Here is a 227,838-nt window from a genome sequence, read left to right as displayed (position 1 = left end):
CGGCTCGTCGGGCGTCTGCTTGGCGTTCCGCAGCGCCCGGGAGCGGCGGATGACCGTGTACTCCAGCTCGCTGGTCATCTCCAGCGCGGTGTGGCAGCGGCGCTTGTCGACGGGCAGTTCGATGTAGCGGGCGAACTCGGTGGTCACGTGACGGAGGTCACGCGGCAGCGAGTGGATCGGGCGGGGGTCGCCGAGCAGGTCGGACTCGACCGCGATGACGTGCGAGACGACGTCCCGGACGGACCAGCCGGGGCACTCGGTGGCCCGGTTCCAGGAGCCCTCGGGAAGGGGGGTCACCAGCTCCGATATGGACTCGATGCTCTGGGTCCACGCCTCGGTGTAAGCCTGCACGGTCTGGTTGTCCGTCACGGGAATCTCCGGCCCTCCGTCAGCTTCCTTGCCGCCTGTGCCCGCCGTACCGCCGGCCGGGTTGGTCCGGCTTCCGGGCGCACACGCTAACCGCACGTTACGCTGCCGGGAGACAGCTGGGCAGCGCTTTCGGGTGACGATCGTAGGTCTCTTGCCTTGGACGGTGGTACTGTGCGCGCTTCATTGATCCAACTCGCGGTCTCCGACGCGGAGCCGCCCGCCGAGCGGAGGGCTCGGGCGGCGGCCCTGGTACGGGCCCAGCAGGACGCCGATCTGGTGGTGCTCCCCGAGCTGTGGCCGCTCGGCGGCTTCGCCTACGACCTCTGGTCGGACGGCGCGGAGACGCTGGACGGGCCCACCTCGGACGCGATGTCGGCCGCCGCCAGGGCCGCCGGGGTCTGGCTGCACGCCGGTTCGATCGTCGAGCGCGACCCGGACGGGCCGATCTACAACACCTCGCTGCTGTTCTCCCCGGACGGCGAGCTGGTGCACACCTACCGCAAGATCCACCGCTTCGGCTTCGACACCGGCGAGGCGGTGGTGATGGGCGCCGGGCAGGAGATCGTCACCGCGCCCACCGACTTCGCCACGCTGGGCCTGGCCACCTGCTACGACCTGCGCTTCCCCGAGCTGTTCCGGGCGCTGCTGGACGCCGGCTCGCAGCTGCTGGTGGTCCCGTCGGCCTGGCCGGCCAGGCGGCGCGAGCACTGGACGCTGCTGGCCAGGGCCCGGGCGGTGGAGGAGCAGTGCTTCGTGCTGGGCTGCAACACGGCCGGGACGCACGCCGGGGTCGAGCAGGCCGGGTACAGCCTCGTGGTGGACCCGTGGGGCCGGGTACTGGCCGAGGCGGGGGCCGGCGAGGAGGTCCTGACGGTCGAGTTCGACCCCGCCGAGGTGGCCAAGGCGCGCGAGGAGTTCCCGGTGCTGCGGGACCGCCTGCTGGGGATTCCGGCGCCGGTCCAGCGCTGAGCCGGAGCGGGGCGGGAGCGGGCCGGGACGCGGCGGAGGGCGTTCCGGGAGGGTTGGTTCGTACCTGGGCCGGTCGGGTTTGAGAAGATGAGCACTCGTCGTGTTCCCCGCCGGCCCGTAGGAGGGCCGGCACGGTAGGCCGCCCGAGGAGGTCGCGCCCATGCCTGGCAACGGCGCAGGCGACACCCCCCGCCCCGTCATCCAACGCAACAGCCTGCGCGAGCAGATCGCCGGCGCGCTGCGAGAGGAGATGATGGCCGGCCGCCTGGCGGCCGGCCGCAACTTCACCGTCAAGGAGATCGCCGAGCTGTACGGCGTCTCGGCGACCCCGGCCCGCGAGGCCCTGGTCGACCTCGGCGCACAGGGCCTGCTGCGGGCCGAGCACCACCGCGGCTTCACCGTGCCCGAGCTGGGCTGGGACGACTTCCTGGAGATCTTCGAGTCCCGGGTGCTGATCACCGACAGCTTCCACCGCCAGTACGCCACCCGCCGTGCGCTGCCCGACCTCAGCCGGCTGTCCTCGCTGCACCGCAGGGCGGACGCGGCGGTGCGGGCCGCCAGGGCCGGGAACCTGGACGTGATGGTGGGCTGCGACCGCCGGTTCTGGCAGGAGGTCGGCGGGCTGCTCGGCAACCGTCGGATCGCCGACTACCTGGACTGGCTGCGGGTGCAGTCCTGGATGTTCGCCGCGCGCTACCTGCGGGAGCTGCCCGCGCTGGGCGGGCTGTGCTGGGATCGGCACCCGGACCTGGTCGAGGCGATCGAGGCCCGCGACCCGCTCGGTGCGCACCGGATCATCTGCGAGTACAACCTGTACACCGTCCGGCTGCTGGCCGGGCTGGCCGGGCAGCCGCTGGAGTCGGTGACCGTCCTGGGGCTGCTCACCGAGTTCGTCGGGGAGGAGCCGCCGCCGGGGCCGGCCGAGCCGCCGCCCGCGTCACCGGCCCCGCCGGCGTCGGCCGCCGAGCCCGCCGCCGAGCCCGGTGCGGCCCGCGGCGAGCGGAGCCGCCGCAGCGACGAGGTGGGCCGGGAACTGGGCCGGGAACTCGGACTGGGCCTCGGCCTGGTGCCGCAGCCCCGCGTGGTGTCGTACGGCCGGTTCGGCCGGCGGCTGGCCGAACCGCCGCCGGAGGGTCCGCGGGGACGGCCGGGTCCGCCCGCGGCACCGGGCCGGTAGGGTGGGCGGGCGTCGGACCTGACGCCCTGTGCAAGGGCCGTCCTGGTACCGGCCCAGCCCCCGTCGTCGCCCCGCCTCCGCGGGCGATTCCCGCCGTCCGGAGAGGAACTGCCGGCCATGGCCTGCGACCTCTGGCTCGTCCCGCTGGTGGACGTGCTGAGCCACAGCCCCGACAACCCCTTCCGGGACGACCTCGCGCTCTACAACTCGGTGCTGGCCTCGAACGGGCTGCCCGAGGTGCCGGTCTACCGGTTCGTCCCCGGCATCAGCGGTGCGGTCGAGCCGATGGCGGCCTTCGACTACGACTCGCTGCACTTCCTGCGCCGCGCCTACCTGCTGGGCCTCACCGGTCTGGACATCACCCCGGTCGACGCGCTCGGCAGCGACTACGAGCAGCTGCTGGAGATGTTCGAGAGCAGCGCCGAACAGTCGCACCTGGTCTGGCACTTCGACCACGCCGGCGCGTACGTGCCGGTCGAGTTCGCGGTGCCGCTGGTGGACGACGCGCTGCTCGCCTCCGGTGGCCCGCTCGGCTCCAGCCACGGGCTGCTGCGTGAACTCCAGGCCGTCGCACCGGCGCTGGGCATCGACCCGCTCAACCCCCCGGACCCGACCCGGCCGCTCGGGCCGACCGGCCTGGAGCAGCCGTTCGGACCGCCGATCGACGACGTCCACCCCTTCGCCAGGGAGCGGCACGCCTGGTCGGGCCTGTACGCGGCGGCGACCAGGAGCGTCACCCAGGGCTCGATGATCGTCTTCGCCTGAGCCCTGAGCCCTGAGCCCCGAGCCCCGAGGGCCGGTCCTCGGCCCTGCCCCCGGCCGCTGAGCGCTACCGCAGCGGCCCCTCCGGCGGCCGCTGGCGCGGCATCGTCGGCCGGGTGCCCGGCGGCGGCAGCACCCGCACCTGGGCGCCCACCCCGGGCTCGGTGCGCCCGCCCCAGGCGCCGGCGGACTGGGTGGGCAGCTGGGTCATCGAGGCGCGGAACTCCAGCATCCACTCCGAGGTCTCGGAGCGGACCATGTCCGAGACGTCCTCGCAGAACCGGCGCAGCACGCCCAGGCAGCGCTCGGCGGCCTCGCCCGCGGTGCCCTCGGTCGGGCCGAGCACCTCGCGCACGCACTCCGACGCCCAGTCGAACTGGAAGGCCTCCAGACGGCGTTGCAGCGCCTGCCCGGTGGAGATGTCCCGCATCCAGCCCGAGGTGAGGCCGAAGACCCGGTCGGTGGCGAGGCAGGCGGCGGAGAGCGCGAAGCCGACGTAGCCCCAGTCGGTGCCGTGCGCGAACCTGCCGGTCAGGCCGACCAGCGGGACGATCACCCCGCCCGCCGCGAAGCCGGCCGCGCCGAACCGCAGCAGGCGCGCCCAGCGGCGCTTCCAGATCCGGTCCCTGCGGTACCACTCGATCGCCTCGACCGCCCGCTCCTCCGACCAGCGGTAGAGCTCCTCCAGCCGCTCGGCGGGCTCGCCCCAGTCCCCGAGCGGGAACTGGCGGGTGCTCAGATCGGCTCGGCGGCGGGTGGAGGCCCGTCGGACGACGGCTGCGGCGGGCTGGTCCTCCTCACCGATCTCCTTGCCCCAGGCACTCTCCTCGGGCTGCATTTCCGGCTGGCTCACCTGTGGGGCTCCCTGTGGCGGGCGGGCTGCTGGTCTGTCGGCGCATCGGCTGACGTGGTGTCCGCCGTGGTTGTCCAACAGCACTTCTTACCGCCAAATGGCTGACCATGGGGGCGCTTCTCCGTTGATCGTTACCGGTTTCGGCCACCGGAACCCGTGGTGAGCGGGTTGCGGGAGGCGGCGAGATTTCACCCGTCCGAGCGAGGGTCCGGTGACCAGGCGTCGTGACCCGGCCACCCACCGCCGAACCGGCCCCGTCCGGGCTGGAGGATCCTCCGGCCCGCTCGGTGTACGGAGGGGTTCCGTCGGAGGATCGGACGGGACCGGAGAGCGGCCGGAACAGGCCACCGACTACGCTGCCAGGCGTGAAGGTCCTCGTCATCGGCGGCGGCGCCCGCGAACACGCCCTGTGCCGCTCTCTGTCCCAAGATCCCGTAGTGACCGAACTCCACTGTGCCCCGGGCAACGCCGGGATCGCACAGGTGGCGACGGTCCACCCGGTCGACCAGCTGGACGGTGCGCAGGTCGCCGCGCTGGCCGGCCGGCTCGGCGCCGGCCTGGTGGTGGTCGGCCCGGAGGCCCCGCTGGTCGCCGGCGTCGCCGACGCCGTGCGCGCGGCCGGCGTCCCGGTGTTCGGCCCGTCCGCCGCGGCCGCGCAGCTGGAGGGTTCGAAGGCGTTCGCCAAGGACGTGATGGCCGCGGCGGGCGTCCCCACCGCGCGCTCCTACGTCTGCACCACCGTCGCCGAGGCCGCCGAGGCGCTGGACGCCTTCGGCGCCCCGTACGTGGTCAAGGACGACGGGCTGGCCGCCGGCAAGGGCGTCGTGGTCACCTCCGACCGCGAGGCCGCGCTGGCGCACGCCGCCGCCTGCGAGCGCGTGGTCATCGAGGAGTACCTGGACGGCCCCGAGGTGTCGCTGTTCGCGATCACCGACGGCACCACCGTCGTCCCGCTCCAGCCCGCCCAGGACTTCAAGCGCGCGCTGGACGGCGACGAGGGTCCCAACACCGGCGGCATGGGCGCCTACTCGCCGCTGCCGTGGGCGCCGGACGGGCTGGTCGAGGAGGTCCTGGAGACCGTCCTCCAGCCGACCGTGGACGAGCTGCGCCACCGCGGCACCGAGTTCTCCGGCCTGCTGTACGCGGGCCTGGCGCTCACCTCGCGCGGCACCAGGGTGATCGAGTTCAACGCCCGCTTCGGCGACCCGGAGACCCAGGTCGTGCTGGCCCGGCTGCGCACCCCGCTGGCGGGCGTGCTGCTGGCCTCCGCCGAGGGCACCCTGGACCAGCTGGAGCCGCTGCGCTGGGACGAGGGCGCGGCCGTCACCGTGGTCGTCGCCTCCGAGGGCTACCCGGAAGCCCCGCGCACCGGCGACCCGATCGAGGGCCTGGCCGAGGCCGAGGCGGACGGCACCGCGTTCGTGCTGCACGCCGGGACGAAGGCGGACGGGGACGGCCGGGTGCTGAGCGCCGGCGGCCGCGTCCTGTCGGTCACCGCGACCGGCACCGACCTGGCCGAGGCCAGGGACCGCGCGTACGCCGCCGTGGACCGGATCTCCCTCAAGGGTGGTCAGCACCGCACCGACATCGCGCTGAAGGCGGCCACCGGCTGAGGCCCCTCCTCGCGCTCCCCGCGGCCCCCGTGCGAACCGTTCGCACGGGGGCCGCGGTGCGTGACGGCCCGGGGCGGCGCAGGGCGGGCGGGCCCGGCCCCGGGAGAGTCCGAAGGGCCTGCCGCGCCCCGGCAGGGGCGGGCGGGACCCGAACAAACCGCCGACCAACCCCATGGGCCCAGCGCCCCCGGCATATCGGGACCGGAGTGGCTGCGAGGACGCACGCACCGTTCGGCCGACGGATTCCAGCCCATCGGGTGATAGCACCCGCATCCGGCTGACGTAACCGGGCGCCCGGCCGTATGGTGCGCTGGATCGCGATGTGCGGGCCCGTGCGCCGGGGGCGCCGCCGGGTAGCGCTGCTCCCACGGGGGGATGCTGGACGGCGTCCGGCCGGGCGGTCGTCCGGGTGCTTCGCACCGGACCGGTGGTCGGCGTCCGGAATTCGGGCGATGTCACCGGGACGAGTGGAAACCGAGGCGATCCGGAACGCCCACCCGGACCGGGGCGTCGAAAATGTCAGTAGCGCCACGCACCATGCACTACCGGGGATCGGACGCCTCCGCTTCCCGGTCGGAACTGATCGTTTCGAGTCGGCTCAGGGCCCGAAGCCGGGCGCCCGAGGGCTCCGAAGGGGGTGCCGCACCGTATGGCCGTAGTCGACACCGCGCGCGCTCACGCCCAGGCGGTCCTGCGGGTCCGAGGCCTCGCCCTGGCCGCAGCCGCCCTGCCCACCGCCGTCGCGGTGGTCCTGCTCGCGGGCCGGTCCACCGGCCGGATCGGCGCGCCGGGGGCCGCCGACGCCGCCGGGTGGGACATCGCCCGCTGGGCGGTCTGCGCCGTCGCGGCGCTGACCCTGCTGGTGGCGGGGCTGACCGCCCGCGCCCTGCGCCGGGCCGTCCCGCCACGGACCCCGGCCGTTCCGCTGGACCGCGCAGAGGCTCCCGAGCTGTACCGGCTGACCGACGAACTGGCCGCTCGGCTGGACGTCCCCGCGCCCTCCGCGGTCGCCCTCACCCCGGACTGCGACAGCTGGCTGGAGGACGTCCCGCCGGCCCGGCGGACGTCCCCGCCGCGGTCGCGCCGGCCGCGGCCGGCCCCCGGGGCGCCCGCCCCCGTCCTGGTGATCGGCTCGCCCTTCCTGTGGTGGATGCGGGCCGGAGAGCTGCGCGCCCTGCTCGCCCCCGTGGTGGCCGGCACCGCCGCCTCCGCGGACCCGGAGATCGCCGCTGCCCGCCGCTTCCTGCGCAGCCTGGACGCCTGTCTGGACTCCGGCGGCGGCGTGGCCCCCGGCCTCGGCGGCGGCACCCTGGCCGGACCGCCCCGGCCGGCCGGGCGGGGTCCGGCCGCGCTCGCCGACCGGGTCGCCCGCAGGGTCGCCCGCCGTCTGCTCGGCGCCTGCCGGGGCCACTCCGCCGAGCTGGAGCGCTCGGTCGCGAGCTGGGCCTCCGAGCAGGCCAGGACGGTCGACTACGGCCTGCGGATCGCCGCCCAGGAACAGGTCGGCCTCGCCTACGCCGGCTGGGACCGGCTGCTCACCCGGGTCGCGCTGCCCGCCTGGCGGCTCGGCCGCCATCCGGCCCACCTCAACGCCGGGGTGGTCGCCGCCCTCACCGAGCTGTCCCGCCGCGACCGGCTGGCCGACGGCTACGGCAGCCGGCTCGGCGACCGCCCCGCCTGCGACCTGCTGGAGGATCCGGGCACCGTCGACCGGGCGGTCTCCAGGCTCGCCGCCGAACTGTTCTTCGGCCGCCCGCCGGCCGGCAGCTGGCACGAGCTGGAGTGGGCCGACTACCCGGCCGAGGTGGTGGACGCCGGCTGGCGGGCGGGCGCCGCCACCCTCCAGACCGCCCTGGACCGGCTCGCCCCGCAGCCCCGTCCGGGGGCCCCGACCCTCACCCGGCTGCTGGGCCGGCTCGCCGAGGGCGACGGCGAACTGCTGGCCGCCGCGCTCGCCGCCCGGTCGGCCCGCACCACCGCCCCGGTCCCGCTGCTCGAACCCGAGCGCAGCGGCCGCGACCGGTTGGTCGACCACGTCACCGCGATGGTCTGCTGCGCCGCCGTGGACACCGCGGGCGGCGCCCCCGGCCTGGACTGGCTGGACGGTCCGGTGCTGCTGCTCGGCGGGGTCCGCCGCACCGACCTGGCCGGCCCGGTCGCCCAGGCCGTCGAGCAGGGCCAGGACGGGCCGCTGCGCGCCTGGCTGGACGCCGCCGACGTCCGGCTGGAGAAACCCGTCCGCCTCTGACGTCCCAGGTGCCCCAGGAGGGCGCTCGGCGCCCTCGCGCGCGCCCCCGATTCGATCGGCCGCCGGAAGTCTTCGCAGGCCGGAGGCCCTCTCCGGGAGGCGCGCGAGATTCCCCGCCCCAATCGCTGCCGGAGGGTGACGTGACGGCAGCACTCTGTGGTGTATTAGAGCGCACGCACATCCGGGGGGCACGTGCCAACCGGGCGGAAGTGCATCTGGGAGGGGCGCGTGGGGACCGAACTCAACCGCCGCTGGGAGTCGGGGACGCACGCCTACAGCGTCTCCGACCCCTTCGGCCAGGGCCCGCTGCCCTGGCTGCGCAGCCCGGACCAGTACCTCGCGGGGGTGGAGGGCGCCGTCCCCTGGTACGTCTCGGTGGACGCGCCGGGCCAGCAGTCGCTGACCGCGGGCACCAGGCCCAAGCCGCCGGTCGGCACCCCGCAGGGCGCCAACGACGTGGACCAGCAGATCAAGGGCTTCGCCTCGGCCGGGGTGGTCCGTCCCGGCGGCTCGGTGGACTTCCGGGTCACCGTCAACCCGCCCCGCGAGTTCACCGTGAACGTCTTCCGGATCGGCCACTACGGCGGCGACGGCGCCCGCCACATGACCTCCAGCCCGAACATCGCCGGACTCGTCCAGCCCGCCCCGCTGGTGGTGGACCGGACGGTCTCCTGCCACCACTGGTGGCACTCCTGGCGGCAGCAGATCCCGGCTCACTGGAAGCCCGGCGCGTACGTCGCCGTGCTGACCACCGCCGACATGCTGCACCGCAGCCACATCCCGTTCACCGTCCGGGACTTCGAGGATCAGGGGCGCGCCGCCGAGCTGCTCCTGGTGCTCCCGGACGTGACCTGGCAGGCGTACAACCTGTTCCCCGAGGACGGCCGGACCGGTGCCAGCCTCTACCACGCCTGGGACGGCCGGGGCGGGCTGGTCGGCGAGCCGGAGGCGGCCGTCACGGTCTCCTTCGACCGCCCGCACGCCACCGCCGGGCTGCCGCTGCACGTCGGCCACGCCTACGACTTCATCCGCTGGGCCGAGCGCTTCGGCTACGACCTCTCGTACGCCACCGCCGGCGACCTGCACGCCGGCCTGGTGGACGCGTCCGGGTACCGGGCGCTGGTCTTCCCCGGGCACGACGAGTACTGGTCGGAGCCGATGCGCCGGGCCGCCGAGCGGGCCAGGGACGACGGCACCTCGCTGGTGTTCCTCTCCGCCAACACCATGTACTGGCGGGTCGAGCTGACCGCCGCCGCCTCCGGCGAGCCCCACCGGCTGCTCAACTGCCGCAAGCGGCAGAAGGTCCGGCCGGGCAGCACGGCCGCGGGGGTGCCCGGTGCGGCCAGCGCGCTGTGGCGGGACGCGGGGGAGCCCGAGCAGCACCTGCTCGGGGTGCAGTACTCGGGGCGGGTCGCCGCGCCCGTCCCGCTGGTGGCCAGGCACACCGCGCACTGGCTGTGGGACGGCACCGGCCTCCAGGAGGGCGAGGAGCTGCCAGGGCTGGTCGCCGGGGAGGCGGACCGCTACTACCCCAAGGTGGCGCTGCCCGAGCACGTCGAGCGGGTGCTGCTGGCCCACTCGCCGTACCAGGACCCGGCCGGCCGCACCCGCTACCAGGAGACCTCGCTGTACCGGGCGCCCAGCGGCGCGTACGTCTTCGCGGCCGGCACCTTCGCCTGGTCGCCCGCGCTGGGCCGCCCCGGGCTGACCGACGAGCGGATCCAGCGGGCCACCGCCAACCTGCTGGACCGGCTCTGCAAGAACTAGCGTGCGGTGGTCGTGAAAGACTGCGGGGGCAGTGACCTCCCCTTTCGCGGTGCCCCTGCCCGTGAACGACCCCTGAGGACTGAACACCTTGAGCGGATTTGTCACCAAGCCCGAGCCGGTCCAGGTACCCGGCCTGGTCCACCTGCACACCGGCAAGGTGCGCGACCTCTACCGCACCGGGTCGGGTGAGCTGGTCATGGTGGCCAGCGACCGGACGTCCGCCCACGACTGGGTGCTGCCGAACGAGATCCCCGACAAGGGCCGCGTCCTCACCCAGCTGTCGCTGTGGTGGTTCGAGCGGATCGCCGACATCGTCCCCAACCACGTGATCTCCACCGAGGTCCCGGCCGGTGCCCCGGCCGACTGGAAGGGCCGCACGCTGGTCTGCCGCAGCCTGGAGATGATCCCGGTCGAGGCGGTCGCCCGCGGCTACCTGGCCGGCTCCGGCCTGGCCGAGTACCAGGAGAGCCGCACGGTCTGCGGCATCGCGCTGCCGGAGGGCCTGGAGAACAGCTCCGAGCTGCCCGCCCCGATCTACACCCCGGCGCTCAAGGCCGAGGTCGGCGAGCACGACGAGAACGTCTCCTACGAGGAGACCGCCCGCCGGATCGGCGCCGAGCTCGCCGCCCGGCTGCGCCGCACCACCCTGGACGTCTACGCCCGGGCCCGGGACATCGCCCGCGAGCGCGGCATCATCCTGGCCGACACCAAGTTCGAGTTCGGCCTGCTGGACGGCGAGCTGGTGATCGGCGACGAGGTGCTCACCCCGGACTCCTCCCGCTACTGGCCCGCCGACCGGTGGCAGCCCGGCCACTCGCAGCCGTCCTTCGACAAGCAGCTGATCCGCGACTGGCTGGTCTCCCCGGCCTCCGGCTGGGACCGCTACAGCGAGCAGCCGCCGCCGGCGCTGCCGGCCGAGATCGTCGAGCAGACCCGTGCCAAGTACATCGAGGTGTACGAGCGGCTGACCGGCACCACCTGGGCCTGACGCCGCGGCGACGCCCGCGGGCGACGGCGGTGGCTCAGATCCAGCCGTGCTCGCGGGCGATCCGCACCGCCGCGTGCCGGTTCTCCGCGCCGAGCTTGGTGGCCGCGGAGGACAGGTAGTTGCGCACGGTGCCCTGGGAGAGCGAGGCCCGCTCGGCGATCTCGGCGATCGGGGTGCCGTCGGCGGCCAGCTCCAGGACGTCCGTCTCGCGCGGGGTCAGCGGGGTCTCGCCGGCGCTGATCGCGTCGGCGGCCAGCTCCGGGTCCACGTACCGGCCGCCGGAGCGCACGGTGCGGATGATGCCGGCCAGGTCCGCCGCCGAGACGGTCTTCGGCAGGAAGCCGCGCACCCCCACCTCCAGCGCCCGCTTCAGGTAGCCGGGGCGGCCGTGCCCGGTGACGATCATGCAGCGGCAGTCCGGCAGCAGCAGCCGCAGCTGGGCGGCCACCTCGATGCCGTCCTTGCCCGGCATCTGGAGGTCCAGCACCGCGACGTCCGGGCAGTGCGACTGGGCCATCGCCAGCGCCTCGGTCCCCGAGCCGGCCTGGGCGACCACCTCGATGTCGTCCTCCAGCGAGAGCAGCGCGGCCAGCGCGCCCCGGATCAGGTGCTCGTCGTCGGCGAGCAGGACGCGGACGGGCACGGCGTTCTCGGTCATCGGGCGGGCCTTCCTCGGCGTTCTTCGAACGGGCTCAGCACGGCAGCGGGACGGTGGCGAGCATCCGGAAGACGCCCGCCCCGGCGGGCGCCACGGTCAGCTCGCCGTCGTGGGCGGCGAGCCGCTCGCGCAGTCCGCGCAGCCCGGTGCCGCTGCCCTGGGAGGGGAACGGGATCTCGGGCACCCCGTCATTCTCCAGTTCCAGCACGGCCCGTCCGTCCTCGGTCCGCAGCCGGATCAGACAGTGGCCGGCCTCGCTGTGCCGCAGCACGTTGGTGGTGGCCTCGCGGATCACCCAGCCGAACACCGACTGGACCCGGGCAGGCAGCTCGTCGGCGTGCTCGCCGAGGTCGATCTCGCAGGCGACGTCGGCCGAGCGCAGCACCGCGCGGGCGCCGATCGCCTCGGCGTGCAGGTCGGCGGTGCGGTAGCCGCGGATGACGTCCCTGACCTCGCGCTGCGACTCCTGGGCGATCTTCTGCACCTCGGCCATCTGGTCGGCGGCCTCCGCACGGCCCCGGCGGGCGAGCTGCACGGCGAGTTCGCTCTTCAGCGCGATGGTGGTGAGGTTGCGGCCCATCACGTCGTGCAGGTCGCGGGAGAAGCGCAGCCGCTCCTCGGCGACGGCCAGCCGGGACTGCGCCTCGCGGGCGGCGTCCAACTCCCAGACGATCGAGGTCAGCCAGGCGAAGCTGCGGCAGCTGGCGCCGAGGAAGGCCATGCCGATGGTCAGCCCGGTCAGGTAGCCGGCGGTGCTCGCGGTGTCGAGTCCGGCCAGAGCCGCGGCCGGGAGGACGGACGCCAGCATGCCCAGCCCGACGGCGGCGGCCCAGCGCGGGGTCAGCGCGACGCAGACCTGGCCGTGGGAGAAGAGCAGCAGGCTGCTGGTGACGAACAGGGTGAAGGGCAGGCCTCCCGGGTTCTCCGCACTGCCGTGGGAGGGCCCGAACAGCAGGACGGTCCAGGAGCCGGCCACCGCGAGGCCGACCGAGAGGGCGGTCCAGAGCAGGTGGTCGGCGGGGCGGCCCAGGTAGTGGTCGAGGGCGACCCGGTAGGCCCGCAGCAGCACCAGGGTGACGGCGAGTCCGATCAGCAGGGAGATCCGGACGGCGGGGATGTTCTCGGGCCGGTCGGCGACGCTCCCGGCGGAGATCAGGACGCTCGGAAGGACGAAGAGCGCCATCAGGTAGAGCGACCAGCGCAGGTACAGCTCGGTGCGCTGGGGTTTGCTCAGGCCCGTCCAGCCGTGAAGCGGTGACCGCATTCTCATTTTCTTCCGCCCCAGTTCGATCACGATCTTGCCGGTGTCTTCATATCAGAGGCGCAGAAGGCGCTCACCCAATGGATGAGCGCCTTCTGCGGGCAGTGACCTTCGGGTCAGCGACGCGGCTCCCAGCGGAAGTAGCGCACCGCTCCCCAGACCGCCAGGCCCAGCCAGATGGTCCCGGTGACCAGGTGCGAGCCGGCGGCGCCCCAGGAGCCGGCGAAGTCGGTCGCCGGGGCCGAGCCGTCGGTGCCGAACCAGCCGATCCGGATCAGCTGGAAGGCCGGGGTGGTCGGCAGCAGGCGGCAGACGTCGGCCACCTGGGAGGGCATGACCTCCAGCGGGACGAACAGGCCGGAGCCGAGCTGCATGACCAGCATGACCGGCAGGGTGGTGATGCCCGCGCTCTCCACGGTCTTGGTGAAGGCGCTGGACAGCGCGGCCAGGGCGATCATGGTGCCCAGCGCCAGCAGCAGGCCGGCCAGCATCAGCAGCGGGTTGACCGGGACGGCCAGGTGCAGGCCGAGGCTGCCGCCGATCCCGATCAGGGCGGCCATCAGCAGGCCGAGCGTGAGTGAGGGGACGGCCGTGCCGAGCAGGATCTCGATGTCCCTGGCCTCGCCGGTGCGCAGCCGCTTGAGGACCAGCTCACCGCGCCGCCCGACGTACGCGGCGGTCAGGTTGTAGTACACGACGAAGGCCAGGATCATCCCGACCGAGCCGTAGACCAGCAGCGAGTCGACGTCCAGCCCGGGGTTGGACTCGGCCTGCGCCGACAGCGCGCCCCGGAGGGTGAAGATCAGGAACAGCGGCAGCGCCAGGGCGGTGAACAGGGCCGTGCGGTTGCGCAGCAGCAGGGTGGCCTCGGCCCGGCCCAGGGCGAGCAGCCGGCGGACGGCGGTGCTCCGCGGACCAGCGATGGCGGCGGGGGCGGCGGCGGTGGTGGTCATCGGGCGGATCCGATCAGGCGGCGGCGGGCGGGACGGGAGGCGACGGCGGGCGCCTGCGGCGGGCTCTGGTGGGCGGCCTCGGAGGCGATCGCGAGGAAGGCCTCCTCCAGCGAGGCGCTGCGGGCGTCCAGGGCGCCGAGCGCGATCCCGTGGTGCCGGGCCCAGCCGAGCAGATCGGTGAGGGTGTCCTGGAGTCCGAGGGTCCGCACGGTGACCTTGCGGCCGTCGACGCCGAGTTCGGCCCCGGGCAGGACGGGCAGCGCGGTCCCGGTGAACTCGGGCAGTTCGAAGGTGATCCGGGAGGGGCGGTCGGCGATCACCTCGGCGACGGTGCCCGAGGTGACCACCCGGCCGCCGTGCATGATGGCCAGCCGGTCGGCCAGCTCCTCGGCCTCCTCCAGGTAGTGCGTGGTCAGCAGCACCGTGGTGCCCTGGGCGCGCAGCTCGCGGACCAGCCGCCAGACGGAGGCCCGCGCCTCCGGGTCGAGGCCGGTGCTGGGCTCGTCCAGGAAGAGCACCTCGGGCCGGCCGAGCAGGGCCATCGCGAGGTCCAGCCGGCGCTTCTCGCCGCCGGACAGCTGCTTGACCCGGACGTCCGCGCGGTGGCCGAGGCCGACCAGTTCCAGCGCCTCCGCCACCGGGCGGGCCCCGCTGGTCATCCCGGCCCAGACCCGGCCGGTCTCGGCGGCGGTGAGCTCGCCGGGGAAGCCGCCCTCCTGGAGCATGATGCCGATCCGCGGGCGGACGGCGTCGCGCTCCTTGAAGGGGTCCCGGCCGAGCACCCGGACGGTGCCGTCGGTGGGAGCGGCCAGGCCCTCGATGACCTCCATGGTGGAGGTCTTGCCGGCCCCGTTGGTGCCGAGCAGGGCGAAGAGCTCGCCGCGGCGGACGGTCAGGTCGACGCCGCGCACGGCGTGGTACCCGGTGGCGCCGCCGGCGTAGCGGCGGTGCAGGTCGGTGACCTCGATCACGTCTTCGCTGGGGCGGGAGGGCCGGCTCGTTTCCATGCCCCAAGCCTTCCGCCGACCGGGCCGGGCGGGCAGTGCGCGCCGTCATGACATCGCGGTGGGGACGCACGGATCGGCGATGACAAATGTCATGGGCCGATATGCGGGAGGGAATGCCGAAGGGCCCCCTCTTCCGAGGGGGCCCTTCGTATCTGAGCGGACGACGAGATTCGAACTCGCGACCCTCACCTTGGCAAGGTGATGCTCTACCAACTGAGCCACGTCCGCAGGTCAAACTATTGAGTTGTGCTGTGCTCGCGCACTGCGAGCGGACGACGAGATTCGAACTCGCGACCCTCACCTTGGCAAGGTGATGCTCTACCAACTGAGCCACGTCCGCACGGTGCCTGGTGGGGCACCCGCCGCCTCTCCGGATCTCTCCGTTGCGGCGACGAGGAATACTCTACAGCATCGTTCGGGGTGGTCGCCCCACCCTTTCGGTCCAGGCGGGCGGGGCGACCGGGGACCGGAGTCCCGCGCGGCTCAGTTCGCCTCGGCGAAGGCCTCGTACACGTGCTTGGGGATGCGGCCGCGGGCCGGCAGTTCCATCCCGCGGGACAGGGCCCAGGCGCGGACCGCGGCCGGGTCGGGGGTGAGGGCGGTGCGGCGGAACGACTTTCCGGTGCGGCTCTGCCGGCGGCCGGCGGCGACGAACGGAGCGAGGGCCTCCCGCAGCTTTTCCGCGTTGTCCACGGACAGGTCGATCTCGTACGACTTCCCGTCGACGCCGAAGTGGACGGTTTCCGCGGCGGCGCCGCCGTCCAGGTCGTCGGAGAGCGTGACAACTACACGCTGAGCCATGGGTGTCAATCCTCTCGGCAATTCGGCCACCGGTCCGCAGGGTCACGTCGGGGCCTGATGTGCACCAACTCGCGCAAGCACGTACGGGCAGGCCGGACGGCCCGCCTGATACGCAGCACTTGTCGCGACAGGTGGCCCTATTCTGCACCCGAAGGGGGTCGAAATCGAAGAGTCCGGCATTCTTTTCCGGATATTCACGTCTCTTCGCGGGACTCCTGGATACCGATGAGCGGGACGGGAGGATCTGTCCCCAAGTGCCGTATTCGGGTGTTCTCCGGGGGGCGCCGTTCCGGATGCCGAATCCGTGGAAACCGGCCGGACCGGACGGGGGGTCGGGGGTGTGGATCCCTTGCGGCGTAAGGGTCCCGAGTCTACGCGCGTCGCTATCCCCGGCCAGCAATCCTGCCCGGAACCACCGGTAGTCTGGAGTTCCCCCGCCTCACCGAAGACACCACCGGGAGTGCCAGTGGCACGCGTCGTAGTCGACGTCATGCTCAAGCCGGAGATCCTCGACCCCCAGGGCCAGGCGGTGCAGCGCGCACTGCCCCGTCTCGGATTCACCGGGATCGCCGACGTCCGCCAGGGCAAGCGTTTCGAGCTGGATGTGGAGGGCCCGGTCGACGACGCGGCGCTCGCCCGTATCCGCGAAGCCGCCGAGACCTTTCTCGCCAACACCGTGATCGAGGACTTCACGGTCCGCGTCGAGGAGGAGGGCAAGTGACCACCCGCGTCGGCGTCGTCACTTTCCCCGGCTCGCTCGACGACCGCGACGCCCAGCGTGCGGTCCGCCTGGCCGGCGCCGAGCCGGTCGCCCTCTGGCACCGTGACAAGGATCTCCACCAGGTCGACGCCGTCGTCCTGCCGGGCGGATTCAGTTACGGCGACTATCTGCGCTGCGGCGCGATCTCCCGCTTCTCGCCGGTGATGGAGACCGTCATCGAGCAGGCGAAGCTCGGAATGCCGTTGCTCGGTATCTGCAACGGCTTCCAGGTGCTCTGCGAATCGCACCTGCTGCCCGGTGCGCTCACCCGGAACGACTCGCTGCACTTCATCTGCCGCGACCAGAAGCTGCGCGTCGAGAACGCCGGCACCGCCTGGACCCGGGATTACTCGGCCGGCCAGGAAATCGTCGTCCCGCTGAAGAACGGCGAGGGCCGGTTCGTCGCCCAGGAGCGGGTGCTGGACGAGCTGGAGGCCGAGGGCCGGGTCGTGGCCCGTTACGTGGACGTCAACCCGAACGGTTCGTACCGCGACATCGCCGGCATCACCAACGCCGCCGGCAATGTCGTCGGCCTGATGCCGCACCCGGAGCACGCCGTGGAGCCGCTCACCGGTCCGACCACCGACGGCCTGGGGTTCTTCACTTCCGTCCTGAAGCAGCTGGTGAACGCCTGATGAGCCTCGACACCGTCAAGAACGCCGAGCAGACCCCGGACGCCGCCCAGCCGTGGGCCGAACTCGGCCTCAAGCAGGACGAGTACGCGCGCATCCGGGAGATCCTCGGCCGCCGCCCGACCGGCGCCGAACTCGCCATGTACTCGGTCATGTGGTCGGAGCACTGTTCGTACAAGAGCAGCAAGGTCCACCTGAAGCAGTTCGGCGACAAGAAGCCGGATTCGGACGCGATGCTCGTCGGCATCGGCGAGAACGCCGGCGTCGTCGACGTCGGCCAGGGCTACGCGGTCACCTTCAAGGTCGAGTCGCACAACCACCCGTCGTACATCGAGCCCTACCAGGGCGCGGCCACCGGCATCGGCGGCATCGTGCGCGACATCCTGGCGATGGGCGCCCGCCCGGTCGCCGTGATGGACCCGCTGCGCTTCGGTGCCGCCGACCACCCGGACACCCGGCGCGTGCTGCCCGGGATCGTCGCCGGCATCGGCGGCTACGGCAACTGCCTGGGCCTGCCGAACATCGGCGGCGAGGTCGTCTTCGACTCCTGCTACCAGGGCAACCCGCTGGTCAACGCGCTGTGCGTGGGCGTCATGAAGCACGAGGACATCCACCTCGCGCAGGCTTCCGGCGCCGGCAACAAGGTCATCCTGTACGGAGCCCGCACCGGCGGCGACGGCATCGGCGGCGTCTCGGTGCTGGCCTCCGAGACCTTCGACGACACCAAGCCGGCCAAGCGCCCGGCCGTCCAGGTCGGCGACCCGTTCCAGGAGAAGCTCCTGATCGAGTGCACCCTGGAGATCTTCCGGGAGAAGCTCGTCAAGGGCATCCAGGACCTCGGCGGCGCCGGCCTGTCCTGCGCCACCAGCGAGCTGGCCTCGGCCGGCTCCGGCGGCATGCGGATCGAGCTCGACACCGTGCACCTGCGCGACCACACGCTCTCGCCGGAGGAGATCCTCATGAGCGAGTCGCAGGAGCGCATGTGCGCGATCGTGGAGCCCGACAAGGTCGACCGCTTCCTGGAGATCTGCGAGAAGTGGGACGTCATCGCCAACGTCATCGGTGAGGTGACCGACGGCGAGCGCCTGGAGATCTTCTGGCACGGCGAGCTCGTGGTGGACGTCCCGCCGCGCACCGTCGCCCACGAGGGCCCGACCTACCAGCGCCCGTACGCCCGCCCGAGCTGGCAGGACGCGCTCCAGGCCGACGCCCCGACCGCCGGGCGGCTGGCCCGCCCGACCACCGGCGAGGGCCTCAAGGCCGACCTGCTGAAGGTCGCGAGCCACCCGAACCAGGCTTCCAAGTCCTGGATCACCGACCAGTACGACCGCTACGTGCTCGGCAACACCGTGCTCTCGGCGGGCGAGGACTCGGGCATGATCCGGATCGACGACGAGACCAACCTCGGCGTCTCGGTCGCCACCGACGGCAACGGCCGCTTCGCGAAGCTGGACCCGTACACCGGTGCCCAGCTGGCCCTGGCCGAGGCGTACCGCAACGTCGCGGCCGGCGGTGCCAAGCCGCTCGCCGTCTCCGACTGCCTCAACTTCGGCTCCCCCGAGGACCCGGACGTGATGTGGCAGTTCGCCGAGGCCACCCGCGGCCTGGCGGACGCCTGCCTGGTGCTCGGCACCCCGGTCACCGGCGGCAACGTCTCGCTGTACAACCAGACCGGCGAGGTCGCCATCCACCCGACGCCGGTGGTCGCGGTGCTCGGCGTCATCGACGACGTCACCCGGCGCACCCCGGTCGCCTTCGCCGAGGAGGGGCAGCTGCTCTACCTGCTCGGCGACACCGCGGACGAGCTCGGCGGCTCGGCCTGGTCGCAGGCCGTCCACGACCACCTCGGCGGCCTGCCGCCCAAGGTGGACCTGGAGCGCGAGCGGCTGCTCGGCGACATCCTGATCGCCGCCTCGCGCGACGGCATGATCGACGCCGCGCACGACCTGTCCGACGGCGGTCTCGGCCAGGCGCTGGTGGAGAGCTGCCTCAAGGGCGGTCACGGTGCGCGGATCATCCTGCCCGAGGGCCTGGACCCGTTCGTCCTGCTGTTCTCGGAGTCGGCCGGCCGCGCCGTCGTGGCGGTGCCGCGCAGCGAGGAGCTCCGGTTCAACGACATGTGCACCGCGCGTGGCCTGCCGGCCACCCGGATCGGTGTCGTGGACGGCGACAGCCTGGACGTCCAGGGCCAGTTCAGCGTCTCGCTGGCGGAGCTGAAGGACGCCCACACCGGCGTCATCGAGGCCCTGCTGGCCTGACCCGCGTGACCCGAGGGGCGGGCGGTCCGAAAGGACCGTCCGCCCCTCCGCGTATGTTGGGCCCATGCCTGCCAAGCCCCGTACCTACCAACCGCAGAAGGTCCGCGCCGCGCTGGCCGGCCAGACCCGGGCGCTGCGTGCCGCCGTGGACGCGCTCGGCACCGGGCAGCTGGACCTGCCGACCCGGCTGGGGCGGTGGCGGGTCCGTGAGCTGCTCGCCCACCTCGCCGTCCAACTCGACCACGTCCCGGCACATCTGGACGACCTGCCGGAGGGCAGGCCGCCGCTCGACCTGCTGGGCTGGGTGGCCCGGGTCGGCAGCGTCGCGCCGCTGCTGGACGAGCAGGCCGGGCAGCGGCGCGCCGCGGAGTTCGACGGGGACGCGGCCTCGGTGGCGGCCGCCTTCGGGCGGGCCGCCGACGCGCTGACCGACCTGCTGGAGCGGCCCGAAGCCGCCGACCCGGCGCGGCGGTTCGAGATCCGGCTGGGCTCGATGGCGCTCTCCGACATGCTGGTGACCAGGCTGGTGGAGACGGTCGTGCACGCCGACGACCTGGCCGCCGCGCTCGGCCTCGACGCCTTCCCGCACGACCGCCAGGCGGTCGCCGCCGTCACCCGGCTGCTGGCCGACGCGCTCGCCGACCAGGCGCCCGGTGGCGCGGTCGAGCTGCGCGTCCCGCCGTACGCGGTGGTGCAGGCGGTCGAGGGCCCCCGGCATACCCGGGGCACCCCGCCCAACGTGGTGGAGACCGACCCGCTGACCTGGATCCGGCTGGCCACCGGCCGGGCCGGCTGGGCGGCGGAGGTGGAGGCGGCCGCGGTGTCCGCCTCGGGGGAGCGCAGCGACCTGGGGGCGTACCTGCCGGTGCTGCGGTAGGCGTCAGCGCAGCCGGCCGGCCAGCGCCTCGGTGGCCTTGCGCAGCGGCTCTCCGGCGAGGGCCCCGTCGTGTTCCGGCCCCGGAGCGCCCCGGCCCCGGAGCGCCCCGGCCCCGGAGCGCCCCGGCCCCGGAGCGCCCCGGCTCCGTCGCCCTACGGGACGGAGGGGCCGCTCTGGTAGGTGCCCTCCGCCGTGTACGGCCAGGCGTTGGGCGTACAGCCCTTGAGACCGTAGATCTGCTGCATCATCGCGGGCGCGGGCTTGCCGGGGCCGGGGCAGCCCTCGTGCCCGTGGCCGATCCGGTGGCCCACCTCGTGGTTGACGATCAGGGCCCGGTACTCCTCCAGCGGCCCGCTGAACTGGGGTGAACCGGTGTTCCAGCGCTTGGAGTTGACGAGCACCTGGTTGCCGACGTTGCAGTTGACCTCGCCGTGGGTGTCCAGGCCCGAGGCGCCGCAGATCCGGTCCACGGTGGCCGGCGAGGCGATCTTCACGGTGAAGTCGTACGAGCCGTTCGCGACCAGCCGGAAGCCGTTCTTGCGGTCGTTGGTCCAGCCGCGCTTGTCGCCGAGGATGCCGTGGATCTGTGTGGCGGCGGCCGTCGCGTCGATCCCGATGCCGTCCTCGACCTCGACCCGGTAGCGGCGCACGTTGCCGTGCCCGACCGGTTCGGCGGTGGCGGGGGCGACGGTGAAGGTGCCCGCGCCCTGGGCGGGGCCAGGGTCGGGCGCGGTGGGGGTGGGCGGTGCGGGGGCCGGCGGGGGCGGCTGGGTGACGGCCGGGGCGGGTGCCGGCGGCGGGGTCAGGGCGTCTGCCGGTGCCGCCGAGGGGGCCTGCTCGGCGGGCGGGGCGACCCTCGCCTGGATGGCCGGGGCGGCGGCCGGGGTTCCGGTGGAACGGGTCAGCACGACCGCCGTGGCGCCCAGCACCAGCAGGGCGGCCACCAGTGCCATGAGCATGCCAGGGCCGGATCTCCGAGGCGTCCTGCGGCGTCGGCGACCGCCCTTCCGGGGCGGCGCGACCCGCCTGCCGTCGGATCTGGCTGCGGACATGATCTTCACAGTGGCACGGCGAACGGGTGAATGTCCACACACCCCGGCCGCGGTGTGGCCGCCCGGAGCGGCGGCCGTCACGGGACGGCGGTTGACCCCTGCGTCTCGGGTGGCAGACTTCAGGGCATGGCGATTCACAGGAACCTTCTCGACGGTCCCGAACCGACCCTCCTCCCGGAGGAGGAGCGGCCCTACCGCATGCTGGCGGAGGAGTCGGCCTCCCCGACCCAGGTGGCGGCCGAGTTCCCGGTCTTCTGCCTGGCCTGGGCGATGCTCGCCGACGACGCCTACGCGGCCGGCCGCTACGTCGAGTCGTACGCCTACGCCCGCACCGGCTACCACCGCGGTCTGGACGCGTTGCGGCGCAACGGCTGGAAGGGCCACGGCCCGGTGCCGTGGGAGCACCGCGGCAACCGCGGCTTCCTGCGCTGCCTGGCCGCGCTCGCGCGGGCGGCCGGCGCGATCAAGGAGACCGAGGAGGAGGCCCGCTGCTGGCAGTTCCTGAAGGACAGCAGCGCGGAGGCGTACGCGGAGCTCAAGCAGTAGCCCGAGCGGACGGCGACCCGACGAACGGGTGCCCCCGGCGGTCCTCCGCCGGGGGCACCCCTTGTTCTGCCTGGCCTTCGCGCGCCGTCAGGTGGTGACGGCGACCGGGCTCACTTCAGGCGCTTGCCCGCCGAACGCAGCTGCTCGGCGGCCTCGCGCACGCGGGCGGCCATGCCGGCCTCGGCCAGCTTGCCCCAGGTGCGCGGGTCGTAGGTGTTCTTCTTGCCGACCTCGCCGTCGACCTTCAGCACGCCGTCGTAGTTGGCGAACATGTGGCCGGCCACCGGGCGGGTGAAGGCGTACTGGGTGTCGGTGTCCAGGTTCATCTTCACGACGCCGTTCTCCAGCGCGGTGGCGATCTCCTCGGTGCTGGAGCCCGATCCACCGTGGAAGACGAAGTCGAACGGGTCGGTCTTGCCGTACTGCTTGCCGATCGCGTCCTGGAGCTCGCGCAGCAGCTCCGGCTTCAGCACGACGTTGCCCGGCTTGTACACGCCGTGGACGTTGCCGAAGGACGCGGCCAGCAGGTAGCGGCCCTTCTCGCCCAGGCCCAGCGCCTCGGCGGTGCGCACGACGTCGTTGACGGTGGTGTACAGCTCGTCGTTGATCTCGTGGGTGACGCCGTCCTCCTCGCCACCGGTCGGGGTGATCTCGACCTCAAGGATGATCCTGGCGGCGGCGGCCTGGGCCAGCAGCTCCTGGGCGATGGCCAGGTTGTCGGCGAGGGTCTCGGCCGAGCCGTCCCACATGTGCGACTGGAACAGCGGGTTCTCGCCCCTGGCCACGCGCTCGGCGGAGACCGCCAGCAGCGGACGGACGTAGCCGTCCAGCTTGTCCTTCGGGCAGTGGTCGGTGTGCAGCGCGACGGTGATGTCGTACTTGGCGGCGACGATGTGGGCGAACTCGGCGAGCGCGACGGCGCCGGTCACCATGTCCTTGCTGTGCTGGCCGCCCAGGAACTCCGCGCCACCCGTCGAGATCTGGATGATGCCGTCGCTCTCGGCCTCGGCGAAACCACGCAGCGCGGCGTGCAGGGTCTGCGACGACGTGACGTTGATGGCCGGGTAGGCGAACTTGCCCGCCTTGGCCCGGTCGAGCATCTCGTTGTAGACCTCGGGAGTTGCGATGGGCATGCGATCCGCTCCTGTCGGGTTGCGGCGTACGGACGGTGCTGTCCGACGCTGTGTACGCCTTCGTGACGACTCCGTGCCGGACCGCCGACGCGCGGCGTTGCGGTGTGGCTCTCCGGCACCAAGCTTCGCGGCGACCTGCGCGGTACGGCCATGAGGGTGGTGTGCCACCGCGGACCGGACGCCTTCGCCATCTTCCCAGACTCGTGCTCGCCGGTCAGCAGGAGCCCGCCATGCGGAACGCCGCGCGCTGCGGGCCCGCGGCGGTCCGCCGGGCGGGCCCCGGGCGGTCTCGGCCGGGGCCGACGGGACGGGGACGCCCGCTCGTTCGCAAGGTGCGCCCGCTATCCTGCGCCCGTGGACTACAACCAGCTGGCCGTCAACCTGCTCGACGCCAAATCCCTGATCTCGTCCCTCGGCGCCATCGGGCTGATCGCGATCATCTTCGCGGAGACCGGCCTGCTGGTCGGCTTCTTCTTCCCGGGTGACTCGCTGCTGATCCTCGCGGGTGTCGCCGCCTCGAACGCCGCCTCCTCAGTGCTCGGCGACGGCGCCAAGCTGCCGATCGCCGTCCTGCTGATCGGCTGCCCGATCGCGGCGATCGCCGGAGCCCAGCTCGGGCACCTGATCGGCGTCAAGGTCGGGCCGAAGATGTTCGACAAGCCCGACTCGAAGATCTTCCGCCGCGAGTACGTGGTGAAGGCGGAGGAGTACTTCAACAAGTTCGGCTCCGGCAAGGCCGTGGTGCTGGCCCGCTTCATGCCGATCGTCCGCACGTTCCTGAACCCGGTCGCCGGCACCCTGGAGATGCCCGCGCGGACCTTCTTCGTCTGGAACGTGGTCGGCGGTGTGCTGTGGACCGAGTCCATGCTGCTGACCGGCTACTTCTTCGGTGACGCGCTCGCCCCGGTGATCGACAAGTACCTGATCCCCGCGGTGCTGCTGATCGTGCTGCTGTCGGTCTCGCCGATCCTGATCGAGGTCGTGCGCGAGCGGAAGAAGAAGCGGGCGGGCGGCGGCGCCGAGGACGACGGCGGCGAGAGCGCGGTCCAGGCCGGCAACGGCCGGCACCGGCGGGGCTGAGCGCCCGGCGCCCTGCGCCCGGCGTCCTGCCATACGGCGTCCCGCACACGGCTGAGGGCCGGTGCTGTTTCACGTGAAACAGCACCGGCCCTCAGCCGTTCGTCGTGCCCGTGGAGGTCAGAGACCCAGGTCGTCCAGGGTGTACGCGGTCACGTACTCCAGGCCCTGCGCCTCGATGGCGGCCGCGCCGCCGCGCTCCACGATCACCGCGACGCCGACCACCTCGGCACCCGCCTCGCGCAGCGCCTCCACGGCGGTCAGCACCGAGCCGCCGGTGGTGGAGGTGTCCTCGACCGCCAGCACCCGGCGGCCCTTGACCTCCGGGCCCTCGATCCGGCGCTGGAGGCCGTGGGCCTTGCCGGCCTTGCGGACCACGAAGGCGTCCAGCTGCTGCCCGCGCGCGGCGGCGGCGTGCAGCATCGAGGCGGCCACCGGGTCGGCACCCAGGGTCAGACCGCCGACGGCGTCGTACTCCAGGTGCGAGGTCGCGTCCAGCATCACCCGGCCGACCAGCGGGGCGGCCACGCCGTCCAGCGTGATCCGGCGCAGGTCGACGTAGTAGTCGGCCTCCTTGCCGGAGGAGAGGGTGACCTTGCCGTGCACGACGGCCTTGTCCTTGATCTGCGCCAGCAGGGCGTCGCGGTCGTTGCTCATGAGCGTTCAGTCTAGGCCCTGGGCACGGGCCCGGCGCTCCGGGCTCAGCGCCGGCGCAGCGCCCTGACCAGCACCACGGCCCCGCCCAGCAGCGCCACCGAGCCGCCGATCACCCACGGCACCGCGCTGCGGCCGCCGGTGCCGGGCACCACGATCCCGCCGACCTCGCCGCCCCAGCGGGACGCCGCCCGGGCCCGCGCACTGCGGGCGGGCAGCGCCGGGGCGTACGGGCCGCGCGGCGGGGCGTGGTCCACCTCCTCGGCGGACCGGCCGACGATGCTGCGGCGCACCGGGCCGGTGAGCACCGGCTCCTCCTCGTACGCGAAGAGCGGCTCGGCGGGGATCTCCTCGGCGACGGAGTCCTGCTCGGCGGGGCCGTCCGGGTCCTCGCCGTCGACGTCGTCCTCGTCGACGTCGTCCTCGTCGGACGAGCCGGTGGGCAGGCCGAAGCGCTCGGCGTCGGCGTCGGAGAAGGCGATCAGGTCGGAGAGGTCGTCGTCCAGGTCGTCGCCGGGCCGGTCCTGGCGATCCTCGATGAAGACCACCCCGGCCGCGGCCGCGGCCGAGCCCTGGTCCTGGTCCGTGTCCTCGTCCTGATCCTGGTCCTGCGGCTGCTCGCCCTCCGGGGCGGCCAGCGCGGCGGCGAACCGGTCCAGCAGGCGGCGGCCGGTGGCGTCGAGGGTCTCCTCGTCGAACTCGGTCAGCCGGCCGGTGGCGCTCAGGTCGCCGGTGAAGCGGATCGTCGCGGTGCCGTCCTCGGCACCGTCCGCGACGCTGACCCGTACGGTGGCGGTCACCTCACCGCTGCCCCGGACCTCCTCGCCCTCGGCGAGCACGGTCAGCACACCCTCCCGGCCCTCGATCAGCGACAGCACGCCCTTGTACGTGATCGTGGAGCCGCCGACCCGCAGCTTCAGCCGGCCGCTGATCTCCTCGGCCGCACCGGCGCCGACCGCGGCCGGCTCGGTGCTCAGCCCCGGCACGCTCCGGGCCAGCAGCGCCGGATCCTGCAGGGCCTGGCGCACCGGCTCGGCGGACATCGGGACGACAACCTCATGCTCCATGCCACGGAGCCTACCGACTGGTCCCCGCCCGGTCCCTACCCACCACCATCCGACTTTTCCCACCCCACCCGTTCCCTTGGTCGTCGCACCATCGCCGCCGGCCCCGGGAGCGGGCCCGCCCGGGCCGCGGTGTCAGCGGGGCCCGAGGAGGGTGAGGGCGGCCGGGGGGCGGGCGGGGCGGAGCGCGGAGAGGCGGGTGGTGGAGCCGCGGAGGGTGTCGGGGGTGAGGGCGCGGGGCGGCGGGGCGTCGGGAGCGAGGGTGAGCGGCGGCCGGGCGGCGGCGGCGAGCAGGAAGTTCTGGGCGCCGTCCTGCGGGCCGGGCCGGCAGCTGGCGGTGGCACTGCCGGGGACGGCGTACGGGGCGGTCTGCAGGCCCGCGGTCCGCAGGCCCGAGTCGATCTGCCAGAGGCCGTCCAGGTCGCTCCCGGCGCGGACGGCGATCCGGCCGCCGGGGGAGAGCAGCCGGGTGGCGAGGCCGTAGAACTCCTGGGAGTGGAACTTGACCGGCCCGCCGTCGGCCGGTGCCGGGAGGTCGGCGAGCACCACGTCGTACGGTCCGTCCCCGCCGGAGGCGCCGGCGCCGCGCAGCCAGGCCATCGGGTCGGCCGCGGTGGTGCCGACCCTGGGGTCGTCCAGCGAGCGGCCGCCGAGCGCGGAGAGCGCGGGGTCGGTGCGGGCGAGCCGGGGGAGGGCGGGGTCGGCGTCGACCAGCCGCACGGAGCGGACGCCCCGGTGCCGCAGCACCTCCCGCAGGGCGAGCCCGTCGCCGCCGCCGAGCAGCAGGACCCGGGCGTCGGGGCCGGCCGCCATGGCGGGGTGCACCAGGCCCTCGCTGCCCCGGTACTCGTCGGGCCCGCAGACCGCGAGCCGGCCGTCCAGATAGAGCCGGAGCGGGCCCTCGGCGGGGCCGGTGAGCACGATCTCCTGGTGCCGGCTGCGGGTCGCGTAGCGGACCTGGTCGCCGTACAGGGCGTGCCGGGCGGCGCGCTCGATCGCGTCGGAGCCGGCCGCGGCCGCGGCGAGCAGGGCGAGGACGAGCAGGCAGCCGCCCCAGAGCAGCCGTCGTGTCCGGGGGGCCGGTTCCTCGCGGAACAGCCAGAGCACCACGGCCGCCCCGGCGACGGCGTTGACGGCACCGGTGAGCAGCGCGCCGTCGCCGGGGCCGAGGGCGGGCAGGATCAGGAACGGGAAGGCGAGGCCGCCGATCAGCGCGCCGACGTAGTCGGCGGCGAACAGGTCGGCGACGGCCCGTCCGGCGTCCTCGCGGCGGATGCGCTGGATGAGGGTCATCAGCAGCGGGATCTCGGCGCCGATCAGGATGCCGATCAGGCAGGTGAGGCCGACCATGGCGGCCTGGTAGCGGCCGATCCAGGCCCAGCAGGAGTAGAGCGCGAGGGCGGAGAGCCCGCCGGTGAGGGCGAGTGCGCACTCGACCAGGGCGAAGGCGGTGGCGGGCCTGCTGGTGAACCGCTTGGCGAGCAGCGAGCCGAGGCCCATCGCGAACACCATGACGGAGAGCACGACGGAGGTCTGGGTGACGGTGTCCCCGAGCAGGTAGTCGCCGAGCGCCACGAGTTCGAGTTCGTAGACCAGTCCGCAGGCCGCGCAGACGAACGCGGCCAGCAGGACGGTCAGGCGGGCGAGCCGGGGACTGGAGCGCAGCCGGGAGCGACGGCGGGTGGGCAGGAGCGGGGCGAGGCCTCGCCCGGGCCGGGGCGGGGTGCCGTCGTCGAGGTCCACTCGCGGACGTGCGGGCGGACCGGCCGGATGGTTGATCACGAACAAACGCTAGGGGACGTGCGGGACGGATGGCTGCGCCCATTCGACGGACAGTGAGCAACGTCGGATTGACGAACCGTTCCTGCGTACGATTCGTAGGCCTGCACCCGGGCGGCCTACGGCCGGATCGGGGTTCCGGTCCGGGCTTCGGAGGACCGTGCCCCGGACACCACCAGCGAGGAGCGGGTGCACACCAGCTGCCCCTCCTGCGGGTAGGCGTGCCAGGTCCGCCAGAGTAGCCGGTCCTCGCCGCCCTGGGTCACCAGCGCGGTGAAGGCGCTCGGGTCGCCGGGGAAGACCCCGGCCAGGCCCCGCGGGTGCCCCTCGACCAGGGCCAGCAGTTCCTGGGCGCGGGCCGCGAAGTCGTGCGGCGGCAGCACCTCGATCCGGGCGGCGAACTCGTACTCCCAGCCGCCGACCTGCTTGGCCACCCTGGCCGGCAGCGGGGTGCGGCGGCCGGGCAGGCAGGCGACGGTCTCCAGACACCGGCCGGGGCCCGCGTCGATCACCACCTGGTGGGAGGCGCCCAGCAGGCGCAGCTGGAGGGTACCGGACGGGCCCGGGCGGCCGCCTCCGCCGAGTCTCAGGTCGCGGACGGCGAGAGCGGGCAGCGGGTCGCCGCCGAGGCACCAGGCGAGGTCACCGGCCCGGGTGTCCGTGTAGGAGGTTTGCAGTGTGGTGAGCATGCTCGGCTCCGCGTTTCAGCTCCGTGCGCGCCCGCCGAGCAGCACCGAGTAGGCCTAGGCGATGGCGAGGCTGTTCGTGGCTGTGCGGCCCTGGGCGCGGCCGACCGTGGAAGGAAGGATTCCGGCTGGAGATTCAGCAGCAGAGAAGCACGAATACGCCGGGTCCGCCGGTGATTTACCCAACTTTGTCAAGCATTCACCGTTTCGGGCACACCTGCTTCCCGGGTCTGATCGAGCCCGTGTACGAGACTGCACAGCGCGCGCCCCTATCACCGGATTGTGCGCCGTGCGCGCCGGGTGTGCGCTGTTCGGGTGCATCACACTCCGCCGCCCTCCACGCACGGGGCGTGGAGGGCGGCGAGGGAGTGCCTCACGGACCGTTCCGAACTCCTCCAGGGTAGTGAATATGCTTACAGATCAAGGAAGTTGATGATCAATCAGAACTGGTGTCGGGTCACGGTCCTGCCTGTTCGAAGAGCGTGAAAGGGGGCGCGCAGCCCCTCACAGGCGCCGCAGGCGGGCGACGGCCTCCTGGAGGACCTCGTCCTTTTTGCAGAAAGTGAAGCGGACCAGGCTACGGCCCGCGTCCACGTCGTCGTAGAACACCGCGTTCGGGATGGCGACGACGCCGCAACGGCCGGGCAGGGAACGGCAGAACTCGATGCCGTCCTTCTCGCCGAGCGGGGTGATGTCGGTGGTGACGAAGTAGGTGCCCTCGGGGGTGAAGGCCCGGAAGCCGGCCGCGGTGAGGCCGTCGACCAGCAGGTCGCGCTTGCGCAGCAGGTCGGCGCGCAGGGTGTCGAAGTACGTGTCGGGCAGCCGCAGGGCCTCGGCGACGGCGTACTGGAAGGGGCCGGCGCTGACGTAGGTGAGGTACTGCTTCGCCGTGCGCACGGCCGTGACCAGCGCCGGGCTCGCGGTGACCCAGCCGACCTTCCAGCCGGTGAAGGAGAAGGTCTTGCCGGCCGAGGAGATCGAGACCGTACGTTCGCGCATGCCGGGCAGGGCGGCGACCGGGTGGTGGGCGGCACCGAAGACCAGGTGCTCGTAGACCTCGTCGGTGACCACCAACAGGTCGTGCTCGACGGCGAGTTCCGCGATGCCGCGCAGCTCCTCGGCGGTCAGCACGGTGCCGGTCGGGTTGTGCGGGGTGTTGATCAGCAACAGCCGGGTGCGCGGGGTGATCAGGGCGCGCAGTTCGTCGAGGTCGGGGCGGAAGGACGGGGCCCGCAGGGTCAGCGGGACACGGGTCGCGCCGGCCATCGCGATGCAGGCGGCGTACGAGTCGTAGAACGGCTCGAACGCGATCACCTCGTCGCCGGGCTCCAGCAGGGCCAGCAGGGTGGCCGCGATGGCCTCGGTGGCGCCGGCGGTGACCAGCACCTCGGTGTCCGGGTCGTAGGACAGGCCGTGGAAGCGCTGCTGGTGCCCGGCGATCGCGGCCCGCAGCTCGGGGACGCCGGGCCCCGGCGGGTACTGGTTGCCGCGGCCCTCGCGCAGCGCCCGTACGGCCGCCTCGCGGACCTCCTCGGGCCCGTCGGTGTCGGGGAATCCCTGGCCGAGGTTGATCGATCCGGTGGCCGTGGCCAGGGCGGACATCTCGGCGAAGATCGTCGTGCCCATCCCGGCCAGTCGGCGGTTCAGCAGCGGCCTGGTACCCATCGGTGACTCCTCACGGCTTGTCGTCAGGCCCATCCTGGGACAGCCGGGAGCCCGGGACAAGGACGGCCCGCCACCGGGGCGGTGGCGGGCCGTACCGGAGTGCCGGGGCGGGATCAGGCCTCGTCGGTGCCCTCGGGGGCCTCGCCGTCCTCGCCCTCGATCTCGTTCTGGAGGCCGAGGCGCTCGACGATCCACTGCTCGAAGCCGACCGCGGCCTGGGTCCAGTTGGCGGTGGTGGTGACGAAGTAGTCCAGGTTGACGCCGGTGCCGACGATCATCTGGGCCTCGCCGATCAGGCGGACCACGCCGTCCTCGTGGGTGTGGGTGTAGACCTTCGGCCAGAGGGTCTCGCGGTTCCACTCGTCGATCAGGTCGAGGATCTCGCCCTTCTTCTCCAGCGGGTACGCGCGGTCGTAGAAGGCGCGCACCGCGAAGAGTTCCTTCTGCTCGCCGCGGAACATGTAGTAGACGCGGAAGCCCTCCCAGGGGGCGGTGAGGTCGCCCTCCTCGTCCACGACGTGCTTGAGCTGCATCTGGTCCAGCAGCTGGGTGACCAGGCCCTGGTCCGGGACGATGATCGGCGGCGGGCCGGCCGGCCCCCCGCCCTGGCCGCCGGGCCGGCCGCCCTGGGGCGCGCCGAAGGACGGGATGGACGACGGGTCGATGCTCATGGGGGTCCTCTTCCTCAGTGCACGTGGTGGCCGGCAATGAGAGGCCGCCCTTTCCACCTCCCATCCTGCCTCATTCGGGGCTCCGCTCACAGGGGCGTCCGAGGGCGGTGCCGATCTTCGTCCGGCGTTCTCCCCGGTGTCGTCGCGGGCCCCGGCGGCGGTGCGGCGGACGGTGGTCACCGAGGGTGCGCGGGGTGTGAGCGCCGACTGTGCGCAGGGGCGTGCGGGAGTCGCGTCACGCGCCCGGCGCACGGCTCGGCCGGCCGAGCCGGGCGGCGGCGGTGGGCGCGCCCGCGGGGCCTGGGCGCGTGCAACACCGGCTCACTCCGGGCGAGTTGAGGATCGATGGGGCTGAGTGGTGAACAGGGACGCGGAACGGGCCGCCCCCGCCGCCGGAGCGGAGGGAGCGGCCCGGGTGCCGGACGCCCGGCGGCGTCACTTCTCCAGCGGCCCCCGGCTGCGGACGGTGAGGCGGTCCTCCTCCTCGTCCCGTTCGACCAGCACGGTGTCCCCGTCGTGCACCGTGCCGGACAGGATCGCCCTGGCCAGCTGGTCGCCGATCGCGGACTGCACCAGCCGGCGCAGCGGGCGGGCGCCGTACGCCGGGTCGTAGCCGGTGAGCGCCAGCCAGTCGCGGGCGGCCGCGGAGACGTCCAGGGTGAGCCGCCGCTCGCGCAGCCGCTCGCCCAGACGGGCCACCTGGAGGTCGACGATCCGGCTCAGCTCGGCGGTGCCCAGCGGCTCGAAGACCACGATGTCGTCCAGCCGGTTGAGGAACTCCGGCTTGAACGCCGACCGGACGGCGCCCAGCACCAGCTCCCGCTTCTCCGCCTCCGGGGTGGCCGGGTCCACCAGGTACTGCGAGCCCAGGTTGGAGGTGAGGATCAGGATCGCGTTGCGGAAGTCCACCGTGCGGCCCTGGCCGTCGGTGAGCCGCCCGTCGTCCAGGACCTGGAGCAGGACGTCGAAGACCTCCGGGTGCGCCTTCTCCACCTCGTCCAGCAGCACCACGCTGTACGGGCGGCGGCGGACCGCCTCGGTGAGCTGGCCGCCCTCCTCGTAGCCGATGTACCCGGGCGGGGCGCCGACCAGGCGGGAGACCGAGTGCTTCTCGCCGTACTCGCTCATGTCGATCCTGACCATCGCCCGCTGGTCGTCGAACAGGAAGTCGGCCAGGGCCTTGGCGAGTTCGGTCTTGCCGACCCCGGTCGGGCCGAGGAAGAGGAAGGAGCCGGTCGGGCGGTCCGGGTCGGCGATGCCGGAGCGGGTGCGCCGCACCGCGTCCGAGACGGCCTGCACGGCCTCCTGCTGGCCGATCAGGCGCCGGCCCAGCTCGTCCTCCATGCGCAGGAGCTTGGCGCTCTCGCCCTCCAGCAGCCGGCCCGCCGGGATGCCCGTCCAGGAGGCGACCACGTCGGCCACGTCGTCCGGGCCGACCTCCTCCTTGACCATCGAGGCGGAGGCGTCCTGGCCGGCGGCCCGCTCCTGGGCGTCGGTGAGCTCCTTCTCGGCGGCCGGGACCTCGGCGTACATCAGCTTGGACGCCCGCTCGAAGTCCCCGTCGCGCTGGGCGCGTTCGAGTGCGCCGTGCAGGTCGTCCAGCCGCTCCTTGAGCTCGCCGACCCGGTTGAGGCTCTTCTTCTCCTGGTCCCAGCGCGCCGTCAGCACGCTCAACTGCTCGCTCTTGTCGGCGAGGTCGCGCCGCAGCCGGGCCAGCCGGTCCACCGAGGCCGGGTCCGACTCCTTCTCCAGGGCCAGCTCCTCCATCCGCAACCGGTCCACGGAGCGCTGGAGTTCGTCGATCTCGACCGGGGAGGAGTCGATCTCCATCCGCAGCCGGGAGGCCGCCTCGTCGACCAGGTCGATCGCCTTGTCGGGCAGGAAGCGGGAGGTGATGTAGCGGTTGGACAGGGTGGCCGCGGCGACCAGGGCGGCGTCCGAGATCTGCACCTTGTGGTGCGCCTCGTACCGGCCCTTGAGGCCGCGCAGGATGGCGATCGAGTCCTCCACGCTGGGCTCGCCGACCAGCACCTGCTGGAAGCGGCGCTCCAGGGCCGGGTCCTTCTCGATCCGCTCGCGGTACTCGTCCAGCGTGGTGGCGCCGACCATCCGCAGCTCGCCGCGGGCCAGCATCGGCTTGAGCATGTTGCCCGCGTCCATCGCGGAGTCGCCGCCGGCGCCCGCGCCGACCATGGTGTGCAGCTCGTCGATGAAGGTGACGACCTGGCCGTCGGAGGACTTGATGTCGTTCAGGACGGCCTTCAGCCGCTCCTCGAACTCGCCGCGGAACTTGGCGCCCGCGACCATCGCGGCGAGGTCCAGCGAGACCAGCCGCTTGCCGCGCAGCGACTCCGGCACGTCGCCGGCCACGATGCGCTGGGCCAGGCCCTCGACCACGGCGGTCTTGCCGACGCCGGGCTCGCCGATCAGCACCGGGTTGTTCTTGGTCCGGCGGGAGAGCACCTGGACCACCCGGCGGATCTCGTGGTCGCGGCCGATCACCGGGTCGAGCTTGCCGTCCCTGGCGGCCTGGGTGAGGTCGGTGCCGTACTTCTCCAGCGCCTTGTAGGTGCCCTCCGGGTCCGGCGAGGTGACCCGGCCGCTGCCCCGGACGTCCTTGAACGCGGCGAGCAGCGCCTTCGCCGTCGCGCCCTGCTGCGCCAGCAGCTCGGCCACCGCCCCGCCCTCGGCGGCCAGGCCGACCATCAGGTGCTCGGTGGAGACGTACTGGTCGTCCAGGTCGTCCGCGCGCCGGCCGGCCTCGGTGAGCACCGCGATGGTGTCCCGGGCGAGCTGCGGCGCGGCGACCGTCGAACCCATCGCGCTGGGCAGCGCGGACGCCTGGCGGCGCGCCTCGGCGTCGACGCGGGAGAGGTCCGCCCCGACCGCCTCCAGCAGGGGCCTGGCGATGCCCTCGGGCTGCTCCAGCAGGGCGATCAGGATGTGCACCGGCCTGACGTCCGGGTTGCCGGCCGTGCCCGCCTGCCGGATGGCGGCGGCCAGGGCGTCCTGCGTCTTGGTGGTGAACTTGCTGGCGTCCACTGCTGGGGGGTCCTCCCTCGTCGTCCTGCACTACTGCTGCTACTGCTACTGCTCGTACTACCGCTACTGCCGCGCGCCGCACTGCCGGGCGGGTGGCACCACCCGGAGCGCACTGCCACCAATAGCATGCACTAAGTTGAGTCTACTCCGCTCAATTCTTTTCCGGCTCACCTTCTCGGTGAACGTTCGGCGGACCCCCGGGTCAGCCCCAGCAGCGCCCTGGCGGGACCGCCGGGCCGCTGCCCGGCCGGCCACACCGCGCGCAGCGGCCGCCGCAGGTCCAGCTCCCGGGCCAGCGGCACCTCGACCAGCCGCCGGGTGGCCAGCTCCTCCACCACCGCCAGCTCGCTCAGGCAGACCGGCCCCGCCCCGGTCATCGCGGCCCCCTTCAGCGCGGTGGACGAGGCCAGCTCCATCCAGGGCCGCGCCGCGCCCCCGTACGGCCGCAGGGCCGTCTCCAGCACCTCCCGGGTGCCCGAGCCGGGCTCGCGCAGCACCAGCGGGGTGGCGGCCAGCTCGGCCCCGGTCAGCGGGGTCCGGCGCCGGGCCCAGGGGTGGCCGGGCGCCACCACGACCACCAGCCGGTCCGCCGCCACCACCGCGCCGGACAGCCCGGGCGGGGTGGAGGGGCCCTCGACGAAGCCGAGGTCGGCGTCCCCGGCCAGGACGTGTCCGGCGACGTCCGCCGAGTTCGCCGTCCGCAGCGTCACCGCCGTCCCCGGGCTGGCCTCGGACAGGCCCAGCAGCCAGCCGGGCATCAGGTACTCGGCGACGGTCAGGCTGGCCACCACCCGCAGCTTGGCGTCCCGCCGCTCGCGCAGCGCGTCGATCCCGGCGTCCATCGCCTGCGCCGCCTCCACCACCTGCCGGGCCCACTCGACCACCAGCCGGCCCGCCTCGGTCGGCGTGCTGCCCCGGGGCGAGCGGTCCAGCAGCGGGACGCCGATCTGCCGCTCCATGCCCTTGATCCGGGCGCTGGCGGTCGGCTGGCTGACGCCCAGCTCGGCCGCCGCCCGTCCGACGCTGCCCAGCCGGGCCACCGCGAGCAGCAGTTCCAGGGCGCCGAGTTCGGGGACGTGCGGGGAGAGGGCCATAGATTCAGGCTATGCCCCCATAGAGGTCGGGGCGCTACCGGCGGCCGGGCCCCCGGGCGACGGTGGGAGCATGTCCACTCTGGCCGGTATCGGCCCCCTCGCCCGCCCCGCCGTCCGCTCCCGGTTCGACCTCGCCCAGCTCGGCCCCAACTGGTACGCCGCCGTGATGGGTACCGCGATCCTGGCGAACGGCGCCGCCGTGCTGCCGGTGCGGCTGCCCGGGCTGACCGGCTTCGGCGAGGTGATGTGGGCGCTCGGCCTGGCCGCCCTGCTGGTGCTGGCCGCCGCCCGGCTGGTCCACCTCACCCGGCACCGCGAGGCGGCCCGCGCCCAGCTGCTGGACAACCCGGCCACCGCGGTCTTCTACGGCTGCCCGCCGATGGCGCTGCTGGCGGTCGGTCTGGGCACCCTGCTGCTCGGCTCCCGGGTCATCGGCACCGGCCTCGCGGTCGCCCTGGACACCGTGCTGTGGAGCCTCGGCACCCTGTACGCGCTGGCCGTGGCGGGCGGCATCCCGTACCTGATGATCACCCGGCACCGGGTCTCCGCCCTGGAGGCCAACCCGACCTGGCTGCTGCCGGTGGTCGCCCCGCTGGTCGCCTCCGCCTGCGGCCCGGCGCTGGTCCCGCACCTGCCGGCCGGGACGGCGCAGCAGGCCATGCTGTACGGCTGCTGGGCGCTGTTCGGGATCGGCCTGCTCGCCACCCTGGCGCTGCTGCCGGTGGTCTTCACCGGGCTGTTCCACAGCAGGCTGCCCGCCCTGGCGCTCACCCCCACGCTGTTCCTGGTGCTCGGCCCGCTCGGCCAGTCCGTCACCGCGGTCCACCAGCTCGCCGACGCCGCCCGCCCGGTGCTGCCCGCGCTGGCGCCCGCCATGACCGACCTGGCCGAGCTGTACGGCGTGGCGGTGATCGGCGTCGCGATGCTCTGGCTGGCCGTCGCGCTGACCGCCAACCTGCGCGCCCGCCGGGCCGGGATGCCGTTCGCGATGACGTGGTGGGCGTACACCTTCCCGGTCGGCACCTGCGTCACCGGCGCCTCCGCGCTCGCCCGGCACACCGGCTTCGGGGGCTTCAGCGGGCTGGCCGTCGGGCTGTACCTGCTGCTGGCGCTCGCCTGGGTGCTCGCGGCGGGCGGTACGGCGGCCGGGCTGGCGCGGGGGTGGTTGCCGGCCCGCTGAGCGCGCGGCCGGTCGCGGGCCCGGCGCGGGCCTTCGGGGGCCGTCGCGGGCCGGAACGCGTCGGGGCTGGCCGCCGGGGGCGGACGGGCAGCTCAGGAGCACGCCGGCGGTGCAGGAACGCGCACGTCCGCTATGACCGTGCACGGCCGACAGGCGGTGGCGCCGGACACCGCCGACACCCCTTCCCCGCCTCGGACTTCACCGGAATCCGACCCGCCGCCCGGCCCTCCCCACCAGCACCGGGATGCAGATTGCTGCAATTGCGCGAACATGCACTCGGGCGGCACTTGTTCACCGGACGTCACGCTGTGAGGGTGGAGACACGCCAAGTCGTCCGGGCAACCGCAGCCCGAGTGGCGACTTGCTCTTCGGGAAGACCGCGGGCGCCACAGTCGGCGCCGGCGGGAACGGGGGAACGAAGAGCACCGGCTGGGGGCCATGTGTGGTGATGGCCCCCGCTGCCGGACCCGTCGAGGCGTTGCTGCTCCGCCTCGACGGGAGCGCCCTGGCATTGGCGTACCGATGGCGGCCCCCGGGGACCCGGCGTGCGACGGCACCCGGGCCGGGGGTCCGCCGTCCCACCCGGTACCGTGACCGCCACGCCCGGGACCACGCCGTACCGGCATCCGGATCCGCGGGCCCGGCCGGCCCACCGGGACCACGGCCCGCGCGGCGGGGAACACGGGGCAACACCAGGGGAGAGGCGTCCGGCAGGGAGGGCACGACGTGACGGCGGAACCGGCGGTCACACCGGACCAGGCGGGGCACGTGGGCGAGGAGCCCGACGAGGCCGCCCGGCAGCTCTACCTGGCCGTCATCGCCGAGGGTGGCCGCGTCCCGGCCGGCGAGGTCACCGACATCGACCAGGGCGCGCTGCAACAGCTCATCGACATCGGCCTGTTGATGGTCAACCCGATGGACCGCTGCTACACCGCGGTCAGCCCGCGCTCGGTCAGCGACCGCCTCGGCGCCGAACTGCGCAGCGAGGCCACCCGCCTGCTGGTCCGCGCGGAGAACCTCCCCGGCGCCCTGGACGGTCTGACCCGCGCCTACGACGCGATGCCCCGCCCGTCCGGCCCGGCCGGCGGCGCCGTCCACGTCGAGGGGCACGTCCACATCCGCCAGCGGATCTCCCAGCTCGTCTCCGACTGCCGCTCCGAGGTCCTCACCGCGCAGCCGGGACACCGTCCCGCCGACACCCTCCAGGTCGCGCTCCGCCAGGACGTCCAACTGCTCAGGCGCGGCTGCTCGCTGCGCACCGTCTACCAGCCGGTCGCCCTCGCCGACCCGCCGGCCCGCGCCTACGCCGAGGAGGTCACCCGGCACGGCTCGCTCATCCGCGTGCTCGACGAGCCCTTCCAGCGGCTGATCGTCTTCGACCGGTCCGTCGCCGTGATCTCCGCCAACGACGACAACAGCACCGCCGCCTTCATCAGCGACCCGGCCACCATCACCTACCTGGTCGGCACCTTCGAACGCGACTGGGCGCGCGCCGAGACCACCGAGACCGCCACCCCCGGCCAGGGAGCCGCCAGGACCATCCCCGACCGGGTCGGCCGGCTGCTCGCCCGCGGTCTCACCCAGCGCGCCGTCGCCACCAGGCTCGGCCTGAGCGAACGCACCGTCGCCGGCCACATCTCCCGGCTGCGCGACCGCTACGGCGCCCAGACCCTCTTCCAGCTCGGCTGGCTGATGCGGGGCGCCCGCGATGACCGATGAGCCGGGCCAGGCCGAACGGGCCCTCTACCTCGCCGCGGTCCGCGGCGGCGGGCGGCTGCGCCCCGAGGACCTCGCCCCCGCCGACCGTCCCACCCTGGCCGCCCTCGTCGCCCGCGGCCTGCTCGCCCCCACCGCCACCGGCTGGACGGCCGCCGACCCGCGGGCCCAGGTCGACCGCATCGGCTTCGAACTGCGCTCCCGCGCCGTCCGCCTGCTGCTGCACGCCGAGCGGCTCCCCGGCACCCTCGGGCCGCTCGCCCGCGCCTACGACACGGCCCGCCACCCGGACCGGTGTGCGCCGGCCGTCGACCCCGGCACCTCCGGTCCGGCCGACACCGTCGACGACGCCGCCGACGTCCGCCGACGGGTCACCGAACTCGTCTCGGAGTGCCGGGAGGAGGTCCTGGCCGCCCAGCCCGGCCCGCGTCCGCTCGAAGCCCTCAGGATGGCCCTCGCCCAGGACCTCTCGCTGCTCCGCCGGGGCTGCTCACTGCGCACCGTCTACCAGCCGGCCACCGTCGCCGATCCCGCCGTGCAGAGCCAGATCGCGCTGCGCGCCGGGCAGGGCGCCCAGGTCCGGGTCCTCACCGAACCGTACGAGCGGGTGCTGGTCTTCGACCGTGCGGTGGCGGTCATCCCCGCCGCGGAGGACCGCAGCCGTGCCGCCTTCCTCACCGACCCCACCACCGTGGCCTACCTGGTCGCCCAGTTCGAACGCGACTGGGCCCGCGCCGCACCCGTCGGCCGTCACCTCGACCCGCCGCCCGCCACCACCGTCCGGATCGGCCGGCTGCTCGCCCGCGGTCTCACCCAGCGCGCCGTCGCGACCCGGCTGGGTGTGAGCGAACGTACCGTCGCGGCCCACATCTCCCGGCTGCGCGACCGCTACGGCGCCCGGACCCTCTTCCACCTCGGCTGGCAGCTGCGGGGCGAGCGCCATGACTGACACTCCGCCACCCCGTTGTTCGTCCAGCGACTCACCCGGCGTGCCGGCGCGAGCGGCCGGTGCCTCGGGGAACGTGCGGTGGCGGGCCGGTTCGCCCGGCCGCGGGACTCGTACGACGCGGAGACGCTGTTCCGGCCGGGCCGGCAGCCGCGGGGAGCCCGGGCGGGAGAGCCCGGTGGGCAGCCGCCGTTCAGCCGGTGGCGGCGCCGGTCGGCCAGTAGCCGGGGACCGGGGGCTGCTGCCGGGGGACGCTGAACTGCTCGCCGGGGGCGGTCCAGAAGCCCTCGCGCAGGGAGAGCGCCATGCCGGCCCAGTCGAGCGCGGTCTCGACCGTGTGGTTGAGGGCCTCCTGCGACCAGGTGTCGTCGAAGACCAGCGGCAGGACAGGGGCGACCTGCTCGATGGTGGCGATCAGCGGGTTGTGGGTGATGGCCTCGTCGACCAGGAGGACGATCGGCTTGCGCAGCGCCGACGCCCAGCCGAGCTCCAGGCTCACGCCGGCCGAGAGGGGGGCCCCGACGTAGGCGAACACCAGGTCGGCGGACTGGAGGGCGCGGAAGTCGGACGGAACGCGCGGCTCCGGCGCGCGGCCGGAGATGGTCCAGGCGTCGCTGTGGTGCGCGCTGTACACGGCGGCACCGCTGCGGAGGAGGGTGGTGCGGAGCGTCGTCAGCCGCGTCCGGCTGGCGAGCGTCACCACGCTGTCGGCCGGCCCGGTCAGCCGCATCAGCGGCGCGGCCAGGAACACACGTGCACGCCGACCCTCAGGGGCCTGGCTGTCGTGGTGACGCAGGTAGGGCTCGGTCATGTCGACTCCGGGGAAAGGCCGACCGGGTTGAAAAGTGCGTCGGCAGGCGTGGAGAGTGGTTGCTGCTTCAAGTAGTCCGATGCCCCGATTGTTGGGAGAATTGACAGTACAGCAACAGAATTGTCAACTGGTGCTGGACTATCGGGGGCGAACTGATCGTCCATCTGTGGCACCTGCCCCGTCCAGGGCTTCCCGGTGTCATATGGATGCCTGGCAGGGAGATGACGCGTTCTCAGGCGTGCAGCTATTGGCAGGCTCGTGCACCCTGCGGCAACATGTGGTCGGTAAGTTTTGTCTAGGCGCTGCGTTCGACGCAGATGACAGAAGGGGTGGGCATGTCTCACTTGTGCCGTTTCGTCCGTAACGCGGTCCTGCCTCTGGTTGTCGGTGCGGCTGCATTGCTCGGCGGGTATCTCGCGGTCGACCACGGGCAGGCGGCGCCCGACTCGTCGGCCGTTGCCGCTGTCTCCGTCCTCGACGACATCAGCTGGGGCTGACCGCGTGTGCCGACCGGCACTGATGCGAGACTTCCCCGGACTTCCTCGTCCGCGGGAAACGTATTCGCAGGTGGGCGGCCGGCGCGTTTTTACCCGCCACTGATCCGACGCGCCGCTGGCGCGGGCATGTCTCTACGGATGGTTCCCGTTTGTGGATTCAGCCCGCGCGAGCGCGTATCCGAGTTGGAACAAGGAGTCCACATTGTGCTCCTCGCGCATCTCGGCGATATGGCGGGCCAGGGTGCGTTCGCTGATTCCCAGGCGTCTCGCGATGACTCTGTGATTGGTTCCCGCCAGCAGTAGATCGATGATCGTCTGGCGAAGCCGCGAGACGACCTGCTGGGGGACGGCGCGGTCCCCGTCGAAGTCGAGGGCGCGGCTCCAGCTCGGCTCGAAGACCTGCTCGGCGAGGTAGGTGGCCACCGCGGGTTCGTGGATGAAGGCCGCCATGTTCAAGTCGTGCGCGACCGGGATGACGGCCATCTTCCGGTCTATGACGATGAGCCGGGTATAGGGCTCGTCAAGGGTTCTGTACTGGCCGCCGGCCTTGGCCAGGCGTGTGACGTAGTCCCGGGTGGGCTGGTGGTAACGCGTGCTGGCGTGGTAGATCGTCCGGATCTTCGTGCCGTTGCCCAGCATGGCGAGGTCCCGGTCGATCACCGAGGCCAGGAGCTCGGGAGGCCGTGGACCCCCTGGCTGGAGTGCCAGCGCCTCCTCGGCGCCCGCGTCGGCGTACTGCTGCATCTTCTGATTTATCAGCACTTTGCCATGGACATACTCGATCGAGCCGCCGACCTGTCCGGGCGTGTGAAACTCCTGGGCGAGTTCGCTCAGTTCGGTCGGCAGGGCGACGGCCCGGGTGAGAAGCTCGAGCGCCTGTCGCTGCCAGGTGCTGCTGAGGCTCTCCGAAAGCTGGGTCGGGTCGATGGCGATCAGGCTGTCCGGCGCGTCGAGGTCAGGGACCAGAAGGCCTATTCTGATCAATTCGTCCAGCGGACCCGATTCACCCGGGGCCGGGACCTCTTTCGACGTACTCCCGCCGGTCCTGATGATGTGCAGGAAAAGCGCACGAGCTTCCGCGGAAAGTATCGGCCCCCCACTCGTGATGGGGCCGAATTGAGCTCGTCCACTCATGCCGGCTCCTTGCCGTTGACCCAACCCGCCGTGACCCGTCCCAGCAGATCCTAGGGCGCGTGACCATTGCTGATGATGAGATCGCCGGTCTCTCCCGAGCTTGGCCGATCGCCAGAGCGACACTCTCTCACCAACACCGAGCCGCCGGCACCCCCCGAGAGGAGGGGCCGGCGGCTCGGTGGGTGGCCCGGTCAGCGCCTGGGGCGCCAGACGACGAGGGCGCTGGACTGCGGGGTGGGGGGCTGGTACGGGACGAGGTCACGGCGGTAGGAGGCGTGGACGGCGGCCTCGCGCTGCCGCAGGGCGCTGGCGGCGCCCTCCAGGGAGTCGACCAGTTCCGCGACGCGGGACTGGAGGGCGGAGACCTGGTTCTCCAGCTCGATGATCCGCTTGATGCCCGCCAGGTTGATGCCCTCGTCCTGGGAGAGCCGCTGGACCTCGCGCAGCTGCTGGATGTCGCGCGCGGAGTAGCGGCGGCCGCGGCCCGCGGTGCGGTCGGGGCAGACCAGGCCGAGGCGGTCGTACTGGCGCAGGGTCTGCGGATGCAGCCCGGACAGTTCGGCGGCCACGGAGATGACGTACACCGGGGTGTCCTCGGTGAGGACGTACTGCGGCGGGGCCGCGGCCCGGCGGGTGCGGCGCGGGCCGGCACCGGGCAGGCCCTCGCCGACGCCGGGGCCGATCGGGGTGTCGGGATCGATCGGGTTCATCGGGGACATCTGGTCGTCACGCTCCCTTCGCCGCCCGGAACAGGGCGGCTCGCGGATCGTCGGAGGCGGTGGCCTCGCGGTACTGCTCCAGGGCGTTCAGCGCGTCGCCGGCGACCTGCTGGGGCACCACGACCTCGACGGTGACGAGGAGGTCGCCGCGGGTGCCGTCCTTGCGGGTGGCACCCTTGCCGCGGGCGCGCATGGTGAGGCCGTTGGCGCTGCCCGGGGGGAGCTTGAGCTTCACGGCGGGGCCGTTCAGGGTGGGCACCTCGATGGTGGCGCCGAGCGCCGCCTCGGGGAAGGTGACCGGGACGGTGACCGTGAGGTTGTCGCCCTTGCGCCCGAAGACCGGGTGCGGGTCGACGTGCACGGTGACGTAGAGGTCGCCGGGCTGTCCGCCGCGCTCGCCCTGGGCGCCCTTGCCCTTGAGCCGGATGCGCTGGTCGGCCTGGACGCCGGCCGGGATGCGGACCTGCATGGTGCGGGCCGAGCTGGCCCGGCCGCTGCCGTGGCAGTCGGGGCACGGGTCGTCGACGATCATGCCCCGGCCGCGGCAGTCCTTGCACGGCTCGGAGAGCGCGAAGGCGCCCTGGCCGCGGCTGACGGTGCCCGCGCCGACACAGGTCGGGCAGACCCGCGGGGTGGTGCCGGACTTGGCGCCGCTGCCGTTGCAGTGACGGCACGGGGCCTGGCTGGTCATCCGCAGCGGGACGGTCGCGCCGTCGACCGCCTCCTCGAAGGAGAGCGTCACCTCGGTCTCGACGTCGGCGCCGCGCCTGGGCGGGGCCTGCCGGGTGCCGCCGCGGTTGAAGAGGCCGCCGAAGACGTCGCCGAGCCCGCCTCCGCCGCCCCCGCCGCCGCCCTGCTGGCCGCTGAAGAGGTCGCCGAAGTCGAAGCTGTAGCTGCCGGTGCCGCCGGGGCCGCCGCCGGCCCGGAAGCCGCCGTTGGCGAAGAGGCTGCGGGCCTCGTCGTACTCCTTGCGGCGCTTCTCGTCGGAGAGGACGTCGTACGCCTCGGAGATGTCCTTGAACCGCTCCTCGGCCTTGGGGTCACCCGTGTTGGCGTCGGGGTGGAACTCGCGCGCGAGCTTGCGGTAGGTCTTCTTGATCTCGGTGGCGGTGGCGTCCTTGGGCACGCCGAGGACCTTGTAGTAGTCCTTCTCGACAAAGTCCTTGCCACTCATGGCTTCCGCCACCTCCCGATGTCCATAGTCACAGAGCTGTCAACAGGCGCTGAGCGAACGACCGTCGACAGCGCGCTGCGGAGCCGGCCGCCGTACTTGCCGGCGTACGACTCCGCAGCGCACTGGGTGTCAGCTGTCACTGGGTTCCAGCTGTCACAGGTTGTCAGCTGTCCGAGCCACCGTCGGACTTGTCCGGGTCGGCGGACTTCGCCTCGGCGTCCGAGGACGCCTGGCTGCCGGGCTGCGGTTCCGCGACGGCCACCATCGCCGGGCGGATGATCCGCTCGCCGATGCGGTAGCCGGGCTGGAGGACCTGCACGCAGGTGTCCTCGGTGACGTCCGAGGAGTAGCTGTGCATCAGCGCCTCGTGCATGGTCGGGTCGAAGGGCTCGCCCTCCTTGCCGAACTGCTGGAGGCCCAGCTTGGCGACGACCGTCTCCAGCGACTCGGCGACGGACTTGAAGCCGCCCGTCACCTCGCCGTGCTCACGGGCGCGGCCGATGTCGTCCAGGACCGGGATCAGCGACTCCAGGATGTTGGAGACGGCGATCTCGCGGACGGTCAGCCGGTCGCGCTCGACCCGCTTGCGGTAGTTCTGGTACTCGGCCTGGAGGCGCTGGAGGTCACCGGTGCGCTCGGAGAGCTCGCGCTTGGCGGCGGCGAGGTCCTCCGAACCGGACTCCCCGGAGCCACCGGCGGCGGCCTCCTCGGCAGCCTTGATCACGGCCTCTTCGGCGGCGGAGTCGTCGCCGGGCTTGCCGCCCTGCGGCTTGTCCGTCATGCCGCACCGCCCTTGGGCTTCTCGTCGTCCACGATCTCGGCGTCGACGACGTCGTCGTCCTTGGCCTGGGCGGAGTCACCGGTGGGGGCGGCACCGGCGGCGTCGGCGTTGGCGTACAGCGCCTGGCCGAGCTTCTGCGCGGTGGTGGAGACCTTCTCCGAGGCTTCGCGGATCTTCGCGATGTCCTCGCCCTTCAGGGCCTCCTTGAGCTCGCCGATGGCGGTCTCGACCTCGGCCTTGACGTCGGCCGGCAGCTTGTCGGCGTTGTCGGCGATGAACTTCTCGGTCGAGTAGACGAGCTGCTCGGCGGAGTTGCGGGTCTCCACGGACTCGCGGCGCTTGTGGTCGTCCTCGGCGTACTGCTCGGCCTCGCGGCGCATCCGGTCGACCTCGTCCTTCGGCAGCGAGGAGCCGCCGGTGACGGTCATCTTCTGCTCCTTGCCGGTGCCGAGGTCCTTGGCACCGACGTGCATGATGCCGTTGGCGTCGATGTCGAAGGTGACCTCGATCTGCGGCAGGCCGCGCGGCGCCGGCGGCAGGCCGGTCAGCTCGAACATCCCGAGCTTCTTGTTGTACGCCGCGATCTCGCGCTCGCCCTGGTAGACCTGGATCTGCACGGACGGCTGGTTGTCCTCGGCCGTGGTGAAGATCTCGGAGCGCTTGGTCGGGATCGTGGTGTTGCGCTCGATCAGCTTGGTCATGATGCCGCCCTTGGTCTCGATGCCGAGGGACAGCGGGGTGACGTCCAGCAGGAGGACGTCCTTGACCTCGCCCTTGAGGACACCGGCCTGGAGCGCGGCGCCGATGGCGACGACCTCGTCCGGGTTGACGCCCTTGTTGGCGTCCTGACCGCCGGTCAGCTCCTTGACGAGCTCGGCGACGGCCGGCATGCGGGTCGAGCCACCGACCAGGACGACGTGGTCGATCTCGGAGAGCGAGATGCCGGCGTCCTTGATCACGTTGTGGAACGGGACCTTGCAGCGCTCCAGCAGGTCCGAGGTCAGCTGCTGGAACTGGGCCCGGGTGAGCTTCTCGTCCAGGTGCAGCGGGCCCTCGGCGGAGGCCGTGATGTACGGCAGGTTGATCGAGGTCTCGGAGGACGAGGACAGCTCGATCTTGGCCTTCTCGGACGCCTCGCGCAGGCGCTGGAGGGCCATCTTGTCCTTGGACAGGTCGACGCCGTGGCCGGCCTGGAAGACCTTGACCAGGTGGTCGACGACGCGCTGGTCCCAGTCGTCGCCACCGAGGTGGTTGTCACCGTTGGTGGCCTTCACCTCGACGACCCCGTCGCCGATCTCCAGCAGGGAGACGTCGAAGGTGCCGCCGCCGAGGTCGAAGACCAGGATGGTCTGGTCGTCCTTGTCGAGGCCGTACGCGAGGGCGGCCGCGGTCGGCTCGTTGACGATGCGCAGGACGTTGAGGCCCGCGATCTCGCCGGCCTCCTTGGTCGCCTGGCGCTCCGAGTCGTTGAAGTACGCCGGGACGGTGATGACGGCGTCGGTGACGGTCTCGCCCAGGTACGCCTCGGCGTCGCGCTTCAGCTTCTGGAGCACGAAGGCCGAGATCTGCTGGGGGTTGAAGTCCTTGCCATCGATGTTGATCTTCCACCCGGTGCCCATGTGGCGCTTGACCGAGCGGATGGTGCGGTCGACGTTGGTGACCGCCTGGCGCTTGGCCACCTCGCCGACGAGCACCTCGCCGTTCTTGGCGAAGGCGACGACGGACGGCGTGGTCCGCGCACCCTCTGCGTTCGTGATGACGGTGGGCTCGCCACCCTCCAGAACGCTGACGACCGAGTTCGTCGTACCGAGGTCGATGCCGACCGCGCGTGCCATCGTAAATACCTCCACGGAAGAGTTGAGCTTTACAGGCTCAAGGATGCACGACCCGACGGGCGGCGTCAACAGGCCTGAGTGTCCAGCGCTCAACTTTGCTGAGCCGAATCGCTCCGGAGACCTGCGCCACGCCGTGGCGGGGTGCGCCCACGTGACTGTCGCCATAGCTTGGGAATCTTCTGGGAACCGTTGTCCACCGGTAATGTCCGGGCCGTCGGCCCGGCAAGTTACCGACCAGTACAATCAGCCCGAAGACCGTGGGGCCGCAGGGCCTGTTCAACAGCAAAGCCGCAGGAGACGGAGAGCCGATGCAGCTAGCAGCGATCGTCATCTCGCTGGTCACGTTCGTGATCGGCACCGCGCTCGCCGCCCGTGCGGCGCTGTACATCTACAAGGTGGTCCGCACGGGTGCGGACGACGCCACCCGCTTCGGGCAGCCCGCCCAGCGGGCGAAGACCCTCGCGACCGAGTTCTTCGGCCACACCAGGATGAACCGCTGGGGGATCGTCGGCATCGCCCACTGGTTCGTCGCGGTCGGCTTCTTCAGCCTGGTGCTGACCATCGTCAACGCCTTCGGCCAGCTCTTCGACGCCGACTTCGCGCTGCCGGTCATCGGCCACTGGATGATCTGGCAGCTCTTCGTCGAGCTGATCGGCACCCTGACCACGCTCGGGATCCTGGTCCTGATCGTGATCCGGCTGATGAGCCTGCCGTCCAGGTCCGGCCGCAAGTCCCGGTTCGCCGGCTCGATCGCCTGGCAGGCCTTCTACGTCGAGTACACGATCCTCGGCATCGGCCTGTGCATCCTGATGCTGCGCGCCCTGGAGGGCGCCCTCAACGGCGTCGACTCGTACGGCCCCGAGCACCTGGTCTCGTACCCGCTGGTCTCCGCGCTGAGCGGCCTGTCGCACGGCACGCTGGAGAACCTGATCTACCTGTTCGCGATGCTGAAGATCTGCATCTCGTTCGCGTGGGCGACCACCATCGGCCTCAACCCCTCGATGGGCGTGGCCTGGCACCGCTTCCTCGGCTTCTTCAACATCTACTTCAAGCGCGAGGAGGACGGCGGCACCGCGCTCGGCGCCCTGCGTCCGATGACCAGCAACGGTCAGCCGATCGACTTCGAGGACCCGGCCGAGGACGCCGTGTTCGGCGTCTCCCAGGTCGAGCACTTCTCCTGGAAGGGCATCCTCGACTTCTCCACCTGCACCGAGTGCGGCCGCTGCCAGTCGCAGTGCCCGGCCTGGAACACCGGCAAGCCGCTCTCGCCGAAGCTGCTGATCATGAGCCTGCGCGAGCACGCCTACGGCAAGGCGCCGTACCTGCTGGCCGGCGGCGGCAAGTCCGCCGAAGGGGAGGAGCAGGCGAGCCCCGAGCAGCTCAAGGACGTTCCGGCGGCCGCCCTGGCCGAGGCCGAGCGCCCGCTGATCGGCACCGCCGAGGAGGGCGGCGTCATCGACCCGGACGTGCTGTGGTCCTGCACCACCTGCGGCGCCTGCGTCGAGCAGTGCCCGGTGGACATCGAGCACATCGACCACATCGTCGACATGCGCCGCTACCAGGTGATGATCGAGTCCTCGTTCCCGACCGAGGCCGGGACGATGCTCAAGAACCTGGAGAACAAGGGCAACCCGTGGGGCATGGCCACCAAGGCCCGCCTGGCCTGGGTCAAGGAGCTCCAGAAGGAGACCGGCATCGAGGTGCCGGTGATCGGCGAGGACATCGACCCCGCCGAGGTCGAGTACCTCTACTGGGTCGGCTGCGCCGGCGCCCTGGAGGACCGCGCCAAGAAGACCACCAAGGCCTTCGCCGAACTGCTGCACACCGCGGGCGTGAAGTTCGCGATCCTCGGCAAGGAGGAGTCCTGCACCGGTGACTCCGCCCGCCGCCTGGGCAACGAGTTCCTCTTCCAGATGCTCGGCGCCCAGAACGTGGAGACGCTGAACGCGGCCCTGGAGGACGCGCCGGTCAAGCGGATCGTGGCCACCTGCCCGCACTGCTTCAACACCATCGCCAACGAGTACCCGCAGCTGGGCGGCCACTTCGAGGTCATCCACCACACCCAGCTGCTCCAGCACCTCATCGACGAGGGCAAGCTCGTCCCGGTCAACCCGGTCGAGGGCCTGATCACCTACCACGACCCCTGCTACCTGGGCCGCCACAACAAGGTCTACAGCCCGCCGCGCGAGATCATGGACAAGGTCCCCGGTCTGCGCCAGCAGGAGATGCACCGGCACAAGGAGCGCGGCTTCTGCTGCGGCGCCGGCGGTGCCCGGATGTGGATGGAGGAGCGCATCGGCAAGCGGATCAACACCGAGCGCGTGGACGAGGCGCTGTCGCTCGACCCGGACATCGTCTCCACCGCCTGCCCGTTCTGCCTGGTGATGCTCTCCGACTCGGTCAACGGCAAGAAGAACGAGGGCGCGGCCAAGGAACACCTGAAGGTGGTCGACGTGGCCCAGCTGCTGCTCGACTCGGTGAAGGCCCCGCCGCCGGCCGGGAACGAGGAGCAGCCCGCGACGGTGGACGCGTAACGACCGCCGCGGAGCCCGCTGTTCGACAGTTCTGCTACAACTGCCCGGCCCGGTGGACGCCGCGAACGCGCCCGCCGGGCCGGGCTTTCGGACGACCCGGACGGCCTGCGCCGGTACGGCGGGCGTACGGCGAGTGACGGCAATCGCACAGGCGCCGGACGGGCATTCGGTCGGAAGCAAATACAGTAGGCCCGGACCGGCTCGGTGCCGGTCGACCCGTCCGGACGCGAGCCCGGGCGGGTGGCGACCCGCGCCGGCCGGACGGCCGGGTCCAGACCGACGACGGAGGTATCGGCCCGCAGGGCCGGGCCGCAGAGACCACAAGGGGAACAGCGCAGACCATGACCGAGGCGATCATGCTGGTCGGTGGTAAGGGCACGCGACTGCGTCCGCTGACCACCCACACCCCCAAGCCGATGCTGCCGGTGGCAGGCGTCCCGTTCATCGCGCACCAGTTGGCCCGCGCGGCCGCCGCCGGCGTCACCCGCGTCGTGCTGGCGACCTCGTACCTGGCCGAGGTGTTCGAGGACCACTTCCAGGACGGCACCCCGTACGGCATCGAGCTGGTCTACCTGACCGAGCGCGAGCCGCTGGGCACCGGCGGGGCGATCCGCAACGCCGCCTCGGGCCTGACCTGCGGCCCGGACGAACCGGTCCTGGTCTTCAACGGCGACATCCTCTCCGGTCTCGACATCGCCGCCCTGCGCGACGGCCACGTGGCCACCGGGGCCGACGTCACCCTGCACCTGACCCGGGTCGAGGACCCGCGGGCCTTCGGCCTCGTCCCGACCGACGGGAACGGGCGGGTGCTGGAGTTCCTGGAGAAGCCGGAGACCCCGGAGCAGATCGTCACCGACCAGATCAACGCCGGCTGCTACGTCTTCACCCGGTCCGTGATCGACCGCATCCCGGCCGGCCGGGAGGTGTCCGTCGAGCGCGAGACCTTCCCCGAGCTGCTGGCCACCGGCGCGCTGCTGCGCGGCGTCGTCGACACCTCGTACTGGCTGGACCTGGGCACCCCGGGGGCCTTCGTCCGCGGCTCGGCCGACCTGGTGCTCGGCAAGGTCGACTCCCCGGCCGTCCCCGGCCCGACCGGCGACGCCCTGCTGCTGCCCGGCGCCACCGTCCACCCGGGCGCGGTGCTCAGCGGCGGCACCGTGGTCGCCGAGGACGCGGTGGTCGAGGCCGGTGCGATCGTCGAGGGCAGCGTGATCCTGCCCGGCGCGGTGATCGGCCGCGACAGCCTGGTCAAGGACTCGATCGTGGGCGCCTTCGCCACCATCGGCGACCGCTCGGCGCTGGACGGCGCGGTGATCGGCGACGGCGCGATCGTGGAGTCGGACAACGAGCTGCCGAACGGCGTCCGGATCGCCTGCGGCACCCTGCTGCCGGTCGGCGCGGTGCGCACCTCGGCCGGCCCGGGCGGCTGCCCGGCCGGCACCAGCGCGGCCGCGGCGGTGCACGGGCCCTCGGTCGGCGCGCAGCGGTAGCGCCGCCGGGGTTCCGGAGGAGCCCCGGGGTTTCCGGGAGCCGCCGGGTTTCCGGGAGCCGCCAGCGGGCCCGTTCCCACGGGTTTTCGGCCCCGTTCGTCTCAGCCTCGCTGCAAACCGGCCCCGGCTCCGTCCGGGGCGGACGCGGGCCGGGCCGGACGGGTACCTTCGGACCGTGGCTGGTAATCGATACGACAGCGGTCAGGGCGCGGACCGTCCGCACGGCGGATGGTCGGCTCCGCCGCCGCCGGGGGCGCCCGGGGGGCACGGGGCGACGGACGGGCCGGAGTACTTCACGGGCCCGCACCAGGGGGTGCCCGGCGGGCCCGGGCACCGGACGGGGGACGGGCACGACCCGTACGCGGCGGACCGGCCCGGCAACACCAGGGCCTTCCCGGCCGGTGACCCGTACGCGGCGGGCGGCCCGTACGGGCAGCAGCCGTACGGCCAGGGGCAGGGGTACGGCCAGGACGCGGGGTACGCGTACGGCCCCGGGCCGGAGCAGGGCGGGCAGCCGTACGGCCAGGAACAGGGGTACGGCGAGGAGCAGGGGTACGGCCAGGAGCAGGGATACGGCGAGGACAACGTCGCCGTCTACCGGGCCGGCGGCCAGTCAGCCCCGCACGTCGCCGGGCCGAGGCCGCACTGGCGCGAGCTGTTCACCGGCCTGTTCCGCACGCCGACCGCGATCTTCGACCGCACCCGCGACCACCAGGTCTGGCTGCCCGCCGTCACCGTCTCGCTGCTGTACGGCGCGCTCGCGGTGCTCGGCATCGGGCTGACCCACGACGACATCGTCAACTCGACCTTCACCGTGGCGCTGACCGGCATCCTCGCCGCCGCCATCGGGTTCACCGTGGCCGGCGCGGTCTTCGGCGGGGTCACCTACGCGCTGGCCCGTCAGCTGGGCGGCGACGGTCCGTGGAAGGCGACCGTCGGCCTGGCCGCCCTGATCGGCTGGCTCACCGACGCGCCCCGGCTGCTGCTCGACCTGGTGCTCCCCTCCGGCAGCGTCGTCGTCCAGGTCGTCGGCTGGGCCACCTGGATGCTCTGCGCGTACCTGCTGACCAGCATGGTCCGGCGGCTGCACGACCTGCCCTGGGGCAAGGCCGCGGGCGCCTCGGCCGTTCAGCTGGTCGCGCTGCTGGTGCTGATCAAGCTGCCGACGCTGGGCTGAGGCGCCCGCGGGCCGGCGCCGGGCGAAGGGCAGAATGGGGGCGGGCCGCGGTCGAGCGCCGGGCCCGCCCCACCCTCGTCGTCCCACCTTCACCGGAGCCAGGCATGACCCTCCCCACCACCCACGTCAGCTTCCCGGCCGGGGCGGTGACCGGCGAGTCCCCGGTGCTCGCGGTGCACCGGCTGGCCGACGGCCGGTACGCCGTCGTCACCGAGGCGACCCCGTTCCACCCGCTCGACCACACCTGGCCCGACCAGCCGGCCGACCACGGCACCCTGACCGTGGACGGCTCCGAGCTGGCCGTGGTCGACTGCCTGACCGGCGCCGTCGGCCCGGAGGGCGGGGAACTGCTGGTCGGCGCCGACATCCCGGTCCGGCGCGGTGACGAGGAGTGGTCCTGGCTGGTCCTGCACGTCCTGGGCGACTCGTGTGAGCCGGGCGAGCCGGGCGAGCCGGGCGACTCGGGCGTCCTGGGCGAGCCGGGCGAGCTGGTCGGGCGCACCGCCGTACTGGCCGTCGACGCGGAGCGCCGGGGCGCCCTCAGCGCCTCGCACAGCGGCTGCCACCTGCTGGCCCTCGCCCTGAACGCCGCGCTCGCCCCGCGCTGGCGCAAGGACCCGGGCCGCTCGGACGCCTTCGGCAACCCGGACTTCGACAGCCTCGCGATGGCGAGTTCGGTGATGGACACCGCGGCCAGCACCGACACCTACCGGCTCGGCAAGTCACTGAAGAAGAAGGGCTTCACGGTGGACGCCACCGAGGAGTTCCCGGCCCTGGCCGACGCGCTGCCCGCCCTCACCGAGGCCGTCAACGCCCGCCTCGCCGCCTGGGTCGCCGCCGACGCCCCGGTCCGCATCGAGGTGCCGGGCCCCGAGCTGACCGCCCGCCGCCAGTGGCACTGCGAACTGCCCGAGGGCGGCGCGCAGATCTTCTGCGGCGGCACCCACCTGCACCACCTCGGCGAGCTGACCGGGCTGCGCACCGAGCTGCGGCTGTCCGAGGACGGCACCGAGCTGGTCGCCGTCACCAGCCCCGAGCGGGCCTGAGAACGCCGCGGGCGGCCGATCCCTCACCTGAGGGATCGGCCGCCCGTCGTGCGTGCGCTCCGTCGTGTCCGCCGGTCCGCGTGGCTGCTGGTCCGCGTGCCCGCTGGTTGTCGTGCCCGCCGGCTCTCGTGGCTGCGGTCAGATCTCGCTGCGGTGGAAGTTCAGGTACGAGCGGGACGGCGTCGGGCCGCGCTGGCCCTGGTAGCGCGAGCCGTAGCGCGCCGAGCCGTACGGGTGCTCCGAGGGCGAGGAGAGCCGGAACAGGCACAACTGCCCGATCTTCATGCCCGGGTACAGCTTGATCGGCAGCGTCGCGACGTTCGACAGCTCCAGCGTCACGTGGCCGCTGAAGCCGGGGTCGATGAAGCCGGCCGTGGAGTGGGTCAGCAGGCCCAGTCGGCCCAGGCTCGACTTGCCCTCCAGCCGGGACGCGACGTCGTCGGGCAGCGTGATGACCTCGTACGTCGAGGCCAGCACGAACTCGCCGGGGTGCAGGATGAACGCCTCGTCGCCCTCCGGCTCGACCAGCCGGGTCAGGTCCGGCTGCTCCTCGGAGGGGTCGATGTGCGGGTACTTGTGGTTCTCGAACACGCGGAAGAAGCGGTCGAGGCGCACGTCGATACTCGACGGCTGGATCATCGCCGGGTCGAACGGGGCGATGCCGACCCGGCCCAGCTCGATTTCGGTCCGGATGTCCTTGTCAGAGAGCAGCACGCTTCGAGGTTACGTGCACGACGCGGCCCCGGACGAATCCGCCCGGGGCCGCTCAGTCCTCCCGCCGGCCGTCAGGCCAGGAACTCGGCGGCCTCCAACCGCATCGCCCGCGCCAGTTGCGGCCCGGACAGTTCCCGCACGTCGGCCAGCACCGAACTCCGCAGCCGCCCGCACTGCGGACAGCGGATCAACCTCCCGGGCCCGAGCCGGCCGGGACCGAGGTTCTGCATCGGGAACGTGGTGGTGCTGAACAGGTGCCCCTCGGCACAACGAACGACGGCGCGCTGCTCCATCGATCCCCTTCCCATCCCTAACCCAGTACTCACCCGTACTCACGCACCCGGCGGCCGAGCCCCGGGGCAGCGTCACATGAGGGGACGTTCCGGACAATCCTCACCATGGCTCGCCGCTCCGGCCCCACCCGCCGGAGCACTCGCACGCGGCCCAAACAGTACGCCCCCACACCCGCCCCACCCCGCTCCGCCACGTCCACCGACCCCCTGTGCATCCACCGTCCCGCATGGGGTACAGTGACACTGGATCGAGCGGTCTCTGACGGCTCATCAGGCGGGCGTAGTTTAATGGTAGAACATGAGCTTCCCAAGCTTATAGCGCGAGTTCGATTCTCGTCGCCCGCTCCAGCAGTAAAGGCCCAGGTCAACGACCTGGGCCTTTCGCATTGTCTAGACCAATCCGACCCCGCCGTGCCAGATCCGTGCCAGAGCGTTCCCGGAGCGGCAGTCGCACCCAGGCAGGGTGTGTTCGGCAAGGCGCCAGAAGTCGTCCTCAGCCAGCGGTACCGAGGGCTCCGGCGAGGCGGGCGTCCTGGTCGGGCGAGAGGCCGAAGCGGACGCCGCGGGGGCTGTAGGAGCCGCCACAGAGCAGCACGCGGCTGAGGTGGGCGGCGGTGTTGGCGCCGCTAAGAGGAGAGCTTCCTTCGGAGAACCACGTCTCGCCGTCCCAGAAGGGGTGGTCGAGCAGGGCCTCGGAGAGGGCGGCTGTGGCCTCGGGCGGAGTGCCGATGGCTGCAAGGGCGTCGGCGATGGTCACGGTGGCGTCGGCCGGCAGGTCGGCGTCGCCGAGGATGGGCAGCAGGAGGAGCAGGCGGGCGTCCGGATCGGTGACCCCCGGCCCGTCGCCGGGGCGCCGGGCGACGTGGACCAGTTCGCACCAGGCGAGCCCGGGGCCGGCGAAGTGGCCCTCGATCCTGGCCAGTGAGCGTGGCCGATCCCAGTCGGGGTGCGCCACGTAGTAGTCGACCCCTTCGTCCTCGACGAAGTTGCGGTGGACGATCAGGATGCTGTGGCCATGCTGCATGGGCAGCCGGAGGACGGGCCAGACCGCCGGGTCGGAGAGCCGTTCGTAGGCGGCGTCCGCGTCCGCGCCATCGGCGCCGAACGTGGCGGGCTCGGGTTCGAAGTCCTCGCCCTCGGCGAGCCACAGTAGGTATGCGGCCCAGAAGCCGGGTTGGGTAACCAACTCCTCGCCCGGGATCAGAGGGTCGTTCTCGTGTCCGGTGATCAGCACAAGTGCATCGTGTCAGCAGGCGGTGACAAACACTGAGGTGAAGTTCCACCCTGCGGTTGGACACTCTCCGTCTACGCTGCGAGGGTGTGACCTTGCCGGTGCCGCTGGCGGGTCTCGAGTGGCGTGAGGTAGCCCTACTCGGGGTGTTTGCGTAGGCGCCTGCGGTTGTAGAAGGTCTCGATGAAAGAGAATACCTCCGCCCGGGCGGTGGCGCGGTCGGGCCAGACCCGGGTGCCGATCTCCTCCTTCAGTACGGCGAAGAAGCTCTCGGCAGCGGCGTTATCGTAACAGGAGCCGACCCTTCCCATCGACTGCCTCATGTCCAACTTGCCTATCTCGGTGCGGAATTCACTCGACGTATATTCGCTGCCGCGGTCCGTGTGGAAGACGCAGCCGCGCTCCAGACCGCCTCGGCCGGCGGCCATCCGCAGCGCGGCCACCGGCAGTTCGGCGCGGTGGTGGTCGGCCATCGCGTAGCCGACCACCTCGCGGGTGGCCAGGTCGATGCAGGTGGCCAGGTAGAGCCAGCCCTCCTCGGTCGGCAGGAAGGTCATGTCGCCGACCAGCCGCATCCCCGGGCGGGGCGCGGTGAAGTCGCGCCCGACAAGGTCCGGGGCGAACACCGGCTTGCTGGCCTGGCGCGTCAGACCACGGCGCCGGCGGCGGGTGACGCCCGTGATCCCGCGCTCGCGCATGATCCGTTCCACTTTCTTCCGGTTCACCGTCCGGCCCTGGCGGCGAAGTTCCGCGTGGACGCGCGGGACGCCGTAGGCGCCCCGGGAGGCGAGGTGGATCACCGTGATCTCGGCGGCCAAGAGGTCCTCGGCCCGTTCACGGGCGCGACGGTCCTGTTCACCGGCCCGCCAGGCGTAGAAGGAGGAGCGGGCGATCCCCAGCGCCCGGCAGATCCGCTTGACGCCGAAGGCGCCGTGGTGGTCCTCAACGAAACGGAAGCGGATCACCGATTCGTCTCGGCCGCGAAATAGGCGGCCGCCTTGCGCAGGATCTCGATCGTCTTCTGCTGCTCGAGGTTCTGCCGACGAAGTCGGGCAAGCTCCTCGCGCTCGGGGCTGGTCAGGTCACCGGGCCGGCCCTCGCCCCGATCGGTGCGGTCCTGCTTGACCCAGCCCCGCAGCCCCTCCGGGCTGACCCCCAGCTCCCGGGCGATCTCAGTGACGTTCCGGTGCGGAGAAGACCGGACGAGCGCGACCGCGTCCCTCTTGAACTCCGCCGTGTACCGCTTACTCATGTTGCCGTTGCTTCCCACCTGAAACTGCTTCCTCCGGGCTCACATGTCCCAGTCTCCAGGTGTCCAGCCCCAGGGCGGAACTTCACTGAGGAGGATCGAGCGCCAGACGCGTTCCTGGAGCTCCTGGATACACGGCCCGCAGGCGTACATCGGTGCCTGGGCGCCTGCCACGGTGGCGGGGCCGATCCACAGGACCCGGGTCCACTGCTGACCGCAGTAGAGCCAGCAGAAGCCGTCGACCCACGGGTTGCGGTCATCCGTGGCGGCCGGAGCGGGCGGGCCGCCACGGGCGAACTCGGCGATGCCGGGGATCACCACGTGCGGCATGACCAGCTCGGTCAACACGAGCTCACTTCCTCGAACGGCTTCGGGAGCTCCTGCGTGCACCGCAAGGCGGCGTCGACCGCACCGGAGACACGCTCTCGCAGCTGCTCCGAGGTGATCAAGGAGGCGGCCTCGCCGAAGTTCGGTACGGCCGCTCGTAGGAGGCGGCCCTGTCCGGCCAGGTAGTCGCGCAGGAAGGCTTGGACGGGCGGAGGGGCGCTGTCGAGGACGGCGGCGCTGTAGATCACGGTGAGGGAGAACGCCCAGCATGCGTGGAGGAAGCCGAAGGTGGGCCGTTCGGTTTCGCGCCACGGCGAGTGGAACGTGACATCCTCCGGCAGGGAGACGGATGCCATGGCCAGGGCCTCGTTGAACCAGTGGTGGCCGGCCTCGTGGACGAGGTCGCGCGCGAGGACCTCCGGGGCGGAGGTGTAGTCGGTGAACACGGTGCCGGGTAGGCGCGTGATGCTCCAGCTGAAGAGGGTGTCGCGCAGTTCCCGTCGTTCGAGCAGGCAGACGATCGGCGCGTACTGATCCACCAGGCCGCCGAAGCCGTGCTTGCGGGCGGAGTCCAGTGACGTTGCCAGCAGTTCGTGCAGCTCGGCCGGTGCGGCCGAGGTCTCCGGCGCGACGAGGTAGTACGCCGTCTCCGAGAGTGGCGACTGCAGGAGCTTCCCGTCCTCCGGGTTGAGCAGCAGGTGCGCGCTGCCGGCGGAGTCCGTGGACGCCAGGTAGGCGAGGTCGCGCAGTTCGGTCCGGCGGTACCAGGAGAGCAGGCCGCCGTTGCGGTTGGTGGCGGCCTGCTCGGCACCTTCGAGCAGGTGGTGCGCGACCGCATGGGCGACGGCTGCACCGGTCGGGCCGTGCCCGCCGAGGCTGCTGCCGAGGAGTTCTGCGATGCGTCGCGTGCATTCAGCCTTCCGTTCCTGGAGGCCGGGCAGGTAGAAGAGTTGGTCGGTCGAGCGCTCGGGCATGGTCACGTCTCCTCACAAGGGACGGTGCGGCCGGTGCAGGTCGCGTGCCCTGCACCGGACGCACCGGGGTTCTGTGTGGGGCTACTGCTGGGTGTCGTCGGTGGACGCCTCAGCGGTCACGTTCGACCGGGAGGCGTTCCAACCGCGCGGCGACGCGTTGGACGTGTGGGCGGTGATCCGCACCGGTCCTTCGTCGTGCAGGGCCGCCACGGCTTCGACGAACTCGTTGAACTGGTCGGGGTTCTCCATTTGGTCCTCCTCGCAGGTGGATTGGTCGGAAGGGAGACGGCGCTCGCTCGCGGAGGGCTGCGGCTCCGGCACACGGGTGGCTCACCGGGGCCTGTGCGGGGCAGGCGCCTCGGCGGTCAGGAGCGTGAGGAACTTGCGCACCCGGCCGACGCGCACCGGTTCGGTGCCGTGGACGAGTTGGCTGCCGAAGACGAGCAGGGTGCCCGTGGCGGGCTGGGCAGTCCAGCGGGTGCGCTTCATCGCGGCGAACCAGTCGGATGAGCCGTCCGTGCCTTCGGAGATGAACCGCATGCGGGCGTCGTAGCCGGTGACGGGCTTGGGGGATGCCGGGGTCCAGGGAGCCTCGCTCCCGCTGGTCTCGACGTAGAAGCCACCACTGCCATCGGGTGCCAGCTCGACGGCGACGCTGGCCGCGGCGATCTGGCGGGGCCAGGCGCCGGGGTCAGGTGCGATGCCGTCCGCGTGGGCGCTGATGTACTGGCCGGCCTGGTACTCCAGGAAGATCCACGGGCGGTGGCTCTCGACGGACGGTGTGTTCCGCGCGATGGCGGTGCGGCTGCGTTCCAGCGCGGCGTTCAGGATCGCCTGGGCGGCGGCCGGGACGTCGGTCATCTCCACGCGCCCGGCGGGCTCGTACAGGGCGCGGGCCAGTTCGGACGTGAGTCCGGGGACCTCGTGGATGGTGGAGAGGCGAGCGTCGTCGAACGACTCACGGCCGCGTTGGGCGAGTTCCAGGTCCATGAGTTCGTTGAGCTGCTGCACCTCGTGGGCGCCGAGGAAGTCCTCGACGGTGTGGATGCTCAGGGTCTCGGCGATGTGGATCACCGGCGAACCTCCGTGAGATCGAGGGCGTGTGGGTGTGAGGCCGGGGGAGGGCAGGCGCACAGGAACGGGGCGTCGCCGGGCGGGTCGCCGACGAGTTCAGCCAGGAGTCGGCCGCTTGCGGGAAGCGCGGCGAGGTACTCGTTCGGGAGGCTGCCCGGTGCGGGCACGAGGCGCAGGTCCAGGACGGGGTAGCGATCCCCGCTCGTGCCGCAGGTCAGCAGGCTCCGTCCGAGGTCGAGCACAATCGAAGACGGCAGGGCGTTGTCGGCACGCGCGGCGAGCCGGCACAGCCGGGCGGTGACCTCGGCCGCCTCGGTACGGTCGCGCGGCAGGATGCCGATGGACAGCTCGCGCTGCGGTGTGCCGGGGGCGGCAGAGTGGCCCTGGCAGCTGTCGTATGTGATGCAGTTCCAGCGTTCGGTGACGGCTCGCACGAGGGGGAACACCCCCGGCTCGATGCCGTCCCGCCACTGCGGGTGCAGGGGGTCGAGGTCGTCGGCTTCGTGGATGCCGGGGAGGCCCACGGTGTTGATGTTGCCGAGCTCGCTGGTGTGCAGGCGGGCCTGCTGTCGGGGCGCGAGCGGGTCGTCCCAGCGGCGGAGGAAGGCGGCGACATCGTGCATCTGGTTCGGGTGGCGCGGGCGCCAGCGGAGCCGGGTGCACCAGACCGCTTCGGGGTGTTCCGGTTGTGCGAGCAGGGCAGCGACGCCGTCGATCAGCCGCATGCGGTGGGCGCAGTAGGACTCGCCCAGGTCTGCGTGTGCGTGGCGGAGCCGCACGGCCATGCAGCCACCACCGCAGGTGTCCCGGTAGTCGCAGGAGACGCATGGCGCGATGAGGGAGCGGGCGCCGGAGAGCAGCCGGGACCGATCCTGGGCGTGCCGCACGTCCTGCTGCGAGCCGAGGAGCGGGAGGCTGGCCAACTGAGCTTGAGGCCAAGCAAGTTCGTCACAGCTGCCGAGACGGCCGTCGGGGTACAGCGTGAAGACGTGGTCGCACTTGAGGTCGTCGAAGTGGCAGGAGCCGCTGCGCAGACCACGGAGACGGCGGATCACGGAGACGACCGGATCGAGCTTGACCTTGCGAAACCAGCCGGCGCGGACCCATTGGACGGCCGAGGCGAGGGTGAACTCCGCGTATTGGGCCGGAGTGATGGCCCACGCGGGGCCGGTCGGTCCGATCGCCGCCGCCTGCATGGCCCTGCTGGTGCCGACACGGCTGGACGTCGTTCGTGTCGGCGCCACCACCGCGCCGTCGAAGCAGGGCACGAAGTTGATCGCGATCACGGCCGGGAAGGAGACCAGATGGTCGACGATCTCCGCAGCCCGGCCGAGGATTTGAGGGGTGACGGCGCAGACGATCGAGGCGGTCCGGCCTCGGCGTTCCAGCAGCTGGAGCGACTCGACGATCCGGGGATAAACGGGCAGCCCGTCGTATCCGACGCGCCAGCTGTTTCCCCGGGCATCGCCGTCGAGGGAGATGCTGATCTCCAGCGAGGGCAGGTGCTCGTCGAAGAGGTCGATCCAGGTGTCGTCGAGAAGCAGACCGTTGGTCTGGAGGCTGGCTTGGATCACGTTCGGGTTGGCCGCCAGGGCGCGCAGGACCTCGGTGACCCCGTCCTTGCCGGCGGTGAGCGGTTCGCCGCCGTGGAGTTCGACGGAGAGCGGCCGGTCGGCGAAGAGGGTCGCCAGCTGGTTCACCTGGGTGGCATCGATGCGGCGGCCACCAGGGGCTTCCTTGCGCTTCTCGAAGCAGTACAGGCAGTCGATGTTGCAGGTCTCGCCGCGCAACTTGAGGATCACGGACAACGCCGTCGTACGGTCGGCAGGGTCGAGGCGTGCGTACAGGGAGTAGAGGTCGTTCGGGGGCGGGGTGGTGGACAAGGCTCACCTCCAGGGTGCCTCGGCGGTCAGGTAGTTGTGGACTCCAGGTGCTTGGCCCAGGTGAGTAGGGCTGCGTCGGTGAGCGGTACGCGGTCGTCGGCCCTGCGCAGGAACCAGCCGTCGCTGTAGCGCTGGGGCAGCCACCCCGCACCGAAGGCCGGCGCAGGGTCGCTGCTGCTGTCGTCGACGGGGTGGCAGGACAGCAGAGCACTGGCCAGCCGCTGCTGGATCGGCCGGAACCATCCCCAGGACCTGTCGTGCCACACTGCGGTCGTTGTTCCGGGCGGCCAGGGACGGGTGGCCATGAGCGGTAGCCACTTCTCTCCGAGCAGGGGCTGCCCGGCGGCGGCGCACTCGGCGGAGGCGAGCGTCAGTGCCAGGCGTTCCAGGACCAGGTCGGCCGAGGCATGCATGCCGTCGGCGGCCAGGCCGAGGAGGTCCTCGGTCAGGCTTGCCACCGTCTCGGCCCGGTCCGCCACGGCCCACGCGCGATAGACCTCGGCCTCGCCGGGGCTCACGACCGGGATCCACTGGCCTTCTTGGTACTGCCTTGCCGTACGCAGGCTGGTCAGGCCGCCGAGGTCCTTGCGAACCCGGCGGAACACCGTGAGATCGTCGGTGCGGACCTCGAAGCCGCGCAGGAAGGCGCGCAACTGTGCCATCTGGTCCGGGCCGGAGACCTGGAGATCGATCCGCACGCCGTCGCTGAGCCAGGAGCCGGAATCGGGGAGATCCGGGGTGTCGCCGAGCAGGCGCAGGTCGATGTCACTGGTCGCGTGGGCGAGGCCGCAGGCCAAGGCCCCCTCCAGCCAGACCGTCGAGCCCGGGTGGGAGGACAAGAGGTGCTCGGCGACCTGCCCCGCGATGTGGAGGCGGCGACGAGCCGACTCGCTGATCACCGGCCCTCCTGGTGAGCAGTCCCCACTGGAACGGCCACCCGATGGCCGGAGACCGAGGCGATGAGCTGGGTGAGCCAGGTGTCGAGTTCCTCCCGGACGTCCGCGCGTTGGGCGCCGACGTGCGGCGTGACCAGGAGGTTTCGAGCGCCGGCTGAGGTACCCACGAGCCCCAAGTGCTTCGCTTCGATGGCATCCAGGGCGAGGCCGGTGATGCGCCGTGTGTCGAGCGAGCGCAGGAACGCCTCCACATCGAGCGTCTCGATCCGGCCCGCACAGATCACCAGCGGTCGGCGCGCAGACACCCTGGCGAGGAACCCCTCGTCGAACCGGCCACGCGTCTCGTCCCGTAGCGGTAGCGCGATCACGTGGACGTCCGCGTAATCGATCAGCGCGTGAGCGGGCAGTTGCCGCAGCGCCGGTGGGTTGGACGGCCAACGGGCGAAGGTGACTTGGCGAGCGAAGGGGGCGAGCAACCTGGCAGCCGATCTCCCGACCGGGCCGGCTCCCCAGACGGCGACATCAAGATCGGACAGCGGCTGCCCCAGGCAGGCGTCCTTCATGTGACGGCCCTGGACAAGAGCGTTGTGGCCCAAGGGGATCCGACGTGCCAGGCTCAGCGCGGCGATCAGGCACCACTCGGCCACGGCCGCCGCGCTGACGTGCGGATTGCGGTGCAGGGTGATGCCGCGCCGGGCGAGCTCGGCGACGTCGATGTTGTCGGTGCCCGAGCCGACCCGAACGACGTGCTGGAGCAGCGGCAACTGGTCGAGCTGTCGACCGCCCAGCCGTGCTCCGGAGCGCAGGGCGAGGAGCGTGGCCCGGTGCGCGCTCCCGGGGAGCGAATCGAAGTCGGCCGTCTCGATGAAATCGATTGCGGAAAGCGAGAGTTGGAGTCGGCCGAGATCGGCGGCGCCCTTGGCGATGAGGATGGTCTGGGTCATCGGGACGCCGTTCCTCGGGGCATGGGGGGCAGGTAGCGCCCGAAGGCGAGGTCGCCGTCGCCGACGAGTACCTCGACCGGGGAGGGCACGCCGAAGAAGTCGTCGGCGGCACGCTTCACGCCGGGCAGGCCGTTCCACGCCTTCGGGTTGACGGCGGTGTCGGCGTAGTCGTCCAGCAGCAACACCCCGGACGGGGAAAGCCTGGGCACGCAGGCTCGCAGGCCGGTGAGGGTGGAGTCGTAGAAGTCGCCGTCCAGGTAAGCCAGAGCGATCGTGCCGGGCAACTCGCCGGGGACGGTCCGTTCGAACCAGCCGGGGTGGATCGTCGGTGGCGTGCGGTTCCAGCGGGCGTGGGTGTCCAGGACGTCCTGCGGAGCGGAGTGCAGGTCACCTTCGGAGAGGTGGTCGGAGTCCTGGTCGCCGGGGGCGGCCATGCCGGCGAAGGAGTCAAAGACGTGGATCTCACGCCCGCGGTCGCCGAGCGAATCCAGCACGCAGCGCATCCACAGAGCCATCGCGCCGCGGTAGCAGCCGAGTTCGACGATCGCACCGCCGACGCGCCGGTCGACCAGGCGGTGGAGCTCGTCGGCGATGACGTCCAGCCGGTCGGCGCAGACCGTTTCCGCGTGCTCAGTGAGCAGCCACTTGCGCAGGTCGTCGTTCAAGTCGTTCAAGGAGGTCACCACCTGTCGATGAACGGGTCGCTGAGCTGGCCGCGCAGAGCGGCGAGCAACGGCTGGTTGATCCGGGGCAGGAGGTACACCTCGGCGAGCTTGCCGATGGGCGTCCACTCGAAGCCGACCTGGATCGGGTCGGGCGGGTCCGGGAACTGCGGCGTCGTGTCGCCCAACGGGTGGGAGAGGAAGGTGAACTGGGTCTTCTGTACGGTCCCGAACTCGTCGTTCCAGGCGGCCGGCACGTACTCGGTCACCAGCAGGAGGCGGTCGACGGCCACGTCGAGACCCGTTTCCTGCTGGACCTTGCGGCGGACCGCGTCGCGCAGGCTCTCTCCCTCCTGCGCCTTGCCGCCGGGCAGGTTGTAGTGGAACCCGGAGTGGTCGTTGTAGGAGACGAGGAGGACCTGGTCGTCGTGCAGGACTGCGGATTTCACCGACACGCTGATGCGGGGCAGGGTCATCGCGGGATCCCTCGGGGTGTGAGGTCAGATGCAGGACAGGGCGTCCGGTTCGCCGATCTGCAGGAGGTCGGCGACGGCCGCGAGCGGGGCCTCGGCGCTGGGGCGGAAGGTGCCCTCGCGGGTGAACTGGCGGGCGGCGGCGCGCATGCCGGCCATGGCGGCCCGGCTGAACTGGTTGGCGTAGATGCACAGCCGGTAGCCGGCCTCGCCCAGCTCCGAGGCGGTGAGCTGGGGGAAGGCGGTGGGCACGGTGACCAGCGGGGCCGCATTGGTCCAGCGGGTGGCCACCTCCATCGGCTGGCCGCCGGTCTGGTCCTTGGAGTGGATCAGCACGGCTTCCGCGCCCGCATCGACGAAGCGCGTCGATCGGCCCATGGCCAGCTCCAGGCTCATGCCGGCGATCAGGGACTCGGTGCGGGAGATGACCACCAGGCCCTCTCCGACCGTCTTGCGGATGCGCTCGACCTGCTGGATGACGAGGTCGGCGGCGGCCAGCTGCTGAGAGGTGTGCGCGGAGAAGCTGTTGCACTTGGGGTAGGCGCTGTCCTCCAGGCAGATGGCGGCAGCCCCGGCCCGGACCAGGTCGGCGGCGATGCGGGCAGCACCCTCCACGGTGCCGCCCGCGTTGTCGACGTCCACGATCACGGGGCGATCGGTCACTCGGCCGAGCGCGGTGACCACGTCGGCCAAGTCGCGGGCGCTGAGCACGTTGGCGTCGGGCAGGCCGAGGGCGGCCGACACCTCCAGGCCGCTCACCCAGAGCGCGTCGAACCCTTCCTCCACGGCCAGTCGGGCCGCCATGGCGTTGACGGCGCCCGCCGCGAGCAGCGGGCGTGCCGGTGTCGGCACGGTGAGCGACTGGCGCAAGCGGGCCGCCGCGTCGGATATCGGCATCAGCTCTCCTTCTCCGCATCGGTCGGGAGGCCGGGGATCAGCCCGAGGCGTTCGAGCGCGGCCCAGGCGGAGCCGAGAACCTCCGCCGGGGTGGCGCCGGCGTCCAGGGGGACGACGGTGCCGAGCAGCGGGAACGACTGCGGGGAACCGGTGACCTCGGCGTAGACCTCGTGCACCGCGGACTGCACGTGGTGCACGTCCCAGTCCGCCCGCACGGCGTCGCCGGCGCGGTCTTTCGCCCTAGACATGGAGTCGGCGGCGGGCAGTTCGAGCACCAGCGTCGCGTCCGGGCCGTCCGCCAGCTCTTCGGCGAGGGCCTTGTAGGTGTCCTGTGCCCGAGCGCCGTGCTTGACGGCGAAGAACGCGAGCTCGCTCAGTAGCCAGCGGTCCGCGATGACCGGCCGTGCGCGCCGCTGGGGCTCGACCAGCTGCCGCACGGTCGCGTTCTTGTCCGCGACGATGGCCGACAGGTAGGCGGCCCTGTTTTCGGGCGACGGTCGGTACTTCCCGTCGACGATCTGCCCGGCGTGCTCAGGCGACAGGAAGTTCGTGGTCAGGACGCAGAGCGGGGCCGTGTCGAACAGGCCCTGCCACAGCTGGAACAGCCCCTTGCGGAGCGTGGTCTTCCCGGTGCCGTCCAGGCCCTCGATGGCGATGAAGGGGTAGCGGTTCGTCATTACTCGACCTGCCCTGCTCCGGTGCCGCCCGCGTACTTGGTGAACTGGCCGCGCCACACGGCGGTCGTGGACACCAGGTCCACGAGCCGCAGCTCGCCCAGTTCGTCCAGCAGAGCGGGCAGCGTCCGCTCCACCTCGATGCCCGCCGTGATGGCCTCGCAGTAGGCCCGCCGGGTCCGTTCGTCGTCCTGTTCCCGAAGGGCCGTGGCCAGCACGCGGCCCGCCAGCCCGTAGGCGACCGCGCCGACCGCGCCCTCCAGGACCTGGGCGTGGATCGGTTCGGGGTTCGGCTCCAAGGTCAGGTGCCGCACACCGTGGTGCCTGATCACGGCGAAGAACCCGACCCACCACGCGCTCGCCTCGCAGGCCGCGATCACGGCCTCGGTCCACGGCGCCGCCGTGCCGTCGATCAGCAGACGCCGGCGGGCCTGTTCCGCCGCTCGCACCGTACCGATCGCGCTCGTGTCGCCGACCGTGCCGTAGCGCTGCGGGTACGACCACCAGTAGGCGAGGCCGGTGCGCTCCAGCAGCGCCCGCGCCTCCGGGCCGACGGTGCCGGTGGGCCGCAGGGCCAGGCCGGCGACCGGGGCGCCGCTGATGTCGGGCAGGCTCCCCCCGGTCTGCACGATCTCGCGCCATTCCTCGACGTGCAGTTGGAGCCGCTGAACCAGCAGCCCGTCCGCCAGCGTCTGCCAAGCCGACCGCAACGAAGGCTTGGTGGACTCCTCTGCGGGAATCGTTGCTCTCATCGTCTTGTAAGTCCTTCCTGACGCACGGCTCGTGGCGACGACGACCGTCGCAACCGGCTCGTGTGCGTTCATCCATGGTCGTGAAGAAGCCGACCCGCGCTCATGGGCGTTTATGCGAGTCGCGGTAGATGCCGAACTGGCGGAGCATCGCGAGGAAGAATGTCAGCGTGGACAGCAGTCAGCAGCGACGGTGCACCTCCTGCGGCAGCACTCTGAGCCGCTACAACGCCGGTGCCAAGTGCGGCCCGTGCCAGCGTGATTTACGTATCGCGCGCGAGTTCTGGGACGACCCGCAGGTCCAGCAGGCAGTGGCGACGTGGGATCTGGGAACGCTCTGCCGCCTGGTTCGACGCCACACCGGCCTGCCCCAGGCGGCGTTCGCCCGGATCGTCAACAGCGACCAGTCCGAGATCAGCCGATTGGAGTGTGGTCAGCGGACCGTCAAGGACCGGCGCAAGATGATCCAATGGGCCCAGGTCCTCAACTTCCCCGAGGAGCTGGCCGGCCCGCTCCCGAGCGAGTCCGAGGGCGGTGCGGAGCCGACAACCCACGTCGCACAACCACCGCCGCTCGCCCTCGCAGCGGCCGGATCCCGGTGCCTGCACTTCCCCGCGGGCCAGAGCCTCCCCGGCGCGAACCTGCCCGCGCTGGTCATCGACGCTGACACCTTCTACGGCAATGAACTCCACCTCAGCGGTGGTGCCGAGTTGGACGCCTGGATGAAAACACCGACCCGCTCCCTCGTGATCGCCAAACGGACCATCGACGGAGCGAGCCGGCAGTTCGCCGTCGACGCGCGCTTCGCCGGTCGGGCCCAGGACCGCCCGCTCCGCATCCCGTCCGCCTACGAGCTCGACGACCTCACCTACGGAATCCTGTGGGCAGTCACCGGATTCGACGCCGCTCTTCTCAACGACGACGCCGGTCTGCACACCGTCCTGCCGCTCACCACCGACACCGACCTCGACCCGCTGGCCAGCGCCGTCCGGGACGAGGAGCTGGCGGCCGGCTCCCTCATGTTCATCGGCTCCCAGGCCAGCGCCCACTACATCCTCGACAACCGTGACGCCCTCGGCGAAGCCCCGCTCTTCTGGACCCGCGAGCGGACCGGAGAGGAAGCCGCCACCTGGCTCTTCTTCTCCCACAAACTCGACTACCTGCGGCGAACCGCCCCGGCGACACCCGAGGCGAGGAGCGGGACCGGCCGCGCCTTCTGCATCCCACCGGAGGCGGTCACCCGCTCCCCAGGCTACGAGCGGGTCATGCTCTTCCTGGTGATCGCCCTGATGGAATCCCACGGCATCACCACCTGGATCACCGAAAGCCCCGACCTCGCCGAGACCGAGGGCTTCGTCCTGATCCCCCAGCAGCGTGCCGTCATCGCCAGTTGGGTACGAGCCGAGGCCGTGTCCAAGCTCGGACGCACGACACGACGGGCCGATCTGCGCACGTTCGCCGACGCCGTAGGCCACGCCGCCGCAAACTCCGCGACCGCCGCCGATGCCGCCCACGGACGCCTTATCGCCACCGCCGACTACCTCGGACTCGACTGGGCCTGGCTCACCCGCCGCTGCCGCCAGCTCGCCTCAGCCGGCACCCGCGCCCTCGCCAGGCCCCGCAGCCGCCTGCTGAGTCTGGAAGGTCTGGACGCCGCTTGTCAGTTCATCGCCGCCCGCCGCGTGCCCTGAACCGATAGATTGCACCGGAGGTCACGCGGCCGAGCTGCTGATGGAAGACCATCCTGACGAGGAGACATCGACGTTGAGCAAGAGGACAGTCGCGATCTTCTCCCTGGGTGGCACCATCGCGATGACGACCGATCCGGCCACGGGCGGCGTCGTACCCGCCCTGTCCGCCCATGAACTCCTCGCGGCGGTCCCGGCCCTCCAGGAGCTGAACACCGACCTGCGCGTCCACGACTTCCGCCGCCTCCCCGGCGCCTCCCTCAGCTTCGACGACCTGGGCGCCCTCTCGGAAGCCATCGCCGACGCCTTCCAGGACGGCTGCGACGGCGCGGTGGTCACCCAGGGCACCGACACCATCGAGGAGACCGCCTACCTCCTCGACCTCCTGCACGCCGGCGACCAGCCGATCGTCGTCACCGGAGCCATGCGCAACCCCACCCAGCCCGGAGCGGACGGCCCGGCGAACATCCACGCCGCCGTCATCGCCGCCGCGGCCCCCGAACTGCACGGCGCCGGCACCGTGGTCGTCCTCGGCGACGAGATCCACGCCGCCCGCAACGTCCGCAAGTCCCACAGCACCAGCCCGGCCGCCTTCACCTCCCCGGCCACCGGGTCCCTCGGACGCCTCTACGAGGGCCGCGTCCACCTTCACGGCCCGCTCCCCACCCGCACCGCCGTCCCCGGATCGTTCACCAGCTCCGCGCCCCGCGTCGGGCTGTACACCGCGACGCTCGGCGACGACGGCACCCTCCTCGCCACGGTGGCCGAGGCGTGCGACGGCCTCGTGATCGCCGCGTTCGGCGTGGGCCACGTTCCCCAGAACTACGTGGCCACCCTGGAGAAGACCGCCTCCCGGATTCCGGTCGTCCTCACCACCCGCATCGGCAACGGCCCGGTCCTGCAATCGACTTACAGCTTCCCCGGCTCCGAGAAGGACCTCCTCGCCCGCGGGCTGATCCGAGGCGGCCACCTCGATGCCTACAAGGCCCGTCTCCTCCTGCACCTCCTGCTCGCCCAGGGCCGCAAGACCGACGAGATCGCCGCCGCCTTCCGCGCCGCAGCTGACTGAGCCGAGCCCGCAACAGCCCTTCCGACAGCGAGGACCCAGCCCCATGCGCGTCAGCGAACTGACCCTCGGCCGGACCTTCGGCGTCACCTTCGAGCACGGCGAAGACTTCTTCGACACCCTCGCCGCGTTCTGCAAGGATCACGACGTCCAGCAGGGCTACATTCCCATGTTCATCGGCGCCTTCTCCGAAGCCGAGATCGTCGGCACCTGCGACGGCCTCACCCACCCCGAACAGCCCCTCTGGGACCGCACCCGCGTCGAGTTCGTCGAAGCCCTCGGCGGCGGCACCCTCGCCCACGACCCCGCCACCGGCCTCGTTCTCCCACACATCCACCTCGCCGCCGGCCTCAAGGGCGACAACGCCGACGGCCGCACCAGCCACCTGCTCAACGCACGCGTGCAGTTCCTCAGCGAGCTCCTGATCGTGGAAGTCGCCGGGCCCACCATGACTCGGCCCCGCAACCCCGCCCTCTACGACGTGCCGCTCCTCACCTTCGGTCCTACCACCTGAGGCTGCATAGCCAGGCATGGCCCGGCAGGACCAGCTCCAGAGCACCCGCCAGCCCGGCCCGCCGGCGGCACCAAGACCTGGAAGGAGACCGCCGAACCCAAGTACGGCGCGAAAAGCGACTGGATCGAGCGCGTCCTGGAACGCTTCCGGACCGCGAAGCCAGCGTCCAAGAGGGGCCGCTCCCTCTCTTAGCCCTGAGGTCGAGCGAAGCTGTTGACTGCGGGAGGTACCCACAACCGAACGGCGCAATCGGTGCTGGCGGTGGCGAGCACGGAGCTATCGGGGGAGAAGGCAACCGACGTCACAGTGCCGCGATGGCCGGCGAGGGACTCACCAACAGGTTGATGGGTGGTTGGGTCCCACAGCCGCACGGTGCGGTCGTTGCTCCCCGTCGCGATGAGTGCGCTGTCGGGGGAGAAGGCCATGGCTGTAACGGCACCGTCATGGCCCATAAGGGGCTTTCCGACGGGCTGATGGGTAGTTGGGTCCCACAGCTGCATCGAGCGATCGTGACCGGCGGTCGCGATCAAGCTGCCATCCGGGGAGAACACCACGGAGCTGACTGAGCCGCTGTGGCCATCACGGAGTTCACCGGTTGGCTGGTGGGTGCCAGAGTCCCAAAGTGTCACCGTGCCAGCATCGGTGGCGGTTGCGATTAGCGTGCCATCGGGGGAAAACGCAATTCCGGTAATGACCCCACGTCGGCTGGCCAGAGGATCACTGGCAGCCTGTTGCGAGGCCGGCAACCACAGTTGTACCTCGCCAGCGTCAGTAACGATGGCAAGGAGGACTCCGGTGGGCGAGAAGACCACTGATGTGATGGGGCCGAGGTTGTCGGCAAATGGCCCGCCCGCCGGTACCCGGGTGCCCGCATCCCACAGGCGAACCGCCCCGCTACGGTCTGCGGTTGCTAGCAGGGTGCCGTCGGGGGAGAACGCGACTGAACGAACGGAGTCGCGGTGATTGGTCAGGGGCCTTCCGACGGGTTGCCGGTCAGCAGGGTCCCAGAATCGCACCGTATCGTCGGCGCTCCCGGTAGCCAGTGTGGTTCCGTCGGGGGAGAACGCGGCTGACCAGACCGCGTCACGGTGTCCGACAAGGGGCGCCAGATAGATGCCTTCGCCGTTCTTGAGCGCGGTTAGGACGCTTCGACTGGCGAGGCCGCGTGCGGTCAGAACACCTAGTCGGGAGCGCAGTTCGGCGTCCTCGCTGAGCACGTTGTCATGCGGGTCGTCTTTGTCCCGAGTGCGCTGCGTCGGGACAAGCAATGGCAATGTCTCCTTGCCCTCCCATACCCGCACGACGCGATCGTAGCCAGCGGTGGCGAGCAGGCTGCCGTCGGGGGAGAACGCCACCGACTTGACGGGGACGGCATGACCGGTCAGGGGATCTCCGACCGCTTCGTGGGTTGCTGGGTCCCAGAGCCGTACCATGCCATCGTCGCTGGCCGTGGCGAGCAGGCTGCCGTCGGGGGAGAACGCCACCGCAGTGGCGGAGCCGGTGTGGCCGGCCAGGGGCGTTCCGACCGCTTCGTGGGTTGCTGGGTCCCAGAGCCGTACCATGCCATCGTCACTCGCGCTAGCTAGCAGCTTGCCGTCGGGGGAGAACGCCACCGACCTGACGAGCCCGGTGTGGCCGAGCAACGGTTTGCCGATCGCTTGGTGGGTGGTTGGGTCCCAGAGCCGCACCATGCCATCGAAGCTAGCGGTGGCCAATGCGCTCCCCTCGGGCGAGAAGGCGACTGCCGTGACGGGGCCGGTGTGTCCGGTCAGCGGCTTGCCGACCGCTTCGCACGTGTATGGGTCCCAGAGCCGTACCGTTCGGTCAAAGCTGGCGGTGGCCAGCACGGTGCCATCCGGGGAGAACGCGACTGCTGCGACCTTTTGTCGCTTCGTGAGTTGGAGAGCTCCGGATGATTGATCTGACCTCACGTCCCATAGGCATACGCCATGTTCGTCACTGGCAGCCGCCAGCAAACGTCCGTCCGGAGAGAACGCCACCGACCTGATTGTGCTCTTCTGGGCAGTCTCGGGATTGCTGATGGCCTGGTGGGTGACGGGGTCCCAGAGCGTCACCTTCCCAGCGGCGCTGCCGGTCGCGAGAAGCTTGCCATCGGGGGAGAACGCCACAGACCATACGAAGCCGGAGTGAGGCAGGAGCACAGACGCGCGGCGAAATTTCAAGCGCCGACTATGCGTCAGCGACTCAGAAGGGTTCGCTGGTGTGTCGCTTCCCGGCTGAGTGGGTGCAGAGGGTGGTGGATCGCTCTCAGCAACCGTGACCGACTGTGCCGAATTGAATGCTGCGGGTGCGTGACGGGCCTCGGACTGTAGGTGCGCCACTCGGTTCCAGCTCGTGCGCCAGAACTCGACCCTTGGGTCGTTGCGGCCTACAGGGGACTGGCCATCGTTCGAGTGGCTGAGCAGCGTCCGGACGAGGGCGATGAGGAAGTCTCGACTGGGCAGACGCTTACCCGTGAGGGTCTCACTGATCGCGGAGGCCGACAGTGGCCGCCCGGAGGGTGCGGCGCGGCTGATCATGCGCTGGGAAGGGTTGCCGCATTCGATCTGCAGTCTCCGGAGTCCGGTGGCGAAGTCGGCGAGTCCTCGCTGGAACGCGGCTTCGGGTGTCATCCCCGAAGAATCCCCATGCGCCACGCATGTCCCCCTGATGGTCTGCGGGACTCAGCGTAGGACGCTGGCTACCGAACAGGACCGAATTTCGCCGAACACCACCATACAGAGTTGGGTGTTCGCTCCGCGCACCATCTTGTACGGCGTCGGCCTGCGGCGATCGGGTATGTCTGAGCCTGTTCGTGCCATAGGAGTCGTGGCGGGTGAGCCTGGTGTGCTGGTCGCATGGATGAAATCGAAGAGCCCACCTCGCCCTCCTCTCCTCGGGTTGACTCCAGGTCAAGGCCGGTGTCGGTGGAACCGATCCGTGACCGGGTGCTTGATCTGGTCGCACTGTTGCTTCTGACCACGCTGGCGGCGGCCGTCTTCCTGATCGCCGGGTCTGAGGCGTTCACGGCGGTCACCAGCGTTGGCCTGGGCTTGTTTGCGAGCTGGCGCGGAAGGCCCCCTCGTCCGTGAATGGTCTCAGCGACGGGTACCGGGTTCTGTCGCTAACTGGCGATTCAGCTGAGGGGCAGACGGGCTGGCCGCCGGTGCCGGCGTCCGGCGCGCGGGTGATCACCGCTGGGAGGCTCCCTCGCGGCCGGTCGGCGACCTGATCACCGGACCTGGGCGGCATCGCCCGTGTGGCCGTTCGCCCTGGCGTGCGGGAATCGGAACAGTGCTGTCCCCGCTTGTGGCGGCCACTTCGATCGCTGGTCGTACCGCTTCGGTCACTCGTGAAGGTGAGGTGAGACTTCTTGACAACAGTCCCGGTAATCGCTATTTCCGCGGTATGCTTTTGCAATGCCTGAACTGCAAGAAGAGTCGAGAGATGATCGCACCGCTGTCGAGCTGTTCGCGGGCGCGGGCGGCCTCGCGATGGCCATCCATGGGGCGGGCTTCCGGCCATTGCTGTTCAACGAGTTCGCCCCACGAGCCTGTCAGACCCTGGAGGCGAACGGGGCCAAGCCCCGCGGGGATGAGGAGCGGATCCCGGAGCCGGGGGAGCCGTGGCCGCTCGTGGCGGGGGACGTTCAGGGCCTCGAAATGAGCTACCTGCTCGGTCGTGTCGACGTGCTCGCCGGCGGTCCGCCCTGTCAGCCGTTCAGCCTGGGCGGGATCGCCAAGGGGGACGAGGACAAGCGGAACATGTTCCCTCAGATGTTCAAGGCGATGCGCCAGATTCGGCCCAAGGCCGTCATCTGCGAGAACGTCGTCGGACTGCTCAGGCCATCGTTCAAGCCGTACCTCGAGTACATCTTGCGCGAGATGGAGATGCCCTTCGAGCTGCGTGATCCGGAGATCAGCTGGCAGAAGCACGACAAGGCCCTCATCGAGGCCAAGGGCAGGGCCGCCGGTGACCCGGCGGAGCGCTACAAGGTGGTGATGACACGCGTGAACGCCGCCGATTACGGGGTCCCCCAGGTCAGGAACCGCATCTTCATCGTCGCCTTCCGGGAGGACCTGGGGGTCGACATCGACCAATTCAAGAAGGATGTGCGTCCCCAGTACTCGGAGGAGGCGCTGTTCCGGACCATGCTCGACGGCTCGTATTGGAAGCGGCATCCATCGGTGCCCGCGGATGTCCGCGCCCGGGTCATGGCCAGGATCCCCAAGGACGTTTCGCTCATCCCAGACGGTTCGAAGCCTTGGCGTACGTTCCGGGATGCCATCGCCGGCATCGATGAGAACGAGGGCAAGCCACTACCGAAGATCCCCTGGGACAGGCTTGACCGCCAGGAGCACCGCGCCGGGGGGTTCACCGACCACATCGGATGGCCCGACGCTCGCATCTACAAGGGCCACACGCCCAATGAACTGGACCGCCCCGCCAAGACCGTGAAGGCCGGCGTGCACGGAGTCCCTGGCGGCGAGTCCGTGATGCTGACCGACGACCTTGAGACTCCCGGCGGAACCATCTACAGGCATCGCTACATGACGGTGCGTGAGACCGCCCGGGTCATGACCTTCCCTGACGATTGGAAGCTCGAAGGCCCTAGGGGGGAGAAGATGCGGCAACTCGGCAACGCGGTCCCGGTGAAGCTCGGTGCCGTATTCGCTGACGCGGTGGCCAAGGCCCTCGACGCGGCACCGGGATCACAGTCGTGAGCGATGCGGCGAAACCGTCCCAGAGCCGCTGGAATGACCGGCTGCCCCCCGATCGCGCCTGGAAGGGGCGGCCGGGGAGGACACGGAAGGCCCTGTCCGCTGAACAGGACCGAGCAGCGGGTGGTCGCCATCGACGGGTGGTTGACTTGGGTGACGGCCGGATCGCTCACGCCTCGGTCTCGTTGAGGGTCCTGCCTAAGACGCGGCGGATCCGAGCGTCCCTGCGTTGGGGCGACGGACGGAAGTCTCCAGAGCGCTACCTGGGCGAGGTGGAGCAGGACACCCGCGCGGCCAATCTGGCTGAGGGCTGGCGGCTGGCCTGGGCGATGGGCCTCTTGATGGAGGAGACGCTACCCGAGGACTCGACAGCCTCGACCCCGGCGGTCCGTGCCTCGATGAGAGGTAACCGCGGAAAGGACACGAAGCCCGAGAAGGTCCTTCGCTCTCTGCTTTTCAAGGAAGGGCTTCGCTACCGGGTCAACGCGCGGCCGCTCCAGGGCCTCCGGCGCAGTGCGGATGTGCTGTTCCCAAAGGCGCGAGTCGCGGTCTTCGTCGATGGCTGCTTCTGGCACGTCTGCCCGGAGCATCATCGACCGGCGACCAAGAACGTGGACTTCTGGAAAGAGAAGTTCGCCGACAACCAGCGGCGGGACGCCGAGACCAACCGGATCCTGGAGGAGGAGGGCTGGACGGTCATCCGGGCCTGGGAGCATGAGGCACCGGAGGACGTAGCGAAGCGGGTCCTCTCGGCGGTCCGCAGAACGTCCGGCGAGGCGTAGCTGCAACTCCCCGTCGATCATCAGGTCATTGATGGCGTCGGTCAACCTGCGTAGGACGATATGGCCGTCAATCGTCGCTGCACGCGAGGACTGTACTCCCAGTGTCGAAACCGGCCTTGGCGAGAATCCCCGTCGGGATCTGCACTCGGCCGCTGGCAGCAGCGGTGACTTCCGCAGGCTCCCAGAGGCATGAGCCGAGTCCGCCATGCGCGAGGTTCTGAGGCGCCCTCCTGGTTGAGGTGTGGCATCAGCAGGGCTACGAGATCTTTGTCCCGCATCTGCTGGTGTCGCCCATTAGGGTTGAGGACATGCTGATGGATGCTCCTGGAGCGTGCTCGACTGGGGTCGATGGTGCACGCCAGACTGCTGATGGTCGCGCGAGCACATCCGCCTGCCAAGCATGTGTTCACCACCAAGACGGGGGTCGGCTGTGACCGAGGACCAGTACATCAACGTCACACCGCACCCGCGCATCCTGGGCGTGCTCGGCGATATCGAGTTCTCACACTGGCAGTGCCTGGCTGAGTTGATCGACAACTCCTTCGACGAGTTCCAGGCGTCCGGCGGGACGGTGGATCGGCCCTCGGTCGCGATCTCACTTCCCCCGGCGAACTCGCAGCGTGCGACGGCTGAGATCACGGTGCAGGACAACGGCCGGGGCATGAGCCTGAAGGCTGTCACCAACGCAATCAGCGCGGGCTGGACCAGTAACGGCCGACACGGCTCTCTCGGCCTGTTCGGGATGGGCTTCAACATCAGTACGGCGCGACTCGGTCGGCGTACCACGGTGCGTACCAGTCGGGCAGGCGATTCGGACTGGATCGAGGTAACACTGGACCTGGTGCAGATCGCCAACTCCTCCAAGTACCAGGCGCCATACCGCGCGGTGCCTAAGGCCAATCGTGATGAGCATGGCACCACTGTCACCATCAGCGACCTCAAGCAGGAGCAGTACGCCACGCTCTGCCGTCCGCAGACGCAGAACGTGATCAGGGACAAGCTCGGAGAGGTCTACAGCTACCTGCTGGCGGACAAGGGCTTCCTGCTTACGCTCAACGGCAAGAAGGTCAAGCCACGCCTGCCCTGTGTCTGGGACGAGAAGCGGACCGTCACCCGCCAAGGCGTGGAGATCCACGCTGTCCAGAAGATCAACCGCGTGCTGAGCGCCAAGAACGCCTGTATGGCCTGCGGGTACTGGAGTTCCGCCGACGCCGACCTTTGCGAGGAATGTGGGCAGGATCGCCTGGAACTGAGGGAGCGCAAGATCTGGGGCTGGATCGGGATTCAGCGCTACGTCCACCGCACCGACTACGGGCTGGACTTCCTCCGCAACGGACGCAAGATCATGCTTAAGGACAAGCGGGTCTTCTACTGGGAAGACGAGGACAGCCTCGCTGATGCGGAGCTCGAGTACCCCATCGACTCCGGAGCTGTGCAGATGGGCCGGATCGTCGGTGAGATCCACTGCGATCACGTCGCTCCGAACTACCAGAAGACCGCCTTCGAGTTCGAGACGGCCGAGTGGCGGCAAGTCCTGCGTGAGGTCCGCGGAACAAGCCCCTTGCGCCCAAAGATCGCGAAGAACCTCGGACTGCCGGAGAACCGTAGCCCCCTCGCCCTGCTCTACGCGGGCTTCCGCCGGCAGGACCCGGGGCTCAACTACCTGATCCCGGGTGACGGACGCAACGCCCTCCATGAGAAGGCCGCGCAGTGGGCCACGTTCATGCGGGCAGGCCACTACGAGTATCAGACCGACGAGGCGTGGTACCGCGCCGCTTACCAGCACGACAATCCGGTAACAGTGGAACCTCAACCGGGGAATGACGACATCCTCCCCGGGTTTGGGGCCGGACTCCTCGACCCGGATGACCAGGCTGAGGGCGGTGCCGCGCCAGCCTCGACCGTTGCTGGCCAAGAACCGCCCGAGGACATTACCGCACCGGTGGAGACGCTGGACCAGCGGCTTCAGCGATACCGTGACAGCGCCGACCCCATCGTGGATCTGACGGGCCCGTACTACCTCGAAGACTTGGGGCGCGTCGATCTGACGGCTTGGGCGGTTCGTAGCCAGCACCTTGTCACCAAGGACGGGCAGGCCGCGCCTGTGATCGTGTCGATGGTCCGAGCCCCGCGCTTGGAAGTGTTCATCGATACCGGACACTCGATCTTCCGCGAATTCGGGACGGACATGCGCGACTTGGCGCTCGTCGAGGTCGCGGAGTTCATGCGGGTTCGGGCGAATAACGTGTCGATGCCCTTGAGCGAGATCGTCGCGCAGCTCAAGGTCCACACGTCCAGTCCCCGGCTGACGCCGGCGGCGATGGCGGAGGAATCCGAGCGGCTCCTCGAACAGGTGCGCTTGGCCATGGTGACGCCCGTCTCGGCGAACCCGGCGGTGCACTGGCTGTTGCTCACGAAGGACGAACGAGTGGACGCCGAGCGCCGGTTCGCGGTCGAGGCTGGTGGAACGTCCCCTTGGAGCAACGTGGTCACCAGCGGCGAATTCATCCGATATGTTCCGGCCAGCGCCGTCATCCGCATCATCCAAGACTCCCCCGAGACTTTCCTTGACGGATCCGTTTTCAAGCGCGGATACATCGCTCTCAGCGATCCCGGGGCTCGAGCGCTCGTCGTGGAGCGGCTGATCAACCCTCTCGGAGACCTCGCGCTTCTGGAGCAGCACCGTCCACGCCTCGATGTGGAGGAGCTGGCCCGGATCAGGATCAGCTGCCGTCTCATCGCGCGCGACCTCGCCGACAACACGTAGGGAGGGCAGGATGCGATTCCTCGACGCTGCCTCGCTGCTGGACGCCGGACCGCTGCAGTTTCCCCGCCGCATCGAACGCCTCCTCTGGCATTTGGGCTTCTCCGACGTGTCCAACATCGACGGCTCCGGCGACGAGGGTGGCGACATCCTCGCCCGCCACAAAGGCGAGACCTGGGTAATCCAGTGCAAGTGGAAGCGACGTGGGGCCGTAGGAGCCGACGCGGTGGACGAGGTCGCTCGCGCACGGGATCACTACCGCGCACACCACGCCGTCGTCGTCACCAACACCCGCTTCAGTCCTGACGCTCGGCAGCGTGTGGCGAATCTGGCACGCCTGGGTCCCGGAATCCTCCTTTGGGGAGGAACGGACCTAACAACGAGCTTCGATCGGGTACCCCGCCGCTTCGGGCAGGTAACGCTCCGGCCCTATCAAGCTGAGGCCCTGCAAACGTTGACCGCCGACCTCGACGCCTCGGGCCGCGCGCTGCTCGTCTTGGCTACCGGGCTGGGCAAGACCGTCGTCGGTGGTGAGGTGATCGCGGAGCATCTGCGACGCGAGCCCCAAGACCAAGTCCTGGTCGTCGCGCACGCGAAGGACCTCGTCCAGCAACTGGAGCGGGCGCTCTGGCGTCACCTGCCTAAAGAGGTCTCAACGCGCCTCCTCACTGGGGACACACGCCCTGATGACCTCTCCGGACTCACGTGCGCGACAGTCGCGTCGGCGCTGTCCGCCGCGCGCTTCGGCTATCGCCCAGACCTCGTAGTAATCGACGAAGCCCACCACCTGGGCGAAGAAGGCCAGTACGACGAGTTGCTGGAACTCCTGAACTCGGCCCGCCACCTGGGCGTCACCGCGACCCCATGGCGCGGCGACAAGCACGACATCACTCATCAGCTCGGCGCCCCCAGCTTCACCCTGGGGATCGAGGAGGGAATGCGGCGCGGCTACCTCGCTCAGGTCGACTACCGCCTGTTCGTCGACGACATCGACTGGGACATCGTCCGCGAGGCCAGTAACCACTCGTACGGATTGGCCGAACTCAACGCGAAGCTCTTCCTGCCGCAGCGAGACGAAGCCATCCGCGACGAGCTCGCCACCACATGGGCCACCACGCTCAATCCGCGGGCTATCGTTTTCTGCCGCACTATCGAACACGCTGAACGGCTTGCCGACATGCTGCGGCGTACCCCGCTCTGGTCCGGTGCCCTCGCCATCCACGCCGGACTCGCTAAGAGGGAGCGGCAGAACCGCCTACTTGCCTTCCGCTCAGGCGAGGTGCCCATTCTGACGGCGGTCGACATTCTCAACGAGGGCGTCGATGTGCCAGACGTGAACATCCTCTGCTTCGCACGAGTTACTCACTCCCGGCGGATCTTCGTACAGCAGCTCGGGCGAGGGCTCCGCTTGCGCGAGGGAAAGGACCGGGTCGCGGTGTTGGACTTCGTCAGCGACCTCCGCCGCATCGCTGCTGCGCTCAAGCTCAAGCGTGCCCTTGGCGGCGATGGTGAAATCGAGACCCTGGCCAGGTTCACCCCGTCGAACATCGACTTCAGCGACCAGAAGGTGGCCACCCTCATGGACGAGTGGATTAAGGATGCGGCCAGCCTCGAGACCGCGTACGACGAGCACCGACTCCAGTTCCCCGCCGCCCTCGCCCCACAGGAGTAATGACCATGTCCTTGCAGCAGCTGCCTGCGCCCATCCGTGAACGCCTCCTCATCGAGATCTACCAGCAGGCCAATGACCTGGACTGGGAGTTCTTGAGTAACGCTGACAAGACCAACCAGTACCGGAAGTGGATCGAGGATCCCAAGGTCGGTGGCATCCTGCTCTCTTATGGACCGGAAAAGGACGCCAGGGTCTGGATCAAAGACGTCCCCATGAAGGAGTACGCCCGGGCCCAGGAGGGAATCGGGAACTATGTCCGTTATGCGGTAAATCGATTCCAAGGGCCGGAGGAAATTGTTCGGGCGGCGTGTGGGAGCGGCTGGGCGATGAAGCCCGATTCGGTTGGAGAGAAGCCGAACCACTGCTACGCGATCGCCGACGCCGCCGCCGCTCGGTACGTCTGCTGGGGCCGTGCTGGAACCTTCCGGGACCTCGTCTGGGCGGCACTGAATGAAGCCGTCGATTCGGTGGAGCGACCCGCTATCGTCATCACGACCCGCAACGGCGAGACCATCTCGACAGCCGACCGCGCGCGCCAGGAGCGACTCGCCTTGCGCTGTGGCGCGGACCTCCGGTACCTCCATCGCGAGATGGTCCCGAATCCTGACTATCTTCGGGTGACGGGCGGCGGCCAGAGTCAATCGCAACCCACCCTCATTGACTTGCCTGAGCGGTAGACGCGACGTGCTGTGCAGAGCCCGCATAGGCCCTGCTGGCTGGGCGGACGTCACCAGGTGGTGCCATGTGCGGCAGGACGCCTTTGGGTGGGGAAGCATCGGGTGTCGAGGCGGAGTCGTCGACATACCCTGATCAGGCGAAACGGCACGGCGGAGTGTGGGGCGGAACTGGCCAGTATGGTCGTCGTCCGGGGTCTCGTGGTGCGTAGGTCCCGCAGGGTCGCACGAGCCCGATGGCGCTCGGCGAATGCGAGGCGGAACTTGGGGGCTGCGGCGAGAGTCCGGCGCGTGCCAGATCCGTGCCAGATCCGTGCCAGAACGGGTGGAGAACGGCGGGCACCGGCGGTCTGCGTCGGGTGTTCGGCGGGCTGGTCGCGCCGGTATCGGTGCAGGTCGGGAGCACTTTGTGGCCCGGAAGCCCAAAGATTCCCAAGCTTATAGCGCGAGTTCGATTCTCGTCGCCCGCTCCATACCGAAAGCCGCAGGTCACATGACCTGCGGCTTTCGCGTTGTCCAGGCCAAGCCGGCCCCGCCGTGCCGGATCCGCACCGGAGGCGGCGGCTGTCGTGATCCTGAGGCGTTCGACTTCCGGGAGCCGGCGGTGCCCGCCCCGGCCCGTCGGGCTCCCGGTGTCACCGCGCGTCGAACCGTCGTGGCGGCGGCCCGCCGCTCCGGCCACGGCGGGTGCCGGGGTGCGGTGAGCAGGAATCGCTCCCTTCGCCGTACCCGGGCAGCCCTTCGCCTTCTCGCCTGGTGCGACGTCGCCCGGTTGGGCGATCATGGCATGACGTTGTGTCATGTTCCTTGTCGAGAAGGTGTTCGCGATGCTGGTCGACTGGCCCACCGAGACGTTCGTGCCGCCCTTGCCGTTGCCCGCCCGTTGACCGGCGGTCTTCGTCCGGTGCGGCAGGGGCTGCCGGTTGAACCAGGCCGACGCGTCGCTGCTCGGGTGCCGTCCGAGGCCCGCGATCAGATTCTCCTCCGGGCCGCGGGGAGCACCGACGGGGCCGGGGCGGCGAGGAGGCCGGCGGCGCGGTCCGCGGTGAGCACGCCGAGGATGAAGCCGTCCTCGTCGACGACGGGCCAGATCGCCAGGTGCTTGACCCGCATGGCGATCGCGGCCAGGGCCAGGCCCAGGGTCGGCCAGGCGAACGGGCCGCGCTGGTGGGCGGTGGCGCTGATCGCGGTGCGCTCGGTGGGCCGGGGACGGGTGAGGAACGGGTGCAGCCCGGTGCGGGTGACCAGCCCCTCGCACCGGCCGTCGTGGCCCCGGACGAGCAGGTAGTCGAGGTGGGCGCCGCGGAGGACGTCGTCGGCCTGGTCGACGGTGCTGTCGTCCGCTATCTGGTAGTCGCAGGGTTCCATGGCGTCGGCGACCGTGAGGCCGTGGCCGGGCCGTACGGGCCGGGGCGAGTGAGTGGTCACGGCGTTCACCGTTCCCGTCTCCGGCCGCCCGTCGGAGCGGGACCTGCCGGACTGTCCTACACCCAGAACGAAGCCGGAACGGGGACCGGGATACGGGATGCCCTGGATGTCTCCGAGGCTACTCCTACGGGGGCGCCCCGGGGGGTGGTCACGGCGGAGTAGCGTGGAAGGCAGCCGAGGACATTCCGCACACCGGCATCAGCGTCGACGTCGCCCTGGGTCATGACGGGTCCCTCGCGGACCGGACGGGCGGCTTCGCATGATGCCGATCCCTCTCCCCAACCCCTCCTCCTCCGGGCCGTGGACGGTGCCCGACGTGCCGCTGCTGCCGCGCCTGGAACTGGAGCCGACGATGTCGCGGGAGGGCGTCTTCGACGGGGCCTGGTGGCCCCGCTCGAACCGGGTCCTCGCCGAACTGCCGGACCTGATCACCGCGCTCGGCGCCCACTTCGGCCGGATCCTCCGGGTCGGCCTCGACACTCCGGCCTGGGACGGCGTGCCCCGGTCCGTCGCGGCGAACGGCCTGGTGGTCAGGATCAACCGGTTCACCGGCAGCGGCGCGACGATCAGCGTCACCCGGGGCCTCCAGGACCATCTGCTGCTGCTGGTGGTGCCGCCCGGCACCGCACCGGACACGGCCGTCTCGGCGATGGCCGGCGCCTCCGCGACCGGGAACCACACTCCGGCGGCGGAACTGCTGCTCGGCTGAACGGTCCGGTCCCGCGGCGCCGGCCGCGGTGCACGGCCCGTCGGGGCCGCCGGGGCGTGCCCGGTGCGGATCGCGGTCAGTACTCGGCGCCGCTCCGCAGGTAGCTGCCCACGACCTGGAGCCACGCTCCGGGGCCGAAGCAGACCTCGATCCGGTACGGCGTGTCCTCGAAGACCCGCAGGACGCGCAGCGCACCACTCGGATGCAGGTCGTACTCGAAGGTGACGCCGTCCGCGCCGTCCTCGTACTGCATGTCCAAGGGCCCCTTGGAGGGTTCCGCCGGCGTCCGGGCGTCGGCCGAGAGCTTCACGTAGACGGACATCCCGCCGTCCCGCCTTTCCTGTCTGCCCGAGGTGCCCGGCTCACCGGGCCGTCCCCCAGGGTGCTTCGCCCGGCGGTTCGGTGCCGGAGCCGGTGCCGGAGCCGGAATCGGTGCCGCCTATGCCGGTGGCGACGAGGATCTGCCGTGCCGAGTCGCTTCCGCCCGCCTCGACCGCGCGGGTCATCGCGGCCAGCGCGGCCTCCCGGCCCGCCTGTGGGGGGACGACGAGCAGGCTGAAGTGATCGTGGTCGCCCCGCGTGACGATCACCGTGTCGTCGCCGACCGGGTACCGGTCGATGTGCACCGACCGGCCGTCGACGAGCAGCCGGGCCGGTACGTCGTCCCAGGCTTCCGCGTCCAGCCCGACGCTCGCCACGGGGCCGAGGTGTTCGGTCAACACCCGTACCAGACCGGGTAGTTCGGCGCCGACGTCACGTGAACGCGGCCACCACGCGCCGTCGAGCACGCCTTCGCGCGACCGTGTGGTCTCCAGGCGCAACAGGAGCGTCCCCGGCTGCGCGGTCTGCCGAAAGTGGTCCGGCAGAAGGCCCGGGAACGCGGCACCGGCTTCGTCCGACATGGCTCGCCACCTAACCGCGGACGTGGCCCGACCGCCGCTGGGCGGGGGCACTGGGGGCGGCTCGGGCCGCTCCGACATTCCCACGGTACTCCGCCGGGACCGGGCCGGCCCGGCTGGTCACGGGAGCCGTGACGGGCGGGGGCGGCCAGTGGGTGCCAGGTGGGGACGGTCAGTGGGGGAGGGCCCAGGTGGGGGTCCAGGTGCCGGGGGCGGGGTGGGTGTGGGTGTTGAGGGTGAGGTGGGTGCGGAGGGTGGGGAGGGCCGGGTGGGGGTTGTCGCGGTGCCAGAGCAGTGAGTGGGGGTAGAGGAGCGTGGGGTTGGTGACCGGGATGCGGCGCAGGCCGTGGCCGGTGGGCCAGACGAGGCGGGTCCGCTCGCTCATGAAGGTGGCCAGGGCCGGGGTGTCGGCGATGGTGTCGAGGAGTGCGTCGGAGCCGAAGTTGGGGCCGGTCGCCTCGATGGTGAGGCCGAACTCGGCGACGAGGTCGGCGTAGTAGGCGCCCCACTCGGTGCCGGGGGCGATGCCGGGCATCCAGATCCGGTGGCCGGCCAGCTCGGCGACGGTCACCGACTTGGCGTCCGCCAGTGCGTGGGCCGGGCCGGTGAGGAGCTGGAGCGGTTCGTCGAGGACGCGGACCGACGCGATGTCCTCGGGCAGCGGCCGGCCGGGCGCGGCGACGGCGCGGAAGGAGGCGTCGACCGTGCCGGAGCGGATGGCGGCGATGGCGGTGTCGATCTCGACCAGCATCAGCACGTCGAGGTCGATCTCCGGGTACGCGTCGTGGAAGCCGCGCATCAGGCCCGAGGCCGCGCCGCGCGAGGCGATCACGTCGACGCGCAGCGGGCGGCGGCCGCTGCGTACGGACGCGACCGCGCGCTCGGCGACCCGCAGGAGTTCGCGGGCGTGCGGCAGGAACGCCTGCCCGTCGATGGTGAGTTCGGCGCCGCGCGGGGTGCGGGTGAACAGCCGTACGCCGAGGTCGCGCTCCAGTGCGGCGACGCGCTTGGAGACGGCCTGCTGGGTGACGGACAGGTCGACGGCGGCCTTCTGGAACTGGCCGGCTTCCGCGATGGCGGCGAAGGTGCGCACTGCTTCGAGGTCCACGCCGACCCACCTTAGGGAACAACCCCTGGTTGTGCGGAGCAGGTGGAGCGGTTGTTTGACCCGTTGTCGTGGCGTCCGATTGGCTCCCACCGGTCAACGCCGGTTTGTTCGGCCGGACGTCGAGGGGAGCGCATCGGGCGTGATGGGCATGACGGGCATGATGGGCAGGAGAAGGCTGGGCCCGCGGTTCGGCTGGCTGTGGGCGGCGTACGCGGTGAGCGCGTACGGCTCCGGGCTGGGGTTCGGGGCGCTGCCGCTGATCGCGGTCCTGGTGCTGCACGCCGGCCCCGCCGAGGTGTCGGCGCTGTCAGCGGTGGGGCCCGCGGTGGGCGCGCTGGTCGCGGTGCCGCTCGCGCCGTGGGTGGAGTTCCGGCGCAAGCGTCCGGTGATGATCGCGATGGACCTGACCCGGTTCGCGGCCATGGCGACGATCCCGGTCGCCTACGCCTTCGGGCGGCTCGGCCTCGTCCACCTGCTGGTGGTCTCGATCGTGGTCGCGGCGTCCAAGATCGCGTTCGGCGCGGCCAGTGGCGCCTACCTCAAGGCCATCGTCCGGCCGGACGACCTGCTGGTGGCCAACGCGCGCTTCGAGTCCACGAACTGGAGCTCCATCGCGGTCGGGCCGCCGCTGGGCGGGGCGGCGATCGGCATGTTCGGGCCGGTCACCACCGTGGTGGCCGACGCGCTCGGTTACCTGCTCTCCGCGCTGGGCATCACCGCGATCCGCGGCCGGGAGGAGGCGCCGCCGACGGCCGGCAAGGAGCCGGTCAGGGCGGGCGCGGTGCTCGACGGCTGGCGGCACATCACGGGCGACCGCGCCCTGCGGGCGCTCTACCTCAACAACATGCTCGTCTCCGGTCTGATCATGGCCACCGAGCCGGTGCTCGCCGTGCTCCTGCTGCGCCAACTCGACTTCGCCCCATGGCAGTACGGCCTCGCCTTCGCCGTCCCCTGCCTCGGCGGACTGATCGGCTCCCGGCTGGCCCGGCGGGTCGTGGCCCGGTACGGCAGGGACCGGGTCTTCCGGACCGTCGGCACCCTGCGCGCCGTCTGGCTGATCGGCCTGGCCTTCGTCGGCCCCGGCGTGGTCGGGCTCGTCACCGTGATGGCCGTCGAGCTGGCGATCATCACCAACATGAGCCTGTTCACCCCGGTGCTCGCCACCTACCGGCTCGAACGCACGCCGAAGCACCTCGTCGCCCGCACCCTGTCGGCCTGGTCGATCGGCCAGCAGGCGTCCATCGCGGTCTGCACCGCGCTCTGCGGCCTGCTCGCCGACGCCACCGGGCCGCGCACCGCCATCACGGTCGCGGGGCTGCTCATCCTGGCCACCCCGCTGCTGCTTCCCCGAGGGGATTCGGTCGGAGGGGATGCCGTCAGGCAGGGCGTGGCCGGGCAGGGCGCGGTCGGGCACGGCGCGGTCGGGCAGGGCGCGGTCGGGCACGGCGCCGTCGGACGGGACGGCACGAGGCCGTCCGCCGCGGCGGACACACCACCAGCACGGAGGACGACCACATGAGTACCGCACCCGCCCCCGCACCCGCACCCGCCCCCGCACCCGACCCCGCGCACACCGCGCTCCTCGTCCTGGACTGCCAGCCCGCGATCCTGGCCGCGCTGCCCGAGGCCGCCGACCGCGAGGCCCTGCTCGGCCGGGTGGAAGGCGCCATCGCCGACGTTCGGGCCCTGGGCGGCACCGTCGCCCACGTACGCCTCGGCTTCACCGAGGCCGACTGGGACGCGGTCCCGGCCGCCAACAGGTCCTTCGCCCCGCTGGCCCGGCACCGGGTGATGCACGACGGGGACCCCGCCGCCGCCGTCCACGAGCGCCTGGCCCCCAGGGACGGTGACATCGTCGTGCGCAAGACCCGCCACGGCGGCATGTCCACCACCGGCCTCGACCGGCAGCTGCGCGAGCGCGGCATCACCACGCTGGTCGTGGCCGGCCTCAGTACCGGCGGTGCCGTCCTGTCCACCGTCCTCGACGCGGCCGACCGCGACTACCTGCTCTACGTCCTGTCCGACGGCGTCGCGGACCCGGACGCCGAAGCCCACGAGGTCCTGCTCCACCGGGTCCTCCCCTCCCGGGCCCACGTCATCGGCGTCGGGGAGTTGGGCGCTCTGCTCGGTGGCGCCTGACCCGGGCCTCGGCCGTCGCACAGGGGCTCAGGTCGCACAGGGCTCAGGTCGCACCGGGCCTCAGGTGGCGCCGGGGGCGCGGCGCAGGGTGCGGATGGGGCGGGTGGCCAGGAGGGCGATGGCGGTGAGGAGGGCGACCGCGACGCCGACCAGGAGGACCCGGTCGGTGCCGAAGGCGCCGACGGCCGGGCCGGCCAGGGCGCTGCCGATGGGGTACATCCCGACGGAGCCGGCGACCTCGTAGGCGTGGACGCGGTTGAGCACCTCGCCCGGCACCTGGGTCTGCACGCTGGTCGCCCACATGACGCCCCAGACGCCGATCCCGGCGCCGACCGCGAGCTGGGCGGCGGCGAGCAGCCAGACCGGCCAGTCCAGCACGATGCCGAGCGGGTAGAGCGGGAACGCCAGCATCGCCACGGCGCCGGCGGCCAGCGGGTGGGCGGGCTTGTAGCGGATCGCCAGCAGGCCGCCGGCCACGGTGCCGGCGCCCAGGGCGCAGTTGAGCAGGCCGAAGGCGGTCGCGCCGTGCTCGGGCACGATCACGCCGGCGGCCACCGACAGCTGAGGCCCCCAGGAGAGCACCGCGAAGACCATCCAGATCACGATCACGCCCCAGAGCCAGCTGCGGGCACGGAACTCCTGCCAGCCGACCACCAGGTTGCGCCACAGGCTCTCGCCGGCCGGCGGGGCGGGCACCGCGCCGAGCCGGAGCGTGAACAGGCAGACCGCGCTGGTCCCGTAGGCCACGGCGGAGATCACCATCACCCAGCCGGTGGCTCCGAGCCCGACCAGGGCACCGGCCAGCGCGGGGCCGCCGAGTCCGGTGAGCGCCTCGGAGGTGCGCAGCACCCCGTTGGCGCCCTGGACGTCCCGGGCGACCAGCGGGACGGTCGAGGTGGCGCCCGGCTGGAACATCGCGTTGGCGGTGCCCGCCACCACCAGCAGCGCGTACAGCTGCCAGAGGTGGTCGATGCCGTGGATGAACAGGACGGCGAGCAGTACGTGGGCGGCGAGGTTGGCCAGGTCGGCGCCGATCATCATCCGGCGGGCGGTGAAGCGGTCGGCGAGCACCCCGCCGAACAGCACCAGCCCGGCGAACGGGCCGACCAGGAAGGCCATCGCGTAGCCCGCGGTGTCCAGGCCGTAGCCGCCGCTGAGCAGTCCGGCCGAGACCGCGACCGGCAGCATCGCCCAGCTGAGCAGGCCGGCGCTGCGGGCGGTGAAGTAGGAGCGGAAGTTGCGGGACCAGATCGCCGGTGTGTCGGCCGGTGGCGCCTCGGCGGGCCGGCCCTCGGTGGGACGGTCTCCGGCGGGCCGGTCCTCGATCGGTACGGACGTCGCCGTCACGGTGTGGTCGGCCAGGCATTCGGCCATGACGCTGCAACCCTTCGGAGGTGGGGGTGGGGGCGGGGGGATCGTGCGGGTCATCGGTCGGGAGGGGGCCGCGGTGGGATGCGGGCGTACCGGCTCAAGCGGGAGTCCTCAGGACCTGCGCGTACTCGGGGTCGGACTCGGATTCGGGCGCTGACAACGGGTCACCTCGGCGGTGGGCGGCGGGGAAGGGCTCGGCGGTGCGATCACCGTACGGAGCCCGTCTGGTCGGTCCCCCACAGCCGGACCAGAGCGACGGCGGCCCCGGGGCAGGTCGGCTGCGGCCGCGTTCACCCCCGCTGACCTGCGGTCATGCCGATTGCCGAGGCCCGGCTCACGGGAACCGGCAGAACCGGGGGAACCGCCGGTCCCGCCGTCCTGCCGCCGAGAGGGGCTGGGGCCCGCCGTCAGCGGACCCGGATGCCCCTCCGGCCCATCGCCCGGGAGAGCCGCACCGCCGCGCGCCAGTGCCCGGTCGCCTCGCCGCGCGCGCCCAGGGCCGACTGCGCGTAGCCGAGCGTCAGCCGGCTGCGGGCCTCGCCCGGCCGGTGCCCGGTGGCGCGGTGCAGGTCGAGGGCGTCCTGCCCGAGTTCGAGGGCGGTCCGCGCCTCCCCGAGCCGCACCCGTACGCAGGCCAGGGCGTCGAGGGCGCGGCCTTCGAGGACCCGGAACTCCGCCTCGCGGGCGAGCACGACGGCGCGCTCCGCGGTGCGCAGGGCGGCCCGCGGGTCCGGGCCCGCCTGGACCGCCGCGAGCCCGACGAGTGCGGCGACCAGCGGGAAGCGGTCGTTCGCGGCCTCGGAGAGGCGGATCGCCTCCCGGTAGCTGTCGGCCGCGTCGGTCGGATCGGGGGCGTGCTCCTGGGCGGCCCCGAGGGCGAGGAGGGCGTTGGCCTCCAGGGCCCGGTTGCGCAGCGCCTGCGCGGCGGCGAGCGCGGTGTGGGCCAGCACCCGGCCGGTGGCGTGGTCGCCGAGGTCGGTGTGCGCGCCGGCGAGGCAGCTCAGCGCCACCGACTCGCTGAACCTGTTGCCGCTCCTCAGATGGATCGGCAGGGTCTCGCCGAGCACCCGGATCGCGTCCCCGGGGCGGCCCAGCGTGCGATGGACGATCGCCACGTTGGTGTGCGCGACCGCCTCCCCGTCGGCCTGGTCGAGGGTGCGGAAGAGCTGGGCCACCTGCGAGAAGTGCCCGGTGGCCTCGCGCAGCCGCCCGAGCTTCCAGCAGATCAGCCCGAGCCTGGTGAGGTCGTCGGGGTTCTCCGTCCCCGCGCCTCGCCCGGTGAGGCCGAGGGCCTGGGCGAGGTGGTCGTACGCCAGCCGTACGGCGCCGGTGCCCTCGTGCGCGGCGCCGATGCGGCGCAGCGCCAGGGCCTGGCCGGCGCGCCAGTCGGCCTGCCGGGCGAGCTCCAGTGCCCTGCCGGTCAGGTCCAGGGCCTGCGCGCCGTCGGCCAGTGCCCCGTGGCATTCGGCGAGCCGCAACTGGGCGGCGGCCTGGGCGCGCAGCTCGCCGTCGGCGACGGCGGCGGACAGGCCGGCGGTCGCGACCTTGAGGCAGTCGCCGGTGTACCGCCCCGCGGAGAGGTAGCCGTGCAGGCTCTCCGCGAGCTGCCGGGCGATCGGGGTGAGGCCTGCCGCGCACGCCTGGAGGACGGCCCCGGACAGGCTCTCCCGCTCGTCGTCCAGCCAGGCCGAGGCCCGGGCGTGGTCGTGGAAGAGCGCCACGGCGGCGAAGTCCGCTCCGGCTCCCGCCCCGGCTCCCGCCGCACCCGCGCGCCCCGCAGCCGTACCCGCGCGCCCCGTCGGCCCCGTCGGCCCCGCCGACCCCGCCGACCCCGCCGCCGGTTCGGCGGGGTAGAGCAGCCGGGTGGCCGCGTCGGTGCGGTGGAGGTACCAGCCGAAGAGCCGCTGCCGGGCGGCGTGCGCCTCCTCGGTGCCGACCAGCTCGCGGGCGTAGGAGCGCAGCAGCTCGGGCAGCCCGAAGCGGCCGGCCGCGCGTTCCCGCACCAGATGGGCGTCCGTCAGGCGCGCCAGCAGTCCGGCCGATTCGGCGGGGGCCGATCCCGCCAGGGCCGCGGCGCCGTCCGCGGTGAGGTCGGGGCCGGGCATCAGGCCGAGCAGCCGGAACATCCGCCGGGCGTCGGCCGGGAGCGCGCGGTACGAGAGGTCGAAGGCGGCCCGCACCGTCGAGCGCCGGTCCCCTTCGACGTGCAGCCGGCTGAGCAGGTCGTCGCCCGCCAACTCGGCGCAGTAGTCGGCGATTCCGGCGTCGCGGGCGACCAGGTTGGCGCCGGCGATCCGGATCGCCAGCGGCAGGCCGCCGCACGCCCTGACGAGCCGGCGGGCGGCCTCCTCCTCGGCCGCGGCCCGGCACTCGCCGACGATGCCGCCCAGCAGCCGGCGGGCCTCGTCCGGGTCGAGGACGTCCAGGGCGGTCCGCCGGGCGCCGTCGCTCGCGACCAGCCCGGCGAGCCGGCTGCGGCTGGTGACCACCACCGCACAGCCCTGGGCACCGGGGATGAGTGGTCTGACCTGCTCGGCGTCGCGCGCGTCGTCCAGCACGATCAGCATCCGCCGGTCGGCCAGCAGCGTGCGGTAGAGCGCGGCGGCCTCGCCCTCGTCCGCGGGCAGTCGGCCGGGCGGGGTGCCCAGGGCCCGGAGGAACTGCGCGAGGACGTCGCCGGGGCGCAGCGCCGGCAGCGGGGAGTGGGCGCGCAGGTCGACGAAGAGCTGCCCGTCCGTGAAGTGCTCGCGCCGCGCGTGCGCCCAGTGCGTGGCGAGGGCGGTCTTGCCGATCCCGGGCGCGCCGACCACCGCCACCACCTGAGGGCGCAGCGCCGGGTCGGGCGAGACCAGGGCGTCCAGTTCCCGCAGCTGCCGCAGCCGTCCGACGTGGGAACCGGTCCTGGCGGGCAGTTGGGCCGGTGCGGGAGCGGGCAGTCGGGCCGGCGCAGGTACGGCGGGCGCGGTGGGGGCGGGGTGGTCGGGCCGTCCGCCGAGGGGCAGGTGGCGGCGCAGCACCCGGAGGTGGGCCTCGCGGACCTCCGCGCCGGGGGTGATGCCCAGTTCCTCGTCGAGCCGGTCGCGCAGCCGGCCGAACACGTCGAGGGCGGCGGCCTGTTCGCCGCCGCCGGCGAGGGTGAGGATCAGCCGGGCGTGCAGGCCCTCGTGCAGCGGTTCGGCGTTGACCAGGTCCGACAGCACCGGGACGGCCTCCGCGGGGCGGCCCAGCAGCAGCGCGGTGTCGGCGTGCAGCAGTGCCGCCGCGATCCGCCGTTCGTCGGCGGCCACCGCGGCGGGGTGCCGCCGCAGCACCGGGTCCGCGTCCGCGAGCACCGGGCCCCGCCACCACAGCAGGGCCCGCGTCAGCGATTCGTACGCGGCCTGCGGGTCCGGTGCGCGGTGGGCACGGCGGGCCCGGGTCAGCAGGTCGTCGAACCGGCCGAGGTCGATCTGGTTCGAGGGCGTCTCCAGCCGGTACCCGGTGGGGGTCCGTACGACGGCCGGCGGCGGGACGGTCCGCGGTCCGGGTGGTTCCAGCAGCCGGCGGACCTGGCTGACGTAGGTGTGGACCAGGCTCTGGTGGGAGTCGGGCGGACCGGACGGCCAGAGGGTGTCGGTGATCTCCTGCCGGGTGGCGGGCTCGGGGTGTTTGAGCGCCAGCAGCCCGAGCAGGCGGCGCAGCGTCGGACTGGTGACCGGGACGGGTGTCCCGCCGTGCTGGAGGGCGAGCGGACCGAGGACCAGCAGACGCGGCCGGCCGGCCCCGCGCGGCGGCCCGGTGCGGGCGGCGGCCGACAGGTCGGCCAGCTCGCCGCCGGTCAGGTCCAGTGCTCCGGCCAGCCGTCGGAGGGTGCCGGGCCGGGGGCGGCGGACCCGGTCCTGTTCGATGTCGCGCAGGGCCCTGGTGCTGATCCCGGCCCGGGCCGCGGCCGTCTCCTGGCTCAGCCCCGCCCGGTTGCGGAACGCCCGCAGCCGGGGGCCGAACGGGACCGGATCGCCGGTGGGACCGTCCGCGGGATCGCCCGGTGGGCGGCCCTGGGGGCCGTCGGGGGGAAGCTCCGGGGCCGACGTCCGCTCCGCCATGGCATCCCCCTCGTCCGTCGCCCGCGATCAGTCTGGACCAGACCGATGCGTCGAAGAAAGGGACGCCGGCCACCGCCCGCCCCACAGCCGGCCACCGCAGGCCACCCGGCCTGCGGCAGCCGTGCCGCGTGCGGGTGTCAGCGGCGGGCGGCGAGCTCCTCCAGGGCGGTGACCAGGGTGGACGGGTTGGGCAGGGCGGCGTTGTCGGCCTGGAGGCGGTGGGCGGCGTCGCGGAGCGCGGCGTCGGTGAGCAGGCGGGTGAGCAGCGTGGTGTCGACGGCGTCGGAGGTGGAGCTCAGAGCGGCGCCGGTGGCGGTGATGGCCTCCGTGTTGATGAAGTGGTCGGCGCCCTGCGGGAGCAGCAGCTGGGGCAGACCGGCCTGGAGGGCGGTCAGCATGGTGCCGGAGCCGCCGTGGTGGATCAGCGCGTCGGCGCGGCCGAGCAGTTCGTTGAGCGGGACCCAGGGCAGGCCGCGGACGTTCGCGGGCAGCGTGCCGAACGGGGCGAGGTCGGCGCCGTTGACCGCGAGCAGGAAGTCGGCGTCGACCTCGGCCGCCGCCTCCACCAGGCGGACCACCGACCGGACGCCGTCGAGCTTGGCGAGCACGGTGCCCAGGGTGACGACCACCCGCGGGCGCTCGGCCTCGCGGAGGAACTCGGCCGGGACGACGCCGCCGCCGTTGTACGGGACGTAGCGCATCGGCAGGCCGTCCGGGTCGCCGCCGAGCGGGCCGACGTTGATCGCCGCGGTGACGGCCGGGCCGGTCAGGCCCCACGCCTCGTACAGGTCGGGTACGTGCGAGGCCAGCCGGTCGATCATCGGACGGCCGGGGCTGGCACCGAAGTTGTGCACCACCACCGGGAGCTTGAGCCGGGCGGCGACCAGCGGGGGAGCGGCGTGGAAGGAGTCGTGGACGATCAGGTCGGCGCCCCAGTCGGTGGCGGCGGCCAGCAGGCCGTCCACGCCGGGACGGGAGGCGTACGCGAAGCTCGCGGCCGCCATGTCGAAGATCTCGTCCTGGGTCTTGTCCCGGTTGATGTACTCGATCTTGCCGCCCAGCTGCTCCTCGAAGATCTCCGGCAGCTCCCGGCCGTCGCCGATCTCGACGACCGGGAAGCCGGCGGCCCGGATCGTGTCGAGCGGCTGTCCGCTGGCGAACAGGACCTCGTGCCCGGCGGCGCGCAGCGCCTGGGCGGTGGGCACCATGGGGAAGAGGTGACCGGCAGAGGCGGGGCCGGTGAAGAGTATGCGCATGGTCGTCTCCTTGCGAACGTCGTCAACGAGGCAGTCTCACCTTTGAAGTTGACGTTCAGTCAATTTGATTCCGATCACTATGCGCGGTAATCGGCCTTTCTGGTGTGAGGCTTGTTTCCCGGGCTCCGGTGTGCTCCACACGCCGGTCGTCCGGGCCGTGCGCGCCCTCCTCGGGGCCCCGCCCGCGCCCCCGTGCGCGCCCTCCCGGTGGTCGGGCAACGGCCGGTCGGGCGGTAGGCGGTGGAAGCGGCAGGCGGTCAGGCGGCGGCGAGGAAGTCCCGGACGGTCCCGGTGAACGCCGCGGTCTCCTCGGCGAGCACGATATGGCCGGTGTCGAACTCGGCGTAGGCGCTGCCCGGCAGGGCGTCGTGCAGCCGCCGGGCGTTCTCCACCGGGACGGTGGCGTCCTGGGTGCAGCCGATCACCAGCGCGGGGGCCTGGACGCGCGGGAGCAGCGGTGAGAGGTCCAGGCCGAGGTTGAGGGCGATGTGCCGCAGGGTGCCGGAAGTCGGCCGCATGTAGGCGGTGTTGGCCTCGACGGCGGCGCGCCCGATCCGGTCGAGGAAGCCGCGGCTGAAGGCGGTGAGGGTGGCGTAGCCGCCGAACGCGGCGGGGTGGCCGGCGAGCGAGAGCCAGGTGGCCATGGAGAGCCGCAGGTACTCGTCCTGTTCCGCGCTGATCCAGCCGGCGGCGGCGACCAGGCGGCGGACCCGCCCGGGGTGCAGGGCGGCGGTCGCGGTGGCGACGACGGCGCCGAGGGAGAAGCCGAGGACGTCGGCGGGGCCGCGGCCGGCGTCCGCGATCACGGCGGCGACCTGGGCGGCGAGCGCCTCCAGGGTGAGCGGCGCGCCGTCGTCCTCGGCGGACTCGCTGCCGGAGAGGTCGGGCAGCAGCACCGTGTAGCGGTCGGTGAAGGCGTCCAGCAGGCCGTCCCACATGGCGGAGCCGGGGCCGGTGCCGTGCACCAGGACGAGGGTGTCGGGGCCGTCGCCGACCACGCGGTAGGGGATGCGGGCGGTGCCGACGGTGATCACGGTCATGACGGGTCCTCTCGATGGCGGGTCAGAAGGCGTGGCGGGAAGGGCCGGTCGGCGGATCCGGGCCGGCCGGCGGCACAAGAAGTAAACTACACAGTGCAGAGCATTGACTCAACTGCACCGTGCAGTGCAATTCGGAAGTGTGGGAACGGTGAGGGAAGGAACGGGGAACGCAACTGCCCGTGCCCGCCCGCCGTCCAAGCAGTGACGGAATGCCTGCCCGGGCTGAACACCGGGAGGAGTGCGGAGGGGCGCTGTGCAGTCAGGTGGTGCCGAACTGAACGTCGGATGCCCGGGTGGCGGCCCCTGGGGCGCGCGGGTCGCGCCGGTCCGGCGGCCGGGAGCGGAGCCGGGGGTGGCGATCGATCAACTCGACGCCGCCGAGCGCTGCGAGACGCTGCTCCAGGACACCCTGGACGCCGTCCGTCCGGCGCCGGTCTGGCAGGGGTCGGTCCCGCGGGCGGGGGCGCGGCTGCCGCTGCCGGGGCGCGGGTCGGAGGCGTTCTGGTACGTCACCCGGGGCCGGGACGTCCTCACCGTCGTCTCACTGCCCCGCCGGGCGGTGCTGGTGAACGTGGTGGAGCGGCACTGGCGGCGGCGCGGCTGGACGATCACCTCGCTGAACGCGAGCCGGGAGCGCCCGGGCGTCGCCGCGGCCACCCCGGACGGCTACCGGCTGGCACTGCGCTTCGGCGAGGCGGGCGAGGCCGGGCTGACCGCGGGGTCGCCCGCGGTGGCCCGCTCGGAGCGGGGCCCGGTGCTGTCCGGGAACGCCGGCCCCTGCGCGCCGCCGCTGCCGTACGTGTGCTGTTCGTACTGGAGCGCGCTGGTGTAGCGGGCGGTCGGGCGAGCCGACGGGCCGGCGTGGGGGACCGGGGGAGGCGTGGAGCGAGTCCCCCCGGACTCGCTCCACGCCGCCTCGTCGCGCGGCGTCGGCGCTGCCGCTCCCCCCGACACCCCGGCACACCCGCCGTTTCCCCCCTGGCAACACCCTCCGGCGAGAGCGGTCCGCACAGGCCCCGGCGAGCCCCCACCCCCGGGGACGTCGTTGATCTCACGCTAACAAACCGCGTGGTTGGTTTGTCAATAGTGAAATCCATGAAACATCCACAATGTGGTGGACGCTTCAGACTGGTCCGAAAGGCCCTGGACCTGGGAGTTGTGGCCCCGCCAGGATGACCGGGGCGCTGAACGCCCCGCCCGGACGGCGGCGGGCGGCACCCTGGAATCCGACATTCCGAGCATCATGGCAGCACGCAGTGACACCGGTCGAGCGCCCAGCGCAGCCGGAAGCGCGACGGGGAAAGGCCGGGAGCGGGCGGGAACGGGCCGGAGCGAGCGGGACACCGGGCAGGACCGGGCGACAGGCGCCCCGACGGGCTCAGCGCAGCAGCCGGCGCTCCTTCGCCACCGCCACCGCGCCCGCCCTGGTGTCCACGCCCAACTTGTCGTAGATCCGGCCGAGGTGGGTCTTCACGGTGGCCTCGCTGATGAACAGGGCCCTGGCGATCTCCCGGTTGCCCAGTCCCCGGGCCAGCTGTCCGAGGATGTCCTGCTCGCGCTCGGTGAGCCGCGGCGCGGGCGTCCGCATCTGCGCCATCACCCTGGAGGCGACCGGCGGCGAGAGCACCGTCCGGCCCTGCGCGGCCGCGTGCACGGCGGCGAACAGCTCCTCCGGCCGTTCGGCCTTCAGCAGGTAGCCGGTGGCGCCCGCGGCGATGGCCCGGGTGATGTCGGCGTCGGTGTCGTAGGTGGTGAGCACCAGGACGTGCGGCCCGCCGGGGGCGGCGGTGATCCGCCGGGTGGCCTCCACCCCGTCGATGCCGTCGCCGAGTTGGAGGTCCATCAGCACCACCTGCGGCGCCAGCCGGGCGGCCAGCGCGACGGCCTCCTCCCCGGTGCTGGCCTCGCCGACCACCTCGATGTCGCCGGCGCTCGCCAGCAGCGCCAGCAGTCCGGCCCGCACCACGGCGTGGTCGTCGCAGACCAGCAGCCGGACGGGAGCCGTCCGGACGGGAGTCGTGCTCATCGGTGCTCCAGACGCATTCGGTGCTCCAGGGTCATGGCCGCTCCAGCCTCATCGCCGTTCCGGACCACGGGTGTTCCGGGTTCATCGTGTTCCGCGTTCACCGGTGTCCGAGGGGGATCGCGGCGGAGACCACGGTGCCCTCGCCGGGAGCGCTCTCCACGGTCAGCCTGCCACCCAGCTGCCGCAGCCGGGCCCGCATCGCCGGGAGGCCGTAGCCGCGCCCGCCCCCGGTGCCGGCCGCGTCCTGGTCGAAGCCCTGCCCGTCGTCGGCGATGTCCAGCACCGCCTGGTCGCCGAGGAAGGACAGCGTGAGGGCGGCGGCCGAAGCCCCGGCGTGCTCGCGGACGTTGGCCAGCGCGCCCTGGGCGATCCGGAGCAGCGCGGCCTGCGCGGCGGTGGGCAGCGGCACCGGCGTGCCGTCCAGGTGGAAGCGGACCGGCAGGCCGCTCTCGGCGGACTCCCGCTCGGCCAGCGCCCGCAGCGCCTGGTCGAGGGCGCGGCCGTCGGAGAGCTCCGCCGGGGCGAGGTCGTGGACGAAGCGGCGGGCCTCGGCCAGGTTCCGGGCGGCCACCTCGGTGGCGGTGCGGACGTGGGTGCGGGCGGTCGCCGGGCGGGTGTCCCAGGTGCGCTCGGCGGCCTGGAGCAGCATCTGCTGGCTGGACAGGCCCTGCGCCAGGGTGTCGTGGATCTCCATCGCCAGCCGTTCGCGCTCGGCCAGGGTGCCCTCCCGCCGTTCGGTGGCGGCGAGTTCGCGCCGGGTGCGGACCAGGTCGGCGATCAGCGCCCGCTGCCGGGCGGCCTGCCTGGCCATGAAGAGGAAGACGCCGGTGGCGAGCCCGGCCACCGCGGGCGGCAGCAGCACGAGGGTGGCGTCGGCGCCGCCGGGCAGCCGGATCTCGGCGACCACGACCAGCAGGGTCAGCGCGCCGACCAGCGGGATGGCCGCCTTCGCCGGCAGGGCCCGCAGCGCGGTGTAGATCAGCGGGACGGCGCACCAGGCGAAGCTCGGCGCGAGCAGCACCAGCACCACCCAGAGCACCACCACCAGGGCCGGTGGCCACCGGCGTTGCCTTCCCCGGGCGGGCGGGCGCCGGTGGGCCAGCCAGGAGCCGGCCGGCTGGGCGACCGCGAGGGCGGCGCTCAGCCCGATCACCCAGGGCGCCTGCGCGCTGCCGGAGTGGTGGGTGAGGTAGCGGCTGAGCGAGGCGGCGAGCAGCAGCAGGAAGGCGGAGTCCAGCAGCAGGGCCAGCCGGGCCGCGTCCGGATCGCCGGCGTCGGGGCCGGGGACATCGGCTCCGGCACCGGGGACGTCGCGGCGGCCGGCGGGGCGGGGCTGCTGCACGGGTGGCTCCTGGCTGGACGGGTGGTGCGGGCGCGGTCGGCGCCGGCCCGTACCGGCCGTACCGGCCGTACCGGTCCGCGTCGACCCGCACCGACCTGCGTCGATCCATCGATGGTGACCCGTCCGGCCCGGGGCCGCATCAGCCGATCGGTTGACACCGCCGTCCACCATCATGCCCGGCCGCTCGCGCCGGACCGCCGATGCCGCGGGCCGGGCCCCGGACGGAGGATCGAAGCACGCCGCCGGGCGGTCCCCCGACGCTCCGGCGGCCCCCGAACCCCCGCCCCACCCCGCAGATCCGCTGAGGAGCTGGACCATGAAGAAGACCTCCGTGCGCACCCGGGTGCTGACCGGCGCCGTCGTCGTCGCCGCCGCGCTCGCCGCCACCGTGGGCGCCGTCTCGGCCAGCGCCGAGTCCTCCGAGACCCCGGTCGTCCCGGCCGCGGCGAAGGCCGACACCCAGAACAAGAACCTGGCCGCGAGCAGCGGCCTGACGATCGACGCCGCCACCCGCGCCGCTCAGGCCGCCCTGGACGCCGCCACCAAGGCCGGCCAGCACGTGTCCGTCGCGGTCGTCGACCGTGACGGCGTCACCCGGGTGCTGCTGAAGGGCGACGGCGCCGGCCCGCAGGCCCCGGTCTCGGCCGAGCGCAAGGCGTTCACCGCGGTGTCCTGGAACGCCCCGACCTCGGAGCTGGCCAAGCGCCTGGCCCAGGCCCCGAACCTGAAGGACATCCCGGGCACCCTGTTCCTGGCCGGCGGCGCCCCGATCCAGTCGAAGGGCGCCCCGATCGCGGCCGTCGGGGTCGCGGGCGCGCCGAGCGGCGACCTGGACGAGCAGTTCGCGCAGGCCGGCGTCGCCGAGTTGGCGAAGTGACGCGGACCCGGCCGGCCCGCCCGCCCCGCGCACGGGGAGGCCCGGCCGGCCGGGCCATTGCCTCCTTCGGGTGAACGCCAGAAGGGTCGCCGCAGAACACGGGATGACCCTTCGAAAAGCCGGTGCCGCTGTCAGTGGCGCGTGGCAGGCTTCCCGGTATGACGGCGTGGACCCTCAACGACATCGAACGTGCGATCCGCTCCTCCTGGGGCGTCGACACCTGTGCGCCCGAGGATCTGGCCCACTGGCGTCCCGACAATCCCGCCCGCGGCCAGTGCGGGGTGACGGCGATGGTGCTGCACGACCTGCTCGGCGGCGAGCTCATGATGGGCGAGGTGTACGTCGACGGGGTGCGGACGGACCTCCACTGGTGGAACCGCTTCGCCACCGGCTTCGAGATCGACCTCACCCGCGAGCAGTTCGGCCCCGACGAGCTGGTCGGCCCCGGCCGCCCGGTCGCCCGCCCGGCCCGGCCCGGCCGCCTCCAGGCCCAGTACGAGCTGCTGCGCGGCCGGGTGGTCGCCGAGCTGGAGCGCGGCGCGGCCGCCGGCCGCACCCGGATGCCGGCCCGCGCCTGCGCGTAGGCGCGGGCCCTCCGTGGATCTGTCGTCCGGCCTGTCGGCCCCCTGACGTACAGTCGGCCGTACACGAGCGGGTGCGGCGAGGGGAAGACGCGGATGACCGGGCGGACGATCGGCTTCGTGGGGCTGGGCGCGATGGGGCAGGGCATGGCGGGCAGCCTGCTGCGGGCCGGCCACGCCGTACGGGTCTGGAACCGCTCGCCCGAGCCGGTGGCCGCCATGGTGGCCCAGGGCGCCGAGGCGGCCGGCTCGCTCGCCGAGGTGTTCGCCGCCGACACGGTGGTCTCCATGCTGGCCAACGACACGGCGGTGGAGCGGCTGCTGCTCGACCCGGGCCTGCTGGCCGGTGCCACGGCGACCCTGCACGTCAACATGGCCACCGTCTCGCTCGCCCTCGCCGAACGGGCCGAGGCGCTGCACGCCGAGCACGGCGTCGGCTACGTCGCCGCGCCCGTCCTCGGCCGGCCGCCGGTCGCCGCGGCGGGGCAGCTGAACATCCTGGCCGCGGGCGCGCCCGAGCTGCTGGCCCTGGCCGCGCCGCTGTTCGCCGCGATGGGCCAGCGCACCTGGCAGTTCGGCGAGAGCCCCCGGCAGGCCAACACGGCCAAGATCAGCACCAACTTCCTGATCGCCTGCGCGATCGAGTCGATGGCCGAGGCGTGCAGCCTGGCCGAGGCGCACGGCGTCCGGCCGACCGACCTGGTCGAGATGCTCACCGGCACGCTCTTCCCGGGGCCGATCCACACCGGCTACGGCTCGATGGTGGCAGAGCGCCGCTACGAGCCCGCCGGGTTCCGGCTGCCGCTCGGGCTCAAGGACGTCGGCCTCGCGCTTGAGGCCGGGGCCGCGCGCAACGTCCCGCTGCCGTTCGGCAGCATCCTGCGGGACGCCTTCCTGGACGCGCTGGCCCACGGCGACGGGGACAAGGACTGGGCGGCGGTCGCCGCCGTCGCCCGCCGCCGCGCCGGGCTGCCCGACTGACGGTCCGGCTGCCCGACCATCAGGCTGCCAGGCACCTGAGCGACTCCGCCCGGCTGTCGGCACCGACGCGGAATACCCGGCGTCCGACGGCTGCTCACTCCTGCGCTCGCACCGTACGTACGACCAAGGGATTCTGACGGATCATCAGTCGACCGACGCCCAGGTGTCGCGCCGTTTCCTGTTCCTCGACGCCAGTGCGCGCCCCGACGGCAACTCGGTCCGACTCGCCCGGCTGGCCGCCGAGTCGAGCCTGCCGGCCGGTGCCGAGCAGCGCTGGCTGCGGCTGGACGACCACCCGCTGCCGCCCTTCCGGGACCTCCGGCACACCGGTGACGGCGGCTACCCGGAACCGGTCGGCCACGGGCGGACACTGCTGGACGCCACCCTGGCGGCCACCGACCTGGTCTTCGTCGCGCCGCTGTACTGGTACTCGCTGCCGACCGGCGCCAAGCTCTACCTCGACCACTGGCTGGGGTGGATGGGGGTGCCCGGGCTGGACTTCCTCGCCCGGATGGGCGGCAGCACGCTCTGGGGGGTCACCGCCCTCGCCGCCGCCGACGGCAAGGCCGGACCGCTGGTCGACAGCCTCCGGCTGACCGCCGAGTACATGGGGATGCGCTGGGGCGGGGTGCTGCTCGGCAACGGCTCCCGCCCGGGCGAGGTGCTGGACGACGAGCGGGCGGTCGTCGCGGCCGAGTCCTTCTTCGCGGGCTGACTCCGCGGGCCGCCCCCGGCAGGCCCGGCGCCGCACATCCGCCGCGCGCCGCCGGGGCGCGCGGCACCGCCCCACGGGCTTGTACCCGTCACTCGCCGGTCATCTTTCGGTAAAACGCAAAAGCCTTGTGATCGGCCAGAGTTGGACGATTCGGACAGGCCTTCTCGGTATCCTCGCCACAGCGTGCCACCCGCCTTCCGGACCGGTCGGATCGTTCGGTACTCTCCGTCGCACTTTCAACTTCGCGGGGGGTACGCGGCGTCTGAGGCCGCCCTCTCGCGCCCGGGCCTCGCCCGGACACTTCCGTGAGGTCTCCCTTGTCCATACGTCGCAGTCTTGCCCTTGCCGGCGCCGCCGCGCTCGCATCCTCACTCGTGCTGGCCGGCGCCCAGGGCGCCATGGCCGTCGGCACCACCGGCACCCCGTCCGCCGTCGCGCCGCAGGCCGACAAGGCGTCGCACGCGAGCCTCGACCTCTCGCTGAACGGCGTGCCCGGCACCTTCATCGCCGGCGGCGACGCCCGCGAGTTCACGTTCAAGATCGACAACCGGACGAAGCACGACTTCGTCTTCATCCCGCTGCTCAAGTTCAAGAACAAGGCGGGCTCGCTCCAGGCGAAGGACCTCAAGGTCCAGTACCGGCTGCCCGGCGGAGAGTGGCAGACCGCGGTGGTCGCCCCCGACCAGAGCGGCGAGAAGAACGACTCCGTCCTGATGATGCTCGGCACCCTCGACGCGGCCGGAAACCCGGTCGCCGACGACCTGCTCGGGGTGAACCGGGGCAAGAACGTCCCGATCAAGGTCCGGGCCTCCTTCGCCGACGGCGCCCCGCTCGGCCGGGCCGGTGTCGTCCCGGTCGTCTTCGCCGCCGAGCTCGACGACACCACCCACCAGCCGGTCGACAACGGCCACCTCAGCTGCGACGGCGGCGTGGGCTTCGTCATCAAGGCGCACGGCGGCAAGCCGAGCCCGACGCCCACCGCGACGAACACCGGCAAGCCCAGCCCGACGCCGACCCAGACCGGCAAGCCCAGCCCGACCGCGAGCAGCTCCCCGTCGGCCACCGCGACCGCCACCTCCACCGCGACGCCGACGGAGAAGCCGACCGAGACGCCCACCGGCAAGCCGACCGAGACCCCGACCGAGAAGCCCACCGAGAAGCCCACCGAGAAGCCGACTGAGAAGCCGGCCACCGGTGAGCCCTCCGGATCCGCCACCACCCCGGCCCCGGCCGAGAGCAGCGGCGACACCGCGGGCCCGATCGACTTCCCGGTGGAGCCCCCGGTCATCACCCCGCCGCCGCTGACCCCGGCCGCCGTGGACAAGGCCAAGGCCGCCGCCGACGGCAGCGACAAGGCCCTGGCCACGACCGGTGGCGGTGACCACACCACCGCGATCGCGGCCACCGGCGGCGCCGTCCTGCTGGCCGGTGTCGGCACCCTCGTGGTGCTGCGCCGCCGCAAGGCCGGTCCGCAGGGCTGAACCGGGGCGCGCCGAACCGAGGCGCGCTGAGCAGTAGCGCACCTCCCGTGCCGCCCGCACCGTCCACCGGACGGAACCGCGGGCGGCACGGGCGGTTCGCCTCCGTCACATAGGATGTCCGGCCGGAGGGGGCGGAACGGCGGGGAGAGAAACAGGTGCGGGAAGCGCGCACGGCACGGGCCACCACCGATTACGAGTCGGCGACCGGGCGAATAGCGGGACTCCCGCTGCGGAGGCACCACGTCCTGCTGGCCGGCTGGACGGTGCTCTGGTTCTTCCTGGTCGAGCCCAGCGGCGGATTCTCCTGGCACTACCTGCGTCAGGGCGAGCAGCTGCTCTTCAGCGGCCAGTCCGACGGCGGCCTGTCGCTGTACGCCCACCACCCGGAGCTCCAGATCGGCCCGGTCAGCCTCGCGGCGGCCCGGCTCACCGCCCCGTTCGCCCCGCACACCGGCGAGCTGATCGCCGAGGCGGTGAGCGTCGGGCTCGGCCTGGTGATGCTGGTCGTGGTCGGCCGCACGGCCGCCCTGTACTACCTCGGCACCGGGATCAACCACCGCCGGCTCCAGCAGCGCCTGCTGATCGCCGGGCTGGCGTTCATCCCGATGTGGGTCGAGGTCTCGGTCCGCTTCGCGCACCTGGACGACGTCCTCGCGCTGTTCTTCACCACCCTCGCCGCGCACGCCCTGGCCCGCGGCAAGCCCACCCAGGTCGCGGTCTTCCTCGCGCTGGCCGTGGACTCCAAGCCCTGGGCGATCGCCTTCGCCCCGCTGATCCTGGCGCTGCCCCGGCCCGCCTGGCTGCGCGCCGCGCTCTGGTTCTGCGCCCTGGTGGCGATCGCCTGGCTGCCGTTCTACCTGGGCAACCTGGACACCATGGCGGCCGCCAAGTTCACCATCCCGAACCAGCCCGCCTCCGCGCTGCGCTGGTTCGGGGTCACCGACCCGGCCACCCCCTGGTGGGACCGCCCGGCCCAGTTCGCGCTCGGCATCGGGCTCGGCTGCTTCGCCGTCTGGCGCGGCCGCTGGCCGGCCGTGGTGCTGCTGGGCGCGGACGCCCGCATCCTGCTCGACCCGAGCGTCTACACCTACTACACGGCCTCGATCCTGCTCGGCACCCTGCTCTGGGACGCGGTCGGGCAGAAGCGGCTCGTCCCGTGGTGGAGCTGGATCGCGCTGGCCGCGCTGTACGGCGGCACGCTGCTCCTCCCGTCCGACTCGGCCCGCGGCCTCGTCCGGCTCGCCTTCGTGGTGGTCTCCGCCGCGTACGTGCTGTTCTGGCCCACCCAGCGCTCCCGCCGCCGGGGCGGACCGGGCGACGGCGGGGGTGCCGGGCGCCGGGGCGGCCGGCGGCGCGAACGGGAGCCGGTGGGCGCCGGGGCCTGAACAGGGGGGCGCACCCGCGCCCGGCACCCGCGCCCCACCGCCGCCCCGCCCCACCGCCGCCCCGCCCCACCGCCGTCCTGCCCCGCCCCGCCCCGCGCCCTCGCCGGCCGCTCCGGGTACGGCTTGACCCTCACGCGACGTGAGAGCCGAGGGTGGTGGTCAGCACCAGGGAGGAACTCCGATGACCAGTGAGGGCTACTCGGTCGGCGCCGTGGCGAAGACCGCCAAGGTGACCGTCCGCACCCTGCACCACTACGACGAGATCGGCCTGCTGTCCCCCGCCGGCCGTACCCGGTCCGGCTACCGCCGGTACGTGGACGCCGACCTCGACCGGTTGCAGCAGATCCTCTTCTACCGAGAACTCGGGTTCCCCCTGGAGGAGATCGCGGCGATCCTGGACGACGAATCGGTCAGCCCGACCGAGCACCTCCGGCGGCAGCACCGGCTGCTCACCGACCGGATCGGTCACCTCCAGGAGCTCGCCGTAGCCGTCGAACACGCCATGGAGGCACGGAGAATGGGCATTCAGCTGACCCCGGAGGAGAAGTTCGAGATCTTCGGCGAGGGCTACCAGGAGGACTGGGAGCAGGAGGCCGAGCAGCGCTGGGGCGACACCGCCGCCTGGGCCGAGTCGCAGCGCAGGACCGGCGGCTACTCCAAGGCCGACTGGCAGCGGATCCAGGAGGAGATGACCGGGCTCGACGCCCGCCTGGCCGAGGCGCTCGCCGCCGGCGAGCCCGCCGACGGCACGGTGGCCACGGACCTCGCCGAGGAGCACCGGCAGCACATCTGCCGGAACTTCTACGACTGCACGTACACCATCCACCGCGGGCTGGCCGGGCTGTACGTCTCCGACCCGCGCTGGACCGAGGCCTACGAGAAGACCGCGCCGGGCCTGGCGCAGTGGCTGCACGACGCGATGCTCGCCAACGCGGACCGGCGCGAGGGTCGCTAGGCCCCACCGGGCGGCCCGCGGCTCAGGCCGCCCCGCGCCCGAACGAGCGCCGGTAGGCGGTCGGGGAGGTGCGCATCACCCGGCCGAAGTGGTGCCGGAGAGTCGCGGCGCTCTCGAAGCCGACCGCCGCGGCGATCTCCTCGACCGTCCCCTCCGGCGACTCCAGCAGCGGCAGACTGGCCGCGACGCGCTGGGTGACGACCCAGCGCATCGGGCTGGTCCCGTTGCGGGCGGTGAAGTGCCGGAGGTACGAGCGGTCCGACATCCGTGCGGCGCGGGCCAGTCGCGAGATGGTCAGCGGGGACGCCAGGTGGTCCAGCGCCCACCGCATGCTGCGGGCGACCCCGTCGTCCTCCTCCTCGACCGGGCGGACCGCGGCCTCGACGAACTGGGCCTGCCCGCCGTCCCGGTGCGGTGCCACCACGAAGCGGCGGGCCACCGTGTTGGCCACCTTGGCGCCGTGGTCCCGGCGGATCAGGTGCAGGCAGAGGTCGATGCCGGCCGCGCTGCCCGCGCTGGTGAGCACGTCGCCGTTGTCCACGTAGAGCACGTCGGGGTCGACCAGCACCGAGGGGTGGCGCTGCTGGAGCAGTTCGGCGTACCGCCAGTGGGTGGTCGCCTCCCGGCCGTCCAGCAGTCCGGCGGCGGCCAGCGCGAAGGCGCCCGAGCAGATCGACACGATCCGGGCGCCGCGCCCGTGCGCGGTGCGCAGCGCCTCGACCAGCCCGGGGGAGACTTCGCCGCCGAACGCGTTCGGCACCCCGGGGACCACCACGGTGTCGGCCGCGGCGAGTTCGTCCAGCCCGTGCCGGGCGGTCAGCGTGAAGCCGCCGACCGCCTCCAGCGCCGTCCCCGGCCGGTCGGCGCACACCTTCAGCCCGTACCAGGGCGTCGCCAGCAGTCCGGCCAGCTCCGGCCGCGCCAGCCCGAACACCTCGACCACCACCCCGAGTTCGAACGGTGCCATGCCGGGAAAGGCGTACACCGCGACGTCGTGCACGGGCTCGGGGCGCCGGCCGATGCCGACGGCCACCGGCCGCGACCCGGCGGTGCCCCCGGCCGTACCCGGGGCTCCGGCGTCCGCGCCCGGGGCTCCCCCGGCCGTACCGGGTGCGCGGGCGGCACCGACCGGGCCCTCGACGTTCTGCGCGGTCATGCGAACCCCCTGCTCACGGGTGGCGGAATGCCGGTGAGTGTAGCCGTCCCGACCGCTTCGGAAATTTCTTCGAACCCGCCTGCAACCTTCACTTCCGCCACACGTCCTTGGGTACGGGGGCGGAGAGGACCGGGCCGGGGGCGGCTGGGAGGATCCCCCCGATCACGATCTTGATCAGGTGACCTGACGGGGCCGGCGTGCGCCGTCACCGTCCCGGGGGAAAGCGGAATCGCACATGTCCATGGCCATCGGGCCGACTGCCGGGCAGACAGGGGGACGCGGCTTCTCCGTCCGGGGGATGGCCGCCGCGCTGTTCGGCGCGCAGGAGGCCGGCGAGCCGCTCGCCGGTGTCGTCACCGAGCAGGAGGCGAAGCAGCGCCGGTCCGGGTTCCGGCTGCTGCGCGGCGGCCGCAGGCCCGCCGAGGACCGGCCCACCCTGACCGACCTGTACCACGCCCACCGGCTCGGCCTGGTCCGGATGGCGGTCCTGCTGGTCGACCACCAGGACCTGGCCGAGGACGTCGTCCAGGAGGCCTTCACCCAGCTCTACCAGCGCCACGGCGAGGAGCTGGACGACCTCGACAACGCGCTCGGCTACCTGCGCACCTCGGTGGTCAACGGCGCCCGCTCGATGCTGCGCCGCCGCAAGACCGCCCGCGAGTACGTCCCGCCGCACGTGGCCGACGCCCCGTCCGCCGAGGACCACGCGGTGCTCAACGACGAGCACCGCCGGGTGCTCGTGGCCCTGCAGGAGTTGACTCCCCGCCAGCGTGAGGTGCTGGTGCTGCGCTACTGGTCCGACATGTCGGAGGCGCAGATCGCCGAGACCCTGGGGCTGTCCCGGGGCGCCGTGAAGTCCACCGCCAGCCGCGCTCTGGACGCCTTGGAAAAGCACCTGGAGAAGGTTCGATGACCGACAGACTCCCCCGCCGCATCGGCGGTGACGGCGACGGGCCGGCCGAGACGCCCACGGAACGGCTGCTCCGCGAGGCGATGACCGCCCGGGCCTCCAGGGTCACGGCGACCAGCCTGCGCCCGGCCGCTCCGCCGAAGAGCCGGATCCGCCGGCTGCGCCCGGTGTACGCGGTCACCGTGCCGCTCGGCCTGGCCGCCGCGATGGCGATCGGCGTGCTCACCTTCCACGGCGAGCCGGTCGCCCGGAACGAGGTCCCGCCGCCGGCCGCCACCCTGACCGGCTCGCCGAGCCCGGCTCCCGAGCCGACCGGCACGCCCAGCCCGACGGCCACCCCCACCGACCCGGGCACCCCCGGCGGCGAGCCCGTCACCGGGGCCCCGCTCGCCGATAACCCGCCGACCGGGGTCCCGCTCGCGGAGGGCTCCTCGCCCTCCGCCCCCAGGACCACCGGCCCTCCGGTGACCGGTGCGGCGAGCTCGTACACCCTCCGGGGCGTCAAGTTCAGGGTCCCGGCGGGCTGGAGGGCCGCGCCGGTCGCGGCCGACCGGGTCTGCGTGCTGAGCCCCGGCGCGCCGGCGGACCCGCAGCAGAACTGGTCGCAGTCGAAGTGCGAGCCGTACGGCGTGCTGGTCGTGGCCTACAACAGCGCGGAGGAGACCGAGGGCGGTGCCTGGCCCACGATGGCCGACCTGGGCTCCGAATCGGGCTGGGGCCACCAGCCGAACTGCCCGGTGTGGGGGCGCCCGTACACTCCCGCCGGCGGCTACTCCTCGGTCGGCGCCCCGGTGCTGACCAAGGACATCGTGGCCGGGAAGACGATCGACAAGACGCAGTGGCAGGTGACCTGCCGGCCCGGCGACACCTTCACGGCCCAGATGTGGGGGCTGAAGTCGGACCAGGTGTACGTCGTGGCGAACGGGCTGAAGGCCGAGTACCAGCCCGCCCTGGTCTCGATCCTGGACACCCTGGACGTCAGCGGCCACCAGCCGCCCACGTCGGCACAGGCGAACGCGAACGCCGTCACCGTCACCGTGGACGGCCTCGTCACGGGCCAGCAGGTGCCGAACGACGGAACCCCGACGACCTTCTCGGTCACCTTCAGGAACACCGGCAGGACCAACTATCCCCAGGTGACCCCGGTCGTGGTCGCCGAGTCGTACGCGGGCGGCCAGCCGACCGTGCGCGGCACCCTGGAGCGCCAGGACGGCACGGCCTGGACCCCGGTGGACCTCAACCGGCGTGCCGTGGGCAAGCCGGACGTCGAAGGGAGCTTCGCGCTGCCCGCCGGGCAGAGCGTGACGCTGAAGTACCGGATGAAGCTGACCAAGGAGGACGGCGCCGGGGTGATGCCGGTGGTCGCGGAGGCCCTGCTGATCCCCGCCGAGGGCGTGCCCGACGTCCTCGGCGAGCGCAGCGTCCCGCTGCGGGTGACCGCGAAGTAGCCTGCCGCGGGCCCTCGTCGAGGCGCCGTGACCTGTGGTTCTCCCCGGTCGCGGCGCCTTTCGGCGTTCCGGGGAAGGCCGCGGAGAACATCCCGGACCCGGCTGCCGGCCGCGACCCCACGGTGGGACGGACGTGGCGGCGGACCGGCGCCGATGACCGAGGGCCCGGCCTCCCACTGCTCGGGAGGCCGGGCCCTCTCGGCTGCCGGCGGCCGGGTGCCGGTTGCCGGCTGCCGGTTGTCAGGCGCCCGTTGTCAGCTGCCGGGGCTCAGGCGAGCGAGGCCATCCAGGCCTCGACGTCCTCGGAGCGGCGGGGCAGGCCGGCCGAGAGGTTCTCGTTGCCGTCGGCGGTGACCAGGATGTCGTCCTCGATCCGGACGCCGATGCCGCGGTACTCCTCCGGCACGGTCAGGTCGTCCTGCTGGAAGTACAGGCCGGGCTCGACGGTCAGCACCATGCCGGGCACCAGCAGCGCGTCGACGTGCTCCTCGCGGCGCGAGTGGGCGCAGTCGTGGACGTCCAGGCCGAGCATGTGGCCGGTGCCGTGTAGGGTCCAGCGGCGCTGGAGGCCGAGCTCCAGGACCTTCTCGACGTCGTACACCGAGGCGTCCAGCAGGCCCCAGGCGAGCAGCCGCTCGGCGAGGACGCGCTGCGAGGCCTCGTGGAAGTCGCGGAACCGGGCGCCGGGCTTCACCGCGGCGATGCCGGCCTCCTGGGCCTCGTACACCGCGTCGTAGATCGTGCGCTGGAGCTCGGTGAACCGGCCGTTGATCGGCAGGCTGCGGGTGACGTCGGCGGTGTAGAGGGTGTGGGTCTCCACGCCCGCGTCCAGCAGCAGCAGCTCGCCGGGACGCACGTCGCCGTCGTTGCGCACCCAGTGCAGGGTGGTGGCGTGCGGGCCGGCCGCGGCGATGGTGCCGTAGCCGACGTCGTTGCCCTCGACCCGGGCGCGGCGCCAGAAGGTGCCCTCGATCCAGCGCTCCGAGGTGCTGACGGCCTGGCCCAGCTCGCGGACCACGTCGGTGAAGCCCTTGACGGTGGCGTCGCAGGCGGCGCGCAGCTCGCCGATCTCCCACTCGTCCTTGACCAGCCGCAGGCCGCTCAGGAACTCCTTGAGCCCGGCGTCCCGGTCGGCGTCCAGGGCGTCGGCGAGCGCGTCCTCCAGGCCGGCGTCGTAGCCGCGGACGATCCGGGTCGGCACGGCGGAGTCCGCGGCCTTCGCGGCCAGCTCCTCGGCGGCCTTGCGGACGTCGCGGGCGGGCAGGCCGAGCAGCTGCTCCTGCTCGCTCAGGCTGTGCCGGCGGCCGACCCACAGCTCGCCGTTGCCGTCCAGCCAGAACTCGCCGTCCTCGCGGTTCGAGCGGGGCAGCAGGTAGAGCGTGAACTCGTGGCCGGCCGCGCCCGTCGGCTCGCCGACCAGCACCGCGTCCTCGGTCTGGTCACCGGTGAGGTGGACGTACTCGCTGGCGGCGCGGAAGGCGTAGTCGCAGTCGTTGGAGCGCACCCGCAGGTTGCCGGCCGGGACGACCAGACGCTCGCCGGGGAAGGCGGCGGACAGCTTGGCGCGGCGCTCGACCGCGTACGGGGCCTGGGCGACCGGGGCGAGGCCGTGCAGCTCGGTGTCGGCCCAGCCGGACTTCATCGAGTCGGCCAGCGCGTCGGAGATCTCGCCGTAGAGGCCGTTCTTGCGGCCCTTGGGCTGCTCGGCCTCCTCGCCGCCCTCGGCCTCGGGGTTCTCGGCCACCGCGGGGGTACGGTCCTCGGTCACGTGCAACGCCTCCTTGGGGGTGGTACCGCCGCCCCTCGGGGGAGGTGTCGGATCGCGACACGCGCGGGCGGCCGTGCGTCCATGGTACGGACGCCCGGCCGCTCGTCTGTTCGGGCCCGGTCGGAGCGGCCCGCGGGACGCCCCGGAGCGGGCTCCGGCCGGCCGGAGCCCGGCCCGGGCTCAGTCGAAGCGGGCCGCCAGCAGCATCAGGTCGTCGGTGTCCGCGCCGACGGCCTCCGGGGCCGGGCAGACGGCCAGCAGGTGGGCGCAGAGCCGGTCCGGGTCGATCCGCACGTCGCGCGGGGCGTCGGCGGCGGCCCGGCGCAGGTTGGCCTGCCCGGCGTGCAGGGTCGGGCCGCAGCGACGGGCCAGCCCCTCCGTGTAGAGCAGCAGGGTGTCGCCGCGCTCGGCGGTGAAGTCCACCCCGGGGGCCTCCCAGCAGGTCAGCATGCCGAGCGGGGCGGAGAGCGAGGTCTCCACGAACTCGGCGCCGTGCCGGCCGACCAGGACCGGCGGGCAGTGCCCGGCGCCGGCCAGGGTGATCCGGCGCTCCTCGGGCTCCACCCAGGCGTAGACGGCGGTGGCGGTGCGGGTCGGCTCGGTGGTCTTGAGCAGCAGCTCCAGGTCGCCCAGGACGGAGACCGGGTCCTCGCCCTCCAGCACCGCGTACGCCCGTAGCGCGGCCCTGATCCGGCCCATCGCGGCGGCCGCGCCGGGGGCGGAGCCGGGGCCCGCGCCGGGGCCGTCGCCGGAGACGGAGCCGACGGTGAGGCCGATGGTGCCGTCCGGCAGCGGGATCGCGTCGTACCAGTCGCTGCCGCTGGAGCGGTCCAGCCCGGCCGGGACGATCCGGGCGGCCAGCCGCAGCCCGGCCGCCTGGGGGAGCCGGTCCGGCAGCAGGCCGCGGCGCAGCGCCTCGGTGGTGCGCGAGATCCGGTCCGCCTCCAGTTGCTTGGCGAGCAGCGGGGAGGCGATCTCGCAGTAGTGGCGGGCGAGTTCGCGCTGGCACTCGGTCGGCTCGGCGGGCTCGTCGTAGAACCAGAGGGCGGCGGCCAGCGGGCCGTCCTCTGGGGTGGCGAGCGGCAGGCCGAAGGCGCCGCCGAAGCCGAGGTGGACGGCGAGTTCGCGCAGCCGGGCGCCGATGGCCGGGTCCTCGGCGAGGTCGCGGGAGTGCAGCTGGGCGGGCCGGTCCCGTTCGCGCAGCAGCCGGGCCAGCAGACTCTGCTCGGTCGGGACGGTCTCCAGGGCGCCGAGGCTGGCGCGGTCGAGGCCGTGGCCGACCGGCTGGCCGGGGCCGCCGCCGGGCAGCCTGGTGACCAGCATGCCGCGGCGGGCGCCGAGCAGGGCCGCGCCGGAGGCGAGGACGGTGTCCAGGGTGGCGGCCAGACCGCGGGTCCTGGCGAGCCGCTCGGTGTGCTCGTGCAGGCTGGTGATATCGGACAGACGTCCGGCCAAACGGTCCTGCACCGCGGCGGACTGCGCCGTGCGGTCGCCCGCCGAGCCGTCGTCCGTCGTGCCGTCCTGGGCGTCGGCGGGGCCGGTCCGTCCCGGCGGATCGAGGACGGTGAGCCCGCCTGCGCAGCCGGGCTCGCCCGGTTCGGCGGTCGTCGTCGAGGGGAGGGCCGTCGACGGGTGGGACTCGTTCATGCCGCCACTCCTGACGCGGTGCTACGTGCCATGCGAGACCCCCAGATAGGCCGATGTGGAGCGAGCACGGCCAAAGGGCGTGTTTCGCCTCGATTCGCTACTACTCGTCATTGATCGACAGCAATGCCACCACTTCTACACAGGCCATTCGGGGCATGTCCAGATCCAGGACGAGGCCGGTGCCCGGTTCCGCGTCCAGCGTGACCCGGCCGGGGGCGCGAGGGGGTCGTGCGCGCGCCGCACGGGCCCGGAGGCATGGAGCGGACCGCGAGCGGGCAGAACGGGGAGGACGGCCCGGGCGGCCGTCCGGATCGTATGTCCGTGCCGCCCGCGAGCCGGGCCGGCCGGAACTCTCTCACTCGTACGGTGGAACCAAGCGCGCCCGGGCGGCGTCCATCCGGTCGCGTACGGGATTCTCGTTCCAAGGGCTGTGCCGGTGCGCGGCCCTTCATGTCGTGCTCCACACCTGTTCCACGTCGTAGCCGCGCCGTCCGCCCAGCCGCCCCGCCCCGCCCCGCGCCGCCCGGGGCCCGCGCCGCGGCGGGCCCGCGCGGAGGATCCCGACGGACGCCGACGGGGCGGAGCGAAGCGAGCGGTCAGGGAAAGGAACGAGCGCCATGCGTGAGAACCCGAAGGACCGGTCGGAGAAACGCGCCGCCCGGCTGACCGCGGCCCTGACGGCCGCCGTCGACCACCGCTGGCCCGTGGTGCCGGGCGCCGTGCTGCGCGAGGGCTGCTGCTCCTGCGGCGACCCGGACTGCACCGTCCCCGGCGCCCACCCGCACGACCCCTCGCTGCTGGCCGCCACCACGGACGCCCGGATGGTGCGCTGGTGGTGGGAGCGGAAGAGCCCGGACGCACCGGTGATCGTCGCCACCGGCCCCACGGTCTCGGCGGTCAGCCTGCCCGCGGCGGCCGGTGCGCGGGCGCTGGTCTACCTGGGCGCGCTGCGGCTGCCGCTCGGTCCCGTGCTGGCGATGCCGGGCCGCTACGCACTGCTGGTGGCCCCGTACTCACTGGACGTGCTCGGTGAGATGCTCGCCCAACTCCCCTGGGTACCCGGGTCGTTGCGCTACCACGGGCCCGGCGGCTTCCTGTCGCTGCCGCCCGGCGGCGCGGCCGGGCCGGTGCGCTGGGTGCTGGCCCCGCGGCCGGGCGCCGGCGGCGGGGTCTGGCTGCCGCAGGTCGGGCCGCTGCTGGGGGAGTTGGTGGAGGCGACGGTCCGGTTGAACCACGGACGTTCGGCCTACTGAGGATCACCGGAACCGGGTCTGCATCGGGGCCGTCCACCGGGGTGTTACGGAAAACAAAAGATCCGGCCGCTGGCGACGGGGGATGCACCAGCGGCCGGACTCTTTAGACAGTAACAAGGATCCGCGCCCGCGCCAATTTCCAAGACGCCCTCCACGCCCGGAAATTGCGCGTTCAGCGCGACAATGTGACGCGTATCACGCGGATCCTGCGCGCTTTAGTTCAGGGTGACCTGACGGTTCACCAGGTTCGCGCGGGAGCGCCGCTCCTCGGCGGTCAGCGGGGTTCCGTCGGCGAGTACGGCGACGAGCCGCTCGGCGAACTCGGCGGCCGGCTTCTCGCAGTCGGCGGCGGTCATCGTGAGCGGGAGGTCCCACACCGGGACGGTCAGGCCGTGCGCGCGGAAGGAGCCGACCAGGCGGGTGTCCTGGCCGAGCGAGGCCTCGCCGGCCGCGTTCAGCCGGGCCAGCGCGTCCAGCAGCTGCTCCTCCGGCACGGTCATCACCCAGCGCAGGTGGTTCTTGTCCGGGGTGCCGCACCAGTAGGCGGCGTCGACGCCGGCGAGCTTCTCGGTCGGGATGGCCGAGGCGTTGGCGCGCTCCAGGGAGGCGGCGACCTCACCGGTGGCGGACTCGGCGTCCTCCAGCCAGAACTCGAATCCGGTGTGCACCACGGGCTCGAACCCGGCGGTGGTGTCCAGCAGGTCCTGGAGGCGGCGGCCGCCGGGGACGGTCCGGCGGGCCGGCACCGGGCTGCCGGGCTCGGTGGCCAGGGCCAGCTCCAGGGCGTCCGCGAGGTCGCGGCTGAGGTCGCCGGAGGCGGACTGGGTCTGGAGGCCGAGCAGCACCGAGCCGTCCTGGCGGCGCAGGGCCGGCCAGGCCAGCGGCAGCACGGTGGCCAGCGTCACCGACGGGACGTCGCCGCTCGCGCCCTCGGCCACCCCGGCGGCCAGCTTCAGCGGCACCGTGGCGGCGGGCACCAGCTCGCGCAGCGCCACCCAGTCGGCCTCGCCGGGCAGGCCCTCGAACGGGCGCTGCACCAGCTCCTGCACCGCGTGGGAGGCCTCCCGGCCGTGACACGCCTTGTACCGGCGGCCCGAGCCGCAGGGGCAGTCCTCCCGGGCCCCGACCACGGGGATCTCGCCCGTGACGGCGGTGGTGGACTGGCGCTGCGGCGCCTTCTTGGCGGCCTTCTTGCCCATGGTGCGGCTCTCCCGGGAACGGTGGTCCTGTGTTCCGGGAAGCCTAACGACACATTCCCCGGGCCCGGCTCACGCGCTACGGGCATCGCCTCCGGTGCGCCGGGCGTGCCGGGCTCTGGCGGGCAGCGCCGCCCAGACCGTGACCTCGCCGGGCGCGTCGCGCACGCCCCAGTCGCCGGCCAGCTGGTCGACGATGCTCAGGCCCCGGCCGCCGCGCGAGGTCAGCGACGGGCTCGCGGGCAGCGGCCGGGTGGCCGCCCCGCCGTCGGTGACCTCCAGGGTGAGCACTCCGTCGGCGTGGATCTGCCAGCGGACCAGCACCCCGCCGGCCGGCTCGGCCGGGCCCTCGGCGGGCTCCCGGCCGCCCGGTGCGGCGTGCGCCCCGGACGGGACGCCGACCAGCACCTGCCCGAGCACCTCGGCCTTGGCGCTGCGGCCCAGGGCCGGCAGCGGGCCGAGCGGACGGGCGTACCGACAGGCATTGCTCAACAGCTCGGAAAGGATCAGAACAGCATCATCGATGACCGGTTCCGGTATCTGCCGGTCACCCAGATCTCGACGCAGTCGGCGCCGTGCGACCCCGACACTCGCTGGGCCGTGCGGCACTGCCATGGTCGATGAAGTCGGCACTTCACGCGCCACCATCAACGCCACCCCCGGACCTCCTTCAGCGTATGCCGAGGGAGAGATGCCCCTTGGTAATGCGTCGGAAACGAGCACCGGACGATCCCGCGAGCCCATTTCGAGCGAAGCGACCGAAGGTGGACATCAGGTCATTCCGTGCTCACCCTCTGTCGCTCGCGCGCAAGAATTCCGGCAATTTCGTGCGAGGAAGGTTTGACTGCTGACCAGAGCGATCAGTCTGCTGCGGTGTGGCGCCGGGCGTGATGCCGGGTACGGCCGTGGGTACGGTGCCTGCGCCCGCTCACCGGCCGAGCTGCGCCAGCACCTCCGCGGGCCGGTTGGTGATGATCGCGGACACCCCCAGCTCCAGGCAGAGCTCGACGTCGGCCGGCTCGTCCACCGTCCACACGTGCACCTCGTGCCCGAGTTCGCGCAGCCGGGTCACCAGCTGCGGGCGGGCCCGGACCAGCTCGATGCCGGGGCCGGCGATCCGGGCCCCGCCCGGCAGCGGCGAGTCCGCGCGCAGCCGGCCGAGCAGCGGCAGCGTCCGCTCGAACAGGAAGACCCGCCGGAACCCGGGCGCGGTGGCGGCCACCCGGTTCAGCGCGACCGAGGAGAAGCTCATGATCCGGGCGGACGGGCGGTCGCCCTCCGGGGTCGCGCCGATCTTGAACCGCTCCAGCGTCCGCAGCAGCTCGGCCTCCACCCGGCCGCGGAAGCGCACCGGGTGCTTGGTCTCGATCGCCAGGTCCACCGGGCGGCCGCACTCCACCACCAGCTCCAGCAGGCGCTCCAGCCGCAGCACCCCGCGCAGCTCGGGGTCGGTGCTGGGGCGGCCGGTCTTCCAGGCGCCGAAGTCGTACGCCTCCAGCTCGGCGAGGGTCATGGCCGAAACGGTGCCCCGGCCGTTGGAGACCCGGCCGATCCGGCGGTCGTGCACGCAGACCAGCGCGCCGTCGGCGGTGACCCGGACGTCGCACTCCAGCGCGTCCGCGCCTTCGTCGAGCGCGCGCCGGTAGGCCGCGAGGGTGTGCTCGGGCAGCGCGTGGGAGGAACCGCGGTGGGCGATCACCTGGACGGGCGGCACGGTGCGCGCCGCCGTCGAGGACAGGTCTGGGCTGGTCACAGGGCCAACGATAGGCGGCGGAAGTGACGCGCAGACCAAGACGGCCCCAACCTGTGGGGCCGTCTTCGGGCGGTGGTGGCGCTGCCGGCCCCGGCGGTCGTGGCCGCTCCCGGGGGGCCCGGCAGACCCCGGTGAGCGCCGCCGGTGGCAGCCCCCGGCGTCAGCGCGCGGCGCGGCGGGTGAGCGGGGTGAGCGCCCAGGTGGCCAGGGCCGGCACCAGGAAGGCGAACAGCGAGGCCGAGGTCCACTCCTGCGGGGTGAAGTGCAGTGCCTCCCGGGCGGAGGTCCAGAAGTCCGTCCACCAGTCGGCCACCCCGGTCGGCGCGATGAGCTGGTAGACCGCGAAGCCCAGCGTCCACGGCAGCAGCATCAGCCAGCGGGACGGCGCGTCGGCGGAGAGGTTCCAGCCGTGGCGTCCGGCGCCGAAGAAGTAGTCCACCGCCAGCACGGCCAGCAGCGGAACGAACACCGAGCCGATCAGGCCGAGGAAGTTGCTGTAGGTGTCGGTGAACTGGTCGATCCGCAGCGCCAGCACGGTGGTCAGCACGCCGATCGCGCCGGAGAGCACCCGGCGGTCCGCCCTCGGCAGCAGGTTCTGCACCGACATCGCGGTCGAGTACACGTTGGCGAAGGACTGGTCCGTCTCGCGCAGCACCAGCACCAGCAGGAACAGCCAGCCGGCCCAGACCCCGAGGAAGGAGTCGAAGATCCGGTTCGGGTCGCCGTCCGACTGGAGCAGCGCCATCAGGCCGAGCACGTAGCACCAGACCTGGGCGATGGTGTAGCCGGAGAAGCTGCCCCAGAACGCCGAGCGCGGGGTGCGCGAGTGCCGGGTGTAGTCGGCGGCCAGCGGGACGAAGGAGACCGACATCGCGATCATCGCGTCGGTGGCGCCCAGGAAGCCGTGCCAGTTGCCGGCGCCCGGGTCCGGCACGCCCTGGCGGCCCAGCTGGACGGTGAGGTACACCATCGCCACCGCGACCGCCCCGGCCACGAAGCGGCGCAGCACCGCGATCGAGCCCAGCGGCCAGATCGTCAGCGCGGTGGTCAGCGCGCCCGCGAGCAGGACGAACAGCCAGCGGTAGCCGGTGGTGTGCGCGACGGTCTGCGCGCCCGCCGAGATGGTCAGCAGCTCGAACACGCCCCAGCCGACGCACTGCACGATGTTCAGCACCGTCGGCAGGTACGACAGCCGGGTGCCGAACAGCCCGCGCAGGTTCGCCATCGCGGGGGCGCCGGTGCGGGCGCCGATCAGCGCGGCCACGCCGAGCATCGCGGTGCCGACCGCCGTACCGACCACGATCGCCGTCACCGCGGCGGCCAGCGACAGCTCGCTGCCGGGGGCGCCGAGCACGGTGGCGGCGGTGGTGAAGCCGATCAGGCTGACGCCCAGGTTCATCCAGAGCGCGAAGTGGTCCCGGAAGCGCAGCGTGCGCGGCGGCTCGGTGTCCAGGACCAGCGGTGCCTCGACGTGCTGCGCGGGGCGCTCCAGGACGGCGGCGGCCGCCGGACCGGGGAGACCCTCGGACGCGGGATCGGGGAAACCCTTGGACGCGGGTGCGCCCGAAGAAGAGGATGGCGAAGCAGGCGGCATGGCCGATACTCCCTACGCCGGCATTACCCGGACAGGTTCCGGCGGTCAGCGCCCCCTCGAACGTCCGTCACTCCGGTGGCGTACGGTCGACATGCGCACTCTCAGCCTGGTGGGTCCAAGCTCCCGCGTGTCAGTTTGGAGCGACAGGCTAACCGGGACGGGGGCGAACGCCCAAGGCCGAAGGACGTGGGGTCCGCATCGCGGGACGTCCGGCGGGGGAGGGGAGCCCCGGCCGTCGGCACCGGCTAAGGATTCTTATGAGTTCTTCAGAGGGGTCCTTACGGCAATCGAATCGACTGTGCGAAAAACTATGGTCCTTGGTTCTGTCAGCTATGGAGGTCGTCCGTGAGCACTGAGCGCGAGGTTGGGCCCACCGGGCCGCAGGGGGAGCAGCCCGCCGGCCAGGGGGCGGCCGAGGCCGTTTCCGAAGGCCCCGCTCAGGGCGGGCACAACCCGACGATGGCCTTCCGGCGGGTGCCCGAGCCGGAGGCCGCGGAGGCCGTCGCGCCCGTCGAGGCCGCGCCCGTCGACGCCGTACCGGTGGAGGGCGGGCACAAGCCCACCGTCGCCTTCACCAAGGTCCCCGCGCCGGAGGCCCCCGTGGCGCCCGCCGCCGAGGAACCGGCCGTCGACCCGGCCACCGGCTACATCGACGCGCCGCCGCCGGTGCTGCCGCCCGCCCCGCAGGCCCCGGCGGCCCCCGTCGCGCCCGCGGCACCGGCCCTGCCGCCGGCCGCCAACCCGTACGCCACCCCGACCCACGGCGTCCCCGCCGCCGGTGCGCACGAGGGGTACGGCGCCGCCGCGCACGAGGGGTACGGTGCGGCCCCGGTCGCTCCCGGCGGTCCCGCCGCGCACGGCCACCACCCCTTCGGTGCCGGCCAGCCGCTCGGCGGCTGGGGCCCGACCCACGACTCCACCGCCGGCGGCGCGGGCTACCCCGGCGCGCCGGCGGGTCCGCTCGGCTACCCCGGTGCTCCGGGCGGCCCCGGCGGTCCGCGCAAGAAGGGCAGCCGTCTGGTCGGCCTGATCGCGGCCGTCGCCCTGGTCGCCGGTGTGGCCGGCGGCGCGCTCGGCGTGAGCGTCGCCGACCGCGCCGACCGCAACACCGCCGCGGACGACCACCGCAGCACCACCGTCCAGGCCAGCGACACCCAGAAGAACGAGCCGGCCCCCGGCTCGATCGCCGCCATCGCGCAGAAGGCGCTGCCCAGCGTCGTCACCATCAAGGCGCAGGGCAACGGCGAGTCGGGCACCGGCACCGGCTTCGTCTTCGACACCGAGGGTCACATCCTCACCAACAACCACGTGGTCGCGCCGACCCTCAGCGGCGGCAAACTGACCGTCAAGTTCGCCGACGGCAGCTCCTACAACGCCTCGGTGCTGGGTCACGCCGAGGGCTACGACGTCGCCGTGATCAAGATCGACAACCCGCCCAAGAGCAAGCTGACCCCGCTGCCGCTGGCCGACTCCGACAAGGTCAACGTCGGCGACGCCACCGTCGCGATCGGTGCGCCGTACGGCCTGGAGTCCACCGTCACCAGCGGCATCATCAGCGCCAAGGACCGTCCGGTGGCCTCCGGCGACGAGACCGGCTCGCAGGCCTCGTACATGAACGCCCTCCAGACCGACGCCTCGATCAACCCCGGCAACTCCGGTGGCCCGCTGCTCGATTCGGGCGGCGCGGTGATCGGCATCAACTCGGCGATCCAGTCCAACGCCTCCGCCAACGGCCGGGCCGGCAGCATCGGCCTGGGCTTCGCCATCCCGATCAACCAGGCCAAGTGGGTCGCCGACACCCTGATCAAGACCGGCAAGCCGGTCTACGCCAAGCTCGACGTGCTGCGCAACGACGACTACAAGGGCGACGGCGCGCAGATCCAGACCAAGGACATCCAGGGCCAGCCCGCCGTCACCCCCGGCGGCGCGGCCGACAAGGCCGGCCTCAAGCCGGGCGACGTCATCACCAAGCTCGGCGGCGTCCCGATCGACAACGGCCCCGCCCTGGTCAGCCGGATCTGGACGCACAAGCCCGGCGAGACCGTCGACGTCGAGTACACCCGCAACGGCCAGACCCTCAACACCAAGGTCACCCTCGGCCAGCGCGAGGGCGACCAGCCGTGACCGCCGGCCGCACGGAATCGTGTGCGCCGAACCCCGCCGGACCCGTTAGGCTGACCTCCGCCTGGAGAGCTGCCCGAGCGGCCTAAGGGAACAGTCTTGAAAACTGTCGTGCGGTGACCCCGTACCGTGGGTTCGAATCCCACGCTCTCCGCCGGTAGGAGAACCACCTGCTCAGGGCGGGTATTGGCTAGCAGCCGATACCCGCCCTTCTCCATTCCGTCCCGGGGTTGTCCCACCCGAGTCCCGGTGGTTTCCAGTGTGTGTGGAACATCCGTGGAACGGATCGGCGCCTACTCCTCGCCGTATTCCTGGTCCAAGAACTGCTCGATCAGGGCGTTCGAGCGGTCCTTCCGGCCGTCGAGCACCTTGGCGTAGAACTTGAAGAGCACCGTGATGCTGTGGCCGGCGCGGTGGGCGACCTCAGCCGGGTCGACGCCGGCCGCGAGCCACCCGGACACGCAGGTGGCCCGCAGGTCGTACGGGACGTCGGCGAACGGGGTCTTCACCTGTTCGGGGGTGAGCGCCAACTCCCGGGCCTTCTTCCAGACTTCTGAGGTCTCCTTCGTGCTGAGCAGCCCGCCCCTGGCCGCCTGGAACAGGCGCCCGTCAAGGCCCAGTCCGAACTCGTCCACGTGCTCGCGCAGCATCCGGACGAACACCGGCGGGATCGGGACATCCCGGGTCGCCGTGCGGGCGCGGTGCTTCAGGCCGCGCTCCTCATGCGACTGCCCGTCGTCGGTCCACCGTGACCCGACCCGGGGCGAGCTGCCGGGCGCCACGATGAGGCCCCACCCCGTCTTCGGGAGCGTGCAGTCCGCCAGCCGGAGGTTGGTGACCTCCGCCGGGCGGGTGGCGGCCCAGTTGATGCAGCCGTAGTACGTGGCCAGATGGCGCCCGCGTCGACCAAGCGTCCGGACCGCCTCGATCAGTTCCCGCGCTTGCCGTGGGCCCGGAACGAACCGGAAGTCGATCTCATCGTCCGTCTCCGGCGGGTCCCACTTCACGGACTTCAGCGGGTTGGCCGTGAGGAGCTTTCGCTCGATCGCGTACCCGATCGCACCGCTGAGGGTGGAGTACTTGCGGTTGATGGTGTTGTCCGCCGCGCGCTTCCCATCCAGCTTCAAGGTGATGGCCGTCAGAGCCTGCCGGAGGGTGTCTGAGTCCTCCAACTGTGAGACGGGCACCGACTTTTGGGCGAGCCAGCCGAGCGCCTCCGCGAACTTCGCCGGGGTCTCTCCCTGGTGCTTGGAGAAGTTGAACGCCCAACACGAGAGGGCCGTCCGCAGTACGGGCGCGGGTGGAGAGCCACGGTGATCGGTGACGAGCGCCGGGGTGATGGTGGCGAGTCCGTCCGCCAGTGCGGAGCGTTCCTTCCCGGACAAGTCCGGCCACATGACCTCGGCGTACTTCTTCGCATGCTCGAACCACGACACCTGAGCCTGCTGCCGCATCAGCGCCCTCAGCTCCGAGGCTGGCAAACCCGTGTCGGTGTCGAACTGCTCGCCGTTGTTGATCGCGGTCAGCAGCTTGGCGCGGCGGCCGTCCGCGAGGGTCTTCGTGGCGAAAGTGCGAGAGTGTGGACTCTTACCGACCCGCCACCGCAACTGGTGAGGCTTCCGTCCCCGCTTGAGATCGCGGAGCTTGTAGATCTGCACATCGAACGTGAGCACGTGATCTCCCGGTGATGGGCCCCGGCGGTGGCCGGGGCCCGGACGTGATGGCGGTCGGTCAGGCGGCGGAGGACTGCTCCTGCGCGGCCCACCAGGCGTCGAGGTCCGACCGGCGGACGCGGATCTGGCCGTTGGGGAGCTTCAGGAGTTTCGGTGCCGCTCCCCGAGCGACCATCCGGTAGAAGGCGGAGCGGGACATGTCCAGCTCTTCGAGCACGGCGGCGAGCTTCAGCTTCTGGTCCTGCGCAGCCACGGTGGCGCCTCCAACGGCGAGTTGTGAGAGGAATGCGCCGCACAGGGGCGGTGAGACAGGGGCAGGGGGTGACTGCGGTAAGTGACGGGTCCTGTGCGTGGGCGGGGGTTGGGGTCGGAAAGTGTCAGGGATGTCAGGAGAACTCACTGACCTGCTGCTTTGTCTCCTTGCATGGCGTCAGGGGTTGTCAGGGCTGTCAGGGAATCTCGGTTCATCCCTGGCAACCCTGACGGCCCCTGACTGCCTGTCTGGCGGCCTTTTTGCTGGTCAGGGGTTTGCCCTGACTTCCCTGACGGTTACGCGGTCGCGTCTGCGTCCGTGGGGGTGCTCACGGCAGGGTGGACACGGTAGGTGGTGGCTTGCGGGCGGCCGCGCTGGCCACTGGCGGAGGGCTGGTCGCTGCGGAGCCAGCCGTGCTGTTCGAGGAGGGTCAGGGCGGGTTCGACGTCGGCGACCTTCTTGAAGCGGCGGCTGCTGGCGACGACGTCGTGGGCCTTGATGTGGGTGCGGTGGGTGCCGTCCTTCTTGGGTCGCTGGAGCCACTGGAGGAGGGTGTGGGCGTCCTCGGTGGCGGGGTCGGCGGCGATGAGGTCGAAGACGGCGAGGGTGTGGGCGGTGTAGTAGTCGGCGATCTCGGCGGCGCGGTCGACGGTGGCGGCTTCGAGGGCGGTGCGCCAGGTGCCGGGGTCCTTGTCGGAGGCGATGTGGTCGGCGAGGTGGAGGAGGACGGCGATGCGGGCGATGTGGCCGACGAGCTTGCCGGCCCAGTCCTTGATGTGGGCGAGGGGCTGGTCGGGGCGGAGCTGGATCTCGACGCGCTCCTGGAGCTTCTCGATGGCGAGGTCGGCGGCCTGGTCCATGGCGACGATCACGGGGTCGGTGAGGTCGGTCATGGCGTGGAGCAGGCGGGTGAGGTTGCGGTCGTAGGCCTTCGCCACGGCGTCGGGGATCGGGTCAGTGCGGGTCTTGCGGTAGCCGAGGTTGGACGGGGGCAGGGAGTAGAGGAAGCGGGCGAGCAGACCGCGGTCGCGGGCGCCGGGGGCGGCGCCGAGTTCCTGGAGGACGGCGGGTTGCGGGGTGACGCCGATGGTGAGGGCGGGCTTGTCGACGGTGGGCTGTTCGCGGGTGATGCGGTCGGCCTGGAGGCGCTCGCCCTTGTGGGCCTGGAGGAACACGCCGAGGTTGGGCTTGCTGCTGTAGCGGCCGACGATGCTGTCGAACAGGTCGCCCTCGGGGGAGAGCGCGGCCAGGCAGCGGTGGACGCCGAGGTGGTGGGTGACGGTCTCGGGGGTGATGTCCCCGGACAGGGTCAGCCGCGGGCTCGGCGGGACCACGATCTCTTCGGCGAGCATCTTGGCGGCGGAGATCTCCGCGACGAGATGGGCGCGGTCGGTGTCGGGGTTCTTGCGGGCCTTGGCCATCAGGGCCTCGACCTCGGCCAGGGCGGTGTCCTTGGCGGTCTCGGCTTCGATGATCGCCGCCCGGGCGCCGGCCTGGAGTTCGGCCTCGACCTTGTAGACCGGGCCCATGGTGAACGCGAACACGTCGGACTTGCGGCTGGCGGGGGGCATCGCGCAGGTGAGGTAGAGGTTGGACTGCTCGCGCCAGCCGGGCCGGATCTCCACTCCGACCCGGCCGCCGGCGGCGGTGGACAGGGCGGCGAGGGCCATGGTGGCAGCGGCGTCGGGCGGGGTCTGGGTGAACTCGGCGACCGCGTCGACGTAGGCACCGACCCAACCGGGCAGGGCCTTGACCGGGAAGGTCGGCAGGCCGGTGTGGGAGCCGAGGGGGACGGGGTCGAGCCAGGTGTCCCCGGCCGCGAGGTCCGCGAGCGCGGCCAGGGCGGCCGTGCGGACCGCGTCCAGGCCGGTCTGGCCGTCGCCGGCCATGTGGGCCAGACGACTGGTGGCGGTGTTGATGCGGCGCCGCTCGGCGGCGACGCGCACGATCTCGGCGTAGTAGTCACCGTTCGCCGCGGTCGGGGTCGCCTCGATGCAGGCGTGCAGGTAGCCGGGCCCGCCGACCCGGCCCAGGTCGCCCTGGTCACGCAGGACACCGGTCAGCAACAGCGGATCGACCGGCCGCTCACCGCCGGCCATGCGGGTGATGGTGCGCCAGATCGTCTCGTGCGCGGGGTGGTGGAACGCGCTCGGGTCGCCGAGCTGGGCGGCCAGCGCCGGGATCTGGGCGGGGTCGAGCAGGGCTGCGCCGATGACGGCCTGTTCGGCGGTCTTGACCTCGGCGGGCTCGGGGCGGAACGGGATCACGTTCGGTGCGTATTCGGTGCTCAACGCGGGCTCCTTTCGTGAGGAGCGGGCGGCCCGGGCCCCGGGGCGGGCCTTCGGGCGCGGACCGCCCGAAGAGAGGGGGCGGGTCAGAGGTCGAGCGGGAGCTGTCCGTCGCAGACGGCGGCCGGGGAGGGCGGCATCAGGGCGTCGAGGGCGGCCTGGTGGTGCGGGTCGCCGATGAGGCAGATGACGCGGCCGTCGGTGGTGACCAGCCACTCGGGGTTGGCGCGGACGAGGTCGGCGGCGGCCTCGCGGGTGGTGGCGTGGACCACGCACTCGTCGTCGCGGTCGGAGCCGTAGGCGGTGCCGCACACGTCGCAGACGGCGACGTAGCAGGTCACGAGCTTGATGGGCACAGGGTTCTCCCGACGGATCAGAGGTCGAACAGGCCGTCCGGCTCGGCGGCCGGGGTGGCGGCCTGGCGGGCCTTGGCGGCGGCGCGGCGGGTGGCGTCGTGGCAGGCCGGGCACCAGGCCGTGAGCGCGGTCTTGGGTAGGGCGGCGGCCTGGTGCGCGGGCAGGAGCAGGCCGTTCGGGTCGGCGGGTGCGGCGATCAGATGCACGGGGCCGGTGCCGTGACGGTGGCCGTAGCCGCCGTGGACGGCGGGGCACCGCCCGCCGCCGTCCTTGTCGTGGTTCTTGCCGCAGGTGCCGCGGCACTGGCAGCGGCCCGCGGCGGCGGCGAGGACGGCCTGCCACAGTCCCTGCCGGTCGCCGAGGGGCGGGATTCGGGAGGTCATGCGGCCACCCCCAACCCGGCGCCGGTGGTGGCGCGGTCGAGGAGGATGCGGAGGGCGGCGGCGGCCTGGTCGGGCAGGACGCCGTTGCCCAGCGCGCGGAGTTGGGCGGTGCGGGTCAGGCCGGGGACGGCGGTGACGTGCCCAGGCGGGAGGCCCATCAGCCACTCCACGAAGACCGGGCTCAGACGCCCGGCAGCGTCGGTTGGTCGGGGTGCGGGGCGGCCGAGGAGCGTTTCCCACCGGTGGACGGCCGGTCCGTACGGGCCCCAATCCGGGCCGCCGCCGAGGGCAGCGTCAGGTCCCCCCGGCTGCCGCGCTGATTCGGTCCGCCCTTGGTCCCGTCCGTCGCCCTCGGCGTCGGCAGCAGGGCTCCGGCCAGGGTCGGGTTGCCCCGGGCGAACGTCGCGCTGGTGCGGTCGCCGTCGGCGGCGGTCGGGGTCGGCAGGAGCCTGGTCGCGTCGACCAGCGTCTGGCCGTAGCCCGCTCCGTACGGGGTTCCGTCCGGACGGAAGGTCGCCGTGTTCCGGGAGTCCGCCACGGTCGGGGTGGGCAGCAGGGAGATCGTGTGCCGCAGGTTCATCCCGCCCCGGCCGGTGTGCCCCGTGCCGGTGGCCTCCGAGACGGTCGGGGTCGGCAGCAGCTCCACCACGTTCGGCAGGCCGTCCGGGAAGCCTCGGCCACGGGAGTCGCGGGCCCTGGGGGTGGGCAGGCCAGGCGAGGAGGAAGACCCTGTTGCGCTGGTGGGGGGCTCCGATGTCGGACGCTCGCACGCTCGTCCATTCCGCATCGAACCCGAGGCCGGCCAGGTCGCCCAGAACGGCGCCGAGAGCGCGAAGAGCAAGTCGGCGTCCGGTCGCCGGGTCCAGATCCTCCTGTCCGGGTCCCACTCCAGCAGCGTCGCCGCGGTCGGCTTTCGCCGAGAGGAGGCCTTGGACATTCTCGATCACCACCAGGGACGGCTTGAGTTCACGGACGGCGCGGGCGACTTCGGTCCACAGGCCGGAGGCGGCGCCGGGGACGATCCCGGCACCTTTGCCGGCCAGGCTGACGGACTGGCAGGGGAATCCGGCGGCCAGCAGGTCCACCGGTCCGGCCTCGTACCAGTTCACGGTGCGGATGTCGCCGAGGTTCGGCACGGTCGGGTGGTGGTGGGCCAGGATCGCCGACGCCCCGGGGTCGGGGTCGGCCACCCACGCCAACTCCCCGCCGAACACCTGCTGGACGGCCATGTCCAGGCCGCCGTAGCCGCTGCACAGCGACCCGATGCGCGGGCCGTTCACCGCCGGCCTCCGGTGGGGATCTGGTGGTGGTCGAGCCAGGCGAACGCGGAGACGCCGTGGGCGCGGTCGCGGACCTCGGTGTCGGCGCTGGGGAGGCTGCCGGGCAGGACGTGGGCGTCGGTGAGGGCGGCGTAGAGGCGGATGCCGTGCGGGATGCAGGTGCGGGTGGTGGTGCCGTGCCGGTCGAGGATGGTCACGGCGTCGTACGGGCCGGCGCAGGGGGAGGCGTCGCCGAGGGCGGCGGCCTGGCACACGGCCCGCAGACCGGGCATGAGGGGGGTCATCGGGCGCCACCCGTGAGGAGGGCGGCGACGGCCGGGCCGCCGTGGGTGTTGACGTGCTCGGCGAGCAGGGCGACCGCGAACTGCGCGGCGGCGGTCAGGTCCGCGCGGTTCGTGGGCGGGGTGAGCAGGTCGGCGGCGGGGACGGGCAGGAGGATGTCGGCGGTGAGGGTGAGCGCCGGCCGGTGGTCGGGGATCGGCTCGACCAGGGGCGACCACGGGCCGCGGTGGTGGCAGTCCTCCTCCCAGTCCAGCCACCATCCCGTGTCCGGGCCGGAGACGAGGGCGTGGTGCGGGACGGGGGCGGTGATGTGCAGGACCAGGCCGGTCGGGTCGTCCTCGGCCGGGGTGGCGGTGATGGCGAACAGGTCCGGGCGGATGCGCACGTAGCCGGGCGACATGGCCACGGTGGCGACGGTCCAGACGCGGGCGGCGAACTGCGCCGCCCCGACGGTGGATTCGCCGTCCGCGGTCAGGTCCGGGTGCCGGGTCAGGTAGGCGCCGAAGCGGGAGTGGCCGTCGGAGGCGTGGCGCCGGTCGTAGTCGTCGTCCACGAAAGCGAGCGTGGAGCGGTCGAACTCGGGCATGCTGGTCCCATCTCTGTGAAGGGGATGCCACCCTTATCTGGGGTTCCTGGGTTATCTGGGCAGGTCAACAACCATTCGGAGCTGTCAGGCACGTAAGGCACGCATGTCAGCGGTCCGCTGACGTTCTGGTGGCGAGGACGAGAGCGGTGGCGTCGTCGCGGTAGCCGGCGGTGTCCGGTTCGGCGGCGGCCACCAGAGCGTCGGCGAGGGCCTTCGGGTCGTCCGCATGCTCGCGCACCAGGTGTTCCAGCGTCTCGGTCTTCACCTGGTCGTGGACACCGTCGGTGGCCAGCATCAGCAATCCGCCGGCGGGCACCGAGACGTAGGGGACGGTGGCAGGCACCGCGCTGCCCAGGGTCACGCCGACGAAGTCCGCGAGAGCAGTTACGGGGACGTCCGCCCCTGCGGCCCGGCTCAAGTAGGCGGCCAGGTTGTGGTCCGTCGTCAGCTGTTGCAGCGTCACGCCGTCCCAGCGCCAAGCCCGGCAGTCGCCTGCCCAGACCACCTCGGCGCCGCTCCCGTCTGCCCGGGTCACCGCGAGGACGCCGACCGCGTCCGGGTGGCCCGGGTCGGCCAGCAGCAGCCCTGCGGACAAGAGCCCGGCCAGGCCGCCGCGCACCGCGCCGACGCGCACGGTTGTCTCGGCGAGCAGGGGCGCCAGGCGCACGATGTCCTCGTCGTGGCCCATCCCGTCGATCACCGCCACGGCCGTCCGCCCGGTGAGCGCCGACCGGTAGGTGGCCACTGCGTCCGCCACCGACCCACCTGTTCCCTCCCGCGTCGCCGTCCCGATCCGCAGGTTCTGGTCCACCGCTGCCTCCCTCCATCCGGCCGGCCACCCTCTGTAGGGCCGACCCTGTCCTTCCTAGCTGATCCCGTGCCCTACATGCCTTACGCCTCCCGAACACCCCAGATAACACGGCCCCGCACCGACCGCTGTCTTGGCGGATCGTCGGTTGGTGTGGGGCCTTGTGCTGTGCGGGAGCGGGTCTGTCGGTCCCCCGCACCGTCCGGGCCCGCGTCGCTGGATGCGGTGGTGGTCCGGGCGGCACGGCCGGTCGGACAGGCCTGGTCAGGCGGCCCGGCGCGTGGCGTTGGGGAAATGGTGGACGGTGGCGAGGCGGGTCGGGGCCGCGGTGGTGGTCGGGCTGGGGGCGCCTTCGCCGCCGTCGGGCGGCGCCACGTCGGTGATGGCGGTGGTGCGGTTGGCGCGTGCGGCGGCGGATTCGGCGAGGACCTGGCGGACGGCGGCGCTGTCGGTGCGGGATCCGCGCTGGGAGGCCAGGACGGGGATGCTGAGGAGCGCGCCGGGGCCGATGAGGACGGCGGCGGTGATCGCGTCGGTGGTGGTGCTCATCGGGGGCCTCCGGAGGTGGTGTGGGCGAGGACGTCGGTCAGGTCGGTGCCGAGCGTGGCGAGGCGGTGTTCGATGGCCTGCCAGGAGTCGGGGTCGATGTGCATGAGGGCGGCGAGGGCGGTGGCGGGCTCGCGGTCGGCGGCGGCCTGGAGGGCCTCGCGCAGGTGGACGGCGGCGAGCGGGCGGATGGTGTGCGGGGGCATGGCAGGGCCTCCCTTCCGGGCGGGTGCTGGGGGCGGTGCGGGTGTCAGGGGTGGGGTGTCAGGCGGTGTCAGGGGCCGCTGTCAGGGCCCCTGACACCCGCGTTTGCCTAGGGGAATGGGTGTCAGGGGGTGTCAGGCGTCAGGGGGTGTCAGACCAGCGCCGGGGACGGGACGATCCGGTAGCGGCCGGCCTTCGCGGTGGGCACGAGGCGCCCGTCTTCGATCAGGCGGCGGAACTCGCCGCTCACCCACGGGCGCTTGCGGCCGAACTTCTCGGCGTGCTCCATGACGTCGCGCGGACCGATCACCATCGTGCCGTTCTGTTCGAATTCGGCGACGATGGCGTCCATCGCGGCGCGGGCCTCTTCGGGGGTGAGGTCCGGGGCGCTGGACTCGGGGGCGAAGACCATGTCGGCCAGGGCACCGGGGACCGGGGGGAGTTCGGCCTGGGGGTCGATGCCCTCGTCTTCGGGGTCCACTCGTCCGGTGCCGGTGTCGTCCTGCTCGGTGCCGTCGCCGTCCGCGTACACGCTGTCCCCGTCCTCGTCTGCGGCGTCTGTGTGGCGTTCGGTGTAGGCGTTGCCGGCGACGCTGGCGGCGGCCTTCGCGGTGACGGGGTCGACCTTGGCGCCGTGGCGCACCGCCCACGTGGCGAGCTGTTCCATGACGCGGGCGGCCTGGCCGGTGAAGCGGAAGGTGCGGCCGGGCGAGCTGTAGCGCTGCTCTTCGACGCCGGGGGTGACGAGGTAGCAGTAGCCGGGGCGGCGGTTGCCCCAGGTGCCGGGGTGGGCGCCGGCGTCGATGACGGGGCCGGGCAGGGCCATGCCCTCGTCCTTGGCGTCCAGGCCGAAGGTCAGCACGGACGGCAGCGAGGCCCGGGTGCTGGTGGACAGCTGGTCGTGGCTGGGGCGCTGGAGGCTGACGACCAGGGAGATACCGGCGGAGCGGGCTTCCTGGGCGGCGCCGGTGAACGCGCTGTCGCCCATGAACCGCAGGGTGTTCGCGGCTTCCTCGAACCACGCGACCAGGAACGGCATGCCCTCGCAGCCGCAGGCGCCGCGCTTCTGGCAGGAGTGCCCGGGATCGGTCTGCTGCTCGGCGGCGGCCGGCGTCCACTGGCGGTAGCCGTGGGCGCCGAGCCAGCGGGTGCGGGCGGGGATGGCGGCCTGGAGGGCGGTGACCATGGTCTCGGTCGGGGCGCCGCCTTCCACGGCCCAGTCCAGGCCGGGCCGCAGCGGCCCGAAGTCCTGGAAGGCCTTGGGGTCGGACAGCCAGACGATGACGTCGCGCCGTCCCATGATCTCGGTGAGGATGTTGAGTGCCCCGTCGCCCTTGCCGGAGCCGGAGATGCCGCAGATCAACAGGTGCGTGCTGTTGCGGCCGGCCTGCGGGTCGCCGGGCAGCCACAGCAGGAGCGGGGAGCCGTCGTCGTAGCGGCCGACGACCAGCGGGTCGGCGATCGACCCGCCCACGCCGGTCGGCATCTCCCACTCGACCACCTCCGCGAGCATGTCCCGGGGCACCACGACCAGCTCGCCGCGGCGGGCGGAGTCGGGGTCGGGCATGTACCTCACGGCGGTGGTCGAGACGTCGAGGGCGGAGGCGATGTTCGGCAGCGCCCCGGTGACGTCGCTGTTGGTCATCTCCCCTGCGGGCAGGACGAGTTCGGCGGTGACGCGGTTCGGCTCGACCTCGGTGCGGCGGATCTTGGCTCCGGCGAGCTTGACCTTCTCCAGCAGCGAGGCGTCCGCGTCGCCGGCGGCGGCCTGGACGGCGTCGGGGTTGCGGCGCAGTATCTGCCGCACGTTCCACGACAGGGCGAGGATGCTGCCGCCGAGCCAGAACGCGCCGAAGGTGAAGTCGCTCCAGCCGCCGAGCGCGGTCGCGGTGAACCAGCCGGAGCCGGCGGCGACGGTGACCGCCGAGTGCAGGCGGCGCTGCGGCGAGGTGCGCGAACCCGCCCACGCGGTCGCGGCGGTGAGGCCGACGGAGCCGAGGGTCAGGCCGACCGCGTATCCGGCGGAGTCGTGGGCGGGCACCCACGCCATGCTCCCGGCCACGCCGGTCGCGGCCACCGTGATCCACGGCGGAGTGTAGGGCTTGGCACGGTGGGCCACCCAGGCGGCGATGCCCCGTCCGGTGCTGGCGCCTTCCAGGTTCTCCCGGTGCTCGACCTCCGGGTCGGCGTCCTTCTTCGGCATGGTGGTGCTCCTCTCAGAACTGGAACGGGCGGTGCTGCTGGGCGGGGCGGGGTGCCATGACGTCGGCGTACTCGCGCTCGAAGGCGGCGTACGCGGCGGCGGCGTCCCGGGCGGCGTCGGTCAGGGCGTCGGCGGCCTTGGAGAGCTTCTGAGCCACGTTGCGGGCCCGGCGCTTGCGCTGGAACAGGTGGTCGCCCGGGGCGCCGGGTGCCTGCTCCAGCGCGGCCTTGAGGATCTCGGCGGCCACCTCCACCTCGATGGCGGAGTAGGCGCCGAACGCGCGCAGGGCCTCGCAGTAGGAGCGCACGTCGGCGGTGGAGTAGAACGCGGGCTCGGGCAGGGCCAGGGGCGAGGTGCGGCCCACGCCGGTGCCGGGGTTCGCGGCGGCGCCCATCTGCGGGGCACCGATCCCGCCGGCGCCGCCGGAGGTGGTGTTCTTGTTGACGTTGATGCTGATCCCGGGGGCGAACGTCGCCCCGGAGCCGAAGCCGTGGCGGTTGCTGCTGCTGTTGGTGCTGCTCGCGCCGTTGGTGGGCGGCGTGGCGTTCACGGTCATCGCAGGCCTCCTGGTGTGCCGGGGCTGTCCCGACTCCCCAACCCCCTCCCGACCCATGAGGGCCGGGCGGGGACGGGCAATCGTCAGAGCCGGTCAGGCCGAGGCGATGATGGCGGCGCAGGTCTCGGCGGCGTGATGGAACGACTGGTCGAGCAGGTAGCCGCCGTTGATGCCGTGATCGGCCAGGCGCACGAAGTTGCCCTTGCCGATGGCGTCGGCGAGACGGCGCAGGGGCTCGCGCCGGTCGGCGATGTAGTGGGTCACCGCGCTGAGCGCGAGCGCGGCGGCAACGGGACCGGGCCGCAGGCGGACGCCGAGCAGGCGGGACCCGGCGAGCAGGGCGGCGGCCTGGATGGCGGTGTAGGTGGCGACGTGGGCGGCGCAGGCGCGGCGGCCGGCCGCGCTGGACTGCCCGTCGTTGTGGTCGTGGTGGCCCTTGGTGGTGGCCTGGTGGTCGGTCTGGATCCAGTGGTCCGCCACGTCACCGGCGGCCCGGAGCAGGACGGCGGCGGCGGCGAAGCGGGCGGCACGGACGCTGGTCACGGACATGGTGAGTGCCCCTACTCGCCGATGTTGGGCAGGGTGTAGAAGCCGGTCACCTCGACCGGGACGCCCTGGTGGGTGCCGTAGGCGGTCAGCCAGCGGGTGTCGCCGTTCTCACCGCTGTCGGTGGCGGCGGGGTCCAGGTCCAGGGCCTCGCGCCACTGCTCGAACACGCCGGGGCCACGGTGCAGCGACAGCCTCACGCCCCACGCACCCCACGGGATGTCGGTGCCGGACTGGAGGAACCGGTGCAGCTCCGGCGCGGGGGTGGGCAGGCCGGTGTGGGCGGTGAGGATGGCCAGCAGGGCCGCGGCGGCGATGATCTGGCCGTCGGCGATGGTGGTGGTCTCGGTGGTGATGGTCACGACGCCTCCTCGGCGGGGGTGGTCTCTTCGGTGGTGACGGGGACGGCGTGCAGGGCGGGACGCTCCGGGACGGTCACGCGCAGTTCCTGGTAGCGGGTGGCGACCCAGCCGGCCGACCAGCCGGTCAGCTCGACCGCCTTGCGCTGCGGGACGGTGAGCTTCACGCAGGTCCGGATCTTCTGCCGTGCCTCGTCCTCGGGCAGGCGCTTGTCCACGGCCGGCGCGTTCAGGAGTTCCTGCCGCAGCTGCTCGGCTTCCTGCCCAGCGCTCTGCTCACGCTCGCGCTCACGGCGCTCACGGTCGCTCACCTCGCGCTCACGACGCTGCCGCTCGGCCCGCTCGGCGTCTTCACGGCGCTGGCGTTCGCCGCGTTCGGCGTGCTCGCGGCGGGCCTGTTCCTCGCGTTCCTCGCGGGCCATCTGCTGCTCGTGCTCACGCTGATCGCGGGCCATCTTGGCGTCGTGCTCACGGCGCTCACGCTCGGTTTGCCGGGCCCGGTCCTGGTCGGCCTGGCGGTCCTCGCGTTCCTGCCGGCGGCGCTGTTCGGCGCGCCGTTCGCGCTCGGTGCGTTCATCGCGCTCACTCTGCTCGCGGGCGGTCAGCGCGGCGGCGATCGCCCGCCGGTAGGCGAGTGAGGTCTCCGCCGTGACGATCAGCAGCAGCGGCGCGACCGCGTGGACCGCAACGCCGACCTGGTCGTGGTCCAGGGCGGATTGGCCCACGTTGAGCAGCACGGTCATGGCTCCGGTCATCCAGCGCAGCACGGCCGGCCACCGGCCGCCGTCGCCGTTGAGTCGGGCGAGCGTGCTGTCCATGCGGACCACGATCACCACCGCCGCGTCCACGACGAGCGGCAGGATCGGAGCCGTCCACTCCCAGCCGTCCGGGCTGTGGTGGGACATGAGCGGGGTCACCGTGAGCACGCTGTAGAGGACCGCGCCGAGCGTGATCGTCCACGTCCCCACAGCCAACGCCTGCTCGGCCGAACGGATCTGGTCCGGGCTGATCCGCAGCTTCACCGCGACCACCGCCGGGTGCGCGGTGAGCGCGTCGTGAGCGCGGTGAGCTTCGAGGGGTTCATCAGTGAGCACCCCCGGCGGCGCGGCGCTCGCGGGCACCGTCCCGCAAGCGGCCACGAAGGAGAGTGGCGCGCTCGGCGGCGTTCAGGCTGCCGAAGATACCGTCCGGCTCCCGGCGCTCCAGCGCGTCGGCCAGGCACAGCGACTTCACCGGGCATCCGGCGCAGATCATCTTGGCCCGGCGCTCGGCCCACTCGGCGGTCTCCGGCCCCATCTCCTCGGGGTCCGGGAAGAACAGGTCGGTGTTGCCGCCAGCGCAGGCGGCGCCGCGCAGGTCGCTGTCCGAGTTCGGCCGGTACTCGGCGAGCACGGTGGCCGCCGGTCGGGCGGCCAGGTGCGGGGTGCGGCTCGCACCGGCAAGGAGGCTGTGGAGGGTTGCCATCACGCGGCCGCCTTCCAGGTCAGCACCCGCTGGCGCTCGGCGGTGTGCATCAGGGCAGACGCGAACCGGGCCGCGGGCCCGTCCAGGTCCCGCAGGACCGCCCGGGCGACGTCGAGCCGGACGACCCGGTCGCCCTCGGAGCGGTCGGTGCTGCCGTCGAACAGCTCCGTGTCGATACCGAAGCCGAAGTCGGCGCCGGTGCCGAACGCGAGTTCCGTGAACTCCTCGGGGGTCGCGGCCTCCTGGCCTGCAACAATCGACCTCATGGGTCTACCTCGTCTCTCGTAGGGGGTGGGCCCGAGGGCCGCCGCGCACTCCTTGGCCGGAGCGCGGCGGCCCGTCTCGTTGGGCCCGGGCCGCTCGAACATCACGAGTAGCCACGACCCCCGGCACCAGCCCCCGCAGTCATGGATGCGAGGGGGTGTCGAGGGCCGTGGTCACTGGTGAAGCGGGGGTGGTCTCGTGTGGACGCGGTCCAGGCTCGCTCCGGGGAGATCCCTCCCGGGGGTCGTCGCCGGCGAATGTCAGCCGCGTCGTTCTTTGGAGAGGCCAGTAGCTCCTCTCAGTCGGCTGCGTGTCCCATGTACGGCCCGCCGTCTTAAGGGCGGGCCGAGGTGTCAGGGCGTGCGCCCCTTCTCTGCCGACTGGTCTCCACTCACCCCGACCGGCGTGGTCACGGAAGGACTGCGGTGGTGGATCACTCTCTTGAGTTGTCAGTTGATGCGTTTGTGCAGCTCAGAGCAGCCCAAAGAAGGCCCCTCTGTGTCGCCCCTGTCTCACTTGGTGCGACACCCACAACATAGACAACCTGCTTAGGCAGGTCAAGAGAGTTGGGTTTCTCGCCTCTGTTGGGCACCTGCCCTAGCATTGGTTCATGGCCCTAGACCCGGATGACTCTCGCCCCCCGTATCAGCAGGTCAGCAGCTCTTTGCGGGCCTCGATCCTGACGAAGAAGCCCGGTTTCGAGACCGGCGACAAGCTCCCCTCAGGCCCCGAGCTGGCGAAGCACTTCGGTGTGGCGCGCGGCACCGTCGACAAGGCGCTTGACCTGCTCCGGACCGAGGGGCTGATCGTGACCCGCCAGGGCAGCGGCTCGTTCGTCCGGGAGCGCACGTCCCGACCGGTCGGACTCCGGCCGCATCTCGAAGCGGCCTTCGAGCAGCAGCAGGTGGCGCTCGACTTCGCCGGCTTCTCCAGTGAGACCCTGCACAACGCGCTCCAGGAGCCGCTGGACAAGGTCCGCTCCGGCCGGCTGACTCCCGAGTCCATCACCGTGCGGCTGCTCCTGCCGGACACCACGGAACCGATGGCCGTGCCCGTGCTGGTCGACGGGCTCAAGGACGAGGTCGCGCTCCGCGAGCGCGCGCGGAACATCGCGCTGACGAACGCCGGCGGCATCGCGCACTCGGTCGAGGTCCTGGCTGAGCTCGGACTCGTCCAGTCGGCGAGTGTCGAGGTCAAGGTGCACCGGGCATCGAGCCTGTTCAAGCTCTACATCCTGAACCGGTCGGAGGCCTTCTTCGGCTTCTACCCGCTGCGCGAGCGGACCATCAAGGTGGACGACACGGCCCACACCTTCTACGACGTGACCGGCAAGGACACCACGTTGTTCCACCACGCCGCCGGGCCGGACGACGCCTCGCTCGGGTCGCAGTACGTCCAGCAGGCCCAGATGTGGTTCGACAGCGTGTGGTCCACCATCGCCTATGAGCGCCAGCCATGAGCGCCGGCCGACAGCAACTCGCGGACGTGCTTCGCTCGGTGAAGCACGTCCTGCTCGACTTCGACGGCCCGGTGTGCTCGGTGTTCGCCGGCCTGCCCGCCCCCGAGGTCGCGCGACGTCTCCGTGAGGGCCTGCTCGCCGACGGCGAGCAGGCCCCGGCCGGGGCCGAGGACGAGACCGACCCGCTCGCCCTGCTCCGCCGGATCGCCGACGCCAGGCCCGACCTCGCGGCCAGCGCCGATGTGGCGCTGGCCGCGTTGGAGACGGAGGCCGTCCGGATCGGCAGGCCGAACCCGGGCGGGGAAGCGGTTCTGCTGGCGTGCGTGCGCTCCGGCCGGTCCGTGTCGATGGTCAGTAACAACGCTGGCGCGGCGATTGAGGCCTATCTGAGAGACCACGGGCTGAGCGGCTACGTGGCCGGGGTCTTCGGACGGATTCCTGGTGACCCGTCGTCCATGAAGCCGAACCCACGCCTCCTTGTGGACGCCATGGAAGCCGCAGGCGCCAAGCCGACGGAGTGTGTGTTCATCGGCGACGCGGCCCGGGACGTGGAGGCTGGTGACGCTGCGGGCGTGCCGACGATCGGCTACGCGAACAAGCCCGGGAAGGACGCCAAGCTGGCCGCCGCCGGGGCCGTGGTAGTCGTGGACTCGATGCAGCACATCGCGGACGTCCTGGCCTGACGCAAACGCAAAAAGGCCCGGGTCGGGCAGCCGAAGCTGCCCGACCCGGGCCTCGTGGAACATGCATGGAACGCTGAGTACGATCGTGCGGTCGGATAGGTGCTCCGCCGCAGGTAGAAGCGTCTTTGCGGGGGAGTGGCCTTAATGTTCTTGAAAACTGTCGTGCGGTGACCCCGTACCGTGGGTTCGAATCCCACGCTCTCCGCCGGTAGGAGAACCACCTGCTCAGGGCGGGTGCCGAGACCACTCGGCACCCGCCCTCGGTGGTTCCGGGGCGGGGGTTGACCCTGACACGGTGGCAGGGGGTGGAGTGGTCGCATCATGTTGAACATCGGAGACTTCGCCAGCCACGGCCGGGTGTCGGTGCGGATGCTGCGCCACTACGACGCGATCGGGCTGCTCCGGCCGGCCCGGGTGGACCCGGTCAGCGGGTACCGCTTCTACGAGGCTTCCCAACTGGCCCGGCTCAACCGGGTGATCGCGCTCAAGGAGCTCGGCTTCACCCTGCAGCAGGTGCGGGCCGTCCTGGACGAGCGGGTGGACGCGGCCGAGCTGCGCGGGATGCTGCGGCTGCGGCGGGCCCAGCTCGCCGAGGCGATCGCGGCCGACGAGCTGCGGCTGGCCCGGGTGGAGGCGAGGCTCCGGACGATCGAGAGCGAGGGGACCATGTCCGCGCACGATGTCGTGGTGAAGCCGGTGCCGTCCGTCCGGGTGGCCCAACTGACCGGTGTGGCCGCGAGTTACGAGCCGGGGGACATCGGGCCGGTGATCGGGCCGCTGTTCGCCGAGCTGTGCCGGCGGCTGGACGAGGCCGGGGTGGAGGCGGCCGGACCGTCCGTCGCCTGCTACCGGGACGCGCCGGAGGGCGACGGCACGGTGCTGGTCCTGGCGGCCGTCCCGGTCGGGGCGTCGGTGCGGCCGGGCGCGCACGGCTTCGAGGTGCTCGACCTGCCGCCGATCGAGCGGGCCGCGACGATCGTGCACCGCGGCCCGATGGACGAGGTGCTGGGCACCGGCCAGGCGCTGGCCCGCTTCATCGAGGAGAACGGCTACCGCTCGGCCGGCTACGCCAGGGAGTTGTACCTGGAGTGCCCGGAGGACCAGGCGGGGTGGGTCACCGAGCTCCAGGAGCCGGTGGTCCTCCGGTAGCCGGGCTTGCCCTCGACCCGGTCGAGGGCCCTAGCGTCGCCCGGCATGACCACTGCCACCGCCGGTTCCGGTCCGTCGTCGCGGGCCGCGCTGCCCCGGACGTACCTGCTCCGGGCGCACGGCTGGACGGCGGGCACGGCGGGGCTGGTGAGCGGCGGGCAGGCGGCCGGGGTGCTGACGGTGGCCGGCCTGGTCGCCTGGCGGGGCGGGCTGCCCCGGGCCGGCATCGGGGGCGGCGGCCGGGCTCGGTACGGCGTCGGTGGGGATCGCGCTGCTGGCGACGGCCGGGTGGCCGGCGGCGGCGGTGGTCGGCAGCACGGTGACGGGCCTCGGCTCGGGGCTCTTCGCCGGCCACCTCGGACCGCTGGTGCAGACCGGTGCGCGGCCGTCCCATCTGTCGCGCGTCCAGGCCCTGTTGACGCTCGTGCAGAGCGCGGCCCTGGTGCTCTCGAACGCCCTGCTGGGTCTGCTCGCGGACGCGGCCGGCGCCACCCTGCCCACCCTCCTCTGCGCCCTCGCCACCGCCGGCGCCGGTTTCACCGCCCTGGCCACCCCGGCCCTCCGCCGGGCCTGAGCCGGCCCGCGCCGCCGGCCCTCCCCTCCGTGCCCCGCGCCGTGGCCCACTTGCCCGGGCACCGGTCGGCGGGCAGAGTGCGGAGGTGGGGGCGGTCGGGCGGTGAGTGGAGGCGGCGATGAGTGATCTGACGGACCGACTGGCGCAGGGCCTCCCGGAGGGGGCCGTCGTGGTGGATCCGGACGTGACCGCCGCGTACCGCCACGACATGGCGGGCTTCTGCGCGGCCGGGCAGCCCGCCGTGGTGGTGTTCCCGGAGACGGTCGAGCAGGTGCAGCACGTGATGCGCACCGCGACCGGGCTGCGCGTCCCCGTGGTGCCGCAGGGTGCCAGGACCGGGCTGTCGGGCGCGGCGAACGCGGTGGACGGCTGCGTCGTGCTGTCGCTGGTGAAGCTGAACCGGATCCTGGAGATCGACCCGGTGAACCGGATCGCGGTCGTCGAGCCCGGCGTGGTGAACGCCGAACTCTCCAGTGCTGCACTGGAGTTGGGTCTTACGTATCCGCCGGACCCGTCCAGCTGGGAGTCCTGCACGATCGGCGGCAACATCGGCACCGGCGCGGGCGGGCTCTGCTGCGTGAAGTACGGCGTCACCAGCGAGTACGTGCTCGGCCTGGACGTGGTGCTGGCGGACGGGCGGTTGCTCTCCACCGGCCGCCGGACCGCGAAGGGGGTGGCCGGGTACGACCTGACCAGGCTGTTCGTCGGCTCGGAGGGCACGCTCGGTGTGGTCGTCCGGGCGGTTCTGGCGCTGCGGCCCGCGCCGGCCCCGCAGCTGGCGCTGGCCGCGGAGTTCCCGAGCGCGGACGCGGCCGGGGCGGCGGTCTGCGAGGTGATGGCGCGCGGTCTGACCCCGTCGCTGATGGAGCTGATGGACGCGGTCTCCGTGCGGGCCGTCAACGAACTGGGGCGGATGGGACTGCCGGAGTCCACCCAGGCGCTGCTGCTGGTGGCCTTCGACGGTCCGGACCGGGAGGCCGAGCTGGCGCGGGTCGCGCAGCTGTGCCGGGAGGCCGGGGCGACCGAGGTGGTGCCGGCCGAGGACCAGGCGGAGTCCGACCTGCTGCTGGCCGCCCGGCGGCTGGCGCTGCCGGCCCTGGATCGGCTGGGCACCACGATGATCGACGATGTGGCGGTGCCGCGCTCCCGGCTGGCGGAGATGCTGAACGGCGTCGCGGTGATCGCCGGGCGGCACGGGCTGACCATCGGGGTGGTCAGTCACGCCGGGGACGGCAACACCCATCCGATCGTCATCTTCGACGCCTCGGACGCGGAGCAGACCGCCCGCGCCCAGCGGTCCTTCGACGAGATCATGGCGCTGGGGCTGGAGCTGGGCGGCACGATCACCGGGGAACACGGGGTGGGGCTGCTGAAGCGGGACTGGCTGGCCCGTGAACTGGGCCCGGTGGCGCTGGACCTGCAACGGCAGCTGAAGGCGGTCTTCGATCCGCTGGGGATCATGAATCCCGGAAAGATGATCTGATTTTCTCTAGAGCCTCTCCATGTACCTCCTGTGCCTGTTCGCCGTTGTGGGGCCGGGGTGTCGTTCGGCCGGTCGGCGAATGGCGGGAAAGTCGACACGGGAGGGTGATCGAACTTTTCAGGGGCGCGTTCGCGGTTCGCATGCGCTGGGGTGGTGCGCTCGGCGGTTCGTGCGGGGCTGTCGCGCTGCTCTCCGGGGCGCCGCGATCGGCGGCGGTTCGGGAGAATCCCCAGCTCGACCGGGGTGTATCGGCGGGCTGTCCGCTTTTCCTGACGTTATGCGCAGCCCGGGTGGATATCACGCGAACGGGCGAAATCCGCTGTGTGAGCTAGCGCTTTGTCGATTTGTTGCGGAAGTCTGTCTTCCGGCGTCGCAGCCCGCAGGTGTTCGTCTGGCCGGCGAACCTTGCGCACCTTGATCGACCATTGCGCGATGAACAGCTTCTTGGAGGAATTTCATGGCTCGCATCCACACCCGCAGGGGGGCCGGGCTCCTGCTCGCCGGCCCGCTCGCGGCCGGTCTGCTGCTGATCGGTGCCGGTGCTGCCGTCGCCGACGACGGCGCGGGCGCCGAGTCCGGATCCGGGTCCGGGTCCGGGTCCAACGCCGGTGTGGCTTCCAACACCGGTACCGGCAACGTGTTCGGCGGGGTGGACGGCAACTACGTCTCCACCCAGCAGACCGCCACCGGCGCCGGTGCCTCGAACCAGGACAACACCCTCGCGGTGAAGGACAACACGGGCAACGTCCAGGCCGGCCAGGACAGCAAGAACGTCAACGTCGTCGTCGCCCCGACCTTCAACTGACCGCACCGACCGACCGCACCGACCAACCGCATTGACTGATCGACCGACTGATCAACTGACAGGCCGACACATCGACAGACCGACAGGCCGAGCAGCCGGATCACGGCACCGGGCACCACGGAAGGCGGGGGCGCCGGACGTGGGCGGCCACGGGTGGGCTTGAGCACCCGCGGCGGGCCCGGAGCAGACCGGAACGGCCGGAACGGACACCGAGGACCGACGCATCACGACAGAGGGAACAGCGCATCGACCGGTCAGCGGAAAGGGTCACCGCGAAACCGGCCTCGTGGGCGGTGCCGCCATCGGCACCGCCCACGAGTGCGTCCGCTGCCCGATGCCCACGGTGCCCGACGCCCCCGGCGGCCACTGCGTCCGCTGCCCGATGCGTCCGCCCCCGCCCGGATTCCCGCCGCCCGCCCGGGATCACCCCGCCGACCGGCCCGGATCCGTCCACCGAGGGCCCGCGCCCGGAGCCGTCGGTGCACGACGGTACGGTTGCGCTCCGACAGCGCACCCACGTGCCCGGGCCCGGAAGGACCGGCCCGGCCGGGGCGGCGACCGCGGCAACCGGAGGGAAGGGCGCGCGATGGCGGCGGAGGAGGAGGGCCTGAACGGCCCGGGCGAGGCCGGGCCCGCACCCGAGTCAGGGGCGGTGCCGGCACCGGAGGCGCGTCCGGAGCAGTCGGCCGATCCGGTCCGCGAGCACCGGCCCGAGTCCAGGTCCGTCCCCGAGCTGCTGCTCGGCCGTCCGCCGATGGCCCGCCCGCTGCCGTCCTTCGACCACGAGGCCGCCCCCGCCGAGCCCGGCCCGCTGTTCGTGGACTGGCTCGCCACCGCGCTGCACGCCGGCGTGCTGGACCCGCAGGCCTTCACCCTCTCCACCGTCGACGCCGACGGCATGCCGGACGCCCGGGTGCTGGTCCTGCGCGACATCGACCCGGCCGGCACCGGCTGGAACTTCTCCGCCGCCGCCGACAGCCCCAAGGGCCGTCAGCTCGCCGACCACCCGGCCGCCGCGCTGACCGTCTACTGGCCGCAGCTCGGCCGCCAGGTGCGGGTGCGCGGCACCGTCGAGCGGGCCGCCGACCTGGTCGCCGCCGCCGAGTTCGCCACCCGCTCGCCCGCCGCCCGGGTCGGCGCGCTGGTCGGGCGGCAGAGCGAGTCGCTGGGTTCGCTCGCCGAGTACGACGAGGCGGTGGCGGTCGCCCGCCGCCGGCTGGAGACGCACCCGGACGCGGTCGCGCCCGGGCACGCGGTCTACACCCTCTGGGCGCACGAGGTGGAGTTCTGGCAGGGCGACGCCGAGCGCCGGCACGTCCGGCTGCGCTACACCCGTACCGGCCCGGTCAGCTCCCCGGAGTGGTCGCGCACCCTGCTCTGGCCGTGAGGCCGCAGCGCCGCACTGCCGCAACGCCGTGAGCCGCAGCACCGTGAGCCGCAGCGTCACGGCGCCGCGGCATCGCGGCGCCCCGAGGCCGTAGCCCCGTCACCGCCGCCCGGTCAGCGTGGCGCCCACGCTGGCCGCCACCACGCAGCCGATCCCGGCCAGCTGCGGCGCGCCCAGCAGCTGGCCCAGCACCACCAGCCCGACCAGCGCGCTGACCGCCGGCTCCAGGCTGACCAGCACGCTGAACACCCGCTGCGGCATCCGTCGCAGCGCGGTCATCTCCAGCGCGTACGGGATCACCGGCAGCAGCAGCGACACCCCGGCCACCGCGGCGAGCAGCGCCAGGGGCGAGGTGTCGGGCGCGGTCAGCCCGTGCCAGGCCTGGCCGAGTCCGAACGGTGCCAGCGCCAGCGCGCCGACCGTCATCGACACCGCCAGGCCCTGGAACCCCTGGAAGGCCGCGCCGACCTTGTCGGTGAACAGGATGTACGCGGCGTAGCAGGCGGCCGCCCCGAAGGCGTACAGCAGCCCGACCGGGTCGAGCGACCCGCCGCCCTCGCCCTCGCCGAGCAGGGTCAGCAGGACCACGCCCGCGGCCGCGAGCAGCGCCCAGAGCAGATGGCTGGCGCGCCGGGCGAAGACCAGGGCGACCGCGAGCGGGCCGAGGAACTCGATGGTCGCGGCGGTGCCCATCGGCAGCCGGTCGATCGCCGCGGCGAACAGGAAGGTCATTCCGGCCGAGGCGACGCCGAGCAGAGCGGCCGCGGCGAGGTCGCGCGGGCGCTTGTCGCGCAGCTTCGGCCGGGTGACGGCGAGCAGGATGACGGCGGCGAAGCCGAGCCGCAGGAAGGTCGTGCCGCTGACCCCGAGCGGGCCGAACAACGGCTTGGACAGCGCGATGCCGGTCTGCACCAGGAACATCGCCGTCAGACAGAGAAGCGGCGCCGGGATCCTCTCCGGGCGCCGCAGGACCTTGCCGAACCGGCCGGTGGACCGACCGGGGTGGACTTCGGGTGGCGCCGCGGAGCCGGACGCCCCACCTCGTCGCCAGCCTCCCCGCTCGCCGGCAGGCTCGCCCTTGGGGGCGGGCGGCATGGCAAGGGCCTCGGCGACGGCGGCGGCCGACGACGAGGCGGCGGGGGTTTCGCTGGTATGGGAGGTGGGCATATTTGTGAGTTTGCCGTAAGGAGTGATGAACCGGCAAGCTCGTTACAAATATCGGGACGGATACGGACGGGTGCGTCCGAAAGGGTGGACTCGCACGGGCGCTGCGGCGTGGTTGCCGGGATCGTCCGACGGACCGTCAGTATCAAGGCGGGGTGCGCCATCTCCGCCTCGCCTCCCGCCTCGCCTCCCGCCTCGCCTCCCTCCTCGCCGCCGCCCTCGTGCTCCCGCTGGCCGACGACGGAACGGTCGTGCGCGCCGAAGCCGCCGTTCCGGCCGCCGTCGCCGCTCCCCGCATCCGGGCCGTCTCGCTTCCCGACCGCGCCGGCCCGCCCAGGGCCCGCGGCAGCTGGGGCGGTCCCGCCTTCGACGCCTGCACCGCCCCGCCGCTCGACACCCTGCGGGCCTGGCGCGGCGCCTCCCCGTACGGGGCGGTCGGCATCTACACCAGCGGCTCCCAGCGCGGCTGCGCCCAGCCCCTGCTCACCGCGGAGTGGGTGCGCCGGGCGCGGTCGATGGGCTGGCGGTTCCTGCCGGTGCACGTCGGACGTCAGGCGCCGTGCGCCGACCCGAGCCACAAGCCCGGGCGGATCGACCCGGCGAAGGCCGTCGAGCAGGGCCGGGAGGAGGCGGGCGAGGCCGCCGGGGCGCTGCGCTCGCTCGGGTTCGCCAAGGGCAGCCCGGTCTACCTGGACATCGAGGCCTACCCGCTGCGCGACCCGCTCTGCGGTCAGGCCGTGGTCGACTTCACCCTCGGCTGGACCGCGGGCCTGCACGCCGCCGGCTACCGCTCGGGCTTCTACTCCAGCCTCGACTCCGGCATCGCGGACCTCGCGGCCGCCGCCCGGGCCGGCGGCTCGCCGATGCCCGACGCGCTCTGGTACGCCCGCTGGGACGGCAAGGCCGACACCGACGGCTCCGGAGGCCTCGCCCCCGACCTCTGGAGCTTCCACCAGCGCGTCCACCAGTACCACGGCAACGTCGAGGAGAGCTTCGGCGGCGCCGCCCTCACCGTCGACCACAACCACGTGGACGGCCCGACCGCCGACTGAGACCCGCAGGTAGGGTGACCCCCGATCGAGCACGGGGGAAGCGGCATGGCGAACGGCCAGGGGCAGGGGTACGGCGGCGCGGGCGGGTACGGCGCGGCGCCGCGGCAGAACCCGTACGGACAGGCGCCGTACGGGCCGAACCCCTACGCGCAGCCGGTACCGCCGCCGCAGCCGTACCCCCAGCAGCACCCACATCCCCAGCAGCAGCCGTACCCGCCGCAGCCGTACCCGCCCCGGCAGCCGCAGCCCGTCCCGCCGCAGCAGGCCCACCCCGCCGCCCGACAGCCGTACGCCGCGGCACAGTTCGGCGCCCCGCCGCACCCCGGAGCCGGCCGCCCCGGCGGCTTCCCCGGCCCGGCCCCGCGCCGCAACCGCCTGGCCGTGCTGCTCCAGTTCCTCCTCCAGTGGATCTACGCCCCGCTCTGGGTCCTCGCCCTGGTGCTCCTCTTCGTCGTCCTGATCCTCGCGGACTACAACGGGGGAGGCCCCAGCTCCGACGGCTGGCTGAAGGTCAACCGCGGCTTCATCCCGCCGCGCCGCCTGCGGGCCGAACTCACCGGCCGCCCGGAGGACTGGGAGCGCTACGCCACCCCCGTCCTGGCCCGCCGGATCGCCGCCGCCGAGGCGGCGTACGCGGCCGGCGACGGCGAGGTGCAGGCCGACCTCGGCCGGGTGGTGACGGCCGGGCTCGCGCTGCGGCTCTACCGGGGCCTCGGCGCGGACGGCGTCGTCCGGCTCGCCGAGCGGTACGGCTGGCACGGCGTGGCGTCCGGGACCGACGCCGGGCACGTCCGGCTCGCCCGCCACTTCCCCGCCCCGGCCGGCCTGGACGTTCCCGCCCCGCAGGACCCGCCCGCCGCCCCCGGCACCCCGTGGGGCCCGCAGCCGGTCCGCTTCGCGCCGCTGCTGCCCTTCGTCTTCCTGCTCCAGATCGTCTACGTCCCGGTGTACGGCCTGCTCACCTGCTGGGTGAACCGTCCCGAGCCCGACTACTGGGACCGCTGGGGCGCCCGCTGGACCGTCGGCCCGCGCGCCTTCCGCGCCGAGTTCACCGGCAGCCCCGCCGCCTGGGACCGTCACATCCGCCGCATCCTCAAGCGCGACACCGACCGCATCCGCGCCGCCACCCGCACCCCCGACGGCGGCCCGGTGAGCCGCATCCACCTCAAGCGCGCCACCTACCGCGGCGCCGGCGCCCACCAGGCCCTGCGCCTCGCCGCCGAACAGGGCTGGTCCCTCGACCCCGCCTACACCCCCGACCCCGCCAACTCCCTCCGCCTCCACCGCCTCGGCCGCCCCTGACGGCCGCCCCTGACCGCCCCTGACCGCCCCGGCTCCGGGCCACGGCGGTCGTCGGGCCTGCCCCGGCCCACCGTCCTCCCCGAAGCGGATCACGGAACCGGGACGAATCCGTGATCCGTGCAACGGGGCCGGGATACTGACAGCGGGGAGCGGGGGACGGCAGAATCGGGCAGGTCCGCGCGCATTACCGCCCGGTAGGTGCCCGCAGTCGCTGCCGCCAGTGCCGCCAGGTCAAGGAGGACCCGTGTTCAGCACGATGCAGGACGTTCCGCTCACCGTCGCCCGAATCCTGGAGCACGGGTCCACGATCCACGGCCGCTCGACCGTGACCACCTGGGACGGCACCGGACCGGTTGTCCGGACCTACGCCGAGGTGGGCGCCCGCGCCGCGCAGCTCGCGCACGCGCTGCGCGACGAGCTCGGGTGCACCGACGAGAGTGTTTTGGGGACGTTGATGTGGAACAACGCCGAGCACCTGGAGGCGTACCTCGCCGTCCCCTCGACGGGATCGGTCCTGCACACGCTGAACCTGCGACTGCCCGCCGGGCAGCTGTCGTTCATCGTCAACCACGCCGCCGACCGCGTGATCATCGTCAACGGCACCGTCCTGCCGCTGCTCGCCGCCGTGCTGCCGGACCTCGCGCCGACCCTCAGGCACATCGTGGTGAGCGGCCCCGGCGACCGTTCGGTGCTGGCCGGCTTCGCGGGCGAGGTGCACGACTACGAGGAACTGATCGCCGGCCGGCCCACCGAGTACCCGTGGCAGCACGACATCGACGAGCGGCGGGCCGCCGTGCTCTGCTACACCTCCGGCACCACCGGGGACCCGAAGGGCGTGCTCTACAGCCACCGCTCGGTCTACCTGCACTGCCTCCAGGTCAACACCGGCGACAACTTCGCCTTCACCCCGCGGGACACCGCGCTGCCGGTCGTCCCGATGTTCCACGTCCAGGCCTGGGGCATCCCGCACGCGGCCTTCATGTCCGGCGCCAACCTGCTCATGCCGGATCGTTTCCTCCAGCCCAAGCCGATGGCCGAGATGATCGCCGCCGTCCGTCCGACCGTCAGCGCCGCCGTCCCCACCATCTGGGCCGGCCTGCTGGACGAACTCGACGCGGGCGACTACGACACCTCCAGCCTGCGGATGGTCGTCATCGGCGGCAGCGCCTGCCCGCCCTCCCTGATGAAGGCCTACGACGAGCGCCACGGCATCCGGGTGCTGCACGCCTGGGGCATGACCGAGACCTCCCCGCTCGGCTGCTTCGCCCAGCCGCCGGGCGGCCTCACCCCCGAGCAGGAGTGGCCGTACCGGATCACCCAGGGCGTCTTCCCGGCCTCCGTCGAGGCCCGGCTGATCGGCCCGGGCGGCGAGCGGATGCCGCACGACGGCGCCTCGGCGGGCGAGCTGGAGGTGCGCGGCCCGTGGATCGCCGGGGCGTACTACGGCGGCGTCGGCCAGGACCCGGTCCGCCCGGACGACAAGTTCTCCGAGGACGGCTGGCTGCGCACCGGCGACGTCGGCACCATCACCGCGGACGGCTACCTGACCCTCACCGACCGGGCCAAGGACGTCATCAAGTCCGGCGGCGAGTGGATCTCGTCCGTGGAACTGGAGAACGCCCTGATGGCCCACCCCGACGTGGCCGAGGCCGCCGTGGTCGCCGTCCCGGACGAGAAGTGGGGCGAGCGCCCGCTGGCCACCGTGGTGCTGCGCCCCGGCGCGACCGTCGGGCTGCGGGAGCTGCGGGCCTTCCTGGGCGAGCGGGTCGCCTCCTGGCAGCTGCCGGAGCGCTGGTCGATCGTGGAGTCGGTGCCGAAGACCTCGGTCGGCAAGTTCGACAAGAAGGTGATCCGGGCCGGTTACGCGGCGCAGGAGCTGGACGTCACGGTGCTCGGCAAGGAGTGACCACGAGAAGGGCCGGCCGCCCCCGTACGTACGGGGGCGGCCGGCCCTTCGGCGTACCCGGGGGTCAGCCCGCGGCGGCGACGCCCGCCTCGCCCATCGCGCCGATCCGCCCGAGCAGGTCGACGATCCGGGACTGGACGTCCTCGCTGGTCGAGCGCTCGGCGAGGAACAGCACCGTCTCGCCGGTGCGCAGCCGGGGCAGTTCGCGCGGGTCGAGGTCCACCGAGGTGTAGACCACCAGCGGGGTGCGGTGCAGCCGGTCGTTGGCGCGCAGCCAGTCCAGCAGGCCGACCCTGCGGCGGCGGATCTGCAGCAGGTCCATCACCACCAGGTTGGGCTGCACGCTGCTGGCCCTGGCCACCGCGTCGTTCTCGTCCACCGCGTGCTCGACGTGCATGCCGCGCCGCTCCAGGCTGCTGATCATGGCGGCGGCGATGTCGGGGTCGCCCTCGACCAGCAGCACCCGCGGGGCGTGGTGCTCGCCGTCGCGCGGGGCGAGGGCGCGCAGCAGGACGGCCGGGTCGGCCCCGTACGCGGCGTCCCTGGTGGCCTGGCCGAGGCCTGCGGTGACCAGGACGGGGACGCGCCGGTTGAGCGCCGCGGTGCGCAGCGACTGGAGCGCGGTGCGGGTGATCGGGCCGGTCAGCGGGTCGACGAAGAGGGCGGCGGGGAAGCCGGCGGCCTGGGCGTCCACCTCCTCACGGGAGCGGACGATGACCGGGAGGTAGCCGCGCGACTGGAGGGCCTGCTTGGTGGCCGGGTCGGGCTCGGGCCAGACCAGCAGCCGCCGGGTGTTGGCCAGTTCGCCGGACGGGGCCGACGGCTGTTCGGCGGCGGGCCGCTCCTCGGCGGCCGGGAGTTCGGCCATCGGGCGCGGTGCGGTCCGCCCGGCGTCGGCCGGGACGGGCGGCTGCGGCGCGGCCGCGGGCAGCGACGCGGGGCCGAGCTGGCGCGGCGGGGCGAGTTCGCCGAGGCCGGTGCCGACCGGGTGCGGCCCCGACGGCTCCTCTGCGGCGGGCAGCGCGGCCCGGGCGGGCACCAGCGCGGTGCCGGGGGAGGCGGGCTCCGTCCGATCGGCCTGGCCGGCCGGTCCGGAGGCGTTCACCAGTGCGTCGGGCCCCGGCCCCGGCGGGACGGCCAGCCGGCGGCGGCGCCCGGTCGGCGCGGTGGCGGTGGCCGGTTCGGGCAGCGCGGGCGTGGGACCGGCCGGCAGGGCGTGCTCCAGCCCCGGGTAGACCGGGGCGTCGGCGGCCCCGGGCAGGGCGGGGCCGCCGGAGGACTCCTCGGCCGGGGGCAGCGCGCGGCGGCGCCGGTGCTTGGTCTCGCCGTGCGCCTGCTCCTGAGCGGCCTGGGCGGACTGGTCGGCCTCGGTGACCGGGGTGCCGCCCGGCGGGGTGCCGTCCGTGGCGGGGTGCGCCGGGGCCGGGCCGAGTGCGAGCGGCTCGCGCCCGCCGGGCCGGCTCGGCTGCGCCGCCCGGTCGCCCTCGACGGGCACGGCGTACGCGGGGCCGGAGCGGCCGTCGTCCTTGCCCCACGGGTCGCTCTGCGCGCCGTCGGGACCGGCCAGGCCCTGGCGGCCGTACGCGGGGTCGTTGCCGGTGCCGTTCCACTGCTCGGGGACGGCCCGCTCGACCCGGGCGGGGGCGTTCGGCCACTGGTCGGCCGGAATGTCGGGGGTGCCGGGTGTCCCGGCGGTGCCAGGAGTGGCGGGGGCGACGGCGCCGGCGGGAGTTCCGGGCGCCGGGGTCTCGGTGCTCGGCCGGCCGCGGCGGCCGCGCCGCTCGGCCGGGGGCTCCTCGGCGGGCGCCCGCTCCGCTTCGGCGCTCTCCGGTCCAGGCTGCTCGCCGGCCGCCTCGGGCTCGGCGGGCTCACCGCTGCTGGGCAGCTGCGGGATGCCGGGGAGCTCGGGCAGGACGGCGCTGTCGCTCTCCTTGGGGCGGTCGGAGCGGCCCTCGGCGGAGGCGCGTTCGGCGGCGGCCTTCGCGGCGACCGGGTCCAGCGGCAGCTCGACGACGTACGTGGTGCCGGCCTTGCCGGGCAGCTCGTGCGGCTGGAGCACGCCGCCGTGGCGCTCGACCACCGCGCTGGCTATCGGAAGGTGGACGGGGCTGCCGCCGACGCCGGGGCCGCGGATCTCGACCCGGGCGACCTCGCCGCGCTGGGCGGCGGCCAGCACGACGGTCGGCGGTTCGGGGGCGGGCGGCAGCGCGGGCGCGGCGGCGCCGTTCAGCCCGGGCACGGCCAGACCGGGGGAGAGGGGGACGGGGGCGTCCAGCGCCAGCCCGATGCCGCTGACGTCGGCGACCAGGTGGGCCAGCGCCTGGGCCAGCCGCCGCTCGTCGGCGATCACCTCGACCGCGGCGGCGTGCACCGAGAACCGGACCCGGCCGGGGCCGACCAGTTCGCCGGCCTCCTCGACGGCCCGGCGGACCACCTTGTCCAGGCCCACCGGCACCCGGGGCGCGGTCTTCCGCCCGCCCTTGCCGTCCTTGCCGGCCTTGGGCTCCTTGCCGTCCTTCGCGCTCTCCCCGACGCCGTCCCTGGCCTCGCCGCCGCCGCTCTCGCCGGCCTCGCAGCGCTGGTGGTCGAGGACTCCGTCGATCAGCTTCCCGAACCGGCGGCACTCGGCGGCCAGCCGGCGCAGCGTCCAGTTGGCCTCCGGCCAGAGCTGGCCGGCCGGGTCGGCGGCGAGCGCGTCGAGCCGCTGGTTCAGCGCGTTCAGGGCGCCGCCCAGCTCGCTCTCCAGGACGGCGGTGAGGTGCTCGTTGCGGGCGACCAGGGCGAGTTCGCGGCTGCGGTCGGTGAAGGTCATCACCGCGCCGACCAGCTGGTCGCCGTCCCGGACCGGGGCGGTGGTGAGGTCGACGGTCACCGGCCGGCCGTCCTTGCGCCACAGCACGGTGCCGCGCACCCGGTGCTTGCGCCCGGAGGTCAGGGTGTCCAGCAGCGCGGACTCCTCCAGCGCCAGCGGGGTGCCGTCGGCCCTGGAGTGCTGGATCAGCGGGTGCAGCTCGCGCCCGCCCAGCTCGCTCGCCCGGTACTCCAGGATGTGCGCCGCGGCCGGGTTGACCAGCACGCAGCGGCCTTCGAGGTCCACGCCGAGCACGCCCTCGGCGGCGGCGCGCAGGATCATCTCGGTCTGCTTGTGCTGGCGGCGCAGCTCGGCCTCGACGCCGAGCCGGCCGGAGAGGTCGCGGACCAGCAGCAGGAGCAGGTCGGAGGAGGAGGGCGAGTTCTCCCGGTACGAGTCGTACGGGGAGCGCGCGTAGCCGCGGCCGTCGCCGTCGTCGGCGAAGTCGTTGCCGGAGACCTCGACCGGGAAGGTGGTGCCGTCGGTGCGGTGGGCGGTCATCCGGACCGGACGGTCGGGGGCGTCGCCGTCGCGGGTGGCCGGGCGCATCGAGCCGGGGATGCGGCTGGGGTCGAACTCGGGCAGCAGGCCCAGCACGCCCATGCCGACCAGTGAGGTGCCCGGTGCCTGCAATGCCTGGACCGCCGCGCTGTTGGCGTCCACGACGGTGCCGTTGCTGTTCACCAGCAGCAACGCGTCGGGCAGGGCGTCGAGTATGGCGGCGAGGCGAGCAGCGCCTCGGATCGGCCTGCTGCTCACGTCGACAGGTCTCCTCGGCTCGGGGCAGCTCCTCCGGAGACGGCAGTATCTCATTCTTCTTTGCGGCGGGGACGACCCGCCTAGTAACGTTGGCAGCGGTTGGTGCCGAGCCCCAGGGTTATGGCATCATCACTGGCACACGGAACGAGTCCGCTCGCGCGGGTACGGTCCGTGTGGGGAGGCTTCGCCTAGTCCGGTCTATGGCGCCGCACTGCTAATGCGGTTTCGGGGTTATTCCTGATCGAGGGTTCAAATCCCTCAGCCTCCGCCAGTCGGGAGCCCCCGTCGACGATCTCGTCGGCGGGGGCTCTTCGCGTTCCCGGTGCGGGTTCGGGACGGGAACGGGGCAGGTCCGGGGCGGTGGCCTGGTCGTGGCGGCGCGGGGTCGAACGGGCTCCGGCGGGGCCGGCAGGGGCCCGGAACAACCGATTTCGCCCTGCGCCGCAGGTCATGTAATGTTGTCCCCGCAACGCCCCGGAGGCAACGTTCACCAGGGCGAGCGCTCATAGCTCAACGGATAGAGCACTTGACTACGGATCAAGAGGTTGCAGGTTCGAATCCTGCTGAGCGCACCAAACTCCGCAAGATCGGGTTCGCCCGTTCCTTGCGCTCATAGCTCAACGGATAGAGCACTTGACTACGGATCAAGAGGTTGCAGGTTCGAATCCTGCTGAGCGCACCAGCAAGAAGCCCCCGGCCATCGGCCGGGGGCTTCTTTCGTTCCCGCCGGGCCCCGCCGGAAGCGTCTCCGCGGAATCGAACACAGGGTTCCGGTGAATGGTCGGGTCCAGGATGCCGGGGTCTGCCGGATGGGTCCTGAAGTCCCGTTCCCGCGTCCGTTCGGGTGGTGTCGATTGCCGCCTAATGGATGAAATGCAGCCGTTTCGGGTACATCCCGTCCTGCCGCCCCAATGACCGCCGAACGGGTGGGACACGGCCAAAGGCGCAGGTGTCGCAGTATGACCGGCCCAGGATCGTGATTCCTTTTTGTCCGATCTTGTGCAGACTGCCCACCACCCCGGCAGCGATCGCGAAGGAGAGCCGGATGAGCCGACAGTTTCCCCGCACGGCCACGGCCCTGGCCGTCCTCGCGACCGGGCTGCTGACCGGTTGGAACGCCCCGCTCGCGGTGGCCCGGCAGTTCCCTGACACCTGGTCCGCGGAGCACCGGCAGGACTACGGCAACGCCTCGCACCTGGTCTCCGACCTCCTCCTGGGCGCCGACCCGGCGATCGGCTTCCCCACCGAGGCCGCGATCGGCCGCTACTACCGGCTCACCGTCCCGGTCGCGGTCGGTGACCGGCCCGCGACCCTGGCCGGCTGGATCGACTTCGGCCACACCGGACGGTTCGACCCCGCCGAGCGGGTGCAGACCGAGATCCGGCCCGGCGCCGACACCGCCACCCTGGAGTGGACCGTCCCGCCCGGTGCGGTCTCCGGCGTGACCTGGGCCCGGCTGCGGATCGGCCGCGACGCCGGACAGCTCGTCACCTCCGGCGGCTTCGCCGACTCCGGGGAGGTCATCGACCAGCAGGTCGAGCTGACCGTCGGCGCCGCCCGGCCGGAGATCGCCGAGCCGCTCGACGGCGCCGTCCTCTCCGACGACGGGCCGCGGATCAGCGGCGGCGGCGCCCTGCCCGGCGCCGGTGTGGAGGTCAGGGAGGGCGACACCGCGCTCTGCACGGCCGAGGTCGAGCGCGGCGGCGGCTGGTCCTGCCGCCCCGGCACGGCGCTGGCCGCCGGGCCGCACGTCCTCACCCCGGTGGAGACCACCCGCGGTGGCGTGGTGCTGCGCGGCGAGCCGGTCAGGGTCACCGTGAGGACCGCGCCGCCCGTCGCCCCCACGCTCTCCATCGCCGGGTACACCAACGACCCGGGGCTCCGGCTCACCGGCACCGGCGAGGCGGGCAGCACCGTCTCGGTCGTCGACCAGGGCTCGGCGGACGAGCTGTGCATCACGGGGGTGCCGGCGGACGGCCGCTGGTCCTGCCTGCCCGTCGAGAACCTGACGGACGGGAAGCACCTGCTCACCCCGGTCGCGGTCGACCCGGCGGGCAACCGGACGGCCGGGCAGCCGGTCGCGCTGGTCGTCGACACCGCCCTGCCGGACCGGCCGGTGCTCACCTCGCCGGCCTCGGGGGAGACGGTGCGGGTCATCCGCCCCAGGCTCGCCGGACGGGCGGCACCGGGCTCGGACGTGCTGGTCACGGTGCAGGCCGGTGCGGGTACGGAGCCGGAGCGGCGGACGGTGCTGTGCGGGGCGACGGCGGCGCTCGACGGGAGCTGGACCTGCACGGCCAACCGGGACCTGGTGGACGGGGAGCAGTGGCTGATCGTCACGGCGACCGACCGGGCGGGGAACGGGATTTCGGCGGATCCGGTGCCGGTGCGGGTCGCCGGGGTGGCGGCGGTGCCTACGGCGGCGGTGCCTACGGCGGCGGTGCCGAGTCGGGGGGCGACGCCGAGTCCGGCGACGGCGAGTCCGACCGGGCCGGGTTCGGCCAGGCCCGGTGCTCCGGTGGCATCCGGTCCGTCCTCGGCGGTGGTTCCGTCGAACCAGGTCCGGCCGAGCCCCACCGAGCCGAGCCCCGCCAGGCCCAGCCCGAGCGCGCCGGTTCCGGCGGCCGCGGCCTCGCCGAGCCTGTCCTTCGCGGTGGTGCCGATCGTCGTTCCGCCGCTGGGTGCCCGGCCGGTGACGGTGGGTCCGACGCAGTCGGGCCCGGCGTCCTCCGGTCCGTCGGCGAAGCCGTCGGGTCCCGCGAAGGCGACCCCGAGCGCGGCGGCCCCGGTGACCTCGGCGACTTCGTCGGCCTCGGCGGCGGTCGCCGGGCTCCCCGCTTCCGCCAGGCCCGTCGTCCCGACTCCTTCGACCGCCGCCTCCGCCTCTCCGCTCAGGGCCCCCGGCCTCGCCGCCTCGCCGACGGCCGTCGCCGCGGTGAAGTCCGCGCCCTCGGCGGCCGGACCCGCCGACCCGACCGGACCCGCCGACCCGACCGGGTCCGACGAGCCGGCCGGGGGCGCGAGCCGGCCGCCGGCCGCCCCGCCGGCCGCGCCGTCGACGGAGCCCGGGCAGGGTGCGTCCGGCAGGCCCGCCCAGTCCGGCTGGCGCGGTGGACTCGCCGGAGTCCTGCTGGTGCTCACCGGTCTCGGCCTGATCACCCGTCGGGTGTTCTCCCACCGGACCGGTGCTTCTCGGCGCTGACCCGCGCCGAACCGTCCCGACCATCCGTTCATGTGCCTGCGCGTCAGGTCGGCTTTGGATGATTCGTCAGTAAATGTCGACACACCTCTACTCAAATGTCGCATTTGATGACGTATGAACTTAGCCTAACCCTGGCACTGCCCGTCAGATCCGGGCCGCCCGTTGCGCGACACACCGACCCAGAGGACCCGTGCATGGACGTCACCCGCGATTCTTCGCAGCGACCCGACAATCTGCCCAAGGCGCTCCCCCCGGCACTGCCGGAACGTTCCGCCTCCGGCGCCAGCCCGCTGGCCAGGACCACGGCCGTCAAGACCGTCAAGGCGGGCGGCCCTGCCGACAGCGGCCCGGCGACCACCCCGCTGGCCGTCGTCCCGAGTCCCTCGCCGGCCGGTTCCGCGGACCTGCGCGACCCGCTGGAGACGGCCGCCCCGGAGACCGTCGAACTCCTGGAGACCGCTGCCGGGGTGCCGACCGCCACCACCTCCCGGCGCCCGCCGCGCGCCGACCAGGCGGTGCGCGAGCACCGCGCCACCTCGCTGCCCGGCTGGATCGCCCTGCTCGCGGTGCTGATCGGCGTGGCCGGGGTGCTGTTCGTGCTGCTGCGCACCGGCGTGATCCCGTACTGGGACGTGCTGCCCGACCTGCGCGGCAGCGCCGTGAAGGAGAGCGGCCGGGTGGAGGTGGACGCCCGGTCCATCGCCGCGGCGGCCACGGCCGGCCTGCTGGTGGTGTTCACGCTCGCCGGGCTGCTGGCCAACGCGGGCGGCGAGACCCGGGTGCTGACCCGCTGGGGCCGCTACCGGGGCACCGTCCGCCGGACCGGCCTGGTCTGGGTCAACCCGCTGCTGCGCCGCCGCCGGGTGGACGTCCGGCTGCGGCACTGGCGCAGCGAGCCGGTCAAGGTGGTGGACCGCACCGGCACGCCGATCGTGGTCCGGCTGCTGATCGTCTGGCGGGTCAAGGACACCGCCCGGGCGCTGCTGGCGATCGAGGACCACGAGAGCTACCTGCGCGAGCAGGTCCAGGCGGTGGTCACCCGCACCGCGTCCACCCTGCCCTGCGACAGCAACGCGGCGCCCGGCCCCGCGCTGCGCGACGGCCAGTGGTTCGCCGACGAGATGACCAGGGCGCTGGCGGCCGAGGCCGCCCCGGCCGGGCTGGAGGTCTACTCGGTGCAGCCGCTGGCCCTGGACTACGCGCCCGAGGTGGCCGAGTCGATGCGCCGGCGCCGACTGGCCGACCTGGACGCTGGCCTGCGGACGGTGCTGGTGGACGACGCGGTGGAGGCGGCGGCGCTCGCCGTCCGCCGGCTGGAGCGGGCGACCGCGCACGAACTGGACGAGGCCGCCCGCAGCGCGCTGATGGAACAGCTGCTGGTCGCCTTCGTCGCCCCGGCCGGAGTGGCCGCCTCGGTACCGCCCCCGGCCAGCCGTGCCGGACGGAAGGAAGGACGACCCGCATGAGGATAGCCACCGGCGCGTACGTCGGAGCCGGTACCGGCTCCGACGCTGATCCCGGTCTGATCGGCTTCGAGGAGCGCCTCGGCAGCATCCCCGCGGTCGCGGGCTGCGGCTGCCCGAACTGCGCCGCCAGGCCGCGCACCGCCCGCTCCGCGACGGCGGTCGGCGGCAGCCGAATACACCGGGCCGTGCGGAGCACCTGCCTGGCCACCACCGTGCTGGCGGGTGCCGGCGTCGTCGGCCTGACGGCCGGTGCCGGATCCGCCCAGGCCGCGGCCGGGAAGCAGGGGTGGGACGGTTCCAAGTACTGGTTCAAGAACGGCTCCGGCGAGTGGCGGTGGACCAGCCACCAGGACGTCTACGCGAGCCGCACCGGGCAGTCCGGCGGCTCGGCCGGCTCCGGCGCCCAGCCCGTCTCCAACGGTTCGGCCTCCTCCTCCGGGATGCGCCAGGGGTGGGACGGTTCCAAGTACTGGTTCAAGAACGGCTCCGGCGAGTGGCGGTGGACCAGCCACTACGACGTCTACGCGAGCCGCACCGGGCAGTCCGGCGGCGGTTCGGCCCCGGCTCCCGCGCAGCCCGCGAACCGTCCCGCCACGAATCCGGCGCCGGCCTCCGGGAGCATGGAGTCGGCCATCGACTACGCGCTCGCCCAGCTGGGCAAGCCGTACGTCTGGGGAGGCAACGGCCCGTCCGGGTACGACTGCTCGGGGCTGGTCCAGCAGGCCTACCGGCGTGCGGGGATCAGCCTGCCGCGGGTGGCCGACGACCAGTACGCGGCGACCACGCCGATCAGCTCCGGGCAGCTGCGCCGCGGCGACCTGGTGTTCTGGTCCGACAGCGGCCGGGCCTCGGGGATCCACCACGTGGGGATCTACCTGGGCGGCGGCAAGTTCGTGGAGGCGCCGCGGCCGGGCACGACCGTCCGGGTCTCGACCCTCAGCCAGGGCTACTACCCGACCCACTTCGGGCGGCCGTAGTCCCGCAGCCGTGACGGGCCCCCGACAGCGCCGCGCTGTCGGGGGCCCGGACCGCGTTCAGGGCAGCTGCGGGGCCGAGCAGCCGTGGCGCTGGGCGGAGCGGGTGGCGAAGCCGCGCAGGGCGGCCTTCTCCAGGGCCGGGTCGGGCGCGCCGGTCCGGCCCCCGTCGAACACGGTGTCCACCGTGAAGAGGGCGGTGGCGCCACCGGGGCAGGCGGCGGCGGCCCAGGCCAGGCCGCCCTTGTCGCCGGCCGGGCCGGTGACCGGGTAGTCGGCGACCGCCGGGAGGAGAGCCGCGAACGGCGGGTAGTACGCCCCGAGGCGGAAGCGCGGGGTGTCCTGGCCGGCGTACAGGAAGCAGTCCTCGATCGGAGCGTTCGGGTCCGCGGGTGACTCGACGGTGACGCCGGGCAGTCCGGCGCAGGTGCCGCTTGCCGCGCCGTCCGGGACCTTGACGTACCGGGTGTCCGCCGGGACTTCGGCGATCTCCGGTCCGGAGGGCGCGGTGCAGCCCCAGACCCGGGCTGCGCCCTCCGCGGCGCGGGCGGCGACGCGGGCGAACCGGGCCCGCTGGGCCGGGTCGTCGCGGACGTACCCGCCGTTGGCGGGGACGGCCTCGACAGTGACCAGCAGGCCCGCCGCGTTCGGGGCGGGGCAGTCCAGCGGGAGTACGGCGGTCGCGCGGTCCCGGCCTTCGAGGTCCAGAACTCCCCGGCGGCCGTGGCCCAACGGCATCACCATGGTGGTGGCGAGGTTCGGACGGTACCGCTGGAGGTCGTGCAGGGCCCTGCCGACCTCTTCGGGGGCCCGGCCGACCCGGACGTTCAGGAAACCGCCGGAGGGCTTCCCGGCGTTGACCACGGAGCAGGCGGCCAGGCCCTCGGGCGCCTCGGCGTCCTCGCCCCGCGCTCGGTCCACCCCGAGCAGGGTCTTGACCTCGGCGGTGTCCACGCTGCCGTGGCAGAGCCCGGTCAGCGAGCGGCCGTCCTGCCGGCGGTCGTACCCGCCACCCAGGTAGAACACGGCGCCGGCGGCGAGGGCCAGCCCGACGCCGGCGGCGACCGGAAGCCGCCACCGCCGACGTGCCGCGCGCGGGCCCGCGGACTCGGGCGTCACTTGTTCTCGCCCCCACGGCCGAGGGCGGAGGCGGCGTCGCTGCGACCCGTGTTGTAGATCGTCCGCATCTGCTGCTCGTCCCAGTCGACGGCGGGGGAGTCCGGGTTGAGGCCGGCCCGCTGTTGCTGCCACCTCTCGACCATGGCACTGATCCCCTCGTGTCCGCTGCGGCCGTTGGCGCCGGTGAGGGTGTTCGCCTCGATCTTGCCGGCCGCGGCCGCGTTGATCTCCTCGGTGGCACTCATCTGCCACCCCATGATCCCGCTGCCGAGCAGACTCTGTGCCATGTCTGCCACACCGGGGACCGGGACCAGCTTCAGCGGGGTGCCGATGCCCTGGTACATGCCCTTGGCCCGCCAGGCCTCGACCTTGGTGTCGTCGTCGCGCTTGTCGAGGATGGCGTCGGCCTGGACGGCGTCGTAGACGCCGAGGGCGACCGAGGAGTTGGCCATCACGCCCTTCCACTCCTTCTCGCCCACGTTCGGCGGGAGTTCGGCGAGCTGCTGGGCGACGTGCACCATCTCGGCCTGCTGGACGATGTGGTGGGACTCGGGGTCGTCGGCGATGCCGCGCAGGACCCGGATCAGGGAACCCTTGTCGGTGGCCATCCTGGTCTCTCCGGTGACCGGGTCGATCCAGACGCCGCTGGCGCCCTCGCCCGCATGGTCCTTGGCGGCGCGGTTGGTGCCGGAGAGGATGTCGTGGGTGTCGGAGGCGTAGTCGGCCAGCGCGTTGGCGATCGGGCGCCGCATGCCGTCCGGGAGCTTCTCGTTGCCGATGCCGCCGTCCAGCATGTTGACGGTGTCGCGCATGACCCGGGCTTGGGCCTCGGTGTGGTGCCGGACGGCGTCCTCCTGGCCGGGGAGGTCGCCGGTGGTGGCGGCCTCGATGGCCAGGCCGAGCGAGTGCCGGCCCTGGACGTGCGTGCCGTCGCGGCCCATCTCATCGGGCCAGCGGCGCTCGTCCAGCAGGTACTTGAGGTGGTCGTTGGTCCGGGGGTCGCCCGGGTCCAGGAAGCGGGTGGAGGCCTGCGGGTTGTGGCTGAGCGACTCCATGAAGCCGGTCACCGCGTCTCCGCCTCGCCCGTCGCCGAGGTGGTCCCAGCTCGGCTGGGTCGAGTCGGGCGCCCAGATGAGCTGCGGGTCGGTCTTGGCGGCGCGTTCGAACTTGAGCAGGCCGTCGCCGTAGGAGTCGAGGAAGTCGGTGTCGTAGGTGCCGGAGCGCATCAGGCTGCTCATCAGCTGGTAGCCCCGCGGCGTCGGGCCGCCGCCCGGGTGGCTGAGAACCTGGGGGCCGAGCTTGAGCATCTCGTCCTCCCAGTCCTGCATGGGCTTGGAGTGGCTCTGGGTGGCGGTGCCCAGGGTCGCGCCCAGCGAGGCCTGGAGCTTCTTCACGGCCTCGTTGCGTTCCTTGCTGTACGCCCCGAACTTGCCCGGGTCGTTGGCGTCGCGCCAGAACTCCAGGGTGCCGCGCGGGCCGAGCGTGGTGGCGAACTGCTCGGCGAACGCCGGGTCGTTCCTGCGCTTCTCCAGCAGGGCGTTGAGCTTGGTCAGCTCCTCCACCGAGAGGTTGCCGCCGCCCTTGCCGGCCAGGGCGAGTGCGTCGGACAGATCCTTGCGGGCTTCGGTGGCGTCCTTGAGGGTGTGGTAGCCGTTGGCGTTGAACGAGTAGTCGTTCGCGCCGTTCGGGTCCGAGCGCAGCGCCCAGGCAGCGGCCTGGTCCGCGTCGGCGGCCTGCTGGAGCGCCGCTTCGAGGCTGTGGACCAGGTCCTCCACCGCGCGCTTGCGCTGCGGCAGGAAGACCCGCTCGTAGTCCGGGTCCGTCTGGGCGGACTTGTCCTTCAGCAGCGGATGGACGTCGGTGACCCTGCCGGTGTCGTCCACCTGGAGGTGGTTGGCCGGGCCGTCCTCGTCGGCGATCTTCTTCAGCCGGGTCTGGGCGGCGGCGAACTGCTGGGCGGCGTCGGCGAGCAGTCCGCTGATGTCGGCGGATTCCTTGCCGGCGGCGTCGATCTGCTCGGCGGCCTTCTGGATCTGCGCGCGGGCCTGGGTGGCGGCCTCGCCCTCCCATCCGGCGGCCAGCTTGTCGGCGACGTCGTTGGCCAGCCGGTCCTTCAGGCCGGTGTAGCGGGACTGGAGGGTCTTCCACTCCTCGGCTGCCGCGTGCAGCGGCTCGGTCTTGGCGTTGCGGACGATCTCGTAGCTCAGCACGGTGGTGGCCCCCTCAGTTCCCGCCGGACAGGTTCTGCTTGTTGGTGTTCTCGGCGGCCGTGTACTGGTCTGCGGTCTTCCGCAGGCGCTGGGCGAGGTCGTAGAGGAGGTTGCCGAGGGTGGCCACCTGGTTGTCCCAGCGGATGGAGCGGTTGCGCAGCTCGGGGCCGGTCTGCCAACTGGTCAGCGCGGCGTACGCGCTGGTGGTCTTCTCCTGGGCGGTGTCGTCGACGGTGTGGAAGTTGCCCTTGATCTCGTCGACGGTGCCGGCCCGCGCCTTCAGGTCGGCGGGGGTGACGGTCACCTTGCCGCCACCGCCGGTGCCGCCACCGCCGCCGGCGGAGTTGAGCCGCAGGCTCGCGTACTTCTTCCGGTCCTCGTCGTCGAACAGACCGTCCCAGGCGGGATTGTCGGTCAAAGCGTCCCCCGTATCGCCTCGTCTTGAGTGAAGTCTTGATGCGTTCACGGTAATTCGTAAATATGACTTTCCATCGGGTCTGATGGTTCCCAGGCGCGTTGCCGCCGCCGGAAGCGCGACAGGCCGCGAACCGCGCCCCGGGTGGGGCGCTGTTCGCGGCCTGCGAGGGTCCGGCGTGGAGCCGGGCGGGCTCAGGCGGAGGCGGCGTCCAGCAGTGCGGTCTGCTCCGGGGTGAGCTCCAGGGCGGCGCCGGCCAGCAGCGGCGGGAGCTGCTCGACGGTGCGGGCGCTGGCGATCGGGGCGGCGACCGTCGGACGGGCGGTGAGCCAGGCCAGGGCGACGGCGGCGAGCTCCACCCCGTGCTCGGCGGCCACGGTGTCCAGCGCCTCCAGCACCCTGGGGCCGCGCGGCTCGGCCAGGTAGCGGGCGGCGCCCTCGGCGCGGGCGCTGTCCACGCCCGCGCCGCCCGGACGGTACTTGCCGGTCAGGAAGCCGGAGGCGAGCGCGTAGTACGGGACGGTGGCCAGGCCGTGCTCGGCCACCACGTCGGCCAGCGGGCCCTCGAAGGTGTCGCGGGAGACCAGGTTGTAGTGCGGCTGGACGGCGACGTACTTCGCCAGGCCCTCGCGCTCGGCGAAGGCCAGCGACTCGGCGAGCCGCTCGGCGGAGATGTTGGAGGCGGCGACCGCCCGGACCTTGCCCGCGCGGACCAGCTCGTCCAGCGCGGTGACGAACTCCTCGACCGGGGTGTCGTCGTCCCGGTGGGTGTAGTAGAGGTCGATCCGCTCGACGCCCAGGCGGCGCAGCGAGTCCTCGGCCGCGGCCTTGATGGTGGCCGCGCCCAGACCGCTCCGGTCGGCGTGCATGCCGACCTTGGTGGCGATCACGACGTCCTCGCGGTTGCCGCGGCTGCGCAGCCAGTTGCCGAGGACGGTCTCGGACTCGCCTCCGGTGTTGCCCGGGGCCCAGGAGGAGTAGACGTCGGCGGTGTCGACGAAGTTGCCGCCGGCCGCCGCGTAGGCGTCCAGGACGGCGAAGGACTGCTGTTCGTCGGCTGTCCAGCCGAAGACGTTGCCGCCGAGGGAGAGCGGGAAGACGGACAGGTCGGAGGTGCCGAGGCTCACCCGGCTGTGGTTTCCGGTCATGATCGCAGTCAACCGCATTGTGCGGCCCGGCATTCCGGGAACGGCGCGGTCTTGACGATGCTGTCATACCGCCGTCGCACGTGGGAGTGGTGTGGCCCGCGTGACGGGGGTCCGGGGTGTGCCTGAGGTGGGCCGGTTCGTTAGAGTCCGTGCCATGGCTGACAACGACTACGACCCCGCCGGCAGCACCCAGATGTTCCGGGCGTTCGTCGACGAGACTCCGGCCCCGCAGGCGCCGGGCAACGTTTCCACCTACGGCAGCAGCAAGAGCGGCAGTCGCACCGGCGTGATCGCGCTGGTCGCCGTCGGCGTGCTGGTGGCGCTCGGCGCCGTCATCTGGCTGGCGGTCAAGTGACCCTCGCGCGGGTGACCCTGGTCCGGGTCACCCGCGTGACGGGAGCGGGAGGCCTCAGCAGGGCTTGCGCCAGGCGTTCAGTTCGAGCTTCTTCTGCATCGAACTGAAGCCCAGCGACTTGGCCTTGGTGCAGAACTGGTCCGTGCCGAGCTTGTACTCGACGTGGAAGACCGCCTTGCCCGCCTTGACGAAGGGCGAGACCCGGTCGCACTCGTCGAACTGCGCGCACTCCTCGTTGACCGCGAAGTCGAAGTCCGCGAGCAGTGCCGGGATCTGGTCGAGGTCGTTCTTCAGACCGATGGCCAGGCCGCGTTCGTGGGCGAGCTGTGCCAGCATCCGGTTGTACCTGAGCTGGTCATCGGGCGTCAGCGGGAAGCCGCTGTTCTGGTTGTAGGCCTCGATGGTGTCGGGCTCGACGGCGTCGAAGCCCTTGCTCCTGCACATGTCGAAGCGGGCGGCCATCAGCGGCTTCAGCTGGTCGAGCTTGCGGATGTCGAACCACTTCTCGCCCTTCCAGCCGGTGTCCGAGCCCTGGAGGGACTTGGCGAAGGCGGCGGAGTCGGGGCGGAAGTCCTCCCAGGAGCCGGCGTTGATGTAGCAGATCACCTTGCGGCCCTTGGCGTGCAGCGCGGCCACCACCGAGGCGTCGTTCTCGAAGCCGTCGATGTCGTAGACCGGGACGTCCACCGACTGGTCCACCGAACCGCCGAGCTGCCACTGCCAGGCCAGGCCGGGAGCGGGCTGCCAGCGGGTGCCGGCCGGCGGCGGTGCGGGGTTGCCGGGCGGGGTGCCGGTTCCCGGTGGCGTGGTGTGACCGGGAGTGCCGGGGGTGCCGGGGGCGGGGCCCGGGGTGCCGGGGGCGCTGGGTGTGCCCGGGGTGGTGGGCGGCGCGGGGGGCGGGGTCTCCGGGGCGGTGCTCGGGTCGGGCGTGCCGGGGGTACCGGTGCTGCCCGGGGTGGTCGGTGCGGTGGCCACCGGGGTGTTGCTCGGGGTGCCGTCGGCCGAGTCCTGGTCGTCCTCCGATCCCGAGCTGCTGCACGAACTGACCAGCAGGGCGGTGGCGGTGGCGAGCGACAGGGCGGCCGGAAGTAGCCGGTTGCGACGGTTCACGGTAGTCGGACTCCGGGATCGGGTCAGGTCAGTTCGGCGGCGTTCAGGCCGTACGGCAGGGTGCGCCAGGGGTTGTCCCCGGCTCCCGGTACGGCGCAGCCGACGCCGGCTCGCCGGGCGGCGATCAGGGCGGCGGCGTCCTGGGCGTGCTCGGTGGGGACGTCGTAGATCAGGTGGCAGAAGCGGGAGGCCGCGTGCCTGGCGGTCCACAGCGGCATCGTCATGGTGCGGTAGGCCTCCCAGTCGCCCTCGAAGGTGACCAGCAGGTCGGCCAGGCCGACCTCGGCGTAGCCCGGGTCCGGGTGCTCGCCGTGGCCGAACACCACGGTGCCGCAGCCGGCCGCGCGGGCGGCCGTGGCCAGCCGCCGGTAGTGCGCCAGCGCGCCCGGGTGGGTGGGCACCTGGTCGAGGTAGACGCCGGTGATGCCGTGTCGCTGACGGTGCGTCAGGATGTCGCCCACCACGGCCGCGTGCGGCCGGCGGCCGTAGTCGGTGTCGGTGTAGCCGACCAACGGCAGTCCCGCGGCCCGGAGTTCGTCGGCCGCCTCGGTGAAGACGTGGTCCGGGACGTCGCCGGGGCCGTCGGCGAGGTTGAGCACGACGGCGGCGATCCGGGCGGGGTCGGCGGCGGCGACCGCCTGCCAGGCCGCCGGGTCCACCGCGGGGTGGACGTACAGCGGCACCAGCAGGCGGGCGTCGGGGGTGGTCCCGGCGATCATGCGACCACCGGGTCGGACGTGGTCCCCGCGGTGTCGAGCCACAGGTCGCGCAGGGTGTCGGCGAGGTCCGTCTCCGGCTGCCAGCCGAGTTCCCGGGCGGCGGCCGACACGTCGGCCTGCTGCCAGGAAACCGCGGCCGAGCGTTCGGAGCCCGCCCCGCTCTCGTCGATCCGGCCGGTGAAGCCGGCCGCGGCGACCAGCCCGTCGGCGATCGCGCGGACCTGCCGGGCGTGCCCGGAGGCCAGGTTGAGCACCCGGGGGAGCGGACGGTCGGCGGTGACGGCGAGACCGACCGCCCCCGCCACGTCCCGGGCGTCGACGAAGTCGCGGTAGGCGGAGAGGTCGCCGACCGTGATCACGCCGTCGGCGCCCTCGGGCGCCACCCGGCGCAGCTCGGCGGCGAGCCGGCCGGGCAGCGAGCCCGCCGGGGCGCCGGGGCCGACCGGGTTGAACACCCGCAGCACCACGGCGTCCAGCGGCGAGCCGGCCACCGCGAGGGAGCCGGCCAGCTTGGTCGCGCCGTACACGCCGACCGGGCGGGCGTCGGCGTCCTCGGGCAGCGACTCGCCCGGCGCGCAGACGCCGTACTCGCCGGCCGAACCGATGTGCACCAGACGGGTCTTCGGGGCGCCGAGGGAGAGCGCCTCGCAGAGCACCGCGGGGCCGCGGGCGTTCACCTCGGCGAGGGTGACCGCGCTGCCGGCCACCGCGCCGGCGAAGTTGACCACCACGTCGGGGGCCAGCGCGGACAGTTCCTCGCCGAGCGGGCCGGCCTGGGCGGTGGCCAGGTCCAGCCGGAGGTCGTGGGCGGGCCGTCGCCCCGCGGTCAGCACGGTGGCACCGGGCAGTGACCGCAGGACGGCGGTGGCGTGACGGCCGAGGAAGCCGTCGCCGCCGAGGAGCAGAATTCTCACGCGGCCCGTCCGTCGCTCTCGGCGCCCACGGCGGTGGGCTCGGCGACCACGTCGTCCGGGGCGGTGCGGGCGGCCGGGATCGGCAGTTCCGCGACGCCCGGCGTGACACCGGTGGACTCGAAGGGCATCAGGACCGGCCGGATGGTGGAGAACTCGGCGTTGGCCCGGTCGTAGTCGTCGGGGCGGCCGATGTCCAGCCAGTAGCCGCCGAACTCGTAGGCGGCGGGCGGGGTGCCGGCGGCCAGCAGGTCCAGCACCAGTTCGTCGAAGCCCAGTGGCAGGCCGGGGGTGTACCTGGCGAGCGCCGAGCGGGAGACGCCGTACACGCCCATCGAGACGCGGTAGTCGATGCTGGGCTTCTCCTGGAAGCCGGTGATGAGGCCCTCGTCGGCGGTCAGCACGCCGAAGTCGATCTTGACCTGCCGGGCGTAGGTGGCGATGGTCAGCGGGGCGCCGGACGCCTCGTGGTGCTTGAGCACCCCGGCGAAGTCCAGGTCGGTCAGGATGTCGCCGTTCATCACCAGGAAGTGCTCGGGCAGGCGCTCCTGCATGGTGAGCAGCGGGCCCATGGTGCCGAGCGGGCTGTCCTCGACGGCGTAGCCGACCCGCAGGCCCCACTGGGAGCCGTTGCCGACGTAGGCGCGGATGATGTGGCCGAGGTGGCCGATGGCCAGGGTGACGCTCTGGAAGCCCGCGGCGGCGAGCTGGCGCATCACGATCTCCAGGATCGCGTGCTGGTCGCCGATCGGAACGAGAGGCTTGGGAAGCGCGGTGGTGTACGGGCGGAGTCGGACGCCCTTGCCGCCGGCCAGGATCACTGCGTGCATGGTGTTTCCCCCACGGAAAGGATGTGCAGGACACGAACCTTGGTTACCAGGACGAGCATGATCGTTTCGGGGCGGGTCAGACGTTGTAGATGTCGGTCTTGTAGCGGGCCAGGTTGGCAGGGTCGCGGAAGAACTCGATGGTCTGCTCCAGGCCCTGCTCCAGGCTGTAGCCCGGTGCCCAGCCGGTGGCCTCGCGCAGCCGGGTGGCGTCCGCGACCAGGCGCATGACCTCGGAGTTGGCCGGACGGATGCGCTGCTCGTCCTCCTTCACCACCAGGTCCACGCCCATCAGCTTGCCGGTCAGGGTGACCAGGTCGCCGACCGAGATCTCGCCGCCGGTACCGGCGTTGAAGGTCCGGCCGACCACCGTCGCGGCGTCCGCGGTGCCCACGGTGCGGAAGGCGTTCGCGGTGTCCTTGACGAAGGTGAAGTCGCGGGTCGGGCGCAGGTCGCCGAGGGTGATCTCGGTCTGGCCGGCCGCGACCTGGGCGATCACGGTCGGGATGACGGCGCGCATCGACTGGCGCGGGCCGAAGGTGTTGAACGGGCGCAGGGTGACGACCGGGGTCTCGAAGCTGGCGTGGTAGCTGTCGGCCAGCCGGTCCCCGCCGGCCTTGGAGGCGGCGTACGGGGACTGGGTGTTGATCGGGTGGTCCTCGGTGATCGGCACGGTCTGCGCGGTGCCGTAGGTCTCGCTGGTGGAGGTGTGCACCATGCGCGGGATCTCCAGGTGGCGCACCGCCTCCAGCACGTTCAGGGTGCCGGTGACGTTGGTGTCCACGTACGAGTGGGGAGCGCGGTAGGAGTACGGGATCGCGATCAGGGCGGCCAGGTGGTAGACCGCCTCGGTGCCCTTGACCAGGCCGTTGACCGAGCCCGGGTCCCGGACGTCGCCGAGGACGATCTCGACGGACTCCAGCACCTCCTCGGAGAGGGTCTCCAGCCAGCCGAAGGACGAGAACGAGTTGTACTGGACCATCGCGCGGACGTGGTGCCCGTCGGCGACCAGGGTCTCGACGAGGTGGGAGCCGATGAAGCCCTCGGCTCCGGTAACCGCGACGCTGCTCATGCGGATTTTCGCTTTCTCGATCTGCCTGGGCGGACCGACGCTCTGTGGTGGCCGGCCGCCGTGGCCCGGTGGGTGTCTCAGGTGGAGCGGGTACGACGGTGCACGCGGATCGGGGCGTGCGGGATATTCGGTGTGTTCAGCGGTGCTGGGTGGTGCGGCCGAGCGCGGGCCCGGCGATTGAGGTGAGGACGAGGGCGGCCGCCCCGCAGCCGATCAGCTGCAGGGCGATCGGGTCCGCACCCGCCAGCAGCCCGGCGCTCTCGGCGACCGCGGCGGCCAGACAGATGAGGGCGGTGCTCCAGCTGAACCCGAAGGCGTTCAGCAGCAGCGCCAGCCAGAGCGAGCCGCCGAGGAGCAGCATCGCGGCGAGCTGCGGCACACCGAGCGCGGGGGCGCCGGGCCACAGCACGGTCGCGGCGGCGTCCAGCGCGGCCACGGTGGTGAGGTAGATGAACAGGCAGCCGAGCAGGATGCCGCCGGTGCGGCGGGTGAACTGGCCGCTGGTGTGACTGGTGCGCAGCGCGCCCACCGCCATCGCCCGGTAGCGGAAGAGCAGCCACTCGGCGAGGCCCAGGCTGAGCGTCAGCGCGATCATGGCCGGGCCGGTCGGGGTGGTCGAGGCCCCCCGTACGGCGTCGCCGCCGGTCCGCACGGCCTGGTGGATGGTCTCGCCGAGGCCCGCGATCAGCGTGAGCGTGCCGCAGGCCAGGCCGAACAGCAGGTGCGGGACCTCCTGGCGGACCGGCAGCTTCAGGGAGACGGACTCGCGTTCGCCGCCGCGGATGCAGACCAGCAGCTCCCGGACGCAGAGCCCGACCGCCAGCAGCAGCGAGGCGAGCAGCACGACCGTACGGACCACCTGCGGGACGTCGACCGCCAGCACCACGCCCGCGCCGACCGAGGCCGGGGCCAGCGCCAGCAGCAGGAACTTCTCCCGTCCCAGCACCAGCAGCACGGTGGCCGCGGCCAGGTAGCAGGACTGTCCGGCGGCGAAGCACAGCGCGCCGAGCGGCCCGCCGACCAGGTACGCGGTGGCCGCCGCGACCAGGGCGCCGGCCGGGGCGCCGACGGCCAGGCAGATCGCGGCCTCGCGGCGGCGCAGCCGGCCCAGCCAGCGGTAGGAGCGGTGCGCCAGCGCCTGGTTGAAGCCCCAGCTGACCAGCGTGGCGACGGACAGCGCGAGCATGCCCGAGGGCAGGCCGAAGCGCATCCGGGTGGTCGCGAACAGGTTGGCGCCGAGCAGGTAGCCGAGCCCGGGCAGGGCGAACACCAGGCCGCGCACCACGCAGCGCCAGGGGTCGGCCCGCCAGGGGTTGGCGAACTCGGAGCTCGGGCCCGGGTAGCGGCGGGCGACCTTCTCGAACAGCTCCTCGGCGACGGTGAACGCGTCGGGGCGGCCGTACAGCAGGGCGGCCTGCTCGTCCGAGAGGCCGTCGGACTCCAGGAAGGCCGCGATCTCGTACGGGTGGACGGCGTCGGCGCAGACGTCGCGCAGGCGCTCGGCGAGTTCGTCCAGCGGGTCCGCGGAGAGGTGGAGCGACTCCTCCGGCTCCGCCTCCGGCTCCGGCGGGGCGGGCCGGCGGCGCTTGAGCGGCAGCGTGCGCAGCTGCACGGTGTGCTCGGGGCCGGCCTCGTCGGGCACCAGCCGCAGTGGGCCGCTCATGCGCCCACCTCGTTGCACTCGGTGGCCGCTTCGCGGGACGCGCACCTTTCGATGATGTGCTCGCTGCGCTCGCTCATGCGCCCACCTCGTTGCACTCGGTGGCCGCTTCGCGGGACGCGCACCTTTCGATGATGTGCTCGCTGCGCTCGCTCATGCCCCGACCTCGCTCGGCTCGGGGCGGGCGGCGGCCAACTGCTGGTCCCAGTCGGGGCTGGGGACCTGGTCGGTGACGGCGACCATGCCGCCGGGCATCCAGCGGGCGGTGCCCAGGAGTTCGGTGTAGATGCCGCGGAAGCCGTCGATGTTCTGGCGGAGGGTGAACTGCTCGATCACCCGCAGCCGGGCGCCCTCGCCGAGCCGGGCGCGCCGTTCGGTGTCGCGCAGCAGCTCGATCGCGGCGGCCGCCATCGGCTCGGGCTCGCGCGGGGGGACGACCAGGCCGGTGTCGCCGACCGCCTCGCGCACGCCGCCGACGTCGGTGGAGACGGTCGCGCGGCCGCAGGACATGGCCTCGATCAGGGTGAACGGGAAGCCCTCGCTGATGCTGGAGAGCATGACCACGTTGCCCGCCGCGTAGGCGTCGGTGATGTCGGCGACGCGGCCCTCGAAGGCCACCGAGTCGGCTATGCCGAGCTCGGCGGCCAGGGCTATGCAGCGGTCCCGGTACGCCTCGCCGCCCTTGGGAGTGCCGCCGAAGAGCCGCAGCCGCGCCTCGGGGATCTCACGCTGGACGATGGCGAAGGCCTGGATCAGCGTCTCCAGGTCCTTGATCGGGTCGACCCGGCCGGCCCAGCTGAGGGTCGGCGTCTCGGGCTCGGGGCCGGCCGGCGGGAAGGCCGCCGGGTCCACCCCGTTGTAGACGGTGCGGATGTGCGAGGACGGCGTGCCGCCGCGCTCCTCCCAGCGCCGGTTGTACCGGTTGCCGGGGGTGACCAGCGCGGCCTGCCGGTAGCTCTCCTCGGCGAGCATCCGGTAGAAGCCGAGCAGCAGTGCCTTGACCGGCCAGCGGTACGGGCCGGTGCGGTAGCCGAGGTAGCGCTCGCGCAGGTAGATGCCGTGCTCGGTCAGCAGAAACGGTACGCCGTACTGCTGTGCGGCGATCAGCCCGGGCAGGGTGGCGAGCCCGCCGCTGGCCGCGTGCGCCACGCCGTCCTTGGGCGGCTCGACCGAGAGCGGCCGCAGGGCGTGCTCCAGCAGGTCGGTGGCGTTGAGGGCGTCGTGCAGGGTGGGCCTGGAGACGGCGGTCGGCAGGTAGTCGCGGGTCCAGACGTGCTGGAGGGTGCGCAGCGCCCGCTCGCTGCGCAGCGCCGGGCTGAGCAGCCCGGCCCGGCCGAGGTCGGCGAAGTTGTACAGCTCGGTCCCGAAGTGGGTGGTGTAGACCGGGTCGAGGATGGAGTGCAGGAAGCGCTCGTACGCGTTGAGGAAGCGCCGCATCTCCTTGCCACGGGGCGGCCGGGCATCGGAGGCCGGCCCCCACAGCGGTGCGGTGGTGACCGACCGCACGTTGGCGGGCAGCTCCCAGGCCAGTGGTTCGTGCCCGGTTCCGGTGACGGCGATGACGTCGAAGTCGACGTCGGGCATGCCCTGAACGAGCTGGTCGCACCAGACGCTCACGCCGCCGTGCTGGTGCGGATACGTCCCCTCGGTGAGCAGGGTGACGCGCATTCCTGTCCCCCCTCCTGTTCTTGCGTCGGTTCCGGCCTGGATGACCGGAACGGGAGCCGTGGCGGGGCCGGGCCGGGCGACCGGCCCGGCCCCACCAGCGGGTGTTGCCGGTTACCGGTTGCCGGAGTGTCCGGTGGTGCTGCTCGGCGAGGCCGTCCCCCCAGAGGCCTTGCCGTGCTTCGCCGCGACCCCGTCGCGGTGGCTGTCCTGACCGATGGTGCCAGCGGTCACGTCCTTGCCGGGCACCGGGGTTCCGCTACCCGGGACCAGGGACGGCGCGGGCTGGCGGGTGTTGTCGCTCGGGCCCACCGGGACCGGGGTGGCGACACCCTGCGGCACGACCTTCTTGTCCGTCGGCACCGGGGCCGGGACGGAGCCGGCCGCGACGTTCGGCGCGACGGGGGCCGGGGCGACCGGCGCGGACGGCAGCTGCAGGGTGACGCTGCTCTGCAGCGCGCCCGGGGACACCCAACCCGAGAGCGTACCGGCGTAGGCGGAACCGAACGCGGCCGTTCCGATGGACAGCTTCTGAGCAGTTCCGGTCGGCACGGTGGCCTGGACCTGAACGCCGGCCGGCGCGTTCACCGTGACGGTGTCGCCGACCCGGTAGGCGGTGACCTGGCCGGAGGCGAGAGCCGTGTTCCAGGCTGCCCGGCGCTGGAACTCCAGGCCGACCTCGCGCTGGCTCAGGTTCACGATCGGGGTGTTGTCCGCGTGCAGCGAGCGGTAGGTGCCGAGGATCTTCTCCAGCACCGGGAAGAGGATGCGGTCCTCGGAGATGTTCGACTGGTGCACGAAGTGCGGCCGGGGGTCGTTGCTCAGCACGTGGCCGAGGTCGATCCGGGCCTCCAGCGGCACGATGTACGACTGGTAACCGGTGTTGACGTCCAGCGGCTGGGTCAGGCAGGTCGAGTTGGCGTTGTTCTCGCAGATGCCGCTGCCGCCGTTGGCCGCGCTGGTGTAGATCCAGTTGTACTCGTCGGCCTCTTCCTTCGCCGTGCCGGCGTTGTAGAAGATGTTCATCGGGTACCGCGGCACGGTCAGCACGTTCGAGCCGATGTTCCGCTGGCCGGTCTCCCGGGAGGCGTCGCTGGCCGTGAACTTGATGCCGTTGGCGGCCAGCACCGGCGCCAGGTTCGGGTTGTCGGTGGTCTCCTGCGGTGCGGTCATCAGGCCGGAGTGCTCACCGGTGACCAGGGTCTGCGGGTCGAAGCCGAGGCCGTGTGCGGCGGCCCAGGCGACGTTGTTCGTGATCTCGGTGGAGATCGTGCTCTGGTCGGTCCAGACCGTGTTGCCCGCGCTGTTCTTGGTGCAGCGCCACGGCACCACCGTGACGTCCTGCACGCAGCCCAGGTACGGGTGGGTGTAGGTGTGGTTGACCCACCGGTAGCTGTTCTGGTCGGCGATCATGCGGTCCGCCGTGGGGTCCACGGTGGTCGAGTGGTCGGACTTCCAGTCCTCGCTGCCGGCACCGTTGAACACCATGTCCAGCGTGAAGTTGTTGGCGGTCTGCCACTGCTTCAGGTGGTTGGCGTCGTCGACGGTCATCCGGATCGGGTTGGCCGTCTCCGGGGTGCCGGGCGGGCAGGTGACGTCGCCGGGGGTGCACTTCAGCACGGTGTCCCAGCGGTCGTCGGCCAGGAAGACGTCGTCCACGTGGGTGGCGAAGTAGTTCCGGTCGTAGCCGAGGTGGACGCCCTGGGTGAGCCACTCGACCATGCCGCGGGCCAGCAGGCGGTACTGCTGCTGGTACTGGTTGTAGACGAACGTGACGACAAGTTCCTTGCGGCCGCCGTGGGTGTACTCGCCGACCAGCGAACCGCGGGAGGTCGTGTTGGGTATCGGCGCGTCTACCAGCGGGACGAAGGAGCTGCCGGACGGAAGGCCGGCGTACGGGGTGGCCAGGTAGCCGTAGCTCTCGCTGACGTCGGGAGCGTTGTCCTCGAACGGGACGCTGCCCTTGAGGTACCCGAACGGTCCCGAAGTTCCGGATGCCGTGGTCGCGCCCTGGAATCCGTCGAGGCTGCCGACGAATCCGGGATTCTGGGCGTAGTTCAGACCCACCGCCGGACTGGCCCAGGTGTACGCGTCGATCTGGCGGACGTTGAATGCGGCTTCGTAGCTCGCGATCGCGGTCATCTCGGCGGCACTGCTGGGGAAGGGGTTTTCGTTGGGCAGCACGATGCCCTGGAACTTCCCCCGGGGCTGGCCGTTCACCGTGTCACTCAGGAAAGCCGAGTTGATGACGGGACGGTTGGGGTCATTGAGACTGACGACCTTGAAGGGCGTGCCCTGGCTCTTCAGCTCGGCCGCGATGGCGGCGACGGACGGGCCACCGTCGTCGACGACCAGGACGGTGAGGTCGATCCTGGGCGGCGTGTCGCCGTGGGCCAGGGTGATCTGCAGGCCGCTGGCCAGCAGGACTGCCGCGGCGCACGCGGCGACTCTTCGGGTCGCTCGACCCATGGTGATCCTCCCCTTGGGGCCGGCGCGCCGCTGCTCGGCGCTCGCCTGCCCGTGTCTCTGTTCGCGGGCAGCCGGGCTGCCCGGGCCCATCCTGGTCGAGTGACGGCGGTGCGAGGGACCAATTGGGCGAGAGTGCAGCGAACCTGTTACCAACGTTCATGGTGAGGCCATGAAGGCGCTGATTGTGACCGGAACCGTACCGGCGGCGCAAATAATGAATTGGAAATGAAAAACCGGAAGCCGAGTGCTACGCGCGGTTACTGACGGTGTGGGTCCGTGGGGCGGGCGGGACACCTACACTGTCGTCGTTGCGCATGACACTCTTGCACATCTCGCCGCCCCGTTGGGCAGGTTCATGCAATATCGGGCACGGCTGTGCCATGTGACAGTCCGAATATGCAATGGAGGTGCTCGCGTGGTCGATCAGCATACCGAGTCGGGGGGATTCCGGAACGTACGGAATGCGTCACCGGAGAGCCGCGGAACGTCGCTGGTCGGACGCAGTCTCGGTTTGCGCGGCGCGATCAACGCGCGGGATCTGGGCGGGTACCGTGCGGCTGACGGCCGGATTCTCCGGCGCGGGGTGGCACTGCGCAGCGATGGCCTGAACCATGTCACCGCCGAGGACCTCGCCCCGCTCGGCGCGCTCGGCCTGCGCAGCGTGGTGGACCTGCGGAGCATGGGGGAAGTCCGCCAGGCCGGCCTCGACCGGCTGCCCGGCGGTGTGACGCTCCATCATCTTCCGCTGCTGGCAGCGGACTTCGACATCTTCCTGCTGATCCGCGACGCGCTGGCCGACCACAGTCCGCAGCGCCAGCAGGCCCTGCTCGGCGACGGCAGGGCGGCCGCCCTGATGACCGGCCTCTACCGGTGGTTCGTCACGGATCCGGTGGCGCGCGAGCGCTTCGCCGCCCTGCTCCGCCTGCTGGCCGCCCCGGACGGGCCGCCGTTGCTGTTCCACTGTTCGGCCGGCAAGGACCGCACCGGCTGGGCCGCCGCACTGCTGCTGACCGCCCTCGGGGTGGACCGCGGGACCGTCCTGGCCGACTACCTGCTCACCAACGAGCGCTCAGCCCCGGTCGTGCGCCGGGCGCTGGACGACTTCGGCGCCCGCGGCCTGATGAGCGAGCCCGAGCTGCTCCTGCCGGTCTTCCGGGCCGACCACGGCTACCTGGACGCGGCGTTCGCGGAGGTGGAGACGGGCTGGGGCGGCTTCGGGGCGTTCTGGCGGGAGGGGCTGGGGCTGGACGACGAGGTGCTGGCCGGGCTGCGCGCCAACCTGCTGGACGAGCCCGGGGCCGAGCACGCGGCCGAGCACCCGGCCGGCCCGGCCCGGGCCGACGGGCTCAGCCCGCGCTGATCAGCCCGTGTTGATCAGCCCGTGTTGATCAGCGCGCGCCGATCAACCCTCGTTGATCAGCCCTTCGCGCAGCTGGGTCAGCGTCCGGGTGAGCAGCCGGGAGACGTGCATCTGGGAGATCCCGATCTCCTCGCCGATCTGTGACTGGGTGAGGTTGCCGAAGAACCGCAGCATGATGATCCGGCGCTCCCGCGGCGGCAGCTTGGCCAGCAGCGGCTTGAGCGACTCCCGGTACTCGACGCCCTCCAGCGCGAGGTCCTCGTAGCCGAGCCGGTCGGCCAGCGGCCCGTCGCTGTCCTCCTCGCCGGTGCCGGAGTCGAGCGAGCTGGCGGTGTACGCGTTGCCGACCGCGAGGCCCTCGACCACGTCCTCCTCGCTGACCCCCAGGCAGACCGCGAGCTCGGCGACGGTGGGGGAGCGGTCCAGCCGCTGGGAGAGCTCGTCGCCGGCCTTGGTGAGCGCCAGCCGCAGCTCCTGGAGCCGGCGGGGCACCCGGACCGACCAGCTGGTGTCCCGGAAGAAGCGCTTGATCTCGCCGACCACGGTGGGCATCGCGAAGGTGGGGAACTCGACCCCGCGCTCCGGGTCGAACCGGTCGATCGCCTTGATCAGGCCGATCGTGCCGACCTGGACGATGTCCTCCATCGGCTCGTTGCGGCTGCGGAAGCGCGCCGAGGCGTACCGGACCAGCGGCAGGTTGAGCTCGATCAGGGTGTCGCGGACGTAGGTGTGCTCCGTGCTGCCGGGGTCCAGCGCGGCCAGCCGCAGGAACAGCGAGCGGGAGAGCGTCCGGGTGTCGATCCCGGCGCCGGGCGGCGTCTCGGATCCCGCGACGGGGCCGGGCGGCGCGACCGGTTCGGCCCGCTGCCGCGGGACGAGGTCCTCGGCGACGGCCGTGCCGTTGGCCTGACCAGCGTGGATCTCCGCAGTGCCCAGCTCTCCGGACATGCACCCACCCCCTCGTGACTGACAGTTGAACGGGGGCCTTCGCGCGGAGGTTCCCGGCGAGGGCCTTCCCCCTGCATACCGGAACACGGTCCACGGCAAACCCGAACGTCGCAAGATGTCACGCACGGGTAACTCGCTGCAATCTCACTCTTCCCAGGAGTTGCCGGTCCGAAGCCTGGTCAGGATCCGCGAGAGCAGCCGGGAGACGTGCATCTGGGACATCCCCAGCTCGGTGCTGATCTGGGACTGGGTCAGGTTGGCGAAGAACCGCAGCATCACGATCCGGCGCTCCCGCTCGGGGAGTTGGACCAACAGGTGGCGGACCATGTCGCGGTGTTCGACCTCGGCCAGCGCCGAGTCCTCGTAGCCGAGCCGGTCGAGCAGGGCGAGCCCGCCCTCGTGCTCCTGCGCGGCCTCCAGGGACGCCGCGTTGTAGGCCCGTCCGGCGTCCAGGCAGGCCCGCACGTCCTCCTCGGGGATCCGCAGGCTGGCGGCGATCTCGGGCACCTTGGGAGCCCTCCCGTGCAGCACCGTCAGCTCCTCCATCGCGCCGCTGACCTGGACCCACAGCTCCTGGAGCCGGCGCGGGACGTGCATGGTGCGGACGTTGTCCCGGAAGTAGCGCTTGATCTCGCCCAGGATGGTCGGCAGCGCGTAGGTGGGGAACTGGACGCCGCGGTCGGGGTCGAACCGGTCGATCGCGTTGATCAGGCCGATCGTGCCGACCTGGACGACGTCCTCCATGGGCTCGCTGCGGCTGCGGAAGCGGGTGGCCGCGTAGCGGACCAGCGGGATGTTCACCTCGATCAGGGCGGCCCGGACCCGTTCCCGCTCGGGGGCGTCAGGGGGCAGCTCGGCGAGCCGTTCGAACAGCACCCGGGTCAGCGTCCGGACATCCACGGCCGGCCGGCCGCCGGGGCCGCGCAGCCGGTCCGGGCGGAGCTCGCCGGCCGGGCTGGTGATCGCAGCCAGCACTTCGTCCACGGACACCTCACCCCTCCCAAAGTCGTCGAACGGCGGGCCCTGCGGATCGGGTGTCGGGGCTGGCTCACTACCTCGCCATGTCCGGCAAAACCGGTCATAGCATCACAAGGTGGGCACAGGTCGGGCAAGCACCCGACGGAGGTGTGTTGGTGGGGCGTTCAACCTTTCCCCGGCCGGCCGGCCGGCGGGGTGGGGCCCGGATCGTTCCCGGACGGAGCAGAACGCCCCGCCCGGACACCGGGCGGGGCGCAGCGGTCCGTCCGGGGTACGGCCCTGGTACGGGCTCCGGGCGGAAAGGGGTCGGACCGGGGCCGGAAAGGGGCCGGACCGGGTGGGGCGGGTGGGCCGGACGGGTGCTCAGACCTCGATGTCGGCGATCACCCAGGTGGCGAACTCGCGCCAGAGGCCGGCCGCGGCCTGGTGGTCCGGGTGGGTCAGGTAGGCCTGGAGGGCCTCGCCGTCCTCGACCAGGCTGTTGATCGCGTAGTCGTACGCGATGTCCCGCTCGGTGGTGTTCCAGCCGCACTCCCACTGGCGCAGCTCGGGGATCACCGCGCCGAGCGCGTCGAAGGCCTTGGCGCCGGCGAGCACGCGCTCTTCGTCCTTGCTGACGCCTTCGTTGAGCTTGAACAGGACCAGGTGCCGGATCACGATTGCCGCTCCTCGCGGACGGGGACTGAGGGTCCCGCTCACCGTAGCCGGTGGCCCGGGACCGGTCGCCGGCCGACCGCTACTTGATCAGCCCGGTCATGAAGGTGCCGACCGCCTTGGCCGCGTTGGAGATGCCCTCGAACCCGAGCTGGACCAGCTCGGCGGAGCGGGAGGGCGAGGTGATGATCGAGTAGAGCACGAAGACGAGCAGGAGGGCGATGCCGATCTTCTTCGCCTGCGCCATCAGGTGACCTTCCTCGGAGCCGTCGGCCGCCGTCATCCGGTCCCCGAACGGCCTGCAAGGCAGCTTATCCACCCGGACGGGCTATCAAGTGTGCGACGCGTTCGGCCGCCGGGACGAAGGTCCCCGCGAGTGGGGCCTTTCTCCGGGTGCCCGGTCGCGGCCCGGGCGGCAGGATGGATGACGTACCGAGGATCTGGCAGGAATCTCCGGTACATGGATCCGGAGCTCCCCGCTGTGGGACCGGTCGCCGCGACTTCCCCCCGACGCGGCTCCGGTTGTGGGACTCCGTCGGGGGAGCGGTCAGTCCCCCCGAGCCGCTCCCCCCTCCAGGCTCCGTACGGACCGGGCACCGGTGGTCATCGGCCCGGGGTACGGAGCCGTTTTTTCGTGCCCGCGCCCGGGTTGTGCCGTCGGCGCGGAGGCGGGGACAAACGCCGAGGGCCCGTCCGGATCGGACGGGCCCTCGGGCTTTCGAGCGGTAGCGGTGGGATTCGAACCCACGGTGGAGTTGCCCCCACACACGCTTTCGAGGCGTGCTCCTTTGGCCGCTCGGACACGCTACCGAGAGGAACTCTACCGGAGGGTCGGCGCAGTCACGAAATCCGTATCGGTACGGCGGCCGGCGGGCCCTCAGCGGTGGGTGTCGAAGAAGGCGCGCAGCTGCTCGCCGCACTCGTCGGCGAGGACGCCCCAGACCACCTCGGGGCGGTGGTTGAGCCGGCGGTCGCGCATCACGTCGAAGAGCGAGCCGGCCGCGCCGGCCTTCTCGTCGAGGGCGCCGTAGACCACCCGGTCGATCCTGGACAGCACGATGGCGCCGGCGCACATCGTGCACGGCTCCAGCGTGACGACCAGCGTGCAGCCGCTCAGCCGCCACTCTCCGACCTTCGCCGCCGCCTGCCGGATCGCGACCACCTCGGCGTGCCCGGTCGGGTCGCCGACGGCCTCGCGCTCGTTGTGGCCGCGTCCGATCACCTCGCCGTCCGGGCCCAGGACGAGCGCCCCGACCGGTACGTCCCCGGTGGCCGGCGCCAGCGCGGCCTCGGCCATGGCGAGGCGCATCGGCGCCGCCCAGCGGTCGCGGACCGGGTCGGGGCGGACGGGTGCGGGCAGCGGAGGGACGTGCGGGACGGTCAACGGGGCGGATGCGGGCTGCATGGCATCCAGTGTCGGGCATCCGGTGGCGGACACCGGCCTGACCGGCCCCGCTACCGGACGGCCTCCAGGACCTCGCCGCAGCCCAGGGCCTCGGCGATCTCCTCCAGGGCGTCGCCCGGGACCGCGCCCTCGCCGCTGAGGGCGAGCAGTTCGTCGGAGGCGAGGCCGAACTCGGTGAGCAGGTGGGCGTCGCCCAGCGGACCGACCGGGACGCCGCCGCGGGCGTCGGCGTCCTCCTCGTCCTGCTCCTCGGCCTCCTCGGCCTCGTCCAGCAGGTGCTCCAGGTCGCCGAACTCGCTCTCGCCGGCCTGGTCGACCAGTTCGTCGGTGAGGACGGAGCCGTAGGAGCTGCGGGCGGCCGCGGCGCCGTCCGACACGAAGATCCGAGGGTCCTCCTCGCCGTCCACGCGGACGATGGCGAACCAGGCGTCCTCCTGTTCGATGAAGATCAGGACGCTGTCGTCGTCCTGGGCCGAGTCGCGGGCCAGGTCGGTCAGATCGGCCAGGGTCTCGACGTCGTCGAGCTCCGTCTCGCTCACATCCCACCCGTCCTCGGAGCGAGCAAGCACTGCAGCGAAGTACGCCACCAGGGACACTCCCAAGATCATCGGTATCGGCTGTCGGCACGCCCGGGCGACGCGAAAATCCGGCCGCCCCCGCGCCGGAGACGGTCCGCTTGTTCGGACCGTCCCCTCGGAATCGTGACAGAAAGCCCGCCCTCGCGGGGGGTGTTCGGCAGCGCGTCTTTGCAGGTCGTGTCGGAAGGACCGGGTGGCGGACGGCGAAGTCGGGCCGGGACGGTGGGAGGCCGGTCGAAATTTGCTCCGAACGCCCGCAGGGCCGCCGCGGGTCGCTTTTCGGTGCGTCCGCCGGGTGCGCACGGTTCGTGCCGGGAGCGCGTCAGGACGGTGTGGGGCTGGGGCGGGGCCGGGGCGGGGCCGGGGCCGGTCAGGTCCGGAAGGTTCGCATCCGCATCGCCTCGCGCATCCGCCGCTCCTTGGTCCGCCGGGGCTGGACCCGCTCCCGCAGCTCGCGGGCCTCGGTGAGCTCACGCAGGAAGACGGCCCGCCGTTTGCGGCGCTCCGCCTCGGTCTCCGGGAGGTCGTGCGGCGGGCCCGGGCTCCGGCCCTCCCCGCCGACGGGCTCGTCCACCGAGCCGTCCCCGGCCTTCGGGTTGCTCGTCATAAGACGTGACATTCCCAGAACGGCCCGGTTGATACCACAGGAGGTGCTTCCGTCCGGACAGGCGCGGTGGGTCACGGCGTGTCACGAAGGCGTCACCCGGTCCGGCACCCGGGTGGGGCACGGCGGGTCGTACACCCGTCCAGGAGCGGGCTAACCTCGATACATGCGTCTCCACGTCGTCGACCACCCCCTGGTCGCCCACAAGCTCTCCACCCTGCGCGACGAGCGCACCGACTCGCCGACCTTCCGTCGCCTGACCGACGAGCTGGTGACCCTCCTCGCCTACGAGGCCACCCGGGACGTCCGCACCGACGAAGTGGAGATCACCACCCCGGTGGCGGTCACGCTGGGTACCCGGCTCAGCTACCCGCGTCCGCTGGTCGTGCCGATCCTGCGGGCCGGCCTCGGCATGCTGGACGGGATGACCCGCCTGCTGCCGACCGCCGAGGTGGGCTTCCTCGGGATGGTCCGCAACGAGGAGACCCTGGAGGCCTCCACGTACGCCACCCGGATGCCGGACGACCTCTCCGGCCGCCAGGTCTACGTGCTCGACCCGATGCTGGCCACCGGCGGCACCCTGGTCGCCGCGATCAGGACGCTGATCGAGCGCGGTGCCACCGACGTCACCGCCGTCGTGCTGCTGGCCGCCCCCGAGGGCGTCGAGGTGGTGCAGCGGGAGCTGGCGGACCTGCCGGTCACCGTGGTCACCGCCGCCCTGGACGAGCGGCTCAACGAGAACGGCTACATCGTTCCCGGCCTCGGCGACGCGGGCGACCGGCTCTACGGCACGGCCGGCTGAGCCTCCCCCGGACCGGACCACGGGACCACGGGACCACCGAAGCAGTACCGGAGCAGCACCGGGCCACCGGAGCGGCACCGAACCACCGAACACCGAGAGCCCCCCGGCACTGCGTCTGCCGGGGGGCTCTTCGCGGTCCTTGACGCCTCAGCAGCTGCCGGTGGCGGTCGGGGTGGGGGAGGGCTTGGTGGCCAGGGCGAGGGCGGCGGCCGCCTGGGTCTCGTCCAGCAGGGTGTTGTAGCTGTCGCCGATCACGAAGTCCACGCTGCCGTCGGTGCGGGCGTCGGCGGTGACGGCGGCCCCGGCGATCTGCGAGCCGACCAGGGTGCCGGCGCCGGCACCGGCCGGGCCGGCGATCACCTGGGCGGTGCCGGGCACCTTCTTGTCCAGCTCCGCCGGGGCGTTGCCGACCTTGCCGATGACGAAGCCGCGCTTCTTGAACTCCTCGGCCGTCCGGCCGGCCAGGCCGCCCTTGGTGGTGGCGTTGTAGACGTTCACGGTGACGGCGGAGGGCTGCGGGACCGCGTGCGGGTCGCCCTGCGCGCCGGCGGGCGCGCCGGCGGCGTCGGGGGCGCCCGGCGTCGGGGCGGCCAGCGGCTTGCCGGACGGGGTCGCGCAGGCCTGGGCCGAGGCGTTCTTGCCCTTGCCGGTGAAGATGTCGTACAGCTGGAGGCCGCCGAGCGAGATCAGGGCCAGGACGAGCAGGCCGACGAGCGCGGCGACCACCTTGCGGCTCTTCTCGGGGGGCCGGCCCAGCCGCGGGTAGGTGTTGCCGGTGACGCGGTACTGCTTCCCCTTGAGCCCTTGGGGAGTCAACATGCTCACGGTCTGTCTCCCCCTCGTGCCGGGGCGGGGTCGGGATGACGGATCGGCCGGGTGGGTGCTTCCCCCGGTGCGGGCGGAATCCCCTGGTCGCGGCCGTAGTCAGCAGCGTAGTGCCGTACGGCCTCGAAGGTACTAAACGATCATCATCTGGCGTACCCCGGTACCCGAAAGGGGGTACCGGGGTACGCGCGGACCGCCCTCCGCCGGGTGGCGAGGGGGCGGTCCGGAGAGCCTGTGGCGGGTCCGAAGGTCCCGGTGGCCGGGGCCGTCATTCCATCTCGAGGACGCGGGCGTGCAGCACCTGGCGCTGCTGCAGCGCGGCCCGGACGGCCCGGTGCAGGCCGTCCTCCAGGTAGAGGTCGCCGTGCCACTTCACCACGTGGGCGAAGAGGTCCCCGTAGAAGGTCGAGTCCTCGGCCAGGAGGGTTTCGAGGTCGAGTTGACCCTTGGTGGTCACCAGCTGGTCGAGCCGCACCGGGCGCGGGGCGACGTCAGCCCACTGGCGGGTGCTCGTCCGGCCGTGATCCGGGTACGGCCGCCCATTGCCGATGCGCTTGAAGATCACACGGAAAGCCTACCGTTTGGGCGGCGGATGGCGCAGCAGCCGCGGCGCCGCCACGCGTGCCGGTGTGAACTGCGCATGGACGAATGCGGCTGTTTGATGGGAAATGTCGCGAACATCGCCTCGGGGCCGACGGGTTCCGGTGCCGATGCCGAAGCGTTCCGAAGCGTTCCGATCCGCTCAGGAGTGTGCACCGATGTCCTCCGACCTCACCCCGCCGGCCGTCCGGGAGATCGCCGACGGGTACGCCTTCACCGGTCCCGCCCTCGACCTCGGAGCGGTGCTGCTGGACGGCACCGCGTACCCGGACGCCCAGGTCCGCATCCCGCTGGGCGTGCTCAACCGGCACGGGCTGGTCGCCGGGGCCACCGGCACCGGCAAGACCAAGACCCTCCAGCTGATCGCCGAACAGCTCTCCGGACAGGGCGTGCCGGTGTTCCTGGCCGACGTCAAGGGGGACGTCTCCGGCGTCGCCGCGCCGGGGACGCCGAGCGAGCGGACCGGCGCCCGGGCCGCCGAGGTGGGGCAGCAGTGGGCGCCGCGGGGATGCCCGGCCGAGTTCTACTCGCTCGGCGGGCAGGGCGCCGGCATCCCGGTCCGGGCCACCGTCACCAGCTTCGGGCCGCTGCTGCTGTCCAAGGTGCTCGACCTGAACGAGACCCAGGAGTCCTCGCTCAGCCTGGTGTTCCACTACGCCGACGGCAAGGGCCTGGAGCTCTACGACCTCAAGGACCTCACCGCGGTGATCGCCTTCCTCGCCTCACCCGAGGGCAAGGAGGAACTGCGGACCATCGGCGGGCTCTCGGCGGCCACCGCAGGGGTGATCCTGCGGGCGCTCACCGTGCTGGAGAACGAGGGCGCCGGGGCGTTCTTCGGCGAGCCCGAGTTCGACACCGCCGAGCTGCTGCGGAGCACCCAGGACGGCGGGGGGACGGTCTCGGTGCTGGAACTGCCCGCCGTGCAGGACCGGCCGCGGCTGTTCTCCACCTTCCTGATGTGGCTGCTCGCCGACCTCTACCAGGAACTGCCCGAGGTGGGCGACCTCGACAAGCCCAAGCTGGTGTTCTTCTTCGACGAGGCGCACCTGCTGTTCAAGGGCGCCTCCAAGGCCTTCCTGGAGGCGATCACCCAGACCGTGCGGCTGATCCGGTCCAAGGGGGTCGGCATCTTCTTCGTGACCCAGACGCCGCGGGACGTCCCGTCCGACGTGCTGGCGCAGTTGGGCAACCGGGTGCAGCACGCGCTGCGCGCCTTCACCCCGGACGACGCCAAGGCGCTCAAGGCCACCGTCTCGACCTTCCCGCGCTCCTCGTACGACCTCGGTGCGGTGCTGACCTCGCTGGGCACCGGCGAGGCCGTGGTCACCGTCCTCTCCGAGAAGGGCGCGCCGACGCCGGTCGCGGCGACCAGGCTGCGGGCGCCGCAGTCGCTGATGGGGCCGATCGAGGCGGGCGCGCTGCGGGCGATGGTGGAGGCCTCGCCGCTGACCGCGCGCTACCGGGACCCGATCGACCGGGAGTCGGCGTACGAGAAGCTGGCGGCGCGCGCCCCCAGGCCGGAGGCGGCGCCGGCCGGGGCCGAGCCGTCGAAGCCGTCGGAGTCGTCGGAGTCGCCCGTGCCCCGCGAGCGGGCGAAGGAGCGGGCGAAGGAGCAGGCCGGCGCGGGCGGGCTGCTCGGGTCGCTGCTGAGCAACCCGACCGTGAAGTCCTTCGCGCGCTCGGCCGGGCGCCAGCTCGGACAGGAGATCTCGCGCAGCCTGTTCGGGACGTCCAAGCGGCGGCGGTGACCGGTCAGCCGGAGAGCGCGGCGCCGATCCGGTCCAGGGAGGACAGCCGCATCAGGCCGTAGTTGTAGAACTCGACCTCGGGGACGCCGAGTTCGCGCAGGATGGCGATCTTGGCGGCGAGGTTCTCCGGGCCGTCGCAGTCGGAGGACATCGGGCGCAGGATCACCGCCATGTCCTGCGGGCGGACGCCGTGCAGGGCGAAGGCGGCGATCTTCTCCCGGACCGCCTCCGGGGTCCTCGCGTAGCCGAGGGTCTCGATCCCGTCGACGGCCCTGGCGAGGGCCGGCAGGTCGATGCCGGAGAGCCAGCCCGTGCCGGGGCCGCCGCCGTCCATGAAGCTCAGCCGCATGCCGTGGCGGCGGGCCTGCTCGGAGAGGTCGGCGGCCAGCGAGGTGACGGTGGCGGCGGAGGCGTCCACGTAGGCGGCGAAGGCGCCGTCGGCGAGGGCGCTCAGGTCGGCGGGCCCGGCGGCGGCGGACTCGTCGGCCAGCCGGCGGCGCAGCTCGGTCCGGACGGCTTCGGCGACCAGGTCGGCCGGGACACCGGCCCCGGTGGCGGCGGCGCGGCAGTGCGGGCAGAAGCAGACGCCGAGCAGGGCCTCGGCGGTCGGGCCGAGTTCCTCGAAGTAGCGCTCGTGGTGGTAGCCGTGGCGCAGGCCGTGGAAGTGCAGGGACTCGGCGCGGATCGCGTCCACGCCGTACCTGGCCAGTTCGGCGACCAGGGTCAGCGCGTACTCCCTGACCTCCGGGTTCGCCGGGCAGAGTTCGGTGAGGTGGCGGTCGCCGAAGGCGTTGGCCGGGGCGCAGTCGGGGTGGGCGAAGCCGAGCCGGTCGTTGTGGCAGAAGACCGTCCAGGCGTGCAGCTTCAGCCCGCGGCGGCCGGCCTCCTCGGCGGCCTCGGCGAAGGGGTCGCGGTCACCGATCGCGGTGGACGGCACGGGGGCCAGCCGGCGGCCCCGCCAGGCGGCAGGATCGGGGCGGAAGTACGCGGCGCCGGGCTCCAGGTAGCGGATCACCCGGCGGGGGTTGTGCGGGAAGACGTCGCGGGCCTCGTGGTAGACCGAGGCGAGGGTGACGCCACCGACCCCGGCGCGGCCGGTGAGGTTGCCGAAGAAGGTGTCGGTGCCCTCGTCGAGCAGATCGGTGGCGAAGGCGAGGACGGACGACTCCACGGTGCGGCTCCGGAGCTGGGGGAGGGTGAGCCGTCCACGCTATCCGCAGGGGTGGGAATGGTCTATACCTGATGCTCCGGGTGGCCCTGCGGGCCGATGACGTCGCCGGCCGGCACGTCTCACAGGCCGAGGTCGTCCAGCTGCTTGAGCAGGGCGGATCCGGGGCTGCTCGGGGCACCCGAGCCCTGGGGTGCGGCCTGCGGGGCCCGCGCCCCGGCCTGCTGCTCGGCGGGCCGGTTGCGGAGCAGGACGGCGGCGGCCAGTCCGCCGATCAGCCCGCCGAGGTGGCCCAGCCAGCTGACGCCCTGGGCGAGCGGCAGCACCCCGACCAGGATGGTCGAGTAGACCGCCGCGATGACGATGCCGACCACCGCGTCCAGCACGTTGCGGTCCAGCACCCCGCGCAGCACCACGTAGCCGAGGTAGCCGTAGACCATGCCGCTGGCGCCGGCCGTCACGGTGTTCGGGCCCTCCAGCAGCCAGACCGTCAGCCCGCCGGACACCACGATCACCAGGCTGGCCAGCAGGAACTTCCGCATGCCCCGGTAGGCCGACAGGAAGCCGAGCACGAACAGCGGCCAGGAGTTGGCCTCGATGTGGCTCCAACTGAAGTGCAGGAAGGGCATGGTGAACATCTCGGGCAGATCGCCGAGCTGCCCCGAGCGCAGGCCGAACTCCCGCGACAGCCCGTAGTCGCCCAGCCAGTTGACGACCTGGACCGACCAGATGACGGCCTGGACGCCGAGCATGGTGAACAGCGCGCGGCGGGAGTCGGCGAACAACTGGGCGAATTTGGCGGCCATGCTCCGACTGTAGGGCTTGTCGTCCGGCGGCGGGAGCGGATGCGCACCCGATTACAGTGACCCGTGTCATTCCGACCGTGAGAGGTGACCAGCCCATGAGCAAGCGCCCGCCGCTGCCGTACGAGTTCCTGCCGCAGGTGCCGTCCTTCGAGCTGAGCAGCCAGGACATCACCGAAGGCGGCACGCTGGGAGAGGAGTTCGTCCACGCCGGCGGCAACCTCTCGCCGCAGCTGGCCTGGTCCGGCCTGCCCGAGGGCACCCGGAGCATCGCGGTCACCTGCTACGACCCGGACGCGCCGACCGGCTCCGGCTGGTGGCACTGGCTCGCGCTCGACCTCCCCGCCGACACCACCGGGCTGCCGCGCGGCGCCGGCTCCTCGGACGGGAGCCTGCCGGGCGGGGCCTCCTTCCACGGCCGCAACGACTTCCCCGGCAACCGGTACGACGGCGCCGCCCCGCCGCCCGGTGCTCCGCACCGCTACGTCTTCGCGGTGCACGCGCTGGGCGTGGAGAAGCTCGGCGTCGCCGCCGACATCCCGCCGGCCCAGGTGGGCTTCAACCTGACCTTCCACACCCTGGGCCGGGCGCTGCTGACCGCCGAGTACGGGGTCTGAGCGGGCCGTGCCGACGACCGATCGTCCGGCCGGGGCCTGACCTGCGGTCTATTCCTCCGGGCCCGCCGCGTGGCGGGCCCGGGCGGCGAGTCCGCGCAGGTGCTCGCGCAGCGCCGGCGGCTCGTGCACCTCGAAGGCGCAGTCCAGCGACAGCAGCCGCATCGCCGTCCACTCCAGGGAGTCGGAGCGGGAGCGGAGCCGGCAGCTGTGCCCGTCGATCGGCTCGACCTCGCAGTCGCCGTGCCTGAGGCCGTGGCGGACCCGCTCGGCCGGGGCGTGCACGGTGGCGACCACGGTGCCGCTCGGTGACGGGCGGCGCAGCTTGCCCGCCACGTACGCGGCGGCGTCCTCGGCGGGGAGCTGGCGCGGGGTGAAGCGGACGCCGGTGGTGGCCGGGGCGATCAGCCGGTCGACCCGGAAGAGCCGCCAGTCCGCGCGGTCCAGGTCGTAGCCGACCAGGTACCAGCGGCGGCCGACCGAGACCAGCCGCTCGGGCTCGACCTGCCGCCTGGTCTCGGCGCCGTCGTACGCCCGGTAGCCGAAGCGCAGCCGTTCCCTGGCGGTGACGGCGCTGGCGAGCACCGTGAGGTCCTCCGGGTCGACGGTCGGGCCGTCCCCGGTGAGCAGGGGCACGGTCGCGGAGTTGAGCGTCCCGACCCGCTGCCGCAGCCGGCCCGGCAGCACCTGGAGCAGCTTGCCGAGCGCCCGTACCGAGGCCTCCTCGATGCCGACCACGGCGTGCCCGGCCGCCGCGCGCAGCCCGACCGCGATGGCCACCGCCTCCTCGTCGTCCAGCAGCAGCGGGGGCATCGCGGTGCCCGCGACCAGCCGGTAGCCGCCGACCGCGCCCATGCTGGCCCGCACCGGGTAGCCGAGCTCGCGCAGCCGGTCGATGTCGCGCCGGATGGTGCGGGGGCTGACGCCGAGCCGCTCGGCGAGCTCGCTGCCGGGCCACTCGCGCGGGGTCTGGAGCAGGGAGAGCAGGCTCAGCAGCCGGGCCGGGGTGTCGGTCATACCACCCAGCATGCCGGAACGACTGGGACAGGTTCTGACCTACATGACCCGTACTGTCCCGGACGTGGAGAAGAGCGTCGTGGACGTGGAGAAGGAAGAGGAGTACGCAATGGGCACCGCGCAAGCGGACCGGCGGAGGTGGATCGCGCTGACGATCGTGATGGTCGCCTCCTTCATGGACCTGGTGGACGTCACCATCGTCAACATCGCCATCCCGAGCATCCGGGCGGACACCGGCGCCTCCTTCAGCGCCGTCCAGTGGGTCACCGGCGGCTACGCGCTGGCCTTCGCGATCGGCCTGATCACCGGCGGCCGGCTGGGCGACATCCACGGCCGCAAGCGGCTGTTCCTGATCGGGATAGGCGGCTTCACGGTGGCCTCGGCGCTGTGCGGGCTGGCCACCGGCCCGGAGATGCTGATCGCGACCCGGCTGCTCCAGGGCGGCACGGCTGCGCTGATGGTGCCGCAGGTGCTGTCGATCATCCACGCGACCTTCCCGGCGGAGGAGCGCGGCAAGGTGTTCGGCCTGTTCGGCGCGGTGGTCGGGCTCGGCGCCGTCTCCGGTCCGCTGATCGGCGCGCTGCTCACCGAGTGGGACCTGTTCGGCCTGGCCTGGCGGCCGATCTTCCTGATCAACCTGCCGGTCGGCATCGCCGGTCTGCTGCTGGGCCGCCGCTTCATCGACGAGTCGAAGGCAGACCAGGCGCTGAAGCTGGACCTGGTGGGCGTGGCGCTGGCCAGCCTCGGCCTGCTGATGCTGATCTACCCGCTGACGCACGGCAGGGAGGCCGGCTGGCCGCTGTGGGGCCACCTGTCGATGGCCGGGAGCCTGCCGGTGTTCGCGCTGTTCGTGGCGTACGAGAAGGTCAAGACGCGGCGGGACGGCTCGCCGCTGGTGGAGCTGGCGCTGTTCCGGGTGAAGTCCTTCGCGGCCGGGATCTGCGTGCAGCTGGCCTTCGGCGTGGCGATCGGCATCTACTTCCTGGTCTGGACCCTCTACCTGCAGATGGGCCTGGGCTGGAGCGCGCTCAAGGCCGGTGCGACCGGCATCCCGTTCTCGATCGCGGTCTCCGTGGCGGCCGGGCTCTCGGTGCAGAAGCTGGTGCCGCGCTTCGGGCGGAAGGTGCTCCAGACCGGTGCGCTGGTGATGGCGGTGGGCGTGCTCGTCTACCTCTGGGAGGCGGACCGGTACGGGACGGCCATCACGGCCTGGCAGATGGTGCTGCCGCTGGTGGTGATGGGTCTCGGGATGGGCCTGATCGTCGCGCCGATCACCGACGCGGTGCTGGCGGAGGTGCCGCGCGAGCACGCCGGTTCGGCGTCCGGGCTGATCAACACCGTGCAGCAGGTGGGCAACGCGCTCGGGCTCGGCCTGGTGTCGGTCGCCTTCTTCGGGGCGATGGACGACGTGGTCGCGCCGGAGGCGGCCGGGGCGGCGTTCAGCGGGGCCTTCGTGCACGCCATGTGGTGGGTCGCCGGGGTGCTGTTCGCCGTCTTCCTGCTGATGTTCGCGCTGCCGAAGCGGCGCAAGGCGGTCGGGCCGGTCGCCGGCTCCACCGCGGAGGAGCGGGAGCCCGTCCTGGCCTGACGGAACGCTCCCGTTCGCGGGCCCCGGTCGCGCGGTGCGGCCGGGGCCCGCTTCGCGTGCTGGGACGGTGGACCGTACGGCGGTGGACTCCTCCGGCGGGACCGGCGGGGGCGACCGGTCTCAGCGCGCACCGGTCGGGGCGTGGGCGTGAGCGGGGGTGTGGGCGGGAGAGTGCGCGGGGGGCTGGGCAGCGGTCGTACGGGTGGTGGTGCGCGGCTTGGCCGCGGCCTTGGCCTCCTTCGCGGCGCGCTTCACCTCCTGCTTGAACTCCCGTACCAGAGTGAGGGATTCGGGCCCGGTGATGTCGGCGACCGAGCGGTGCGCGCCCTCCTCGCCGTACACTCCGGCGGCCTCCTGCCAGCCCTCGGGCCGCACCCCGTACTGCTTGCCTAGCAGGGCCAGGAAGATCTGCGACTTCTGCTTGCCGAAGCCGGGCAGGGCGTTGAGCCGGCTGAGAAGTTCCTTGCCGGTGCGGACGTTCTTCCACAGCGCGGCGGCCTCGCCGTCGTACTGCGCGACGAGGAACTGGCAGAGCTGCTGCACCCGTTTGGCCATCGCGGCCGGATAGCGGTGCACCGCGGGTTTCGCGGAGAGGAGGGCGACGAACTCCTCCGGGTTGTAGGTGGCGATCTCGTGGGCGTCCAGGTCGTCGTGGCCGAGGCGCTGGGCGATGGTCAGCGGGCCGGTGAACGCCCACTCCATCGGGACCTGCTGGTCCAGCAGCATGCCGACGAGCGCGGCGAGCGCACTCCGTCCGAGCAGTTCGTCGGCCTCGGGCTGCTGTGCGAGCCGAACGGTGACGTTCATGGGCTTGCGCTCCTCGGAGTTGACGTCGGGTCGGCGCCCAGTCTGGTGGACGCGACGTTGGCGCAGGCGGTCAACACGCCCGTAGCCGGGGAAGTCTTGTCTGTTCAAGGCCTTGTCAGAGCTGCATTGTTCGTTGGCGGAGCGGTTGCCGGGGGTGGCGAACGGGGTAGCGCGGAATATTTTTTGCCCGCGCCCCTGCCCGTCCGAGTCCGCCCTCCTTCCTCCTCGTCCGCGGGACTCCCGCCGCCGCCTCCCCCGCCCTCGCGGCCCGGCCCGTCACCGCGGGATCGGTGTGCGGGGGCGGGCATTGGGGGTGTGCGGGAGGTGGGAGGGCGCTCGGCCGGGCGGGCGGTTTTGAGTGGGGGCAATGGGTCATTTCATATGACTAATTCTGTTGTATCGGTGCGCCGAGCTGACGGCGGGTCATCCTTGGTCCACATCGACGCGTCCAGAAAGGCCAGACCGCCGTGACCCAGCCGTTCGAACTGCCGTCCTTCTACCTGCCGCACCCGGCACGCCTCAACCCCCACCTGGACGAGGCGCGGTCCCATTCCACCGGCTGGGCCCGGGAGATGGGGATGCTGGAGGGCTCTGGAATCTGGGATCAGGCCGACCTGGAGGCCCACGACTACGGCCTGCTCTGCGCGTACACCCACCCCGACGCCTCCGCCGAGGCGTTGTCGCTGGTCACCGACTGGTACGTGTGGGTCTTCTTCTTCGACGACCACTTCCTCGACATGTACAAGCGCTCCAACGACCGCGGGGCGGGCAAGGCCCACCTCGACCGGCTGCCGCTGTTCATGCCCGCCGACCCGGCCGCCGAGCTGCCCGAGCCGGAGAACCCGGTCGAGGCCGGGCTGGCCGACCTGTGGCGGCGCACCGTGCCGGCGATGGGCGAGGACTGGCGGATCCGGTTCGCCGAGAGCACCAGGAACCTGCTCAACGAGTCGCTGTGGGAGCTCGCCAACATCAACGAGGGCCGGGTGGCCAACCCGGTCGAGTACATCGAGATGCGCCGCAAGGTCGGTGGCGCGCCCTGGTCCGCGCAGCTGGTCGAGTACGCGGCCGGGGCCGAGGTGCCGAAGGAGGTGTCGGGTTCGCGGGCGCTGCGGGTGCTGATGGACGCCTTCTCGGACGGGGTGCACCTGCGCAACGACATCTTCTCGTACCAGCGGGAGGTGGAGGACGAGGGCGAGCTGAGCAACGGCATCCTGGTGCTGGAACGATTCCTCGAATGCTCCACCCAGGAAGCCGCCGAGGCGGTCAACGACCTGCTCACCTCACGGCTCCAGCAGTTCGAGAACACCGTGTTCACCGAACTGCCGGTGCTGTTCGCGGAGACCGGGCTCGATCCGGCGGGCCGCGCCCGGGTGACGGCGTACGTCAAGGGCCTCCAGGACTGGCAGTCCGGCGGGCACGAGTGGCACCTGCGCTCCAGCCGGTACATGAACGGCGGTGGGGCGGCGGCGGGTTCGGGCAGGCAGGGCAGGACGGGCGGGACGGGCGGCTCGGGTGGCTCGGGTGGCTCGGGCGGCTCGGGCGGTGAGGCGGTGCCCGGCTCGGGCGGTGCGCCGGCGGGGCTGCCGGGGCTCCCGGGCGGGTCCGGGGGTGGGAACTGGTGGGACCAGTACGCGATCGGCGGCATCGGCACCTCGGCGCTGGACATCCTGCGCAAGGGGGTCGTCGGCACCGAGTCGCCCGCGCCGCCGGCGGTCGAGAGCGCGGCGGGCCCGGCTGTGCGGCGGGCGCGGTCGTTCGGGTACGTTCCGTACCAGGCCGTCGGCCCGTCCCGGCTGCCCGAGTTCGAGCTGCCGTACGACCTCAGGTTGAGCCCGCACCTGGACGGCGCCAGGGAGCGGGTGATCGAGTGGGCCGGGCGGATGGGACTGCTGGCGGCCGAGCCCGGCGTCCCCGCGTCCGGGGTCTGGGACGCCGGGTCGATGCGCGACTACGACCTCCCGCTCTGCGCGGCCGGCATCCATCCGGACGCCACGGCCGGTCAACTGGACATCGCCTCGGCCTGGTTGGCCTGGGGCACCTGGGCCGACGACTACTACCCCCGGGCCTTCGGGCGCACCCGTGACCTGGGCGGCGCCAAGGCCTCCAACGCGCGGCTGTCGCTGTTCATGCCGGTGGACGGCAGCCCCGCGCCGGAGCCCGTCAACGCGCTGGAGCGCGGCCTCGCCGACCTCTGGGAGCGGACGGCCGGTCCGATGACCGTCGAGGCCAGGGGCCGGTTCCGGGTGGCGGTCGAGGCCATGCTGGACAGCTGGATCTGGGAGCTGGGCAACCAGATCCAGAACCGGATCCCGGACCCGGTGGACTACCTGGAGATGCGCCGCTCCACCTTCGGCTCCGAGCTCACCACGAGTCTCTCCCGCCTCGGCCACGGGAGGACCGTGCCGCAGGAGGTGTACGACCACGGCTCGATGCGCGCGCTGGAGAACTCCGCGATGGACTACGCGTGCATGATGAACGACCTCTTCTCGTACCAGAAGGAGGTCGAGTACGAGGGCGAGCTGCACAACGCCGTCCTGGTGGTGCAGAACTTCTTCAACTGCGACTACGCGTCGGGGGTCCGGATCGTCGACGACCTGATGCGCTCGCGGCTGGACCAGTTCCAGCACGTCGCGCGGAAGGAACTCCCGGTCATGTACGAGGACTTCGGGCTGGAGCCGGCGGCCCGCGAGCTGCTCGACGGGTACGTGGTGGAGCTGGAGAACTGGCTCGCGGGCATTCTGAGCTGGCACGAAGGGTGCCTGCGGTACGGCACGGCCGACCTGGAGCGGCACTTCGGCGCCGAGCGGGACCTGGCGGAGGCCTCGCAGGCCCGACGGGCGGCCACGGCGGGGGCCGCGGAGGCCCCGTCCACGGCGACGCCGACCATGGCGGTCCCGACCGGTGCGGTGCCGCTCGGTCCGACCGGGCTGGGCACGGCCTCGCTGCGGCTGCTGCCGGGCGGGGCGGTGCCGGAGCACTGAGCGGCTGACGCCGGGGAACCGGGAAAACAGGAGGGCGCACCCGCGCGGGTCATCCCGCGCGGGTGCGTCGCGTCGTGGCTAGGCTGGCGAACCGGGGGTCGGCGTGCGCCCTCCCGGCGCGCGCTTCGCCACACACGAAGGCAGAGAGATGGCTGCGCTACCTGAGGGCACACCCTGTTGGGCCGACGCGATGTTCACCGACCTGGAGGGCGCGAAGGCCTTCTACGGCGACGTGCTGGGCTGGACCTTCGGCGAGAGCTCGTCGGAGTACGGCAACTACACCCAGGCGTACTCGGACGGCAAGGCGGTCGCCGCGATCGTGCCGCCGATGCCCGGGGCCGAGGCCAAGTCCGCCTGGTGCCTGTACCTGGCCTCGCCGGACGCCGGCGCCACCGCGGCCCGGATCCGGGCCAACGGCGGCGAGGTGGTCATGGGGCCGATGCAGATCGGCGACTTCGGTACGTCGGTGATCGCCAGGGACCCGGCCGGCGTGGCGTTCGGCGTCTGGCAGGCCGGCCGGCACGAGGGCTTCGAGAAGCAGGGCGAGCCCGGCGCCTACAGCTGGGCCGAGGTGGTGACCCGCGAGCCGGCCCAGGCCGACGCCTTCTTCCCCGCGGTCTTCCCGTACGGCGTGAAGACGATGGCGGGCGGGGAGTACGACTACCGGATGTTCCAGGTCGGCGAGCGGGTCGTGCTGGGCCGGATGGCGGCGGAGGGCGACTTCCTGCCACCCCAGGCGTCCTCGTACATCAGCGTCTACTTCGCGGTGGACGACACCGACGCCGCGATCGCACGTCTGACGGCGCGCGGCGGCAAGGTGTACTTCGGCCCGATGGACAGCCCGTTCGGCCGGTTCGCGGCGGTCGGCGACCAGCAGGGCGCGGCCTTCGGGCTGATCGACCTGGGGCGGACGGTCGGCGAGCAGCCGGAGACGGCGGACGTCTGATGGAACGGCGAGCGACGGGGCGGCGAGCGACGGGGACGGCCGCCGGTGGGTGAGCGCGAGGAACTCGTCGAGACGTTGGACAAGCACCGCGGACTGCTGCGGCGCACCACCCGTGACCTCACCGACGCGCAGGCGGCGGAGCGCACCACGGTCAGCGAGCTGACCCTCGGCGGTCTGGTCAAGCACGTGGCGGCGGCCGAGGCGCGCTGGGCGCGGTTCATGACCGGTGGTGCGGAGGGGATACGGGGCCGGGACGGGGAGCACGGCCCCGACAACCAGGAGGCCTGGGCGGCCCAGTTCAGGATGGTGGAGGGCGACACACTGGCCGGGCTGCTCGCCGAGTACGAACGGGTGGCGCGCGGGACGGACGAACTGGTCGGGAGCCTGCCCGACCTCGACCTCGCCCACGAACTGCCGCGTGCGCCCTGGTTCCCGCCGGGCACGGCCTGGTCGGCCCGGCGGGTGCTGCTGCACCTGATCGCCGAGACGGCGCAGCACGCCGGACACGCGGACATCATCCGCGAGTCGCTGGACGGGGCGAAGTCGATGGGCTGAGCGGTGCCGGCGGGCTGCGGGGCTGCGGCCGGCTGCGGGGTGTCGGCGGGCTGAGCGGTGTCGAGGGTGCGGGACCGCCGTCAGGGCAGTTCCACACCGAGGAGTCCGCGCAGCGCCAGGTCGCCGTCCGGGGTGACCCGCAGGGCCCGGCCGGAGCCGATCCGCTCCACCCAGGCGCGGTCCAGGGCGGCCCGGCAGAGCGCCGCGCCCAGCGCCCCGCCCAGGTGGTTGCGGCGCTCCGTCCAGTCCAGGCAGCTGCGCACCACCGGCCGTCCGCCCCGGTGGCCCGCGCGCGGCGGCAGCTCGATCCCCTGCGCGGCCAGCCAGTCCCGGCCGAGCCCGGTGACGGCGATCCCGCCCTCCTCGGTGACCAGGCCGCGGGCGAGCAGCGCGTCCGAGACGGCCACGCCGAGGCGCCCGGCCAGGTGGTCGTAGCAGGTGCGGGCGCGGGCCTCGGCGCTCAGCCGGGTGGCCTCGCCCAGGTTGCGGGGTGCGCTCGCGGGGCCGGGGCGGGACTCGGCGAAGACGGTGAGGTCCTCGATCAGGGTGGCCACCGCGGGGGTGGCCAGCCGGACGTACCGGTGCCGGCCCTGCCGCTCCTCGGCCAGCAGCCCGCCCGCGATCAGCCGGGACAGGTGCTCGCTTGCCGTGGACGGTGCGACGCGTGCGTGCCGGGCCAGTTCGCCGGCCGTCCAGGCGCGGCCGTCGAGCAGCGCGGTGCAGATGGCGGCGCGGGTGGGATCGGCGAGCAGGGCGGCGAAGGCGGCGAGCGTCATGCCTCCATGGTCGGGGCACGGGGGCTCGGACGGAGGCGGGGGCCTGTGCGGAGGCTGGAGCGGGTGCGGAGGCGGGGCCGCGTGGGGAGGCGTGGGCGGTCGCAGCGGCGGGGCCGCGTGGGGAGGCGGGGCCGGGGACATGCCTCCAGGGTCGCCCCGGCACGGTTCGGCCGGGGCCGAAACGACCCGGGACCACGATGACGGCATGAGCGAAACCACGGTGATCCCCGGCCCGGCGACCCTGACCTTCTCCCGCTACGACGACGTGACGGCGGCCCTGGCCGACCCGGCGCTGGTCCCGCTGCCCGCCGCCCCCGGCGCCGCCCCAGGCACGGTGGCCTGGCTGCGCTCCGCCGTCGCCCGGTTCAGTTCGGGCGAGCCGCACGCCCGGCGCCGGGCGCTGGTGCTGGCCGACCTGGAACGGCTGGATCCGGCCCGGCTGCGGGTGGCCGCGGCCGGTGGCTTCGAGCCCGACGTACGGCTGCGGGTCGTCCGGGTGCTCGCGGCGGAGCTCGGCCTGGCCGACCCGGAGGCGGTGGCGCGGGACGTCGCGACGGTGGCGCGGGCGTACTTCGCCGACGAGCCGGCCGACCCGGAGGCGGACTCGGCGGTGGCCCGGCTGCTGCCCGCGATGGGGGACCGGGACGAGGAGACGGCCGCGAACCGGATCGGCCTGCTCGTCCAGGCCTGCGACGCCACCGCCGCGCTGGTGGAGTCCGCCCGCCGGCACCGGGACGGGCTGAACGGCGTGCTGCGCGCGGACCCGCCGCTGCGGACGATGCGCCGGCTCGCCGCCCGGGCGACCGAGGTCGGTGGCGTCCCGGTACCGGCCGGGAGCAGGGTCCTGCTCGACATCGGGGCCGCCCAGGCCGGTGCGCCGGAGGGCGTCGCGCTCACCTTCGGCGCCCCGCCCCGGGGCTGCCCCGGCCGCTCGCAGGCCCTGGTCATCGCGGAGGGCGTCCTGTACGGCGCCTCCGACCCGGCGGACACCGGGACGTCCGCCGACACGCCGCCGAAGCAGGGCCTGACAAAGGCCGAACTCGCCGCGATGGTACCTGAGATGGTCGACCATGTACTCGCGTCGGCGGCCGGCTGGACGGCCTGGGACGGCCGTCCGATCGTCAACGGTGACGGCCGAACCTATGCTCCGCACAAGGTGGTTCGCCGCATCGCCGACCATCTCGTCGACCATCTGGCGGAGTTGGAGGCCAGGCTGGCCGGAGAGCCGACCGAGCCGGACCACTGGCACGCCTCCGGCATCACCACCCCGGCCGACCTCGCCCCGTTCACCGCCGCCGACCTGGACGAGGCCCGCAGCCGGCTGACCAGGCTGGCCGGGATCTGGTCCCGGCGGGTCGCCGCGCTCCCCGACGAGTGGCTGGACGACTCGCCGGGTACGGGCTGGAGTTTCCGGCAGATCGTCTGCCACGTCTCCGGGGCCGGGTACTACTACGCGGACTCGGTCGGGAGCCTGACGGACCCGGTCGGGAGCCTGACGGACGGCCCGAGTGACCCGAGTGATCCGAGTGACCCGAACGAGCCGGAGGAGACGACCCGATGACCCCCTTCACCGCCCTGCACCACCGGCCCGGCCACCCGCTGCTGCTCCCCAACGCCTGGGACCACGCCTCGGCCGTCGCCCTCGCCGCCCAGGGCCACCCCGCGATCGGCACCACCAGCCTGGGCGTGGCGGCCGTCGCCGGCCTGCCCGACGGCGCCGCCGCCACCCGCGCGGAGACCGTACGGCTGGCGCGCCGGCTCGGGCGCCGCGGCTTCCTGCTCAGCGTCGACGCGGAGTCCGGGTTCAGCGACGACCCGGACGAAGTCGCCCAGCTGGCAGTCGAGTTGGCGAAGGCCGGCGCGGTCGGCATCAATTTGGAGGACGGCCGGGCGGACGGCACGCTGACCCCGTCCGACCGCCACGCCGCGAAGATCGCGGCGGTGAAGCAGGCCGCGCCGGAGCTGTTCGTGAACGCCCGCACCGACCCGTACTGGTGCGGGCAGGACGCCCCCGAGGCGGAGACGCTCCGGCGCCTGGCGGCCTACCAACAGGCGGGCGCGGACGGCGTGTTCGTCCCCGGGCTGACCGATCCCGTGGTCATCGCCCGGTTGGTCGGCGAGCTCGCCGTCCCGCTCAACATCCTCTGGTCGCCGGCCGGCCCCGGCCTCCCCGAGCTGGCCTCGCTCGGGGTGGCCCGGGTCAGTCTGGGCTCGCTGCTGTACCGCGCGGCGCTGGCGGCGGCGCTGGCCACGGCGGCGGCCGTCGCGGCGGACGAGCCGGTCGCCCCGGTACCCGGGTACGCGGAGGTGCAGGCGCTCAGCGGGAGTTGAGCGGGGTGCTCGGCGGGCGCCGGTCGGAGTGTCCGGCCGTCATCGGGGTCCGGGGCGGGGGCTGAGGGGTGCTCAGCTCTTGCGCCGGGCCGTCAGGGACGCCTCGATCCCGTTCAGGATGACGGTGATGCCGCGGGTGAAGCTGGTGTCCCGGCCCGCGGCGACCTCCTCCGGCACCTCGGTGGTGTACAGCCGGTGCAGCCGCGGGAACTCCTTGGTGGCCTCGATGACTGCGGGCAGCAGCTGGTCCATCCACTCCTGCTCGTCCTGGCCGCTGCGGGCCAGTGCGCTCACCCAGGAGGCTTCCACGCAGGCCGTCCCGATGGTGTAGCCCATCACCGCGCTCATCGCGTCGCTCGCCTCGCCGGTTTCGAAGCCGTCCGTCTCCAGTACGACCAGGAAGGCCTCGGAGAGCCGCATCCAGTTGGGGCCGAGGTAGATCATCCCGACGTCGCCGATCACCGAGACCATCCACGGGTGTCGCATGATCGCGGCGCGCATGCTCTCGGCCAGCTCCATGACCGTCGCGCGCCAGGCCCCGGGCTGCTCGGAGCCCTCGGCCCCGGGCAGCGGGAGGCTGCCGAAGACCTGGTCGACGACCAGGGCGAGCAGTTCGTCCTTGTTGGAGACGTGGGTGTACAGCGAGGTCGCGCCGGCGTTCAGGCGGGCGGCGAGCTTGCGCATGCTCAGCGCCTCGATGCCGTCGGAGTCCAGCAGCGCGAAGGCCTCGGCGACGATCTGCTCCCGGCTGAGGGTGGGCTGTTCCCGTCGCCGCTGGGGGCGGTTCCACGGCGTGGGGATGCCTGCTGTCGTACCTGTCGTACCGCCCTCTGATGTGGCCGCCATCGGGCCCTCCTCACCAATCGTCCGGACCCGGTCCGGTTCGGCGCAGCTCGCCGCAGGTTGCTGCGAACAGTGTACGGCGAGGAGAACAGTGTGCGGAGTGCGAGCGGTGTACGGCATTGCGAACAGTGTTCGGAGTCCGTACAGTGTTCGGAGTGGCGCACACCGTTCCCCTGGGGACGGAGGGCGGTGTGTGCCGCGACGACTTCTGCGCGGCACCGGTCACAGTCACGGCCACGGCTACGGCCACGGCCGCCACCGCCTGCGCGTCATTCCGAAGCTCGAAGGGGGAAACGCCGTGGAACGTCATCCGCAGCGCTGGCTCATTCTGATCGTGCTCTGTCTCAGCAGCCTGGTGCTGGTGATCGACAACATGGTGCTCACGGTGTCCATCCCGCCGATCGCGGAGGACCTCAAGGCCGGGGCACAGGACATCCAGTGGATCATCGACTCGTACATCCTGGTCTTCGCCGGCCTGCTGCTCACCTCGGGCAGCCTCTCCGACCGCTTCGGACGGCGGAAGGTGATGATCGTCGGACTGGCACTGTTCGGCGCCGCCTCGCTGGTCGCGGCGTACGCCGGCAGCCCCGGTGAACTGATCGCCGGGCGCGTCCTGATGGGCGTCGGCGGCGCGCTGGTCATGCCGAGCACGCTCTCGATCCTGATCACCGTCTTCGACGACGAGGAGCGCCCGAAGGCGATCGCCGCCTGGACCGCGGTGGCCATGGTCGGCCTGGTCGGCGGTCCGGTGCTGGGCGGCGCGCTGATCGCGCACTTCTGGTGGGGCGCGGTCTTCCTGCTCAACGTGCCGATCGCGGCGGTCGCCATCCTCGCCGCGGTGCTGCTGATGCCGGAGTCCAAGGGACCGTGGCGCCGGCCCGACCTGCCGGGCATGGTGCTGTCGATGGTCGGCATGACGGCGCTGGTCTGGTCGATCATCGTGCTGCCCCGGGACGGCTTCACCAGCGCCGGCACCCTCGGCGGGTTCGTCCTCGCCGCAGCTGCGCTGACCGGGTTCGCCGTCCGCCAGGTCCGCACCGGCTCGCCGATGGTCCCGCTCAAGCTGTTCCGCAACCGGGTCTTCACCGGCGCCAGCTTCTCGCTCGTCCTGCTGACCTTCGCCACCGGCGGGCTGATGCTGGTCCTCACCCAGTACCTCCAGTTCGTGCTGGAGTTCTCGCCCACCGACACCGGCCTCGCCTTCATCCCGCTGGCCATCGCCTCGCTGGTGTTCAACGCGATCGGCGCGGTGATCGGCAAGAAGGTCCCGGCGCGGGTGCTCACCTCGATCGGCATGCTGGTCATCGCGGCCGGCTTCGGGCTGCTGGCCACCCTCTCGGTCGGCGACGGCTTCACCAAGGTCGGCCTGGCCATGCTGGTGCTCGGCATCGGCTCCGGCCTCGGCATGCCGGCCGCCGCCAACGCGCTCATGGGCGCCATCCCCGGTGAGCACGCGGGCGTCGGCTCCGCGCTCAACGACACCATCCAGCAGTCCGGCGCGGCACTCGGTGTGGCCATCCTCGGCACCGTGCTCTCCGGCACCTACACCGGCGCGATGCCCGACTCCGCCCCCGCCGCCGCCCGCCACGACATCACCGGCGCCCTCGCGCTGGGCGGCTCCACCGGGGACGGCGGACTGGTCGCGGCGGCCCGGGAGGCGTTCAACACCGCCACCTCCACCACCTTCACGGTGGGCGGCATCGCGGTCCTCGCGGCCGCGGCGCTCACCCTGGTACTGATGCGCGACCCGCGGAAGGCCACCGGAGGCGGGGCCGAGGCTCCGGCGGTGCCGGACGTCGAGCCGGTCGCCTGACCCCGGCCTCGGTCCTTGGTCTTCGGCCTTGGCCCGATGGCCCGATCCATGGCCCTGACCGCCCTGACCGCCCTGACCGCCCTGACCGCCCTGACCGCCCCGACCGCCCCGTGCGGCCGGGGCGGTCGGCGTCCGCGCGCCTCCGGCCCGCCCGGCGCGTAGCCTCGCGTCATGTCCTCCGAGTACCTGGAGCGCGCGTCCCGGCTGCCCGGCGCGGTCGTCTGGACGAAGCAGGCCCTCGGGCGTACGGGCGCCGACGGGGCCGGCCCCGTCCTGCCCGACGGCTGCATGGACCTGCTGTGGACGCGGGGGCGGCTGCTGGTCGCGGGGCCGGACACCCGGGCCTTCCGCCCAGGCCCCGGACTGCGCGGCCCCTGGGCCGGGGTGCGCTTCCGCCCCGGCGCGGCTCCCGCCCTGCTCGGCGTCCCCGCGCACGAACTGCTGGACCACCGCGTCGAGTTGGCCGATCTGCGGCCTGCCGCCGAGGTGCGTCGCCTCACCGAGCGGATCGACGCGGCCCCCGACCCGGCCGCCGCGCTGGAGTCCCTGGCCCTGCACCTGGCGGCCGGAGCGCGGCCCGAGGACCCGCGGATCCGGGCGGTGGCCGACTCGCTCGCCGCCGGACGGTCCGTCGCCGCCACGGCCGAGGCGGTCGGCCTCGGAGCCCGCCAGCTGCACCGCCGCTCACTGACCGCCTTCGGCTACGGTCCCAAGACCCTCGCCCGCATCCTGCGCATGCAGCGCGCCCTCGCCCTGGCCCGCTCCGGCGTCCCGCTGGCCGACACGGCGGCTCGGGCCGGCTACGCGGACCAGGCCCACCTGGCCCGCGACGTACGGGAGTTGGCGGGCATGCCGGTGACCGCCCTGCTGCTCGGATAGTCCCGCTACAGCGGCGCGAGCAGGTCCACCCCGTTGCCGTCCGGGTCGTGCACCACGGCGTACCGCTGCCCCCAGAAGGCGTCCCACGGCTCCAGCTCCCCGTGGTACCCGGCGCCGGTCAGCTCCTCGTACAGCGCGTCCACCTGCGCGGGGCCCGCACAGCGGAACGCCAGCGCGGCCCGCGTGCCGCCGCTCGGCGGCTGCCAGGAGGGATGGAACGACCGGATGGTGGACTCGGCGTCGAGCACCAGGAGCAGCCCGCCGGGCAACTCGGCCTCGACGTGCGGCTCGCGTTCGGCCCCCTCGGGGAACTCGATCCCCAGCCGCCGGTAGAAGGCGACCGAGGCGGCCACGTCCGAGACGGCGAGACCGATGAAGGCGAACTGCGGTGCGGAAGTGCTGTTCATGCCCGCCACGCTAGGCGCTCTCGCCCGCCCGGTCTTGAACGAATCGGACACCGGGCGGCTGCCCCTGCCCCTGCCCCTGCCCTTGCTCCGGCCCCGGCCCCGGCCCTGCCCGCCGGGTCCGGGACCGGTGCGCGGCGCGGGGGCGCTACACCGCCGCCCACCGTCGCAGCGTGGCCGCCGCCGTCGCGGCGTCGGCGGCGGGCAGCTTGGCGATGCGCGCCGCGTGGGTGCCCCCCGGCACCTGGAACAGGTAGGAGTCCCGGGAGCCCCGGCCCAGCCGGAACGGCTCGGCCACCGACGGGTCGGCGCCGCCGTTGACGAACATCAGCCGGTCACCGTGGGTGCGGACCCACCGGTCCACGTCGCGCATCGCCTGCGGCTGGTAGCGCAGCGGGACGTCACGGGGGACGAAGGTGCGCGGCTCGGTGGCGCCGGGGTAGCGGAGCAGGCCGTCCAGGTGGGCCGTCTCGACCGGGAAGTACCCCAGCTGGGTGCCCAACTGGTAGAAGTACGGGACGAACTCGTTCGCCACCGAGTCCGCGTAGACCTGGAGTTGGGCGACGTCGGAGAGCCAGCCGTACAGCGTGTCGTCGGAGGCGTCCGGAGCCGGCACGGCCGGGCAGGCGGCCTGTCCGCGGCCCTGCCAGAACATGAACGGTGCCCGCAGCACGGCGATCTCGAAGGCCTTGTCGGCACTGCCGACCAGCCGGAAGCCGTCGCCCCGGGAGTCCGCCCACGCCTGGTACCCGGCGACCAGGGCGGTGCGGCGCTCCAGCAGGGCACGCTGGGCGGCCTGGAGGGCGCCGCGGCATTCGGGGGTGCCGACGGTGCGCAGGAAGTCGAGGTAGGCGGAGTCCTCGTGGTCGTCGACGTTGTTCGGCGCGGAGTAGGCGACCGAGCCGGCCACGTCCTGCGGGTAGAAGCGACGGTGGTAGACGGTGGTCATGCCGCCCTTGCTGCCGCCGGTGGAGATCCAGGCCGCCCGGTAGACCGCGCGCAACGCCTCGACCACGCGGTGGTGGTCGGCCGCGGCCTGCCGGATGTCGAGGTCGGTCCAGTCCGCGGACTCGGGCCGGGAGGTGCCGAAGAACCGCTGCTCCGTGCTCACCTGGTTGGCGTCCAGCAACTCGGTGGGCTCCACGCGGAACTGGGCGGTGGAGACGGCGTAGCCGCTGGTGTACAGCACGGTCGGCCGGTCCGTGCCCCGGTGCAGGAGCGTGAGGCGCTGCTCGAAACCGCCCTTCTCCGGGTGCCGGTGGTCGGTGGGCTGGTGCAGCGTCAGGACGAAGAAGCGGAACCCGCTCGCGGCCTGCTGCTCCTCCACGACGCGCAGACCCGGCACCGCCTCGATGGCCGCCCGGATGTCGGCCGGTCCCGTCTCCTGCGCGGCCGCGGCGGGCCCCGCGGCCACACCGGCCAGCAGCACCGCCACGGTGGCCTGCGCCAGCACCTGCCCGATACGCCTGAACAACATGGTCGCCTCCCCGGTCGTCGATGCCCCGAGTCAACCGGGCCGACGACGGCCACGGATCCCGCCCCGGCGGGTCCGCGGCTCCCTCCCGGGAGGGAGCCGCAGCCGAGGGACGACGTACGGCTGCGGCCTGAAACGACGAAGGCCCGGACCGCGTGATGCGGTCCGGGCCTTCTGTCAGCGGAGGATATGAGATTCGAACTCGTGAGAGGTTTCCCCCACACGCTTTCCAAATGTTCGTCCGGCTGTCCGCGGAGGGCCGTAGGGGGTCCTGACCTGTAGCGGAATGGCCTGTCGACTGGACTGTGAACGGCGCCGGACGGGGGTGAATGCAACCAGAACTGCAATCAGGCTCTTTGCCTCGGGCCTCTTCTGTGCGGCGGAGGCCACCTCTCGGCCGCTGTTAGCCCTGGGCGCAAACCTCTCGCCACCGCGGGGAGCCCTCGCCCTGACGGTGTGCGGCTGTCGCGATGCCCCGGCCAGGGATGCCCTGATGGTCGGTGGACCGTGCACTTCTCTCTCGGTTACCGGGCGAACGCACTATGCTTCCGCCACTCGGCTTTCACGATTCTCGCACCATCTGATCGGTTCGAACGGAGTCACCAGCATGGCCCACCGCCGCTCCGGACACCACAGTGCCGCCGACCCTTTGAGGTCGGTTCTGGAGTCCTGGCAGAAGTCTCTGATCGACTTGGGCTTCCGCAACCGGCTGGTGCACTACCGGCGCAGCAGCAGGCAGGCGGGCGCGGACATCATCGCGCCGGGGCTGGCGCAGGTGCTGGAGGCTCTGCCCAAAGGTTGCTTGTTCGCCCAGGTGTCGGCGAATTCCATCGCCGCCGTCCAGCCGGAGCCCGACCCGTCCGAGCACCTCGGCGGTGTGGTTGCAGCCCTTACTGGAAGCCGCCCCATCGACACCCCCGCCTCCCGGACAGGCGCCGGCACCACCCGGCTCGCCCTGCGCACCACCAAGGCGACCCAGGCCGAACAGGACAGGCACCTCAAGCGCCTGGCCACCGTCGCGCAGGAGAAGTACAACGACTACGGCCTGTGGGTGTTGCACCTCGGTGTGGGCTTCCTCCAGTGGCGTCCGGCTGCCGATGCCGACCCCGTCGCCTCGCCTCTGTTCTTGGTGCCGGTGCGGTTGCGCAGATGGAGGGGAGACTCCTTCCTCCTGGAGCTCAACGGCGACGAGGAGCCGAGCTTCAACCCGGCGCTGGCCGTCAAGATGGAGGAAATGGGCATCGAGTGGCCGGCTCCGGAGCAGATCGAGCTCACCGACGCCCCGGCCATGCTGGATCAGGTCAGGCGGGCCGTCTCGGCCCGTAGCGGCTGGCAGGTCAGCGAGCGCATCGTGCTGGACGCCTTCAACTCCAGCAAGGAGGTGATGTACCGGGACCTGCGGGACAACATGCAACGGATCCTGGGGAGCCCGTTGGTGCGTTCCTTGGGCCTGGGCGCCGACGCGGCCGGCACCGCGGACTCGCTGGACTTCGATCCGGTGCCGCTGAACCTGATCGACCAGAAACAGCCACCGGAGCAGGCTCCGCTCGTGCTGGACGCCGACTCCTCCCAGCGCCAGTGTGTCGCTGCCGCGCTCGACGGCCGCAGCTTCGTGATGGACGGCCCGCCCGGCACCGGTAAGAGCCAGACGATCACCAACATGATCGCGGGTCTGTTGGAGAGGGGCCGAAGCGTCCTGTTCGTCAGCGAGAAGGCTGCCGCACTGGACGTGGTGCGCAACCGCCTCGAACAGGTCGGTCTGGACGACTACGTCCTCGCTCTGCACAGCAACACCGCCAACCGCAAGCTGGTCGCCCAGGAGCTCGGCCGGTCGCTCGTCGCACCCCGCCGCTCCTTCCCGGCCGCGAGCCGCGGCGAACTGCTCACCGCCGAGGAGTTGCGCCGTGAACTCTCCGGCTACGCCGCGGCGATGAACGGGCACCGCGAGGGGATGAACCGGCCCCTGCATGACGTCCTGGGACGTGTCTCGCTGTTGCACAGCCTGAAGCAGCTCGCTCCGGAGCCCGAGTTCGATGCGGCCGGCCTCACTGAGGAACGGCTGCGGGGCATCCTCGACGGCGCACGCTGGGTTTCCCGTTCCTGGCGTCCCGCCCTGGAGGGCGAGGCGTTCGCCTGGCGCGGGCTGGGGGACACGGGCGGCGAACTGGATGCACTGGCAAGAGCCCTGGAGGACCTCGCGGTCCTGCGCGGTGCCCTGGCACCGCACGCCCCACTGATGGGGGCCATGGGGTGGGACGGCCTGTACGACGCCGCATGTCTCATCGAGGCACTGAGGCTGGGTGGGGTACGGCCCATCCTGCCCCTGGCCTGGCTGGAGACCGATCCGCCCCGGATCGCCAACGGGATCCGGAACTTCGAGCGCCGGCTGGACGCGGTCGAGGCTTCTGAACGGACGGCTCACGGACTGCTCGGACCGCACTGGGCCGAGCTGGCCGACCCCTCCGGCCCGGTCTCTCCCGAGCCGAGGCCGCGAGAGCAGGCGCTGGCCGCGCTCGTCCCGTCCGGGCTGGACTTGTCCGGCATCACCGCCGAGCGGGCCACGACACTCGCCGACCGGCTGGCGGTCGATGCGCAGAACCTCGAGCGGGCACTGCGGCTGCTGGCCAACGTCGCCCGCATGTACGGCGTCCCCGCACCGGAGACCTGCGCACAGGGCCTGCGGCTGGTTCGCCTGAGCGAACTGTCGCTGCCGGAGCAGGACGAGAAGCCTCCCGCGCGGTGGCTCACCCCGGCGGGTGCGGCCCAGGCCCGTACGGCCCTGCACCGGTTGTCCGACGCGGTCGCCGATCTGCGCACGGCCCGCGACAAGGCCCGTCGGTACTTCACCGAGCGAGTCTTGGAGGAGGCCACACTGGTTGACGTGGCCCAGCGCTTCGCCACCGTGCACCGCTCGCTCACGGCGCGCATGTCCTCCTCGTACCGGGCCGACCGACGCACCGTGCGGGCCCTGCTGCCCGAGGGTGCCAAGTGCACGAAGATCGTCCTCGCGGCGCTACCGGACGCCGTGGCCTGGCAGCAGGCACAGCAGCGGCTGGAACAGGACGGCCGCCGCGAAGGCGAGATCCTCGGCCACTTCTGGCAGGGCGAGGAGACCGACTTCGCGGCCGCGGAGAAGGCACTTGGCCGCGCTGAGCAAGCCACCGAACTGGCCCCGCAACCTGTGGATCCCGAGGCGCTGAGATCCCAGCTCGCGCACGGCGGGCAGCCCCGCCCGGCTGCCCGCGAGGCAGCGCGGGACGCTGGCGAGATCCTCACCGCGTGGCGCGACTCGCTGGTGCTCCCGCCGCACCTGGGAGCCCCCTGCGATCTGGACGATGGCACCCTGGCGGACGCCGCCCACTGGAGCAGTGTCCACGTCGAGCCACTGCGGGAAGCCGCGCGGCTGCTCGAGCACGTCAACAGTGTCTCCGAGCGCGACGGCCGGACCCTTGCCGAGGCGCGCGCCGCGATCGAGGCGGCTCGGGCCGCCCGTGCCGCCGACGAGGAGTTCGCCGCCCGCGTCGAGCAGGACCGCGACTTCCTCGGCGTGCTGTACGCCGGCCGCGCCACTGCGCGTGCCGCGCTGGAACAAGCCGCGGCCTGGCTGCAGCGGCTCAGGGAAAGCTGCATGCTCGAGGACGGGGTGTTCCCTGCCGAGGCGGCCCGGATACTCCATCAGGCAGTTCCGGACAGTGAGTTGGAAGAGGCGAAGCGGTTCTGGGACCGCTCCTGCGTCCGGCTGACCGGGACGTTCGACGATCAGCGTGGGCGCGAACTGCGCGCCGCCCTGTCCGTGACGGCGTCGGCCGAGCAGCTGCTGGCCCTGCTGGACGGAGACCGCGGAGGCCCCGACGAGTGGGCGGCCTACCATCGGGGCCAGCAGGCTCTGGAGGAGGCGGGCCTGGGCGACCTGGCCGCCCGCGCCGTCCGGGTCGGTGTCACGCCGGAGGACTTCCCGCAGGTGGTGGAGAAGTCCGTGCTGCACTCCTGGGCCGACCGCGTCATCCAGAACGACCCCCGCCTGGTTTGGAACCGGGCCAAGGACCGCGACGACAAGGTCGCCGCATTCCGCGATGTCGACCGCGCCCTGGCCGAGCATGCCCGGATCAGGGTGGCGCGCACCTGCGACATGAACCGGCCCGATGTGCTCAGCAGCCCTGGCACCAAACTGATCCAGTACGAGGGCAGGAAGAAGAGGCAACACAAGCCGGTGCACGTGCTTCTTCGGGAGGCCGGCGAGGCGGCGTTGCGGGTCAAGCCCTGCTTCATGATGAGTCCCCTGACGGTCAGCCGGTTCCTGCCGCCGGACCTCACCTTCGACGTCGTGATCTTCGACGAGGCGTCCCAGGTCCTGCCGCAGGACGCGATCAACTGCATCTATCGGGCCAAGGCTCTGATCGTGGCCGGCGACGAGAACCAGCTGCCGCCCACCGCGTTCTTCACCGCCGGCGAGGACGGGGAAGACGACCCGTACGCCGAGGAGGAGGTGCCCCGCTACGAGTCGCTGCTCTCCCTTGCCAAGGGCAACGGGATGCTCAAGGAGCTCTCGCTGCGCTGGCACTACCGAAGCCGCCACGAACACCTGATCGCCTTCAGCAACCGGCAGTTCTACCGGGGTGCTATGACCACCTTCCCCGGTGCGTTCTCGGACGGGCCCGACGTGGGCGTGGCCTTCTTCAAGGCCGAGCAAGGGGTCTACCGCTCCGGTGTGGCGGCCCGCAACAACTCCGGTGAGGCCCTCGAGGTAGCCCGGCGCGTCATCCACCACTTCCGCACCCGCCCCAACCGCTCGCTGGGCGTCGTCGCGCTCTCCCAAGCCCAGGCCGAGGTGATCCGGGAGGCGGTCGATCAGGAGCGCAGGCGGCACCCCGACCTGGACGAGTGCTTCTCCGACGACCGCTTGGACGGCTTCTTCATCAAGAACCTCGAAGCGGTGCAGGGCGACGAGCGCGACGTGATGATCATGTCGGTCGGCTACGGCCCGGACGAGAACGGCAAACTCAACCAGAACTTCGGCCCGATCAACCGCAAGGACGGCTGGCGGCGGCTCAACGTCGCCGTCACCCGGGCCCGCTACCGGGTCGAGGTGGTGGCCTCCTTCGAGCCCGAGAACCTCCGGCCGTCCGAGAGCGAGAGCTTCGAACACTTCGCCCGCTACCTCAAGTACGCCAAGTACGGGCCCGTTGTCCTCGCCCAGGAGACCGAGGACAGCGACGCCGTGACCGAGAGCCCCTTCGAGGAATCGGTGCTGGAGGTTCTGCGCGGCTGGGGATACACCGTCCAGCCACAGGTGGGCGTCGCCGGCTACCGCATCGACCTGGGGGTGCGCGACCCGCAGCGTCCCGGCCGCTACGCACTGGGCATCGAGTGCGACGGCGCCATGTACCACTCCTCGAAGACCGCCCGCGACCGCGACCGGCTGCGCGAGGCCATGCTCACCGGGCTCGGCTGGACACTGCACCGCATCTGGGGCACCGACTGGTACCGCAACCGCGCGGAGGCCGAGGCCCGGCTGAGAACCGCCGTTGAGCGGGCCGCCGCCCGGAGCGTGAGCGTCACCCCACAGCGGAGCGCCACGCCGGTCGCCGCTGTGTCGGAGGATGCCGGGGCGTTGACAGCACCCCGGCAGCCCTCGCCCAGCGGCAAGGTGTTGGCTGTGGTTGTGCTGCCAGCGTCCACGGAACAACGGATCCGTCACGAACTGGAACAGCTGCGAGCGGAGTTGGAACAGCAGTCCGGCTCCGCCGGGCGCGACTCACGTCCGCGGGCCCGTGCCGACCAGCAGCGCAGGCAGCGCGGGCGCACCGAGCAACTGGAGGAGCGCGCGGCCTTGCTCAAGGCGTACCTGACCGGCGACCGTAAGGCCGCGACGGACGCTGTGTGCCCCGGCCGCCTGGTCCGGGTGGACTTCGACGGGGAGCAGCAGGAGTACGAGATCACGTCCCAGGAGCCGCACTCAGCGGACGTGGAGAAGCTCAGCCCCTTTACCCCGCTCGGACAGGCCCTGTCCGGCCATACGGCCGGCAGTCGCGTCGAGTACGAGCACGACGGGCGCCGTGCGGCCGTGCGCCTGCTGGCGGTGAGGGACTGACGGCACGCTGGTGCGCGTCAGCGGGCGGCATCCCGGCTCGGGAGGCCGCCCGGCCCCCATGGGCCTTCGTCTGCGCGCCTCTTTGGTGGTCTCAGGGTCTACTTGCCGTAGTGGTAACGGCATGCGATGACGCACAGGGTGTCGGCCTGCTCTCCAAGGACGTAGACCAGACGGTGTTCCTGATCGATCCGGCGGGACCAGGCTCCGGCGAGCTCGTGGCGCAAGGGTTCGGGTTTGCCGATGCCCTCGTTGCCGTTTCGGCGGATGTCGTCGATCAGCAGGTTGATGCGCTTGAGGAGGCGGCGGTCGTCGGCCTGCCAAGACAGGTAGTCGCTCCAGCCTCGCTCGGTGAACTGGACCTTCACGCGCTCTGCTCGGTGAGGTCTTCGGGGTCGATCAGTTCGCGGGCCACTGCACGGCCCTCCCGGTACTCCTGCAGGGAGCGGCGCAGGTGGTCGGCGTTGGCCGGAGAGCGCAGCAGGTAGTCGGTCTCGCGGAGTGAGGCGTACTCGGCCAGCGGGACGACAACCAGCGGCTCGTGGCCGGCGCGTGTGATGACGAGCTCTTCGGCGTCGCTCTCGATGGCGTCGAGCGCGGCGGCGAGATTGCCGCGGAGCTCGGTGGCACTCATCGTCTTCATGCTGTACAGAATAACGTACGTCTATCGGGCGGGCTAGAGAGAAACGACGAAGGCCCGGACCGCTGAGCGGTCCGGGCCTTCTGTCGGCGGAGGATACGAGATTCGAACTCGTGAGGGGTTGCCCCCAACACGCTTTCCAAGCGTGCGCCCTAGGCCTCTAGGCGAATCCTCCGTGGGAGAGCTTAGTACATGTTTCGGGGTGGTCGCGACCACCTATCCCGCAGGCGGGAGGGCGGGGGTGGCCTGTGGATCGTCGGGGCCCGGATCCGGTACTGTGGGGCTCAGCCCCTCGTGTGGCGTTATCTCTCTGAACCCCCCCAGGGCCGGAAGGCAGCAAGGGTAGGAGGGCTCTGGCGGGTGCACGGGGGGTCTTTGCGTTCCCGGGGCCGGGCTCCGGGGGGCGTGGGGGAGCGAGGGGCGACGCGTTTGTCGGTCCGTCCCGATATCGTCGGGGGTGTGTCCCTAGCCCTGTACCGCCGCTACCGCCCCGAGACCTTCGCGGAGGTCATCGGGCAGGAGCACGTGACCGCTCCGCTCCAGCAGGCCCTGCGCAACAACAGGGTCAACCACGCGTACCTGTTCAGCGGGCCGCGCGGGTGTGGAAAGACGACGAGCGCGCGCATCCTGGCCCGCTGCCTCAACTGTGAACAGGGGCCGACGCCGACGCCCTGCGGGGAGTGTCAGTCCTGCCAGGACCTCGCGACCGGCGGGCCCGGGTCGATCGACGTGATCGAGATCGACGCCGCCTCGCACGGTGGTGTGGACGACGCGCGCGAGCTGCGTGAGCGGGCGTTCTTCGCGCCGGTGCACAGCCGGTACAAGATCTTCATCCTGGACGAGGCGCACATGGTGACCTCGGCCGGCTTCAACGCACTGCTCAAGGTGGTCGAGGAGCCGCCGGAGCACCTCAAGTTCATCTTCGCGACCACCGAGCCGGAGAAGGTGATCGGGACGATCCGGTCCCGGACCCACCACTACCCGTTCCGGCTGGTCCCGCCCGGCACGCTGCGCGACTACCTGGCGGAGGTCTGCGGGCGGGAGGGCATCCAGGTCGAGGACTCCGTGTTCCCGCTGGTGGTGCGGGCGGGCGCCGGGTCGGTGCGTGACTCGATGTCGGTCATGGACCAGCTGCTGGCCGGGGCCGGCACGGACGGCGTCACGTACCAGATGGCGACGGCGCTGCTCGGGTACACCGACTCCGCGCTGCTGGACGAGGTGGTGGACGCCTTCGCCGCGCAGGACGGGGCGACGGTGTTCCAGGTGATCGACCGGGTGGTCGAGGGCGGGCACGACCCGCGCCGCTTCGTCACCGACCTGCTGGAGCGGCTGCGCGACCTGGTGATCCTGGCCACCGTGCCGGACGCCGGGGAGAAGGGGCTGATCGACGCCCCGGCCGACCGGGTCGCGGTGATGCAGGCACAGGCGGACGCCTTCGGCGCGGCCGAGCTGAGCCGGGCCGCCGACCTCGTCAACACCGGGCTGACCGAGATGCGCGGCAACGCGGCGCCCCGGCTCCAGCTGGAGCTGATCTGCGCCCGGGTGATGCTGCCGGGCGCGTACAGCGACGAGCTGTCGTTGCAGGCGAGGCTGGACAAGCTGGAGCGACGGGCGGCGGCGGGCGGCTTCGCCACGCCGATGGCGGCCCCGGTGGGAGTTCCGATGGCGGGTGGCGCGATGGCCGAGGCGCCGGTGGCCGCGCCCGTCCAGCCCACGCCCATCCAGCCCGCGCCCGCGCCGATGGCGGCGCCTCCGGCGCAGCCCGCGCCCGTACAGGCCACGCCGCCCGCCACCGCGCCGGCCGGGCCCGCGCCGGGCGCCTGGCCGATCCCGCGCAGCTTCCCGCCTGCCGGCGCCCCCGTCGGCGGAGCCCCCGCGGAGGCTCCGGCGGCGCCCCCCGCGGCCCCGCCGCAGGCCGCCCAGGCCCCGGCGGCCCCCGTACCCGCGCCCGCACCGGCTCCCGTTCCGGCGGCGGCCCCGGCGGCGGCGCCGGGCGGGCAGCCGTCGGCGTCCGCGCAGCAGGGAGCCGCGCAGGTCCGGCAGCTGTGGCCGCAGATCCTGGAGGCGGTGAAGAACCGCCGCCGCTTCACCTGGATCCTGCTCAGCCAGAACGGCCAGGTGGCCGGTTTCGACGGCAGCGTGCTCCAGGTGTCCTTCATCAACGCCGGCGCCAGGGACAGCTTCGTCGGCAGCAACAGCGACGACGTGCTGCGCTCCGCGCTGGCCGACGCGCTGGGCGTGGACTGGCGGGTCGAGTGCATCATCGACCCGTCCGGCGGCGTCGGGGGCCCGGGCGGCGGTGCCCAGAGCGGCGGCGCCCAGAGCGGTGGCGCCCAGGGCGGTGGCGGCTGGGGAGCCCCGGCGCGTCCGGCGGCCGCCGCGCCGTCGATGCCCGCCCCCGCGCAGGTGCCGTCGCCGGTGGCGGCTCCGCCCGTCCAGGCCGCTCCGGCACCGGTCCAGGCCCCGCCCGTGCAGTCCGCGCCGGTGCAGGCCCCGCGGCCGGCGGCGGCGCCGGCCCGTCCGGCGCAGTCGGTGCGCCCGGAGGACGACATCCCGGAGGCGGACGATCCCGACCTCAAGGAGGACGTGTTCTCCGGCCAGGAGCTGATCATCCGCGAGCTGGGTGCGACGGTGCTGGAGGAGATCCACCACCAGGGATCCTGACCAGGCCCCTGCCGGGCTCGCGATCGGCCCTCGATCGGCCCCTGAGCCGACCCTGATCCGGGCCCCGAACCGGGGCCCGGAGCCGCAGGCAGCACGTAGGCTCGGCGGTGACGGACGAAGCACCGCAAGACAGCCGTGACAGCAAGGAGAGTGCCGTGTTCCCCGGTGGTGGCCAGCCCAACATGCAGCAGCTGCTGAAGCAGGCGCAGAAGATGCAGCAGGATCTCGCGAAGGCCCAGCAGGAGCTGGCCGAGACGAAGGTGACCGGTACGGCGGGCGGCGGCCTGGTCGAGGCGACGGTGACCGGTTCCGGTGAGCTGGTGGCGCTGACCATCGCCCCGGCGGCCGTGGACCCGGAGGACACCGAGACCCTGGCCGACCTGGTGCTGGCGGCCGTCCGGGACGCCAACCAGGCCGCGCAGAAGATGCAGGCCGAGCGGATGGGCCCGCTGACCCAGGGCCTCGGCGGCGGCATCCCCGGTCTGCCGTTCTGATGTCAGGCTTGGAACTTCAGAGGATCTGAAGTTCCAAGCCCTGAAATTCAGACGACAGACCCATGTGATTTATGTGGGAGTCGGGCGTCGGGCGCTGCGTCCGACGCCCGATTCGTTGGATGATGGCACCGGAGCACCACCGGCCATCCGGACGACCGGGCACCCCGACGACCGGACACCGGCACCACCGACCATCCGAGGGAAGGCGCGACGTTGTACGAGGGCGTGGTTCAGGACCTGATCGACGAACTGGGCAGGCTGCCCGGCGTCGGGCCCAAGAGCGCCCAGCGGATCGCCTTCCACGTGCTGCAGGCCGACCCGACCGACGTGCGCCGGCTCGCGCACGCGCTGCTGGAGGTCAAGGACAAGGTCCGCTTCTGCGCGGTCTGCGGCAACGTCGCGGAGGCCGAGCGCTGCCGGGTCTGCCTGGACCCGCGCCGCGACCTCGGCGTCATCTGCGTGGTGGAGGAATCCAAGGACGTCGTCGCCATCGAGCGCACCCGTGAGTTCCGCGGCCGCTACCACGTGCTGGGCGGCGCGATCAGCCCCATCGAGGGCGTCGGCCCGGACGACCTGCGCATCCGCGAGCTGCTGTCGCGTCTCGCGGACGGCACGGTCACCGAGCTGATCCTGGCCACCGACCCCAACCTGGAGGGGGAGGCGACCGCCACCTACCTGGCCCGGCTCTGCAAGCCGATGGGCCTGAAGGTGACCCGTCTGGCGAGCGGCCTGCCCGTCGGCGGGGATCTGGAGTACGCGGACGAGGTCACCCTCGGCCGCGCCTTCGAAGGGAGACGACTGCTCGATGTCTGACCGGACGATCAACCAGCAGCCCCACACCCCCCACCAGCAGTCCCACGGGGAACCGGGGGCGCACGCCCCGCACATCCACGGCCACGGCTCGGAGCCGGACGACTTCGCCGTGCAGATCGCCGACTCGGTGGAGAGCTTCGTGCTCGCCGTCACCGAGGTCGCCAAGGGCGACGAGCCGGGCAGCGCGGTCTCCCTGCTGCTCCTGGAGGTCTCGCAGCTGCTGCTGGCCGGCGGCCGGCTGGGCGCGATCGAGGACGTCGTCCCCGACGACCGCTTCGAGCCCGACGCGGGTCCCGAGCCGGACGGCGAGCAGCTGCGCGAGCGCCTCGCCGAGCTGCTCGCGCCGATCGACGTCTACCACGAGGTCTTCGACCCGTACGGTCCGCCGGAGAAGCCCAACGCCTTCCGGATCTCGGACGACCTGGCCGGTGTGGTCAGCGAGCTCCAGCACGGCCTGACCCACTACCGCGAGGGCCGGGTCAGCGAGGCGCTGTGGTGGTGGCAGTTCTCGTACCTCTCCAACTGGGGCACGACCTGTACGGCGGTGCTGCGGGCCCTGCAGTCGCTGATCGCCCACGTCCGGCTGGACAGCCCGATCGGTGCGGCGCCGGACGGTGCGGACACCGACGACGACGGGCTCACCGACGAGCAGCTGGAGCAGCAGGCGGGCGACCTGATGGTGGCCGAACTCGGCCTCGGCCGATAGCCGGTGGGCGGTAGCCGGTAGCCGGTAGCCGGTAGCCGGTAGCCGGTAGCCGGCAAGGGCCTGGCGGCAAGAGGCGGGCGGCGGGCGGTAAGCGATATGCGGAAGACGGCGGCCCGCCGTATGCGGTACGCGGCATTCCGTGAATCGAATGCGCCCTCGGATTGTGACGGATGCCTCAGCGGACCGGCCGGAAAAGAAATCCGGCCGGATCGCCGCCCCCCGGTCCGCCGATTCTTCGGAGTCGTGCCGAATCGCCCGCAGACCTGACGGCGGAGTCACCCGAACTGCCGCTCACGTGCTGAAACGACTGTCTCACCATATGGAAAGAGCCAGTCGGAGCACCCCTGCTCGGTAGACTGACGACGACCGCACCCCCTTCTCCCCCGGGGGGTACGGGGGCCCACCGCCCCCGGAAAAGACTTCGAGTCGAGGAGCGCACGTGGGCCTTGTCGTGCAGAAGTACGGCGGCTCATCCGTTGCGGATGCCGAAGGCATCAAGCGCGTGGCCCGCCGAATCGTCGATACCAAGAAGGCCGGCCATGAGGTCGTCGTCGTGGTGTCCGCGATGGGCGACACGACGGACGAGCTCATCGAACTCGCGGAGCAGGTGTCACCGCTGCCTGCCGGCCGTGAGTTCGACATGCTGCTGACCGCTGGAGAGCGCATCTCCATGGCGCTGCTGGCCATGGCGATCAAATCCCTGGGGCACGAGGCGCAGTCCTTCACGGGCAGCCAGGCCGGTGTCATCACCGACTCCGTCCACAACAAGGCGCGCATCATCGACGTGACGCCCGGCCGCATCCGCACCGCCCTGGACCAGGGCAACATCGCGATCGTGGCCGGCTTCCAGGGCGTCTCCCAGTCCAGCAAGGACATCACCACGCTGGGCCGGGGCGGCTCGGACACCACCGCGGTGGCGCTCGCCGCCGCCCTCGACGCCGAGGTCTGCGAGATCTACACCGACGTGGACGGCGTGTTCACCGCCGACCCGCGTGTGGTGAAGAAGGCCCGCAAGATCGACTGGATCGCCTACGAGGACATGCTGGAGCTCGCTTCCTCCGGCTCCAAGGTGCTGCTCGACCGCTGTGTGGAGTACGCCCGGCGCTACAACATCCCGATTCACGTACGCTCGTCCTTCTCGGGTCTTCCCGGGACGATCGTCAGCAACGACAACCCGAACAAGCCCGAAGGGGGCGAGATGGAGCAGGCCATCATCTCCGGAGTCGCCCACGACACCTCCGAGGCCAAGGTCACCGTCGTCGGCGTGCCCGACAAGCCGGGCGAGGCGGCGCGGATCTTCCGCGCCATCGCCGACGCGGAGGTCAACATCGACATGGTGGTGCAGAACGTCTCCGCCGCGTCGACCGGCCTGACCGACATCTCCTTCACCCTGCCGAAGACCGAGGGCCAGAAGGCCATCGACGCGCTCGGCCGGGTCAAGGAGGGCATCGGCTACGAGTCGCTGCGCTACGACGACGCGATCGGCAAGATCTCGTTGGTCGGCGCGGGCATGCGCTCCAACCCGGGCGTGACCGCGACCTTCTTCGAGGCGCTGTCCGCCGCGGGCGTCAACATCGAGCTGATCTCCACCTCGGAGATCCGCATCTCGGTGGTCACCCGTGCCGATGACGTGCCGGAGGCGGTCCGCGCCGTGCACAGCGCCTTCGGCCTGGACAGCGAGAGCGACGAGGCCGTCGTCTACGGCGGCACCGGGCGATGACCCGGGAGCGGAGCGGGAGCAGCGGGCGATGACCCGGGCACCCGGCCGGGACGCCGGGCGGTGACCCGGCGTCCGAACCTCGCCGTCGTCGGCGCCACCGGCGCGGTCGGCGAGGTGCTGCTCGGGCTGCTCTCCCTCCGTCAGGACGTCTGGGGCGAGATCCGGCTCGTCGCCTCCCCGCGTTCGGCCGGCCGCGAGGCGGTGGTGCGCGGGGAGGCGGGCGAGGTCGTCCCGCTGACCGAGGAGGCGTTCGCGGGGACCGACGTCGCGGTGTTCGCCGTCCCCGGACCGGTCTCCGCCCAGTGGGCGCCGATCGCGGCGGCCAAGGGCGTCGTGGTGATCGACGGCTCGCCCGCCTTCCGCACCGTCGAGGACGTGCCGCTGGTCGTCCCCGAGGTCAACGCGGCGGCGCTGCGGATCCGCCCGCGCGGCATCGTCGCCAGTCCGGCCGGCACCACCCTGGCGATGATCGCGGCGGTCGGCGCGCTGCACGCCGAGTACGGGCTGGCGCAGCTCGTGGTCGCCTCCTACCAGGCCGCCGCCGGCGAGGGCCGGGACGGAGAGGCGGCGCTGCGCGCCCAGACCGGGCTGGTCGCGGGCACCGGAGTCGGCGGGCAGACCGGCGACCTGCGCGCCCTGGTCGCCGATCAGGGACCGTTCGCCGCCCCGCTCGCGCTCAACGCGGTGCCCTGGACCGGCGGGCTGCGCGAGGGCGGCTGGTCCGCCGAGGAGGCGGGCATCCGCGACGAGTCCCGCAGGGTGCTCGGCCTGCCCGCCCTGAAGGTCTCGGCGACCTGCGTCCAGATCCCGGTCGTCCGCACCCACGCGCTGGCCGTGCACGCCCGCTTCGAGCGCGAGGTGACCAGGGAGCACGCCCAGGACATCCTGCGGGACGCGCCCGGCGTGGTCCTCTACGACGACCCGGCGGCGGGCGAGTTCCCGACGCCGAACGACGTGGTCGGGACGGACCCGGTCTGGGTCGGGCGGGTCCGGCGGGCGCTGGACGAGCCGGACGCGCTGGACCTCTTCCTGTGCGGGGACAACCTGCGCAAGGGGGCGGCGCTGAACCTGGTGCAGATCGCGGAACTGGTGGCGGGAGAGCTGACGGCGGGGCGTCCCGCGGAGGCGGCGGAATAGCGTTCCGGGGCCCTCGCGTGTTCCGGTGTGCCCGCTTGTGTCCACAGCTGTGTCCATACCTGTGTTCGCTCCTCGACACAATCTGTCCGGAATCCCGTGGGAATCCCCTGGAGGCCCGTTCCGTCGATACGGAAGAATGGCCCCCGGGCTGGGCAACCATGACAGGGGATCGAGTGTCCAACGTGCGTGGCGAACGTGATGGTGGGGGCAAGGGCGGGCATCCCGGCGAGAGCCGCGACGGCCTTCCCTTCGCGCGCCCCGTGGTCTGCGAGTAGGCCGGAAGAAGACCAGATGACGGCGGCCGCACCCGGTGCGGCGGACTCCGGTGCCGGTACCGACGCGGGTACCAGCGAGGACCTGCTCACCGCGACCTATCAGGCGCACTACCGCTCGCTGCTGCGGCTCGCCGCGCTGCTCCTCGACGACCTCTCGACCTGTGAGGACGTCGTCCAGGAGGCGTTCATCCGGGTGCACGCCGCCCGGCGCCGGGTGCGCGAGCCCGAGAAGACCCTGGCCTACCTGCGCCAGACGGTCGTCAACCTGTCCCGCTCCACGCTGCGCCGCCGCATCCTCGGACTGCGACTGCTGCCGAAGCCCATGCCTGACATGGCCAGTGCAGAAGAAGGTGCCTACGATGCCCTGGAGCGTGACCAGTTGAAGGCCGCGCTGCGTGGTCTGCAACGCCGTCAGCGGGAGGTTCTGGTGCTGCGTTACTTCGTGGACATGACGGAGGCGCAGGTCGCCGAGACCCTGGGCATCTCGATCGGCTCGGTGAAGGCCTACGGCTCGCGCGGACTCGCCGCCCTCCGCGTCCAGATGGAGGCCGGACATGGCTGAGGCGGACGGCGGCCGGCGGCGGCCGCTGGACAGGGCTTCCGGCACTTCCGGTCCTGCCGGTCCCTCCGGTCCTCCGGGCGGTTCCGGTGCCGCTGGTACGTCCGGTGACTCCGGTGCCCGGGGCGCGGACGGGGCGGCGGAGTTCCCCGGCCTGTCCTCCGAGGAACGGGCGCTGCGGGAGCTGATGCACGGCGCGGTCTCCGGCATCCAGCCCGTGCCCGGCGGGCTGCCGCGGATCCGGCGGTCCGTGCCCCGTCGGCGGGCCACCCGGCGCGGTGCCTGGACCGGAGCGGCCGCCCTGGCCTTCATCGTCGCGATCGGCCTGCCCGTCCTGCACGAGGGCGAGCACCTCGGGCTCTCCGGCGGCCCGGGCTCGGCCGCCGCCAAGAGCCCGGCCGCCGTTTCCCCCAGCGGCACCGCCGAGCACACCGCCGGCGACGCCGGTACGGCCTCGCACGCGAGCCCGAGCGGCACCGGCGAGGTCTCGCCGCCGCCCGGCACCACCTCCGCCCCGCCCACCTCGGGCGGCGAGTCGGCGCGCACCGGTGGCGTCGTCGTGCCCACCGGCACGGCCGGCACGGCGGACGACGGCATCGTCCCGCTGTGCGCCCGGGCCGACCTCGGCGAGGGCGCCGCGCAGGTCGGCACGGCCGACGCCGCGGGGCGGATCTACGGCTCGTTCACCGTCTACAACGTCTCCGGGCGCAGCTGCCGGCTCGGCGGGCCGGGGGCGGTGGCGGTCACCGCCGTCAGCGGCGGCGACCGCGGCCGCGTCCGCACCGCCGACCACGCCCCGGGCGACCCGGCCGCCGGACTGCCCGCGATGGACGGGGAGGCGCCGTTGCTCGCGCCGCGGGCCGGGTACCGGGTGCCGTTCGCCTGGGTCCCCGACCAGGCCTGCGCCGACTCGGACCCGGTGACCCCCCCGTCGAAGGGCGTCAACTACAAGGTGGCCCTGCGCTCGGACGTCCCCGCCGCCGAGTCCGGCGCCCCTGCCTCCGGCGCCTCCGGCGCCCCCGGGGTACCCAGCGCCAACCCGCCGGCCTCCCAGTCCCCGTCGGCGGCCCCCAGCACGACCTCCAGCCCGACGGCGACCCCGACCGGCAACCCGACCACCGCGCCGGCCACCGCCACCATCGCCCACACCCCGGCCCCCGGCAGCCCCGCGGCCGCCACGGTGACCCTGCCGGTGTCGTGCAGCGGCACCGTCTACCGCGGCGGCGTCCAGGGCGTGGGCGGTCCGGCGCCGCAGCCGTCGGGCTCGCCGACTGCGCGGTGACGGGCGGCGGCCACCGGGCGGCGAACGGCGGGAACCGCGCACCGGTCGGCAGCCGCGAACGGGCCGGACGTCGCCGTGTCCGGGGCCCGGGGGGTCGGGCGGATGTGAGGAGTGGTTACCGTGGGGGGTGTGTACCGGTTCCTCCTGACCCCGAGATGGCTCGGCGGCACCGTCGTGGCCGTGGCTGCCGTGGCGGTGTGCCTGTGGCTGGGCTCCTGGCAGCTCGGCCGGTTCGAGGACCGGGTGTCCACGCACCAGGAGACCAAGCAGTCGGCCGCCGATTCGGGTGACGCCCGGCCGCTCGACGCGCTGCTCAACCAGACGACCCCGCAGGTGAACACGGAGACCGTCGGCAAGACCGTCACCGTGACCGGCGGCTACGACACCGAGCACCAGCTGCTCGTGCCCAACCGCGTGATGGACGGCAAGCAGGGCTACTACGTGCTCACCCCGCTGCGCACCGCCGACGGACACGCCGTCGCCGTGGTGCGCGGCTGGGCGGCCGGGGACCCGGGGGCGGGCGCCGCCGGGCCGCCGCCTGGCGGGCAGGTGACGGTCACCGGGCGCTTGCAGGCCAACGAGACCGTGGGCAGCAACGGCGCGGTCGCGGGCGGTCTGCCCACCGGGCAGCTCGGCATGATCAACCGGGCGTCGCTGCTGAACGTGCTGGAGTACGACGGCTGGTACGACGGCTGGGTGGCCGTCGACGACGCGCCCGCCGGGCTGGCCCCCGTACCGACCGTGCAGCCGCAGGGCGGGGACGGGCTCACCCTGCGCGCGTTCCAGAACCTGGGCTACACCCTGGAGTGGTTCGTCTTCGGCGGGTTCGTGGTCTTCATGTGGTACCGCCTGGTGCGCCGCGAGGCGGAGGCGGAGCAGGACCGGGTCCTCGGGCTGGACCCGGTCCTGGACTGACGTTCCGGAGCGCCCCCGGGCTCAGCGCTTGGTCGGCAGGGCCGGTGGCGCGGTGGGCTTGACCGGCGGCGGCACGGTCGGCGGCGCGGTCGGGGCCGGTGTCGGAGGCAGCGGCTGGGTCGGGGACGACGAACCGGTGGGCAGCGGCGTCGGCTCGCCGTGGCAGTGGCCGTTGCCACTGCCGTTGGTGTCGTCGGAGTCGTAGTGGTCGGTGTGGTGGTGCACGGTGCGACCGGACTTCGACCCCTTGGAGCCCTTCGAGCCCGAGGAGCCCTTGGACCCGCTCGACCCCTTCGACCCCTTGGCGAGTTCGACGGTGCCGTCCTGTTCGGTCGCCGCGTACACCGCCGGCAGGACGGCCGTGCCGGTGCCCGACGCGCTCGCCCTGGTCGCGGTGGCGGGCGGTGCGGCGGAAGAGGGTACGGCGCCGGCCGGCGTCGGGGCGGACGGCGCCCCGGTGGGCACGGCGGGCGGCACCGCGGTACTCGTGGGCAGGACGACCGGCGGGCCGGTCGGGGGCGGGCAGGCCGCGTTGTCGCCGTCCGAGCTCGAACAGCCGGTGAGCACCAGGGCTCCGACGGCCGCCACCCCCGCGAGCGTCAGCAGACGTCTCACACGGTCCCCCCGGCCGCGGTGTGTCCGTCCGCGGTGTGTCCGTCCGTGCCCAGGTACCGCCGGACGAAGTCGATCTCCAGCCGCAGCTGCCTGATCCGCTCCTCCACCACCAGCGAGCCGTGCCCGGCGTCGTACCGGTACACCTCGTGCGGCTTGCCGAGCCGCTCCAGCCGCTCGACGTAGTTCTCGATCTGCCGGATCGGGCAGCGCGGGTCGTTGACCCCGGCGCTGATGTAGACCGGCACCCGCACCTGCTCGACGTAGGTCAGCGGCGAGGAGGCGGTGAAGCGCTCGGGGACCTCCTCCGGGGTGCCGCCGAAGAGCGTGCGGTCCAGCGACTTGAGCGCCTCCATCTCGTCGGCGTACGCGGTGTGGTAGTCCGCGACCGGGACGGCGGCGATGCCCAGCGCCCAGCTGTCGGGCTGGACGCCGAGGCCGAGCAGGGTCAGGTAGCCGCCCCAGCTGCCGCCGGTGAGCACCAGCCGGTCCCGGTCGGCGAGGCCGCTCTCGACCGCCCACGCGCGGACCGCCGCGATGTCCTCCAGCTCGATCAGCCCGACCCGCTCGTGCAGGGCGTCCGTCCAGGCCTGGCCGTAGCCGGTCGAACCGCGGTAGTTGACCCGGACCACCGCGAAGCCGTGGTCCAGCCAGGCCGCGGGACCGGCGGCGAAGGAGTCGCTGTCGTGGTGGGTCGGGCCGCCGTGGATCTCGAACACGGTCGGGTACGGGCCCTGCGCGGGCGTCGCCGGCCGTTGCACCAGGGCGTGCACCCGCCCGCCGGGGCCGTCCACCCAGACGTCCTCGACCGGGACCGAACCGGGCGGCACCGCGCCGGGCGCCCGCAGGACGACCGTCCCGGCGGTGGAGCGGACGGCGGAGGGCTCGGCGGCGGAGGACCACAGGTACTCGACGGTGCCGTCCGGACGGGCGGTGGCGCCGCCGACGGTGCCGCGCGGGGTGTCCAGGCGGGTCAGCAGGCCGTCGGAGAGCGCGTACGAGAACAGCTCGCTGCGCGCCTCGTACTCGTGCTCCACCAGCAGTTCGGCGGCGCCGGGGCGCCACTGCGCGGAGACGTCGCCGGGCAGCTCGCGGCCCTGCTCGTCGCGCAGCGGCAGGGCGGTCTCGGCGCCGGTGGCGACGTCCCAGACCATCGGCTCCCAGCGGCCGGTGCGCTGGTGGGCGACCAGCAGACGGGTGTCGCCCTCGACCGGGGCGAAGCCCAGGCAGGCGACCCCGCGCGGCTCGTCCCGGCCGGTGACCTCGTCCAGCTCGGCGACGGTCTCGACGCCGCCGTCCCCGGTGAGGCGCACGACCCGGATCGCGGAGTGCATCGCGTCACCGTGCTCGGTGTGGTCGATGGCGAGCAGCGTGCTGTCGTGGCTGAGGTCGCCGATGCCGCCGTACTCCTCGTGCCGGTAGATCTCGACCGGCTCGGCGCTGCCCGGGCGGCGCAGGTGCAGGGTGGTGCCGTGCTCGTCGGTGGAGCGGCCGACGACCACCGTGCCGTCGCGGCCGACGGCCAGGCCGGCCGAGTAGGAGGGGGCGAGGCCGGGCACGGCCTCCTCGTCGGGGCCGCCCGCGAACGGCTGGCGGCGCCAGACGCCGAACTCGTCACCGTCGTGGTCGTCGAACCACCAGACCCAGTCGCCGTCGGGGGACAGCTCGGCGTCGGTGGTGCCGTTCGGGCGGTCGGTGACCTGGCGGTGGGTGCCGGTGGCGCGGTCCCAGGCGTAGACCTCGTAGGTGCCGGTCGCGTTGGACACGTACAGCGCCCGGTCGGGGGCGTCCTCGGCCCAGTCGGGCAGTGACACCCGGGCCGCCCTGAACCGCTGCTCCCACGCCGGTACGGCGCTCTTCTCCTCGCTCATCCGACCATCCAACCCGATCGGGGGGAGCGAAGGGAACGGGCGGGCGGGCTTCGGGCCACCCGCCCGGTGCGCCGGGGGCGTCGCCGGAGGTCGCCGGGGATCCGTCGGCGGCTCTCGGCGGCGGCCCGCGTCGGGCGCCGGGCCGGGCGGGCACGAACGCCCGGCCCCGGTATCCCGACCTGCCGCGGTCCGCCGTCCTCCAACGGGCGCCGCACCAACAGAGGTTGACGACCAACCGGGCCGTCGCCCGGGCACTGCCGGACGGTGACCGCCGCACCTGGCACCTCGCCCTGGCAGCCACCGCCCCGACGCCGCCGGCGCCGGCATCGACCCGGTGTACGCCGCCCGGCTCCCTGCGGCGGTTCTCGACGCCCTGCTGAAGGCGCCTCAGCGGCAGCGCCGGAGAGGCCGCTCTCCCTGCGGATTTCTCCGGGAATTCTCCCGAGAGCCCCGGGAGAAACAGCCAGGGCCGGTGTCCCTTGCGGGACACCGGCCCTGAGCTGGTGTTACTGGGTCGGGGTGGCGGGATTTGAACCCACGGCCTCTTCGTCCCGAACGAAGCGCGCTACCAAGCTGCGCCACACCCCGGTCTTGCGTTTTGTTGCTCTGTCTCCGTCGCAACGAGTAGAACTCTACCGGACGCTCGCCGAGACGCGAAATCCGGTTTCGGGCGGGCGTCCGGCGGGGGTCAGCGGGGGGCCGGGGTGAGGGTGAGGAGGGTGGCCTCGGGAGGGCAGGCGAAGCGGACGGGGGTGTAGCGGTTGGCGCCGCAGCCGGCCGAGACGTGGAGGTGGGAGCGGTGGCCGCCCGCCGTGTGGGTGGAGAGGCCCTTGACCCGGCGGGTGTCGATGTCGCAGTTGGTGACCAGCGCGCCGTAGAAGGGGATGCAGAGCTGGCCGCCGTGGGTGTGGCCGGCCAGGATCAGCGGGTAGCGGTCGGCGGTGAACGCGTCGAGGACCCGCAGGTAGGGCGCGTGGACGACGGCGAGGGAGAGGTCGGCGTCGGGGGAGGGGCCGCCGGCGACCTCGCTGTAGCGGTCGCGGCGGATGTGCGGGTCGTCGAGGCCGGTGAACTCCAGGTCGAGGCCGTTCACGGTGAGGCGGCCGCGGGTGTTGGTGAGGTCGAGCCAGCCGGCGCCGTCGAAGCCGTCGCGGAGCTTCTCCCACGGGTTGTGGACGGCCCCGCTGATGCCGCGGCTCGCGGTCCCGTCGGGGTTGTTCATGCCGTGGACGCCGCTGCGCATGGCCTGGAGGTAGCGCGCCGGGTTCTTGCGGGCCGGGCCGTAGTAGTCGTTGGAGCCGAAGACGTAGACGCCGGGGAACTCCATGAGCGGCCCGAGCGCGTCGAGGGCGGCCGGGACGCCGAGCGGGTCGGAGAGGTTGTCGCCGGTGTTGACCACCAGGTCGGGGCGCAGGCCGGCCAGGCTCTTCAGCCAGCGCTGCTTCTTGCCCTGTCCGTTCACCATGTGGATGTCGGACACCTGGAGGACCCGGATCGGCCGGGCGCCGCGCGGGAGGACGGGGACCTCGATCCGGCGGAGGCGGAAGGCCCGGACCTCGTACCCGACGGAGTAGGCGAGGCAGGCGGCGCCGGCGGCGGCGATGCCGAGGGGAACGGAGTGCAGCGGTCGCATCAGTCCATGCTCTCAGACGGTCGATCAGCTGCCACCCGCCCGGAGCCGGCAGAGGAGCCGGCTGGGGAGGCAGCGGCGGAAGGGGGAACGGCGGCGGCCGGGGACGGCTCCTCGGAGTCGCGGCGGGCGCGCAGGGCGCGGACCTTGTGGCGGTTGCCGCAGCGCTCCATCGAGCACCAGCGCCGCCGGCCGGGCCGCGAGGTGTCGACGAAGATCAGCCGGCAGTCGTCCGCGCCGCACTCCCGGACCCGGTCCGCGTACGGGCCGGTGAGCAGGGCGATGGCGTCCCGGGCGAAGGTGGAGGCCAGCTGCGCGCCGTCGGCGGGCAGGGGGGCGGCCCCGGTGCCGTCCGGGGCGATCCGGGGGACCAGCGGCGGGTGCTCGGCGGCCCGGTTGAGGACGGCGTAGTCCTCGGGCGTGCCGGTGGTGCCGCGGGCGTGGGCGGCGGTGAGGCGCCAGAGCGCGTCGCGCAGGGCGCGGGTGCCGGCGAGCCCGGCGGGGGAGATCCGGACCGCCTCGGCGGGCAGCCGCAGCCGGGAGAGCGGGAGCCAGCCGGCGAGGTCGGCGGGCCGGTGCAGCACCTCGTACCGGGCGTACGGGCCGGGACCACCGGTGGTGAGCAGTTCGAGGCAGAGGGCGCCGGGGTCGAAGTGGAAGCGGCCGCCCCCGGGGGGCGTGAGGACCAGCCCGTCGTCTCCTTCGGTCATGCGATCAGGATAGGCGTAACCGGAAATGGGGGTTACTGGGAATGGCGGTCACTGGGAGCGGGGGGCACCGGGAGGGGAGGCCGCGCCCAGGAGGGCCGGTGTCAGGCTCCGGATGTCCCCGCGCAGCTCGCCGGCGGTCAGCGCCGCCCACATCACCCGGCGCCGCGGCTTGCCGCTGGAGGTGACGGCGATCCCGCCGCGCGGCATCTCGACCGCGAGCAGGTCCGCCTCGTGGCCCAGGGCCTCGGCGAGCACCGAGTGGGCGGCCGACTGCCAGCGCGGCTCCGGCTTCTCCAGGACGACCACGCCGGTCGGACGGTCCTCCCGGTGGCCGAGCAGGATCGCCACCCGCCGCTGAGGGATGCCCAGTTCGTGCAGGCGGGCCTCCAGGTTCTCGGCGAACACCATCCGGCCGCGGATCCTGACGCCGTCGCCGATCCGGCCGACGACGAAGAGCTGACCCCCGCTCATGAAACCCGCGTCGCCGGTGCGCAGCACCCCGCCGCCCAGCACGGTGCCGGAGGCGGTGACGATGTCGTCCCGGTAGCGGGTGCCCACGGTGCCGCCGCTGACCAGCACCTCGCCGACCACCCGGTCCGGCACCTCGTCACCGCGGTCGTCGACCACCCGCACCCGGACGCCGTCCAGCGGCCGCCCGCAGCCGACGTAGCGGCCCGCCTGCTCGCCCTCCAGGTCGACGGTCGTCCAGCCCTCGCCGATCGGCAGGCCGGTGACCGCCAGGGTGGCCTCCGCCCCGCCGTACGCGGGCAGCAGCGCGCGCCGGTCGAAGCCGTACGGGCCGAGCAGCTTCTCGAAGTCCTCCAGCACCTGTGGGTCGATCCGCTCCGCGCCGAGGATCAGCGAGCGGACGGATCCGAAGTCCAGGCCCTCCAGCTGCTCCGGCCGGACCCGGTTCAGGATGTAGACCAGGCCGAAGTTGGGCATGGCGGTGAGGGAGAGCTTGTTCTCGCTGAGGCAGCGCAGGTAGCGCAGCGGAGAGCGGAGGAAGTCGTCCGGTTGCAGCATCCAGCCGTCGCAGCCCACGGTGACGAAGCTGACCAGGCAGCCGATCAGGCCCATGTCGTGGTGGACCGGCAGCCAGGAGACACCGGCGTCGCCGGGCAGCCACTGGGTCCAGCGGTGGATGGCGTTCACGTCGTTGCGCAGCGCGTCGTGTCCGATCAGGACGCCGCGGGAGCGGCCGCTGGAGCCGGAGGTGAACTGGAGCAGCGCGAACTCGGCCGGGGGGTACGGTTTCGAGGCCGGTCCGACGCCGGCGACGAGTGCGTCGAAGAGCACCGGGGCGGGCAGGTCGAGACCCTCGGTGACGCCGCGCACCAGGGCCAGGGACTCGTCGTCGCAGACGATCACCGCGGGCCGCGCGGTGGTGAACAGGGCCCGTGCGCGCTCGGCGTACGCGCCGCGGCGCTGGAGGGCGAACGGCGGCGCTATCGAGCACGGGGTGCAGCCGGCCGCGATGGCGCCGAAGAACGTCGCCACGAAGCCGGGGCTGCACCGCTGGACGACGGCCACCACGTCGCCGTCGCCGGCTCCGGCGGCGCGCAGCGCCTCGGCGGTGCGCAGCACCTGCTCGGCCAGGTCGGCGTAGCTGTGGAAGTCCCAGGAGTCGCCCGGTCCGGCGAAGCGGAGGCCGCGTTCCTCGGGGGCCTCCTCGATCCAGTCCAGCAGGGCCCTGTCGGGGGTGCTCATTGACCGATTCCTCCCAGATCCTCGCGTCATCCGGAGCAAACTGGTGCCGCCCACGCGGAATCCTCCGGTTCCTTCGGGCGGGAGGACAGGAATCCCAGCGGGCAAGTCCGTCCCGGGGGCACCGGGGACCGGCAAGGCAGGTTGCCGGTCGCTTTCCTGGCCGACGCCCGCGGCGCGGGCCCGGCGTCGGCGGCGACGAACCGGCGATGAACCGGCGACGAACCGGCGACGAAACGGGCGCGGCATCGGTGCGAAACCGGCGGAGGCGACCGGCGGGGAGAAGAGCGCGCCCCGGAGCACACGCAGGGACCGGAGCACACGCAGGGACGGGAGCGCGGGCAGCACGGATGGTACGGGCGTGGGGGCCGGCCTCAGGCCGGAATGGCGTTGACGTACTCGCGCATCATCCGGGGCACCCGGTACGCGTACTGGTGGCCGCGGTTCACCTGGACGACGGAGAAGTCGACCAGCTCGGCCAGGACGTCGAGGTTGCGGGAGGGCTCCAGCGCGTCGTCGACCGGCTCCTGCCGGACGTCCTCGATGGAGAAGTCCTCCGGGAAGCGGGAGAACCGTCTGAGCGCCCGGCGCTGCCGTTCGTCGAGCAGCCCGTACGCCCAGGCGAGGCTGCGGTGCAGCGAGCGGTGGTGGGAGAGCCCGCCCACCTCCTCCTGGCCCAGGATCGGCAGCACCCGGCACTCCTCCACCAGGACGCGCAGCGGCACCGAGCGCATCCGGAACGCGGCGTTCTCGATCGCGAGCGCCAGACCGCCGAGGCGCCGGCACAGCTCGACCACCTGGGGCATCTGGTCGCTGAGGTCCAGTGTCGGGACGACCGAGTGCACCCGGCGGCAGAACAGTTCGGCGGCGGGTGGGCAGCCGTACAGGCCGTCCGGCTGGTCGACCGACAGCGGCGACACCTCCCACAGGTCGGCGGGGACGCCGGCGGGTGCCCGCAGCGAAGTGATCACGATGTGCAGCGCGGGGTGCCGCTCCAGCAGCGCCCTGACCTGCCGGGCCACCGTGTCGATGATGTGCTCGGCGTTGTCGACGACCAGCAGCATCTGCATCTCGGGGCTGGTCCGAGGGTCGCGGTCGAAGCTCCGGAACAGGGTGTCGAGCGCGCGCTGGGCCTGGGCCGAGGCGGCTGCCGGGTCGACGCCCTCGGGGGTGACCGAGCCGAGTTCCAGGACCGCGACGCCGTCCCGGAAGCGGTCCAGGAGGTGGGCGGCAGAGTCCAGCGCCAGCCGGGTCTTGCCGACTCCGGCCGGTCCGGTGAGCACCAGCGGCCGGCCGGGGCGCAGGGCGGTCACGACGTGCAGCAGGTCGGCCTGGCGGCCGACGGTGATGTCCGTCTTGGGGCGCAGCCCCTGCCACCGTGCGGTTTCCGGGATCGCGGCGGCCGGGGCGAGCAGGCGGGGCTCGGGCCGTGCGGGCAGCAGCCCGGCCGGGGTGCCGGGCCGTCCGGCCTGGGACATCAGGACGTCGCGGTTGGTCGCCGCGGAGAACAGTGCCCCCACCAGGAGTTCCACGGAACTGCGCCGCGGATTCCTGATGGCACCGGTTTCCAGATTGCGAATGGTCCGGACACTGACATTGGAGTGCTCGGCTAATTGCTCCTGGCTCCAGCCGACCATCTTCCGTTGCGTTACCAACATCGAGCGAAGCTGATTGTTGTCCATTCCCCCGCGCTTCCTGCTGTCGTGAGCAGAATACAAGTCAAGAACAAGTCAAGAACTCGATGCGCCGTTTCGCGGCGCCGGTCACTCCGAAAACGATCGCTCCGGCCGGGCGACCGGTCGGAGCGCAGGCGTGGGCGCTCGTACCGGGCTCGGGCCGCAGTGCGCACGGTTCGCGGTCCGCGCGGGCCGCGACGGGCGTGGGCCGCACGGCGCTCGGGCCGCAGTGGGTCGGTGCCGTGGAATAATGAATCGGGGACGTGGTGACGGTTTGTCGCAGCTGTTCGGCCGCGGTCTTCGGCAGTGCTTTTGCGGTGAGGTGATCGCCGCTCGGGGGCTGCTCGGGCGACGCGCGAACGAGTGTACTACGCGGGTAAATTCCGGGAAGCGTCCGCAGCGTTCGAGGTGCCCCTCCGACACCGGCAACTTCGCGCGGTTTCCGGCAATTCCCGGCCTTTCGACCGGGTGCGTGCGGGCATTTTCGGCCACCGTGGCCCGATTCCTTCGGCCGTTCCCGGCCTTGATCGCCGATTGTTCACGGACCCGGCCGTCGCCTGTTCACGGACTCGACCTCCGCCGTTCCCGGGTCGGATCGGCGTCGCCCGACGCGCCGCCGGGCGACGGACGGCCGGTGTCGCCGGGGCATACTCGTTCATCTGCGAAAACCCGCTGGATGCCTGCGGGAAACCCGGTTGAGCCCACCCACGGCCGAAGGATATGAAGAGGAAATGACAACGCTCAAGGAGCAGCTGCACGAGGACCTCACCGCTGCCATCAGGGACCGGAACGAGCTGCACTCGTCCACCATCCGGCTCACGCTGGCCGCCGTCACCAGCGAGGAGGTGGCGGGCAAGCAGAAGCGCGAGCTGTCCGACGCCGAGGTGCTGAAGGTGATCGGTCGCGAGGCGAAGAAGCGCCGGGAGGCGGCCGAGGCCTTCGACACCGCCGGCCGGACGGAGCAGGCGGACCGGGAGCGGGCGGAGGGCGAGGTGCTGGCGACGTACCTGCCCAAGCAGCTCTCCGACGAGGAGCTGGCCGCGATCGTGGCGGCCGCCGTGGCCGAGAGCGGCGCGAGCGGCCCGCAGGCGATGGGTGCCGTCATGAAGCTGGTGAAGCCCAAGGTCGACGGTCTGGCCGAGGGGGGCCGGGTCGCCGCCGCGGTGAAGGCCGCCCTGCTCTGACCCGCCCTGCTCTGACCCGACCCGGCCGGGGCCGCCCCGCCCTGCTCCGGCTCGACCCTTCCGGGCCCGTGGCATCCGGGCCCGTCCGGGCCTGACCTGGGCGGTCGGGCCCGCCCCCGGCCCCCGCGAGGCGGCGGCGCACTGGCCTGAATCGAGTGTTCCGGTGCCGCCGTGCGGCGCCCGGCCGCCCGTTCCGCCCGCGGCCCCGCCCCCGGCGCCCGGCAACACGCCGAAGGGGCGCCCTCCGCACTGGAGGGCGCCCCTTCGGCATGCTCGTCCGCCGAGCGCGGGGAAGGCCGGTCAGCCGTTCCCGTTGCCGCCGTGCCGGCCGTTCCCGTTCCCGTTCCCGTTCCCGTTGCCGGGCCCGCCGATGCCGGGCGGGAAGGTGAACCCGCCGGGCAGTCCGCCGGGCAGCCCGCCAGGAAGACCGGTGGTGCCGCCCTGCTGCGGCTGCTGCGGCGGCGGGGGGTTGCCGGCGGGCGGCTGGGCGGCGTTCGGGTCGGCCGGCGCGGTGGTGGCCCCGGGGGGAGTGACCGGCTGCGGGTCCGGGATGCTGGCGGTCTGGATCGGCTCCAGCGGGGTGCCCTTGAGCGCCTGGTTCATCGCCAGCGCCCAGATCGGCCCGGGGCCGGTCGCGCCGAACACGTCGTCGAAGTGCTTGCCGCCGATGTTGATGTTCTTCATCTTGACGCCGCCGGCCGGGCCGCCGAGCCAGACCGCGGTGGCCAGCGACGGGGTGTAGCCGTTGAACCAGGCGGCCTTCTTCTCGTCGGTGGTACCGGTCTTGCCGGCGATCTTTCGGCCGTCGTCCATGGTCAGGGCGGCCGCGGTGCCCTTCTCGGTCACGTTCAGCAGGACGGCGTTGAGCGAGTCCGCGGTCTGGTCGGAGAAGGCCTGGCTGCACTGGGCCTGCGGGACCGCGATGTCCTTGCCGTCCACCGTGGTGATCTTGTTGATCGCGACCGGGGTGCAGTACTTGCCGCGGGCGGCGAAGGTCGCGTAGACGTTCGCCATGGTCAGCGGGGAGAGCTCCAGGGTGCCGAGGACCATCGAGGGCACCTCCTGGAAGGCGTCGCCCTTGGCGGACTGGGTGATGCCCAGCTTGTTCGCCATCTGCTTCATCGCGCAGAGGCCGACCTGCTGCTCCATCTGCACGAAGTAGGTGTTGATCGAGCGGGCCATCGCCTCCTTCAGCTGGTACGGCCCGACCTCGTTCTCCTGCTCGTTCTTCACCGTCACCTTGGGCCGGTCGGTGTTCTTCCAGGTGCCCGAGCAGGTGGACATCTGCGGGTACTCGATCTTGTTCTCGGACGGGAACGACTGGGTGTTCGACATGCCCGACTCCAGCGCCGCCGCGGCCAGGATCGGCTTGAAGGTCGAACCGGTCTGGAAGCCGTTGCCGCCGCCCATCGCGGCGTCCACGTTGAGGTTGACGACGGTCTGGTTCTTGTTCGGGTCCAGGCCGTACGGGCGGGTCTGGGCCATCGCCAGGATCTTGCCGGTGCCCGGCTCCATCATGGTGGCGGCCGCCGACACCTGGTCGGTCACGTTGACCTTCGAGGTGACGGCGTTCTGCGCGGCGGCCTGCTTGTCCGGGTCCAGCGTGGTGTAGATGTTCAGGCCGCCGGTGTTCCACACCTTCTTGCGCTCGTCGGCGCTCTTGCCGAACGCCGGGTCCTGCTTGACCACGTGGCGGACGTAGTCGCAGAAGAAGCCCATCCCGGCCTTGGCGGTGATGCAGCCGTTCTGCGGGTCCTTGTACTTCAGACCCAGCGGGGCGGCCTTCGCCTCCTTCGCCTGGTCCGGGGTGATGTGCTTGTTCTCCAGCATCTTGTCGATCACGACGTTGCGGCGCTTGACCGTGTTCTCGGGGTAGCGCACCGGGTCGAAGGACGACGGGTTCTGCACCATGCCGGCCAGCGTGGCGGCCTCGGCGACGGTCAGGTCCTTGTTGCTCTTGCTGAAGTAGCGCTGGGAGGCGGCCTCCACCCCGTAGGCCTGGTGGCCGTAGAAGGTGATGTTGAGGTAGTTGGTGAGGATCTGGTCCTTGCTCAGCTCCTCCTCCAGCTTGATGGCGACCTTGAGCTCCTGGATCTTGCGGCCCAGGGT

197 protein-coding genes, 10 tRNA genes, 1 other RNA gene, 3 pseudogenes and 1 riboswitch (1 of these 212 only partly in view) are annotated in these 227,838 nt (G+C 72.6%); of the genes and pseudogenes, 88 read left to right on the top strand and 123 right to left on the bottom strand.

What is annotated here, in order from left to right; translation table 11 throughout:
• Positions 1-369 carry the 5' end (the start) of a maleylpyruvate isomerase family mycothiol-dependent enzyme gene (locus ACZ7C5_RS01055; protein ID WP_470321656.1) on the bottom strand. 453 nt of this gene lie to the left of the window's left edge, so only the first 369 of its 822 coding nucleotides appear in the window; its start codon is at positions 367-369; its stop codon lies beyond the left edge, outside the window.
• A gap of 171 nt (positions 370-540) precedes the next feature.
• On the opposite strand from ACZ7C5_RS01055, the gene ACZ7C5_RS01050 reads away from it, so the two are divergent.
• From ACZ7C5_RS01050 to ACZ7C5_RS01040, 3 genes are all read left to right on the top strand, one after another.
• Positions 541-1,338: a carbon-nitrogen family hydrolase gene (locus ACZ7C5_RS01050; RefSeq protein WP_470321655.1), complete on the top strand. Its 798-nt coding sequence runs from the start codon at positions 541-543 to the stop codon at positions 1,336-1,338.
• 160 nt (positions 1,339-1,498) lie between these two features.
• On the top strand, positions 1,499-2,515 hold the full coding sequence (locus ACZ7C5_RS01045) for a GntR family transcriptional regulator (RefSeq protein WP_401080943.1): 1,017 nt from the start codon (positions 1,499-1,501) through the stop codon (positions 2,513-2,515).
• Between the two features lie 117 nt (positions 2,516-2,632).
• On the top strand, positions 2,633-3,280 hold the full coding sequence (locus ACZ7C5_RS01040; RefSeq protein ID WP_188299854.1) for a hypothetical protein: 648 nt from the start codon (positions 2,633-2,635) through the stop codon (positions 3,278-3,280).
• 64 nt (positions 3,281-3,344) lie between these two features.
• On the opposite strand, the gene ACZ7C5_RS01035 is transcribed toward ACZ7C5_RS01040, so the two are convergent.
• Positions 3,345-4,130 (bottom strand): SLATT domain-containing protein, encoded by a 786-nt coding sequence (locus ACZ7C5_RS01035; protein ID WP_317620366.1) that lies wholly within the window; start codon positions 4,128-4,130, stop codon positions 3,345-3,347.
• Between the two features lie 365 nt (positions 4,131-4,495).
• Here ACZ7C5_RS01035 and purD point away from each other — a divergent pair, with 365 nt between their 5' ends.
• The 4 genes from purD to ACZ7C5_RS01015 all read left to right on the top strand — a co-directional run bounded on the left by purD (position 4,496) and on the right by ACZ7C5_RS01015 (position 10,746).
• The gene (gene purD, locus ACZ7C5_RS01030) at positions 4,496-5,743 is read left to right on the top strand and encodes a phosphoribosylamine--glycine ligase (RefSeq protein WP_401080938.1); all 1,248 of its coding nucleotides are present in this window, start codon (positions 4,496-4,498) and stop codon (positions 5,741-5,743) included.
• 649 nt (positions 5,744-6,392) lie between these two features.
• A complete protein-coding gene (locus ACZ7C5_RS01025) occupies positions 6,393-7,991 on the top strand; it encodes a hypothetical protein (protein ID WP_401080935.1) in 1,599 nt (532 codons plus the stop codon).
• A gap of 228 nt (positions 7,992-8,219) precedes the next feature.
• Positions 8,220-9,758 carry a N,N-dimethylformamidase beta subunit family domain-containing protein gene (locus ACZ7C5_RS01020; protein ID WP_470321654.1) on the top strand — a complete coding sequence of 513 codons (1,539 nt, stop codon included), beginning with the start codon at positions 8,220-8,222 and terminating at the stop codon, positions 9,756-9,758.
• An 88-nt stretch (positions 9,759-9,846) separates the two neighbouring features.
• Positions 9,847-10,746, top strand: coding sequence for a phosphoribosylaminoimidazolesuccinocarboxamide synthase (locus ACZ7C5_RS01015; protein WP_401080929.1), 900 nt, complete (start codon positions 9,847-9,849; stop codon positions 10,744-10,746).
• 34 nt (positions 10,747-10,780) lie between these two features.
• Here the strand turns inward: ACZ7C5_RS01015 and ACZ7C5_RS01010 are convergent, their stop codons facing one another.
• The 7 genes from ACZ7C5_RS01010 to ACZ7C5_RS00980 all read right to left on the bottom strand — a co-directional run bounded on the left by ACZ7C5_RS01010 (position 10,781) and on the right by ACZ7C5_RS00980 (position 15,426).
• A complete protein-coding gene (locus tag ACZ7C5_RS01010; protein WP_470321653.1) occupies positions 10,781-11,404 on the bottom strand; it encodes a response regulator in 624 nt (207 codons plus the stop codon).
• Between the two features lie 34 nt (positions 11,405-11,438).
• Positions 11,439-12,668, bottom strand: a complete 1,230-nt coding sequence (locus ACZ7C5_RS01005) for a sensor histidine kinase (RefSeq protein ID WP_470321652.1) — start codon at positions 12,666-12,668, stop codon at positions 11,439-11,441.
• Between the two features lie 113 nt (positions 12,669-12,781).
• Positions 12,782-13,618: an ABC transporter permease gene (locus ACZ7C5_RS01000; protein WP_401080919.1), complete on the bottom strand. Its 837-nt coding sequence runs from the start codon at positions 13,616-13,618 to the stop codon at positions 12,782-12,784.
• A complete protein-coding gene (locus tag ACZ7C5_RS00995; RefSeq protein ID WP_401080916.1) occupies positions 13,615-14,625 on the bottom strand; it encodes an ABC transporter ATP-binding protein in 1,011 nt (336 codons plus the stop codon). Before ACZ7C5_RS00995 ends, ACZ7C5_RS01000 begins: the two co-directional genes overlap by 4 nt.
• Before the next feature lie 155 nt (positions 14,626-14,780).
• Positions 14,781-14,853 (bottom strand) — tRNA-Gly (locus tag ACZ7C5_RS00990).
• Between the two features lie 39 nt (positions 14,854-14,892).
• Positions 14,893-14,965 (bottom strand) — tRNA-Gly (locus ACZ7C5_RS00985).
• A 143-nt stretch (positions 14,966-15,108) separates the two neighbouring features.
• Positions 15,109-15,426 carry a histone-like nucleoid-structuring protein Lsr2 gene (locus tag ACZ7C5_RS00980; RefSeq protein ID WP_030056585.1) on the bottom strand — a complete coding sequence of 106 codons (318 nt, stop codon included), beginning with the start codon at positions 15,424-15,426 and terminating at the stop codon, positions 15,109-15,111.
• Between the two features lie 466 nt (positions 15,427-15,892).
• On the opposite strand from ACZ7C5_RS00980, the gene purS reads away from it, so the two are divergent.
• The 4 genes from purS (at position 15,893) to ACZ7C5_RS00960 (ending at position 19,953) form a co-directional block, all read left to right on the top strand.
• Positions 15,893-16,147 carry a phosphoribosylformylglycinamidine synthase subunit PurS gene (purS, locus tag ACZ7C5_RS00975; RefSeq protein WP_049654013.1) on the top strand — a complete coding sequence of 85 codons (255 nt, stop codon included), beginning with the start codon at positions 15,893-15,895 and terminating at the stop codon, positions 16,145-16,147.
• The gene (gene purQ / locus ACZ7C5_RS00970; RefSeq protein WP_401080912.1) at positions 16,144-16,821 is read left to right on the top strand and encodes a phosphoribosylformylglycinamidine synthase subunit PurQ; all 678 of its coding nucleotides are present in this window, start codon (positions 16,144-16,146) and stop codon (positions 16,819-16,821) included. The genes purS and purQ overlap by 4 nt, the downstream gene beginning before the upstream one ends.
• On the top strand, positions 16,821-19,076 hold the full coding sequence (gene purL / locus ACZ7C5_RS00965) for a phosphoribosylformylglycinamidine synthase subunit PurL (RefSeq protein ID WP_401080909.1): 2,256 nt from the start codon (positions 16,821-16,823) through the stop codon (positions 19,074-19,076). The genes purQ and purL overlap by 1 nt, the downstream gene beginning before the upstream one ends.
• Before the next feature lie 64 nt (positions 19,077-19,140).
• Complete coding sequence (locus ACZ7C5_RS00960) at positions 19,141-19,953, top strand: maleylpyruvate isomerase family mycothiol-dependent enzyme (protein WP_401080906.1); 813 nt, start codon at positions 19,141-19,143, stop codon at positions 19,951-19,953.
• Between the two features lie 152 nt (positions 19,954-20,105).
• Here ACZ7C5_RS00960 and ACZ7C5_RS00955 read toward each other — a convergent pair whose 3' ends face one another.
• Positions 20,106-20,912, bottom strand: coding sequence for a DUF3152 domain-containing protein (locus ACZ7C5_RS00955; RefSeq protein WP_470321651.1), 807 nt, complete (start codon positions 20,910-20,912; stop codon positions 20,106-20,108).
• A gap of 219 nt (positions 20,913-21,131) precedes the next feature.
• Here ACZ7C5_RS00955 and ACZ7C5_RS00950 point away from each other — a divergent pair, with 219 nt between their 5' ends.
• Positions 21,132-21,551, top strand: coding sequence for a DUF3151 domain-containing protein (locus tag ACZ7C5_RS00950; protein ID WP_049659647.1), 420 nt, complete (start codon positions 21,132-21,134; stop codon positions 21,549-21,551).
• Positions 21,552-21,661: 110 nt separating this feature from the next.
• Here ACZ7C5_RS00950 and fbaA read toward each other — a convergent pair whose 3' ends face one another.
• Positions 21,662-22,684 (bottom strand): class II fructose-bisphosphate aldolase, encoded by a 1,023-nt coding sequence (gene fbaA, locus ACZ7C5_RS00945; RefSeq protein WP_470321650.1) that lies wholly within the window; start codon positions 22,682-22,684, stop codon positions 21,662-21,664.
• 354 nt (positions 22,685-23,038) lie between these two features.
• Here fbaA and ACZ7C5_RS00940 point away from each other — a divergent pair, with 354 nt between their 5' ends.
• Positions 23,039-23,764 (top strand): DedA family protein, encoded by a 726-nt coding sequence (locus tag ACZ7C5_RS00940; protein WP_401080896.1) that lies wholly within the window; start codon positions 23,039-23,041, stop codon positions 23,762-23,764.
• 117 nt (positions 23,765-23,881) lie between these two features.
• Here ACZ7C5_RS00940 and pyrE read toward each other — a convergent pair whose 3' ends face one another.
• The 8 genes from pyrE to ACZ7C5_RS00900 form a co-directional block, all read right to left on the bottom strand.
• Complete coding sequence (pyrE, locus tag ACZ7C5_RS00935; RefSeq protein WP_188295096.1) at positions 23,882-24,418, bottom strand: orotate phosphoribosyltransferase; 537 nt, start codon at positions 24,416-24,418, stop codon at positions 23,882-23,884.
• A 44-nt stretch (positions 24,419-24,462) separates the two neighbouring features.
• Positions 24,463-25,482, bottom strand: a complete 1,020-nt coding sequence (locus ACZ7C5_RS00930) for an SRPBCC family protein (RefSeq protein WP_401080892.1) — start codon at positions 25,480-25,482, stop codon at positions 24,463-24,465.
• Positions 25,483-25,614: 132 nt separating this feature from the next.
• Positions 25,615-27,261 carry a polyamine aminopropyltransferase gene (locus ACZ7C5_RS00925; RefSeq protein WP_401080889.1) on the bottom strand — a complete coding sequence of 549 codons (1,647 nt, stop codon included), beginning with the start codon at positions 27,259-27,261 and terminating at the stop codon, positions 25,615-25,617.
• A 116-nt stretch (positions 27,262-27,377) separates the two neighbouring features.
• Positions 27,378-27,947: a DUF2617 family protein gene (locus ACZ7C5_RS00920; protein ID WP_401080887.1), complete on the bottom strand. Its 570-nt coding sequence runs from the start codon at positions 27,945-27,947 to the stop codon at positions 27,378-27,380.
• A gap of 501 nt (positions 27,948-28,448) precedes the next feature.
• Complete coding sequence (locus ACZ7C5_RS00915) at positions 28,449-29,609, bottom strand: pyridoxal phosphate-dependent aminotransferase (protein WP_401080884.1); 1,161 nt, start codon at positions 29,607-29,609, stop codon at positions 28,449-28,451.
• A 113-nt stretch (positions 29,610-29,722) separates the two neighbouring features.
• On the bottom strand, positions 29,723-30,280 hold the full coding sequence (locus ACZ7C5_RS00910; RefSeq protein WP_401080881.1) for a type III secretion system chaperone family protein: 558 nt from the start codon (positions 30,278-30,280) through the stop codon (positions 29,723-29,725).
• Between the two features lie 435 nt (positions 30,281-30,715).
• Positions 30,716-33,322, bottom strand: coding sequence for an ATP-dependent chaperone ClpB (gene clpB, locus ACZ7C5_RS00905; RefSeq protein ID WP_401080879.1), 2,607 nt, complete (start codon positions 33,320-33,322; stop codon positions 30,716-30,718).
• A gap of 167 nt (positions 33,323-33,489) precedes the next feature.
• Positions 33,490-34,416, bottom strand: a complete 927-nt coding sequence (locus tag ACZ7C5_RS00900; RefSeq protein ID WP_188295090.1) for a LysR family transcriptional regulator — start codon at positions 34,414-34,416, stop codon at positions 33,490-33,492.
• A 70-nt stretch (positions 34,417-34,486) separates the two neighbouring features.
• Between ACZ7C5_RS00900 and ACZ7C5_RS00895 the strand changes: the two genes are divergently transcribed.
• The 3 genes from ACZ7C5_RS00895 to ACZ7C5_RS00885 all read left to right on the top strand — a co-directional run bounded on the left by ACZ7C5_RS00895 (position 34,487) and on the right by ACZ7C5_RS00885 (position 38,261).
• The gene (locus ACZ7C5_RS00895) at positions 34,487-35,596 is read left to right on the top strand and encodes a TDT family transporter (protein ID WP_470321649.1); all 1,110 of its coding nucleotides are present in this window, start codon (positions 34,487-34,489) and stop codon (positions 35,594-35,596) included.
• A 726-nt stretch (positions 35,597-36,322) separates the two neighbouring features.
• Complete coding sequence (locus tag ACZ7C5_RS00890; RefSeq protein ID WP_401080872.1) at positions 36,323-37,315, top strand: LuxR family transcriptional regulator; 993 nt, start codon at positions 36,323-36,325, stop codon at positions 37,313-37,315.
• A complete protein-coding gene (locus tag ACZ7C5_RS00885; protein WP_401080869.1) occupies positions 37,305-38,261 on the top strand; it encodes a helix-turn-helix domain-containing protein in 957 nt (318 codons plus the stop codon). Before ACZ7C5_RS00890 ends, ACZ7C5_RS00885 begins: the two co-directional genes overlap by 11 nt.
• A gap of 190 nt (positions 38,262-38,451) precedes the next feature.
• On the opposite strand, the gene ACZ7C5_RS00880 is transcribed toward ACZ7C5_RS00885, so the two are convergent.
• From ACZ7C5_RS00880 to dnaK, 6 genes are all read right to left on the bottom strand, one after another.
• Entirely contained in the window at positions 38,452-39,069 is a 618-nt protein-coding gene (locus ACZ7C5_RS00880; protein WP_188295087.1) for a TIR domain-containing protein, read from the bottom strand.
• Positions 39,070-39,698: 629 nt separating this feature from the next.
• Positions 39,699-40,700 (bottom strand): helix-turn-helix domain-containing protein, encoded by a 1,002-nt coding sequence (locus tag ACZ7C5_RS00875; RefSeq protein ID WP_401080865.1) that lies wholly within the window; start codon positions 40,698-40,700, stop codon positions 39,699-39,701.
• A gap of 191 nt (positions 40,701-40,891) precedes the next feature.
• Positions 40,892-41,410 (bottom strand): heat shock protein transcriptional repressor HspR, encoded by a 519-nt coding sequence (locus tag ACZ7C5_RS00870; RefSeq protein WP_188295102.1) that lies wholly within the window; start codon positions 41,408-41,410, stop codon positions 40,892-40,894.
• A gap of 16 nt (positions 41,411-41,426) precedes the next feature.
• Positions 41,427-42,593, bottom strand: a complete 1,167-nt coding sequence (gene dnaJ, locus ACZ7C5_RS00865; RefSeq protein WP_401080862.1) for a molecular chaperone DnaJ — start codon at positions 42,591-42,593, stop codon at positions 41,427-41,429.
• 163 nt (positions 42,594-42,756) lie between these two features.
• Positions 42,757-43,374, bottom strand: a complete 618-nt coding sequence (gene grpE, locus ACZ7C5_RS00860; protein ID WP_401080859.1) for a nucleotide exchange factor GrpE — start codon at positions 43,372-43,374, stop codon at positions 42,757-42,759.
• Positions 43,371-45,209, bottom strand: coding sequence for a molecular chaperone DnaK (gene dnaK / locus ACZ7C5_RS00855; protein WP_401080856.1), 1,839 nt, complete (start codon positions 45,207-45,209; stop codon positions 43,371-43,373). The genes grpE and dnaK overlap by 4 nt, the downstream gene beginning before the upstream one ends.
• A gap of 308 nt (positions 45,210-45,517) precedes the next feature.
• Between dnaK and ACZ7C5_RS00850 the strand changes: the two genes are divergently transcribed.
• The 4 genes and pseudogenes from ACZ7C5_RS00850 to ACZ7C5_RS00835 all read left to right on the top strand — a co-directional run bounded on the left by ACZ7C5_RS00850 (position 45,518) and on the right by ACZ7C5_RS00835 (position 51,456).
• Positions 45,518-47,743 carry a (Fe-S)-binding protein gene (locus ACZ7C5_RS00850; protein WP_401080854.1) on the top strand — a complete coding sequence of 742 codons (2,226 nt, stop codon included), beginning with the start codon at positions 45,518-45,520 and terminating at the stop codon, positions 47,741-47,743.
• 341 nt (positions 47,744-48,084) lie between these two features.
• Positions 48,085-49,158 (top strand): annotated as a pseudogene (gene manB, locus ACZ7C5_RS00845) (mannose-1-phosphate guanylyltransferase); the annotation flags it as partial.
• 250 nt (positions 49,159-49,408) lie between these two features.
• Positions 49,409-50,410: a Yip1 family protein gene (locus ACZ7C5_RS00840; RefSeq protein WP_401080851.1), complete on the top strand. Its 1,002-nt coding sequence runs from the start codon at positions 49,409-49,411 to the stop codon at positions 50,408-50,410.
• Between the two features lie 104 nt (positions 50,411-50,514).
• Complete coding sequence (locus ACZ7C5_RS00835; RefSeq protein ID WP_401080848.1) at positions 50,515-51,456, top strand: alanyl-tRNA editing protein; 942 nt, start codon at positions 50,515-50,517, stop codon at positions 51,454-51,456.
• 138 nt (positions 51,457-51,594) lie between these two features.
• Here the strand turns inward: ACZ7C5_RS00835 and dcd are convergent, their stop codons facing one another.
• Positions 51,595-52,170, bottom strand: a complete 576-nt coding sequence (gene dcd, locus ACZ7C5_RS00830; RefSeq protein WP_188295077.1) for a dCTP deaminase — start codon at positions 52,168-52,170, stop codon at positions 51,595-51,597.
• 71 nt (positions 52,171-52,241) lie between these two features.
• Positions 52,242-52,463: a hypothetical protein gene (locus tag ACZ7C5_RS00825; RefSeq protein ID WP_188295076.1), complete on the bottom strand. Its 222-nt coding sequence runs from the start codon at positions 52,461-52,463 to the stop codon at positions 52,242-52,244.
• A gap of 274 nt (positions 52,464-52,737) precedes the next feature.
• Between ACZ7C5_RS00825 and ACZ7C5_RS00820 the strand changes: the two genes are divergently transcribed.
• Positions 52,738-52,811 (top strand) — tRNA-Gly (locus ACZ7C5_RS00820).
• 145 nt (positions 52,812-52,956) lie between these two features.
• Here ACZ7C5_RS00820 and ACZ7C5_RS00815 read toward each other — a convergent pair.
• From ACZ7C5_RS00815 to ACZ7C5_RS00745, 15 genes are all read right to left on the bottom strand, one after another.
• A complete protein-coding gene (locus ACZ7C5_RS00815) occupies positions 52,957-53,697 on the bottom strand; it encodes a hypothetical protein (RefSeq protein WP_470321648.1) in 741 nt (246 codons plus the stop codon).
• 134 nt (positions 53,698-53,831) lie between these two features.
• Complete coding sequence (locus ACZ7C5_RS00810; protein ID WP_470321647.1) at positions 53,832-54,659, bottom strand: IS3 family transposase; 828 nt, start codon at positions 54,657-54,659, stop codon at positions 53,832-53,834.
• Positions 54,656-54,964 (bottom strand): transposase, encoded by a 309-nt coding sequence (locus tag ACZ7C5_RS00805; protein ID WP_079183438.1) that lies wholly within the window; start codon positions 54,962-54,964, stop codon positions 54,656-54,658. The genes ACZ7C5_RS00810 and ACZ7C5_RS00805 overlap by 4 nt, the downstream gene beginning before the upstream one ends.
• Before the next feature lie 21 nt (positions 54,965-54,985).
• Positions 54,986-55,291, bottom strand: a complete 306-nt coding sequence (locus tag ACZ7C5_RS00800; RefSeq protein WP_470321646.1) for a hypothetical protein — start codon at positions 55,289-55,291, stop codon at positions 54,986-54,988.
• On the bottom strand, positions 55,285-56,244 hold the full coding sequence (locus ACZ7C5_RS00795; protein ID WP_470321645.1) for an aKG-HExxH-type peptide beta-hydroxylase: 960 nt from the start codon (positions 56,242-56,244) through the stop codon (positions 55,285-55,287). The genes ACZ7C5_RS00800 and ACZ7C5_RS00795 overlap by 7 nt, the downstream gene beginning before the upstream one ends.
• An 81-nt stretch (positions 56,245-56,325) precedes the next feature.
• The gene (locus ACZ7C5_RS00790; protein WP_470321644.1) at positions 56,326-56,493 is read right to left on the bottom strand and encodes a hypothetical protein; all 168 of its coding nucleotides are present in this window, start codon (positions 56,491-56,493) and stop codon (positions 56,326-56,328) included.
• 81 nt (positions 56,494-56,574) lie between these two features.
• Positions 56,575-57,318 (bottom strand): hypothetical protein, encoded by a 744-nt coding sequence (locus ACZ7C5_RS00785; protein WP_470321643.1) that lies wholly within the window; start codon positions 57,316-57,318, stop codon positions 56,575-56,577.
• Positions 57,315-59,201, bottom strand: coding sequence for a radical SAM protein (locus tag ACZ7C5_RS00780; RefSeq protein ID WP_470321642.1), 1,887 nt, complete (start codon positions 59,199-59,201; stop codon positions 57,315-57,317). The genes ACZ7C5_RS00785 and ACZ7C5_RS00780 overlap by 4 nt, the downstream gene beginning before the upstream one ends.
• A gap of 26 nt (positions 59,202-59,227) precedes the next feature.
• Entirely contained in the window at positions 59,228-60,100 is an 873-nt protein-coding gene (locus tag ACZ7C5_RS00775) for a hypothetical protein (RefSeq protein WP_470321641.1), read from the bottom strand.
• Positions 60,097-61,041 carry an NAD(P)-dependent oxidoreductase gene (locus tag ACZ7C5_RS00770; RefSeq protein ID WP_470321640.1) on the bottom strand — a complete coding sequence of 315 codons (945 nt, stop codon included), beginning with the start codon at positions 61,039-61,041 and terminating at the stop codon, positions 60,097-60,099. Before ACZ7C5_RS00770 ends, ACZ7C5_RS00775 begins: the two co-directional genes overlap by 4 nt.
• Positions 61,038-61,715, bottom strand: a complete 678-nt coding sequence (locus ACZ7C5_RS00765; protein ID WP_470321639.1) for a TylF/MycF/NovP-related O-methyltransferase — start codon at positions 61,713-61,715, stop codon at positions 61,038-61,040. Before ACZ7C5_RS00765 ends, ACZ7C5_RS00770 begins: the two co-directional genes overlap by 4 nt.
• A gap of 5 nt (positions 61,716-61,720) precedes the next feature.
• The gene (locus ACZ7C5_RS00760) at positions 61,721-62,179 is read right to left on the bottom strand and encodes an NUDIX domain-containing protein (protein ID WP_470321638.1); all 459 of its coding nucleotides are present in this window, start codon (positions 62,177-62,179) and stop codon (positions 61,721-61,723) included.
• A 24-nt stretch (positions 62,180-62,203) separates the two neighbouring features.
• Positions 62,204-63,073 carry an isocitrate lyase/phosphoenolpyruvate mutase family protein gene (locus ACZ7C5_RS00755; protein WP_470321637.1) on the bottom strand — a complete coding sequence of 290 codons (870 nt, stop codon included), beginning with the start codon at positions 63,071-63,073 and terminating at the stop codon, positions 62,204-62,206.
• Positions 63,073-63,750, bottom strand: coding sequence for a dTMP kinase (locus ACZ7C5_RS00750; protein ID WP_402969260.1), 678 nt, complete (start codon positions 63,748-63,750; stop codon positions 63,073-63,075). The genes ACZ7C5_RS00755 and ACZ7C5_RS00750 overlap by 1 nt, the downstream gene beginning before the upstream one ends.
• Positions 63,750-64,499 (bottom strand): hypothetical protein, encoded by a 750-nt coding sequence (locus ACZ7C5_RS00745; protein WP_470321636.1) that lies wholly within the window; start codon positions 64,497-64,499, stop codon positions 63,750-63,752. Before ACZ7C5_RS00745 ends, ACZ7C5_RS00750 begins: the two co-directional genes overlap by 1 nt.
• Positions 64,500-64,666: 167 nt before the next feature.
• Between ACZ7C5_RS00745 and ACZ7C5_RS00740 the strand changes: the two genes are divergently transcribed.
• From ACZ7C5_RS00740 to ACZ7C5_RS00730, 3 genes are all read left to right on the top strand, one after another.
• Positions 64,667-66,187 carry a hypothetical protein gene (locus ACZ7C5_RS00740; RefSeq protein ID WP_470321635.1) on the top strand — a complete coding sequence of 507 codons (1,521 nt, stop codon included), beginning with the start codon at positions 64,667-64,669 and terminating at the stop codon, positions 66,185-66,187.
• A gap of 73 nt (positions 66,188-66,260) precedes the next feature.
• Positions 66,261-67,253 carry an asparaginase gene (locus ACZ7C5_RS00735; protein WP_470321634.1) on the top strand — a complete coding sequence of 331 codons (993 nt, stop codon included), beginning with the start codon at positions 66,261-66,263 and terminating at the stop codon, positions 67,251-67,253.
• Positions 67,254-67,296: 43 nt separating this feature from the next.
• A complete protein-coding gene (locus ACZ7C5_RS00730) occupies positions 67,297-67,764 on the top strand; it encodes a PPC domain-containing DNA-binding protein (protein WP_470321633.1) in 468 nt (155 codons plus the stop codon).
• A 188-nt stretch (positions 67,765-67,952) separates the two neighbouring features.
• Here ACZ7C5_RS00730 and ACZ7C5_RS00725 read toward each other — a convergent pair whose 3' ends face one another.
• Positions 67,953-70,304, bottom strand: coding sequence for a WD40 repeat domain-containing protein (locus ACZ7C5_RS00725; RefSeq protein ID WP_470321870.1), 2,352 nt, complete (start codon positions 70,302-70,304; stop codon positions 67,953-67,955).
• A gap of 318 nt (positions 70,305-70,622) precedes the next feature.
• Between ACZ7C5_RS00725 and ACZ7C5_RS00720 the strand changes: the two genes are divergently transcribed.
• From ACZ7C5_RS00720 to ACZ7C5_RS00695, 6 genes are all read left to right on the top strand, one after another.
• Positions 70,623-70,856, top strand: coding sequence for a hypothetical protein (locus ACZ7C5_RS00720; protein ID WP_402969275.1), 234 nt, complete (start codon positions 70,623-70,625; stop codon positions 70,854-70,856).
• A 327-nt stretch (positions 70,857-71,183) separates the two neighbouring features.
• Entirely contained in the window at positions 71,184-72,488 is a 1,305-nt protein-coding gene (locus tag ACZ7C5_RS00715) for a DNA cytosine methyltransferase (RefSeq protein WP_470321632.1), read from the top strand.
• A gap of 269 nt (positions 72,489-72,757) precedes the next feature.
• The gene (locus tag ACZ7C5_RS00710) at positions 72,758-73,267 is read left to right on the top strand and encodes a very short patch repair endonuclease (RefSeq protein WP_470321631.1); all 510 of its coding nucleotides are present in this window, start codon (positions 72,758-72,760) and stop codon (positions 73,265-73,267) included.
• A gap of 430 nt (positions 73,268-73,697) precedes the next feature.
• Entirely contained in the window at positions 73,698-76,034 is a 2,337-nt protein-coding gene (locus ACZ7C5_RS00705) for an ATP-binding protein (RefSeq protein ID WP_470321630.1), read from the top strand.
• 10 nt (positions 76,035-76,044) lie between these two features.
• Positions 76,045-77,703 carry a DEAD/DEAH box helicase family protein gene (locus ACZ7C5_RS00700; RefSeq protein ID WP_470321629.1) on the top strand — a complete coding sequence of 553 codons (1,659 nt, stop codon included), beginning with the start codon at positions 76,045-76,047 and terminating at the stop codon, positions 77,701-77,703.
• A 5-nt stretch (positions 77,704-77,708) separates the two neighbouring features.
• Positions 77,709-78,380 (top strand): hypothetical protein, encoded by a 672-nt coding sequence (locus ACZ7C5_RS00695; RefSeq protein ID WP_470321628.1) that lies wholly within the window; start codon positions 77,709-77,711, stop codon positions 78,378-78,380.
• Positions 78,381-79,349: 969 nt separating this feature from the next.
• On the opposite strand, the gene ACZ7C5_RS00690 is transcribed toward ACZ7C5_RS00695, so the two are convergent.
• The gene (locus ACZ7C5_RS00690) at positions 79,350-79,805 is read right to left on the bottom strand and encodes a CBS domain-containing protein (RefSeq protein ID WP_470321627.1); all 456 of its coding nucleotides are present in this window, start codon (positions 79,803-79,805) and stop codon (positions 79,350-79,352) included.
• 259 nt (positions 79,806-80,064) lie between these two features.
• On the opposite strand from ACZ7C5_RS00690, the gene ACZ7C5_RS00685 reads away from it, so the two are divergent.
• Complete coding sequence (locus tag ACZ7C5_RS00685) at positions 80,065-80,514, top strand: DUF5994 family protein (protein ID WP_401080840.1); 450 nt, start codon at positions 80,065-80,067, stop codon at positions 80,512-80,514.
• A gap of 76 nt (positions 80,515-80,590) precedes the next feature.
• Here ACZ7C5_RS00685 and ACZ7C5_RS00680 read toward each other — a convergent pair whose 3' ends face one another.
• From ACZ7C5_RS00680 to ACZ7C5_RS00670, 3 genes are all read right to left on the bottom strand, one after another.
• A complete protein-coding gene (locus tag ACZ7C5_RS00680; protein ID WP_401080837.1) occupies positions 80,591-80,836 on the bottom strand; it encodes a hypothetical protein in 246 nt (81 codons plus the stop codon).
• A 40-nt stretch (positions 80,837-80,876) separates the two neighbouring features.
• Entirely contained in the window at positions 80,877-81,416 is a 540-nt protein-coding gene (locus ACZ7C5_RS00675) for a DUF5994 family protein (RefSeq protein WP_401080834.1), read from the bottom strand.
• A gap of 169 nt (positions 81,417-81,585) precedes the next feature.
• Positions 81,586-82,521: a LysR family transcriptional regulator gene (locus ACZ7C5_RS00670; protein WP_401080831.1), complete on the bottom strand. Its 936-nt coding sequence runs from the start codon at positions 82,519-82,521 to the stop codon at positions 81,586-81,588.
• 157 nt (positions 82,522-82,678) lie between these two features.
• Here ACZ7C5_RS00670 and ACZ7C5_RS00665 point away from each other — a divergent pair, with 157 nt between their 5' ends.
• Together ACZ7C5_RS00665 and ACZ7C5_RS00660 are read left to right on the top strand one after the other, a co-directional pair.
• Positions 82,679-84,040, top strand: a complete 1,362-nt coding sequence (locus tag ACZ7C5_RS00665; protein ID WP_401081359.1) for an MFS transporter — start codon at positions 82,679-82,681, stop codon at positions 84,038-84,040.
• Entirely contained in the window at positions 84,037-84,660 is a 624-nt protein-coding gene (locus ACZ7C5_RS00660; RefSeq protein WP_401080828.1) for a cysteine hydrolase family protein, read from the top strand. The genes ACZ7C5_RS00665 and ACZ7C5_RS00660 overlap by 4 nt, the downstream gene beginning before the upstream one ends.
• 60 nt (positions 84,661-84,720) lie before the next feature.
• Here ACZ7C5_RS00660 and ACZ7C5_RS00655 read toward each other — a convergent pair whose 3' ends face one another.
• From ACZ7C5_RS00655 to ACZ7C5_RS00640, 4 genes are all read right to left on the bottom strand, one after another.
• Positions 84,721-86,034, bottom strand: coding sequence for an MFS transporter (locus ACZ7C5_RS00655; protein WP_401080826.1), 1,314 nt, complete (start codon positions 86,032-86,034; stop codon positions 84,721-84,723).
• A gap of 404 nt (positions 86,035-86,438) precedes the next feature.
• Positions 86,439-90,113 carry a BTAD domain-containing putative transcriptional regulator gene (locus ACZ7C5_RS00650; protein ID WP_401080822.1) on the bottom strand — a complete coding sequence of 1,225 codons (3,675 nt, stop codon included), beginning with the start codon at positions 90,111-90,113 and terminating at the stop codon, positions 86,439-86,441.
• A 137-nt stretch (positions 90,114-90,250) separates the two neighbouring features.
• Entirely contained in the window at positions 90,251-91,369 is a 1,119-nt protein-coding gene (locus tag ACZ7C5_RS00645) for a nucleotide disphospho-sugar-binding domain-containing protein (protein WP_401080819.1), read from the bottom strand.
• A gap of 257 nt (positions 91,370-91,626) precedes the next feature.
• Complete coding sequence (locus tag ACZ7C5_RS00640) at positions 91,627-92,409, bottom strand: alpha/beta fold hydrolase (protein ID WP_470321626.1); 783 nt, start codon at positions 92,407-92,409, stop codon at positions 91,627-91,629.
• A 352-nt stretch (positions 92,410-92,761) separates the two neighbouring features.
• On the opposite strand from ACZ7C5_RS00640, the gene ACZ7C5_RS00635 reads away from it, so the two are divergent.
• The gene (locus tag ACZ7C5_RS00635; RefSeq protein ID WP_401080813.1) at positions 92,762-93,241 is read left to right on the top strand and encodes a hypothetical protein; all 480 of its coding nucleotides are present in this window, start codon (positions 92,762-92,764) and stop codon (positions 93,239-93,241) included.
• Between the two features lie 546 nt (positions 93,242-93,787).
• On the opposite strand, the gene ACZ7C5_RS00630 is transcribed toward ACZ7C5_RS00635, so the two are convergent.
• Both ACZ7C5_RS00630 and ACZ7C5_RS00625 read right to left on the bottom strand, forming a co-directional pair.
• Positions 93,788-94,435: a response regulator gene (locus ACZ7C5_RS00630; protein WP_401080811.1), complete on the bottom strand. Its 648-nt coding sequence runs from the start codon at positions 94,433-94,435 to the stop codon at positions 93,788-93,790.
• 97 nt (positions 94,436-94,532) lie between these two features.
• The gene (locus ACZ7C5_RS00625) at positions 94,533-95,777 is read right to left on the bottom strand and encodes a sensor histidine kinase (protein ID WP_470321625.1); all 1,245 of its coding nucleotides are present in this window, start codon (positions 95,775-95,777) and stop codon (positions 94,533-94,535) included.
• Positions 95,778-96,093: 316 nt separating this feature from the next.
• Between ACZ7C5_RS00625 and ACZ7C5_RS00620 the strand changes: the two genes are divergently transcribed.
• The 7 genes from ACZ7C5_RS00620 to ACZ7C5_RS00590 all read left to right on the top strand — a co-directional run bounded on the left by ACZ7C5_RS00620 (position 96,094) and on the right by ACZ7C5_RS00590 (position 102,752).
• Positions 96,094-96,654 (top strand): GlcG/HbpS family heme-binding protein, encoded by a 561-nt coding sequence (locus tag ACZ7C5_RS00620; RefSeq protein ID WP_470321624.1) that lies wholly within the window; start codon positions 96,094-96,096, stop codon positions 96,652-96,654.
• A gap of 158 nt (positions 96,655-96,812) precedes the next feature.
• Entirely contained in the window at positions 96,813-97,238 is a 426-nt protein-coding gene (locus ACZ7C5_RS00615; RefSeq protein WP_401080802.1) for a YunG family protein, read from the top strand.
• Between the two features lie 93 nt (positions 97,239-97,331).
• Entirely contained in the window at positions 97,332-98,216 is an 885-nt protein-coding gene (locus ACZ7C5_RS00610) for an NAD(P)-dependent oxidoreductase (protein ID WP_401080801.1), read from the top strand.
• A 163-nt stretch (positions 98,217-98,379) separates the two neighbouring features.
• Positions 98,380-98,931: a flavodoxin family protein gene (locus tag ACZ7C5_RS00605; protein ID WP_470321623.1), complete on the top strand. Its 552-nt coding sequence runs from the start codon at positions 98,380-98,382 to the stop codon at positions 98,929-98,931.
• A 317-nt stretch (positions 98,932-99,248) separates the two neighbouring features.
• Positions 99,249-100,412 (top strand): LPXTG cell wall anchor domain-containing protein, encoded by a 1,164-nt coding sequence (locus ACZ7C5_RS00600; protein ID WP_401080795.1) that lies wholly within the window; start codon positions 99,249-99,251, stop codon positions 100,410-100,412.
• Positions 100,413-100,567: 155 nt separating this feature from the next.
• The gene (locus tag ACZ7C5_RS00595; RefSeq protein WP_401080792.1) at positions 100,568-101,797 is read left to right on the top strand and encodes a hypothetical protein; all 1,230 of its coding nucleotides are present in this window, start codon (positions 100,568-100,570) and stop codon (positions 101,795-101,797) included.
• A gap of 181 nt (positions 101,798-101,978) precedes the next feature.
• Complete coding sequence (locus ACZ7C5_RS00590; protein WP_470321622.1) at positions 101,979-102,752, top strand: MerR family transcriptional regulator; 774 nt, start codon at positions 101,979-101,981, stop codon at positions 102,750-102,752.
• Between the two features lie 22 nt (positions 102,753-102,774).
• Here ACZ7C5_RS00590 and ACZ7C5_RS00585 read toward each other — a convergent pair whose 3' ends face one another.
• The gene (locus tag ACZ7C5_RS00585) at positions 102,775-103,908 is read right to left on the bottom strand and encodes a helix-turn-helix domain-containing protein (RefSeq protein ID WP_470321621.1); all 1,134 of its coding nucleotides are present in this window, start codon (positions 103,906-103,908) and stop codon (positions 102,775-102,777) included.
• 235 nt (positions 103,909-104,143) lie between these two features.
• Here ACZ7C5_RS00585 and ACZ7C5_RS00580 point away from each other — a divergent pair, with 235 nt between their 5' ends.
• Positions 104,144-104,821 (top strand): SigE family RNA polymerase sigma factor, encoded by a 678-nt coding sequence (locus ACZ7C5_RS00580; protein WP_223243802.1) that lies wholly within the window; start codon positions 104,144-104,146, stop codon positions 104,819-104,821.
• Positions 104,818-106,266 carry a hypothetical protein gene (locus ACZ7C5_RS00575; protein ID WP_470321620.1) on the top strand — a complete coding sequence of 483 codons (1,449 nt, stop codon included), beginning with the start codon at positions 104,818-104,820 and terminating at the stop codon, positions 106,264-106,266. The genes ACZ7C5_RS00580 and ACZ7C5_RS00575 overlap by 4 nt, the downstream gene beginning before the upstream one ends.
• A 268-nt stretch (positions 106,267-106,534) precedes the next feature.
• Here ACZ7C5_RS00575 and ACZ7C5_RS00570 read toward each other — a convergent pair whose 3' ends face one another.
• Both ACZ7C5_RS00570 and ACZ7C5_RS00565 read right to left on the bottom strand, forming a co-directional pair.
• A complete protein-coding gene (locus ACZ7C5_RS00570) occupies positions 106,535-108,034 on the bottom strand; it encodes an aminopeptidase P family protein (RefSeq protein ID WP_470321619.1) in 1,500 nt (499 codons plus the stop codon).
• Positions 108,035-108,214: 180 nt separating this feature from the next.
• Positions 108,215-109,681 carry a PP2C family protein-serine/threonine phosphatase gene (locus ACZ7C5_RS00565; protein ID WP_470321618.1) on the bottom strand — a complete coding sequence of 489 codons (1,467 nt, stop codon included), beginning with the start codon at positions 109,679-109,681 and terminating at the stop codon, positions 108,215-108,217.
• 617 nt (positions 109,682-110,298) lie between these two features.
• Between ACZ7C5_RS00565 and ACZ7C5_RS00560 the strand changes: the two genes are divergently transcribed.
• Positions 110,299-110,934, top strand: coding sequence for a bifunctional DNA primase/polymerase (locus tag ACZ7C5_RS00560; RefSeq protein WP_401080774.1), 636 nt, complete (start codon positions 110,299-110,301; stop codon positions 110,932-110,934).
• A 215-nt stretch (positions 110,935-111,149) separates the two neighbouring features.
• Here the strand turns inward: ACZ7C5_RS00560 and ACZ7C5_RS00555 are convergent, their stop codons facing one another.
• The 4 genes from ACZ7C5_RS00555 to ACZ7C5_RS00540 all read right to left on the bottom strand — a co-directional run bounded on the left by ACZ7C5_RS00555 (position 111,150) and on the right by ACZ7C5_RS00540 (position 115,477).
• A complete protein-coding gene (locus ACZ7C5_RS00555) occupies positions 111,150-112,133 on the bottom strand; it encodes a DUF5926 family protein (RefSeq protein ID WP_188295056.1) in 984 nt (327 codons plus the stop codon).
• Between the two features lie 69 nt (positions 112,134-112,202).
• A complete protein-coding gene (locus ACZ7C5_RS00550; RefSeq protein ID WP_470321617.1) occupies positions 112,203-112,787 on the bottom strand; it encodes an ATP-binding protein in 585 nt (194 codons plus the stop codon).
• Between the two features lie 271 nt (positions 112,788-113,058).
• The gene (locus ACZ7C5_RS00545; RefSeq protein WP_401080772.1) at positions 113,059-113,883 is read right to left on the bottom strand and encodes a glycerophosphodiester phosphodiesterase; all 825 of its coding nucleotides are present in this window, start codon (positions 113,881-113,883) and stop codon (positions 113,059-113,061) included.
• Positions 113,884-114,043: 160 nt separating this feature from the next.
• A complete protein-coding gene (locus tag ACZ7C5_RS00540; protein ID WP_401080770.1) occupies positions 114,044-115,477 on the bottom strand; it encodes a purine-cytosine permease family protein in 1,434 nt (477 codons plus the stop codon).
• Positions 115,470-115,614, bottom strand: a riboswitch (TPP riboswitch). Its footprint overlaps the gene before it by 8 nt.
• A 208-nt stretch (positions 115,615-115,822) precedes the next feature.
• Here ACZ7C5_RS00540 and ACZ7C5_RS00535 point away from each other — a divergent pair.
• A complete protein-coding gene (locus ACZ7C5_RS00535) occupies positions 115,823-117,601 on the top strand; it encodes a S1C family serine protease (protein ID WP_401080767.1) in 1,779 nt (592 codons plus the stop codon).
• A gap of 63 nt (positions 117,602-117,664) precedes the next feature.
• Positions 117,665-117,752 (top strand) — tRNA-Ser (locus tag ACZ7C5_RS00530).
• 139 nt (positions 117,753-117,891) lie between these two features.
• On the opposite strand, the gene ACZ7C5_RS00525 is transcribed toward ACZ7C5_RS00530, so the two are convergent.
• The 20 genes and pseudogenes from ACZ7C5_RS00525 to ACZ7C5_RS00430 all read right to left on the bottom strand — a co-directional run bounded on the left by ACZ7C5_RS00525 (position 117,892) and on the right by ACZ7C5_RS00430 (position 131,651).
• Complete coding sequence (locus ACZ7C5_RS00525) at positions 117,892-119,271, bottom strand: tyrosine-type recombinase/integrase (protein WP_470321616.1); 1,380 nt, start codon at positions 119,269-119,271, stop codon at positions 117,892-117,894.
• Positions 119,272-119,329: 58 nt separating this feature from the next.
• The gene (locus ACZ7C5_RS00520) at positions 119,330-119,524 is read right to left on the bottom strand and encodes a helix-turn-helix transcriptional regulator (RefSeq protein WP_470321615.1); all 195 of its coding nucleotides are present in this window, start codon (positions 119,522-119,524) and stop codon (positions 119,330-119,332) included.
• Between the two features lie 296 nt (positions 119,525-119,820).
• Positions 119,821-121,815: a YfjI family protein gene (locus ACZ7C5_RS00515; protein ID WP_470321614.1), complete on the bottom strand. Its 1,995-nt coding sequence runs from the start codon at positions 121,813-121,815 to the stop codon at positions 119,821-119,823.
• 83 nt (positions 121,816-121,898) lie between these two features.
• Positions 121,899-122,168, bottom strand: coding sequence for a hypothetical protein (locus ACZ7C5_RS00510; RefSeq protein WP_470321613.1), 270 nt, complete (start codon positions 122,166-122,168; stop codon positions 121,899-121,901).
• Between the two features lie 17 nt (positions 122,169-122,185).
• Entirely contained in the window at positions 122,186-122,551 is a 366-nt protein-coding gene (locus tag ACZ7C5_RS00505) for a hypothetical protein (RefSeq protein WP_470321612.1), read from the bottom strand.
• The gene (locus ACZ7C5_RS00500; RefSeq protein ID WP_470321882.1) at positions 122,548-122,709 is read right to left on the bottom strand and encodes a hypothetical protein; all 162 of its coding nucleotides are present in this window, start codon (positions 122,707-122,709) and stop codon (positions 122,548-122,550) included. Before ACZ7C5_RS00500 ends, ACZ7C5_RS00505 begins: the two co-directional genes overlap by 4 nt.
• A 23-nt stretch (positions 122,710-122,732) precedes the next feature.
• Entirely contained in the window at positions 122,733-123,200 is a 468-nt protein-coding gene (locus ACZ7C5_RS00495; protein WP_470321881.1) for a hypothetical protein, read from the bottom strand.
• A gap of 124 nt (positions 123,201-123,324) precedes the next feature.
• Positions 123,325-123,780 (bottom strand): annotated as a pseudogene (locus ACZ7C5_RS00490) (DNA cytosine methyltransferase); the annotation flags it as partial.
• 47 nt (positions 123,781-123,827) lie between these two features.
• Positions 123,828-124,115 carry a hypothetical protein gene (locus tag ACZ7C5_RS00485; protein WP_470321611.1) on the bottom strand — a complete coding sequence of 96 codons (288 nt, stop codon included), beginning with the start codon at positions 124,113-124,115 and terminating at the stop codon, positions 123,828-123,830.
• Positions 124,112-124,699, bottom strand: a complete 588-nt coding sequence (locus ACZ7C5_RS00480; protein ID WP_470321610.1) for a hypothetical protein — start codon at positions 124,697-124,699, stop codon at positions 124,112-124,114. Before ACZ7C5_RS00480 ends, ACZ7C5_RS00485 begins: the two co-directional genes overlap by 4 nt.
• A gap of 106 nt (positions 124,700-124,805) precedes the next feature.
• Positions 124,806-125,456, bottom strand: coding sequence for a SpoIIE family protein phosphatase (locus tag ACZ7C5_RS00475; RefSeq protein ID WP_470321609.1), 651 nt, complete (start codon positions 125,454-125,456; stop codon positions 124,806-124,808).
• Positions 125,457-125,771: 315 nt separating this feature from the next.
• Positions 125,772-126,056 (bottom strand): hypothetical protein, encoded by a 285-nt coding sequence (locus ACZ7C5_RS00470; RefSeq protein WP_470321608.1) that lies wholly within the window; start codon positions 126,054-126,056, stop codon positions 125,772-125,774.
• On the bottom strand, positions 126,053-126,259 hold the full coding sequence (locus tag ACZ7C5_RS00465; RefSeq protein WP_470321607.1) for a hypothetical protein: 207 nt from the start codon (positions 126,257-126,259) through the stop codon (positions 126,053-126,055). Before ACZ7C5_RS00465 ends, ACZ7C5_RS00470 begins: the two co-directional genes overlap by 4 nt.
• A gap of 149 nt (positions 126,260-126,408) precedes the next feature.
• Positions 126,409-128,460: a plasmid transfer protein TraB gene (gene traB, locus ACZ7C5_RS00460; protein WP_470321606.1), complete on the bottom strand. Its 2,052-nt coding sequence runs from the start codon at positions 128,458-128,460 to the stop codon at positions 126,409-126,411.
• Positions 128,461-128,473: 13 nt separating this feature from the next.
• A complete protein-coding gene (traA, locus tag ACZ7C5_RS00455; RefSeq protein WP_470321605.1) occupies positions 128,474-129,016 on the bottom strand; it encodes a plasmid transfer protein TraA in 543 nt (180 codons plus the stop codon).
• Between the two features lie 93 nt (positions 129,017-129,109).
• Positions 129,110-129,565, bottom strand: coding sequence for a hypothetical protein (locus ACZ7C5_RS00450; RefSeq protein WP_470321604.1), 456 nt, complete (start codon positions 129,563-129,565; stop codon positions 129,110-129,112).
• A gap of 11 nt (positions 129,566-129,576) precedes the next feature.
• Positions 129,577-129,924 (bottom strand): hypothetical protein, encoded by a 348-nt coding sequence (locus tag ACZ7C5_RS00445; protein WP_470321603.1) that lies wholly within the window; start codon positions 129,922-129,924, stop codon positions 129,577-129,579.
• Positions 129,921-131,015, bottom strand: coding sequence for a DUF2637 domain-containing protein (locus tag ACZ7C5_RS00440; protein ID WP_470321602.1), 1,095 nt, complete (start codon positions 131,013-131,015; stop codon positions 129,921-129,923). The genes ACZ7C5_RS00445 and ACZ7C5_RS00440 overlap by 4 nt, the downstream gene beginning before the upstream one ends.
• Complete coding sequence (locus ACZ7C5_RS00435; RefSeq protein WP_470321601.1) at positions 131,005-131,385, bottom strand: WhiB family transcriptional regulator; 381 nt, start codon at positions 131,383-131,385, stop codon at positions 131,005-131,007. Before ACZ7C5_RS00435 ends, ACZ7C5_RS00440 begins: the two co-directional genes overlap by 11 nt.
• The gene (locus ACZ7C5_RS00430) at positions 131,385-131,651 is read right to left on the bottom strand and encodes a hypothetical protein (protein ID WP_470321600.1); all 267 of its coding nucleotides are present in this window, start codon (positions 131,649-131,651) and stop codon (positions 131,385-131,387) included. The genes ACZ7C5_RS00435 and ACZ7C5_RS00430 overlap by 1 nt, the downstream gene beginning before the upstream one ends.
• Before the next feature lie 608 nt (positions 131,652-132,259).
• Between ACZ7C5_RS00430 and ACZ7C5_RS00425 the strand changes: the two genes are divergently transcribed.
• The 7 genes from ACZ7C5_RS00425 (at position 132,260) to ACZ7C5_RS00395 (ending at position 139,189) form a co-directional block, all read left to right on the top strand.
• Entirely contained in the window at positions 132,260-133,108 is an 849-nt protein-coding gene (locus ACZ7C5_RS00425; RefSeq protein ID WP_470321599.1) for a GntR family transcriptional regulator, read from the top strand.
• A 38-nt stretch (positions 133,109-133,146) separates the two neighbouring features.
• The gene (locus ACZ7C5_RS00420; RefSeq protein ID WP_470321598.1) at positions 133,147-133,791 is read left to right on the top strand and encodes an HAD family hydrolase; all 645 of its coding nucleotides are present in this window, start codon (positions 133,147-133,149) and stop codon (positions 133,789-133,791) included.
• Between the two features lie 321 nt (positions 133,792-134,112).
• On the top strand, positions 134,113-134,940 hold the full coding sequence (locus ACZ7C5_RS00415; protein WP_470321597.1) for a MerR family transcriptional regulator: 828 nt from the start codon (positions 134,113-134,115) through the stop codon (positions 134,938-134,940).
• A 259-nt stretch (positions 134,941-135,199) separates the two neighbouring features.
• Positions 135,200-135,514, top strand: coding sequence for a hypothetical protein (locus ACZ7C5_RS00410; RefSeq protein ID WP_401080710.1), 315 nt, complete (start codon positions 135,200-135,202; stop codon positions 135,512-135,514).
• A 118-nt stretch (positions 135,515-135,632) separates the two neighbouring features.
• Positions 135,633-136,997, top strand: coding sequence for an FAD-binding oxidoreductase (locus ACZ7C5_RS00405; RefSeq protein WP_401080707.1), 1,365 nt, complete (start codon positions 135,633-135,635; stop codon positions 136,995-136,997).
• 457 nt (positions 136,998-137,454) lie between these two features.
• A complete protein-coding gene (locus ACZ7C5_RS00400) occupies positions 137,455-137,802 on the top strand; it encodes a hypothetical protein (protein ID WP_470321596.1) in 348 nt (115 codons plus the stop codon).
• A gap of 586 nt (positions 137,803-138,388) precedes the next feature.
• Positions 138,389-139,189 (top strand): pyridoxine/pyridoxamine 5'-phosphate oxidase, encoded by an 801-nt coding sequence (locus tag ACZ7C5_RS00395; protein WP_401080701.1) that lies wholly within the window; start codon positions 138,389-138,391, stop codon positions 139,187-139,189.
• A 99-nt stretch (positions 139,190-139,288) separates the two neighbouring features.
• On the opposite strand, the gene ACZ7C5_RS00390 is transcribed toward ACZ7C5_RS00395, so the two are convergent.
• Positions 139,289-140,356, bottom strand: a complete 1,068-nt coding sequence (locus ACZ7C5_RS00390; RefSeq protein ID WP_470321595.1) for an EamA family transporter — start codon at positions 140,354-140,356, stop codon at positions 139,289-139,291.
• A gap of 152 nt (positions 140,357-140,508) precedes the next feature.
• Here ACZ7C5_RS00390 and ACZ7C5_RS00385 point away from each other — a divergent pair, with 152 nt between their 5' ends.
• The 3 genes from ACZ7C5_RS00385 to ACZ7C5_RS00375 all read left to right on the top strand — a co-directional run bounded on the left by ACZ7C5_RS00385 (position 140,509) and on the right by ACZ7C5_RS00375 (position 144,613).
• Positions 140,509-141,405 carry a glycoside hydrolase domain-containing protein gene (locus ACZ7C5_RS00385; protein WP_470321594.1) on the top strand — a complete coding sequence of 299 codons (897 nt, stop codon included), beginning with the start codon at positions 140,509-140,511 and terminating at the stop codon, positions 141,403-141,405.
• A gap of 45 nt (positions 141,406-141,450) precedes the next feature.
• Positions 141,451-142,707 (top strand): hypothetical protein, encoded by a 1,257-nt coding sequence (locus tag ACZ7C5_RS00380; RefSeq protein ID WP_470321593.1) that lies wholly within the window; start codon positions 141,451-141,453, stop codon positions 142,705-142,707.
• 244 nt (positions 142,708-142,951) lie between these two features.
• On the top strand, positions 142,952-144,613 hold the full coding sequence (locus tag ACZ7C5_RS00375; protein ID WP_470321592.1) for a long-chain fatty acid--CoA ligase: 1,662 nt from the start codon (positions 142,952-142,954) through the stop codon (positions 144,611-144,613).
• 64 nt (positions 144,614-144,677) lie between these two features.
• Here the strand turns inward: ACZ7C5_RS00375 and ACZ7C5_RS00370 are convergent, their stop codons facing one another.
• The gene (locus tag ACZ7C5_RS00370; protein ID WP_470321591.1) at positions 144,678-148,223 is read right to left on the bottom strand and encodes a hybrid sensor histidine kinase/response regulator; all 3,546 of its coding nucleotides are present in this window, start codon (positions 148,221-148,223) and stop codon (positions 144,678-144,680) included.
• A 177-nt stretch (positions 148,224-148,400) separates the two neighbouring features.
• Here ACZ7C5_RS00370 and ACZ7C5_RS00365 point away from each other — a divergent pair.
• The 6 genes from ACZ7C5_RS00365 to ACZ7C5_RS00340 all read left to right on the top strand — a co-directional run bounded on the left by ACZ7C5_RS00365 (position 148,401) and on the right by ACZ7C5_RS00340 (position 153,868).
• Positions 148,401-148,494, top strand: a tRNA-Ser gene (locus ACZ7C5_RS00365).
• A gap of 228 nt (positions 148,495-148,722) precedes the next feature.
• Positions 148,723-148,798 (top strand) — tRNA-Arg (locus ACZ7C5_RS00360).
• 31 nt (positions 148,799-148,829) lie between these two features.
• Positions 148,830-148,905: transfer RNA gene (locus ACZ7C5_RS00355), tRNA-Arg, on the top strand.
• A gap of 363 nt (positions 148,906-149,268) precedes the next feature.
• Positions 149,269-151,425, top strand: coding sequence for an Ig-like domain-containing protein (locus ACZ7C5_RS00350; protein ID WP_470321590.1), 2,157 nt, complete (start codon positions 149,269-149,271; stop codon positions 151,423-151,425).
• Positions 151,426-151,619: 194 nt separating this feature from the next.
• Entirely contained in the window at positions 151,620-152,891 is a 1,272-nt protein-coding gene (locus ACZ7C5_RS00345; protein ID WP_401080681.1) for an SPFH domain-containing protein, read from the top strand.
• Complete coding sequence (locus tag ACZ7C5_RS00340; protein ID WP_401080678.1) at positions 152,888-153,868, top strand: C40 family peptidase; 981 nt, start codon at positions 152,888-152,890, stop codon at positions 153,866-153,868. Before ACZ7C5_RS00345 ends, ACZ7C5_RS00340 begins: the two co-directional genes overlap by 4 nt.
• 57 nt (positions 153,869-153,925) lie before the next feature.
• Here the strand turns inward: ACZ7C5_RS00340 and ACZ7C5_RS00335 are convergent, their stop codons facing one another.
• The 4 genes from ACZ7C5_RS00335 to ACZ7C5_RS00320 form a co-directional block, all read right to left on the bottom strand.
• Entirely contained in the window at positions 153,926-154,984 is a 1,059-nt protein-coding gene (locus ACZ7C5_RS00335) for a hypothetical protein (protein ID WP_470321589.1), read from the bottom strand.
• Positions 154,981-157,194, bottom strand: a complete 2,214-nt coding sequence (locus ACZ7C5_RS00330; RefSeq protein ID WP_470321588.1) for a hypothetical protein — start codon at positions 157,192-157,194, stop codon at positions 154,981-154,983. The genes ACZ7C5_RS00335 and ACZ7C5_RS00330 overlap by 4 nt, the downstream gene beginning before the upstream one ends.
• A 13-nt stretch (positions 157,195-157,207) precedes the next feature.
• The gene (locus ACZ7C5_RS00325) at positions 157,208-157,612 is read right to left on the bottom strand and encodes a type VII secretion target (RefSeq protein WP_401080669.1); all 405 of its coding nucleotides are present in this window, start codon (positions 157,610-157,612) and stop codon (positions 157,208-157,210) included.
• A gap of 191 nt (positions 157,613-157,803) precedes the next feature.
• The gene (locus tag ACZ7C5_RS00320) at positions 157,804-158,757 is read right to left on the bottom strand and encodes an aldo/keto reductase (protein WP_401080666.1); all 954 of its coding nucleotides are present in this window, start codon (positions 158,755-158,757) and stop codon (positions 157,804-157,806) included.
• A gap of 154 nt (positions 158,758-158,911) precedes the next feature.
• Between ACZ7C5_RS00320 and ACZ7C5_RS00315 the strand changes: the two genes are divergently transcribed.
• Complete coding sequence (locus ACZ7C5_RS00315) at positions 158,912-159,112, top strand: hypothetical protein (protein WP_401080663.1); 201 nt, start codon at positions 158,912-158,914, stop codon at positions 159,110-159,112.
• A gap of 54 nt (positions 159,113-159,166) precedes the next feature.
• Here the strand turns inward: ACZ7C5_RS00315 and ACZ7C5_RS00310 are convergent, their stop codons facing one another.
• The 8 genes and pseudogenes from ACZ7C5_RS00310 to ACZ7C5_RS00275 form a co-directional block, all read right to left on the bottom strand.
• Positions 159,167-160,087, bottom strand: a complete 921-nt coding sequence (locus ACZ7C5_RS00310; RefSeq protein ID WP_470321869.1) for an endo alpha-1,4 polygalactosaminidase — start codon at positions 160,085-160,087, stop codon at positions 159,167-159,169.
• A 158-nt stretch (positions 160,088-160,245) separates the two neighbouring features.
• On the bottom strand, positions 160,246-160,941 hold the full coding sequence (locus ACZ7C5_RS00305; RefSeq protein WP_401080660.1) for a spherulation-specific family 4 protein: 696 nt from the start codon (positions 160,939-160,941) through the stop codon (positions 160,246-160,248).
• Positions 160,938-161,855 (bottom strand): NAD-dependent epimerase/dehydratase family protein, encoded by a 918-nt coding sequence (locus ACZ7C5_RS00300; protein WP_470321587.1) that lies wholly within the window; start codon positions 161,853-161,855, stop codon positions 160,938-160,940. The genes ACZ7C5_RS00305 and ACZ7C5_RS00300 overlap by 4 nt, the downstream gene beginning before the upstream one ends.
• A 125-nt stretch (positions 161,856-161,980) precedes the next feature.
• Positions 161,981-162,682 (bottom strand): annotated as a pseudogene (locus ACZ7C5_RS00295) (nucleotidyltransferase family protein); the annotation flags it as partial.
• A gap of 76 nt (positions 162,683-162,758) precedes the next feature.
• Positions 162,759-163,751 (bottom strand): SDR family NAD(P)-dependent oxidoreductase, encoded by a 993-nt coding sequence (locus tag ACZ7C5_RS00290; protein WP_401080654.1) that lies wholly within the window; start codon positions 163,749-163,751, stop codon positions 162,759-162,761.
• Positions 163,752-163,887: 136 nt separating this feature from the next.
• A complete protein-coding gene (locus tag ACZ7C5_RS00285) occupies positions 163,888-165,414 on the bottom strand; it encodes a hypothetical protein (protein WP_470321586.1) in 1,527 nt (508 codons plus the stop codon).
• Between the two features lie 150 nt (positions 165,415-165,564).
• Positions 165,565-167,079 (bottom strand): GT4 family glycosyltransferase PelF, encoded by a 1,515-nt coding sequence (gene pelF, locus ACZ7C5_RS00280; protein ID WP_470321585.1) that lies wholly within the window; start codon positions 167,077-167,079, stop codon positions 165,565-165,567.
• A 111-nt stretch (positions 167,080-167,190) separates the two neighbouring features.
• Complete coding sequence (locus ACZ7C5_RS00275) at positions 167,191-169,545, bottom strand: hypothetical protein (protein ID WP_401080645.1); 2,355 nt, start codon at positions 169,543-169,545, stop codon at positions 167,191-167,193.
• Positions 169,546-169,900: 355 nt separating this feature from the next.
• Here ACZ7C5_RS00275 and ACZ7C5_RS00270 point away from each other — a divergent pair, with 355 nt between their 5' ends.
• Positions 169,901-170,905, top strand: a complete 1,005-nt coding sequence (locus ACZ7C5_RS00270) for a tyrosine-protein phosphatase (protein WP_470321868.1) — start codon at positions 169,901-169,903, stop codon at positions 170,903-170,905.
• 42 nt (positions 170,906-170,947) lie between these two features.
• Here the strand turns inward: ACZ7C5_RS00270 and ACZ7C5_RS00265 are convergent, their stop codons facing one another.
• The 8 genes from ACZ7C5_RS00265 to ACZ7C5_RS00230 all read right to left on the bottom strand — a co-directional run bounded on the left by ACZ7C5_RS00265 (position 170,948) and on the right by ACZ7C5_RS00230 (position 176,075).
• Positions 170,948-171,853 (bottom strand): RNA polymerase sigma factor SigF, encoded by a 906-nt coding sequence (locus ACZ7C5_RS00265; protein WP_188301706.1) that lies wholly within the window; start codon positions 171,851-171,853, stop codon positions 170,948-170,950.
• Between the two features lie 144 nt (positions 171,854-171,997).
• A complete protein-coding gene (locus tag ACZ7C5_RS00260; protein ID WP_317620522.1) occupies positions 171,998-172,843 on the bottom strand; it encodes an RNA polymerase sigma factor SigF in 846 nt (281 codons plus the stop codon).
• Between the two features lie 351 nt (positions 172,844-173,194).
• Positions 173,195-173,488 carry a Dabb family protein gene (locus ACZ7C5_RS00255; protein ID WP_401080641.1) on the bottom strand — a complete coding sequence of 98 codons (294 nt, stop codon included), beginning with the start codon at positions 173,486-173,488 and terminating at the stop codon, positions 173,195-173,197.
• A gap of 79 nt (positions 173,489-173,567) precedes the next feature.
• A complete protein-coding gene (locus tag ACZ7C5_RS00250) occupies positions 173,568-173,804 on the bottom strand; it encodes a hypothetical protein (RefSeq protein ID WP_401081387.1) in 237 nt (78 codons plus the stop codon).
• Between the two features lie 404 nt (positions 173,805-174,208).
• Positions 174,209-174,295, bottom strand: a tRNA-Ser gene (locus ACZ7C5_RS00245).
• A 67-nt stretch (positions 174,296-174,362) separates the two neighbouring features.
• A complete protein-coding gene (gene tadA, locus ACZ7C5_RS00240; protein WP_188301708.1) occupies positions 174,363-174,890 on the bottom strand; it encodes a tRNA adenosine(34) deaminase TadA in 528 nt (175 codons plus the stop codon).
• A 50-nt stretch (positions 174,891-174,940) separates the two neighbouring features.
• Complete coding sequence (locus ACZ7C5_RS00235) at positions 174,941-175,498, bottom strand: tRNA adenosine deaminase-associated protein (RefSeq protein WP_188301709.1); 558 nt, start codon at positions 175,496-175,498, stop codon at positions 174,941-174,943.
• A 340-nt stretch (positions 175,499-175,838) separates the two neighbouring features.
• A complete protein-coding gene (locus ACZ7C5_RS00230) occupies positions 175,839-176,075 on the bottom strand; it encodes a hypothetical protein (RefSeq protein WP_223245586.1) in 237 nt (78 codons plus the stop codon).
• Between the two features lie 163 nt (positions 176,076-176,238).
• Between ACZ7C5_RS00230 and upp the strand changes: the two genes are divergently transcribed.
• A complete protein-coding gene (gene upp, locus ACZ7C5_RS00225; RefSeq protein ID WP_188301710.1) occupies positions 176,239-176,874 on the top strand; it encodes a uracil phosphoribosyltransferase in 636 nt (211 codons plus the stop codon).
• Positions 176,875-177,021: 147 nt separating this feature from the next.
• Here the strand turns inward: upp and ACZ7C5_RS00220 are convergent, their stop codons facing one another.
• Complete coding sequence (locus ACZ7C5_RS00220) at positions 177,022-177,693, bottom strand: LytR C-terminal domain-containing protein (RefSeq protein ID WP_470321584.1); 672 nt, start codon at positions 177,691-177,693, stop codon at positions 177,022-177,024.
• 274 nt (positions 177,694-177,967) lie between these two features.
• Entirely contained in the window at positions 177,968-178,264 is a 297-nt protein-coding gene (locus tag ACZ7C5_RS00215) for a type II toxin-antitoxin system VapB family antitoxin (RefSeq protein WP_030061387.1), read from the bottom strand.
• A gap of 193 nt (positions 178,265-178,457) precedes the next feature.
• Here ACZ7C5_RS00215 and ACZ7C5_RS00210 point away from each other — a divergent pair, with 193 nt between their 5' ends.
• Positions 178,458-180,047 (top strand): helicase HerA-like domain-containing protein, encoded by a 1,590-nt coding sequence (locus ACZ7C5_RS00210; RefSeq protein WP_470321583.1) that lies wholly within the window; start codon positions 178,458-178,460, stop codon positions 180,045-180,047.
• A 4-nt stretch (positions 180,048-180,051) separates the two neighbouring features.
• Here ACZ7C5_RS00210 and ACZ7C5_RS00205 read toward each other — a convergent pair whose 3' ends face one another.
• Both ACZ7C5_RS00205 and ACZ7C5_RS00200 read right to left on the bottom strand, forming a co-directional pair.
• The gene (locus tag ACZ7C5_RS00205) at positions 180,052-181,218 is read right to left on the bottom strand and encodes a hypothetical protein (protein WP_401080629.1); all 1,167 of its coding nucleotides are present in this window, start codon (positions 181,216-181,218) and stop codon (positions 180,052-180,054) included.
• 119 nt (positions 181,219-181,337) lie between these two features.
• Positions 181,338-182,021 carry a rhomboid family intramembrane serine protease gene (locus tag ACZ7C5_RS00200; protein ID WP_401080627.1) on the bottom strand — a complete coding sequence of 228 codons (684 nt, stop codon included), beginning with the start codon at positions 182,019-182,021 and terminating at the stop codon, positions 181,338-181,340.
• Between the two features lie 95 nt (positions 182,022-182,116).
• Between ACZ7C5_RS00200 and ACZ7C5_RS00195 the strand changes: the two genes are divergently transcribed.
• The gene (locus ACZ7C5_RS00195) at positions 182,117-182,635 is read left to right on the top strand and encodes a YbhB/YbcL family Raf kinase inhibitor-like protein (RefSeq protein ID WP_401080625.1); all 519 of its coding nucleotides are present in this window, start codon (positions 182,117-182,119) and stop codon (positions 182,633-182,635) included.
• A gap of 48 nt (positions 182,636-182,683) precedes the next feature.
• Here the strand turns inward: ACZ7C5_RS00195 and ACZ7C5_RS00190 are convergent, their stop codons facing one another.
• Positions 182,684-183,649, bottom strand: a complete 966-nt coding sequence (locus ACZ7C5_RS00190; protein WP_470321582.1) for a helix-turn-helix transcriptional regulator — start codon at positions 183,647-183,649, stop codon at positions 182,684-182,686.
• Positions 183,650-183,758: 109 nt separating this feature from the next.
• On the opposite strand from ACZ7C5_RS00190, the gene ACZ7C5_RS00185 reads away from it, so the two are divergent.
• Positions 183,759-185,237 carry an MFS transporter gene (locus ACZ7C5_RS00185; RefSeq protein ID WP_401081348.1) on the top strand — a complete coding sequence of 493 codons (1,479 nt, stop codon included), beginning with the start codon at positions 183,759-183,761 and terminating at the stop codon, positions 185,235-185,237.
• Between the two features lie 120 nt (positions 185,238-185,357).
• Here the strand turns inward: ACZ7C5_RS00185 and ACZ7C5_RS00180 are convergent, their stop codons facing one another.
• Entirely contained in the window at positions 185,358-186,044 is a 687-nt protein-coding gene (locus ACZ7C5_RS00180) for an HhH-GPD-type base excision DNA repair protein (protein ID WP_401080622.1), read from the bottom strand.
• A gap of 467 nt (positions 186,045-186,511) precedes the next feature.
• Here ACZ7C5_RS00180 and ACZ7C5_RS00175 point away from each other — a divergent pair, with 467 nt between their 5' ends.
• The 3 genes from ACZ7C5_RS00175 (at position 186,512) to ACZ7C5_RS00165 (ending at position 190,526) form a co-directional block, all read left to right on the top strand.
• A complete protein-coding gene (locus ACZ7C5_RS00175; RefSeq protein WP_470321581.1) occupies positions 186,512-189,025 on the top strand; it encodes a terpene synthase family protein in 2,514 nt (837 codons plus the stop codon).
• 148 nt (positions 189,026-189,173) lie between these two features.
• Positions 189,174-189,971: a VOC family protein gene (locus tag ACZ7C5_RS00170; protein ID WP_470321580.1), complete on the top strand. Its 798-nt coding sequence runs from the start codon at positions 189,174-189,176 to the stop codon at positions 189,969-189,971.
• Positions 189,972-190,016: 45 nt separating this feature from the next.
• Positions 190,017-190,526, top strand: a complete 510-nt coding sequence (locus tag ACZ7C5_RS00165) for a DinB family protein (protein ID WP_401080616.1) — start codon at positions 190,017-190,019, stop codon at positions 190,524-190,526.
• A gap of 80 nt (positions 190,527-190,606) precedes the next feature.
• Here the strand turns inward: ACZ7C5_RS00165 and ACZ7C5_RS00160 are convergent, their stop codons facing one another.
• Complete coding sequence (locus tag ACZ7C5_RS00160; RefSeq protein ID WP_401080614.1) at positions 190,607-191,302, bottom strand: ArsR/SmtB family transcription factor; 696 nt, start codon at positions 191,300-191,302, stop codon at positions 190,607-190,609.
• A 205-nt stretch (positions 191,303-191,507) separates the two neighbouring features.
• Here ACZ7C5_RS00160 and ACZ7C5_RS00155 point away from each other — a divergent pair, with 205 nt between their 5' ends.
• Complete coding sequence (locus tag ACZ7C5_RS00155) at positions 191,508-192,863, top strand: hypothetical protein (protein ID WP_470321579.1); 1,356 nt, start codon at positions 191,508-191,510, stop codon at positions 192,861-192,863.
• Positions 192,860-193,633, top strand: coding sequence for an isocitrate lyase/PEP mutase family protein (locus tag ACZ7C5_RS00150; RefSeq protein ID WP_470321578.1), 774 nt, complete (start codon positions 192,860-192,862; stop codon positions 193,631-193,633). Before ACZ7C5_RS00155 ends, ACZ7C5_RS00150 begins: the two co-directional genes overlap by 4 nt.
• Before the next feature lie 72 nt (positions 193,634-193,705).
• On the opposite strand, the gene ACZ7C5_RS00145 is transcribed toward ACZ7C5_RS00150, so the two are convergent.
• Positions 193,706-194,479 (bottom strand): TetR/AcrR family transcriptional regulator C-terminal domain-containing protein, encoded by a 774-nt coding sequence (locus ACZ7C5_RS00145; protein ID WP_401080608.1) that lies wholly within the window; start codon positions 194,477-194,479, stop codon positions 193,706-193,708.
• Positions 194,480-194,774: 295 nt separating this feature from the next.
• Between ACZ7C5_RS00145 and ACZ7C5_RS00140 the strand changes: the two genes are divergently transcribed.
• From ACZ7C5_RS00140 to ACZ7C5_RS00130, 3 genes are read left to right on the top strand one after another with little or no spacing between them, the layout of a single operon-like run.
• Entirely contained in the window at positions 194,775-196,289 is a 1,515-nt protein-coding gene (locus tag ACZ7C5_RS00140; RefSeq protein ID WP_401080606.1) for an MFS transporter, read from the top strand.
• Between the two features lie 36 nt (positions 196,290-196,325).
• Positions 196,326-196,451, top strand: a complete 126-nt coding sequence (locus tag ACZ7C5_RS00135; protein WP_470321577.1) for a hypothetical protein — start codon at positions 196,326-196,328, stop codon at positions 196,449-196,451.
• Positions 196,452-196,460: 9 nt separating this feature from the next.
• Positions 196,461-197,168: a helix-turn-helix domain-containing protein gene (locus tag ACZ7C5_RS00130; RefSeq protein ID WP_401080604.1), complete on the top strand. Its 708-nt coding sequence runs from the start codon at positions 196,461-196,463 to the stop codon at positions 197,166-197,168.
• A 5-nt stretch (positions 197,169-197,173) separates the two neighbouring features.
• Here ACZ7C5_RS00130 and ACZ7C5_RS00125 read toward each other — a convergent pair whose 3' ends face one another.
• On the bottom strand, positions 197,174-197,575 hold the full coding sequence (locus tag ACZ7C5_RS00125; protein WP_401080602.1) for a VOC family protein: 402 nt from the start codon (positions 197,573-197,575) through the stop codon (positions 197,174-197,176).
• A gap of 145 nt (positions 197,576-197,720) precedes the next feature.
• Positions 197,721-199,049, bottom strand: a complete 1,329-nt coding sequence (locus tag ACZ7C5_RS00120; RefSeq protein ID WP_470321576.1) for a S28 family serine protease — start codon at positions 199,047-199,049, stop codon at positions 197,721-197,723.
• Between the two features lie 490 nt (positions 199,050-199,539).
• Between ACZ7C5_RS00120 and ACZ7C5_RS00115 the strand changes: the two genes are divergently transcribed.
• Positions 199,540-205,137 carry a DUF4011 domain-containing protein gene (locus tag ACZ7C5_RS00115; protein ID WP_470321575.1) on the top strand — a complete coding sequence of 1,866 codons (5,598 nt, stop codon included), beginning with the start codon at positions 199,540-199,542 and terminating at the stop codon, positions 205,135-205,137.
• Positions 205,138-205,235: 98 nt separating this feature from the next.
• Here the strand turns inward: ACZ7C5_RS00115 and ACZ7C5_RS00110 are convergent, their stop codons facing one another.
• The 3 genes from ACZ7C5_RS00110 to ACZ7C5_RS00100 all read right to left on the bottom strand — a co-directional run bounded on the left by ACZ7C5_RS00110 (position 205,236) and on the right by ACZ7C5_RS00100 (position 205,949).
• The gene (locus tag ACZ7C5_RS00110; RefSeq protein WP_470321574.1) at positions 205,236-205,502 is read right to left on the bottom strand and encodes a Txe/YoeB family addiction module toxin; all 267 of its coding nucleotides are present in this window, start codon (positions 205,500-205,502) and stop codon (positions 205,236-205,238) included.
• Positions 205,499-205,777, bottom strand: coding sequence for a type II toxin-antitoxin system Phd/YefM family antitoxin (locus ACZ7C5_RS00105; protein ID WP_470321573.1), 279 nt, complete (start codon positions 205,775-205,777; stop codon positions 205,499-205,501). The genes ACZ7C5_RS00110 and ACZ7C5_RS00105 overlap by 4 nt, the downstream gene beginning before the upstream one ends.
• A gap of 87 nt (positions 205,778-205,864) precedes the next feature.
• Positions 205,865-205,949 (bottom strand) — tRNA-Ser (locus ACZ7C5_RS00100).
• Between the two features lie 108 nt (positions 205,950-206,057).
• Between ACZ7C5_RS00100 and ffs the strand changes: the two genes are divergently transcribed.
• The 10 genes from ffs (at position 206,058) to ACZ7C5_RS00050 (ending at position 216,339) form a co-directional block, all read left to right on the top strand.
• Positions 206,058-206,154, top strand: an RNA gene (gene ffs / locus ACZ7C5_RS00095) — signal recognition particle sRNA small type.
• 79 nt (positions 206,155-206,233) lie between these two features.
• Positions 206,234-208,438, top strand: coding sequence for a DNA polymerase III subunit gamma and tau (locus ACZ7C5_RS00090; RefSeq protein ID WP_470321572.1), 2,205 nt, complete (start codon positions 206,234-206,236; stop codon positions 208,436-208,438).
• A gap of 155 nt (positions 208,439-208,593) precedes the next feature.
• The gene (locus ACZ7C5_RS00085; protein ID WP_401080556.1) at positions 208,594-208,932 is read left to right on the top strand and encodes a YbaB/EbfC family nucleoid-associated protein; all 339 of its coding nucleotides are present in this window, start codon (positions 208,594-208,596) and stop codon (positions 208,930-208,932) included.
• Positions 208,933-209,145: 213 nt separating this feature from the next.
• Positions 209,146-209,745 (top strand): recombination mediator RecR, encoded by a 600-nt coding sequence (gene recR / locus ACZ7C5_RS00080; protein WP_401080554.1) that lies wholly within the window; start codon positions 209,146-209,148, stop codon positions 209,743-209,745.
• On the top strand, positions 209,738-210,451 hold the full coding sequence (locus ACZ7C5_RS00075; RefSeq protein WP_401080552.1) for a DUF5063 domain-containing protein: 714 nt from the start codon (positions 209,738-209,740) through the stop codon (positions 210,449-210,451). Before recR ends, ACZ7C5_RS00075 begins: the two co-directional genes overlap by 8 nt.
• A 439-nt stretch (positions 210,452-210,890) precedes the next feature.
• Positions 210,891-212,171: an aspartate kinase gene (locus tag ACZ7C5_RS00070; protein ID WP_401080550.1), complete on the top strand. Its 1,281-nt coding sequence runs from the start codon at positions 210,891-210,893 to the stop codon at positions 212,169-212,171.
• A 60-nt stretch (positions 212,172-212,231) separates the two neighbouring features.
• Positions 212,232-213,308: an aspartate-semialdehyde dehydrogenase gene (locus ACZ7C5_RS00065; protein ID WP_401080548.1), complete on the top strand. Its 1,077-nt coding sequence runs from the start codon at positions 212,232-212,234 to the stop codon at positions 213,306-213,308.
• A gap of 291 nt (positions 213,309-213,599) precedes the next feature.
• Complete coding sequence (locus ACZ7C5_RS00060) at positions 213,600-214,145, top strand: SigE family RNA polymerase sigma factor (RefSeq protein WP_401080546.1); 546 nt, start codon at positions 213,600-213,602, stop codon at positions 214,143-214,145.
• Complete coding sequence (locus ACZ7C5_RS00055; RefSeq protein ID WP_401080544.1) at positions 214,138-215,424, top strand: hypothetical protein; 1,287 nt, start codon at positions 214,138-214,140, stop codon at positions 215,422-215,424. Before ACZ7C5_RS00060 ends, ACZ7C5_RS00055 begins: the two co-directional genes overlap by 8 nt.
• 129 nt (positions 215,425-215,553) lie before the next feature.
• Positions 215,554-216,339: an SURF1 family protein gene (locus ACZ7C5_RS00050; protein ID WP_401080542.1), complete on the top strand. Its 786-nt coding sequence runs from the start codon at positions 215,554-215,556 to the stop codon at positions 216,337-216,339.
• A gap of 21 nt (positions 216,340-216,360) precedes the next feature.
• Here the strand turns inward: ACZ7C5_RS00050 and ACZ7C5_RS00045 are convergent, their stop codons facing one another.
• The 7 genes from ACZ7C5_RS00045 to ACZ7C5_RS00015 all read right to left on the bottom strand — a co-directional run bounded on the left by ACZ7C5_RS00045 (position 216,361) and on the right by ACZ7C5_RS00015 (position 224,506).
• A complete protein-coding gene (locus tag ACZ7C5_RS00045) occupies positions 216,361-216,954 on the bottom strand; it encodes a hypothetical protein (RefSeq protein WP_401080540.1) in 594 nt (197 codons plus the stop codon).
• On the bottom strand, positions 216,951-218,822 hold the full coding sequence (locus ACZ7C5_RS00040; protein ID WP_470321571.1) for a S9 family peptidase: 1,872 nt from the start codon (positions 218,820-218,822) through the stop codon (positions 216,951-216,953). The genes ACZ7C5_RS00045 and ACZ7C5_RS00040 overlap by 4 nt, the downstream gene beginning before the upstream one ends.
• Positions 218,823-219,336: 514 nt before the next feature.
• Positions 219,337-219,410: transfer RNA gene (locus ACZ7C5_RS00035), tRNA-Pro, on the bottom strand.
• A gap of 100 nt (positions 219,411-219,510) precedes the next feature.
• Positions 219,511-220,455 carry a metallophosphoesterase gene (locus tag ACZ7C5_RS00030; RefSeq protein WP_470321570.1) on the bottom strand — a complete coding sequence of 315 codons (945 nt, stop codon included), beginning with the start codon at positions 220,453-220,455 and terminating at the stop codon, positions 219,511-219,513.
• Positions 220,455-221,162: a CGNR zinc finger domain-containing protein gene (locus ACZ7C5_RS00025; RefSeq protein ID WP_470321569.1), complete on the bottom strand. Its 708-nt coding sequence runs from the start codon at positions 221,160-221,162 to the stop codon at positions 220,455-220,457. Before ACZ7C5_RS00025 ends, ACZ7C5_RS00030 begins: the two co-directional genes overlap by 1 nt.
• 48 nt (positions 221,163-221,210) lie before the next feature.
• The gene (locus tag ACZ7C5_RS00020) at positions 221,211-222,872 is read right to left on the bottom strand and encodes an AMP-binding protein (protein ID WP_401080532.1); all 1,662 of its coding nucleotides are present in this window, start codon (positions 222,870-222,872) and stop codon (positions 221,211-221,213) included.
• Positions 222,873-223,243: 371 nt separating this feature from the next.
• Positions 223,244-224,506 (bottom strand): helix-turn-helix domain-containing protein, encoded by a 1,263-nt coding sequence (locus tag ACZ7C5_RS00015; protein ID WP_470321867.1) that lies wholly within the window; start codon positions 224,504-224,506, stop codon positions 223,244-223,246.
• A gap of 770 nt (positions 224,507-225,276) precedes the next feature.
• Between ACZ7C5_RS00015 and ACZ7C5_RS00010 the strand changes: the two genes are divergently transcribed.
• Entirely contained in the window at positions 225,277-225,729 is a 453-nt protein-coding gene (locus ACZ7C5_RS00010; protein ID WP_188295898.1) for a GatB/YqeY domain-containing protein, read from the top strand.
• Positions 225,730-226,029: 300 nt separating this feature from the next.
• Here ACZ7C5_RS00010 and ACZ7C5_RS00005 read toward each other — a convergent pair.
• Positions 226,030-227,838: transglycosylase domain-containing protein (locus ACZ7C5_RS00005; protein WP_470321568.1), on the bottom strand; the 1,809-nt coding region annotated here is incomplete at its 5' end.

The sequence above is a fragment of the Kitasatospora sp. NPDC036993 genome (assembly GCF_055607525.1).
This window is presented reverse-complemented; position numbering and strand designations above follow the sequence as displayed.

Coding starts and splice junctions, on each gene's coding strand:
- ACZ7C5_RS01045 (WP_401080943.1), top strand. CDS start 1,499: ATGCCTGGCAACGGCGCAGGCGACACCCCCCGCCCCGTCATCCAACGC.
- ACZ7C5_RS01040 (WP_188299854.1), top strand. CDS start 2,633: ATGGCCTGCGACCTCTGGCTCGTCCCGCTGGTGGACGTGCTGAGCCAC.
- ACZ7C5_RS01025 (WP_401080935.1), top strand. CDS start 6,393: ATGGCCGTAGTCGACACCGCGCGCGCTCACGCCCAGGCGGTCCTGCGG.
- ACZ7C5_RS01010 (WP_470321653.1), bottom strand. CDS start 11,404: ATGACCGAGAACGCCGTGCCCGTCCGCGTCCTGCTCGCCGACGACGAG.
- ACZ7C5_RS01005 (WP_470321652.1), bottom strand. CDS start 12,668: ATGCGGTCACCGCTTCACGGCTGGACGGGCCTGAGCAAACCCCAGCGC.
- ACZ7C5_RS01000 (WP_401080919.1), bottom strand. CDS start 13,618: ATGACCACCACCGCCGCCGCCCCCGCCGCCATCGCTGGTCCGCGGAGC.
- ACZ7C5_RS00995 (WP_401080916.1), bottom strand. CDS start 14,625: ATGGAAACGAGCCGGCCCTCCCGCCCCAGCGAAGACGTGATCGAGGTC.
- ACZ7C5_RS00980 (WP_030056585.1), bottom strand. CDS start 15,426: ATGGCTCAGCGTGTAGTTGTCACGCTCTCCGACGACCTGGACGGCGGC.
- purL (WP_401080909.1), top strand. CDS start 16,821: ATGAGCCTCGACACCGTCAAGAACGCCGAGCAGACCCCGGACGCCGCC.
- ACZ7C5_RS00960 (WP_401080906.1), top strand. CDS start 19,141: ATGCCTGCCAAGCCCCGTACCTACCAACCGCAGAAGGTCCGCGCCGCG.
- ACZ7C5_RS00955 (WP_470321651.1), bottom strand. CDS start 20,912: ATGCTCATGGCACTGGTGGCCGCCCTGCTGGTGCTGGGCGCCACGGCG.
- ACZ7C5_RS00950 (WP_049659647.1), top strand. CDS start 21,132: ATGGCGATTCACAGGAACCTTCTCGACGGTCCCGAACCGACCCTCCTC.
- fbaA (WP_470321650.1), bottom strand. CDS start 22,684: ATGCCCATCGCAACTCCCGAGGTCTACAACGAGATGCTCGACCGGGCC.
- pyrE (WP_188295096.1), bottom strand. CDS start 24,418: ATGAGCAACGACCGCGACGCCCTGCTGGCGCAGATCAAGGACAAGGCC.
- ACZ7C5_RS00930 (WP_401080892.1), bottom strand. CDS start 25,482: ATGGAGCATGAGGTTGTCGTCCCGATGTCCGCCGAGCCGGTGCGCCAG.
- ACZ7C5_RS00920 (WP_401080887.1), bottom strand. CDS start 27,947: ATGCTCACCACACTGCAAACCTCCTACACGGACACCCGGGCCGGTGAC.
- ACZ7C5_RS00915 (WP_401080884.1), bottom strand. CDS start 29,609: ATGGGTACCAGGCCGCTGCTGAACCGCCGACTGGCCGGGATGGGCACG.
- ACZ7C5_RS00910 (WP_401080881.1), bottom strand. CDS start 30,280: ATGAGCATCGACCCGTCGTCCATCCCGTCCTTCGGCGCGCCCCAGGGC.
- ACZ7C5_RS00900 (WP_188295090.1), bottom strand. CDS start 34,416: ATGGCCCTCTCCCCGCACGTCCCCGAACTCGGCGCCCTGGAACTGCTG.
- ACZ7C5_RS00895 (WP_470321649.1), top strand. CDS start 34,487: ATGTCCACTCTGGCCGGTATCGGCCCCCTCGCCCGCCCCGCCGTCCGC.
- ACZ7C5_RS00885 (WP_401080869.1), top strand. CDS start 37,305: ATGACCGATGAGCCGGGCCAGGCCGAACGGGCCCTCTACCTCGCCGCG.
- ACZ7C5_RS00880 (WP_188295087.1), bottom strand. CDS start 39,069: ATGACCGAGCCCTACCTGCGTCACCACGACAGCCAGGCCCCTGAGGGT.
- ACZ7C5_RS00875 (WP_401080865.1), bottom strand. CDS start 40,700: ATGAGTGGACGAGCTCAATTCGGCCCCATCACGAGTGGGGGGCCGATA.
- ACZ7C5_RS00870 (WP_188295102.1), bottom strand. CDS start 41,410: ATGAACCCGATCGATCCCGACACCCCGATCGGCCCCGGCGTCGGCGAG.
- dnaJ (WP_401080862.1), bottom strand. CDS start 42,593: ATGAGTGGCAAGGACTTTGTCGAGAAGGACTACTACAAGGTCCTCGGC.
- grpE (WP_401080859.1), bottom strand. CDS start 43,374: ATGACGGACAAGCCGCAGGGCGGCAAGCCCGGCGACGACTCCGCCGCC.
- dnaK (WP_401080856.1), bottom strand. CDS start 45,209: ATGGCACGCGCGGTCGGCATCGACCTCGGTACGACGAACTCGGTCGTC.
- ACZ7C5_RS00850 (WP_401080854.1), top strand. CDS start 45,518: ATGCAGCTAGCAGCGATCGTCATCTCGCTGGTCACGTTCGTGATCGGC.
- ACZ7C5_RS00835 (WP_401080848.1), top strand. CDS start 50,515: ATGACCCTCCCCACCACCCACGTCAGCTTCCCGGCCGGGGCGGTGACC.
- ACZ7C5_RS00825 (WP_188295076.1), bottom strand. CDS start 52,463: ATGGAGCAGCGCGCCGTCGTTCGTTGTGCCGAGGGGCACCTGTTCAGC.
- ACZ7C5_RS00795 (WP_470321645.1), bottom strand. CDS start 56,244: ATGCCCGAGCGCTCGACCGACCAACTCTTCTACCTGCCCGGCCTCCAG.
- ACZ7C5_RS00790 (WP_470321644.1), bottom strand. CDS start 56,493: ATGGAGAACCCCGACCAGTTCAACGAGTTCGTCGAAGCCGTGGCGGCC.
- ACZ7C5_RS00770 (WP_470321640.1), bottom strand. CDS start 61,041: ATGACCCAGACCATCCTCATCGCCAAGGGCGCCGCCGATCTCGGCCGA.
- ACZ7C5_RS00760 (WP_470321638.1), bottom strand. CDS start 62,179: ATGACCCTGCCCCGCATCAGCGTGTCGGTGAAATCCGCAGTCCTGCAC.
- ACZ7C5_RS00755 (WP_470321637.1), bottom strand. CDS start 63,073: ATGCCGATATCCGACGCGGCGGCCCGCTTGCGCCAGTCGCTCACCGTG.
- ACZ7C5_RS00750 (WP_402969260.1), bottom strand. CDS start 63,750: ATGACGAACCGCTACCCCTTCATCGCCATCGAGGGCCTGGACGGCACC.
- ACZ7C5_RS00745 (WP_470321636.1), bottom strand. CDS start 64,499: ATGAGAGCAACGATTCCCGCAGAGGAGTCCACCAAGCCTTCGTTGCGG.
- ACZ7C5_RS00730 (WP_470321633.1), top strand. CDS start 67,297: ATGCGCGTCAGCGAACTGACCCTCGGCCGGACCTTCGGCGTCACCTTC.
- ACZ7C5_RS00725 (WP_470321870.1), bottom strand. CDS start 70,304: ATGATCAGCCGCGCCGCACCCTCCGGGCGGCCACTGTCGGCCTCCGCG.
- ACZ7C5_RS00720 (WP_402969275.1), top strand. CDS start 70,623: ATGGATGAAATCGAAGAGCCCACCTCGCCCTCCTCTCCTCGGGTTGAC.
- ACZ7C5_RS00715 (WP_470321632.1), top strand. CDS start 71,184: ATGCCTGAACTGCAAGAAGAGTCGAGAGATGATCGCACCGCTGTCGAG.
- ACZ7C5_RS00700 (WP_470321629.1), top strand. CDS start 76,045: ATGCGATTCCTCGACGCTGCCTCGCTGCTGGACGCCGGACCGCTGCAG.
- ACZ7C5_RS00695 (WP_470321628.1), top strand. CDS start 77,709: ATGTCCTTGCAGCAGCTGCCTGCGCCCATCCGTGAACGCCTCCTCATC.
- ACZ7C5_RS00685 (WP_401080840.1), top strand. CDS start 80,065: ATGATGCCGATCCCTCTCCCCAACCCCTCCTCCTCCGGGCCGTGGACG.
- ACZ7C5_RS00680 (WP_401080837.1), bottom strand. CDS start 80,836: ATGTCCGTCTACGTGAAGCTCTCGGCCGACGCCCGGACGCCGGCGGAA.
- ACZ7C5_RS00675 (WP_401080834.1), bottom strand. CDS start 81,416: ATGTCGGACGAAGCCGGTGCCGCGTTCCCGGGCCTTCTGCCGGACCAC.
- ACZ7C5_RS00665 (WP_401081359.1), top strand. CDS start 82,679: ATGATGGGCAGGAGAAGGCTGGGCCCGCGGTTCGGCTGGCTGTGGGCG.
- ACZ7C5_RS00660 (WP_401080828.1), top strand. CDS start 84,037: ATGAGTACCGCACCCGCCCCCGCACCCGCACCCGCCCCCGCACCCGAC.
- ACZ7C5_RS00655 (WP_401080826.1), bottom strand. CDS start 86,034: ATGGCCGAATGCCTGGCCGACCACACCGTGACGGCGACGTCCGTACCG.
- ACZ7C5_RS00650 (WP_401080822.1), bottom strand. CDS start 90,113: ATGGCGGAGCGGACGTCGGCCCCGGAGCTTCCCCCCGACGGCCCCCAG.
- ACZ7C5_RS00645 (WP_401080819.1), bottom strand. CDS start 91,369: ATGCGCATACTCTTCACCGGCCCCGCCTCTGCCGGTCACCTCTTCCCC.
- ACZ7C5_RS00640 (WP_470321626.1), bottom strand. CDS start 92,409: ATGACCGTGATCACCGTCGGCACCGCCCGCATCCCCTACCGCGTGGTC.
- ACZ7C5_RS00630 (WP_401080811.1), bottom strand. CDS start 94,435: ATGAGCACGACTCCCGTCCGGACGGCTCCCGTCCGGCTGCTGGTCTGC.
- ACZ7C5_RS00620 (WP_470321624.1), top strand. CDS start 96,094: ATGAAGAAGACCTCCGTGCGCACCCGGGTGCTGACCGGCGCCGTCGTC.
- ACZ7C5_RS00615 (WP_401080802.1), top strand. CDS start 96,813: ATGACGGCGTGGACCCTCAACGACATCGAACGTGCGATCCGCTCCTCC.
- ACZ7C5_RS00610 (WP_401080801.1), top strand. CDS start 97,332: ATGACCGGGCGGACGATCGGCTTCGTGGGGCTGGGCGCGATGGGGCAG.
- ACZ7C5_RS00590 (WP_470321622.1), top strand. CDS start 101,979: ATGACCAGTGAGGGCTACTCGGTCGGCGCCGTGGCGAAGACCGCCAAG.
- ACZ7C5_RS00585 (WP_470321621.1), bottom strand. CDS start 103,908: ATGACCGCGCAGAACGTCGAGGGCCCGGTCGGTGCCGCCCGCGCACCC.
- ACZ7C5_RS00580 (WP_223243802.1), top strand. CDS start 104,144: ATGTCCATGGCCATCGGGCCGACTGCCGGGCAGACAGGGGGACGCGGC.
- ACZ7C5_RS00575 (WP_470321620.1), top strand. CDS start 104,818: ATGACCGACAGACTCCCCCGCCGCATCGGCGGTGACGGCGACGGGCCG.
- ACZ7C5_RS00565 (WP_470321618.1), bottom strand. CDS start 109,681: ATGAACGAGTCCCACCCGTCGACGGCCCTCCCCTCGACGACGACCGCC.
- ACZ7C5_RS00560 (WP_401080774.1), top strand. CDS start 110,299: ATGCGTGAGAACCCGAAGGACCGGTCGGAGAAACGCGCCGCCCGGCTG.
- ACZ7C5_RS00555 (WP_188295056.1), bottom strand. CDS start 112,133: ATGGGCAAGAAGGCCGCCAAGAAGGCGCCGCAGCGCCAGTCCACCACC.
- ACZ7C5_RS00540 (WP_401080770.1), bottom strand. CDS start 115,477: ATGCCGCCTGCTTCGCCATCCTCTTCTTCGGGCGCACCCGCGTCCAAG.
- ACZ7C5_RS00505 (WP_470321612.1), bottom strand. CDS start 122,551: ATGACCTCCCGAATCCCGCCCCTCGGCGACCGGCAGGGACTGTGGCAG.
- ACZ7C5_RS00500 (WP_470321882.1), bottom strand. CDS start 122,709: ATGGGCCTCCCGCCTGGGCACGTCACCGCCGTCCCCGGCCTGACCCGC.
- ACZ7C5_RS00485 (WP_470321611.1), bottom strand. CDS start 124,115: ATGACCCCCCTCATGCCCGGTCTGCGGGCCGTGTGCCAGGCCGCCGCC.
- ACZ7C5_RS00480 (WP_470321610.1), bottom strand. CDS start 124,699: ATGCCCGAGTTCGACCGCTCCACGCTCGCTTTCGTGGACGACGACTAC.
- ACZ7C5_RS00470 (WP_470321608.1), bottom strand. CDS start 126,056: ATGAGCACCACCACCGACGCGATCACCGCCGCCGTCCTCATCGGCCCC.
- ACZ7C5_RS00465 (WP_470321607.1), bottom strand. CDS start 126,259: ATGCCCCCGCACACCATCCGCCCGCTCGCCGCCGTCCACCTGCGCGAG.
- traB (WP_470321606.1), bottom strand. CDS start 128,460: ATGCCGAAGAAGGACGCCGACCCGGAGGTCGAGCACCGGGAGAACCTG.
- traA (WP_470321605.1), bottom strand. CDS start 129,016: ATGACCGTGAACGCCACGCCGCCCACCAACGGCGCGAGCAGCACCAAC.
- ACZ7C5_RS00450 (WP_470321604.1), bottom strand. CDS start 129,565: ATGTCCGTGACCAGCGTCCGTGCCGCCCGCTTCGCCGCCGCCGCCGTC.
- ACZ7C5_RS00435 (WP_470321601.1), bottom strand. CDS start 131,385: ATGGCAACCCTCCACAGCCTCCTTGCCGGTGCGAGCCGCACCCCGCAC.
- ACZ7C5_RS00430 (WP_470321600.1), bottom strand. CDS start 131,651: ATGAGGTCGATTGTTGCAGGCCAGGAGGCCGCGACCCCCGAGGAGTTC.
- ACZ7C5_RS00425 (WP_470321599.1), top strand. CDS start 132,260: ATGGCCCTAGACCCGGATGACTCTCGCCCCCCGTATCAGCAGGTCAGC.
- ACZ7C5_RS00415 (WP_470321597.1), top strand. CDS start 134,113: ATGTTGAACATCGGAGACTTCGCCAGCCACGGCCGGGTGTCGGTGCGG.
- ACZ7C5_RS00405 (WP_401080707.1), top strand. CDS start 135,633: ATGAGTGATCTGACGGACCGACTGGCGCAGGGCCTCCCGGAGGGGGCC.
- ACZ7C5_RS00400 (WP_470321596.1), top strand. CDS start 137,455: ATGGCTCGCATCCACACCCGCAGGGGGGCCGGGCTCCTGCTCGCCGGC.
- ACZ7C5_RS00395 (WP_401080701.1), top strand. CDS start 138,389: ATGGCGGCGGAGGAGGAGGGCCTGAACGGCCCGGGCGAGGCCGGGCCC.
- ACZ7C5_RS00390 (WP_470321595.1), bottom strand. CDS start 140,356: ATGCCCACCTCCCATACCAGCGAAACCCCCGCCGCCTCGTCGTCGGCC.
- ACZ7C5_RS00380 (WP_470321593.1), top strand. CDS start 141,451: ATGGCGAACGGCCAGGGGCAGGGGTACGGCGGCGCGGGCGGGTACGGC.
- ACZ7C5_RS00350 (WP_470321590.1), top strand. CDS start 149,269: ATGAGCCGACAGTTTCCCCGCACGGCCACGGCCCTGGCCGTCCTCGCG.
- ACZ7C5_RS00345 (WP_401080681.1), top strand. CDS start 151,620: ATGGACGTCACCCGCGATTCTTCGCAGCGACCCGACAATCTGCCCAAG.
- ACZ7C5_RS00340 (WP_401080678.1), top strand. CDS start 152,888: ATGAGGATAGCCACCGGCGCGTACGTCGGAGCCGGTACCGGCTCCGAC.
- ACZ7C5_RS00320 (WP_401080666.1), bottom strand. CDS start 158,757: ATGACCGGAAACCACAGCCGGGTGAGCCTCGGCACCTCCGACCTGTCC.
- ACZ7C5_RS00315 (WP_401080663.1), top strand. CDS start 158,912: ATGGCTGACAACGACTACGACCCCGCCGGCAGCACCCAGATGTTCCGG.
- ACZ7C5_RS00305 (WP_401080660.1), bottom strand. CDS start 160,941: ATGATCGCCGGGACCACCCCCGACGCCCGCCTGCTGGTGCCGCTGTAC.
- ACZ7C5_RS00290 (WP_401080654.1), bottom strand. CDS start 163,751: ATGAGCAGCGTCGCGGTTACCGGAGCCGAGGGCTTCATCGGCTCCCAC.
- ACZ7C5_RS00285 (WP_470321586.1), bottom strand. CDS start 165,414: ATGAGCGGCCCACTGCGGCTGGTGCCCGACGAGGCCGGCCCCGAGCAC.
- pelF (WP_470321585.1), bottom strand. CDS start 167,079: ATGCGCGTCACCCTGCTCACCGAGGGGACGTATCCGCACCAGCACGGC.
- ACZ7C5_RS00275 (WP_401080645.1), bottom strand. CDS start 169,545: ATGGGTCGAGCGACCCGAAGAGTCGCCGCGTGCGCCGCGGCAGTCCTG.
- ACZ7C5_RS00270 (WP_470321868.1), top strand. CDS start 169,901: ATGCAATATCGGGCACGGCTGTGCCATGTGACAGTCCGAATATGCAAT.
- ACZ7C5_RS00265 (WP_188301706.1), bottom strand. CDS start 171,853: ATGTCCGGAGAGCTGGGCACTGCGGAGATCCACGCTGGTCAGGCCAAC.
- tadA (WP_188301708.1), bottom strand. CDS start 174,890: ATGCAGCCCGCATCCGCCCCGTTGACCGTCCCGCACGTCCCTCCGCTG.
- ACZ7C5_RS00235 (WP_188301709.1), bottom strand. CDS start 175,498: ATGATCTTGGGAGTGTCCCTGGTGGCGTACTTCGCTGCAGTGCTTGCT.
- ACZ7C5_RS00230 (WP_223245586.1), bottom strand. CDS start 176,075: ATGACGAGCAACCCGAAGGCCGGGGACGGCTCGGTGGACGAGCCCGTC.
- upp (WP_188301710.1), top strand. CDS start 176,239: ATGCGTCTCCACGTCGTCGACCACCCCCTGGTCGCCCACAAGCTCTCC.
- ACZ7C5_RS00220 (WP_470321584.1), bottom strand. CDS start 177,693: ATGTTGACTCCCCAAGGGCTCAAGGGGAAGCAGTACCGCGTCACCGGC.
- ACZ7C5_RS00210 (WP_470321583.1), top strand. CDS start 178,458: ATGTCCTCCGACCTCACCCCGCCGGCCGTCCGGGAGATCGCCGACGGG.
- ACZ7C5_RS00200 (WP_401080627.1), bottom strand. CDS start 182,021: ATGGCCGCCAAATTCGCCCAGTTGTTCGCCGACTCCCGCCGCGCGCTG.
- ACZ7C5_RS00195 (WP_401080625.1), top strand. CDS start 182,117: ATGAGCAAGCGCCCGCCGCTGCCGTACGAGTTCCTGCCGCAGGTGCCG.
- ACZ7C5_RS00190 (WP_470321582.1), bottom strand. CDS start 183,649: ATGACCGACACCCCGGCCCGGCTGCTGAGCCTGCTCTCCCTGCTCCAG.
- ACZ7C5_RS00185 (WP_401081348.1), top strand. CDS start 183,759: ATGGGCACCGCGCAAGCGGACCGGCGGAGGTGGATCGCGCTGACGATC.
- ACZ7C5_RS00180 (WP_401080622.1), bottom strand. CDS start 186,044: ATGAACGTCACCGTTCGGCTCGCACAGCAGCCCGAGGCCGACGAACTG.
- ACZ7C5_RS00170 (WP_470321580.1), top strand. CDS start 189,174: ATGGCTGCGCTACCTGAGGGCACACCCTGTTGGGCCGACGCGATGTTC.
- ACZ7C5_RS00160 (WP_401080614.1), bottom strand. CDS start 191,302: ATGACGCTCGCCGCCTTCGCCGCCCTGCTCGCCGATCCCACCCGCGCC.
- ACZ7C5_RS00155 (WP_470321579.1), top strand. CDS start 191,508: ATGAGCGAAACCACGGTGATCCCCGGCCCGGCGACCCTGACCTTCTCC.
- ACZ7C5_RS00150 (WP_470321578.1), top strand. CDS start 192,860: ATGACCCCCTTCACCGCCCTGCACCACCGGCCCGGCCACCCGCTGCTG.
- ACZ7C5_RS00145 (WP_401080608.1), bottom strand. CDS start 194,479: ATGGCGGCCACATCAGAGGGCGGTACGACAGGTACGACAGCAGGCATC.
- ACZ7C5_RS00135 (WP_470321577.1), top strand. CDS start 196,326: ATGGCCCGATCCATGGCCCTGACCGCCCTGACCGCCCTGACCGCCCTG.
- ACZ7C5_RS00130 (WP_401080604.1), top strand. CDS start 196,461: ATGTCCTCCGAGTACCTGGAGCGCGCGTCCCGGCTGCCCGGCGCGGTC.
- ACZ7C5_RS00125 (WP_401080602.1), bottom strand. CDS start 197,575: ATGAACAGCACTTCCGCACCGCAGTTCGCCTTCATCGGTCTCGCCGTC.
- ACZ7C5_RS00120 (WP_470321576.1), bottom strand. CDS start 199,049: ATGTTGTTCAGGCGTATCGGGCAGGTGCTGGCGCAGGCCACCGTGGCG.
- ACZ7C5_RS00115 (WP_470321575.1), top strand. CDS start 199,540: ATGGTCGGTGGACCGTGCACTTCTCTCTCGGTTACCGGGCGAACGCAC.
- ACZ7C5_RS00105 (WP_470321573.1), bottom strand. CDS start 205,777: ATGAAGACGATGAGTGCCACCGAGCTCCGCGGCAATCTCGCCGCCGCG.
- ACZ7C5_RS00075 (WP_401080552.1), top strand. CDS start 209,738: ATGTCTGACCGGACGATCAACCAGCAGCCCCACACCCCCCACCAGCAG.
- ACZ7C5_RS00060 (WP_401080546.1), top strand. CDS start 213,600: ATGACGGCGGCCGCACCCGGTGCGGCGGACTCCGGTGCCGGTACCGAC.
- ACZ7C5_RS00055 (WP_401080544.1), top strand. CDS start 214,138: ATGGCTGAGGCGGACGGCGGCCGGCGGCGGCCGCTGGACAGGGCTTCC.
- ACZ7C5_RS00040 (WP_470321571.1), bottom strand. CDS start 218,822: ATGAGCGAGGAGAAGAGCGCCGTACCGGCGTGGGAGCAGCGGTTCAGG.
- ACZ7C5_RS00030 (WP_470321570.1), bottom strand. CDS start 220,455: ATGCGACCGCTGCACTCCGTTCCCCTCGGCATCGCCGCCGCCGGCGCC.
- ACZ7C5_RS00025 (WP_470321569.1), bottom strand. CDS start 221,162: ATGACCGAAGGAGACGACGGGCTGGTCCTCACGCCCCCCGGGGGCGGC.
- ACZ7C5_RS00020 (WP_401080532.1), bottom strand. CDS start 222,872: ATGAGCACCCCCGACAGGGCCCTGCTGGACTGGATCGAGGAGGCCCCC.
- ACZ7C5_RS00015 (WP_470321867.1), bottom strand. CDS start 224,506: ATGGTCGGCTGGAGCCAGGAGCAATTAGCCGAGCACTCCAATGTCAGT.
- ACZ7C5_RS00010 (WP_188295898.1), top strand. CDS start 225,277: ATGACAACGCTCAAGGAGCAGCTGCACGAGGACCTCACCGCTGCCATC.